The sequence below is a fragment of the Microbacterium sp. GXF6406 genome, from assembly GCF_054798215.1.
The window spans coordinates 1-226,071 of sequence record NZ_JBSJZH010000001.1; the positions used below are offsets into that span (position 1 = coordinate 1).

Here is a 226,071-nt window from a genome sequence, read left to right on the forward strand (position 1 = left end):
CAGCAATCATGCCGGGCCCGGCAGGCCCGTCACCCCTCAGGATCGCTCCATCCGGGCTACGAAGAAAGTAACGGGGGCAAGGGTCCCGGAGCCGACATTCGCCCTTCCGCCTATTTCGTGTTCGGCGCCGCGCGCCGGACCCGGTAGCGACCGCAGAGGAAGTCGCGGTTGCGCGCAACGTCGACCAGGTCGAGATCGACTTCCCTCGGAAGCACCGGCGCACCGGCGCCGAGCATCACCGGTGCGTACTGCAGCCACACCTCGTCGAGCAGTCCCGCGTCGGCGAACTGTCCTGCGATATCGCCGCCTCCGACGATCCAGAGGTCCTTGTCCCCTGCTGCCGCCGTCATCGCGGCGTGCACCTCGTGCACCGGGGCCGAGGTCAGGCGCACATCGGCCCCGTCGGGCAGCGCGAGATCGCGGTGCGTGAACACCCAGGCGGGCTGCGTGTAGCCCCAGCGCCCGGCCTCGTGGCGCATCACCCACTCGAACGTCGATGCCCCCATCGAGAGCGCGCCGATCCGATCAACGAACGCGGGATAGGCCATCGGTCCGTCGAGGTCGATGTCCTGGCGCAGGAGCCAGTCGAGCGAGTGCTCGGGCGTCGCGATGAATCCGTCGAGGCTGGTCGCCGTGTAGTAGTGAGTCTTCATCCGGCCAGGATGCCACCGGCATCCGACATCGGCGGGATCCACTCGATGGTCGGGTACCGCTTGAACCACGACACCTGGCGACGGGCGTAGCGGCGGGTGAGCGCCTGCGTCTCCGCGATCGCCTCTGCCTCGGTCTTCTCCCCCGCCAGCTGCGCAAGCGCCTGCGCGTAACCAATCGCCCTGGGCGCCGTCGTGCCGGCCTCGAGACCCGCCTCGCGCAGCGCCTCGACCTCGGCGAGCATGCCCTGCTCCCACATGCGGTCGACACGGCGATCGAGGCGCTCGACGAGTGCGGGACGGTCGACGTGGATGCCGAGGATGCGGGTGTCCGGATGCCAGAGCACCGGCGCATCCGGAAGGGCTGCGCCGTGGTTCTCGGCGCCCTGCGCGAGGACTTCGAGCGCCCGGATGACGCGCCGGCCGTTCTTCGGGTCGACGCGCGCCGCCGTGGCGGGGTCGTCCGCCTGCAGACGGGCGAACAGTGCACCGGCGCCGAGTGCGTCGAGCTCGCGCTCGAGGCGCTCGCGGACGGCGGCATCCCGCGGCGGGAAGCGGAAGTCGTAGATCACGCTCGAGACGTACAGCCCCGACCCGCCGACGAGGATCGCATCACCGCCGCGTGTGAAGATCTCCTCGATCGCGGCCCGCGCGAGCGGCTGATACCAGGCGACCGCGGCCTCCTCGGTGACCTCTCGGACGTCGAACAGGTGATGCGGGATGCCGCGCCGCTCATCGATCGCGAGCTTCGCCGTGCCGATGTCCATGCCGCGATAGAGCTGCATGGCATCCGCGTTGACGATCTCGGCCGGGTTGCCCTGAGCACGCAGTACCTCCGCGAGATCGAGCGCGAGATCGCTCTTACCGGTGCCCGTCGCACCGACGACCGCCCAGAGCCTCACGCCGGGCTCAGCCGCCGACACGGAGCGTCGGCAGCCCCAGCGACACTGCGCGCGGAGCGCCGCTCGCACCGGCCGGCGCAGGGACGCCGCACGATTCGGCCTGCGAACGATCCCAGGCGTCGCCGCCGCGGGTGCGCCGGATGCGCAGCGGCGCACCGGTCGGATCATCGGCGAGCAGATGGAACGGAGCACCGTGCGTGATCGTCACGGTGACCGCATCGCCGGGCCGCGGCAGGTCGGAGCCGGGCGTCACCTCGAAGTGCACGAGACGGTTGTCCTGAGCGCGGCCGGTCAAGCGGTGCGTCTCGGCATCCTTCTTGCCCTCGCCGACCGAGACGAGCACCTCGACCTCTCGGCCGACCTGCTTCTGGTTCTCCTCGAGTGAGATGCGCTCCTGCAGGGCGATGAGCCGGTTGTAGCGCTCCTGCACGATCTCCTTGGGGACCTGGTCCTCCATGGTCGCCGCGGGCGTGCCCTCGCGGATCGAGTACTGGAACGTGAACGCGTTGGCGAAACGCGCCTGCTCGACGACGCGCATCGTGTCGTCGAAGTCCTCGTCGGTCTCGCCGGGGAACCCGACGATGATGTCGGTCGAGATCGCCGCATACGGCATGCGCTCGCGAACGCGATCGAGGATCCCGAGGAACTTGGAGCTGCGATAAGAGCGGCGCATCGCCTTGAGGATGCTGTCGCTGCCCGACTGGAGGGGCATGTGCAGCTGCGGCATGACGTTCGGCGTCTCTGCCATCGCATCGATCACATCATCCGTGAACGCCGCCGGGTGCGGACTCGTGAAACGGATGCGCTCGAGACCGGGAATCTCCCCCGCTGCGCGCAGCAGCTTGCTGAAGGCCTGGCGGTCGCCGAACTCGACGCCATAGGAGTTCACGTTCTGGCCGAGCAGCGTGACCTCGATCGCGCCGTCCTCGACGAGCAGACGGATCTCATTCAGGATGTCGCCGGGGCGTCGATCCTTCTCCTTGCCGCGCAGGTGCGGCACGATGCAGAACGTGCACGTGTTGTTGCAGCCGACCGAGATCGACACCCAGCCGCTGTGGGCGGAATCGCGTTTCGTCGGCAGCGTCGACGGGAAGACCTCGAGGGACTCGAGGATCTCGAGCTCGGCCTCGCCATTGTGCTTGGCACGCTCGAGCATGCCCGGCAACGACCCCATGTTGTGCGTGCCGAAGACCACATCGACCCATGGGGCCTTCTGCTGCACGGCGTCCTTGTCCATCTGCGCCAGGCAGCCGCCGACGGCGATCTGCATGCCCTCCTTGCGGCGCTTGACCGCGGCCAGATGCCCGAGCGTGCCATAGAGCTTGCCGGCGGCGTTATCGCGCACCGCGCAGGTGTTGATGATCACGACATCCGCCTCGCTGCCCGCCTCGGCACGGGCATATCCGGCGCTCTCGAGCGAACCGGAGAGCCGCTCGGAGTCGTGAACGTTCATCTGGCACCCGAACGTGCGCACTTCATAGGTTCGCTGATGACCGTCGGCGTCAACGGCAGCAGAGGAGGCCGCGATGATCGTCGGTTCAGAGGAAAGGGCAGACATGATTCCTCCATTCTACGAGCCGGTCGGTCCCGGCGGACCATGCGGGAATCCCCCCTTTCGACGGATGCCCTCCGGCCCCATCGTTCTCTAGCCTGGAGACCAGCACCCATCACAGGAACGAGGATCCGAATCACATGCGCAAGAAGACCATCATCGCGATCATCGCGGTCGCGGGGCTGCTCCTCACTGCCTGCGCGGCGAAGTCAGAGGCGCCGGAGGATTCCGATTCAACCTCGATTCCGTCGACCCCGGTCGGTGATGCCGCCCAGTGGGTGCTGGACGAGATGAACGCGGATGACGACACCACCGCGACGGCATGGGAAAGCCGGCTCAGCGCGCAGTTCCAAGCCGAAGTCGGTGCCGAGGACGTTGCTTCCCTCATCAACACGCAGATCCGGCCGGCCCGTCCGCTCGAGGTGACGGCCTATCGCGGCACGGAAACCGAAGCGGTGGTCACGGTCGCCGGCGCGCTGGGCGAACCGTTCGATCTGAGCATCTCGATCGACGATGATCAGCTCATCGGCGGGCTCTTCCTGGGGCCGGTGACGCCCCAGCGCACACCCGCCGTCTCCAACGATGATGTCGCCGAACGCCTCGGCGCTCTCCCCCTCACCGCTCGCGTGCTGGTGCAGATCGATGACGAGACGATCATGTCCATCGATGAGAAAGCGCCGGCCCCGTTGGGCTCGGTCTTCAAGCTGTACGTCCTCGAGGCGCTGGCAGAGGCCGTTTCAGCGGGTGACATCAGTTGGAATGACAACATCACCGTCACGGATGCGGTGCGCAGCCTCCCCTCAGGAGACCTTCAGAACCTGCCTGACGGCACCGATGTGACCGTTCAAGATGCCGCCACGAAGATGATCGCGATCAGCGACAACACAGCCACCGACATGCTCGTCGAGCTTCTCGGACGCGAAGCCGTCGAGCACGCGGTTGAGGCTGGGAACCACCACGAGCCCGAACTGATGCACCCATTCCTCACGACCCGGGAGATGTTCGACCTGGTGTGGGGCGGACATGTCGACCTGCAGGATGCCTGGGCGGACGGGGATGAGAGCGTCCGGCGCGAAGTCCTGGAGGTCCTCCGCACGCGGGAATTCCAGATCGATGTCGACGACATCGATGAGCGTGTGGCCTGGCAATACGGTCTCGAATGGTTCGCGTCCGCCCAGGACATCGCCGAGCTCCACGCGATCCTCGCCCAACATGGCGATGCCGATCCCGTCATCCGCACCGCACTCTCCGAGAATCCCGGCGTCGTGGTCGACCCCGCAGCGTGGCCGTCGGTCTCGTACAAGGGTGGATCGAATCTCGGTGTCATCACGGGTTCGTGGCGGGCCGTCCGCGCCGATGGCAGCATCATGACCGTCGTCGTCCTGGGGTCGGACGCGGAGCCGATCGATGCCGAGACGGAGGCGGAGCTGTTCGCTATCGCCTCCGATCTCTTCGCGATCAACGCGGGATGACCGCGAGGGGTCAGTCGGATTCGACGAACCGGACGCCGGTCGCCGGGCCCCCGAAGGCCGCTTCCTTGAGCGCGGTGCGCGCGGCGTTCATCGCGGCGGGCCCGCTATAGCCCCGACGCGCCAATTGTCCGAGCAGACGCCGCAGCCCCGTCTCGTAGTCGAGCCGGGCTAGCGACCGAGCCTTCGTCCGTGCGAACTCCAGAGCGCGCTCCGCGTCGTCATCAGGCAACTCGTCGAGCGCGATGTCGATGATGTCTCGCGAGACGCCGCGCTGAGAAAGCAGACGGGCGAGAGCCACACGGCCCTGCCCCTTGCGCTCCACGCCGGACATCACGACCTGACGCGCGAGCTCGGCATCGTCGAGGTAGCGACGCTCGCTGAAATCATCGACCACGTCATCGATCTGAGCCGCGTCGAGATCGCAGCCGCGAAGGATCTGTCGCGCTTCGACGACGGACAATGAACGCGCGCGAAGCTTGCGCAGTAGCGCCTGCTCGCCCGCACGACGGACATCCTCGGAGTCCACCGCCCCCTGCCCGTCCGACGCGGTTCCGCCGGGGCGTCCCCCCTCGAAGTGCGTCTCATCGGCCTCATCAGTGTCTTCGATGACGCGGAACGTCGGACGACGCTGCGCATCGGACGGACTGCTGACGGCCATCGCCGAGCTGGAAGGATGCGACGGCTCACCGATGCCCCGAGATCCGCCGGCCGACGCTGGGCCGTCTCCCCCGCTGAGCTCCGAAGCTCGCTTCATCCGCCCGCCGAACAGCGGAATGATCGGGGCGAGATCGCCCTCGCCCCGATCAGACATAGCTCACCCGCGATCCGAACACCGGGGTGGGTGCGACGTCGATCACGCCGGACGACGCTTTGCGAGGTCGTCTGCAGCCGCGACCTCTTCAGCCACGGCGCCGCCGATACCGAGCTTCTGCTTGATCTGCGTCTCGATCGTCGCGGCGATGTCGGGGTTCTTCAGCAGGAAGTTACGGGCGTTCTCCTTGCCCTGACCGAGCTGGTCGCCGTCGTAGGTGTACCAGGAGCCCGACTTCTTCACGATGCCGTGCTCGACGCCGAAATCGATCAGACTGCCCTCCCGCGAGATGCCGACACCGTAGAGGATGTCGAACTCGGCCTGCTTGAACGGCGGAGCCATCTTGTTCTTGACGACCTTGACACGCGTACGGTTACCAACGGCGTCCGTGCCGTCCTTGAGGGTCTCGATGCGACGGATGTCCATGCGCACCGATGCGTAGAACTTCAGCGCCTTTCCACCGGCGGTCGTCTCGGGAGAGCCGAAGAAGACACCGATCTTCTCGCGCAGCTGGTTGATGAAGATCATCGTCGTATTGGTCTGGTTCAAACCACCCGTGAGCTTTCGCAGCGCCTGCGACATGAGTCGCGCCTGCAGACCCACGTGGGAGTCACCCATCTCGCCCTCGATCTCAGCACGGGGCACGAGGGCCGCGACCGAGTCGATGACGATCAGATCGATCGCGCCGGATCGCACGAGCATGTCGGCGATCTCGAGCGCCTGCTCACCCGTGTCGGGCTGGGAGACCAGCAGCGCATCGATGTCGACGCCGAGCTTCTTCGCGTACTCGGGGTCGAGCGCGTGCTCCGCGTCGATGAAGGCCGCGATGCCGCCCGCGCGCTGTGCGTTGGCGATCGCGTGCAGCGTCAGAGTCGTCTTACCGGAGGACTCCGGACCGTAGATCTCGACGATGCGGCCACGCGGAAGGCCTCCGACGCCGAGCGCGACGTCGAGGGCGATGGAGCCGGTGGGGATCACGGCCACGGGCGCGCGCTCATCACTGCCCAGGCGCATGACCGAGCCCTTGCCGAACTGACGGTCGATCTGGGCGAGTGCGGATTCCAGGGACTTCTCGCGGTCTGCTGCTGATGGCATGATGTGCTCCTCGTGTTTCGCATGGTGCCGCCTGTAGGCTGTCGCGGCCGCCCCGGATGGGGCGGACTCTCCGACAAGGCGTATGGCTTTTCGGCCTGTTCAACACGGTAGACGGAGCCTCCGACATTCGATCGGCAGGGCCAGGAACGGTGGAGAACAGCGCCTCGAAACCACTTGTGCAGAACTCTACGTGTATTTCGAACACATATTCGATGACACGCCGAAAAATGACGAACGGCGCCGGGAAAGACTCAGTTTCTCTGGGGCTCGAGGCGACCAACACCGTAACGACGTTCGAGTGGCACGTCTGTTTCGGCGCACAGCGCCGCCCAGATATCGCGCGGAGCGATGCCCGCTTCGAGCGCCTGCGCGGCGGTTCTGCCACCCACCGCGTCGAGCACAAGATCTGTCGTGAGCATGGGCGCTCGTGCGCCGAACTCCCGGTCAACCGCGCGAAGGAACTCGCTGCGTCGCATCAGAAGTGCGCGCTCAGTGCAGGGAGAGTTCGGGCTCGATGGATGCGACCAGGTCGTCGGGAACGACATCGGGGAACACCTGGATGCCTTCGAGGACCGAGATTCGGTCACCGACTTCGCGCATGATCAACGAGATGGGGACATCGAGGGCTTCGGCGACCGAGGCGAGGATCTCGCTCGACGCCTCCTTCTGGCCTCGCTCGACCTCACTGAGGTATCCGAGCGCGACGGAGGCCTTGCTCGCGACCTGGCGGAGCGTGCGCCCCTTCTGCAGGCGGAAGTCCCTCAGCACCTCGCCGATCTCCTGTCGAACAAGAATCATCGGAACCTCCCCTCCATACCCCTGATCGGGCCCTCTTCCAAACGGATCGCCAGTCTAACCCGACCTGGCGAACAAAACGTTACCGTTTCCCGCTGTGCTTTGGATGTGAACGCATCTATGACAACCACGTCACTAACAACCGCGGTTACCGTGACGATATTCCTCGAGAGAACGCAGAAGCAACGCGATCGCTGACTGAACCGTCTGCTCGCGGATCTCCGCGCGCCCACCGGAGAACACGAAGCGCTCCGAACTCGTTCCGAACGGGCCGGCGACTCCGATGTGCACTGTGCCGACCGGTTGCCCGTCCGGCGAGGCGGGCCCGGCGATCCCTGTCGTCGACACCCCGACATCAGCCACCCGGCCTTCGACCGCGACGCAGCTGCGCACCCCTTCGGCCATCTGCTCGGCCACCCGCGCGTGCACAGGCCCATGCTCGTCGAGGAGAGACTCCTCGACGCCGAGCAGCGTCGCTTTCACCGGGGTCGCGTAGGCGACGACGGCGCCGAGCAGCGTCCCCGACGATCCGGGAACGGAAACCACCTCAGAAGCGAGCGCACCCCCGGTGAGCGACTCGGCAATTCCCAGCGTCCACCCCTGTTCGAGGAGAGCGGAGACGAGGCGCTTAGCGTCATTCATCGCGCCGAGGCCTTGCCTCCGCGAATCTGCGCCAGCACATAGTCGATTCCGCTGAGGATCGTGATGGCCAGTGTCGCCCACATCAGCACCGCCCCGACCAGCGTCCACACGTCGAAGCCGACGAGGACGTGAAGCGGCAGCAGGCACCAGCCGAGCGCAACGCCCTGCAGCGCGGTCTTGACCTTGCCCATCCATGCCGCGGCGACGATGTGGCTGCTCGCGACGATGAAGCGATGGATCGTGATCCCCCACTCGCGGACGAGGATCACGATCACGACCCACCACGGCCACTCGGCGAGGATCGCGAGCCCGACGAAACCCGCGCCCGTGAGGAGCTTGTCGGCGATCGGATCCCAGAGCTTTCCGAAGTCGCTGACGATGTCGTACTTGCGAGCGAGATAGCCGTCGACCCAGTCCGTGCTGATCGCGAGGACGAACAGCGCCCCGGCGACCCAGCGCAGCGTGATGTCGTCGAAGCCGTATGTGCCGCCGAGCAGGAGAAGGACGAAGAATACGACCGCGAGAGGAATACGCGCGATGGTGATCGCATTGGGCAGTTGCCGGGGAATGGCCATCAATCGCGTCCTGTCAGGCTCCAGGCGTCTTCATCGCCTTCATCGTCTTCGACCACCGGCAGTCCAGCGAGCTGCGCTTCGATCGGGTCATATCCGGGAGCATCGGCGGGATCCGATACCGGTGCGGCGGCGGGCGCCGTCGTCGCCGCAGGGGCGGCGGGCGCATCCTCGCCGCGCAGCTTCGCCATCACTGCGGGGAGCTGCTCCGCGGTGACGAGCACATCGCGGGCCTTCGAGCCTTCAGAGGGGCCGACGATCTCACGCGACTCGAGCAGGTCCATGAGACGGCCCGCCTTCGCGAACCCGACACGGAGCTTGCGCTGCAGCATCGATGTCGATCCGAACTGCGACGACACGACGAGCTCGGCCGCAGCGAGGAGCACCTCGAGGTCGTCGCCGATATCTTCGTCGACCTCCTTCTTCTTCGGCTCCATCGCCTCCTGCACATCGGAGCGGTACTCCGGACGCGCCTGCGCGGTGACATGCTTGACGACCGCATCGATCTCGCTCTCCTCGACCCAGGCGCCCTGCAGGCGGAACGGCTTCGACGAGCCCATCGGGGAGAACAGTGCGTCGCCCTGACCGATGAGCTTGTCTGCGCCCGGAGCATCGAGGATCACGCGGCTGTCGGTCACGCTCGTGACCGCAAACGCGAGCCGGGACGGCACGTTGGCCTTGATGAGGCCGGTGACGACGTCGACGGACGGACGCTGGGTGGCGAGGACCAGATGAATGCCGGAGGCCCGGGCGAGCTGCGTGATGCGTACGATCGAATCTTCGACGTCGCGCGGGGCGACCATCATGAGGTCGGCGAGCTCATCGACGACGACGAGCAGGTACGGGTAGGGCTTGAGCACGCGCTCGCTGCCGGGAGGCAGAACGATCTCCCCCGCGCGGACGGCCTTGTTGAAGTCGTCGATGTGACGGTAACCGAACGACGCGAGGTCGTCGTAGCGCATGTCCATCTCCTTCACGACCCACTGCAGCGCCTCGGCGGCTTTCTTCGGGTTCGTGATGATGGGGGTGATCAGGTGCGGCACACCGGCGTAGCTGGTCAGCTCCACGCGCTTCGGGTCGATCAGCACCATGCGGACATCGGTCGGGCGCGCGCGCATCAGCAGACTCGTGATCATCGAGTTGACGAAGCTGGACTTACCGGAACCGGTGGAACCGGCGACCAGAAGATGCGGCATCTTGGCGAGGTTGGCGACGACGATGTTTCCGCCGACGTCCTTGCCGACGCCGATCGTCATCGGGTGCGTGCTCTTCTGCGCCGCGGGCGAGCGGAGCACATCTCCGAGGGCGACCATCTCCTTGTCGGCGTTCGGGATCTCGATGCCGATCGCGCTCTTGCCGGGGATCGGCGAGAGGATTCGCACATCGTTGGATGCGACGGCGTAGGCGAAGTTGTTCGACAGCTGTGTGATCTTCTCGACCTTGACCCCGAGACCGACCTCCACCTCGTACTGGGTGACCGTCGGACCGCGCGAGAACCCCGTGACCTTGGCATCGACCTTGAACTGCTCGAGCACACTGGTCAGCTGCTGGATCACACGGTCTGTGGCCTCCGAGCGCACCACCGGTGGCGGCCCTTCGCTCAGCACGGCCGTGGATGGCAGAGCATACGGGGTGCTCGGGGCATGAAGGCCGCGATCCCCCGGTCCGTCCGTGCCGAAGCCGGACAGTCCGGGCAGCTCGGGCTGCTCGCCCGTGTCACCGTAGTCGTCGAGCAGGGTCGTCGCACCGGGCGCGCCGAGGCCCGCCATGACGCTCTCGACGTCCGTCAGGACCTCGGTGACCGCGTCGCCCGCATCGGGCGCCGCGACGACGACCGACTGGTCGTAGGGGGTCTTCTCGTTCGCGACATCGATCGGCATCTGCTTCGTCGGCGTCTGCGCCGTCGGCGTCAGCAGCTCGGTGACGTCCTGGGAGCCGAGACCCTCATCGGGGTCCTCTTCACGCCCGGTCTTGTTGCGCCGCCACCAGGGCAGGGCATCGTCTTCGGCGATGTCGACGAGGTCGGCGTCGGATGCTGCGGCCGACGCCTCGACCTTCGTCTCCGCGCGTTCGGCCCCGAACATCCAGGCGTACAGATCGCCCAGGCGCGAACCGATGCGATTCGGCGGGGTCTTCGTGATGATGAGCAGACTCAGCACGAGAAGCAGGCTCAGCAGGATATAAGCCGGAATGTCTGTCAGGTAGGACAGCGGCTGGCCGAGCATCCATCCGAAGAGGCCGCCCGCCGCGCTGAGCGCCGGCATGCCGTCCTTCGGTTGGGGCACCCCGCCGGCGATGTGGCAGATGCCGGCGATCGAGAGCACGAAGAGTCCGAAGCCGATTCCGATTCGCCCGTTGTCGTGCACCGACGATGGATGGCGGAACAACCAGCCGGCGAGGATCAACAGCAACACGGGCATGAGGAACGCCGTGCGCCCCACGAGCAACCCCACGGAGTAGGCACTGATGTTCTGGGCGATCTCATTGCCGATGAAGAACCACTCATCGACGGCTCCCAGACACGCAAGGACGACGAGCAGCAGGGGAAAACCATCGCGCCGCTGGTCCTTCTCGAGGGTCTCCGGGCCGAAGGCACGGAAGAGACCGCCGACGGCGTGAGCGAGAACGCCCCAGGCACGCACCGGGAACGGCGGCCTGTCGACGTCGTCGATGTACTTCTTCGGAGCCGCCTGCGCCTTGGAGCGCGCAGGAGCCTTCTCGGACGCGCGTGAGGTCTTGGTAGTGCTCCTGGCCATGTTCCCAGACTACGGTCGAGCACCGACATCGCCGCGCAATGACGCGGCTTTCCGCCTCATCGGCTCCCGGACCGGGGTTCCGATGAGGCGGTCGGCATCATGCTTCGATGACGAGCGGGACGATCATCGGACGACGGCGCAGCTTCTGGTTGACCCAGCGGCCGATCGTGCGGCGCACGACCTGCGACAGCGCATGCGTATCGCGCACGCCGTTCCCGGAGGCCTCCTTGAGGGCGGCCACGATCTTCGGCGTCACGCTGTCGAAGACGGAATCGTCCTCCGCGATGCCGCGTGCGTGGATCTCCGGCCCCGAGATGATGTTGCCGGTCGCAGCATCCACCACGACGATGATCGAGACGAAGCCCTCCTCGCCGAGGATGCGGCGATCCTTCAGATCTGCGTCGGTGATCTCGCCGACCGTCGAACCATCGACGTATACGAAGCCGATGTCGTACTGTCCGGCGATCCGGGCCTGGCCGTCCTTGAGGTCGATCACCGTGCCGTTGGAGGCCAGGATCGTGTTCTCCTCGGGGATGCCCGTCTCCTGCGCGAGCTTCGCGTTCGCCATCAGGTGACGGTACTCGCCGTGAACCGGGAGGACGTTCTTCGGCTTGAGGATGTTGTAGCAGTAGATCAGCTCACCGGCGGCGGCGTGGCCCGACACGTGAACCCGCGCGTTCGCCTTGTGCACGACGTTGGCGCCGAGCTTGGTCAGGCCGTCGATGACGCGGTACACCGCGTTCTCATTGCCCGGGATGAGACTGGACGCGAGGATGACAGTATCCCCCTCTCCCGGCTCGATCGCGTGATCGAGGTTCGCCATGCGGCTGAGGACGGCCATCGGCTCGCCCTGCGAACCGGTCGACATGTAGACGATCTTGTCGTCCGGGATGTCCTTGGCCTTCTTGTAGTCGATCAGCACGTTGTCGGGCACCTTGAGGTAGCCGAGATCGGCGGCGATGCCCATGTTGCGCACCATGCTGCGGCCGAGGAGCGCGACGCGGCGGCCATTGGCGTGAGCCGCGTCGAGCACCTGCTGCACGCGGTGCACGTGGCTGGAGAAGCTCGCGACGATCACGCGACGGGTGGCCTTGGCGATCACCTGGTCGAGGACCGGGCCGATCGACTTCTCCGTGGGAGTGAACCCCGGGACGTCGGCGTTGGTCGAATCGACGAGGAACAGGTCGATGCCCTCTTCGCCGAGCCGGGCGAATGCCCGAAGGTCGGTGATGCGGCCGTCGAGCGGCAGCTGGTCCATCTTGAAGTCGCCGGTGGCGAGCACCATGCCCGCGGGCGTGCGGATCGCGACGGCCAGCGCATCGGGGATGGAGTGGTTGACCGCGACGAATTCGAGGTCGAACGGACCGACCTTCTCCTTCTGATCCTCCTTCACCGTCAGGGTGAAGGGCTTGATGCGGTGCTCCTTGAGCTTGGCCTCGACGAGCGCGAGCGTGAGCCCGGACCCGATCAGCGGGATATCGCTCTTCAGGCGCAGCAGGTACGGCACCGCGCCGATGTGGTCTTCATGGCCGTGCGTGAGCACGACGCCCACGATGTCGTCGAGGCGGTCCTTGATGGGCTCGAAGTCCGGCAGGATCAGATCGACGCCGGGCTGGTGGTCCTCGGGGAACAGCACGCCGCAATCGACGATGAGGATCTTCCCCTCGTATTCGAAGACCGTCATGTTGCGCCCGACCTCGCCGAGCCCTCCCAGGGGGAAGACGCGGAGCGTGCCCGCGGCGAGCGGCGCGGGGGCGGCGATGGGGGTGGTCATTGGTGTCTCCTCCGTCGGACACCGAAGGTGCCCGTTCATGGTGTGGACGCGTTCATCGCGTCCGGCGTCTCAGCGCGTCGTGCCGTGGACCTTCGGCAGCGCACCGCCGGCGGCCGCGTTGCGGTCGGGGCGGAAGTTCGAGAAATCGGCACCCGGGAGGTCGGAGACGAGAGCGAGGTCGTCCTCGATGATCGCGGCCTCCCACTCTTCGGGTCCGACCAGGGGCAGACGCACGCGGGGGCTCGAGATTCGGCCCAGTCCGTGCAGAATGTACTTCGCCGATACCGTGCCGGGCACATGCGTCATCACGGCGCGGACGAGCGGCTCGAGGCGCTTGTGCTCGGCGGTCGCGGTCGCGAGGTCGCCACGGTTCACTGCGTCGACGATCGTGCGGTACGGGGCGGAGGTGATGTTCGCGGTCACGCCGATCAGGCCAGTCGCGCCGATCGCCATGTGCGGCAGCGCGTTGGCGTCGTCACCCGAGAAATACATCAGATCGGTCTGGTTCAGCACCCGGCTGACTTCACTGAAGTCTCCCTTGGCGTCCTTGACCGCGAGGATGTTGGGGTGCTTCGCGAGGCGCAGGATCGTCTCGTACTTGATCGGCACGCCCGCACGGCCCGGAATGTCGTAGAGGATGACCGGAAGGTCGGTGGAGTCCGCGACGAGTCGGAAGTGCGTGAGGATTCCGGCCTGGGTCGGCTTGTTGTAGTAGGGCGTGACGATCATGATGCCGTCGGCACCGGCCTTCTCGCTGGCCTTGTACAGCTCGATCGCGTGCGCCGTCTCGTTCGAGCCACCGCCCGTGATGATCTTGGCGCGCCCCGCCGAGACGGACTTGCCGACCTCGACGAGCTTGAGCTTCTCGGCATCCGTGAGGGTCGAGGTCTCACCGGTCGTTCCCGTCACAACGATTCCGTCTGCACCACCGGTGATGACGTCGTCCATGTGCTTCTCGACGGCGGGCCAATCGACTTCACCATCGGCCGTCATCGGAGTGACGAGCGCGACGAGGACCTGTCCGAAGGGGTTTCCCGAATGCGTCATGGTTCCCAGCGTATCGGTTCGCCGACGGCACCTCCTCCCCGGATATGCTCACCGGCATGAGTTGGCTCACCCGTGGCACCCGCACCGTTTACGAGAACGCCTGGATATCGGTGCGGGAAGACACCGTGACGGGCCCTGCGGGCGACGGCATCTACGGTGTCGTCAGCGCCCGGCATCCGGCCGTCTTCATCATCGCGCTCGACGCGCTCGACCGCATCTGCCTGGTCACTCTGGAGCGCTACACGACGGGTCGATCGGTCGAGATCCCCGCCGGCGGGAGCGATGGCGAGGACCCTCTCGCCGCGGCGCAGCGAGAGCTGCTCGAGGAGACCGGGCTCCGTGCGGACGAATGGACCGAGCTCGGCCGGATGAACGCGCTGAACGGCGTCTGCGTTGCGCCAGAGCATGTCTTCCTCGCACGCGTCCTGCACCCCGGAGACGACCACGCGCAAGCCGAGGAGGGAATCGAGGATGTGTCCTGGGTGGCCTTCGCAGATGTGCTGCGGATGATCGCCGATGGGCGGATCACGGACGGCGAGACGATCGCGGCTCTCGCCTACGCGGGCATCCATCTCGGGCGTTTCGCCTGAGCGACGCCGACCCCACAGCCTCGACCCGTGTCAGACGCGTCCTCGACGCGCCGCACCCGCGGTGATCGACGACGGGAGCACCTTCGTCAGGACCACGGCGGCCTTGTAGCGCAGCGACGGCACGGAGACGGCGCGCCCCCGCGCAGCATCCCTCAGCCCGACCCGCACGACATGCTCCGCATTCAGCCAGGCGAAGGCAGGGATGCCCTCCGCGCCCGGTGCAAGCCCCATCCGCTCGTGGAAGCTCGTGTGGGTGAACCCCGGGCACAGCGCCATCACGCTGACGCCATCTCGGGAGTATTCCGCATTCGCCCATCGACTGAAGCCGATCAGCCACTGCTTGCAGGCCGAATACGTCGAGCGCGAGATGAAACCGGCGACGGATGCCACGTTGATGATGCGTCCGCCCCGGCCCCGCATGGCCCGCAGGGCCGCGTGCATGAGGCGCATGGGTGCTTCGACGTGGATGCGCAGGTGGCGCACCTCCTCGTCGATGTCGTTGTCTGCGAAGTGCAGGGGCAGGCCGAAACCGGCATTGTTCACGAGAAGATCGATCGGATGCTGCTCCTGGGCGATCCGGTCGGCAACCGCCATGATGTCCTCAGCGACCGACAGATCCGCGGGAAGCACCTCGATGAGCACGCCGTGCCGGTCGCGGAGCTCCTCCGCGAGGGCTTCGAGCGCGCTAAGCGTGCGGGCGACGAGTACGAGGTCGGCGCCGCGGGAGGCGAGCTGCCGGGCGAACTCGGCGCCGAGTCCGGCGCTGGCGCCGGTGATCATCGCGGTCGGCATCAGCGCTCGTATCCGAGGAAGCGGTAGCGGATTCCCGTGCGGGACGTCTGCCACTGGCCCTCATCGGCCAACCGCCAGCCGGCGCGGTCGGGGGCATGGGCATCGCCCTCGACCGCGAGGTCGAGCTCCGTGACCTCGAGACGGTCGGCCTCTCCGATCATCTGGCGGAAGATCTCGGCGCCGCCGATGATCCAGACGCGGTCCAGCCCTCGCACCGCCGCCGGAAGATCCGCCGCACGGCGTGCGCCCTCGGCCGTCCAATCCTGCTGACGGGTGATCACGATGTTCTCGCGCCCGGGAAGCGGCCGGAACCGCTCCGGGAGCGAGTCCCAGGTCTTGCGCCCCATGACCACGGGGCTCCCCATCGTCACGTCCTTGAAGTGCGCGAGGTCCTCGGGAACATGCCACGGCATCCCGCCCTCGGCTCCGATGACGCCCCCCGCGGCCTCTGCCCAGATCAGACCGACCCGGGTCATACCGCCACCGCCGCACGGATGGCCGGGTGGTGCTGGTAGTCGTCGATGATGAAGTCGTCGTAGGAGTAGTCGAGGATCGACTCGGGCGTTCGGGTGAAGCGCAGGGTCGGGTAGGGGTACGCCTCGCGGCTGAGCTGCTCGCGCACCTGATCGACGTGGTTGTCGTAGATGTGCACGTCTCCCCCGGTCCACACGAAGTCGCCGGGTTCGAGGCCTGTCTGCTGGGCGATCATCATCGTCAGCAGCGCATAGCTGGCGATGTTGAACGGAACGCCGAGGAACATGTCGGCGCTGCGCTGATACAGCTGGCAGGAGAGCTTGCCGTCGGCCACGTAGAACTGGAAGAGCGCGTGGCAGGGCGCCAGCGCCATGTCGGGGATGTCGGCCGGGTTCCATGCCGAGACGATGATGCGGCGGGAGTCCGGCGTCTGCCGGATCTGCTCGATCACCTGCGCGAGCTGGTCGATGCTGCCGCCGTCGGGCGTCGGCCACGAGCGCCACTGCACGCCGTAGACCGGGCCGAGGTCGCCGTCGGCATCGGCCCACTCGTCCCAGATCGAGACCCCGTGCTCCTGCAGCCAGCGCACGTTCGAGTCGCCTCGGAGAAACCAGAGCAGCTCGTACGCGATCGACTTGAAGTGCACTCGCTTGGTGGTGATGAGCGGGAAGCCCTGGGCGAGGTCGAAGCGGATCTGCCGCCCGAACACGCTCGTCGTGCCCGTTCCGGTGCGGTCGTCCTTGTGTGCACCGTGCTCCAGCACGTCGCGGAGGAGGTCTTCGTACGGGGTGGGGACGGCGGCGCTCATGCCTCTCACGATACCCGCGCCGCCGCGGCTAGGCTGGCGAGACATCCCGCCGACCTCTGGAGGAACCATGGCCATCACCAGCGAAGCAACCACCGCATGGAAGGGATCCCTCTTGGAGGGATCCGGAACCGTCGAGTTCACCTCCTCGCAGATCGGAACGTTCCCGATCGACTGGAAGGCCCGCAGCGAGGGCTCCGACAGCACGACGACTCCGGAAGAGCTGATCGCCGCCGCCCACGCCTCGTGCTTCAGCATGGCGCTCTCGCACGCGTTGAGCGATAACGGCACCCCGCCGGAGAGCGTGCGCACGTCCGCCTCCGTGACCTTCGTCCCCGGCACCGGCATCACCGGCAGCCACCTGAACGTTCAGGCCTCCGTCCCGGACCTGTCGGCCGAACAGTTCCAGCAGATCGCCGACAGCGCGAAGACCGGTTGCCCGGTCTCCCAGGCCCTCGCCGGGATCGAGATCACCCTCGAGGCCTCACTCGCCTGATTCCGCTGCTCGCCGGGCAGAGGGCCTGATCAGGCCTTCTGCTTGGCGAGACGGATCGCTTCCCGGATGCTCGCCCGTGCGTCCTTGCGCCGGCCCGCGGCATCCTGGACGACACCGAGGCGGTACCGCCCGCGCCAGTCGTCTCCGCCCGCTTCGGCCTCGTTCCGATAGCGGTCGATGAGAGCGTCGGCATCCGACTTCGCGATGCGCCCGCTCGGCGTGAGCTCGGTCTCGGCGACGGGCATGCCCCCTTCGGCATCCAGACGGGTTCCGAGCTTCTGCGCCTGCACACCGAATTGGATCTCGCGAAAGAGCGCCCACGCGCCGATCGGCGGCAGGACCATCAGAGCGAGTCCCATCGCGACGCCGACGGGCTCACCGCTGAGGATGAACAGTATGGCCTTCTGCCCCATGAGGATGAAGTAGAGGACCAGGGTCGCACCGATCAGACCGACCCCGATGCGCGTCATCATGCGCGCGCCTGGATGCCGATGTCGATCATGTTCTCGAGCCCCACGACCACTCCGCGCGCCTCGACCGCGAACGGCACGGCCAGTCGGATGCCGGGGGCATACGCCTGAGCGGGGTCCACGGTGTCGTGCGTGATGGTGAGCGACTCTCCCGGGCCGGAGAGCACAGCATCCTGACGGGCGATGACGCCGGGCCGGCGCAGCGAGTGCACCGGCACCCCCGCGACCTCCTGCCCGCGAGCCCGCTGGTCGATGTGCGGGGCGCTGACCGGGCCGACCTCGGAGCGGGAGGCGGAGATGAGCTCCGCAGTGCGAACCGCCGTTCCGCTGGGCGAGTCGATCTTCGTATCGCGGTGGGCCTCGATGATCTCGGCCGAGGGGAAGAACGGTGCCGCCGCGGCGGCCAGTGCGGAGCCGAGGACCGAACCGAGCGAGAAGTTGGGGATGAAGACCGCGCCGGTGCCGGCGGCCTCGACGAGCGGACGCACGAGCGCGATCCGTTCCGACGACCAACCGGATGTTCCGACGAGCACATTGATCCCGCGCTCGGCCGACGCACGGACGACCTCCACGCTCACCTGGGGCGTCGACGCGTCGACGACGAGGTCGACTCCGTCGATCTCCGACAGATCGCTCGACGACGTCAGCACACGCGCGATCTCGAAGCCTTCCAGATCATCGATCACCTGCCGGATGATCGAGCCGAGTTTGCCGGTACCGCCGACGAGGGCAACCTTCTTGGTCATGCGCCCAGTCTATTCCGCGCGCAGCATGGCCCCGGCCAGGCTCGCAGGTTCAAACGGGCATCGGCTCCGGCAGGCCGGTCCGCAACTCGACCGGCAGATGGCCGAGCTCATTGTGGTTGACCAGCGACCACGGGCGGCCCTGCTTCTGCGCGATCACCGTCAGACCGCAGTGCGCCTGGTTCAGAGTCATCCAACGCCAGTCGGGCGAGCCCAGCACCTCCCGGACGAACCAGGAGATGACGAAGTTGTGCGTGATGAGCACCTCGTGCACATCGCCCTGCTTGCGCACGAGGAACTCGTTCACGGCATCCGCCATCTGGGCGCTGCCCGCCTCGACCTCGGCCTCGGTGACCGACCCGAAGAACGGTTCGTACGCCGCCGGGGTGTCCCCGGTCATCCCGCTGGGCACGCAGTCGAAGAGCAGCGCCGACGGCTGCGGATCCACGGAGGGAAGGCGCTCGGCGATTGCGCGTGCCGTCTCGGTCGCCCGCAGCAACGGCGAGTGCCAAACAGCATCGAGCGGAAGTCCGGAAAGGCGATCGGCGATCAGTTCCGCCTGCCGTTGCCCTCGAGGGGAAAGAGGGCCGTCATCGATGCCGTGCTCGGCATCTTGGTGTTCACCGTGTCTGACCAGATATATATAGTGCGTCACAACCCGCTCGCTTCATCGCCGGCCCCACCGGGGCATATCCAGCCTACCCGGGGATCGACGCTGCGGTGCGGACGGATTCAATTTCCTGCACGCGTGAGCTCCCCCAGCTGTGCCCGCGAGAGCGCGATTCCGGCTCCCTGCATGAGCTCATCGACGTGCTGGGCGGCGAAGGCGTTGACGATCGGCGCCACGATCGTGCGCTGCGCGAGCAGCCAGGCGATCGAGACCGCCGCGACCGGCGCCTCCAGCTCGCCGGCGACGCTGTCGAGCGCGCGGAGGATTCGAATGCCCCGGCGGTTCAGATGCCCGCGCAGCTGCTCGCCGCGCACGCCGCGGGACATCAGCGCCTTGCTTCGGTGCCGCCCGGAGAGGAAGCCGTGCTCAAGCGCGTGCGACGGCGTCACGGCGAGGTTCTGCGCCGCGGCGACAAGCCTCAGGTCTCCTTCAAAGGACTGTCGGCGGATGAGGTTGTAGGGCTCATCCAGAACCTCGATGCGCGGATACCCCGCCGAGGCGAGGATACGCGCCTCCACCAGACGCTCCGGCGTGAACCGGAAAGCCCCGATCGCGGAGATCTTACCCGCATCACGCAGCCACTCGGCCGTGGCGAGCGTGTCTTCGAGGTTGGTCGTCTGATCGAGGGAGGCATCGAGGTGGAGCACATCGATGCGCTCGATGCCGAGGCGGGTGAGCGAACCCTCGACGGCACGCACGAGGTTCACCGAGCCGAGGCCCGGATTGTCCGCGTGCGCGCCGACCCGAACGCTGAGCGTCATTCGATCACGGCGACCGCGTGAGCGCAGCCACTCGCCGATGATGTGCTCGCTGCGACCGCCGGAGAAGCCGTCGGCGGTGTGGATCGCGTTGCCGCCGAACTCGACGTAGCGGTCGAGGATGCCGTGGCTCGTCTCGAGGTCGACGTTCCAGCCGAACTCCGCCGCGCCGAGCATCAGCGGGAATGTTGCGAAGCCCGTCTCGCCCAGCGAGACGCGGACGGCCTCGCCGATTCCGGGGCCGACCACGGGAATCGGTGCGGACGGATGCGAAACGGCCTGTGCCGGCGCGTCGATGCCCGCCTCAGCAGTGCTGCCGCCGAACAATCTCATTCATCCACCCCCGTGCGTTTTGCTGTGCACCTGTGAACCACAACCCCCCCGGTGCGTACTTCGAGAGTAGGTCACTCCGGTGAGCGGACCCGCCATTACGGAGAACAGCCGCGGAACTTTCCATAACGATTGAGCAACAACAGAAAAGAGAACGGCCCGGGTCCCGCTCCGAAGAAGCGGGGCCCGGGCCGTGATCGTTGGATTACGCCTCGGCGGTCTCCGCCTCGACCGATGCATCCGCTGCCGGAGCCTCGTCGATGACGGGCTCGAGCGACAGCTTGCCGCGATCATCGATCTTCGTGATCTTCACGAGGATCTTCTGGCCGACCGAGAGCACGTCCTCGACGTTCTCGACGCGCTTGCCACCGGCGAGCTTGCGCACCTCGGTGACGTGCAGCAGGCCGTCCTTACCGGGCAGCAGCGAGATGAAGGCGCCGAACGAGGCGATCTTCACGACGGTGCCGAGGAACTGCTCGCCGACCTCCGGGTTGGTGGGGTTGGCGATCGCGTTGACCTGCGCACGAGCGGCCTCGGCCGACGGACCGTCGACGGCTCCGATGTAGACGGTGCCGTCCTCCTCGATGGAGATCTGCGCGCCGGTCTCGTCCTGGATCGCATTGATCGTCTTGCCCTTCGGGCCGATCAGCTCACCGATCTTGTCGACCGGGATCTGCACGCTGATGACGCGCGGCGCGGTCGGCGCCATCTCGTCGGGAGCATCGATCGCGGCGTTCAGAACGTTCAGGATCGTCAGACGGGCGTCCTTCGCCTGAGTGAGGGCGCCGTTGAGGACGTCCGTGGGGATGCCGTCGAGCTTGGTGTCGAGCTGGATCGCCGTGATGAAGTCACTCGTGCCCGCGACCTTGAAGTCCATGTCGCCCAGGGCGTCTTCGGCTCCGAGGATGTCGGTCAGCGCCGCGTAGCGGGTCTCGCCGTCGACCTCGTCCGAGACCAGGCCCATGGCGATACCGGCGACGGCTGCGCGCAGCGGCACACCGGCGTTCAGCAGCGACAGGGTCGATGCGCAGACGGATCCCATCGACGTCGAGCCGTTGGAGCTCAGCGCCTCGGAGACCTGACGGATCGCGTAGGGGAACTCCTCGCGGCTGGGCAGCACCGGGACGAGGGCGCGCTCGGCGAGGAAGCCGTGCCCGATCTCGCGACGCTTCGGCGAGCCGACGCGACCGGTCTCACCGGTCGAGTAGGGCGGGAAGTTGTAGTGGTGCATGTAGCGCTTGCTCGTCGTGGGCGACAGCGAGTCGATCTGCTGCTCCATCTTGAGCATGTTCAGCGTGGTGACGCCCATGATCTGGGTCTCGCCGCGCTGGAAGACCGCGGAGCCGTGCACACGCGGGATGACCTGGACCTCGGCGTCGAGCGGACGGATGTCTGCCAGACCGCGGCCATCCATGCGGACGCCCTCGGAGAGGATGCGACCGCGCACGATGCCCTTGGTGACGGACTTGTACGCGCCGGAGACCTCGCCCAGAGCCGATGCGGGCAGCGTGCCTGCCTCGACGGCTGCGGCGACCTCGGCCTTGACGCGGTCCTTGACCTCGTCATCGGCGTTCTGGCGCTCGACCTTGTCGGCGATCAGGTAGACCTTCTCGAGGTCCGCCGTCGCGGTCGCCGCGATGAAGTCGTAGGTGGCCTGCTCGTATGCGGGGAAGACGGGGTAGACGCCCGGCTCCTTCGACGCGTGCGAAGCCATCTCGGCCTGGGCCTCGACGAGCTGCTTGAGGAACGGCTTGGCGGCTTCGAGACCCGCTGCGACGACCTCTTCGCTCGGCTTGACCGCGCCGCCCTTGATGAGGTTCCAGCTGTTCTCGGTGGCCTCGGCCTCAACCATCATGATGGCGACGTCTTCCGTGCCATCGGCCTTGGTGACGACCCGCCCGGCGACCATCAGGTCGAAGACGGCCTCGGAGACCTGAGCCTCGTTGGGGAACGCGACCCACTGGTCGGCGTGCTCGCCCTGGCCGGGGATGAGCGCGAGGCGCACACCCGCGATGGGGCCCGAGAACGGCAGACCGGAGATCTGGGTCGACGCGGAGGCCGCGTTGATCGCCAGAGCGTCGTAGTACTCGCCCGGGGCGATCGAGAGGACCGTGATGACGATCTGGACCTCGTTGCGCAGGCCGTCGACGAACGACGGGCGCAGCGGGCGGTCGATCAGGCGGCAGACGAGGATCGCCTCGGTCGAGGGGCGACCCTCGCGACGGAAGAACGAACCGGGGATCTTGCCCGCGGCGTAGGAGCGCTCTTCGACGTCGACGGTCAGCGGGAAGAAGTCAAAGCCTTCGCGCGGGTGCTTGCCGGCGCTGGTTGCGGAGAGAATCATCGTCTCTCCGTCGAGGTAAGCCGCAACCGAACCCTGGGCCTGCTGAGCGAGGCGACCGGTTTCGAAGCGGACAGTGCGAGTGCCGAAGCGGCCGTTATCGAGAACGGCCTCGGCAGCAGTGATTTCAGGACCTTCCAAGAGGTCTCTCCTTCTTTGTTTAGACTCGTCCATCCGTGTGACGGGCGAGGGTGTTCACCCCTTCAGCCTATCAGCGGGTTCCAAGATTCCGGCGAACGATCCGGTCGGATTCGGATGGATCAGAACACACCGAGCGCATCGAGAATCGCATCGACGCTTTCCTGCGGTTCCTGCGCCCCGTCGACCACGACGTCATAGGCGATGCCCGCGTGCACCCGTTCGGCCTGGTCCCGCGCCATGCCGACGATCCGATCGGGACGCTTGCGCTCGCGCTCCTCCGCGACCTCCGGATCGCAGCGCACACCCGCCCAGAACGATTCGGTCTCGCCGAAGAGCCTGCGCAGTCGCTCCTGTCCCGCTGCGCCGTCGAGGAGCACCTCGTCGAGGATCAATGGCTGACCCGATGCGGCGAGCACCGTCAGCATCCGATACCAGCCGTCTTCTCGGTCGTGGTAACGAGAATCCACGGTGACGACCCCGTCCGCACCGAAGTGCAGCCCGACGTCGTCTCGCACGGCCCAGTCGGGCAGCGCGTCGAGGAACGTGTCGACCCCGAGAAGCAGGCGCACATCCGGGAGGTCCTTCTGCAACAGACGCGCGATGGTGGTGCCTCCGGCACTGGATGCGGAGTTCACGACGATGATCGGTGGCAGTTCTTTCGGCACGGCTCGAGCCTAGTCTCCGAAGCGCCGCGAGGGTCCAGGCCCCGGGCGGGGAGGGCATGGCCTAGGCTGACGAGCATGAGCACGGAAGATGGCGCATCCTCACCCTCTGAGGATATGAAGCGCAAGTTCAAGGAAGCGCTCGCGAAGAAGAACGCGCACCACCGCAATGGAGAATCCCACCTGGACGGCGATTCCGCCGTCCACGCGGCGAACGCTCCCCAGACGCGGCGCGAGTTCCGACGCAAGAGCGGTTGACCGCACGGATGCGGGAGCCGCTTCGCGGCTCCCGCATCCTCATTTCCGCACGGTCTGGGGAATCACTCGCCGGCGAGACCGCCGAGCAGGTGACCGAACGACCGCCCCTCGCCGAGGTAGTTCGCCGGATCGAACGGATCCGCGTTCGTGGCGGCATCCCTGCTCGCAATCGCATCCGCGAGCTCTCGGGCCCCCTTCTCCACACGCTTGCCCAGCGGCGCCACGTCGTCTCCGGTTCCGCCCCAGTCGCCCGACGCGGCGAACACCCCGGTGGACACGGGCACGGCGTGCAGGTAGGCGAACACGGGACGAATCGCATAGTCGATCGCCAGCGAGTGGCGCGGCGTTCCGGCATTCGCGCCGAGGAGAACCGGCTTACCGGTGATCCCCTCGCGATCGAGCACGTCGATGAACGACTTGAACAGACCGCTGTAGCTGGTCGAGAAGATCGGGGTGACGGCGATCAGCGCGTCCGCGGAGTACACCGTGTTCAGCGCGGTCTCCAAAGCCTGCGGAGCGAAGCCGGTGAGCAGATTGTTCGTGATGTCGTGCGCGAGGTCGCGCAGTTCGATGACGTCGATCTCCGCATCGATCTCGCGCGCAGCGAGCTGCGCGACAGTGGCTGCCGCGAGCTTGTCGGCGAGCATGCGGGTCGATGAGGGGTTGGAGAGTCCGGCCGAGATGACCGCGATGCGACGAGCGCCCATGATCAGGCCCCCTTCCCGGTGAGTCCGAAGGCCGCGCCGGCGGGCACCGGGGTGTCCTGGTAGGGCGAGCCCGCGGTCAGGTTGTCACCGCGGTTCTCGCCGGGAACGGCCTGACGCGACGGCCCATCGCCGTAGACCGCCTTCACCCGTGCCGCGTGGGTCGGGGCATCCGGGGCCTGTGGCGAACGGTTCTTCATGAGCTCCCGGCGCAGCACCGGAACGACCTCGCCGCCGAGGATGTCGAGCTGCTCGAGGACGACCTTCAGCGGGAGGCCGGCGTGGTCGATGAGGAACAGCTGACGCTGGAAGTCGCCGAACGTGTCGCGCATCGCGGCGTAGCGGTCGATGACCTGCTGCGGCGAGCCGACCGTCAGCGGCGTCATCTCCGTGAAGTCCTCCATGCTCGGACCGTGCCCGTAGACGGGCGCGTTGTCGAAGTACGGACGGAACTCGTTGACGGCGTCCTGAGACTTCGCCCGCATGAACACCTGGCCGCCGATGCCGACGATGGCCTGCTCAGGGGTGCCGTGGCCGTAGTGCGCGTAGCGCTGGCGGTACAGCTCGATGAGGCGCTGGTAGTGCTCCTTCGGCCAGAAGATGTTGTTGGCGAAGAACCCGTCGCCGTAGTAGGCGGCCTGCTCGGCGATCTCGGGGGTGCGGATGGATCCGTGCCATACGAACGGCGCCACACCGTCGAGGGGGCGGGGCGTGGAGGTGAATCCCTGCAGCGGCGTGCGGAACTTGCCCTCCCAATCGACGACGTCCTCATCCCAGAGCTTGCGCAGCAGGGCGTAGTTCTCGATCGCCAGGGGCAGTCCCTGGCGGATGTCCTTGCCGAACCACGGGTAGACGGGGCCGGTGTTGCCGCGCCCGAGCATGAGGTCGGTGCGACCGTCGGAGATGTGCTGGAGCATCGCGAAGTCCTCGGCGATCTTCACCGGGTCGTTCGTCGTGATGAGGGTGGTGGAGGTCGAGAGGATGAGGCGCTCGGTCTGCGCGGCGATCGCCGCGAGCGTCGTCGTCGGAGAGGACGACCAGAACGGCGGGTTGTGGTGCTCCCCCACGGCGTAGACGTCGAGGCCGACCTCCTCGGCGTGCTTCGCGATCGTGATCGCGTCCTTGATCTTCTGCCCCTCGCTCGGGGTCTCGCCGGTCACCGGGTTGCGGGTGACGTCGCTGACGGTGAAGAGTCCGAACTGGATGCCGGAGGTCTGTGCCTGTTCGCTCATGATGTGTTTCCGTTCCTCGAGCGGGCGCCACAGCATCCGCTTTCATTCAGTTGAATATAACTTGTCCAACATCACCCGGGCAATTTTATTCCCGACAGGTAGCCTCGAGTGATGAGCAGTGCCCCGCAGGTCCCCGCAGGCCCGATCACTGGCAGCATCGAGCGCCCGCGGAGGCGGGTCCCGTTCTGGGACAACGCGCGCTACGCGTGCATCGTCCTCGTGGTTCTCGGTCATGCGATTCAACGCCTGACGTACGACTCCGACATCGCGATGGCCCTGTATCTGTCGTTCTACGCCTTCCACATGCCGGCCTTCGCGATCATCGCCGGCCACTTCTCGAAGTCAGCGCCCCCGACGAAGAAGCAGATGGCGCGCGTCATCACCGACATCCTGCTGCCGTACGTCATCTTCGAGATGCTGTGGACCCTGACGAAATGGGCCGTCGAGGGCCAGGCGAATCCCAACCTCACCCAGCCGTCCTGGACCCTGTGGTTCCTCCTCGCCCTCGGGATCTTCCGCCTCGTACTCCCCTACCTCGCGCTCCTGCGCTGGCCCCTCGCCTGGGCACTGCTCATCTCTCTGGCCGTGGGCTATCTGCCCAACGTCGACAGCACGTTCTCCCTCTCGCGCACGCTCGGCTTCCTGCCCTTCTTCGTGCTCGGTTGGTGGCTGCGCGAGCACGACATCGTCGCCCGTTTCGGCCTCATCGATTTCCGCCCCTGGTGGCTGCGCACCGTGGCCGTCGCGATCCTCGCCGTCGACGCCTTCGTCGCCTGGAACTGGGTCGGCCTCTGGGACAGCGTCGACCTGAGCCGCTGGTTCTTCTACGTCGACACCTACGCAGACCTCGGCGCCGAAGAATGGTGGGCCGGTGGCATCCGACTGCTGCTGATCATGATCGGCCTGCTCCTGAGCGCCTGCTTCTTCGCCCTGATCCCGCGCGGAACCCACGGATGGACAAGATTCGGCCAGTACACGATGTACGTGTATCTGCTGCACTCGTTCGTGCTCTACCCGTTCCGCGAGTCCGGAATTCTGCGCAACGCCGAACCGACATGGCTCTGGCTGCCCATGGTCATCGTCCTGTCGGTGGCGCTCTCGGTCCTGCTCGCGACGTCCCCCGTGCGGTGGTTGTTCCGCCCGCTCATCGAGCCGCGGGCGAAGTGGCTGTTCTCGGACGGCCGCCTCTCGGCCGATGCTTCCCGCCGGGACGACCCGACCGGATCACGCAGGCCCCGCCAGGGCTGATCTCCATCGCGGCGCTCACTCGATGCGCAGGCGCTTCGCCCCGAGCACGATGTACCAGACCAGCAGCGCGAGCAGCAGTAGCTCGATGCCGATGTATCCGTAGTGCAACCAGGACTCCCCCGGGTCGCCACCGGCGATGACGATGTCGCTGCGCGCCGCGAGCGCAGGTCGCACGACGAACGACTCGACGACCATGAGCACCCACATCGCGCCGATGAGGAGCCAGCCGCCGCGCGTCTCGCGCGGGCGGGCCTGGGCGATGAGCGTGAGGACGACAAGAATGCCCCACCCCGCCGCCGCGAGAGCGACGAACACGAGACGTCCGATGCCCAGACCGAGCTCCGTGGTGATCCCCGGAGCCTGGAACTTCATGGGCGTCTCCATGAAAGCCAGCCCCACGACGAGGCCGATCCAGACGGCGGGCAGCACGAGACGGAGGCAGATCCAGATCCGAGGCATGCTGTCAGGATATCTTCTGGCATGACTCGTAACACAGGCCCCGCCGACGCCCGTTTCGATTTAGCCTCGGGGCATGGCTGATCTGAACCTCCCCATCCTCGACCTGTCCGAACTGGACCGCGGACCCGAGGCCGCAGCGCGATTCCGCGACGATCTGCGCAACGCGACCCACGAGGTCGGATTCTTCTACCTCACCGGAACCGGCGTGCCGACGGAGCTGTTCCGCCGCCTCCAGAAGGCCTCGCGCGATTTCTTCGCACTCCCGGAGGCTGACAAGCTCGCGATCGAGAACACGCGCAGCCCGCACTTCCGCGGGTACACGCGAATCGGTGGGGAGCTCACCGCCGGCAAGGTGGACTGGCGCGAGCAGATCGACATCGGCCCCGAGGCGGATGCTGTCGAGGGCGGCCCCGACTACAACCGTCTGATCGGTCCGAACCTGTGGCCGGCTGCACAGCCCGAGCTGCGCGGGGTCGTCGAGGAATGGCACGCCCGCCTCACGGAGGTCTCGCACACGCTGCTGCGCAGCTGGGCCCTCGCCCTCGGCGCAGAGGAGAACCACTTCGAGGCGGCATTCGCCGACCCGGCCACACTCATCAAGATCGTGCGATACCCCGGCACCGATGCCCCCGATCCCCAGCAGGGCGTCGGCGAGCACCGCGACTCCGGCGTGCTGACTCTGCTGTGGGTCGAGCCGGGCAAGGGCGGTTTGCAGGTCATGCGCGATGGCGCCTGGGTCGACGCACCTCCTGTCGACGACATGTTCATCGTGAACATCGGCGAGATGCTGCAGTTCGCCAGCGGCGGCCACCTCACGGCGACCAACCACCGTGTGATCTCCCCCGTGGCGCCGGACGACCGCATTTCCGTGCCGTTCTTCTTCAACCCGAGCCTCGATTCGGTGATGCCCGTGATCGATCTCCCCGAGGAGCTCCGCGACGGCGAGGGCGACACGACATCGGCCGGCGCCTACACGATCGCCGGGCTCTACGGCGAGAACGCCCTGCGCTACCGCCTGCGCGCCCACCCGAATGTCGCGGAGGCCCACCACGCGGACCTGCTCGCCGCATCCGCCTCCGAGTGATGGGCGATTAGCTTCCTCCCCGGAGACAACGGCCACAACCTCCCGATCAGCGGGGGTTGTGGCCGTTGCACTTTGACCATATGTTAACGAGCAATCACATCGGCCCGCAGCGTTCCCACGCGGATCGCAGCATCAATGATGATGTCCGCGGTCGGTCCGACGATCTCGGAAACAGGTGTCCTCATGCCAGAAATGAACCGCCGCACCGTGCTCACGCTGGGAGCCGCTCTCGGCCTCAGCGGAGTCCTCGCCCCGACCGCCGCCTGGTCGTGGTCCCCATCCCGCTCCATCCTCGGTTCCGGTGACGGCGCCGATCCGTCCTGGGTCTGGGACGACGATCTCGACCGCATCATGGCCGACGTCCTCATCAACGGACAGACCGGCGCCATCAACACCGCAATGGCGGCGTGGGTGAACAACAACGACCCGATCCCCGCGTCCTTCCCCGCAGAGCTGTCCGCGTTCCTCCAGCAAACGACGCAGCTGCCGCCCTGGGCCGATCGCACGAAGCTTCGCCTGGCGGCCGACTTCAATCGGCGCCGCGACCTGTACCTGTTCATGATCTACGGCATCGGCGGCGGCATCATGAGCACGTTCATCCCGCGCGAAGCCAAGTCGGTCTATTGGTCGAAGGGCGGCGCCGACATGCAGGATCGGGCCGCGAAGACATTCACCTTCGGATACGACCTGACCGACATCAACGCCTACGAGCCCGGCGGACAGATGATCGTGACCGGCAACAAGACCCGCATGGTGCACTCGGCCGTGCGGCATCTGCTCCCCCGGTCCCCGCATTGGAAGGCCGTCGCCGATGAGACGATCCCGATCAGCAACATGGACATCCTCGTCACCTTCCACAGCACCGGCACCTTCGCGCACAAGAAGATGAAGGAATGGGGCATCAGGATGACCCCCGCCGAGGAGGAGGCGTTCCTGCACCATTGGCAGGTCGCCCTGCACCTGCTCGGCGTGCAGGATCAGTACATCCCGGCGACGTGGGCCGATGCACATGCCCAATCCGACCAGGCGCTCACGCCGATCCTCTCGCCGACCATGGAGGGGAAGGCTCTCACCGAGGTTCTCCTCGGGCTCACGGCTCAGATCGACCGCGGCGTGACTCGCGGATTCCTCAACGAGTTCGCGCGCTATCAGCTCGGACACGACGTGGGCGATTGGCTGGGATTGAAGCGCGACTACATCTCTGCGGCGACGATCAAGAATGGCTGGCCCGCGTACATCAAGTTCCGCGAGGGCGTGCTGCCGATCGCGCCAGTATCGACGACGCTGTTCGACAAGCTCATCAAGGGCATCGCCATGGCTTTCCTCAACAAGGGCGAGTCCGGGAAGACCACCCCGATCACGATCCCGGACGGAAACCGCCCGAGCTGATATCTCCCCCGAAACCGATCGCCGGGTGCGCTGGGGCACCCGGCGATCGCCGTTTCAGAACGAGGGCCTGCCGCCGAACTCGACGATCTCCTGCAGTGCGGCGAGGTGCGCGGTGAATGCGCGAGCGCCCTTCACCGTCGCCCGCACCCAGGTGCGCGGCCGACTGCCGACCTCCCCACGGCGCGAGACGATGTACCCGGCGGCACTCAGATGCGAGATGGACTTGCTGAGCGCGGAGTCTCCGACCTGGAGGATTCCGGCCAGGGTCGCGAAATCGAGGATGTCGCCGTCGAGGAGCGCGGCCATGAGCGAGAACCGGATGGGACTGGCGAAGTTGTCATCCAGTCGCAGACGCGGATGCTGTTCAGTCATCGATTCCGCTCCGGAAGGATGCCGCGATGAATGCGGCGAGGATGCCCACTGCCACGATGGCCACGGCCACCGCGTGCTCGGCCATCGCTTCCGGCACGACCAGCGCGGCGGTCAGCAGCACAGCACTGGCAGCGAATGTCGCCCACTGCGCTCCGGCCCACACGGCGCCGAGCGCCGGCATGCGGGATGAGATGCGACCGATGCACCACAGCGCGAGATAGCCGATCATGAACACCAGTGCTCCCGTGGAGATCAGAGAGAGATCACCCTGTGACCACAGCACGAACAGGATCATTCCGGACATGGCGGCACCGACCGCCATGGTCGCGATACGTTCGTTCCGCGTGAGCGCGCGTCGTCGCACCGGCTCGGCGATGCGCGGCGAGCGGATCAGAGCGCGCACCGCGGGTGCTCCGAACGCCACCAGCGCCAACAGCCCCGGCAGGAACCGCAGCGCCATGGGTACCGGCTCGAGCAGCACCGCGACATAGACGACGATGAGGACGATCGAGACGAGGACGACCGCGACGATGCTCCATGGCCTGCGGCGGGAGATGGCGACCCCGGGGGCCGCGATGGCTCCGATGCTCTCGCGTCGTTCGGCGCTGAGCTGAAGCCAGATGAGGAAGAGGCCCAAGCAGAAGATGAAGCGCGAATCGGTGACCGTGGTGAAGGCGCCGACCGTGAGGTAAACCGCGATCACCACGGCCTCGATCACGGCGAAACGGGCGATACGGCGACGATCGAGCAGATTCTCCCGCCGCATCTGGACGGCTTCGTACTCGGCGATGTACGCGTGCGCAGCCTCCGCGCTCGGAGCGGCGAAGGGCTCAGCACCCTCCATCGGTTTCTGGTCCATCATGGCCCGCTTCCTCTGCGCCAATAAGTTTCCTGATGGAAAGCTATCAAGATTTCCAACGAGAAAGCAAAAGGTCACGCGGGAGATCGCGTTCTCGATACGACTGCTGCACCACGCGACGCATTCCTGACGAGGAACCGTCGCGGACAGCATCCGGGAATGACGAAGGCCGCCCCACACCTGGGGCGGCCTTCTCAAGAATGTTCTGCGCGATTGAACGCTGATCGCTTAGCGGCGCAGTCCAAGCTTCTCGATGAGCGCACGGTAACGTGCAATATCGACATCCTGGAGGTAGCCGAGCAGTCGACGGCGCTGACCGACGAGCAGGAACAGGCCACGACGCGAGTGGTGGTCGTGCTTGTGCTCCTTGAGGTGCTCAGTGAGGTCCTTGATGCGCTGCGACAGCATCGCAACCTGCACCTCGGGGGAACCGGTGTCACCGGGGTGCGTCGCGTACTCTTCGATGATCGCCTTCTTGACGTCTGCTTCCAGTGCCATAAATTCGATCCCCTCTCACTCATTGCGCGGCGCCCGACGCCTGATGCGTGGACTCTCTTTATCCGCGGCCGATCAAACGGCAACCTGAAAAGTCTACCAGCACCGAGGCGGCGCAGAGGACACCGGGTCCAGCCAGATAGCCTCGATGAGTGCACAACGCCCTGATCGATCTGCGCCCGTTCCGAGCGAGCGCCCCCTTCACCCGCATGTGGATCGGCTCCACCCTCGCCGGCCTCGGCGGGCAGCTCACTCTCGTCACCATCATGCTGCACGTCTTCGATCTCACCGGCAGCACGTTCGCCGTTTCCATAGTCGCGGTCGCCGGCCTCGTCCCGATGATCATCGCGGGCCTCTACGGCGGCATGCTCGCGGACGCCTTCGACCGGCGCATCGTCGCGCTCATCGCGGCCGTCATCACCTTCGCTTCCACTCTGATGCTCGCGATCCTCACCTGGGCGCACATGGAGACGATCTGGTGGCTGTACATCCTCAGCGTCGTGAACGCCGCAGCCAACTCCGTCGGAATGGCAACGCGCAGCGCCATCACCCCGCGCCTGCTCCCCCGCGACCTGCTCGCGCCCGCAGCCGCCCTGCACGGCATCACGATCGGCATGATGGTCATGGTCGGCCCGGCCCTCGCAGGCATCCTCGTCGCGACGACCGGATATGGATGGACCTACACGATCGACGTCGTCCTGATGATGGCGATGTTCCTGGGCCTGTGGACCCTGCCCCCGCTTCGCCCGGAGGGTGTCATCGTCAAACCAGGGCTGGCGTCGCTCATCGACGGCTGGCAGTTCCTCAAGCGCGCGAAGAACATCCGGATGCAGTACCTGATCGACATCACCGCCATGACCTTCGGTCAGCCCGTGGCCCTCTACCCCGCGCTCGGCACTGTCCTGCTCGGAGGCGGAGCGATCACGACCGGCGCCCTCACCGCCGCCGTGGCCGTGGGCACCTTCCTGTCAAGCCTGTTCTCCGGTCGAATCGTCCGGTACCGATGGCACGGCCGTGGCATCCAACGGGCCGTCCAGGTCTACGGCCTGTCGATCCTCGCCTTCGGCGCTGTGCTCCTCGCCGGAACCGCACTGCCTCCCGTGAGCGAGAACACGGCGAACATCGGTCTGATCATCGCCGCATGCATCGCCCTGGCCGTCTCCGGAGCATCCGACAACGTCAGCGCGATCTATCGCAACACGATGATGCAATCCTCGGTGCCCGACAGCATCCGCGGGCGCCTGCAGGGCATCTTCATCGTCGTCGTCACCGGCGGCCCGCGCGTCGGCGCCCTCTACGTCGGCGCGCTCACGACCGTCACGGCACTGTGGTTCCCACCATTGCTGGGCGGGTTCGCCGTGATCGCCGTGGTCGCGCTCCTCGTGCGCCTGACACCGCGCTTTCGCTCCTACGACGCGGAGAACCCCGAGCCCTGATGGGCCCGGGGTCCTCGAAGGACGACCTCAGTCCTGCTGCAGCGCCGCCTGCAGATCGAGGCCGATCGTGATCTCCTTGCCGACGAGAACACCGCCGGTCTCGAGCGCTGCGTTCCAGGTCAGGCCGAAGTCTTCGCGGTTGATGACGGTCTTCGCTGACGCGCCCGCCTTGTAGTTGCCGTAGGGGTCCTGGCCGAAGCCGCCGAAGTCCAGCTCGAAGGTGACGGGCTTCGAAACGCCGCGGATGGTCAGGTCTCCATCGATGAGCAGGTCGCCGTTCTCGACGCGGGCGCCGGTGGAGACGAACTCCATCGTCGGGTGATTCTCGACGTCGAAGAAGTCGGCGGAGCGCAGGTGGCCGTCGCGTCCCTCATCCTGAGTGTCGATCGAGGCGACGTCGACGGACGCCGTGACCGATGTCTCCAGCGGGTTCTCCGGCGCGACGAGCGTTGCGCTCTTGACGCCGAAGGTGCCGCGCACCTTCGAGATCATCATGTGGCGGACGCTGAAGGTCACCTCGCTGTGCGAGGGGTCCAGGATCCAGGTGCCGGAGCGGTAGCCGGGGATGTCGATGGTGCTCATGGTTTCTCCTTCAAGCGTCGGGGCCGAATGTCGGCGTTCACCGAGGTGACAACTCTTATGCGATTGAATATATTCCGGTTTCGTGTAAAAAAATTCGGCCCTGCTCACCGGAGACGGGAGCAGAGCCGATGAGCATCGCGCTGATCAGCCGACGGCGACCAGATCGATGATGAAGATGAGGGTCTTCCCCGAAAGGAAATGGCCGGCCCCGGCCGGACCGTAGGCCAGGTGCGGCGGAATCACGAGCTCACGGCGTCCGCCGACCTTCATGCCGGGGATCCCCTCCTGCCAGCCCTGGATCAGTCCGCGCAGCGGGAACTGGATGGTCTCGCCACGACCCCAGGAGGAGTCGAACTCTTCCCCGGAGTCGTACTCGACACCGGCGTAGTGAACCGTCACGGTGTCGCCGGGCTTCGCCTCAGCGCCGTCGCCCACGATGATGTCACGGATGACGAGCTCTGCGGGAGCGGGACCGGAGGGTGCGTCGAACTCAGGCTTTGTGCGTTCAGTCATGACTCCATACAACCCGAGCACGAAGGCCCCGGTCAACGCCACAGCGACAGCCGAGAGCGAACACCCCGACCGGATCGCCCCGGAGGGGTATTGACTTCCTCGCACGGGCGAGGCACCCTGGTGTCAGATCAGCTCAGCGCCCGGGAGACTCGCAGGCATCGCCGCAGCACCGGGCGCTGAGTCTTTCCTCCGGTGCCCGCAGTAGGGATCAGTACGCGAGCAGCGCCGCGCGCGTCGCGCGGGTGCGCACCAGCAGCGCCTGCTCATCCGCAGGAGCCAGGGGATCGCGTCCCGTGATCGCCCGCTGGCGCACGGCCGCCAGTGCCGTCGCATCCTTGATGAACTGCTTCATCAGCATCCGACGATCCCCCCGAAGCGAAGCCGCCCATCGCAGGCCCGCCGCCCGACCGTTGGGCGTCGCGAGCATCGTGACCTCCTCCGGAGTGAACCAACCGGCCTGCGCATACTCGCCGAGCCGCTCGCGCGTCACACGCGCCTCCTCCTTGCGCAGCGCCACGATCGCCAGGATGAACCCGATGAACAGCGGCACCTGAAGCGTCACATACAGCCACATGAAGTCCGCGAAGATTGTCGAGCCGTTCCAGAACCCGTGCAGGAGCATCGCCCCGATCACACCGATCGTCCCCGCCCGTAGAACGGCAGTGCGCGTCCCATGCCGACGCGCGGCCAAGCCCATCGCGAAGCCGGTGAGAGCGGTGAACATCGCATGCGCGAAGGGAGACATCAGGCCACGCAGGACGAATGTCGCCGTCAGATGCGCTCCCCCGCCCTCGATGAGGCTGATCGCGAAGTACTGGATGTTCTCCGTGAAGGCGAAGCCGCCGCCGATGAGAGCGCCGTACACGATCCCGTCGATAGGACCGTCAAAAGCACGGCGGCCGATCAGGAACACGAGGAAGATGCCGAGCCCCTTGGCCAGCTCCTCGACGACGGGCGCCTGGATCACCGCACTCAGCGTCTCGGCGCGCATCCCTATCGCAAGCGTGATCGCCAGATCAACCAGCAGGGTGATCGCGATCGCTGCAATGGCACCCCAGCAGATCGCGAACGCGATGAGAGACTTCGGCTCCGGCTCCCACCGATCGATGAGCCGAACGCCGAGGAAGACGATGGCCAAGGGCACCAGCGCCAGAAGCAGCCCGATGCCGGACGCGATAATGCCCAGAGCCCAGATGAAATATCCCGTGAGGACGATCAGCACGAATCCCAGGATGCCGAATAGCCAGACAGACGCGGAGCGCCCAGCGCGCGCGGGAACCGGCATCGGCGGCAGCGCAGCGGACGGGGCCGGGGCCACCGGGGCCGGCGGCGTGTACAGGGCCGGCTGAGCCAGCGGCGAAGCATACGGCCAGCTGCTCGGAGCGACCGGCCCCGCACCGGGCTGCGAAGCGTGATGCGGATGTGACGGTCCTCCGAGAGTCATATGAAAAGCCTAGAGGTACTCACCAGCCTTCCCCGGTACCGGCACCGGTAGCGTAGAGACATGCGTTTCGCCCATCTGCGCCGCTCAGAGCATGACGAGATCCATCTCGTAGTCATCGACGACACCGACGCCATCCTCGTAGCCGATCTCATCTCCCCCGCCCCGCGGACACTGCAAGACCTCATCGAGGGCGGCGACGACGCACTCCAGCAGGTGCGCGCGGCATTGCGCGACAACGATGCCCCGCGCCATCCCGTCGACGAACAGGTCTACGCCTCCGCCGTGCTGAACCCGCCCGTCGTCATTGCGATCGGACTGAACTACGCCGCGCACTCGAGCGAGCTGGGGCTCAAGACCGACACGGCGCCGACCGTGTTCAACCTGTGGCCGAACTCCCTCACCGGGCACGAATCGACCACCGGCTGGCCGCGCAGCCTCAGCGAATCGATCGATTACGAGGCAGAGCTCGGTGTGATCATCGGAAAGCCGGCGCACGACGTCGCCGAGGGCGACGCGCTCGCCCACGTGTGGGGCTACACGGTGGTCAACGACATCACAGCGCGCGACATCCAGTTCGCCGAGGCCCAGTGGTCGCGGTGCAAGTCCTTCGACGGCTTCACCCCCACCGGCCCCGTCGTCGTCACCGCCGACGAGATCCCCGACCCGCAGGACCTGCATATCTGGACCGTCGTCGATGGCCACACCGTGCAGGATGCGAGCACCGGGCAGATGGTTCGTCCCGTCTCGAAGCTGATCGCCCACCTGTCCCAGTCGGCGACCCTTCTGCCGGGCACGCTGATCTCCACCGGAAGCCCCGGCGGCGCCGGATACTCCCGCGAACCGCAGATCTTCCTGCGCGACCGTTCCACCGTCACCGTCGGAATCGACGGGATCGGCGAGCTCACCACGCACTGCCGCATCTACGGCTGATCGTCGTTGCGCCCGGGGTTCCCCCCGGGCGCAACGCCCCTCAGATCTGGATCATGTCCTCCGGCGGGATCACGGTGATCGCCGAGGTGACCGCCTCCAGGCCCGACAACCGTGCCGGAGACAGCTGCTTCGTGACCTCTTCGCGCGACATCAGCTCGGCCTCGACCACCAGATCCGCGACATTGCGGTTCGTCAACAGCGCAGTTTTTGCCAGAGCCGCGGCCGCCGAATAGCCGATGAACGGCGTCAGCGCCGTGATCACGCCGACCGAGGCGCCGACCATCGCGCCCAGGCGACCCTCGTTGGCCGTGATCCCGTCGACGCAGTTCACGCGCAACGTCCACATCGCCTGGCGCATCCAAGTGATGGACTGGAAGATCGAATGAGCGATCACCGGCTCGAAGGCGTTCAGCTGCAACTGACCGGATTCGACCGCCATCGTGACCGTCGTGTCGGCACCGACCACGGCGAAGGCGACCTGGTTGACGACCTCGGGGATCACCGGGTTCACCTTGCCCGGCATGATGCTGGAGCCCGCTTGCTTGGCGGGAAGGTTGATCTCGCCGAAGCCCGCCTGCGGGCCGGAGGAGAGCAGGCGCAGGTCGTTGCAGATCTTCGAGAGCTTGATGGCGTTGCGCTTGAGCGACGAGGAGAACGACATGAAAGCGCCCGTGTCGCTGGTGGACTCGACGAGGTCGGTCGCCGTCTCCAGCGGCAGGCCGGAGATCTCCTGCAGATGCCGAAGCACCGCCGGGGCGTAGTCGACGTGGGTCGTGATCCCCGTGCCGATCGCCGTCGCGCCCATGTTGATCTCGAACAGCAGCTTGGCGTTCTCGGACAGTCGCGACTGATCCTCGTCGAGGGTGGTCGCGAAACCGTGGAACTCCTGTCCCAGGGTCATGGGCACGGCATCCTGAAGCTGGGTGCGTCCGACCTTGAGGACATCGTGGAATTCGACCGCCTTGCCCAGGAATGAGCGCCGGAGCAGATCCAGCTCGTCGAGGAGCGAGCGCAGATTGAGCGAGAGACCGATCTTGATCGCCGTGGGGTAGACGTCGTTGGTCGACTGGCTCCGGTTCGTGTGATCGATCGGGGATAGGAAGGCGTAGTCACCCTTCTCGCGCCCCGCCATCTCGAGGGCGATGTTGGTGATGACCTCGTTCGCGTTCATGTTCGTCGAGGTGCCCGCACCGCCCTGGATCACGCCGACTGTGAACTGGTCGTGGAACTCCCCGTCGATGACGCGCTGCGCGGCGGCATCAATCAGGTCAGCGCGCTGTGCGTCGATCACGCCGATCTGCTTGTTGGCACGGGCGCTGGCCTGCTTGACCATGGCCAGGCCCCGGATCAGATCGGGATAGACCGAGATCGGCCGCTTCGAGATCGGGAAGTTGGCATCGGCTCGAGCAGTATGGATGCCCCAGTACGCCTCAGCGGGGATCTCCATGCTCCCGAGGGAGTCGGTCTCTGTACGGGTGGGCGCGGCAGAAGCCATGTCACATCCTTGTGGGTCGTGGCGATATCAGGGATATCGCCAGTCTACGCCCGCAGGATGCTGAGGGTCAGAGACCCACGACGATGATGATGATCCCAGCCAGCACAGCGATGGCGCACACCGCGAAGCAGCCGTACGCGCCCCACAGGGAGAGCTTCTTCTGCCCCTCGGTGAGCGGACTCTTCTTCGCCTGCTTCGCCGCCTGCTTGGCCGCGCGCCGTGCTTCCTTCTCGCTGATCACCGCGATCGCATCGGTGAACTCGACGGGTGTGACCACCGGTGCGTGCCCGGCGCGAACCATCAGCCGCAACCCCAGCGCATAGAAGGTGACGATCGCCGCTGCTCCGAGGAGAGCTGCGATGAAGACGTGCAGGAACGCATCCCAGTCGATGACCACGCTCATGCGCCGGCCTCCTTGTCGGTTGCCGGAGAGGAGTCCTCGGTGGCATTCGCCGCCTGCTTCTTCGCCTTCTTGTCACGGGACTTGGCCTTCGCCTTCGCGTCGGCCTTCGCCTTCTCACGGCCCTCGGCCTTCGCCTTCGCGCGCGCCTTCGCCTCGGCCTTGGCATCGAGGATGCGCTGCTGACGACGCGTCGGCGGCGGGTTCTCGGGAAGCTCGATCGCGTGACCGGACTCGGCGACATCGCTCATCGCGTTGTCGGGCGTGACCGCGTTGACCTTCGAGCGCAGGTACAGGCCGATGATGACGACGAGCGCGAGGACCGCGTCGATCGCCACTCCCCAGTTCCCGAGCCACACGACCATGAGCGCCGCGATGGCGCCCACGGACGCGGCAGCGGGCAGCGTGAGCAGCCAGCCGATGGCGATGCGCCCGGCGGTGCCCCAGCGGACAGCCGAGCCGCGGCGACCGAGGCCGGAACCGATCACCGAGCCGGAGGCGACCTGCGTGGTCGACAGGGCGAATCCGAGCGCGCTGGAAGCGAGGATGGTGGCCGCCGTCGAGCTCTCCGCCGCGAAGCCCTGCGCCGGCTTGACGTCGGTGAGGCCCTTGCCGAGCGTGCGGATGATGCGCCAGCCACCGAGGTACGTGCCCAGCGCGATCGTCACGGCACAGGCGATGATGACCCAGAGGTACGGATCGGCGTGATCGGAGCTCTGCCAGCCGATCGTGATGAGGGCGAGGGTGATGACGCCCATGGTCTTCTGCGCGTCGTTGGTTCCGTGCGCGAGCGCCACGAGCGACGAGGTGAAGATCTGTCCCCAGCGGAAGCCGTCGCGGCCATCCGGCTTGCCGTCGTAGCGGCGCGTGACCGAGTAGGCGATCTTCGTCGCGGCGAACGCGATGATTCCCGCCGTCAGCGGCGCGATCAGCGCAGGCAGAACGATCTTGGAGAGCACCATGCCGAAGTCGATGCCGCCCAATCCCACGCCGACGAGCGTGGCGCCGATCAGACCGCCGAACAGCGCATGCGAGGAGCTGGAGGGCAGCCCCAGGAGCCAGGTGAGCATGTTCCAGGTGATCGCGCCGATGAGACCGGCGAAGATCACGGCCAGGAATAGCTCGGCGCCGGCTTGGAGGATCGAGGCCTCGTTGATGATGCCGTGCGAGACGGTCTTGGAGACCTCTGTCGACAGGAATGCGCCGATGAGGTTGAGCACCGCGGCCAGCAGGACGGCCGTCTTGGGCTTCAGAGCACCGGTCGCGATGGGCGTGGCCATCGCATTCGCGGTGTCATGGAAGCCGTTGGTGAAGTCGAAGAAGAGTGCCAGCAAGATGACCAGCACGACAATGAGGACTGCGGTTTCCACCGTTTGCTTTCGGTTCGACGAAGAAGGGAGATGCCGACGTGATCGGCGTGACGAACGAAGAGTTCACCGCGGGTTTTTCTTCCGTTAACCGGCCCCGATAAATCCTCGCACCGACATCGCCTCCGGTCAACTCGACAGCGGCTAGCGTTGACTCGTGACGAATGCTCCGATTGCCGCCCGCCGCTCCCAGCTCCGCACCCACCACGGGGATGTCTTCGACGACCCCTACGAGTGGATGCGCGAGAAGGAGTCCCCCGAGCTCATCTCCCACCTCGACGCCGAGAACGCGCACACCGATGCCATGACGGCTCATCTGGAGCCGCTGCGGGAGCAGATCTTCCAGGAGATCAAGGGGCGCGTCCAGGAGACCGACCTCTCCGTCCCGACCCGCCGCGGCGACTGGTGGTACTACAGCCGCAGCGAAGAGGGCGCTCAGTACAGCATCCACTGCCGAGCCGCTGCTGCGCCGGACGACTGGACTCCCCCGGTCCTCGAGCCCGGCGTCCCGGTGCCCGGCGAGCAGATCCTGCTCGACGGCAACGCCGAGGCCGAGGGGCACGAGTTCTTCTCCCTCGGCTCTTTCGCGACCTCCGACGACGCGACCAGGCTGCTGTGGGCACCCGACTACGAGGGCGATGAGCTCTACACGATCAAGGTGCGCGACCTCACCACCGGCGAGACGCTCGCAGATGAGATCCCCCGCACCGGCGGCGGCTTCTTCACTCCCGACGGCAACGCCATCATCTACACGACTCGCGACGAGGCCTGGCGCCCCGACACCCTCTGGCTGCACCGTTTGGGCACCGATGTCGCGGACGACGTGAAGCTGTTCCACGAGCCGGATGAGCGATTCTGGCTCGGGGCCGGGATCACCCGCAGCCGCCGCTACCTCGTCATCGGCGTCGGTTCGAGCGTCACGAGCGAGGAGTATCTCGTCGACCTCGCCGGCGACATCACCGCCGAGCCCCGGCTCGTCTGGCCACGCACCGAGGGCGTCGAATACTCGCTCGAGCACGCCGTGGTCGACGGCGAGGACCGGCTCTACATCCTGCACAACGACAACGCACTCGACTTCGAGCTCGTCTCGGTCTCCGCCGCCGACCCCCGCGGTCAGCGGCGGGTCGTCGTGCCTCATACGCCGGGGCGTCGGCTGCTGGATGCGGACTGCTTCCGCGACTTCGCGGTCCTCGCCTATCGCAGCGAGGGCCTCGAGCGGATCGGACTTCTCGACTACGCCACGGATACCGTCGAGGAACTCGCCTTCGAGGAGCCCCTGTTCTCCGCCTGGCCCGCCGGGAACCCGGAGTGGCATGCGCCGTTCCTCCGCCTCGCGTACGCCTCGTTCGTCACGCCCAGCACCGTGTACGACCTGGATCTCGCGACCCGCGACCTCGTGCTGCGCAAGCGCCAGCCTGTGCTGGGGGGCTTCGAGCCGGGCGCCTACGCGCAGGAGCGGCGATGGGCCACAGCGTCCGATGGCACACGTGTGCCGATCTCCCTCGTGTGGAAGACGTCCTTCGGCTCCCCCGGCGACGAGACCCGTCCCGTGCACCTGTACGGATACGGGTCCTATGAGCACTCCATCGATCCCGGATTCTCCGTGGCCCGCCTCAGCGAACTCGATCGCGGCGTGATCTTCGCCGTGGCGCACGTACGCGGCGGCGGAGAGATGGGCAGGCAGTGGTACGAGGACGGCAAGCTCCTGGCCAAGAAGAACACCTTCACCGACTTCGTGGCCTGCGCACAGCACCTCGTCGACAGCGGCGTCACCAGCGCCGATCGTCTGGTCGCCGAGGGCGGCAGCGCCGGTGGCCTGCTCATGGGGGCTGTCGCGAACCTCGCGCCCGAAGCGTTCGCCGGAATCCTCGCATCCGTGCCGTTCGTCGATCCGCTGACGAGCATTCTCGACCCGTCTCTTCCCCTGACAGTTATCGAATGGGACGAGTGGGGCGACCCTCTTCACGGTGCGGACGTGTACGCGTACATGAAGTCGTACAGCCCCTACGAGAACGTCCGCGAGGGCGCTGCCTACCCGCGCATCCTCGCCATGACCTCGATCAACGACACCCGCGTCCTGTACGTCGAGCCCGCGAAGTGGGTCGCCCGGCTGCGGGAGGCCGGCGCGGCGGACGTGCTCCTCAAGTGCGAGATGGCTGCCGGCCACGGCGGTGTCAGCGGCCGCTACAACTCCTGGAAGGAGCGGGCGTTCGAACTCGCCTGGATGTTCGACGTGCTCGGCCTGGCCTGACTCCGGTCCACGATGACGATGCCGCCCCGGGAACATCCCCGGGGCGGCATCGTCAGGAGAGAGGATCAGCCGAAGAGCGCTGCGGCCTCGTCATAGCGGTAGCGCGGCACGGTGTTCAGCTCTCCGAGCGCCTCCTCGAACGGCACCCGGACGATGTCGGTCCCCTTCATGGCGACCATCTGCCCCCAGGCGCCCTCGACGATCGCGTCGGCGGCGTGCAGCCCCAGACGCGTGGCGAGGACGCGGTCGAAGCCCGAAGGCGAGCCGCCTCGCTGGATGTGGCCGAGGATCGTGGCACGGGTCTCAACACCCGTGATCTGCTCGATGAGCGGCGCGAGCTGGTCGCCGATCCCGCCCAGGCGCGGACGGTTAAAGGCGTCCAGCCCCTTATCGCTGTAGGCCTCGTCCATCCCCTCGAGCTTGAAGCCCTCCGAGACGACGACCAGCGGTGCGCGTCCGCGGTCGTGGGCGCTCGTGACCTGCGCGGCGATCTCATCGATCGACATGGGCACCTCGGGGATGCAGATCACGTGCGCGCCGGCGGCCATGCCCGCGTGCAGGGCGATCCAGCCCACGTGGCGGCCCATGACCTCGGCGACCATGCAGCGCTGGTGGGAGTCACCGGTGGTGCGCAGGCGGTCCATCGCGTCGGTGGCGATGTTGACGGCGGTGTCGAAGCCGAACGAGTAGTCAGTGGCGCGCAGGTCGTTGTCGATGGTCTTCGGAACGCCGAGCACGTTCAGCCCGTCCTTCGCGAGCCGGTCGGCCGCCGCGAGGGTGCCCTCGCCGCCGATCGCGACGATGCCGTCGATCTTGTGCCCGTAGAGGGTCTTGGCAATGTTCTCCGCACCGCCGCGGTCGCCCTCGTAGGGGTTCGTGCGGCTGGTGCCGAGGATCGTGCCGCCGACCTTCGAGAGTCCCTTGACCTCGTGGCGCGTCAGCGGCATGAAGTCGCCCTCGACGACGCCGCGCCATCCGTCACGGATTCCGACGAACTCGAGATCGTAGGTGGTGGTCCCCTTGAGGACGATTCCGCGGATGACCGCGTTGAGGCCGGGGCAGTCGCCGCCGCTGGTGAGGATGCCGATCTTCATGCTGCTGCCTTCAGACGTTTCGAGGGGAGGTGGTCGGGCGACGTTGCCTGTTCTCGACCCTAGTGGGCATCCGCCCCCAGACGCCATTCGAGGACGATGAGAATCCACGATCTTGCTTCCGTGAGACATCTGATTTCACGGAACTTCGATAAAACGACGAAAAAGACGCAAAAAGGGGCGTAAGAATCCAAATTCTTACGCCCCTTGAGCGAGGGTGTCAGTCCCCGAGAGCCTCCCGCAGCAGATGCATGAGCGCCGCCAGCTGCACCGACTCGCTCGCCGTCTCATCGACGGCCTCACCGTCGAGGGCCCGGGCGGCGAGCCCCTGCTTCTGATCGATGAGCTCGGCGATCTTCGTATCGATCGTGTGCGCCGCGATGATCCGCCACGCCGTGACCGGTTCATCCTGACCGATGCGGTGGACCCGGTCGATCGCCTGGGTCTGTTCGGCAGCGGTCCAGCTCAGCTCGGCGAGAACGACGTTGGATGCCGCCTGCAGGTTGAGTCCGACGCCGGCCGCGGTGAGCGAGCACACGGCGATGCCGACGTTCTCATCGCCGTTGAAGTCGTCGATCGCCTGCTGGCGCGCGGGCGTCGACTGGTCGCCGCGGATCGAGACATAGCGGATGCCGGATGCCGCGAAGTGCGCCTCCGCCTGATCCATGACGTCGATGTGCTTCGCGAAGAAGACGACCTTGCCCACGGAGCGCTGCAACTGCGCCGCGTAGTCGGCGGAGAGCACGGCCTTCGCCTGGCCGATCTTGCGCACCATGGTGAAGACGTTGTCTCCCCCGGCGCCGGCGGCCTTCGATTCCTCGAGCTCGCCCGTCGCGACCAGACGGACGATGTCCTCGTCGATCATCCCCTGAGACAGGTTTCGGGAGCGCGCATCGCCCCGGTCCCCGCGGGCCTCCACGATCCGGCGGTACTTTGCGGCCAGACGCTCGCCGAGCTCGCGCTCCGCCTGACGGATGCTGCGGCCGAAGTCGTCATCGAGCTGCACCGGCAGGTCGGCGACGAGCTTGTCCGGCAGGTCGGCGGCGACGTCCTTCTTCTTGCGACGGACGATGCCCATCGAGATGACGGCGTCACGCGCTTCGGGATAGAAGGCCTTGTCGGCGGGGGTGTGACCGGTCGCGTCGAGCTTCTCCATGAGCTCGGGGCCGGGCTTCTCCCCCGTCGTCCAGCCCAGGAAACGCCAGATCGCGTCGAAGTCCTCGACGTCGTTGATCAGCGGTGTTCCGGTCAACGCCATCAGGAGCGGGTTGCGCATGCGCTCACGGATCCGCGAGGCGAGCGCGAGAACGTTCTGCGACCGCTGAGAGGAGAGGTTCTTGATGAAATGCGCCTCATCGACGACCATGCCCTTCAGCCCGATCTCGCCGAGCCACGACAGATGACGGTCGAGGATCTCGTAGTTCACGATGAAGACATCGGCGAAGGCATCCACGTCCTGGCCATCGCCCTGGATCACGGTCGCACGGCGCTGCGGCGTCCAGCGCTCGACCTCGCGAGCCCAGTTCATCTTCACGACGTTGGGCACCACGACCAGCAGCGGGTAGGCATCCGCCAGCGACGCCGCGAGCACGGACTGCGCGGTCTTGCCGAGGCCGGGCTCATCGGCCAGCAGGAAGGCGCGGTGCCCGGCGCGCACGGATTCGAGGAAGCGCGACTGGTGGACCATGATCTCCAGCCCGCGCGGGGAGATGTGATCGTACTCCGGGACGGGAGGCAGCTCCATGGTCGCGGATGCTCCGCCCGCACCGGTCTCGAAGGCCTTGTACAGGGGGCCCATGAGCTCCCAGTCATCCAGGCGTCGCCGGGGTGTGCTCGTCGCGCGCGGCGTCAGATCCGGCGCGAGGAAGGGATTCGCGAGCTGCCGCGCCTCCAGCGACGGAGGCGTCACCTGTCGCTCGGCCAGAGCGGCCGGGACCACCGGTTCGCGAACAGGTGCCACATCGGTGATGACGAGCTCCTCCGGAGCGAGCTCCGCGCCCGACTCGAGCAGCCAGTCGCGGCGCATGCGCTTGGCAACCGGGCTCGTGGCCTGATCCGCCTCGAGGAGCTGGATCAGGGAGGTGTCGCGCGCCGCCGTCTTCGCGAGGATCGTCGCGACGCCGTCGAGACGCTTGAGCAGTTCTGCGCGCGCCGAGTCGCCGAGCGCAGCATCCGCCTTCACCCGGGCGCGCTCCTCGCGCACCAGGAAGGCGATCACCTGGAACTTGACCCGGTTCGTCGGCCCGAGCTTTCCGCGTTGCGTCTTGGCCTCGATCTCACGCACCTTGCGGGCGAGGATGGGAATCAGCGGGGCCTCGTCATCACGACGGGATGTCTTCTTGCGCCGCGTCGCGGCGGTTGCCGTAGTCGGCATGCTCCTCCTGAGCGTGAAATACCGAAACGCCGTTCAGAGGCGAATCGTGCCGTACGTATCGTCCGCGTGTGGCGCGAGCCAGGACCGTGCGGACGTCCTCGGGTTCGTGTCGCGGTGCCGATGAGGCGGGCGTACGGGGTGAACCCGCGGACAGTTTACGGCATCCTGCCGAGAAAACGCAGGAGCGCCGGGCCCCTCGGCCAGGATCTCAGGTCTCAGAAGACCCGAGCAGCAGCGTCCGCGCCGCGACGACGTCGGCAGCCATCTGCGTCATCAGCTCTTCGATGCCGTTGAAGGCAACCATTCCGCGCAGCCGCTCGACGAATTCGACCGACACATCATGTTCGTACAGGTCGAGCGAATCCTCATCGATGACATGAGCCTCGACCTGACGCACCAGCACATCGTCGAACGTCGGATTCGTGCCCACCGACACCGCCGCCGGATGACGGATGCCGGTGTCATGGTCGACCAGCCAGCCGGCGTAGACGCCATCGGCCGGGACGAAGGCATCGACGCGCTCCGAGAGGTTCGCCGTCGGGAAGCCGAGCTCGCGCCCGCGCTTGAGCCCGTGCACCACCTCCCCGCGCACATCGACCGAACGCCCGAGGACTTGAGCCGCGGCGCGCACATCGCCGGCCGCGAGCAGCTCGCGCACCCAACTCGAGGAGACGCGTCGGTCGGAGCCCTCGATGTAGACGTCCTCGACGACATCGACCGTGAATCCGTAGCGCGGCCCCAGCTCCCGCAGCAGATCCGGGGTGCCGGCGCCGCGGTGCCCGAAACGGAAGTCCTCTCCCACGAGCACCGCAGTCACCTGCAGAGCGCCCACGAGGATCTGCTCGACGAACGCCTCCGCGCTCAGCGAAGCCAGAGCCTCATCGAATGCCAGAACGAGCGTGGCATCCAGGCCCAACTCCCCCAGCAGCTCGAGCTTGCGCTCGACCGACACGACGTTGTCGGGGCACAGATCCGGGCGCAGCAGAGCGAGCGGGTTGCGGTCGAACGTCACGGCGACTGCGCGAGCACCGGTGGTGGCGGCATCCGCCTGCAGACGGGAGATCACCTCTCGGTGTCCGGCATGCACGCCATCGAATTTGCCGATCGCGACGGCCGAGGGGCCGAAGTCCGCCGGCACCTGCGCCGGGTCTCGGAAGACGATCACGCAGTCGCCTCCGCCGGAGCATCGTGCACGGTCAATGCCGGGCGGTGCTTGCTCAGCCACCACAGTCCGAAGATCGGCAGAACGAGCGGGATGAACACATAGCCGCGGCCGAACATCGACCAGACCGAGTCGTGCTGGAAGAGGTCGGGGGCGAGGATGCTGAGGGCGCCGACGACGATCACGCCGACCAGCTCGAAGACGATCGCGACCCACGCGACCGTGTACCAGCCCCGCCTCCCCGCCAGGATCAGCGCGAGCGTCGCCAGGATGTAGACGACAGCGGCCGCGGCGGACAACGAATACGCCAGCGGCGCCTCGTCGAATTTGCGGACGACCTGCACGAAACTGCGTCCCGTCGCGGCCATGGCCATGACGGCGTAGACGATGACGAGGACACGACCGATTCCGGTCATCCGAGAGCGGGGTTCGATGGAGCTCATAGCGTGCTCCATTCTATGCGCGCGAAGTCGAGGCGCCGCGCCGCGGCGGCCTCACGCGACCTGGATCGTCCAGATCGTCTCCATGCGCCAGAGCATGATCGCGATCGACAGCGCCACGACACCGAGGATCACCGTGCTCCAACGGCTGCGATCGATCAGTGCCCACACCGTCCCTCCGATGGGCAGGATGACCGCAGAGACGAGGTAGGTCCAGTACTCGAGCAGGTCACCCGTCGGCGGGTTCCCGGCGAACGGCGCGATGATCGCGACGACGACCTGCACGATCAGGAGCACCTCGACCAGGGCCAGCGCACCGACCGTGAAATCGCTGGGACGTCGCCCCATCAGCCCCGCGATGAGGCAGAACAGACCCGCGGCGATCGCGATCACGATCTGCAGGGCGGTGAACCACAGGATCATCGACTCTCCTCCGGCATGTTCATGGCGCTCTTCAGATCGCGCCCGCGCTTCTCGACGATCCCGATGAGCGCGCCCGCGGGATCGATCGCGGCTCCGAAGGACGCTTCCAGACGCTCGGCCTGTCCGCTGAGACGCTTGCCGTGACGGAGATCGCGTGCTTCGTCGGCCGTCATGGCCAGCGGCGGCAGGATCAGGGACGCAGCGGCCGCTGCGGAGAGCGCAGCCGCGTCGGCGAGATCGTCGATCCCGACGGCATCCGCCACTTCGAAAGGGCCGATGCGCGTGCGGCGCAGGGCCGTGAGGTGCCCGCCGACGCCGAGAGAGTCGCCGAGATCACGGGCGAGCGCTCGGATGTACGTGCCCGAGGAGCAGTCCACCACGACATCGAGGTCGATCACGTCGTCCTGCCGTCGCTGCGCGACGATGTCGAACCGGGACACCGTGACCGCTCGGGCCTTGAGCTCCACCTCCTGCCCCTCACGGACCAGATCATAGGCACGGCGCCCGTCGACCTTGATCGCGGATACCGCGCTCGGCACCTGGGAGATGTCACCGGTGAGGGCGGCGATACCCGAAACGAGCTGCTCATCGGCGATGGCGACGACCCGCGCCGCATCGGCGGTCTCGACGATGTCGCCGTCGGCGTCATCCGTCGTCGTCGTCTGCCCGAGCCGGATCGTCGCTCGATAGGTCTTATCGGCGCCCACGATGTAGGTGAGCAGACGCGTAGCTCCCTCGACGCCGATCACGAGGAGCCCGGTGGCCATCGGGTCGAGCGTGCCCGCGTGTCCGACCTTGCGCGTGCCGACGGCCCGTCGCGTACGCGCGACGACGTCGTGACTGGTCAGCCCACCGGGCTTGTCGACGAGGAGAATACCGGGCGAGACCATTCCTCCAGCCTACCGACGAGCAGCATCCCCGCCGGACGCCTAAGCTGTCCGGGTGCCCGCGACCACGTCCGACCCGTCCCCGTTGGCGACCGAACTGGCCTCCTGGTACGCCGCCGAAGCGCGCGACCTGCCCTGGCGGCGCGACGATTTCGCCGAGCGCTACGGGGCCTGGGGAACACTCGTGAGCGAATTCATGCTCCAGCAGACTCCCGTCGCGCGCGTGATCCCTCGGCTGGACGCCTGGTTGACGCGCTGGCCGTCGCCGCGACGCATGGCGCAGGCGACGCCCGCGGAGGTCGTCGAGCAATGGGCCAACCTCGGCTATCCGCGCCGCGCGCTCTGGCTGCACCGCGCAGCGATCGAGATCTGCGAACGCCACGGAGGCGAGGTTCCCCGCGATGTCGACGCTCTGCTCGAACTCTCCGGGATCGGCGACTACACCGCGCGTGCCGTCGCGGTCTTCTCCTTCGGAGATCATCACCCGGTCGTCGACACCAACACGCGCCGCGTCATCGCCCGAGCCGTCGACGGCCGCTCTCAGCCCGGGCCCGCTTCGCGACGCGACCTCACCGCGATGTCCGCGCTCCTGCCGGACAACGAGGGCGACGCCGCGACGTTCAACGCCGCGATGATGGAGCTCGGCGCCGTGGTGTGCACCGCGCGCTCGCCACGCTGCGAGGCGTGTCCGATCGCGCACCGATGCGCGTGGGTCGCAGCGGGGCGACCAGACACCGGGGACACCCGTCCACGTCAGGCCCGCTACGAGGGCTCGGACCGGCAGGCCCGCGGCGCAGTGCTCGCAGCACTGCGCGGCGCTCCGGATCACAGCCTGCCGGCGTTCGCGGTCATCCCCGACTGGCCCGATACGGCCCAGCGCGATCGGGCAATCCACTCGCTCATCTCGGACGGGCTCGCCGAAGCGATCGATGACGTTCTCCGGTTGCCCCGCTGAGCGGACCGACCGCCGGTGCTCAGAGGTGGCGCCCCGCCCGATGGGCGAGAACCGTGAGCTCGACCCGGCTGCGCACCCCGAGCTTGGCGAAGATGCGCCCCGCGTGCACCTCGACGGTACGCACTGAGACACGGAACTCCTCGGCGATCTGACGATTCGTCGCTCCCTCGATGATCCGCATCGCGACGTCGAGCTCACGGTCGGTCAGCAACGGCGTCCACGCCACGCGGCTCGCCCGGATGGGATCTGCCGTGACAACGGGAGTCGAGGCCGTGGCCGGCTCCAGCGCACGAAGACGCCGGTCCATCAGATCCCGCCAGGCATCGGCGCCCGCCGATGAGAAGAGGCTACGCGCAGCCCGGAGAAAGCGCTGTCCCGCGACCTCGTCCCCCCGGGACAGGCTCGCCAGCCCGATCATCGCTTCGATGCGGCCCCGAGAGTACGGCGAACGGATCGTTTTGCTCTGCTCGGCGATATCGGCGATCTCGCCCCGCCAGGACGCCTCCGGCAGCAGCCTCAACCGGCGTCGCAGCTCCCGCGCGCGCCGGAGATCCGGAGCTTCGACGACGGACGGCGCGTCCGTCACCGGACCGACCTCATCCAGCCCCGGCACCGACAGCGGCGGCGCGACCGCACCGGTCTCCTGCCACAACGCCACATCCAGCGCCGCCTGCTCGGTATCGCCCTGCAGATACGACTGGAGCGCGGCATCCAGAAGAGTATCCACCCGAGTCACCCGCGGGAGCGTCGCCGCGACCGCTTCGACGAGCGTCCCCGGGGCGCCCTCAGCCGCGATGTCGAGACGTCGCCCCAACACCACCGCGAGACCCGCGAAAGGAATTCCGATCGGAAGATCCATCGCCGCCGTCTGGAAGACGACGCGAGCAGAGGCGATGTCTCCCGCCCAGAAGTGCAGAAGGACCTGGGCGATAGCCAGGTAAGCGTCAACCAGAGCGCTGCGCTCGAAACCGGCCGTCAGGTCGTCCTGCACGTCGATGAGCCCCGCGCGCGCACGCGCCAGGATCTGCAGGCCCAGATCCACCTCATCGTCCAGCGCCGCCTGCAGAGCAGCGACGATGTTCGCCGAGAAGGCTCCCGTCGTCGCAACCTCGCCACGGTCCTGCTCACCTGACAGCATCCAGCACATCGCCACGGCGGAATCGCGCACGCGTCCCTCGGAACCGGAACGCAGCTCCGCCGTGCGAAGCTCGAACAACCATTCCCGCATCGCCGAGGTCTCACCGCGCTCCGCACTGACAACGGCCGCCAGTCCCGCCGTGCGCGCCCACGCCCGCCAGTGGGCCGGAATATCGCAGCGCGGACGATGATCGGCCGGTTCCACGCCCGTCACGATGCCCGTGGTGCTCGCCTGCGCCATCTGAAGGGCCGCCAGCGCGCGGATGCGGTGATCCATGTCACCCGAGGGGAACAGGCTTCCCAGCCACTCCGCTGCCTCCTCCATGCACCCCGCGCCGAGCGCTGCGATGCCGGCCGCGAAGCGCGCCTCCTCGACATTGGCGCCCACCGCGTGATCGGCGGCCTCCGTCGCAACGAGATACGCCCACTCCGAATGTCCTTCGGTCGCGAGAGCGCGCGAATGCGCGGTCAATGCGGGCGCCACATCCGGAATCCTCCGCAACGCGCCGCAGGCACGATGCCAGCAGGCCCGCAGCTCTTCCCCGAGTCGCGCATAGGCCTCGGAGATGCGCCCATGAGCAGCACGGCGCGCAGAGGCCGCTGCGGTCTGCTGCACCCACACCGCCATGCGCGCATCGGTGAATCGATAATGCCCCCGGGACATCATCAGATGATCGCTCATACGATCCGCGAGTTCCTCTACCGATGACTCCCCGCACGCGGCGACGAGAACCTCGAGGCGGCCGTCCGCGATCAACGAGGCCAGCAGCAGGACGTCCCGATCGTCCGGGCACATCTCCTCCGTGTCGAACGCCGTCAGCATCGATGCGACCAGAGGCAACGGCCTCGGCAGCATCCTCTGGCCACTGCGTTGAGCCGGAGACAGCTCAGCGACGACCTCGATGACAGTCACTGCGTCGGTTCCCAACCGACGCAGCAGCTTCGCCAGCACATGCGGCGCCGTCGACATTCCCAGAGCGGAGAGCCGCTCCGCGACAGCGGAGAGCAGCTCCGCCTCACCGACGGCGGTGGGACGGCGGCGAAGATCGCGCCGGCTCACCATTGATCCCATATTTGCTCCCCAATCGAGCACCCCAGAAACCGCCGCCAGAGAACTGACGACGGCTACTCACACTAGCAAATGCGCCTTCTGATCAGGCGTCTTCGCCCTCACTGCGCATGTAGGGATCAGCATCGCCGGCGTGGGTCGCACCCGACGCGAGCTTGGCCACCTCGGCGTCGCGCTCCTGGGCCTGACGCAGCAGCGCCGTGATGTTGTCCGCATTCTCCGGCAGAGCATCGGCGATGAATTCGAGCGTCGGAACGAGACGCGTGTTCAGCTGCTTGCCGACCTCGCTGCGGAGCATCCCCGTCGCCGAGGCGAGTGCGGCGCCGCTGGCGACGCGCTCCTCATCCGAACCGTAAACCGTGTAGAACACGGAGGCGTGCTGCAGATCCCCAGAAACGCGCACATCCGTGATCGTGACGAACCCCAGACGGGGATCACGCAGCCCCTTGTCCAGGCGCTCCGCGAGGATCACTCGGATCCGGTCTGCCAATCGGGCCTGTCTTTCTCCAGCCATTCTCTTCTCCTCTGTGACGAATGAGGGGCGCCCTCGGGCGCCCCTCATCCTTGCATGCTGATGATCAGCTACGCGGCTTCTCGACCATTTCCGTGGTCTCGATCTCGTCGCCGATCTGGATGTCGTTGTACTTTCCGAGGCCGATACCGGCTTCGTAGTCGGTCTTGACCTCGGTGACGTCATCCTTGAAGCGGCGCAGCGACTCGATGGCCAGGCCATCGGCGATGACGACGCCCTCGCGGATGACACGTGCCTTCGCGTTGCGCGTGATCGTTCCCGAGCGGACGATGACACCCGCGATGTTGCCGAACTTCGAGGAGCGGAACACCTCGCGGATCTCGGCGACACCCGACTTGACCTCTTCGTACTCCGGCTTGAGCATGCCCTTGAGCGAGCTCTCGATCTCATCGATCGCCGAGTAGATGACCGAGTAGAAGCGCACGTCCACGCCTTCACGTGCCGCAGCCTCACGGGCCTTCGGGTCGGGGCGGACGTTGAAGCCCACGATGATCGCGTTATCGATCGTCGCCAGGTTCACGTCGGACTCGGTGACCGCACCCACGCCGCGGTGGATGATGCGCAGCTGAACCGAGTCGTCGACCTCGATCTTGAGCAGCGACTCCTCCAGCGCCTCGACGGCACCGGAGACGTCACCCTTGATGATGAGGTTGAGCGTCTCGACCTTGCCCTCTTCGAGAGCACGGGTGAAGTCTTCCAGCGAGATGCGCTTGCGGGCCTTGGCCAGCAGGGCGTTGCGCTCGACGGCCTCACGCTTCTCAGCGATCTGGCGAGCCATGCGGTCTTCCTCGGTGACGATGAACACGTCGCCGGCGCGGGGCACGGAGTTCAGACCCTGGACCTGGACCGGTCGCGACGGAGCCGCGAACTCGACAGACTCGCCGTTCTCGTCGAGCATCGCGCGGACACGGCCGTAGGCGGTGCCGGCGACGATCGAGTCGCCGACGCGCAGCGTTCCCGACTGGATGAGGACCGTGGCCACGGAACCGCGACCCTTGTCGAGCTTCGCCTCGATGGCGACACCGCGAGCGGCCTTGTTCGGGTTGGCGGTGAGGTCGAGACCGGCATCCGCGACGAGCAGCACAGCGTCCAGGAGCTCCTGGATGCCCGTGCCCTGACGGGCCGACACGTCGACGAACATGACGTCTCCGCCGTACTCCTCGGCGACCAGACCGTACTCGGTGAGCTGCTGGCGCACCTTGCCCGGGTTGGCCTCAGGCTTGTCGACCTTGTTGACCGCGACGACGATCGGAACGCCCGCGGCCTGCGCGTGGTTGAGCGCCTCGACCGTCTGGGGCATGATGCCGTCGTCGGCTGCGACAACGAGGATCGCGAGGTCGGTGACCTGCGCACCACGGGCACGCATGGCGGTGAAGGCCTCGTGACCCGGGGTGTCGATGAACGTCACAGCGCGCTCGATGCCATCGTGCTCGGTCCACACCTGGTACGCACCGATGTGCTGGGTGATGCCGCCGGCTTCGCCCTCGATGACGTTCGTCTTGCGGATCGCGTCGAGAAGGCGGGTCTTACCGTGGTCGACGTGACCCATGACGGTGACCACAGGAGGACGGATCTCGAGATCGTCGTCGCTCTCCTCTTCGAGCTCCTTGTCGAGATCGAGACCGAAGCCCTCGAGGAGCTCCTTGTCCTCGTCCTCGGGAGAGACCATCTGGATCTTGTAGCCGAGCTCCGCGCCGAGGACCTCGAAGGTCGCCTCGTCGAGGGACTCGGTGGCCGTGGCCATCTCACCCAGGTTGAAGAGGATGGTGACGAGCGTTCCGGGCTGAACGGTGTAGCCGTTCAGGGCCTCGAGCTTGTCGGCGAAGTCGGCGATCGATGCGCCGCGACGCAGACGGATCGTCTCTCCGTTGCCCTTCTGGACGTTGACGCCGCCGACGACAGGCGCCGACCGCATCTCGAATTCTTGCCGTTTCGCCCGCCGCGACTTGCGCTGCTTCGACTTGCCGCCGCCCTTACCGAAGGCGCCTGCGGTACCACCGCCGGGACCACGGCCACGGCCTCCGCCACCACCGGGACGACCGGCGAAGCCACCACCGGGACGAGCACCGGGACCGGTGCCGCCACCGGCACCGCCGGGACGACCCGGACCGCCGGAGCGCTGCTGGAACGGAGCGCCGGGACGACCGCCCTGACCGGCGCGAGTAGCGCCGGGACGGGGCGAGCCGGGACGCGGGGCGCCCGGGCGAGGAGCACCGGGACGCGGAGCCTGCGGACGCGGGATGTTGCCCGGCGTCGGACGCTGGCCCATGCCCTGGGCGGAGGAGAACGGGTTGTTCCCCGGACGCGGGCCGGCGGGACGCTGCCCCATGCCCTGCGCAGAGGAGAACGGGTTGTTTCCGGGACGCGGAGCGCCGGGCTTGGGAGCCTCGGCCCCTTTGTCTGCGGCAGGAGCCGCGGGAGCGGCCGGGCCGGGCTTGGGAGCAGCCGGACCGGGGGTCGGTGCGGCGGGCTTCTCAGCGGCCGCGGGCTTCGCCTCGGGCGCGGGCTTGGCCTCGGGAGCAGGCTTCGGGCCGGGCTTGGGCCCGGGGGTCGGGGCCTTGGGACCGGGCTTGGCGGCGGCCGGCTTCGGACCGGGCTTCGCCGCGGCCTTCTCCTCGGAAGCGGGCTTGGCCGAGCTGTCGGCCTCGATCGCCGCACGCAGCTTACGAGCCACGGGGGGCTCGATCGTGGAGGACGGGCTCTTGACGAACTCGCCGATCTCCTTCAGCTTTGCAAGTGCGAATTTGCTGTCGACGCCGAGTTCGGCGGCAATCTCATGTACGCGTGGTTTGGCAGCCACAATTCTCCTGTCTGGGTCGGTCTGCCCAGACAGGGCAGACCACTAGTCGCGGACGGGTCTCATTTCGAGCCGTTCACTTTGTTTCCATAGCCGTTCAGCCGTTTCTCGATGGTCTGCGTGTCCAGTTCACCGGACACACGGAGTGCTCGTGCGAAAGCGCGGCGCCGCAGTGCGGCTTCGATGCATTCCTGCGTCGGATGCATCCACGCGCCCCTCCCCGGCAGAACAGCACTCTCATCGATGACGAGGATGTTGTTCTGAGCCACCACTCTGAGAAGAGCAGTTCGGGAAGCACGCATGCGACAACCGACGCATGTTCGTACAGGCTCCATCCTACACCGCACCGCTGGATGACAACTGCTCGACCTGCCGATCAGTCGAGGATGCTGTCGGGCTGGATGTCGATCTTCGCGCCGGTGAGCTTCGCGGCCAGACGGGCGTTCTGCCCCTCCTTGCCGATCGCGAGCGACAGCTGGTAGTCGGGGACGAGAGCGCGCACGGCCTTGGTGGTCGCATCGAGCACGAAAGCGCTGCTGACCTTCGCGGGCGACAGGGCATGAGCCACGAACGAGGCGAGGTCGGCGTCGAAGTCGACGATGTCGATCTTCTCGCCGGCGAGTTCCTCGGTGACGGCGCGCACACGACGGCCGAGCTCGCCGATGCAGGCCCCCTTGGCGTTGATCGCCGGGTCGTTCGCGACGACCGCGATCTTCGTGCGGTGGCCGGCCTCGCGAGCCAGGGAGACGATCTCCACGAGGCCCGCGGCGATCTCCGGGACCTCGAGCGCGAAGAGCTTGCGAACGAGTCCGGGGTGGGTGCGCGACACGGTGATCTGCGGGCCCTTCAGCCCCTTCGCGACGCTCGTGACGTAAACGCGAAGACGGGAACCGTGCGTGTACTCCTCACCGGGAACCTGCTCCTCGGGAGGAAGGATCGCCTCGACGCTGCCGAGGTCGACGTGGATCATGCGCGGGTTCGGACCCTGCTGGATCACACCGGCGACGATATCGCCCTCCTTGCCGCGGAACTCGCCGAGCACGGCCTCGTCGGCGATGTCGCGCAGCCGCTGGCTGATGACCTGCTTGGCCGCGAAAGCCGCGATGCGCCCGAAGTCGCCGGGCGTGGCATCCTCTTCTCCGATGACAGCACCCTCGTCATCGGTGACCGGCTGAAGAACGGCGACGTGGCCGGTCTTGCGGTCGAGCTCGACGCGAACGCCCTGCGGAACAACGCCATCTTCGGAGACGTGCTTTCCGTAAGCCGTCAGAACGGCCTGCTCGATGATCGTCACGAGCTCGTCGAAGGGAATCTCCTTCTCCTTCTCGATCCCGCGCAGCAGCCCCAGTTCGATGTCCATAACGGCCTCCATATTCAGCTCTCGCCGCAGCATCCTGCACGCGCGGCACCGTACAACGATACCCGCTCGGAGCCGAAGCGTCAGCCGTCGGGCTCAGCGCGCGGAGTCGAGACCGTTCACCGCGGCGATCAACCGGTACAGCCCGCCGACCTCCCGCTGGCGCAGGCGCAGCGAAATACGGGGCCGCTCGACGGCATCGCCATCGGCGATCTCCACAGCATGCGGGGGGACCGACTCGATCGCGCCATCGACGAGGAAGTGCCCGAACTCCGTGTTCAGCGCCGCGATCTCGGTCGACGTCGGCTGATTCTTCAGGCGCAGGACGAGCACGTCTTCGATCCAGCGCAGCGAGTGGTAGTTACGCCAGAAACCGGTCATCTCGGCGACCGCCGCCTCGGCGTCATCCGTCACGAGCACACGATCGAAATCGTCCGCGGAGATGACCCCCGCCGGAACCAGCGTGTCGCGGATGAACCGCTCAAGACCCCGCCAGAAGGTTCCTCCGGGCGCGTCGAGCAGCACGATCGGCATCGGCTCCGCCTTGCCCGTCTGCTGAAGCGTCAGCAGCTCGAACATCTCATCGAGCGTGCCGAAGCCGCCGGGCAGGCAGATGAACCCGGTCGATTCCTTCACGAGCATGAGCTTGCGCGTGAAGAAATACTTCATCTCGACCGAGTGGGTGTCCTTCGCGACGACCGCGTTCGGCTTCTCCTCGAACGGGAGCTTGATCGAGACGCCCAGTGCCATCTTCTCGCCGGCGCCCTCGGCGGCCGCCTGCATGATGCCGGGCCCGGCCCCGGTGACGACCATCCATCCCTGCTCGGCGAGCACGGCCGCCACCGAACGCGCCTGCTCGTAGAGGGGGTCGTCAGCCTGCGTGCGCGCCGATCCGAAGACCGTCACCTTCGGGGCACCCGCGTAGGGGCGGAACAGCCGGAAGGCATCGCGCATCTCGGTCAGCGCCGACGCGACGATCTTCAGATCCAACCGCGAGGTGTCGTCCTGCCCGAGTCCGAGCCCTGTGGTGAGGATGCGGCGCACCAGCGAGGTGTTCTCGGTGATGCCCGCCTCCGCCATGATGGCTTCGACAGCGCCGGTGATGTCGAGGTCCTTGTCGCTCATGTCAGCTCCGGAGCCGTTCGAGAGCATCGGCCAGGGCGATCGTCTCGCGCTCCCCCGTCCGGCGGTCCCACAGCTCGACCTGGCCCTCGGCCGCGCCACGGCCGACGACGAGGACGCGCGGGATGCCGACGAGCTCGGCATCACCGAACTTCACGCCGGGCGAGACCTTGGGGCGGTCGTCGTAGAGCACGTCGAGGCCGGCGGCCTCGAGGTCTTCGGCGGCCTGGGCTGCGACGTCGAAGGCGACCTGGTCGCGTCCGGCGGCGACCACGTGCACATCGAACGGCGACACGGTCGCCGGCCAGATGAGCCCCTTCTCGTCGTTGTTGAGCTCAGCGATGATCGCGAGGATGCGGGTGACGCCGATGCCGTAGGAGCCCATCGTGACCGTGACGAGCTTGCCGTTCTGGTCGAGCACCTTGAGCCCCAGCGATTCGGCGTACTTGCGTCCGAGCTGGAAGACGTGGCCGATCTCCATGCCGCGGGCGAGCTCGACCGGACCGGAGCCGTCGGGTGCCGGGTCGCCGGCGCGCACGTTGGCGATCTGCGCGATCCCATCGGCCGTGAAGTCACGGCCGGCGATGACGGAGTGCGCGTGCTTCTCGTGCACGTTCGCGCCGGTGATCCATCGGGTGCCCTCCGAGACGCGAGGGTCGAGAAGGTATCGGATGCCGGTGGCGGATTCCTCGCCGAGCACGGCGCCCTCCGGCGACCAGGGACCGATGTATCCCTTGACCAGCAGCGGGTGCTTCGCGAAGTCCTCGTCCGTGGCCGGGGAGACCTCGGCGGGTGCGAAGGCCACCTCGGCGCGCTTCTCGTCGACCTCGCGGTCTCCGGGGATGCCGACGACGACGAGTTCACGGGTGCCGTCGAGGTTCGTCAGCGCGAGTACGACGTTCTTCAGCGTGTCGGCCGCCGTGTACTCGCCGTCGAGGACGGCGTTGGAGTGCGCGACGAGCGTCTCGATCGTCGGCGTCGCGGGCGAATCGAAGATGGTGGCCGCGGGGGCGTCGTCGAACGGCACCGGTGCCGGCGCGGCGGTGGTGAACGCCTCGACATTGGCGGCGTAGCCGCCGGCGCTGCGCACGAAGGTGTCTTCACCGACCGGCGTCGGGTGCAGGAACTCCTCCGAGCGCGAACCGCCCATCGCTCCGGCATCCGCCTTCACGATCGCGTATTCGAGGCCCAGGCGCTGGAAGATGCGCTCATAGGCGTCGCGCTGCGCCATGTAGCTGGCGTCGAGGCCCTCATCGGATGCATCGAAGGAGTAGGCGTCCTTCATCGTGAACTCACGGCCGCGGAGGAGTCCTGCGCGCGGACGCGCCTCATCGCGGTACTTGTCCTGGATCTGGTAGATCGTCAGCGGGAGGTCCTTGTAGGACGAGTACATGTCCTTCACGAGCATCGTGAAGGCCTCTTCGTGGGTGGGCGCGAGCAGATAGTCGCCGCCCTTGCGGTCCTGGAGGCGGAACAGCAGGTCGCCGTACTCGTCCCAACGGCCGGTGGCCTGGTAGGGCTCGCGCGGCATGAGCGCCGGGAAGTGCACCTCCTGCGCACCCGCAGCGACCATCTCCTCGCGGATGACGGTCTCGATCTTGGCCTTGACCTTGAGCCCCAGCGGGAGCCAGGCGAAGATGCCCGCGGCCTGCGGCCGGATGTATCCGGCACGGATCAGCAGCTTGTGGCTGGCGATCTCGGCGCCGGCCGGGTCTTCACGGAGTGTGCGGAGGAAGAAGTTCGAGAGACGAGTGACCACGCGACAAGTCTAGTGACCTGTCGCGCGGTCATCGTCGCGGTCAGTTCAATGCGCGGGTGCTCGCGGGGATCACGCCATTCGCGTACAGGGACGCGGCGACGTCCTGCACCGCGGTCAGTCCCACCCGCTGGATCATCGGCCCGTAGGAGATGCGGGCGACGCCGAGCGCCTCGTACTCGGCGGCGGTGAGGGCTCCGGGCAGACCGATCACGCTGATCTTGCGCTCGCCGATCCCGTCGACGAGCTGACGGGTCGTGTCGGCGTCGAGGACGCCGGGGACGAAGACGCAGGTCGCTCCGGCATCGAGGAACGCACGGCCACGTTCGATGGCATCCGCGATGCTCTCCGGGATCGGCCGGTCTCCGGCCCGGACGAAGGCGTCGGTGCGCGCGTTGAGGACGAAGGCGATGCCCTCGGACTCGGCGGCGCGCACGATCGACTCGACGACCGCGACGGACTCGGCCAGCGGCTTGAGCCGGTCCTCGACGTTCGCTCCGACGATGCCCGCGGCGAGCGCGAGCCGGGTCGTCTCGCCGGCGTCGTCGTAGCCGTCGTCGAGGTCGGCGGTGACGGGCAGGTCGGTGGATGCTGCTATCCGCCCGACCATGTCGATCATGAGGTCGCGGGGGATCTGGCCGTCGTCGTACCCGAAGGTCGCGGCGATGGAGTGGCCGGCGGTCGCGATCGCCGTGGTCTCGGCCAGGTCGGCGACGGCTTTCGTGGAGATCACGTCCCAGGTGTTGATGACGCGGAGGATCTCAGGGGCTTCGTAGAGGGATCGGAGGGCGAGGGCCTTGTCTGCGGTGCTCATGGCTCGACGCTACCCGGCGCGGCAGCTGCCGGAACAGGGGTTGACGTGCGCTGCACGTTTAGGGTGGTGCCATGCCTCAGCGTCGCTCCCATGTCGCCCCGTCCGCCGCGCAGAGCGCTCTCGCCGATGCTCTCGCGCAGCTTCGCGAGAGTCTCGATGCCTCGGAGGAGTTCTCCGAGGAGGTGCTGGTCGAGGCATCAGCCTCGTCTGCGCCGATCCCGGATCTCGATCTGCGCGAGGTGCCGTTCGTGACTCTGGACCCGGTGGGGTCGAAGGACCTGGATCAGGCGTTCCACCTGGAGCGCGTGGGCACGGGTTTCACGGTGCGTTATGCGATCGCGGATGTTCCGGGGTTCGTCTTTCCGGGAGGCGCGGTGGATGCTGCGGCTCGCCGGCGCGGACAGACGCTGTATGCCGCGGACGGGTCGATCCCGCTGCATCCGCGCATCCTCAGCGAGGATCGCGCCTCGCTGCTCCCGGATGTCGATCGTCCGGCTCTCGTCTGGACACTCGATCTGGATGCTGCAGGGGCCGTGACGGCGTTCCGGTTGGAGCGCGCACTGGTGCGCTCGCGTGCCCAGCTCGACTACGTCTCGGTGCAGGGTTCTCTGGATCGTGGCGAGTCCGGGCCCTGGGATCTGCTGCCGGTGATCGGCGCGCTGCGCACAGCGCTCGAGGAGGAGCGCGGCGGCGCCAGCCTGAACATGCCGGATGAGGAGGTCGTCCAGCACGAGGACGGCACCTACTCGATCGAGCGGCGCAGCCCCCTGCCCGTCGAGGAGTGGAACGCGCACCTGTCGCTCATGACCGGCATGGCCGCGGCCGAGCTCATGATCGGGGCGAAGGTCGGGGTGCTGCGCACCATGCCTCGTCCGGACGATCGCGCCTTCGCGACGTTCCGCCGGCAGACCGAAGCGCTCGGGCGCCCGTGGACGGACGGCTCCTACGGTGAATACCTCCGCGGTCTGGACCGCGACGACCCGCTGACGCTGCCCATCCTCGAGGCCGCGGCGTCGCTATTCCGGGGCGCGGGCTATGCGACCTTCGATGGCGACGTGCCCGATGAGACGATCCAGGCGGCGATCGGCGCCCCCTACGCGCATGCCACCGCTCCCCTGCGCCGGCTCGTCGACCGGTGGGTGCTGACGATCTGCCTCGCCGTCTCCACGGATGCCGAGATCCCGGCCTGGGCCCGCGAGTCGCTCGATGATCTGCCCGCCCTCATGCAGGAGTCCGGGCAGCGCGCATCGCGTCTGAACGCCGACACGGTCAACCGGGTCGAGGCGGCCCTGCTCACCCCTCTGGTCGGGCAGCGCATCAGTGCGAGTGTGATCGAGTTGCGCAATGGCGGCGAGCGCGCTCAGATCCAGATCGCCGAGCCCGCCGTGACGGCAACCGCGCCGGTTCCCGCGGGCACGCAGCCGGGCGACACGGTGTCACTCACCGTGGTACGCGCAGACATCGCCCGCGGCGAGGTCGAGTTCTCGTTGTGAGCGGCTGGCACGGCGGGCGATTGACACCGGTGCAGGCGGCGTGGGTCAAGGATCGCCTGCCAGGGGTGGAGCTCGTGCAGGACATGTCCTGGGGCGTCGTGGCGTCGTTCGTGGTGCACGTGCAACAGGGCGGGCGGGATCTCGTCGTCAAGGCCGGGGACAACACGAACCATCACATCGATCGCGAGCTGTCGGCGCATCCGCGGTGGACGGCTGATCTCGTCTCCACGGGGCATGCCGCGCGGCTGATCGATTCCCTGCCCGAGGAGCGCGTACTGATCCTCGATCTTCTCCCCGGAGTACTGGTCGAGGGGCATCCGTCGGAGTATGAGGCGGACACGTACCGTCAGGCAGGAGCCCTGCTCCGGCGGTTGCACGCGCAGGAATCCCGGAACGACGCGGACTACGAGCCGCGCGCGAATGCACGCGCGCTGCAATGGCTGGACGGCGAGCATCGCGTGGTGCCGGATGCCGCGGCATGCGCCCGTCGCATCCTCGCGTCAGATCCTGCACCGGCTGCACGCGTCATCCCGGCGCACGGCGACTGGCAGCCGCGCAACTGGCTCATCGACGGCGGCGTCGTGCGGGTGATCGATTTCGGACGTTTCGGCTTCCGGCCCGCGTCATCCGATCTCACGCGGCTGACGGCCCAGCAATGGGAGAGGCGCCCTGATCTCGAGCGTGCATTCTTCGAGGGGTACGGCGACGATCCACGCAATCCGGATCGGTGGCGCATCGACCGTCTGCGCGAGGCCGTCGGCACGGCGTGCTGGGCATTCCAGGTCGGTGATGAGGAGTTCGAGGCGCAGGGGCACCGGATGCTGGCGGAGGCGCTCGCCGCTTTCTGATCGGCCGGAGGGGTTACACCCTGCGGAGGTTGTTGCGCACCGCGGACTTTCCACCGGAAAAGATCCGCTACGCGCAATACCGTCCGCCAGGTGCAACGTGCACCCCGTCGTCACCCGGGGATGAACACCTCCGGCAGCGCGCCAACGAACTCATCGAAGTGGCTGTACCAGACGGTGTGCGCGGCTCCGGGGATACTGCGCACGTCCACCCCGCGTGCGCGCATCCGCTCGGCGTCCGCCTCGGTGACGAATGCGCTCGGATCCGCGCAAACGAGGATGTCTCCCGAGCCCGGCGGATGCGAGACATCGGCGCCGCAGGAGAGATTCGCCGCCGTCTCCGGGTCGAAGTCCCGAGCCGCCGACGCTTCGACCGTCGCATCGCGATCCCTGTAGAACGGGCGGCTCGATCGCAACCAAGCCGCGTCACTGCGGCGAGCGCGGTCCGCAGCGTACTGCGCGATGAACGCCTCCCGGTCGGCGCCGCCGCCGAACTCGCAGGTCGAGTCGACGTAGACGGCGTGCGCCAGCGAGAGGCGTCCGGATGCCGCGGACAGCACCGTCGCACCGTAGGAGTGCCCGATCGCGCTACGCACCTTTCCTGGAGCGATCTTCGACACGGTCTCCACGACCGCATCGGCGGCGGAGGCGATCGTCTGGGCGGGATCCCGCGGCGAGCGTCCGTGTCCCGGTAGATCCAGGGCGATCACTCGTCGTCCGCGCTCTGCGAGCAGGTCTGCGATGCGCTCCCAGCTCTCCCCCGATCCCATCAGTCCGTGCAGCAACAGGACGACGTCGTCGCCGGTTCCGGTCTCGACGGCGTTCAGCAGCATCCGTCGAGTCAACCACGTGCACCCCGCACATGCTGCGTACCGAGGTCAGCGAGACGCCACAGACTGCGCCAGGCGACGGCGACTCAGGCGGTGACCACCTGCGCGGTTCCCAGCGGAGCATCCGGACCCATCTCGGCGGCGATGCGGTTGGCCTCTTCGATGAGCGTCTGAACGATATCGGCCTCGGGCACGGTCTTGATGACCTCGCCCTTGACGAAGATCTGTCCCTTGCCGTTGCCGGAGGCCACACCCAGGTCGGCGTCGCGCGCCTCACCGGGACCGTTGACGACGCATCCCATGACGGCCACGCGCAGCGGCACGGTCATGCCCTTGAGGCCCTCGGTGACCGAGTCGGCCAGCGTGTAGACGTCGACCTGGGCACGACCGCACGATGGGCAGGAGACGATCTCGAGCTTGCGCTCGCGCAGGTTCAGCGACTGCAGGATCTGGTGGCCGACCTTGACCTCCTCGGCCGGCGGCGCCGACAGGGACACGCGGATCGTGTCGCCGATGCCCTCCGACAGCAGGATGCCGAAAGCCGTGGCCGACTTGATCGTTCCCTGGAAAGCGGGGCCGGCCTCGGTGACGCCGAGGTGCAGAGGCCAGTCGCCCCGCTCGGCGAGCATCCGATAGGCCTTGACCATGACGATCGGGTCGTTGTGCTTGACCGAGATCTTGAAGTCGTGGAAGTCGTGCTCCTCGAACAGCGAGGCTTCCCACACCGCGCTCTCGACGAGCGCCTCAGCGGTGGCCTTTCCATATTTCGCGAGCAGGCGCTTGTCGAGCGAACCGGCGTTGACGCCGATGCGCAGCGAGACGCCGGCGGCCTTCGCGGCCTCGGCGATCTTTCCGACGTTGCCGTCGAACTCGCGAATGTTGCCCGGGTTCACACGCACCGCGCCGCAACCGGCGTCGATCGCCGTATAGATGTAGCGCGGCTGGAAATGGATGTCGGCGATCACCGGGATCTGGCTCTTCATCGCGATGATCTTCAGCGCATCCGCATCGTCCTGATGCGGAACCGCGACGCGGACGATCTCGCAGCCGGATGCCGTGAGCTCGGCGATCTGCTGGAGTGTGGCGTTGATGTCGGTCGTCTTCGTGGTCGTCATCGACTGCACGCTGACCGGGGCGTTACCTCCGACCAGCACCTTCCCGACCGAGATCTGACGGGACTTGCGACGGGGGCTCAGGACTTCGGGGACGCTCGGCATCCCAAGATTCACTGCGGGCACGCGCTCAGCCTACGCCGATGTCACGCGGCGACGCTGGACGTCGCCGGTGTGATAGTTTCAGCCCATGCTCGCGAACCTCACCTGGTGGCCCGCCTCCTAGGCGGTGTGTTCGCGTTCCCACGAATCCAGACCGCCCCCGGGGCGGTCTTTTCGTTGAGCCGCGCCGGAGCCCCGCACAGGAGACCTCGATGACTGTAAACCTGCTCGCCGAACTGGCGCGCGACTCCGAAGCATCCTTCGTGCTGATCGCACGCGATGGCGCCGAGACCATCGAGCTGCTCACCGGCGATGTCACCGACGTCGATCTGCTCGCCGATATCCCGCTCACCGTAGATGGGGAGCCACGCGAAGTCTTCGCCATGGTCCCCTACCGTCAGGTGCGGGAGCGCGGCTTCGAGGCGCAGGATGACGGCACTCCGCTGCGCTGCCTGCTGGTCGACGAGCACCACCACCTGCCGCTGGCCGAGACGCTCGCCGCACTGCCGGCCGAGACCGTCCCCCTGCACGACGCCGGCTTCGACATCACCGACGAGGACTACGCCGAGATCGTCACCCGCGTGATCCGCGACGAGATCGGCCGCGGCGAGGGCGCGAACTTCGTCATCCGCCGTGACTACACGGCCCGGGTCACGGCCGATGAGCGCACGACCGCCCTCGGCTGGTTCCGCGCGCTCCTCGAGCACGAGCGCGGCGCCTACTGGACCTTCGCCGTCATCACCCCCGGCCACATCGCGGTGGGCGCGAGTCCGGAAGCGCACGTCGTCGCACGCGACGGCATCGTCACCATGAACCCCATCTCCGGCACCTTCCGCCACCCGGCGGGAGGCGCCACGAAGGAGACCCTCGTCGAGTTCCTCTCCTCCACGAAGGAGACCGAGGAGCTGTTCATGGTCGTCGACGAGGAGCTGAAGATGATGAGCGCCGTCTGCTCCGACGGCGGACGCATCACCGGCCCGCATCTGAAGCAGATGTCGCGCCTGACCCACACCGAGTACATGCTCCGCGGGCGCAGCCGGCTGGACCCGCGCGACATCCTGCGCGAGACGATGTTCGCCCCAACGGTGACCGGCTCCCCCATGCAGAACGCCTGCGCCGTGATCCGCCGCCACGAGAGCGAGCCGCGCGGCTACTACTCGGGAGTGGCCGCGCTCTTCACCCCGAACGCCGACGGCGGGCACGACCTCGACGCCCCGATCCTCATCCGCACCGTCTACCTCGAGAAGGGACGCCTTCGCGTCCCTGTGGGGGCGACCCTGGTGCGCCATTCCGACCCGCACGGAGAGGTCAGCGAGACCCACGGCAAGGCCGCGGGAGTGCTCGGCGCGATCGGCGCGATTCCCCGCGACACGGCGACGGTCGCGCCCTCCGACCCGGATGCCCCCGACTCCCCCGCCATAAACCTGGCGCAGGACCGCGAAGTCTCCGAGCTGCTCTCATCCCGCAACGACCGCCTCGCCGAGTTCTGGCTGAACCCGCAGGATGACGGCGCCGACGGCGCCTTCGCCGGTCGCAGCGCCCTCGTGGTCGACGCCGAGGACCGTTTCACCACGATGCTCGCGCACCAGCTGCACCACCTGGGCCTCGATGCCCGCATCGTGCCGTGGAGCGATGTCACGGATGCCGAGATCGACGCCGCGGAGCTCGTCGTCGCCGGTCCCGGTCCCGGTGACCCGCGCGATGCGGGCACGCCCCGCATCGCGCGCATGCGGGAGGTCGTCGCCCGTCGCCGCGCCACCGGCGCTCCGCTGCTGGCCGTGTGCCTGAGCCACCAGATCCTCGCCGATTCTCTCGGAATCGGACTCGTGCCTCTGGATGCTCCGCATCAGGGTCTGCAGAAGGTCGTGCCCGTCTTCGACGAGGACGCCTCGATCGGCTTCTACAACACGTTCACCGCGCGCGTTCCCGCAGGTTCCATCGCGATCGGTGAGGCACAGGTATCAGCGGATCCCGTCACGGGCGACGTGTACGCCCTGCGCGGGCCCGGCTTCGCCAGCGTCCAGGGCCACCTCGAGTCGATCCTCTCGCGCGACGGCATCCGCACGCTCGAACGCCTCATCGGCGCCGCACTGGCCTGACCCGCCTTCCCCGATCGCGCGGTTCGCTCAGCCGAACAGCGCGATCGGGTTGACGACGTCGGCGATCATCAGCAGCGCACCCATCGCGATCATCGCCACGGCGACGATGACCGTGACCGGAACCAGGCGCGTCGCATCCACCGGTTTCGGAGCCGGACGGCGCCACAGCTTCGCCCACCCGCGACGCAGACCGTCCCACAGGGCGACCACAACGTGGCCTCCGTCGAGCGGGAGCAGCGGGATGAGGTTGAACACGAACAGGGCGATGTTGAGGGATCCGAGCAGGCTCAGCAGCACGACGAAGCGGTCGAGGATGGGAGCGTCCGTCGCCGCGACCTCCCCGGCGATGCGGCCGACGCCCACGACGCTGAGCGGTCCGTCCGCATCGCGCTCGGTGTCGCTGACGAGCGATGCTCCGACGTTCCACAGCTTGACCGGCAGTTGCACGACGATGCCCGCGACACGGACGGCGTTCTCGCCGACCATCTGCACGCCCGTGCCGATGGGCTGCCGGATGAGCCCCATCTGCGAGGCCATGCCGACATAGCCGACGGTGGCGATGATCTCGTCGCCCTGATCGTCCCGGAGCGCCTGCCCCGAAGCATCCGTCAACGTGCGCTCCACCGCGATCGGCGTGATCTCCAACAGCGTCTCGCGACCGTCGCGCAGAACGATCATGTCGAGCGTCTCACCGGGCGCCGCCTGCACGATCGCTGTCGTCTCCGCGAAATCGGAGACCGGTACGCCGTCGAGTGTGACGACCACGTCACCCGGACGAACATCCGCTTCGGCAGCCGGAGTCGCCGGGTCACCGGGCGCACAGGCATCCTGTTGCGTTCCGGCCGGAAGCACGCACTCGTTGACGGAGGCGATCGTCGTGGTGCCCTGCTGGAGGCCGATCCCCGAGGCGAGGACCGTGAAGATCAGCGCGGCGAGGACCAGGTTCATGAAGGGCCCGCCGAGCATGATGATGATGCGCTTGAAGATTGGCAGACGGTAGAAGACGCGTTCCTCATCGCCGGCGAGGATCGTCTCGTCATTCGCGGAGCGGGCGTCCTGGACGAGTGTGCGGAAGACGCCCCGGGCGGGCTTGCCATCGGATGCCGGGTACATGCCCGACATCGAGATGAAGCCGCCCAGCGGCAGCGCCTTGACCCCGTACTCGGTCTCACCGATCTTCTTCGACCAGATGCGCGGCCCGAAGCCGATCATGTACTGGCCGACCCGCACACCGAACAGCTTCGCGGGCACCAGGTGTCCGATCTCGTGAAGACCGATCGAGAGGGCGAGTCCCACCAGCATGAACAGGATGCCGGCGAGATAGAGCAACGTTTCCACCCGACCACGGTACTGCGCCGGGCTGTGGAGTTGCCCGCGTAGGCTGGTGGGGTGACTACCCGGCAAGTGCGACTCGTGCGCGGTGCCGCGGCATCCACCGGAGCGACGGTCATCGCCGCCGTATCGCACACGTTCGGCGGCGGAGCGGCGCCGCATCCCCTGCTGGTCGTAGCCCTGAGCGTCTTCCTGATCCCGATGTGCGCTGTTCTCGTCGGCCGGCGGCTCCGGCTGCGCAACCTCGCGCTGACGGTGCTCCTCTCACAGGCGCTGTTCCATATGCTTTTCGTCGCATTGAACGCCACAGCGGGTTCGGGAACCGACGGTGGCCACCAGCACGCCCTCGTCCTCGGTCCGGTCGATGATCTGGCCACCGCCGAGACCGGCATGCTGGGTGCGCACCTGCTCGCCGCGGCCGTCACGACTGCTCTGCTCTGGCGCGGCGAGCGGCTGCTGCGCCTCATCGCCGGCTGGGTGCGCGCCGCGCTTCGCCACCGCGCACTCGCACCATTCGGCGACTTCCCCGCGTCGGCGCGCCCGATCCCGGCGCCCTCCTGCCCGGCGCACTCCCGCCACCACCAGGACATCAGCAGACGAGGGCCTCCAGCCGTGCTCCCGCGCGGCTGAACGTTCGCCCGCACAGCATCCTTCTTTTTCTCGCGTGCCCGCTCACGGGAGCGATCGCGCATGCAGATGCACTCTGCTGATCCTTGGGAGAGACCCTTGTCCTCGAAGAACCGCAACGCCCCTGTCCACGCGCGCCGTTCAACCATCGGCGCCATCATCGCCGCCGGGCTCGTGCTCGCCGCCCCTGCCGCAGCGCACGCTCATGTCGGGGTTTCCCCCGACGCCGTCGAGCCGGGAGGAAGCGCCGTGCTGACCTTCTCCTTCTCGCACGGATGCGACGATTCCCCCACGACCGCGCTGCGCTTCGCCCTCCCCGAAGGCCTCGCCTCCGTCGCGCCGACGGTCGATGCCCTCTGGGACATCGATGTCGAACGTGCCGAGAACGGGCTCGTCTCGGCTGTGACCTATTCCGCGACCGACCCCGTTCCGAACGGCCTGCGCGGCACCGCCACGATGTCGGTGCGTTTGGCCGATGATGCGCCGGAGATGCTCGCCTTCCCCGTCGAGCAGATCTGCGCAGACGGATCGCACATCTGGGACGAGGTCGCCGACCCCGGAACCGACCCGCACGACCTCGAGTCCCCCGCGCCCACGATCACCGTGTCATCCTCCGAACAGGATGACGCCGACGCCGATGCCGGCGTTTCCGAGGCGGGTGCTCCAGCCCCTGCCACGGCGATCGCGCTCGGTCTCGGCGGCGTCGGCCTCATCGCCGGGATCGCTGCGCTGATCGTCTCCGTGCGCACCGCACGCGGCGCCCGAGCGTAGAGCACAGCATCCGGGGCACGTCGACCGTCGCGCCGACGTGCCCCGAGTGCCCGCGCGTGAGATTATTGACCTGCCATGTCGACCACACAGCCCAGCCTCCCTCCCGTCCTCCGTCCCGATGCTCCGCCACAGCGGGCCCTGACGGATCTCGTCGCCCATCTCGCCGCCGAAACCCGCGGTGACATCGACGGCGTCACCGTCACCGGAATCACCCTCGCCACCGCGGATCTCCGCGCCGGCGAAGCGTTCGTCGCGATCCGCGGCGTGAACAAGCACGGTGCAGAGTTCGCCCGGACCGCCGCAGATAAGGGCGCCGTCGCGATCATCACCGATGCCGCCGGCGCCGACATCGCCGCCGATGCGCATCTCCCGATCGTCATCGTCGACGATCCCCGTGGCATCCTCGGCGCACTGAGCGCCTGGGTCTACGGGACCGGCGCCGATGACGAGCTGCCCCTGCTGTTCGCGACCACCGGCACCAACGGCAAGACCAGCGTCTCCCACCTCCTCGAGGGCATCCTCCGCCAGATCGGCGTCACCACGGGCCTGTCCTCCACCGCTGAACGGCACATCGCCGACGAGGTGATCATCTCCCGGCTCACGACGCCCGAGGCCTCCGAGATGCACGCCCTGCTCGCCCTCATGCGCGAACGTTCGGTCGAGGCCGTCGCCGTCGAGGTCAGCGCCCAGGCGCTCTCCCGCAATCGTGTGGACGGCATCGTGTTCGACGTCGCGGGCTTCACCAACCTCAGCCACGACCACCTCGACGACTACACCGACATGCAGGAGTACCTCGAGGCGAAGCTCGCGCTGTTCCGTCCCGACCGCTCCCGTCGCGCCGTGGTCTCCCTCGATTCCCTTCCCTCCTCTGCGGTCATCGCTGCGGCCGAGGTTCCCGTCGTCACCGTCGGCACCCCGGCGATCGCCGCCGACCCCGTGCAGGCCGCGGGCGCCGACTGGGTCGTCACGATCGACGACGAGCGGCAGCGCGGAACGCGTTTCACCATGACCGGCCCCGAGGGGCGTTCGCTGTCATCGATCGTCCCGGTGATCGGCGCGCACATGGCGGCCAACGCGGCCCTGGCGATCGTCATGCTCCTCGAGGGCGGCTACGACTGGGAGCGCATCTGCTCCGCCCTCGAGCGAGACGGTCGCATCGATGCTTACGCCCCGGGGCGCACAGAGCTCGTTTCCGGAGAGCGCGGCCCCGCCGTATTCGTGGACTTCGGGCACACCCCCGACGCGTTCGTGAAGACGCTCGAGGCCGTGCGACGGGTGACGCCGGGCCGCGTTCTCATGATCTTCGGCGCGGACGGCGACCGTGACGCGACCAAGCGCCTCGATATGGGCCGCACCGCGGTCGAGGGCAGCGACATCCTCGTCATCACCGACCACCACCCGCGCTTCGAAGACCCGGATTCGATCCGCGCCACGCTGCTCGAGGGAGCGCGCACCGCACGTCCGGACGCCGAGATCCACGAATTCTCCCCGCCGGAGAAGGCCATCATCGCGGCGATCGCCCTCGTGGGCGAAGGGGATGCCGTGCTATGGGCGGGCCCCGGGCACCAGGACTACCGCGACATCCGCGGCGTTCGCACGCCGTACTCTGCCCGCGAGCTCGCCCGACGTGCGCTCAGCGCCGCCGGCTGGCCCGTCCCCGAGCCGAACTGGCCCGTCCCCTACGCGGACTGAGTACTTCTCAGGCGCGCGCGATGAGCTGATCGGCCGTCGCGCGCGCCCAGCTCTCGGCCTCCGCGAGTGTTTCGACCGTCAGCTCATCGGGTGACTCGTGCGCGTCGACGACGCGAGCGATCGTGTCGACGATTCCGAGGAACGGCAACCGTCCCTCGTGGAAGGCGTCGACCGCCTGCTCATTGGCGGCGTTGAACACGGCGGGGAAGGTGCGCCCCGCGCGTCCCACGCTCTTGGCGAGCGCCACCGCGGGGAATGCCTCGTCGTCGAGAGGTTCGAAATCCCAGCGGGATGCCGTGGTCCAATCCAACGGTGCTCCGACGCCGCCGATCCGCTCCGGCCAGTCCAGTCCCAACGAGATCGGCAGGCGCATGTCGGGAGGGGACGCCTGGGCGATCGTCGACCCATCGATGAACTCGACCATCGAGTGCACGATCGACTGCGGATGCACGACGACCTGGATGTCGTCGTAGTCGACGTCGAACAGCAGATGGGCTTCGATCACCTCGAGGCCCTTGTTGACGAGTGTCGCGGAGTTCGTCGTCACGACGCGCCCCATGTCCCAGGTGGGGTGTGCCAGTGCCTGGGCAGGAGTGATGTCGGCCATCTCCGCCCGGGTGCGCCCCCGGAAAGGACCACCGGATGCCGTGACCACGAGCCGCCGGATCTCGGAATGCGTGCCCGCCCTCAGTGCCTGGGCGATCGCGGAGTGCTCCGAGTCGACGGGCACGATCTGTCCCTGAGCTGCCGCGGCGGTGACGAGAGCCCCGCCGACGATGAGCGATTCCTTGTTCGCCAGGGCGAGGGTGCGGCCGGCCTGCAGCGCGGCGAGCGTGGACCCCAGCCCGATCGATCCGGTGATCGCATTCAGCACGACATCGGCTTCGACATCGCGCACGAGCTGCTCGGCCTGATCGGAGCCGAGAGCGGTGTGCTCCACACCGAACTGCTCGGCCTGCGCGGACAGGAGCCCGGCGTTCGTGCCCGCGGCGAGTCCGACGAGCTCGAAGCGGCGGGGGTTCGCCCGTACGACGTCGAGAGCCTGAGTGCCGATGGAGCCGGTCGAGCCGAGGACGATGATGCGACGCATGCCGACAGCCTACGCCGCGGCACGCGCCGTTTCAGCGCGGCGAGCGGGTCAGAGCGCCGCCGGGTGCATCGTGGCGAGGATGTCGATCACGAAGACCAGGGTCTGTCCCGCGAGCTCGTGCTCGCTGCTGCCCTCTTCGCCGTAGCCGAGTGCCGGCGGGATGACGACGAGCACCTGCGAACCGACCTTCTGGCCCTCGAGCGCCTCGACGAAGCCCTCCACGTAGGTGTTGCCGTCGATGCTGATCGGGCCGCTCTTGCCCCAGGAGGAGTCGAAGACCTCTCCGCTCTCCCAGCCGGTGCCGTGGTACTGCAGGAGCGTCGTGTCGCCGGCGGCGACGGTCGCACCATCGCCCTCCTTCAGCACCTCGATCTTCAGATCGGCCGGAGCATCGGCATCCGGGATCTCGATGCTCGGGGTGCCGTCTTCGTCGAGCGTGACGACCGGCATGCCGTCGACCGCGTCCTTCTCGGCACCGGACGCGGCGGCCGGCACGATGTCGAGCACGTCGAGGATGTAGAACTGGGCCGCGGCATCTTCCGTGGTCGGGAAGACGATGGACAGACGAGAGCCCACCGTCGCGCAGCCGATCAGCTGACCGAGGGGCGTCTCCGCCGTGAGGCTGGCGGGGAGCAGCTCGGCCTCGGCGTAACCGGCATCGCCGAGACGCTCGCCCGATGCGCCATCGAACGCGCTCAGGGCGTAGCTGACGTAGTCGCCCTCGGAGATCTTGTCGCCATCACCCTCGGTGAGGATCGAGCGCTGGGCTTCTTCGACCTGCTGGTCGAGCTCGAACTCCGCGGTGGAGGCCTCGCCGAATGCGCCCTCCACGCTGACGCTCTCCGCGGCGGCGCCGGAGTCGATCGTGACGGAGCAGAGATCGGTCGCCGTCGCCTCACCGGCGTCTTCGGTCGTCGAGCCGTCGGTTCCGGCGCAGCCGGCCAGGAGCAGCGACGTTGCGGCGATGGTGGACAGGGCGATGAGCGAGCGGTTGCGCACAGTGAAACCTCGAAATCGTTGCGGGGACCCGTCCATACTGTCCTATTCCCCCTTTGCCCGCGCTGAGAGTCGCCGTCTCCGACACCCGTGTCGCGCATTCCGGCTTCGGCATAGAACCGGGAGTAGCCTGATCTGATGACTTCTGCGCCGTCGTCCTCCCCGGAATCCGACACCGAGACGACGTCGGCCGAACCAGAGGAAGCCTCGGCCGCGCCGCGGCATGCCGGCGCGACCTACCGCATCGGCCGCTCGCTCGCCCGGATGCTCTACCGCCCGCGAGTTGAAGGCCGGGAGAAGGTGCCGACCGACGGCCCGGTGATCTTCGCCAGCAACCACCTGTCGTTCATCGACTCGATCGCGATTCCGGTGGCGGCTCCGCGCCCGGTGCACTTCCTCGCGAAGTCGACCTACTTCGAGGGCACCGGGTTCCGCGGCGCGATGATGCGCCGCTTCTTCCAGTCCATCGGTGCGATCCCCGTGCGCCGCGGAGCCGGTCAGGCTGCATTGAACGCCCTCGACCAGCAGCGCATGCTGTTGGACGAGGGTCTTTCCGTCGCGCTGTACCCTGAGGGAACGCGCTCCTCCGACGGACGCCTGTACAAGGGCCGCACAGGGGTGGCCTTCCTCGCTCTCCAAAGCGGAGCGCCAGTCGTCCCGGTCGGTCTCATCGACACCGACAAGGTCATGCCACGCGGGGCGAAGATGCCATCCATGCGCCCGCGCATCACGGTGCGCTTCGGCGATCCGATCGACGTGAGCGTGCACGGACCCGCGTCCAGCGGCAAGGCGCGACGACTCGCGACCGATGAGATCATGTCGGCGATCCATGCCCTCAGCGGGCAGGAGCTCGCCGGCGTCTACAACGAGCCGCCCGCACAGGGCGCACTCGAGAAGATCAAGCAGGCGCTGCCGCACGAGCGCCGCTGAGCGCCCGCGGCCTCATTCCCCGAGCGCCGTGATCACGGCTCGGTGGTGGACGGGGAAGTTGACCGAGTTCGCGATGAAGCACATCCGGTGAGCGTCGTCGTGGGCACGGCGCGCGGCATCCAGCATCCCGGCTTCGGCGACCACGACTCTCGGATTCAGCGTGACCTCGCGGAATGCTCCCCCGCTGCGGCCGTCTTCGACCATCACGCCGTGCGCATCGTCACTGTAGGAGACGACCACGACACCGGCCACCACGCACGCATGCAGGTACGACAGGAGGTGGCACTCCGACAGGGCTGCGATCAGCAGGTCTTCCGGGTTCCAGCGCGACGGGTCTCCACGGAAGGGCTTATCAGCCGAGGCTGCGAGTGCCGGTTTGCCGGCCACCTCGATCGTGACGTCACGCGCATAGGCGCGGTATCCGCTCGTCCCGGTGCCGAGGTTGCCCGTCCAGGTCGTCGTCAACGCGTACTCGTGCTCTCCCAGTCGCATGTCGCCAGTCTGACATGCGTCCTCGTCATCCGGTGCGCCGGTCAGCGCCGCTAGGCTGGTCGGATGCTGGAGACTCTCACCGTCGCGGATGCTGTCGAACTCGCCGTCGTCGAACGAAGCGGATTCGTCGAATCCCGTCATGCCGGAGCCGCGATCGTGCTCTCGCCCGAGGGCGACGTCGCCCTCCGTGCGGGGAACACCGATGCCCTGATCCTCCCGCGCTCGAGCCTCAAGCCTCTGCAGGCCGTCGCATGCATCACCGCCGGAGCGGACCTCACCGGCGCGGAACTCGCCCTGGCCACCGCGAGCCATGTCGGCACCGAGCGCCACGCGGACGTCGTGCGCGATGTCCTGACCGCCGGCGGTCTCACCGAAGACGATCTCGCCTGCCCGCCCGCATGGCCCAGCGACATGGCGAGCCGCGATGAGCTCGTTCGCGAGCACGGTGAGAAGGCGCGGATCCGCATGAACTGCTCCGGCAAGCACGCGGCGATGCTCCGTGCCTGCGTCGCCACGGGCTGGCCGACCGAGGGTTACCTCGATGCGGCGCACCCCCTGCAGCTGCACATCCGTGAGGTCGTCGAGCGTCTGACCGGCGAGAAGATCGCCCACACCTCGATCGACGGCTGCGGCGCGCCGGTGCACGCCATGACCCTCGCCGGCCTCGCCCGAGGCATCCATCGAATCGGCTCCGCCTCGGAGCGCTCGCCCTTCGCCCTTCACCGTGTGGCCGGGACACTCGTGCGCATGGTCAAGGAGAACCCGTGGACCATCGAAGGGCCCGGCAAGCCCGACACCGTGGCGATCGAGACGCTCGACGTCTTCGCCAAGGGCGGAGCCGAGGGAATCATGGTCATGGTCGCCCCCAATGGTGCCACCGTGGCTCTGAAGATGCTCGACGGCTCGGCACGCGCTTCGACGATCGTCGCGGCGACCCTGCTGGCCCGGGTCGGCGCGCTGAGCGAAGACGACGTGAACCGCCTGGCTGCGGCGCTTCCCCTGTCGGTGCTCGGCGGTGGAGAAGAGGTCGGAACGATCCGCCCTGGCGCCGGCATCTGAGGTCCGTGGACAAGGGCCGCGGCTCCCCGGTCCCCCGCAGATAGCACTCACGATTCGTCGGCACCCGCGAGGATGACGCGCCGTGGCGCGGCGCCATCGCGGAACGACCATGCACGGCCCCGGTGCGTCTGCACGAATGGCGGCAGCTCCCGGTACCCGGCGAGCGAGCGCAACTCCGACGTGCACTCCGCCATGAGCAGCATCTCCCCCTCGCCGCGAACGCGCTGCCACAGAGTCCAGTTGCGCTGCCAGCTCTCGGCGTCGCCGACGAGGATGCCCGGTGTCCCCCGCTCCGCCGACTCCGCCGACTCCGCCGGGTCGCCGACCACACCCACGTGCGTGTGCGGATACGTTCGGCGAAGGTCCTCGACCACGCGGCGCGATGACGGCGCGACGACTCCGATGAGTGACCCCGACGGCTCCCATGCTTCCGTCGGCGGCGCACCGGCCTCGGGCGCATGCCCCGGCTCCGTCCACACGATCTGCACCTCGCGCTCGTCCATTCGTGCGCGTCCGGGGAGCCGGTCTCGCAGGTAGCCGTCGCTGTCACCGCCCGCCGCCAGGTGCTCCATCCGGGTCCCCGTTCGCAACAGCATCCGATTCGGAAGCGCATCGACGACCCGTGATACCGCCCCGGCGAGCCGCGATGCGGTGATCACGATGCACCCTCGGTGCGCCCCCGCCGAGCGCACCAGGGTCTCGAAGCGCTCGAGGAAGAGTGCGGCGTAGTCGTGCGGGAACCCGGCGGCGATGCGATCGAGATCATCGCACAGCAGCAGCCGGGGCATGACGGTGCGACGCTCGACGAGGGCCTCGACCGTGTCCCATGCCGCTTCCGGGTCGGCCGGGACGAACAGCGCATCGGAGCACTGCGCGGCGAGGACACGGATGAGCGCGGTCCGGCCCGAACCACTGCCGCCGATGACCGCCAGCCCGCGATCCTCGCCCAGACGCAGCGTCAGCGGCGTCTGACGTTGCTCGTCCGGTTCATCGGAGAGCCCGAGGACGAGCGTGTCCGCATCTCGTGGGGCGACGCGAGGGTCCGCGAGGGCAAGCGAAGCCGGCAACGGCGCCAGCCAGGGGCTGACGGCACGTCCCGCGTCCGCCCACAGACCGGCGATGGCACGGATATCGCCCGCTCCTGTCAAGGCGATGCGCACGGCCGCCGGTGCAGCATCCTGCGGACGGCGCAGGAACGCCAGGCCGCGCGATGCCGCACCGCCGGGCAGCTCCGCTGCGTCATCCGTCCCGATCACCAGCCGACTGTCCGAAGCATCGGTGACCCGCAGACTCAATCGCAGCGGGCAGTTCGCTGCGAGAGCATCGCGGATCACTCCGGACGCCCGCTGCGTTCCCAGCACGAGATGCATGCCGAGGGCTCGCCCCCGAGCGGCGATGTCGGTGAACACCGCGGCGAGATCCGGATGTTCCTGGATGAGCGCGGCGAACTCGTCGACGACGATAACCAGCCGCGGCATACGCCCCTCGGCCTCGCCGATGTTGCGCGCGCCCATGCCCGCCAGGATCCGTTCCCGGCGACGCAGCTCGGCCGTCAGGCTCCGCACGCCCCGACGCGCTCCCTGCTCGTCGAGGTCGGTGATCACCGCGGCGACGTGAGGAAGGTCGCGGAGCGGATCGAACGCCGTTCCGCCCTTGAAATCGGCAAGGACGAACGTCACCTCGTCGGGACCGTGCTCGCGCGCCATCGATGCGATCCACGACACCAGCAGTTCGCTCTTGCCGGATCCGGTCATCCCCGTGACGATCGCATGCGGTCCGTCCTCGACCAGGTCGATCTCCGCATCCCCGGCCTCCGTGCGCCCGATCGGAGCCCGCAGCCCGAACGTCGAGTCGCCGGCCGACGCCGCGAGTTCCCCGAGCATCACCATGTCGGGGAGCATCGCCGCTTCACCCTCGCGCTCGATCGACGTATCGGCGACGACGCGGGCCTGCTCCTCCGAGAGGCACTCCACGGCGATGTGCACCACATCGTTGCCGCGCCGCAAGCGGGCCTTGCCCGGTTCCCCGATGTCGAGGACGGTCGTGATCCCCTCCGGGACGTCCGCATCGGCCGCGCGCACGTGCAGATGGGATGACGCCTCGACATCCTGCTCCGGCGAGAGGGAGACGCCCAGGCGCCAGGCGCCCCGTCTGACCCGACCCGCATGCGGAAAACCGGCCACGCCCAGCTCCTGCGCCTCCGCCCCGACGATCGCCAGTTGCGCGGGCGCGTGCGCCAAGCACAGTTGCACGAGCAGCGCCCGAGCAGCGGCACGCGCCACCGGTTGCGGGCCCCGAATGCACAGCCCCCGACCGAGTGCGGCCGTTATCGGAGCCCCGGAAAGCTGCGATGCCCTCTTCTGAAAAGAACGGGCGAGTTCGCCGTTGTCGCCCGTGACCCGCAACCGACTCGGCACGATCCCCGCGCCCAAGACGATCAGCGTCGACTCGTCGACCGGTTGCAGATCCCGCAGAGGGGGATCCTGGATCTGCCCTGCCGCGTCTGGATGCGCCCGTTGCAGCGCGCGCTTCTCACGATCATGGCGACGCCTCAGCTCCTGATCGGCACGCGCCCAGCCGTGTTTCTGCTCCTCATCGGCGATCCGACGGTCACGACGACGCAGCCGCATGCCGTCAAGCAGCGAGGCGCCGATCATGAGCGGGCCGAGCGCCGCGAAGCAGAGGGAGAAGATCGAGCCCGTGATCAGCCAGAGCACGACTCCCGCGGCGATCGGCACCACGGCCGCGAGCACCGGTATCGGCTGCCGTCGAGGTTCAGCGGGCGCGGTCGGAAGCGTCAGCGTTTCTGAGTCCATGGCACCATTGCATGCCACAACGAACCCCTTCAGCCCGCTATCCACAGGCCGGGCGGCTTACTCGGTCGTGTGCTCCGATGTGGAGGAGAACTCGTCCTCTTCCCCGACACGCGCGGGGCGCTCGACCTGCAACACGATGATGGTCACATTGTCGCGACCACCGTTCTCCAGAGCAGCGGCGAGCATCGCATCGACAGCCTGCGCCGGGTCGGCATACTCGCGCAGGAAATGCTGAATGCCGTAGTCCGTGAGCTCCTTCGTGAGGCCATCGGAGCAGATCACGAACCTGTCTCCGTCGAGGACCTCGATGCCCAGGTAGTCGGGCGGGGTGAGCTCGCTGGCGCCGACCGCACGGGTGATGACGTTGCTGTAGGGGTGCCCTTCGGCTTCCTCCGGGCTGAGGCGGCCGGCGCTGATCAGCTCCTGCACCACGGAATGGTCGGTCGTGACCTGCACGAGTCGGCCGTCACGGAGAAGATAGACGCGCGAATCGCCGATGTTCAACGAGATCCAGCGCGCATCATCACCGGAGGCATCGAGGAAGACGCCTGTGAGAGTCGTACCGGTGCCTTCATCGGTGGTCTCCGGGTGCGCCGCGATATCGGCCACCGTCTGCTCCAAAGCATTCTCGATGGCGGTCGTCGTGGTCGGACCGGTCTCGACCATCCGCTGCAGATGCGCGACGGTGCTCTGGCTGGCGATCTCGCCGCCGGCGTGGCCGCCCATCCCATCGGCGACGATGAAGAGTGGAAACATCGCGAGGAACGCATCCTGGTTGTTCTCGCGACGACGACCCGTATCCGTCGCTCCTGCCCAGGTGAGCACGATGTCATCGCCGGGGGCGACGCCGACGCTGTGCGTGTGCGTGGTCGTCTCAGACAAAGGGGCCTCCGGAATGGCTGCGGATGATCGGGATGACCGCAGGGTACTCAGACATCGTAATGGAACCGTACGGCGCACGCGCGAGCGCACCGACTCCCCAACGCTATCGGAGTATCGACGGATGCAACGACGAAGGGCCCTCGATCGAAGCCGAGGGCCCTTCTGTCATGCGATTACGCAGGCGGCTGGGTCGGGTCCGCAGGCGGAGCCGGAGGAGCCGGAGGCGTCGTCGGCGTCGTCGGCGCGGCCGGCGCCGGTGCCGGCGGGACGGGCGGCGTCGCCGGGCTCTGCGGCATCACCGGTGCGGCCGGAGGCTGGTAGCCCGGAGCCGGCTGCTGCGGGTATCCCGGCTGCTGGCCGTAGGGCTGCTGCGGGTAGCCAGGAGCCGGCTGCTGCGGGTGACCGGGCTGCTGCCCGTACGGCTGCTGCGGGTAGCCCTGCGGCTGACCGTAGGGCTGCTGGGGAGCGGCGCCATAAGCACCCGGGGCAGCGGCCGCGGAAGGCTGACGGGGGACGCCTTCCCAGTCGGTGCTGTCACCGAAGAAGGAGTTTCCGGCCCAGGGAGCAGGCTGGATCTGCGGATTCCAGCGCGACTTGTCGAATGCAGCGATACCGAGCCACACGATCGACAGGAAGATGTAGAGCGCCACCCAGGCGCCATCCTTCTGGAGCTTCTGGCCCACGCGGTAAGCAGCCAGGACCATCACGACGGTCGCGGCGAGCGAGAACAGGCCCGCGAAGATGTTCAGCACCGGGATCCAGCTCAGGACGATCGCACCACCCGCGGCGTAGAGGATCAGCCACGGGCTCAGGTCGCCGAGCTTGAGGAACACCATCGAGTTGTACACGGGCACCCAGGCCCGCCACTTGCCCGTGACACCGGCCTTCTCGAAGATCTTCATCAGGAACAGCGAAGACAGGACGTAGCCGGCGATGGCCAGGATAAAGCCGACGACCACCAGCCCGAAGAGCGCGGCGACCGCGGCACCGCTGTCGTAGTAGTAAGGATCCATTAGCCCCTCCATGGAGTCAGCGACACCATTCGCATCGCGTGAAACACCCTAGCGTGCGCGGGAAATCGATGCATCCCTCGTAGGCCGGGCGCGTTGGGATTCACTCCCCGACGACGAGCTCCGCAGTTCGAGCATCCACCTCGCGAAGAACGATCGAGCGCATCGCCGACCATTTCACGAGTTCCGCGAAGGATGACAGATCGGGCGCATCCTGTGCGAGCGCACGGACGAGCTGCCCCTTGGACTTCTTGTTGAAGTGGTTGAGCGCCTTGCCCTGATCGGTCACGACACGCACGTACATCGCACTCACGCCATCGGGGATCGGCCCGAGCGCCACATAGGCCTCACTGCGCAGGTCGAGCACGAACGACGGCTTCTCCTGAGCGATCGCTTCCGAGGTCGGAACCGCCCAGTGGCGCCGCAACGGCGGCATCCCCGGCACCGAGGTTCCGGCAGCAAGACGGTACGCCGGAATGGCGTCCAGGGCCGATATCGGCCCGAACGGCGCTGCGTGAATCCAGACGTTCTCACCGAGCCAGGCGCGGGAGGACTCCCCCAGCGAGACGGCATCCAGCGCGTCGTAGAGCACACCCGTGTATCGGTCGACCGCCGGCATCGTCGGCGACGTGAGCAGAGTCGCGTTATCGACGATCCCGCTCAGCTGACGGGCGCTGAGCTTCAGCACGCGCTGCGCGGCATCGGCGTCTGCCGACAAGCCAATCAGCGCTTGAACGGCCAGCGACCGTTGCTCCCCCAATGCGGGAAGCGCCAGATCGGCTATCGCCAGAGGCGCACCCGCACCCCCGGGCTTCTTGGTCTCCGAAGGAGGCAGCAGAACTCTCATATCTCCACACAGACAAGAACGCGCCCGCCTCGGGCACACCCACCGGAACCGGTGCGATGTACGAGGCGGACGCGTCCGAAATGAATCGTGATCAGGCGACGAGCGCGGCGTGGCCAGCCACGATCATCAGCTGGTCCCCCTCCATGGAGAGGAACCCGTCCTGAGCATTGGCGAGGATCTTCGCGCCGTCGGCCTGGGTGATGCGCACCTGGCCCTCGGCGAGGATGGCCAGCACCGGCTCGTGGCCGGCCATGATGCCGATCTCACCCTCGACGGTCTTGGCGACGACGAGCGATGCCTCTCCCGTCCAGACCTCCGCGTCCGCGGAGACGAGGCTGACGTTGAGCGCCATGATCAGGCGTTCTCCTTCTGGATCTTCGCCCATGCCTCTTCGACGTCGGAGATGCCACCGACGTTGAAGAACGCCTGCTCGGCCACGTGGTCGAACTCGCCCTTGGCGATTGCATCGAACGACTCGATGGTCTCCTTGAGGGGAACCGTCGATCCCTCGACACCCGTGAACTTCTTCGCCATGTAGGTGTTCTGCGAGAGGAACTGCTGGATGCGGCGTGCACGCGACACGACGATCTTGTCCTCTTCGGAGAGCTCGTCGACACCGAGGATCGCGATGATCTCCTGCAGCTCCTTGTTCTTCTGAAGGATCTGCTTGACCGTGGTCGCAACGCGGTAGTGGTCCTCGCCCAAGTAGCGGGGGTCCATGATGCGCGACGTCGAGGTCAGCGGGTCGATGGCCGGGTACAGACCCTTCGACGCGATCTCGCGAGAGAGCTCGGTCGTCGCATCGAGGTGCGCGAAGGTCGTGGCCGGGGCCGGGTCGGTGTAGTCGTCAGCGGGGACGTAGATCGCCTGCAGCGAGGTGATCGAGTGGCCGCGGGTCGAGGTGATGCGCTCCTGGAGGAGACCCATCTCGTCGGCGAGGTTCGGCTGGTAGCCCACGGCCGAGGGCATGCGGCCCAGCAGCGTGGAGACCTCGGAACCGGCCTGCGTGAAGCGGAAGATGTTGTCGATGAAGAGCAGCACGTCCTGCTTCTGCACGTCGCGGAAGTACTCCGCCATCGTCAGAGCCGAAAGCGCGACGCGAAGACGGGTCCCCGGCGGCTCGTCCATCTGGCCGAAGACGAGGGCGGTCTTGTCGAAGACGCCCGCCTCTTCCATCTCAGCGATGAGGTCGTTGCCCTCACGGGTGCGCTCACCGACGCCGGCGAACACGGACACACCACCGTGATCCTGCGCGACACGCTGGATCATCTCCTGGATGAGGACGGTCTTACCGACACCGGCGCCACCGAACAGACCGATCTTTCCACCCTGGACGTAGGGGGTCAGAAGGTCGATCGACTTGATGCCGGTCTCGAACATGGTGGTCTTGGACTCGAGCTGGTCGAAGCTCGGCGCCTGACGGTGGATCGGCCACCGCTCGGTGATCTCGATCTGCTCGCCGGGCTCGGCGTTGAGGACCTCGCCGATCACGTTGAAGACCTTGCCCTTGGTGATGTCACCGACGGGAACCGAGATCGGCAGGCCCGTGTCACGGACCTCCTGGCCTCGGACGATACCGTCCGTGGGCTTCAGTGCGATCGCGCGGATCAAGTCGTCGCCGAGGTGCTGCGCGACCTCGAGCGTGATCTCCGTCGACTCTTCACCGATGGTGATCGTGGTCTTCAGAGCGTTGTAGATGTCCGGGATCGAGTCGTGAGGGAACTCGATGTCGACGACCGGGCCCGTGACGCGTGCGACGCGCCCGACGACCGCGGTCCCAGCCTCAGCTGTGGCGGTGGGGGTCATATCTTCGTCTCTTTCTTAATGGTCTATTTGCTCGACGAGAGCGCGTCGGCACCGCCGACGATCTCAGCGATCTGCTGCGTGATCTCCGCCTGACGCGCGTTGTTGCGCAGACGGGTGTAGTCGGTGATGAGCTTGTCGGCGTTGTCGCTCGCGGACTTCATCGCCTTCTGCGTCGCGGCCTGCTTGGCGGCCGACGACTGCAGCAGGGCGTTGAAGACCCGGCTCTGGACATACACCGGCAGGATCGCGTCGAGCACCGTCTCGGCATCCGGTTCGAACTCGTAGAGCGGGTACACCGGCGCCGAAGAGGAATCGGCGCCGTCGTGGTCCACGATCTCCAGCGGAAGCAGGCGCACGGTCTCCGGCGTCTGCGTCATCATGCTGACGAAACGGTTGTAGACGAGGTGGAGCTCGTCGACTCCCCCGTTCTCGCCCCCGCGCTGGAAGGCTTCCAGCAGCGCGGCCGAGATCTCCTCGGCCGTCGAGAACTGCGGGGTGTCGGTGTCACCGGTCCACTCCGCAGCAGCCGCGATGTTGCGGAACTGGAAGTAGCCCACGGCCTTACGGCCGACGAGGTAGTAGACCGGCTCGGAGCCCTGCGAGCGGATGAGCTCGCCGAGCTCCATCGCCTCTCGGAGAACCTGCGAGTTGAACGCACCAGCCAGACCGCGGTCGGAGGAGAAGACCACCACCGCGGAGCGGCGGATCGTCTCGGGCTCGCGGGTGAGCGGGTGATCGACGTTCGAGTGCGTCGCGACGGCGGAGACGGCCTGCGTCACGGCCCGCGCGAAGGGCGACGACGCGCGAACGCGCGCCATCGCCTTCTGGATGCGCGAAGCCGCGATGAGTTCCATCGCCTTCGTGATCTTCTTGGTCGTCTGAGCAGAAGAGATCTTCTGCTTGTAGACCCTGAGTTGAGCGCCCATGTTTTCAGTACCTCACGCGATTACGCGCGACGACCCTTGACGATCTTCTCCTGGTTCACGTCGTCCGCGTCGGCAGCTGCGTGCTCCTCGGATCCGAGCGCGCCGAGGGCAGCGCCCGAGCCGCTCTGGAATTCGAGGATGAACGCATCGACCTGCTTCTCGAGCTCGGCGACCGTGTCGTCGGTGAGAAGGTTCGTCTCGCGCAGCGTGTCGAGGATCTGCGTGTTGCGACGCAGGTGATCGAGCAGCTCGCGCTCGAAGCGCAGGACGTCAGAGACCTCGATCGAGTCGAGCTTTCCGTTCGTGCCGGCCCAGATCGAGACGACCTGGTCCTCGACGGGGTACGGCGAGTACTGCGGCTGCTTCAGCAGCTCGGTCAGACGTGCACCGCGGTCGAGCTGACGACGCGAAGCCGCATCGAGGTCGCTCGCGAACATCGCGAAGGCTTCGAGCGAGCGGTACTGAGCGAGCTCGAGCTTCAACGTTCCCGAGACCTTCTTGATGGACTTCACCTGAGCGTCGCCACCGACTCGCGAGACCGAGATTCCCACGTCGACCGCGGGACGCTGGTTGGCGTTGAACAGGTCGGACTGGAGGAAGATCTGGCCGTCGGTGATCGAGATCACGTTGGTCGGGATGTACGCCGAGACGTCGTTCGCCTTGGTCTCGATGATCGGGAGACCCGTCATCGAACCTGCGCCGAGCTCGTCGGACAGCTTCGCGCAGCGCTCCAGCAGGCGGGAGTGCAGGTAGAAGACGTCGCCCGGGTATGCCTCGCGCCCCGGCGGACGGCGCAGCAGAAGCGAAACAGCACGGTATGCCTCGGCCTGCTTCGACAGGTCGTCGAAGATGATCAGGACGTGCTTGCCGCCGTACATCCAGTGCTGGCCGATCGCCGAACCGGTGTAGGGGGCGATGTACTTGAAGCCGGCCGGGTCGGAGGCGGGGGCCGCGACGATCGTCGTGTACTCCATGGCTCCGGCCTCTTCGAGCGCACCCTTGACGGAGGCGATCGTCGAGCCCTTCTGGCCGATGGCTACGTAGATGCAGCGAACCTGCTTGTTGGTGTCGCCGGACTCCCAGTTGGCCTTCTGGTTGATGATCGTGTCGATCGCGATGGCGGTCTTACCCGTCTGGCGGTCGCCGATGATCAGCTGTCGCTGACCTCGTCCGACCGGGATCATCGCGTCGATGGCCTTGATGCCGGTCTGCATCGGCTCGTGGACGCTCTTGCGCTGCATGACGCCGGGAGCCTGGAGCTCCAGCTCACGACGGCCTTCCGTGGCGATCTCGCCGAGACCGTCGATCGGGTTGCCGAGCGGGTCGACGACGCGACCGAGGTAGCCGTCACCGACAGCGACGGAGAGGACCTCGCCCGTGCGGCGGACTTCCTGACCAGCCTCGATACCGGCGAAGTCGCCGAGGACGACCGTACCGATCTCCTGCTCGTCGAGGTTGAGTGCCAAGCCCTGCGTGCCGTTGGCGAACGTGAGGAGCTCGTTCGCCATGACGCCGGGCAGGCCCTCGATGTGGGCGATGCCGTCTGCGGCGTCCACGACGGTGCCGACCTCGGTAGCTGCCGCGCCGGTGGGCTCGTATGCAGCGGCGAAGTCCTTCAGCGCGTCACGGATGACGTCGGGGCTGATCGAAAGTTCTGCCATTGTCTTCCCTTTGTATCTGGGTGCGCGGTTCCCCGCGCGAAGTCGTATTAGCCCGCGAGCTTCTGTCGAAGATCGGCGAGCCGCGCGGAGATGCTGCCGTCGATCACGTCATCGGCGATCTGCACGCGCAGTCCGCCCACGACGGTGGGGTCGATCACTTCATTGATGGAGACCTGCACGTCGTAACGCTCGGCCAGCACGGCGCCGAGGCGCGTTCGCTGTTCTGCCGAGAGAGGCGACGCCGTGTGCACGGTGGCGACCGTACGTCCTGCCTGGGCCGAGACGATCTTCATCGCGCGGTTCAGCAGCTGACGAACGCGGCGCCCACGCGGCTGGCGAACCATCGAGGACACGATCAGTGTCGTGGCCTTTCCGGTGACACCCGTGATGAGCTTCTCGACGAGCACGCTCTTTCCTGCGTCATCGCCGAGCCGACTGCCGAGCGCGAGCTCGAGTTCCGGGTTCGCAGCGATCACACGCAGGAAGGAGAACAGCTCGCCCGAGATGTCGTCCTTCGGCTTCGCGATGGCCGTCGCGCGGATGGCCAGCTCCTCGATGCCGTCGACGAGGCCGTCGGCGTCGGACCAGCGCTGTCCAACGGCAGCCGAGAGCACCTGACGGGTGGTCTCGGACATGCCGGCGAATACCGTCGCGACGACCTTCTCGCGAAGGCCCGCAGGAGCAGCCGGGTCGGCCAGCGCGCCGCTCAGCTGACCGGACTCCCCCACGAAACGGGCCGCGGTGAACAGCTCACTCGCGGTGTCGAGGGTGACGCCCTTCGCCTGAGCGAGGGCAGCCGTCGAAGCCGACAGTGCCTGAGTCGTCGCGCTGCCCATTACTTGGCCGCCTTTTCTGCAGTCTCGAGGTCAGCGAGGAAGCGGTCGACCACGGCGGTCGCACGCGCGTCGTCCGAGAGGGTCTCGCCGACCACGCCACCGGCGAGGTCGAGGGCGAGGCTCCCGACCTCGGAGCGCAGTGCGATGAGCGTCGACTGGCGCTCCGCCTCGATCTGCGTGTGAGCGGCGGCGGTCACGCGACCGGCCTCCACCGTTGCCGTCTCCTTGGCCTCGGCGATGATCTTCTTGCCGTCCTCACGGGCGGTTTCGCGGATCTGGCCGGCCTCAGTGCGCGCTTCTGCGAGCTGGCGGGTGTACTCCTCCAGCGCTGCTTCTGCTTCCTTCTGGGCCTCGTCGGCCTTGGCGATGTTGCCCTCGATGGCCTGCGAACGCGCGTCGAGCACCTTCGTCAGACGGGGAAGCGCCACAAGCCAGACGACGAGCAGGATGATGATGAAACACACGCCCGACCAGATGATGTCGTAACCCGCTGGGAGCAGCGGGTTACCGACTTCACCGTCGGCCGCGAGAGTGACAAGAGCGTTACGCATCCTGCCTCCTTATTCTCGAGTCGCGATCGGTTTGCGGATCAGACCGCGGCGAAGATGAACGGCGTGGCGATACCGATCAGGGCGAGGATCTCGATGAATGCAACACCGATGAACATCGTCGTCTGAAGGCGGCCGGCCAGCTCGGGCTGGCGTGCGGTGGATTCGATCGTCTTGCCGATCATGATGCCCAGACCGATGGCCGGTCCGATGGCGGCGAGACCGTAGCCGACGGTCGCGATGTTACCCGTGATCTGCGCGAGAACTGTCGTAGCGTCCACTGGTTTTTTCCTTTCGTAGGGCGATCATCCGATTGGATGATCGTCAGTGCTCTTCAGCGACTGCGAGCTGGATGTAGACCGCAGTCAGGATTGTGAAGACGTATGCCTGGAGAACGTAAACAAAGATCTCGAACAGCGTGAACGCGAAGCTCATCGCGAATGTTCCGACCGCGAACGGGGTGAACCAGTTCATGCTCAGCAGGAAGAAGTGCGTGGCGGAGAAGAACAGGACGAGCATCATGTGCCCGACGATCATGTTCAGCAGCAGACGCAGGAACAGCGAGACCGGGCGCGCCACGAAGGTCGAGATCAGCTCGACGAGCGCGATGATCGGCACCAGATAGATCGGAACGCCGTTCGGGATCAGAGAGTTCTTCAGGAAGCGCAGGCCACCGTGCTTGCGGATGCCGGCGTAGATGAAGAGGACGTATGCCACGAGCGCCAGCAGGAGCGGAACTCCGGCGACAGCCGTTCCCGCCATGTTGATGCCGGGGATGACACCCGTCAGGTTCATGAACAGGATTCCGAAGAACATCGTCGTCAGGATCGGGAGGAAGCGCTTGCCGTCCTTCTCACCGAGGACCTGGTCGGCGATCTGCACGCGCACGAAGCCGAAGGCCATCTCGATGAGGTTCTGACCGCGGCCAGGAACGACCGAGAGGCGGCGTGTGCCGACCAGCAGGACGATGACGAGCACCACTGTCGCGATCACCTGTGCGAGGTTGATGCGCGTGAACTCGAACATCGTTCCCTCGAAGAAGATCGCTGGAGGGAAGAAGTCACCGATGGACGGCGGGTGGAACTGGTTGTCGTCGGCGGCCATGATGACCGCGCCCACGTGACTCAACGTATTGGCTCCTGCTTCTCGCGTTGGCAGGTTCCAGCGCGTCGAGAGGTGAAAATGTTGCTCCTGCAGGGCCCGACATGAGAGTCGGACTACTTCCGCGGTGGAACTCACTCACTCTATCAAAAAGTCAGCGCCCTTCTGGACACGACGGGAGATCCCGGCTCTCAGGCTTCGGGATCCTGCTGCGGCAGCTCCACATCGGATGCCGCGGGGATGCGGATCTTGCTCATGACCATGAGGTCGACGACCAGCGAGACGACGGCCGTCGCCACCAGTGCGAAGTAGAAGACCAGCGGAACGACCCAGTCGAGGCGTGCCAGCGTGAGCAGCAGGACGACGACGAGGATGAACTTGATCAGCCAGCCGCCCATCACGATTCCGAAGAAGATCTGGAGGAAGGCGGGGTTCCCGAACCAGCGGTTGGCGATCAGGATGCTGACCGCGGTCATCGCCGGGAAGATCACGCCGATGAGGGCCCCGAGCACACCGCTCCAGAGACCGGGCCACTGGGCGACGAGCCATCCGACGATGCCGGCGACGACGACGGCCGTTCCACCGATGGCACTGCCCCACACCAGGGCAGCGCGAAGCACCGGGGTGCTCGAGACGGTTTCGCGGTTCATGGGGTCTTCTCCAGTGGTTGAGGGGCTTTGCGGGGCCGGGTGGGCAGCAGGGTGACGATCAGGCACGCGGCGATCCCGATGACCCCGAAGATGATGCCGGGAACGTACTGGCCCGGCCAATCCTCGCGGGTTCCCAGGTACATGAGAAGCACGGCGAGCGAGATGATCGTCGTCCATGCGTAGAAGATGAGGACGGCATCGCGGTCCCGATGGCCGAGATCGAGCATGCGGTGGTGCAGGTGCTTGCGGTCCGGTGAGAAAGGAGAGCGCCCGGCCCTCATGCGTCGGAACACGGCGAGGCCGAAGTCGAGCAGGGGCAGGAGCACGACCACCAGCGGAAGCAGGATCGGGATGAACGCGCCGAGCAGCTGCGAGCGCCCGAACTCCTCCGGGTCCATCGCGGCCGAGGACATCTGCCCGGTCAGCGCGATCGCCGAGGTCGCCATGAGCAGCCCCAGCACGAGAGCCCCGGAGTCGCCCATGAAGAGCTTGGCCGGGCTCCAGTTCAGGGGGAGGAACCCGATACAGGCGCCGATCATGACGGCGGCGAGGAACGAGGCGAGGTTGAAGTAGCTGCTCGCCCCGGTGTCGCGCGTCAGGATGTAGGAGTATGCGAAGAAGACCCCGTTGGCGATGAGGCAGACGCCAGCGACGAGACCGTCCAGTCCGTCGATGAAGTTGACCGCGTTCATGACCACGACGATCGCGAACATCGTCACCGCGATGCTCAGCCAGCTCGAGAAGATGATCATGTCGCCGAGCGGGAGGGCGAGGATCTGCAGTCCGCCGCCGACGGTGATGATGCCCGCGGCGAGGAACTGCGCGCCGAGCTTGATCATCCAGTCCAGATCGAGCAGATCATCGATCACGCCGATCACGGCGATGAGGAGCGCCGCCCCGAGGACCGCCCACATGGTGTTCGGCGGAACCCACATGATCGAGAAGAACGGGTTCGCGGCGGAGACGGCGATGGCGGTGGCGATTCCGAGGAACATCGCCACGCCTCCGAGGCGCGGGGTCGGCGTGGTGTGGACGTCGCGCTCGCGGATGCCGGGATAGAGCTTGAATCGCAGGCTGAGCTGCCACACCGCCCACGACATGATCACCGTGATCGTGGCCGTGAGGATGATCGTGAAGAGATACTGCTTCACGCCGTGCCGTCCGCCGTGTCCTCCGCGACCGCAGCGGGTTCGAGCAGATCGCCGATCACTCCTTCGAGCTGCGCCCGGGTGATGGCGCCTTCCCGCAGGATGCGCACGACCGGATCCGTGGTCTCGTCGCCCCCTCGGCGCACGAGGGATGTCGCGTCGATGATCGTCGAGGCGATGCCGGTGCGGCTGACTCCCCCGTCGAGGTAAACGGCGACGTCGTCCTGGAGCATCCGCTGCGCATCGGATGCGGTGACCGCCGCGGCCTTGCCGGTGAGGTTGGCGCTGGAGACGGCCAGCGGGCCGGTCTCTTCGAGGAGTTCGAGGGCGATCCGCTGATCGGGCATGCGCACGGCGACGGTGCCCAGCGTGTCTCCGAGATCCCAGGAGAGAGAGGGCTGGGCCGGCAGGACGATCGTCAGTCCTCCGGGCCAGAACTCGTCGACGAGCCGTTGCACGGGCTCGGGGACCTCTTCCACGAGCGCCGCAAGCGCCGACTGCCCCGCGACGAGGACGGGCGGCGGCTGGTTGCGGCCGCGACCCTTAGCGTCGAGCAGCCGTTGGACTGCAGCGGGCGTGAACGCATCAGCGGCGACCCCGTAGACAGTATCGGTGGGCATGACGATGAGCTCACCACGGGCGATGGCCTGGCGGGCGCGGCGCATTCCGGCGAGAAGCTCGGCCTCATCGCGGCAGTCGAAGAGAGAGGACATGACTGCACCAGTCTACGTGCACCGGCGCGTCGTTCCGAGGCCCGGGGCCGGTCAGGGGCGTATTGCGGTGGTCGCCCTGTCGCGATGGGTGAGGTCGGGGTGGGTATCGGCTGCGCGCCATCCGTCCGCGGTCAGCAGGTCGCGGATCTGCCGGCCCTGAAGTTCGCCGTGCTCGATGACCAGCAGACCGCCCGCCCGCAGGAGTCTCAGCGCACGCGCGCTGAGAACGCGCACGATGTCGAGGCCGTCCGGGCCGCCGTACAACGCCATTGCGGGGTCGTGCAGCCGCACCTCCGGGTCGCGCGGGAGCGCGTCGTCGGGTACGTACGGCGGGTTGGAGATGACGACCGAGACCGACCCGTCGAGCTCGGGGAGCGCATCCGCGAGATCGCCGTGCACCAGCGTGAGGTTCCCCGCCGAGGCCGTGTTGCGCGCGGCCCAGGCGTGCGCATCGTCCGACAGCTCGACGGCGAAGACGCGTGAGTGCGGGACCTCGGTCGCCAGAGCCAGCGCGATTGCGCCGCTTCCGGTGCACAGGTCGACGCCGATGGGCGCTTCGGATGCGTCGGCGACGAGCGCGTCGATGGCGAACTGCGCGACCATCTCCGTCTCGGGTCGAGGCACGAAGACGCCGGGACCGACGGCCAGCTCGAGGTGCCGGAACGGCGCGCGGCCCGTGATGTGCTGCAGGGGTTCGCGCGCGGCCCGGCGCTCGACGAGTCCGAGGAAGCGCTGCCCCGCCTCCTCGTCCCACGAATCACCGCGGAGAATCGTCGCCTGCACCTCGCCGCGTCCGAGGCCGCGCACATGGCCGACGAGAAGTTCCGCATCGACGAGCGGGTCGGGGACGCCGACCTCGGCGAGCCGCGCGGCGGCCGCACGGACGGCTGCGGCGATGGTCTGTTCAGGCATCCCTCCAGCGTACGTGCTGGGCGTTCACCCGCGCGTCACAATGGCCCATGGCCGCCCCCTCTCGAATAGGCTTGAGCACATCCGTACCGATCGAGAGGTCCCCACCATGACCGGAATCCACTCCGACATCACGTCCGCCTTCGGCAACACGCCGCTGGTGCGGCTGAACCGTGTGACCGAGGGCCTCGGGGCCACCGTGCTGGCCAAGCTCGAGTACTACAACCCGGCCTCCAGCGTGAAGGACCGCATCGGCATCGCGATGGTCAACGCTGCCGAGGAGTCGGGTGAGCTCAAGCCGGGCGGCACGATCGTCGAGTCCACCAGCGGCAACACCGGAATCGCGCTTGCGATGGTGGGCGCTGCTCGCGGCTACAAGGTCATCCTCACGATGCCCGCATCGATGTCGAAGGAGCGCCGGGTGCTCCTGAAGGCCTTCGGCGCGCAGATCGTCCTCACGGACCCGACCAAGGGCATGAGCGGCGCGATCGAGGAGACCCAGCGGATCGTCGCCGAGACGCCCGGCGCCGTGTGGATCAAGCAGTTCGAGAACGCGGCGAACCCCAAGATCCACCGCGAGACCACCGCTCAGGAGATCCTGCGCGACACCGATGGTGACGTCGACATCTTCATCGCGGGCGTCGGCACCGGCGGGACAGTGACCGGAACGGGCCAGGCGCTCAAGGCCGTCAAGCCCGATGTCCGGGTCATCGCGGTCGAGCCGAAGGACTCCCCCGTTCTCACCGAAGGCCACCCCGGCCCGCACAAGATCCAGGGCATCGGCCCGAACTTCGTCCCCGGCGTTCTCGACCGCGAGATCCTCGATGAGGTCATCGCCGTCGAATTCGACGAGTCGCTGCGCCTCGCGCGCGCCCTCGCGGCCGAGGAGGGACTGCTCGTGGGCATGTCCTCCGGCGCTGCCCTGTCGGCGGCCCTGCAGGTCGCCGCGCGCCCGGAGAACAGCGGCAAGACGATCGTCGTCGTCTTCCCCGACACCGGTGAGCGCTACATCTCCACGGCGCTCTTCGAGGACCTGCGCGAAGTCTGATCCGCACGATGGGAGTTTTCGCCCGCGTACGCGAGGACATCGCGGCCGCACGCCTGAGAGACCCGGCCGCCCGCACGGCGATCGAAGTGGGTCTGTTGTACCCCGGGATGCACGCCATCTGGGTGCACCGGATCTCTCACCGCCTCTGGCAGTCGGGCATGCGCTTCCTCCCCCGCGCGCTCTCACAGCTCTCGCGCGGTCTCACCGGCATCGAGATCCACCCCGGTGCGCGCATCGGCCGACGGTTCTTCATCGACCACGGCATGGGGATCGTGATCGGCGAGACGGCCGAGATCGGCGATGATGTGATGCTCTATCACGGTGTGACGCTCGGAGGGCGCACGCCCGATGCCAGCGGGAAACGGCATCCGACGCTCGCGGACGGCGTCGTCGTCGGCTCCGGTGCGAAGGTTCTCGGGCCGATCCTCGTCGGGCGCAACACCGTCGTGGGCGCCAACGCCGTGGTGACGAAGGATGCTCCGGCTGACAGCATCCTCGTCGGCGTGCCCGCGCGGACTCGCAAGCGCGTCGGCCACGACGACTTCGCCGACCTGCGCCTGGCTCCCGACTACTCGATCTGAGCCCGTCGGCGTTGAGATCGTCTCAGCCGTCGTTGCCGACGGCGGCGAGACGCGCCTCCTCGTCGGCGGTGATCGCCGATTCGATGATCGGTTCGAGAGCGCCGTCCATCACCTGGTCGAGGTTGTAGGCCTTGAACCCGGTGCGGTGATCGGCGATGCGATTCTCGGGGAAGTTGTAGGTGCGGATCCGCTCGGAGCGATCCATACCGCGGATCTGCGACTTACGGGCATCCGAAGCCGCGGCATCGCGCTCCTCCTGCTGCTTGGCGAGGATACGAGCGCGCAGCACGCGCATCGCCGCCTCACGGTTCTGCAGCTGGGATTTCTCGTTCTGCATCGAGACGACGATGCCGGTGGGAAGGTGCGTGATGCGCACGGCCGAGTCGGTCGTGTTGACCGACTGCCCGCCCGGCCCCGAGGAACGGTAGACATCGATCTTGAGATCGTTCTGGTTGATCTGGACTTCGTCGGGCTCGTCGACCTCGGGGAAGACGAGCACACCGGTCGTCGAGGTATGGATGCGCCCCTGCGACTCGGTCGCGGGCACGCGCTGCACGCGGTGCACGCCGCCCTCGTACTTCAAGTGCGCCCAGACCCCCTGTGCGGGGTCGGACGAGCTCCCCTTGATCGCGATCTGGACATCCTTGTAGCCGCCCAGGTCGGACTCGTTGCGCTCGAGCAGTTCGGTCTTCCACCCCTTGTGCGCGGCGTACTGGATGTACATGCGCAGCAGATCAGCGGCGAACAGTGCCGACTCGGCTCCGCCCTCACCGGCTTTGATCTCCATGATCACATCGCGTGCATCGTCCGGATCGCGCGGGATGAGCAGTCGTCGAAGCCTCTCCTGCGACTGAGCGAGATTCTCCTCGAGCGCGGGCACCTCGTCGGCGAAGACGGCGTCCTCTTTGGCGAGCTCACGGGCCGCGTCCAGATCATCGGATGCCGCGACCCACGCCGCGTGGGCGGAGACGATGCGGCTCAGCTCGGCGTAACGGCGATTGACGCGCTTGGCGCGCGCAGCGTCGGCGTGCACCGCCGGGTCGGAGAGTTCCTCCTGCACCCGGCGGTGTTCGTCGATGAGCGCCTGAACGGACTCGAACACGCCTCTGCTCCGATCAGATCCGGATCAGCGGATGTTGTTCTCGTGGCTGTGGCTCGAGCCGCCCGCGGTCGGAGCCGGCATCGACTTCTGCATCTGCACGAGGAATTCGACGTTGGACTGCGTCTCCTTCAGCTTGCCGAGCACGACCTCGAGAGCCTGCTGGGGGTCGAGGCCCGCGAGGGCGCGACGCAGCTTCCAGGTGATCTTGACCTCGTCGGGGCTCAGCAGCATCTCTTCACGGCGCGTGGACGATGCGTTGACGTCGACGGCCGGGAAGATGCGCTTGTCGGCGAGCTGGCGCGACAGGCGCAGTTCGCTGTTGCCGGTTCCCTTGAACTCCTCGAAGATGACCTCGTCCATCTTGGAACCGGTCTCGACGAGGGCAGTGGCGAGGATCGTGAGCGATCCGCCGTTCTCGATGTTGCGCGCAGCGCCGAAGAAGCGCTTGGGCGGGTACAGCGCCGCGGCGTCGACGCCGCCGGTGAGCACGCGGCCCGAGGTCGGCGTGGCGATGTTGTAGGCGCGTCCGAGCCGGGTGATCGAGTCGAGCAGCACGACGACGTCGCGGCCGAGCTCGACCAGGCGCTTGGCGCGCTCGATCGCGAGCTCGGCGACCGTGGTGTGGTCCTCGGCGGGGCGGTCGAAGGTCGAAGCGATGACTTCGCCCTTGACGGTGCGCTCCATGTCGGTGACCTCTTCGGGGCGCTCGTCGACCAGGACGACCATGAGGTGCGCCTCGGGGTTGTTCTGCGCGATCGCGTTGGCGATCTGCTGCAGGACGATGGTCTTGCCCGCCTTGGGCGGCGCGACGATGAGCCCGCGCTGCCCCTTGCCGATCGGCGCGACGAGATCGATGATGCGCTGCGTCAGCTTCTCGGGCGCGGTCTCCAGGCGCAGGCGCTCCTGCGGGTACAGCGGGGTGAGCTTGCCGAACTCGACGCGGTTCGCGGCATCCTCGACGGACAGCCCGTTGATGGAGTCGACCTTGACGAGCGCGTTGTACTTCTGACGCCCCTGCTGCTCGCCTTCGCGCGGCTGCTTGATGGCGCCGACGATCGCATCGCCCTTGCGCAGGTTGTACTTCTTCACCTGGCCGAGCGAGACATAGACGTCGCTGGTGCCGGCGAGGTAGCCGGTCGTACGGACGAAGGCGTAGTTGTCGAGGATGTCGAGGATGCCGGCGATCGGGATGAGAACGTCGTCCTCGCCGATCTCGGTCTCGAACTCGTCGGATGCTCCGCCACCACGGCGCTTGTTGCGCTGGCGACCGCGGCCGTTCGAGTCGTCGTCGGATCCGTTGGAGCTGGAGCCGCTCTGCGCGGAGTCGTTGCTGCTGCCACGACCGCGATTGCGGCTGCGGCTGCGGCTGCGGCTACGGCCCGAGGTCTCCTCGCCGTCGCCGGACTCGGACGACTCATCGCCCTTGTTCTCGGAGGACGAGCTCTGCTCGTCGTCGGAGGCGTCGGACTGCTCCTGCTTCTCGGCCTTCGCGTTCTTGGCGTTGCGCTTGCCGCGAGCGGGCTTCTCCACCGTCTCCTTCGCGGGCTGCTCCTCGGCGCCGCTCGATGCGTCGGCGGGCGCGGATGCCTCGACGCTCTTCGCATCGTCGGAGACGGGCGCCTCGGCGGGGGCTGCTTCTTCTGCAGCGGGCTCCGCCTTCTTCCGGCCGCGGCCACGGGCGGTCGTCTTCGTCGCCTTCTCGGTAGCGGGCGCCTCCTCAGCGCTCGCGGTGTCCGCCGCGGGCTTCTCGGCCGGGGTGGACTCGGCTGCGGCATCAGCTGCGGCCGGGGCCTCGGCGTCGGCCTTCTTCGCACGGCTGCGGCGCGGCGCCGTCGCCTTGGGCGCTGCCTCCTCGGCAGGTGCCGCGGAGTCGGCGGGTGCGGCGGCGGCCTCCGCCGGAGCAGCCTCTGCCTCAGCAGTCTTGGCCGCTGCGGTGGCGGTGGTCGCACGGCGCGGAGCGCGCTTGCGCGGAGCCTTAGCCTCGGCGGTGGTCTCGGCGGCCGGGGATTCGGCGGCCGGGGCGGCGGGCGTCTCGACGGCGGACGCTGCCTGATCGTTCTGGGTCTCGGAGAAATTCTCCACGAGTACTCCCTTATATGTCGTGGGAAATGAGCGTGTCTCGCGCACAACGGGTGCTGAGCACGATCGCACGGGCAGCCGCTCGGCGACTGCCGGCCAGAACCGAGAAAGCAGTTCTGGGGGTTGCGTGCGGAATTCGCAGATCTGCGATGGGGGCCGGATTCACGAGATTACGTGGAGCCCTCCGCTCGATCCCTTACTGTACCACCACGCACGTCGACGGCGAGCATGAGCGCCTGCCACGGGGTGTCGGCGACCGCGGCCGCGATATCGACCGCTTCCTGCCGGCTTCCGGGCCCGTCCGCGAGCACGAGGACGCTGGGACCTGCGCCGGAGACGACTGCCGCGAAGCCCGCGGCGCGCAGCGCCTTCACCAGCGTGTGGGTCTCGGGCATCGCCTCGGCGCGGTAGTCCTGATGCAGCCGGTCCGCCGTCGCATCCAGCAGCAGCTCCGGGCTCTGCATGAGTGCGGCGATCAGCAGCGCCGTACGCGAGACGTTGAAGACGGCGTCCTCGCGCGAGAAGTGCGGGGGCTGGAGTGAACGGGCCAGCGACGTCGACATCGTGCGCTCGGGCACGAGCACCAGAGGGGCGACGCCGCGGTGCACGAGGAGCTTCTTGTGCTGCGGGCCGTTCTCCCCCGTCCAGGCGATCGTCAGCCCACCGAACAATGCGGGGGCGACATTGTCGGGGTGCCCTTCGAGCTCGGTCGCCAGACGCAGCAGATCGGCATCGGTGAAGTCCACCTCGCCGGCGAGCAGCCCCTTGGCGGCGAGCACGCCGGCGGTCACAGCCGCACCGGATGAGCCGAGACCGCGACCGTGCGGAACAGCGTTATCGGCGACGATGCGCAGGCCGGGCATCTCACGCCCGGCGTCGCGGTAAACGTGCTCGATCGAGCGGACGACGAGGTTGGAGGCATCGCGCGGAATCTCCTCGGCCCCGGAACCCGTGACCTCGATCTCGAGGCTCCCCGGCTCGAGCGCTGTGACGGTCAGCTCGTCGTAGACGCTCAGTGCAAGGCCCAGCGTGTCGAACCCCGGTCCGAGGTTCGCACTGGTGGCCGGGACCTGGACCTGGACGGAACGTCCGGCCCGCGCCGGAGATGCTGTCGCCATCACTCGCCTTCCACGCGCAGGACGGAGACGACGCGGTCGACGACATCGCTCGCCGCGAGAGCCGCGACGGTGTCGCTGAGAGCCTGATCGGCGGCACGGTGCGTGCCGATGATGAGGCGAGCCGTGGGCTCGTCCTCGGACGAGGTCTGCACGACCGTCGCGACCGAAACGCCGCCATCGCTGAGGATTCCTGCGACCGTGGCGAGGACGCCGGCCTGGTCGGCGACCTCGAGCGTGATCTGGTAGCGCGTGATGACGTGGCCGATCGGCACCGTGGGAAGGTTGGCGCGCGTGGACTCTCCCACGCCGACACCGCCGGCGATGTGGCGACGAGCTGCCGAGACGACATCGCCGAGCACGGCGGACGCGGTCTGCACACCACCGGCGCCCGCACCGTAGAACATCAGGGATCCGGCGGCCTCGGCTTCGACGAAGACCGCGTTGTTGGCTCCGTGGACGGATGCGAGGGGGTGGGTGCGTGCGACGAGCGCCGGGTAGACGCGCACCGAGATCGACTCGGAACCGTCCACATCGATTCGCTCGCAGACCGCGAGCAGCTTGATGACGAATCCGGCGGCGCGGGCCTCATCGATCATCGCCGGGGTGATCTCGGTGATCCCCTCGCGGTGCACCGCCTCGAGCGGGACTGTCGTGTGGAAGGCGAGGGATGCGAGGATCGCGGCCTTCTGTGCGGCGTCGTAGCCCTCGACATCCGCGGTGGGGTCGGCCTCGGCGTATCCGAGGCGCTGCGCGTCGGCGAGCACCTCGGAGAAGTCGGCGCCCTCGGAGTCCATGCGGTCGAGGATGTAGTTCGTCGTTCCGTTGACGATGCCCATCAGGCGCACGACACGGTCTCCCGCGAGCGAGTCGCGCAGCGGACGGATGATCGGAATCGCACCGGCGGCCGCAGCCTCGTAGTAGACGGAGGCGCCCACCTGGTCGGCGGCCTCGAACAGTTCGGTGCCGTGCGTGGCCAGCAGCGCCTTGTTGGCCGTGACGACATCCGCACCGCTCTGCAGCGCGGTGAGCAGATTGCCGCGGGCCGGCTCGATGCCGCCCATCAGCTCGATGACGATGTCGCTGCCGACGATGAGCGTCTCGGCATCCGTGGTGAACAGCTCACGGGGCAGATCGACGTCGCGCTTGGCATCGACGTCACGGACCGCGATCCCGGAGAGCTCGAGGTGCGCGCCCGCGCGGTCGGAGAGCTCATCGGCGTGCTCGATGAGGATGCGCGCCACCTGCGAGCCCACGGCGCCGGCGCCCAGAAGCGCCACACGGAGGGTGCGGTTGTCGGACGTGTTCCCTGCGAGGTCGGTCATCGTGCTCCTTCTTTCGTGCTGATTCCGGCATCCCGCGAAAGCAGGTCGTCGATGGTCTCGCCGCGCACGATGATCCGTGACGCACCGGCCGAGACCGCGACGACCGCGGGACGGGGGACGTGGTTGTAGTTGCTGGACAGCGATGCGCAATATGCGCCCGTGGCGGGGACCGCCAGCAGATCGCCGGGCGTGATGTCGCCGGGGAGGTATTCGTGATCGACGACGATGTCGCCGGACTCGCAGTGCTTGCCGACGACTCGCACGAGTGCCGGCTCGACGTCGCTCGTGCGCGAGGCGATGCGGGCGGAGTACTGAGCGCCGTAGAGGGCCGGGCGTGCGTTGTCGCTCATTCCGCCATCGACGCTCACGTAGAGGCGGCTCTCGTCGGAGCCGAGGCGCACCGGCTTGGTCGTGCCGACCTCGTACAGCGTGACGCCGGCGGTTCCGACGATCGCGCGCCCGGGCTCGAAAGCCAGGGCCGGCATCGGGATGCCGCGCTGAGCGCACCCCTCAGCCACCGCGTCGACGATCTCCGCGGCCAGCTGCTCGATCGGCGTCGGGTCGTCCACACTCGTGTATGCGATCCCGAAGCCGCCGCCGAGGTTCAGCAGCGGAACCTCTCCCCCGGCTCGCAGCTGCTCGTGCAGCTCGAGCACGCGCGATGCGGATTCACGGAAGCCGGCCACGCCGAAGATCTGAGAGCCGATGTGGCAGTGCAGGCCGAGGAACTCCAGCGACGCAAGCTCACGGATGCGGGCGACCGCTGTGACAGCATCCGCGAAGGGCATTCCGAATTTCTGATCCTCGTGCGCCGTCGCCAGGAAATCATGCGTCTCGGCATGCACGCCGCTGTTGACGCGCACCAGCACACGCTGGACGGCACCGAGGCGCTCGGAGATCTCGGCGACGCGTTCGATCTCGATCGCACTGTCGACGACGATCGTGCCGATGCCGACCGATACCGCGCGCTCGATCTCATCACGGGATTTGTTATTGCCGTGGAAGCCGATGCGTGCCGGGTCGACGTCCGCGGCGAGCGCGATCTCGAGCTCGCCGCGCGTGCACACGTCGACATTGAGCCCCTCGTCCGTCACCCAGCGGGCTATCGCGGTGGACAGGAATGCCTTGCCGGCGTAGTAGACGCGGGCCGTCGTTCCGTGGCGCCCCGTTGCAGCGGCGAAGGCGTCGCGGAAGGAACGGGCGCGCGTGCGCACCTCGTCCTCATCGAGAACCATCACGGGTGTGCCGTACTGGCCGGCGATCTCAGAGGCGGTCATCCCTCCGAGCAGGATCTGCCCATCGGGCGAGCGCACGGACGAACGAGGCCAGACGCCGGGCGCGAGCGCATTCGCGTCGTCGGGCACGACGAGCCATTCCGGGGCGAGCGAGTCTGCAGATGAATGCACAGAGCACCAATCGTGGGAAGGGAGCCCCGGGGCGGAGTGAGCCATCCGAGGTAGCCCCGATTCTATGGCACTGCCGGATTCCTCTCCGCATCCGCAAGCCCCTCACGTGAGAACATCTCCGTTCATTACGGTGAGGGCATGAGCAGCGCACATCAGACCGGTTCAGAAACGAGCGGAATCGCCGGGCTCGTGAAACGCGTCATCGCCTGGTTCCTCGGGAGAAGGATCGTCCGCTCCTACCTCCTGTACTCCGAACGGCGCGGCCCGATGCTCGCCGACAGCATCACCTACCGCGCGCTCTTCAGCGTCTTCGCGGGGCTTCTGCTGGGGTTCTCGATCGCGGCGATCTGGCTCGCCGGGAACCCGCAGGCCTGGCAGGCGATCATCTCCTCCATCGATGCGGCCGTGCCGGGGCTCGTCGGTGAGAACGGCATCGTGAAGGACCCGACGGAGATCTCGGCCCTCAGCGGCCTGTCGATCGCCGGAATCATCTCGCTGGTCGGCCTGATCGGCGCGGCGCTCGGCGCGATCGGTTCTCTGCGCATCGCCGTGCGCACGATCGCCGGCTCCGTGCTCGACGATCTGTCCTTCATCTGGGTGATCCTGCGCAACCTCGCCCTCGCGCTCGGCATCGCGGTCTCCTTCGTCGCCGCCGCGGCGGTGACCTTCCTCGCCCGCATCGGGATCGGAGCGGTCACCGGGTTCTTGGGGCTCGCCGCAGACTCCGCCGGGGCCGTCTGGGGCGTCCGCATCGCATCGCTGCTGGTCGTCTTCGCCCTCGACGCCGCGTTGATCTTCGCGATCTTCCGTCTTCTCTCCGGGAGCTCCGCATCGGCCCGAGCCGTGTGGCGGGGCGCACTGCTGGGCGGGGTCGGCCTGCTCGCCCTGCAGGAGCTGTCGAGCCTGTTCATCGGCGGCGCGACGTCGAACCCGCTACTCGCTTCGTTCGCCTCGTTGCTGGCGCTGTTGATCTGGCTGAACTTCAGCGCGCAGGTGATCCTCATCTCCTGCGCATACATCACCACGACCGCCGAGGAGGAGCACGACCGTGTCGCCGCACGCGCTCCGCGCACATTCGCGCAGCGGCGGGTGCATCGTGCGCAGCAGGAGGTGATCGCGGCGACGAAGGAGTTGCGGGCCGCGGAGGAGGCGGAGGCGTCGGAGCGGAAGGGCTAGGAGCACTCCCCGTTCTGTCGGAGGTTCGCGTCGGTGATGATCGCGCCGTCGACGACGAGGTCGATGACGGCCGCATCGCCCTCGATCGTGAGATCCGTCACGGTGACCCCGGCGGGCAGCTGATCGGCGATGCAGATGCGCTGCGGTTCGGTGAGGGATCCGGCCACCGCGCCGAACCGCTCGGCGAGCTGCGCGGCGTTCAGCTCGAGACCCGCGATCTCCAGCTTCACGGGCGTCAGCAGCAGATCACCGGCATCCGCGCCCGGCGTCACCGTGAGCTCGACCAGAACCGGCACGCCGAAGACCGCGAAACTGCCGGATGCCGTCGCCTCGGGAGCGGCGAAGGTCACGGCGTCGATCGGAATGTCCGCGGCGGAGACGAGCGTCGTGAGCTCCTCTTCCGTGATGCGGACGGTTCCGTCCGCGGCGCCGAGCCCGCTGCCGTCGATCGCGACGTCGGTCGCCGTGACATCGGCCGCCCCGGTGATCCCGCCGATCGTCACGGCGGGCGTCGACAGGTGCAGCTCGTCGAGGGTTCCGCCGAGAAGCTGGGGCAGGAGCAGCCCCGATGTCGCGACGTCGACCTGCTGATCCGCGGGCAGATCGAGCTGGTCGATGACGACGCCGCGGACGATACCGGGCAGGATGCTGCGTGCGAGCAGTTCCGCGGCGACGGCCAGTGCCGCGATGACGATCACGACGATGAGCAGCACCCACGGCCAGCGGCGACGCCGACGCGGCGCGCTTGCTACGGCATCCCCATCGGGGATCACGAGCGTGGGGTGCTCGACCGAGGTGTCCGGATACGGCAGGGTCGGGTTCTCATCGCTCATGTGACCATGATGCCCGTCCCCGCCGTTTCGCGTCACATGCGTTCGGGTGCGGAGACTCCGAGCAGGCCGAGGCCGTTGCGCAGCACCTGTCCGGTGGCGTCGTTGAGCCACAGGCGGGTGCGGTGCACGCTCTCGATCGGGGCGTCGCCGAGCGGGGTGACGCGGCAGTTGTCGTACCAGCGGTGGTAGAGGCCGGCGAGCTCCTCGAGGTAGCGCGCGATGCGGTGCGGCTCGCGCACCTCGGCGGCGAAGGCGACGATGCGCGGGAACTCCTGCAGCGCGCCGAGAAGAGCGGACTCGGTCTCGTGCGAGAGGGTCTCGGGGGCGAACTCGCTGCGGTCGACGCCGCTGTCGGCGGCGTTGCGGCCGACGTTGTGGGTGCGCGCGTGGGCGTACTGAACGTAGAACACCGGGTTGTCGTTGGTGCGCTTCTGCAGCAGCTCGGGGTCGAGGTCCAGCGGCGAGTCGGCGGGCGAGCGCTCGAGCGAGTAGCGCAGCGCGTCGCTGCCGAGCCAGGAGAGCAGGTCGTCCATCTCGATGATGTTGCCGGCGCGCTTGCTGAGTCGGGCGCCGTTGATCGAGACCATCTGGCCGATGAGGACCTCGATGTTCTTCTCCGGGTCCTCGCCGGCGGCGCCGGCGACGGCCTTGAGCCGGTGGACGTAGCCGTGGTGGTCGGCGCCGAGCAGGTAGATCTTGTTCGTGAAGCCGCGGTCGCCCTTGTTCAGGTAGTAGGCGGCGTCGGCGGCGAAGTAGGTGTATTCGCCGTTGGAGCGGCGGATGACGCGGTCCTTGTCGTCGCCGAAGGTCGTGGTACGCACCCAGACGGCGCCATCGAGGTCGAACACGTGGCCCTGCTCGCGCAGGCGCTCGACGGCCTGGTCGATGAGGCTCGTGCCGTCCTCGCCCTTGGCGTGGAGGGTGCGCTCGGAGTACCAGGTGTCGAAGGGCACGTTGAAGTTCGCCAGCGAATTCTTGATCTCGGCGAGCTGGTATTCGTAGGCGAGGTCCTCGGCGACCTGGAGCTGCTCGGCCTCCGGCAGCTCGAGCAGGTCGGGGCGCGCCTCGACGACGCGCGTCGCGAGCGCATCGATGTAGGCGCCGGGGTAGCCTCCCTCGGGGGTCGGCTCACCCTGGGCGGAGGCGACGACGGATGCCGCGAACCGCTGCATCTGCGCGCCGGCGTCGTTGATGTAGTACTCGCGGACGGCGTTCGCACCGCTGGCGAGCAGCAGGCGCACGATCGAGTCGCCGAGCGCCGCCCAGCGGGTGTGGGCGATGTGCAGCGGGCCGGTCGGGTTGGCCGAGACGAACTCGACGTTGACCGAGACGCCCTTCTGCGAGTCGTTGGTGCCGTAGGCGTCGCCGGCGTCGACGATCGTCTTGGCGAGCACGCCGGCGGCGGCGGCATCGAGACGGAAGTTGATGAATCCGGGGCCGGCGACCTCTGCGCTGGCGACGCCGTCGACATCCGCCATCGCGTCGGCGATCTGCTGGGCGAACTCACGGGGGTTCGTGCCGAGCTTCTTCGCGAAGCGCATGGCGACGTTCGACGCCCAATCGCCGTGGTCGCGGTTGCGCGGCCGCTCGAGGACGACGTCGGAGATGTCGATGTCGAGGGTCTCGTCCGGTCGCAGGGATGCCGCGAGGGGCGTGACGACGGCGAGAATGGCTTCGGCGAGGATGTCGGGATTCATAGCCTTCCCAGTCTACGGCGCGTCGGGGTCGGTTTTTTCCGCTCTGAGTTGGTGATCCCCTGACCATCATTTACTCTCGCACCATGATCACCCCCGCACGACGGCGACGCGCACGCATCGCCGCCTTCACCGGTGCGCTCGCGCTGGCTGTCACCGGTATCGTCCTGGGCGCTTGGCGTCCCTGGGTTCCGGCCGTCTCGGATGCCCCGGTGCTCGCCGCCGAGGACGTGGTGATCGCTCCCGCGCCTCTGGCTCTGCCGGAGCATCCGCGGGTCCTCGTCTTCGGCGACTCGTGGACCTATGGGTCCGCGGCCAGCGCCCCGACGCTGGGTTACGCGTACGTTCTCGCCGAGCTGATCGACGGTGAGACGATCGTCGATGGCGTGCGCGGCAGCGGCTATCTCAAACCCGGCATCGACGGGCCCGCCTACGGCGAGCGCATCGCATCCCTCGAGGCGGACATCGAGCCTGATCTCGTCATCGTCCAGGGCTCCATCAACGACCGTGCACAGGGAGCGGTCGGATATCGCGAGGCGGTGACGGCGGCGTGGGACGCTTTGGCCGCCACCTACCCGGGTGCCACGATCGTCGTGCTCGGCCCCGCCCCGCATGTGCTTCCGGTGGAGGCGGGCACCGATCGCATCGACCGTGACCTAACGGCTCTCGCCGAAGCCCGCGGCTGGGCGTACATCTCCCCCGTCGCCGACGACTGGATCACCGAGGCAAACTACCTCGATGTGATCGCCGTCGACCCCGGCAACAGGCATCCCTCGACCGAGGGACACCGGTATCTCGCCGAGAAGCTGGCCGCGGCGCTCGCCGATCTCTCGGTGGCACCGGTCACTGAGGCCGGGCCCCCGGCACCGCAGTAGGCCGCGATCGTCCGCGCGTCGGCGTGATCTGCGCAGACTCTTCGCTGCCGTCGTTCGAGCCCGGATTTCCTCCGCGGCACACGTGCTGTCCCGACGCGCATGCGATAGCTTGTGCGTGTGGATCACGGTGTCGTGCAAGCGGGATGGTATTCCGACCCCTCAGGCCAGTTCGAGCAGCGCTACTGGGATGGTCAGCAATGGACAGAGCACGTATTCTCCGGCGGCGTCCAGTCGATCTCGCCGATGTTCCAGAGCAGTGCTGCCAGCGATGTCAACGCAACTGCCGACTCGGTTCCGCTGAACTCCGTCTCCAACGCGGGAGCGGCCGAGGCTCCACCGGCCGTCCCGGGCGGACAGAATGCACTGGCCTTCGAAAGCATCCCCCTCGTCGGGGCCAGAAAGCATGCCGAGAAGCTGCGATCTGAAGTCGCCCGGTTGCAGGCTCTGATCGACCGGCACGGGCTGCAGGATATCGCTGCACTCGATGATCTGAAGCGCGTTTTCACCCGGGAGGCAGAAGAAGCGCAATCCAAGGTAGCCGCTGCCACCGCTGACCTGGCGACCCGAAGAACCGAGATCTCGGCAGCCGAGGCGGCGTTGCTCGACCTGCGCGGCGCTATCGAGGTTCAAGACCTCGGTCTCTACGACTACGAGCATCCCGCGGAGGACTCGGTTGCCCTGGCCACACAACTGGAGGCGCTCCGAGCCGAGATCAAGACAGCCATCCGCTCCGGCCAGGCGACTCATGCGACGAGTAACTTCACCTTCAACAACAGCTCGGCGAAGGGCGCGAAGTTCGTCAAGGACATGTCGAAGCTCATGCTCCGTTCGTATAACGCCGAGGCGGAGAACTGCGTGAAAGCGGTGCGAGCAGGAAATCTCGCAACGGCGCAGAAGCGCCTCACAACCGCGATGGAGCAGATCGCCCGGCTCGGCACAATGATCGATCTGCGCATCACCCCGTACTTCCATCGCCTTCGACTGCATGAGCTCGAGCTCGCGAACCGACACCTCCGCGCAGTTCAGGCAGAGAAGGAAGCAGACCGCGCCCACCGCGAGGAGCTTCGTGAGCAACGCAAGGCCGAGAAAGAGCTCGCGGCGGAGAAGGCCCGATTGGAGAAGGAGCGCGGTCACTACGCGAACACCATCGCAGCGCTCGAGGCCAACGGCGATCGTGAGGGCGCCGAGCGCATGCGAGTGCGCCTGGCAGATGTCGATCATGCCATCGAGAACGTGGACTACCGTGCCGCGAATATCCGTGCCGGCTACGTGTATGTGATCAGCAACGTCGGATCTTTCGGTCCGGATGTGGTGAAGATCGGACTGACGCGCCGCCTCGAGCCGATGGACCGCGTCAATGAGCTCGGGGACGCCTCCGTGCCTTTCCGGTTCGACGTCCACGCGCTGTTCTTCGCCGAAGATGCCGTCGGAATCGAGGCGATGCTCCATAACCATTTCGCCGATCGGCGTGTGAACCAGGTCAACCTGCGTCGGGAGTATTTTCGCGCGACGCCCACCGAGGTGCGCGATGCGTTGACAGCGCACTCGGTCGAGCTGCTCGATTTCGCTCTGGAACCGACCGCTGAAGAGTATCTGGCCACACGAGCCCTGCAAGACCGCCTCTGAGCGCCCTCGGACGCGGGGGTCTTGCCGATCGCGACGCTGAAGAAAGGAAAAGGCCGCCTGGATCAGGCGGCCTTTCTCATGTTCTGAAGTTTTCGTTGTGCCCCCGACAGGAGTCGAACCTGCGACCTACGGTACCGGAAACCGGCGCTCTATCCACTGAGCTACGGAGGCGTACCGAATGACGATATCACTCGGCGGGGCGTGTCTCGATCCGACCCGCCCACCGCGCGTTTCGCACAGTGGGCGCGGTCCCACTCAGGAGTCGCGTTTCGTGCGCTCCAGCAGTGCCTTCTCGTCCTTGTTCAGCCAGGTCGCCGCAGCGGGAAGCTCCTGCTCGACGCGGGCCTCGTGACGCGCCTGGCGCATCGCGCTGACGATCGCGAAGCGCACGACGATGTATCCGATGACGACCAGGACGACGTTCCCGGCGAGAACGGCCAGCAGTGCATCCATGCGCTCAGCCGATCCGCTCGAGGATGTCGGCCTGCGGCGAACCCGTGATCGCGATGTACTCACCGTTCACGAGCAGCGTGGGGGTTCCTGCTCCCTCGGTCGCGGGGTCTGTGGGCAGCTCGGCCGCCTGGTCTATGACGAACGGACGATACATGCCGTCGGCGATGCAATCGGATGCCGCGTCTGCGCCGGTCTGAGACGCGAGGGCTGCGAGGTCGCCGTCGGTGAGACCGGCGCCGCTCGGATTCAGCGCGAACAGCTGCTGGAAGAAGTCGAGGGTCGCCTCCGGTGCCGCCTCGGCGACGCAGTGCAGGGCGCCGCCGGAGCGCTCGGAGAACTGGGTGCCGGATGCCGCGTTCAACCCCGACAGCGCGACCGGGTGCAGGTTCAGCGTGATGTCGCCCGAATCGATGAGCTCCTCGATCGTGGGTCCGTATTGGTCCTCGAACACCTGGCAGTGCGGGCAGTAGAAGTCGAACCAGACATCGACCGTGTCGGCGCCCTCGCCGATCGAGATGCTCTCGGGCACGACCGCCTCGGCCGCCGGACGGTTGTTGATGGTCACGACGAGCACCGCGACGGCGGCGAGGACCGCGACCACCGCCAGCGATACCCAGACCGCGAACATGTTCGTCCGACTCTTCGCACTGCCCACAGGCACCCGTCCTTCGCGTCGTGGAGCCACCCGTCCGGCGGCATCGTCGCACACGACTCTACTCGCCGCCCCGCACGCTCGGGCAGAAGTCCGCGAATTGCAACACGGGCCGTGCGGCCCGGCGCCACGCCCTACGATGGAAGCGTCTCACCGACCGATTCCCAGCATGAACGAGGTTCGCGACTTGCAGTACATCTCCACGCGCGGTGGCGCACTCGGACAGTTCAGCGATGTTCTCCTCGAAGGGCTCGCACCCAACGGCGGTCTTGCCGTGCCCGAGACGCTGCCCCGTTTGAGCGGTGACGACCTCGAGCGGCTGCGCCCCCTGAGCTACCCGGAGCTGGCTACCGAGATCCTCGGCCTCTTCGCCACTGACATCCCGCGCGAGGACCTCGCTGGTCTCACCGCCGGCGCATACAGCGGCGGCAAGTTCGCCGCCGATGAGATCGTGCCCCTCACCCCGATCGGTCAGGGTCTCACGCTCGTCGGCCTGTCCGAGGGACCGACGCTGGCCTTCAAGGACATGGCGATGCAGTTCCTCGGTGAATCGCTCGAGTACGTGCTGGAGAGGACCGGCCGTGTGCTGAACGTGCTCGGCGCGACCTCCGGCGACACCGGTTCGGCGGCGGAGCACGCCCTGCGCGGCCGCGACCGCGTCTCGGTCTTCATGCTCTCCCCGCAGGGCCGCATGAGCGCCTTCCAGCGCGCGCAGATGTACTCCCTGCAGGACGCGAACGTGCACAACATCGCGATCGCCGGAGTCTTCGACGACTGCCAGAACCTGGTCAAGCACCTCTCCAGCGACATCGACTTCAAGCGCGCACATAGCCTGGGCGCCGTCAACTCGATCAACTTCGGCCGGATCTCGGCGCAGATCGTCTACTACGTGTGGGCCTGGTTGCGCGCATCGGATGCTGCGGCTGAGGCCGAGCGCTCGTCGTTCGCCGTCTCGTTCGCCGTGCCCTCGGGGAACTTCGGCAACATCCTCTCCGGCCACTACGCGCGCTCCATGGGTGTGCCGATCCGCAAGCTCGTGCTCGCCTCGAACGAGAACAACGTTCTGGATGAGTTCTTCCGCACCGGCTACTACCGCCCGCGCGATGCCGAGAACACGCTCGCGACGTCGAGCCCGTCGATGGACGTCTCGCGTGCTTCGAACCTCGAGCGCTTCGTCTTCGATCTGCTGGGCCGCGACCCTGAGCGCACCGCGGCCGCCTGGCGCGAGCTCGACGAGACCGGCCAGATCGACCTGTCCGCCGAGCGCGATCGCTTCGAGACCGAGTTCGGCCTGGTCAGCGGCACGAGCACGCATGCCGACCGACTGTCGACCATCCGGTCGTTCCACGAGCACAACGATGTCGTCCTCGATCCGCACACCGCCGATGGCGCGCTGATCGCCCTCGCGCACCTCGACGACGGCATCCCGATGCTCGTTCTCGAGACCGCGAAGCCGGCGAAGTTCGCCGAGCTGATCGAGGAGGCCCTCGGCTCCCCCGTCGTGCCGGATGCCGAGACCCAGGCGCTGCTGGACGCCCCGCAGCGCGTCGTCGACATGGACGACGACGAGCACGCCCTGCGCACCTACATCTCCGAGCGCGCGCTGACCTGACGAGGACGGATGCCGTGATTCAGAAGATCACGACGTAGCGGAACACCGCGTCCCACAGCACGTCCGCCAGTCCGCTCTTCCTGAGCATGCTCTCGCGGGCGCGCAGCCCGGCATCGGCGCGATCCGTGATGATGCCGTGGATGTCGTCTCGCAGGAGATCCCGGACGCGCTGCTCGTTGTTGACCGTCCACGCCATGACTCCGAGGCCGGCGTCCTGGGCCGATGCGATCATCGTCGGCGTCAGCGACCACTCTTCGATCACGACGAAATCGACGATCGTATCCGGCACCTCCACGCCGGCGAGGGCCATGGTCAGGCCGGTGCCGAGGTTCGGGCGCAGCCGTTTGAGCTCCTCGATGCTCGCCCTATCGAGGGAATGGTAGATGTTCTCCTCGAGCAGCCCGAGCTCCTCGATCTCGGCGATGAGCCGCGGGACCAGGGCGGGGCGCTCCCGCCCGTGAAGCTTGATCTCGATGAGAAGGGGCTGTCCGATGTCGTGCGCAACGGTCAGATATTCAGCGAGCGAGGGGATCATGTCGCTGTTTCCGGCGTTATCGTGAACGCTCAGCGCGGTGAGCTCGTCGAAGGTGAGATCCGCGACGTCGACGTTCTGATCGGCGAGGCGTGCGAGATTCGCATCGTGCATGACGACGAAGCGTCCGTCGGAGGACTCCATCACGTCCATCTCGACGAAGTCGGCCTCTGCCTCCCGCGCGGCACGCAGCGACGACAGCGTGTTCTCGACGGCATTCGCGGTGTGTCCGCGGTGGGCGAGGATCAGCGTCCCGGGCGTTTCGGAGAGAGCCCTCATGGCGGGCAGGTTCAGGAAGCTGAGCACCACGAGCAGCGCGGTCATGACGACCACGGGGATGAAGCGGCGAGCCCTCCGCTGCGGTGAATCCGCGATCGCCGCCGGTCCGGCAGTCTCAGCATCCGGCTCGCCGGTCCGCGTGAGGGCGACGACCACCGCCGCGATCGCCGCACCGCCCATGCCGACGACGATCATGCCGCCGACCTGAGCGATCGCCAGCATGACCGCCGCCACGCCGGGCGAGGCCGCGGGGACGACGGCATCGGTGAGGATGACCGGGCCGAGGACCAGGAGGATGAGCAGCAGACCCGCAACGGCGCCGGCGGTGAGCACGAGCAGCAGAACGACCAGGAGCCTCCACCGATTGCCGCGCATCAGCCGCCGGCTGCGCCGTTGCGCCTGGCCGGCGGTCGCCTCGGTCATCGCGAACAGGGGCACCGTCAGGGCGAATATGAGGTTCAGCCAGAGGATCACGAAGAGGAAGGCCGTGTACCCGATCGCGCCCGCGGTCGTCTTGAGAAGCTCACCGGAGATGAACGATGGCACCGTGATCGCCTGAGACAACACCGAGAGGAACCCGAAGCCGCCCAACGGGAGCAGCACGAAGAGGTAGGGAATCAGCAACACGGAACTGGGGCGCACGAGCTTGCGTGCGACGCGCGCCACCTCAAGACCGGTCTCACGGCTGAGGATCCGTGCTCCCCGGCGCGCCCGGTCGACGGCGATCACCATCACGATGAACTGCAACGAGAGCGCGAAGAACCCCAGAAGAATCAGCACGACGATCAGGACCCCCGACAGCGGGGTGTCGATCAGGCGGGGAATGCCGGAGAGCTCGAGTCCGCTCAGCCCCGCGGCCCGCAGGGACTCGGCGAACAGCCAGTGCACGACGGGGGCGACGATCACAGCCGTGATGAGCTGTCCGACGAGGTAGATCGCTGCGAGGCGCCAGCCGCCGAGCCGCAAGGTGCGGACGATCTCGCCCAGCAGCATCCGGATGCGGGGGCGCTCGACCGACCGATGAGACGACTCCGGAACCATGCCCGCACCCCTTCACAGCCAGAACACATCCCTGAACCGGCCATGATGCCACACCGGGCCTCGTTCGCCGGATGCTCAGACCAGGAAGATCGGCAGCATCCCCGGATTGTGCGCGTGCACGAGCACGGCGAAGACGACCGCGTCGAAGAGCAGGTGCACGGTGACGACGTAGGCGAGCGAGTGCGTGCGCACGAAGATGAATCCCTGCAGGAGGGCGAAGGGGATCGTCAACAGCGGCCCCCACTCGCGGTAGCCGAGCTCCCAGAGGAACGAGACGAACACGATCGTCTGCAGCACATTCGCGACCGCGAACGGGAAGTGGCGGCGCAGCAGGGCGAGCACGGTGCAGATGAAGAACAGCTCGTCCCAGATGCCGACGGCGCCGACCCCGACGAACAGCCGCGCGATGAGGTCGGGGTTGTCGACGACGGGCCAGTTGGCATAGACGCCGCTCGTGATGAAGTAGAACGGCAGGATCAGCCAGCCCAGCACCAGCACGAGCACCAGCCAGCCCCACTGCCACCGGTTCCACCGCTCACCGGTGCGCCAGGGAAAGCTGATCGCCCGGTCGCGGTAGACGAACCGCGAGACGAGATACGGCACCGCGACCGCGCCGCCGAGCGCTAGGGTGAAGCGCACCATCGAGGCGTTGTCGAGCTGGGCTTGCAGCGAGATGAGGCTGACCACGAGCATCCCGATCGCGATGAGCGAGAGGTCGCGAGTGAGCGACGGACCGGATGCTGCGACACGATCGCGCTCGACGAACGAGGCCACGGCGACCCCGGCGACGAGCAGCGCCCACCCGAGCCATGGGATCTCGGCGACGAACAGCGCGGGGGCGGCGAGGCAGACGAGTGCGGCGGGGATCAGCCCCGACGCCCAAGACGCCCCGCGCCAGTTCATCCGCGTGTTTTCCGGCGATAGGTGAGATCGCGGATCTCGCGCCCCTTGTCGATGCCCTTGCGCTCGAATGCGGTCATGATGCGGCCGTCGAAGCGCTCGGCCCACTCCCCCTCGAACGCGCGCTCGAACTCCGGCTCGGCGTCCATGACCTCGCGCATCTGCAGCGCGTAGTCCTCCCAATCGGTCGCGAGCCGCAGCACGCCCCCGTCGGCGAGCGCGCGGGCCGCGACAGCACCAAAGCCTTCACGGATGAGGCGGCGCTTGGTGTGGCGCTTCTTGTGCCACGGGTCGGAGAAGAAGACCCAGACCTCGGATGCGCTGCCCTCGGGCAGGTAGGTGGCGAGCACCTCGGGTGCGTTCGCCTCGACCAGTCGCAGGTTGCGGGCATCCGCCTTATCGGCGTCGAGCATGGTGCGGGCGAGCCCCGCGCGGAACACCTCGACGGCCAGGAAGTCGTGGTCGGGCCGTGTGGATGCCGCGTGCACGATCGCGTGTCCCTGGCCGGAGCCGATCTCGACGATCAGCGGCGCAGCGCGCCCGTATTCGGCCGTGGGGTCGAGGCGAGCATCCGGATGCACGCTCGTCGAAGCATCCGCACGCGGGACGTCGAGGAGATATCCCGGGGCGAGCTCTTCGAACGCGCGGTCCTGCGCTTCCGACATCCGACCGCTCCGACGCACGAAGGAGACAGGTTCTTCACGGAAGGTGCGGGGTTCAGGCATGGCATCCAGCCTACGCGGCGCGTAGCGACCGCTCATGCGACGGGCTCCGTGACGAAGTCGATCAGCTCTTCGACCCGACCCAGCAGCGCCGGCTCCAGATCGCGATAGGTCGTGACCTTGCCGAGGATGTGCTGCCACGCACGGCCGGTATCGCCCTGCTCGGCGTGCGGCCAGCCGAGGGCGCGGCAGACTCCCGTCTTCCAGTCGATGCCGCGCGGCACCTCCGGCCAGGCCCGGATGCCCACGGACGCGGGCTTCACACACTGCCAGACGTCGATGAACGGATGACCGACGATCTTCAGATGCTTGCCGTGCGGACCGCGCAGGATCGCCTCGGCCAAGCGCGTCTCCTTCGACCCCTTCACCAGGTGGTCGACGAGCACGCCGTAGCGGCGCTGCCGGTTCGGCGGTTCCGCGGCGAGCAGGTCGTCGAGCTTGTCGACGCCCTCCAGGAACTCCACGGCGACGCCCTCGACCCGCAGGTCGGCGCCCCAGACCTTCTCGACGAGTTCTGCGTCGTGCTTGCCCTCGACGAGGATGCGGCTGGGCAGCGCGACGCGAGCGCGCTGGTCGGCGACGACGAAGGACCCGGATGCTGTGCGGCGGGGGCCCTGCGCCTGTGCGCGCGGCGGCAGCAGACGAACCGGCTCGCCGTCGATCATGAATCCGCCGCCGAGCGGGAAGACGCGCTTGCGCCCCCTGCCGTCCTCCAGCTCGACGTTTCCGCCCTGCACCCGCGTGATCGCACCGCAGTAGCCGTCGTGGGCGACTTCGACGACGAGATCGCGTTCGGCGGCGATGTCGCGCACCTGCTTCGCGCCCCGTCGACGCCAGTCGCCGGCGAGCACATCCGAGCCGTACATGTCGTCCATGCCTTCCAGCGTATGCGTCGGGTGCGGACTTCCTCGAACGACACAGATCGTTTGACGCGAATCGCTATCGCGTGTCGGTGGGAGTGAATAGACTCAGGGGTCACGGGGCCGTCAGCGGCTTCGCGGAGGGAGCACGATGCGGGCACGGTTCACGGTCGTTCTGGGGATGATCCTGGCGCTGTTCGCGTCGGGCCTGTTCGTCTCCTCCGCAGCGGCGACTCCTCCGGCGACTCTGGCCAACGGCTTCGTCACCGATGAGGCGTCGGCCCTCACCGCCGCCGAGATCCGCGCAGCGAACGAGAGGCTCTCACAGCTCGCCTCGGGCGATCGGGGCGATCTCTACGTCGTCTTCGTCGACGAGTTCACGGATCCGAGCACGAGTCGGGAGTGGGCGGATCGAACGGCCATCGAGAACGGCCTCGGCCAGCACCAGTACCTCCTGGCCGTCGCCGTCGAGGCACGTCAGTACGCGCTCTCCTACGACGATCAGGGCCCGCTCACCGACGCCGAGCTCGATCGCATCGAAAGCGCGGTGCAGGATGAACTCGGCGCGAGCGACTGGAGCGGTGCGATCTTCGCTGCTGCGGGCGCCTTCCCCGGCCAGTCGTCGGGCTCCGGTTCCGCCTCGCCGTTCTCACCGCTGGTGCTGCTCGTCCTCGCCGCCGGCGTCGTCCTGATCATCGTCTTCGTGATCCGGGCGCGAAAGAAGAAGCGCGCGCCGCAGCAGGTCGCCTCCGACCCGTCCGACCCGTACGCCGCCATCAGCGACGCCGATCTCGAACGCCAGGCGGGCAGCGCCCTCGTCGCCGCCGACGATGCGATCACCTCCAGCCGCCAGGAGGTCGGATTCGCCGTCGCGCAGTACGGTGACGATGCGACCGCGCCCTTCACCGCGATCGTCGCGACGGCCCAGGAGAAGGTGGGCCAGGCGTTCTCCCTCAAGCAGAAGCTCGACGACGAGATTCCGGATGCTCCGGAGCAGCGTCGCGCGTGGCACATCGAGATCATCCAGCTCTGCGCGGCCGCCGACGACCTGCTCGACGAGAACGTCGATGCCTTCGACCAGCTCCGCAAGCTCCAGGCCGAGGCCCCCGAGGCGCTCTCCCGCCTGCGTGAACGGCGCGCCGCCGCCGAAGCCCTCATCCCTGGCCTGCCCACCGCGCTCGCCCGGCTCGCCGAGAAGTACGATGCGGCCGCTCTCGCCACCGTGACGGACAATCCCGCCCAGGCCCAGCAGCGTCTCGCGCTGGCCGATGCGGAGATCGCCGAGGCCGCGCAGGAGATCGCCGACGGAAGTCGTGGGGAGGCGGCGTTCTCCATCCGCACTGCCGAGCAAGCCGTCGAGCAGATCGAACAGCTCAGCGCCGCTCTGGCCACTCTCGGCGCTGACCTGTCCACTCTCGAGGACGGCGTCCGCGCCCTGATCGCAGACATCACCGCCGACATCGCGGCCGCCCGCGCCCTGGCGGATGCGAACGGCCAACTCGCTGCTGTCGCCGCCCGCGCGGAATCGCATGTCGCGTCGGTGCGCGCGGCGCTCGAGCACCCGGGACGCAACCCGCAGCAGATGCTCGATACTCTCAACGCGGTCAACACCGAGATCGATGCGGTGCTCGGCCAGGCACGGCAGAGCGCCGAACAGGCCGAGCGCGAGCGGCGTCTCGTCGCTCAGCGCCTCACACAGGCTCAGGCCCAGATCCACGCAGCCAGCGATTTCATCACGACCCGACGCGGCGCGATCGGCGCGACAGCGCGCACGCGTCTCGCCGAGGCGAACGCCGCATACGCGGAAGCCGTTGCGGCGCAGAGCACGGACCTCACCCGCGCCGCCGAGCGGGCGACGCGGGCCAACAACCTGGCGCATGAGGCGATCACCTCCGCCCAGAGGGAGGTCTCGGCCTTCTCCGGAGGCAGTTGGAGCACCGGTTACAGCAGCGGCTACAGCAGCAACCGGGGCGGCAGCGACCTGGGCGGCGCGATCCTCGGCGGCATCATCGGCGGCCTCCTCAGCGGCGGCGGCTCGAGCCGCTCGAGCGGCTGGAGCTCCGGATCGAGCAGGCGCTCCAGCAGCGGCCGATCGGGCGGTCGCCCCTCCGGCTTCGGCGGCGGCTCGCGCGGCTCGGGCCGTTCCCGGAGCGGCCGCTTCTGACCCCGACAATCCGTGCACGCACGATTCTGTTCCAATCGAAAGGAAACACCATGGCAAAGCAGTCCATCTTCGGACGCATCTCGACGCTCGTCCGGGCGAACATCAACTCGCTCCTCGACTCCGCCGAGGACCCGCAGAAGATGATCGACCAGCTCGTCCGCGACTATACGAACAGCATCGCCGACGCCGAGGCCGCCATCGCCGAGACCATCGGAAACCTGCGTCTGCTCGAGCGCGACCACGAAGAAGACGTGCAGTCGGCGAAGGACTGGGGCAACAAGGCCCTCGCCGCCAGCCGCAAGGCCGATGAGCTGCGCGCGGTCGGCAGCACAGCCGACGCCGATAAGTTCGACAACCTCGCCAAGATCGCGCTGCAGCGCCAGATCGGCGAGGAGCGCGATGCCAAGACGGCCGAGCCCACGATCGCGGCGCAGACCGAGATCGTCGACAAGCTCAAGAGCGGTCTGAACGGCATGAAGGAGAAGCTCGAGCAGCTCAAGGCGAAGCGCAGCGAACTCCTCGCACGGGCGAAGGTCGCCGAGGCGCAGTCGAAGGTTCAGGACGCCGTCTCCTCGATCAACGTTCTCGACCCGACCAGTGAGCTCGGCCGCTTCGAAGACAAGGTCCGCCGCCAGGAGGCGCTCGCCCAGGGCAAGGTGGAGCTGGCCGCATCCAGTCTCGATGCTCAGTTCGAGAGCCTCGATGACCTCGGGGAGCTCACCGAGGTCGAGGCCCGTCTCGCCGAGCTCAAGGCCGGTGGCAGCGCCCAGTCGCAGCTCGAGTCCTGAGCTCTCCGGTGCCCCGGGGAGCCGATCCCCGGGGCACTTTCTGTTTCTCCCTCCCCCTGGAGTTCCTCGTGGCACGTTTCTTGATCGCCCCGCAATGGCAGGGCTCCCCCTCCGCCCGTGCGATGCTGCTCGTCGACGGCGCGTCGGCCATCGCCGGCGATCTTCCGCGTGCGGCGACCACCGTGCTCGAGGTGCCGGTCGAAGCCGGGGACTCCTTGGGCACCGCTGTTCACCGCCTCAGTTCGTTGACGCGCGTGCGCGCGCTCATCGCCGAGCACATGCAGCCGGAGACCGTGCTGATCGGCGGCGATTGCAGTGTGACCGTCGCGGCCCTCGCGGCCATCGACACATCCGATCTCGCGGTCGTGTGGTGCGATGCGCACCCGGATCTCCATACTCCGGTCTCCTCTCCCTCGGGCGCGTTCTCCGGCATGGCGCTGCGCGCGGTCCTCGGAGAGGCCGAACCTCAGCTGTCGCTCGACCCGGCGATCTCCCCCGAGAGGGTTGTGGTGGTCGGGGCCCGTTCCATCGACGATGCCGAGATCGAACCGCTCTCGGGCCTTCGACAGGTGGATGCCGCGGATCTGGCGACTCCGGAGGCGCTCGCCGATGCCGTCGCAGCGACCGGCGCGACGCGCGTCTGGATCCACATCGACGTCGATGTGCTCGATCCGGCGGAGTTCTCCGGTGTGTCCTCTGCCGAGCCGTTCGGCGTCTCGCCCACGGTTCTCAGCGCGGCCATCCGCGCGGTGCGCGCTCGCGTTCCACTCGCCGGCGCGACGATCGCCGGCTTCGCACCGCGCACGCCGGCCGATGCCGTCGACGACCTCGGCGCGATCCTCCGTCTCGTCGGTTCTGTGGCGTGAGTACCGACTGGCAGTCGGCGGCCGACGCCGCGCTCGCACGCGGACGCCGCTTCGATCGTCGCATCCCCTCCTTCCTGCTGCGCTCCCCGATCAGCCGTCTCGGCTACGCCTGGGGAACGGCCGTCGGGTGGACATGGGGGTCGTTGTGGAGCACGGGGCCCGTGGAGCGTCGCAACGGACTGTGGGTATTCCGCGGTATGCCGGCGTGGACCTACGGCCGGGGCGGCGTCTGCGTCGGCGGATGCTTCCTCACCGGTGATCGTGATCCGGATGACCGCGTGCTGCGTCATGAGGCCGTGCACAAGGCCCAGTGGCTGAGGTACGGGTTCCTCATGCCGTTGCTGTACCTTGCCGCCGGCAGGGACCCGTTGCGCAATCGCTTCGAGATCGAGGCGGGTCTGGAGGACGGCAACTACGTGCGCAGGAGGCCCGCGCACGGCTGACGGCGAGGGTCAGTTCACGATGGGGAGGAGCCCGAAGCGGGCGGGAACGCTGATCTTGTCGACCGGCATAGCGAGCTGCTCGGTGAGGTGGTCGACGATATCGGCCGTGCCGAGGTAACCGCCCAGCAGGGTCACGGTGATCTGTTTCTCGTCATCGCACAGCATCTCGTCGGCCCAGGCGCACGTGGCCCGAGCCACCGCGGCTCCGGGCGCGCACGATCGGCCGCTGCCGGGAGCGCCGGATCGGGATGAGCGCGCCAGCCAGGTCACGGTCATCCGCGCCGGAGCACTGATGATGCCGATGTCGCCAGGCTCGGCGACCTCGATGAAGACCCGACCCGATGCGCAGAGCGGGAGCGTGGCGAGGAAGGCCTCGAGCTCAAGGAGCGAGTTCTCGTCTGCGACGACCAGGTGCTGGGCGCTCAGTCGCTCGGCACGGCGCTGCGCGCGTGCGCTGCGAGCTGGGGTGATGGTCGTCATGATGACCCCAGCATAACACCGAAGAAGGGTTGCCTTACCTTTGTGCACTCAATTCTTTCGGGGCGGAACCGGGTAGCGGCCCGCGATCACGATGCGATTGAAGGCGTTGATCGATACGCACGCCCAGCTCAGGGCCGCATACTCCTTCTCTGTGAAGACGCTGCCCACACGGTTGTACACCTCGTCGGGAACACCGCCCTCGTGAATGAAGGTGAAAGCCTCGGCGAGCTCGAGCGCCGCGCACTCGCGCTCCGAGAAGACTCCGCTCTCACGCCAGACCGGAATCTGCATGAGAGTGTCGATGTCGATGCCCGCCTTCGTCGCGCGATCGAGGTGAACCCGCGTGCAGTAGGCGCAGCCATTGAGCTGAGAGCAGTGGATCATCACGAGTTCCCGCAGTCGGTCATCGATGCCGTTAGCACGGCAGACCTCCCCCACGGTTCGCGAGAAAGCATCCAGCGCCTCGTAGGCGGCAGGCTCGGTCTTCGACAGGTGCACGCGCGTCTCGGTCATGCCTCCATGATAGGCCGGTCACGACAGCCTGACCTCAGAGCCTGAAAATCAAAACTTCACGTTAGCTCGAATACACCTGCGCATAATGCTAAATAAGTCACATTTCTAACTGTGCTTAATGCTCTCGCGTTTCGCATGAAGAGCCTTCCGGCCTCACAATACTGAGGTGGCGATCGAGACCGATGAGTTCAGCTATCTTCCGCACCAGGCGCAGGCGCTCGATGTGCCCCTACCCACCGTACGTCGACGCACCCTCGCGCTCCCGGACGGCCGCTCGCTCAGCGCCCTGCAGTACGGCGCCGGCGATCCCGTCGTGACGCTACTCCACGGAGCAGGTCTGAACGCACACACGTGGGACACGACGGCGCTGATGCTCGGCGTCCCCGCGCTCGCCATCGACCTCGCCGGCCACGGAGACTCCTCCTGGCGCGAAGACCTCGATTACACGGCGCGCCCGCTGTCACGCGATGTCATCGCAGCACTCGAGACCTGGACGACCACTCCGCAGATCCTCGTCGGTCAGTCCCTGGGAGGACTCACCGCAGCGGCCGTTGCCGCCCAGCGTCCCGAGCTCGTCCGCAGTCTCGTGATCGTCGACATCACCCCCGGGATCGACACCTCGGCCGGCCCCGCGACGCTGCGCGACTTCTACGCCGGGCCCACTGATTTCGCCGACCGCCACGAGCTCGTCGAGCGCGCCCTGTCGTTCGGCTTCGGCGGCGAGCGCGCCGCGACCGAACGCGGCGTCTTTCTCAACACCCGTGTGCGGGAGGACGGGCGCATCGAGTGGAAGCACCACTTCGCACACCTCGCCGCTCAGACGCTCGGGATCGACGGCGCCCAGAGGGCCGCGCGCCCGTCGCCCGAAGCGGGGTGGGAAGACCTCGCCGAGGTCACCGCACCGATCGCCCTGATCAGAGCATCCGCCGGCTTCGTCAGCGAGGCGGACGGCGCAGAGTTCGTGCAGCGCCTGCCCGACGCCGAGCTGACCGTCATGACCGCTTCACACAATGTGCAGGAGACCGCCCCTGCTGACCTCGCCGATCTCATCCGCACCCGCATCTCTGCGGCGTGATGAGCTTCGATACTGCTGTGCCCGCTTGAGAGGAACTCCGCCCATGTCACGCCGCACCAACCGATTCGCCTTCGTCTCCGCAATAGCTGCGACTGCCCTCGTGCTGACCGCGTGCGCAGGCTCGCCTACGCCCTCGCCGTCATCCGACGGAACGCCCGACCCCGATGCCACACTCACCGTCGGACTCGTGCTCGAGCCGACGAACCTCGATATCCGCCGCACGAGCGGCGCTGCCCTCGAGCAGATCCTCATCGACAACATCTACGAGGGGCTCGTCACCCGCACGCAGGACAACCAGATCGTCGAACGGCTTGCCTCCTCCTACGACGTTTCCTCCGACGGCCTCACCTACACATTCACACTGAACGACGGCGTCACCTTCCACAACGGCGATGCGCTGACCTCCGCCGATGTCGTGGCATCGTTCGAAACCGTGCGCACGGACGAAGCACTCCAGGGCAACACGGAGTTCGCGAACGTCGCATCCATCGACGCACCCGACGACAGCACGGTCGTCATCACCTTGACGAACCCCGACCAGAACTTCCTGTTCACGCTCACCGGCCCGGCCGGACTCGTGTTCCGCGACGGCGACACCACCGATCTCCAGACGGCGGAGAACGGTACCGGACCCTTCACCCTGCAGCGCTGGAGCAAGGGCAGCCGGATCACGTTCGACCGCTTCGACGATTATTGGGGTGAGACGGCCGGTGTCGCCGAGGTGGTGTTCGAGTACATCCCGGACTTCACCGCGGGCGTCAATGCCGCCCTGGACGGCAGCCTCGACGTGCTCACCGCCGTCGATCCGAATCTCGCGGGCGAGCTCGAGAGCTCCGGCGAGTTCGCTCTGACCCGCGGCCGCACAACAGACAAGGCGACGCTCGGGTTCAACAACGCCAAGGCCCCGCTCGACGACGTCCGCGTGCGCGAGGCGCTGCGCGCCGCCGTCGACCACGAGGGTCTGATCGAAGCGGTCGGGGCGGGAACCACTCTCTACGGGCCGATCCCCGAGCTGGACCCCGGCTATGAGGATCTCGCCGACGTCGTGACCTACGACCCCGATCACGCGATCGAGCTGCTCGCCGAGGCGGGATACGATGACGGCCTCGAGCTGACCCTCACGATCCCGGCCTTCTACGGCACGACCGTGCCCCAGGTGCTCGTCTCGGACTACGCGAAGATCGGGGTCACTCTGCAGGTCGAGTCGGTGGAGTTCCCCACCTGGCTCGAGGACGTGTATACGAACAAGGACTACGACCTCAGCTACGTGCTCCACGTCGAACCGCGCGACTTCGGCAACTTCGCGAACCCGGACTACTACTTCGGCTACGACAACGCCGAGGTGCAGAGCCTGTATGCCCAGGCCCTCACGGAGATCGACCCGGATGCCTCCGCAGAGCTTCTCGCGCAGGCCGCGCGCCTCGTCTCCGAGGACCACGCGGTGGACTGGCTGTACACGGGCGAGACCATCACGGCCGTGCGTCCGATCGTCTCGGGCTTCCCCGAAGACTCGATCAACTCGCGCATCGACCTGGCCGCGGTCACCGTCGCCGCTGAGTGACATCCGGTGATCCGCTACACGCTCACACGGGGAGTCCTGCTGATCGCGGGGCTCTTCGTGTCGAGCGTGCTCATCTTCCTCACCCTGCGCGTCTTCCCCGGTGATGTCGCACAGCTGATCGCCGGAACGCAGGCATCGCCGGCGACGGTCGAGGCGCTGAGGGAGTCGCTGGGGCTGAATCGTCCGCTCCTGGTGCAATACGGCGATTGGATCGGCGGCGTGCTGACCGGAGATCTCGGCACATCGCAGCTCAGCGGAGCATCCGTCGGTGAAGAGCTCGCCGAGAAGGCGCAGGTGACGGTTCCGCTGGGACTCATGGCGCTCGTCATCGCCCTGCTGATCGCCGTCCCCTTCGGCGTGCTCTCGGCTCTGCTGCGCGGTCGTTCCGGGGGCACTGCCATCAGCGTCACGGCGCAGGCCTTCGCCGCCGTCCCCGTCATCTGGGCGGGCATGATGCTCATCGTCGTCTTCGCCGTCTGGTTGGGCTGGCTTCCCGCGCAGGGCTTCCCCCGCGCCGGGTGGGACCAGCCCGCGCAGGCGTTCCGCGCCCTGCTCCTGCCCGCGCTGACCATCGGCATCGTCGAGGGCGCCATGCTGCTGCGCTTCGTGCGCAGCGCCACCCTGCAGGCGCGCGGGCAGGACTTCGTCCGCACCGCGGCGGCGAAGGGCCTGAGCCGCAACCGCGCGCTCATCCAGCACGGTATCCCGGCGGTCGGCCTCTCGATCGTCACGGTTCTCGGCCTGCAGGTGGCGGGCATCATCGTCGGCTCGGTCATCATCGAGCAGCTCTTCACTCTTCCGGGAATCGGGCGGATGCTCGTGGCGGATGTCGGAACGCGCGACCTCGTCAAGGTGCAGAGCGAACTGCTGGTCCTCACCGGTTTCGTGCTCGTGATCGGCTTCCTCGTCGACCTCGCGCACCACTTCATCGATCCGCGACAGAGGGAGAGCGCATGATGCCCCGCTGGCTGCGCGCGCTGTGCCGCAGCGCCACCGGACGATTCGGCGTGATCGTCGTGATCGTGATCGCGCTCACCGCGCTCGTCTCCGTGTTCTGGACCCCTTTCAACCCGCTGTCGACGGATGTCCGAAACCGCTGGGCGTCCCCCAGCTGGCCGCATCTGCTCGGCACCGACGGCACCGGGCGCGACATCCTCAGCCTCATCATGGCGGGGGCGCGCACGACCGTCTTCGTCAGCGTCGGCGCGGGCATCGTCGCAACGGTTCTCGGCATCGCCCTCGCCGCCCTCGGCGCGCTGACCTTCCGATGGATGCGCGAGACCGTCGCGGTTCTCGTCGACATCCTCATCGCCTTCCCCGTGCTGATCATCGCGATGATGATCTCCTCGGTCTGGGGCGGTTCGCTCTGGGTCGTGATCTGGGCGGTCGGCATCGGCTTCGGCGTCAACATCGCACGCGTCACGCGCCCCGAACTGCGCCGCGTCCAGCAGAGCGACTTCGTCGTCGCCGGGCGTGCAGCAGGACTCACGGCCGGACAGAATCTCGTCCGCCACCTGCTCCCCAACGTCGCCCCCGTGTTCATCGTGCAGCTGTCCTGGTCGATGGCGGTCGCCGTGCTGGCCGAGGCGGGCCTGTCGTACCTCGGTTTCGGGGCGAGTGTCGTCGAGCCGAGCTGGGGCATCCTGCTCGCCGATCTCCAGCGGTACATCGGCATCCACCCGCTCTCCGTTCTCTGGCCGGGGCTCGCTATCACGATCACCGTCCTCGCCCTGAATCTCCTCGGCGATGCGCTGCGCGAGGCGACGGATCCGACGCTGCAGCACCGATCGGCCGAAGTTCACACTCCGGCGGTGGTCGCATGAGTCTCATCGTTGAGGATCTCTCGATCGAGATCGGCGGCAGACGCGTCGTCGACGGCGTCTCCTTCGAAGTGCCCGACGGCGCCCGTCTCGGCATCATCGGCGAGTCCGGTTCCGGCAAGTCGCTGACCGCCCTCGCCATCCTCGGCCTCCTCCCCGACGGAGCGACGGCCTCCGGCAGCATCCGATGGAACGGCACTGAGCTTCTGGGCATGCCCGACCGACGGCTCGCCCGCTTCCGCGGCGATGACATCGGCATCGTCTTCCAAGAGCCGCGCACCGCGCTGAACCCCATCCGCACGGTCGGGCGCCAGATATCCGAGTCCATCCGCATCCACACCGCGGCGACGCGGCGCGAAGCCCGCGCCCGCGCCATCGAGGAGGCCCGGCGCGTGCACCTGCCGGAGCCCGAATCGACCGTGGCGAAGTATCCGCACCAGCTGTCGGGCGGTCAGCGCCAGCGCGTCGCTCTCGCAATGGCCCTCGCCTGCCGACCGCAGCTGCTCATCGCGGATGAGCCGACAACCGCTCTCGACGTCACGATCCAGGCGGAGGTGCTGCGCCTGCTCCTCTCGCTCGTCGAGGAGGAGGGAATGTCGCTGATGTTCATCACCCACGACCTCGCCGTCCTCGCCCAGGTCGCCACGCACGGCGTCGTTCTCGAGAACGGCCGCATCATGGAGAACGGGCCCGTCTCGACGCTTCTCAGCACCCCGTCCTCCCCCGTGACGCAGGCCCTGCTGCGGGATGCGACCGCAACGCTCTGGCGCCCGGGAAGGACAGACGCATGAGTCTCATCGAGGCGCGCGGCCTGAGCCGCGACTTCCCCCTCCCGCGCACGTCGCTGTTCGAACGCGGTCGCACGCAGACCGCCCTGCACCCGACGGATCTGGTGATCGAGGCCGGCGAGTCGATCGGCATCATCGGCGAATCCGGATCGGGCAAGTCGACTCTCGTGCGCCTGCTCCTGGGGCTCGACCGGGCGACCGCCGGCACCGTCACGATCGCGGGAAGACGCGTGGATGCTGCAGCATCCGCCCGCTCGTTGCACTGGTTGCGACGCCAGACCGGGCTCGTCTTCCAGGACCCGTACGCGTCGCTGGACCCTCGGATGACGGCCGGTCAGATCATCGCCGAACCGCTGTGGGCCCTGAACATCGCGGGCGACCGCCGCGCACGGGTGCGTGAGGTCCTCACCCAGGTGCATCTCGACGCCGATATGGCCGGCCGCTATCCGCACGAGCTCTCCGGCGGTCAGCGGCAGCGCCTCGCGATCGCCCGCGCCATCGTTCACCGGCCGCGGATCCTCGTCGGCGATGAACCCCTCTCGGCCCTCGACGTCACGGTGCGTGCGCAGATCCTCAAGCTGCTGCGCGAACTCCTCACCGCCGAGGACCTGACCCTGCTGCTCGTCTCCCACGACATCGGCGTGGTGCAGAACCTCAGCGACACGGTCGCAGTGATGAAGGATGGTCGCATCGTCGAGCGCGGCGCGACCGCGGATGTGCTCCTGGCCCCGCGGGAGGACTACACGCGTCAGCTCTTGGCCGCGATCCCGGTCATCGACGCGTCGAACGGCGACGCGGCACCGGCGTGAGCGACTTCTGCAGGTAGACGGTTCCCAGCGAACGCCCGAACTTGAATCCGACGCCGCCCATCCGTCCCACCTCGCGGAAGCCGGCCTTGCGGTGCAGGTGCAGGGATGCTTCGGCCCCGCTGTCGCTGATGACGGCGACGATCTCCCGGAGCCGAACCTGTTCGCAGGCGGTGATCAGTGCATCCAGCAGCGCCGTCCCGAGGCCCTTGCCCCCGGCGCCCGGCCCGAGATAGATCGAGTTCTCGGCCGTGTACCGGAACGCGCTCTTACTCGCCCAGGGTTGCACGAGCGCATAGCCGATCACCTGATTCGACGGTGTGACGGCTACGAGGAACGGGAGCCCGAGACGTGACAGCATCGCGAACTTCTCCCGCCAGGAGCGGTGCGTACTGTTCTTCTCATCGAAGGTCACGACCGAGTTGGTGACGTAATGGTTGTAGATCGCGCGGATGTCCGGCAGGTCCCGCGGCTGGGCCGTGCGGATCGTGTAGACGAACGAATCGGGCTCGGGCGCCCGTTCGCGCAGATGGCGCGGCAACCGGCGACGCTGGTCGCCCGGTTCGAACTGCATTCCGTCAGAATAATGCCGCGGGGACGAAGCCCGGACCATCATCGCCACCGACATGCCAGTCGATCGGGTCGGAGCCCTGGGCGATGAGCATCTCGTCCGTGCGTGAGAACGGGCGCGAACCGAAGAAGCCGCGGCGCGCCGAGAGCGGCGAAGGATGCGCGGAGATGATCGTCGGAGCATCGCCGAGGAGGGGGTGCACAGCAGCGGCGTCCTTGCCCCACAGAATCGCGACGAGCGGCCGGTCCCGCGCGGCGAGCGCACGAATGGCCGCCTCGGTGACCTGCTCCCAGCCTCTGCCGCGATGGGACCCGGCCGCGTTCGGACCGACCGTGAGGACCCGGTTCAGCAGCAGGACGCCCTGCTCGCTCCAGGCCGACAGGTCTCCGTGGGCTGCGGGGCGGATGCCGATGTCGCTCTGGCGTTCGGCGTAGATGTTCTGCAGGCTGCGCGGCAGCGGATGCACATCGCCCTCCGTCGCGAAGGACAGCCCGATCGCATGCCCCGGCGTCGGATACGGGTCCTGCCCGATGATGAGCACGCGGGCCGTCGGCAGCGGTTGCTGAAAGACCCGCAGCACGCGATCATGCCGGGGCAGATAGTCCTCCCCCTCCAGCTGTTCGCCGAGGTCGGCGAGGTCGCCGGCGACCGGGGCCAGAGCTTCGGCCCAGCTCGGATCGATCTGCGCGGTGTCGACGAGCCGCTCGAGCGACCAGTCGGGCATCAGTTCTCGTCGATGTCGCTGCGCACCTGCAGCTCGCCGCGGGCGAGCAGATGCTGCGCGGACTGCGCGACCGGGCGCATCGTGATGAGATCGAGGTTGACGTGTCCGGGCGCGCCCAGGGCATAGCCGATGACGTCGGCGACATCCTCGGCGACGAGGGGCGCTGCGACGCCCGCGTACACCGAGTCGGCCGCGACGGCGTCGCCGCCGAGACGGTTGAGCGTGAACTCCTCGGTGTGGACCATCCCGGGGGCCACCTCGACGACCCGGATCGGTTCGCCGTTGAGCTCCTGACGCAGCGCCTTGATGACCATCGATTGCGCGGCCTTGGCGGCGTTGTACCCGCCGCCGCCGGGGTAGGCCACCTGCGAGGCCGTGGAGGTGACGACCGTGATGTCGGCGTGGCCATCGGATGCCGCGGCACGGCGCAGCTGCGGAAGCAGAGCGGCGATCAGACGCTGCGTCGACAGGACGTTCACGTCGTACATCCACTGCCAGTCGTCGATGCGGCCGTCTTCGACGCGGTCGGTACCGCGCGCGCCGCCGGCGATCTGGACGAGGGCGTGCACCGGCCCCGTGCGCTCCAGCTCGCCGACGAGGGCCGTGATCGCCTCCGGGTCGGTGAGATCGGCGGCGATCACCGATGCCCCGGTCTCCTCGGCGAGGCGTTGCAACCGGTCGGCGCGACGCGCGACGCCGACGACTTCCCACCCGCGGGCCCGGAGATCGCGAACAGTCGCCTCTCCGATCCCCGAACTCGCACCTGTCACCACTGCACGACGTGTCACCATGCCTCCACCGTAGAGCCTTTTCGTCGAACCCTCCGCCGCGGGTGTTACGTCGCGTGTCCGCGGCGTTGTCGGGCGCAGAACGGTTCCGTACGCTCTCATCAACGGCATCCGCCACCAGACCGCTAACGTTCCAGGGGGAACACATGTCCGCACCCGAGACCTGGCGCTTCGAGACCAAGCAGATCCACTCCGGCGCCGCACCCGACCCGGTGACGAAGGCCCGCGCCACACCGATCTACCAGACCACGTCCTACGTGTTCGACAACGCCGACCACGCCGCGAACCTGTTCGCGCTGGCCGAGTTCGGCAACATCTACACCCGCATCCAGAACCCCACCCAGGATGTGCTCGAGCAGCGACTCGCAGCCCTCGAAGGGGGCACCGGCGCCCTCGTCCTCTCCAGCGGCCAGGCGGCATCCACCTTCGCCGTGCTGAACATCGCGCAGGCCGGCGACCACATCGTCTCCTCCAGCTCGATCTACGGCGGCACGTACAACCTCTTCAAGTACACCCTCGCCAAGCTCGGCGTCGAGGTGACATTCGTCGAGAACCAGGACGACCTCGAGGAATGGCGCGCCGCAGTCCGCCCGAACACGAAGCTGTTCTTCGCCGAGACGATCGGCAACCCGCAGATCAACGTTCTCGACATCCGGGGCATCGCCGACATCGCGCACGCCGGCGGCGTCCCCCTCATCGTCGACAACACGATCGCGACGCCCTACCTCATCCGTCCGTTCGAGCACGGCGCCGACATCGTCGTGCACTCCGTGACGAAGTTCCTCGGCGGTCACGGCACGACCATCGGCGGTGCGATCGTCGACGGCGGGACGTTCCCGTGGTCGCAGCACGCCGAGAAGTTCCCCGAGCTCACCCAGCCCGACCCGTCGTACCACGGCGCCGTGTACACGGCCGCGGTCGGCGACGCCCTCGCCTACATCATCAAGGCGCGCGTGCAGCTGCTGCGCGACCTCGGCTCGGCGATCTCGCCGCAGAGCGCCTGGAACCTCATCCAGGGCATCGAGACCCTGTCGCTGCGCATCGAGCGTCACGTGCAGAACGCGCAGCAGATCGCCCAGTGGCTCGAGACGCACCCCGACATCGCCTCCGTGAACTACTCGGGTCTGCCCTCCTCGCCCTGGTACGCGAAGGCCAAGCAGTACGCCCCGCAGGGCGTCGGAGCAGTCCTCTCCTTCGAACTCAAGGGCGGTGTCGAAGCCGGACGCGAGTTCGTCAACAGCCTGTCCCTGTTCAGCCACCTCGCGAACATCGGGGATGTGCGCTCGCTCGTCATCCACCCGGCATCCACGACCCACTCGCAGCTCACGCCCGAGCAGCAGCTGACCGCCGGTGTCACACCGGGGCTCGTGCGACTGTCGGTGGGCCTGGAGAACATCGACGACCTGACGGCAGACCTCGACCAGGCTCTCGCCGCGGCCCGCCGCGTCTCGGAGGCCGCACGCGCCTGAGCGTCGTCCTCGTCACCGCACAAGCCCCTCCCGGTTCGGAACCGGGAGGGGCTTCGCGTAACCTGGCGCCCGACTTCGCCGCAGCAGACCACAATAGAGACATGGACTGGCAGAGCACTTCCGAAGACACCGTGCCGTCGGCGCCGGTGACAGAGGCCGATGCCCGCCTGCTGCGAGCGCGCCCCCCGGCGACCGGGGCCTGGCGCGACGGAGACCCGGCCGGTGACCGCGAGTTCGCAGCGCTCGGCGCCTTCCGCACCGAGAACGGCCAGCACCTGCCCGGCATCCGCCTCGCCTATGAGAGCTGGGGCGAGCTCAACGCCGCCCGCGACAACGCCATTCTGATCCTCCACGCCCTCACCGGAGACAGCCATGTGCGCGGCGACGCCGGCCCCGGGCATCCGACCGCCGGATGGTGGAACGACATCGTCGGCCCCGGCGCGCCCCTCGACACCGACCGCTGGTTCATCATCGCCCCCAACATGCTCGGCGGATGCCAGGGATCGACGGGCCCCGCCAGCATCGCCCCCGACGGCTACGAATGGGCATCCCGCTTCCCGTACGTCACGATCCGAGACCAGGTCGCCGCCCAGGCGCTGCTCGCCGACGAGCTCGGCATCGAGAGCTGGTCGGCCGTGATCGGCGGATCCATGGGCGGAATGCACGCACTCGAGTGGGCCATCACCCATCCCGAGCGCGTGGAGCGTCTCGCCGTGCTCTCCTCTCCCCCGGTCAACACCGCCGACCAGATCGCGCTCAACTCGGTTCAGCTCGAGGCGATCCGCATCGATCCCCGATTCCAGGGCGGCGAGTACTACGACCAGGAGGACGGCGATGGACCGCATCGAGGCCTGGCCCTCGCCCGCCGCATGGCGCTGCTGAACTACCGCAGCCCGATCGAGCTCAATCAGCGATTCCAGCGCTCCTGGCAGTCGGATGTGTCGCCCTTGGGCCAGGGCGGGCGCTTCGCGGTGGAGAGCTACCTCGACTTCCACGGAAACAAGTTCACGAGACGCTTCGACGCGAACAGCTACATCACCGTCGTCGAGGCCATGAACTCCCACGACGTGGGCCGCGGCCGCGGCGGGGTCGAAGAGGCTCTGCAGACGGTGACGGCGAAGACGCTCGTGCTCGGCATCGACTCCGACCGTCTCTTCCCCGTCGATGGGCAGCACCGCATCGCCCGCAGCATCCCGAACACCCTCGACGGCAACGACGCCGTCGTTCTCACGAGCGACTTCGGGCACGACGGGTTCCTCATCGAGACGGACGAGGTCGGCCGGCACCTGCGCCGCCTGCTCGAGAGCTGATTCAGTCGCGCACGTAGCTCCACGGCAAGGACGCGGTGTCGAGGCGATGCCGCCCCTCGCCGCCCTCCGGGTGACCGGCGTCGCCGCCCCAGACGAAGACCCCGTCTCCGACCAGGTGTGTGGCGTAGAGCTCGGGAACGTCCACGCCCCCGAGCACCGTCTCGGCATCGGGCGCCCCGCTGAGCGCGTTCAACGTCACCCAGGTGGGCGGGAACAGCACGATCTCCCCCACCGCATGCGCGGCCAGCGCCGCCTCCGGCGAGAGCCAGCGCGCATCCGCTACCTCGTCCGCCGCGAGAACCTGCTCGCCGTCCGGGGCCGGGGCGAGGAAGAACCAGGTGCGCACGCGCTTGGGCGCCTCGATCGGGGGCACCCAGCAGGAGATCGTCTGCAGCCCATGCGGCCGCACCCCGACCTCCTCCTCGCACTCCCGGGCTGCTGCATTCGCAGCGATGCGGGCCTCATCGTCGCCAGGTCGGGCATCGACCGGCTCGACCACACCACCGGGGAAGACCCAGCCGTTCGCGAACGAACCGCGATCCGGGCGACGGATCAGCAGCACCTCGATGCCGTCCGGCGCATCGCGCACCAGGACGACGGTTCCTCCGACGGGCATCATCGCGCTCATGAGCCCACCCTAGAGCGCGATGTCAGGCGAGTTCGGCGACGCGCCTGATGCTCTCGACCCGGTAGGCGATGAGGGCGATCACGAGTCCGCCGAGAGCAAGAGCCGCTCCGACCCAGGCGGGAGCGGTGAACCCCCAGCCGAGGGCGATCACGGCTCCGCCGAGGAGCGCACCCAGGCTGTTGCCGACGTTGAGCGCGGAGTGGTTCATGGCCGCGGCGATCGACTGGTTGTCACCGGCGACGTCCATCAGACGGGTCTGGATGGCGGGGCTGAGCACCGAGGAGACGAGCCCGACCAGAATCGCGAAGACTCCCAGCAGGATGATGTTCTCCGACACCAGAGCCAGGGCGGCCAGGGCCACCGCGAGGCCTCCGAGTCCGAGCAGCAGCGTCCGGCGCAGGTTGCGGTCGGAGGCGTAGCCGCCGAGCAGGTTCCCGGCCGTCATCCCGAGTCCGACGAGCACGAGCACGATCGGCACGGCCCAGGCCGGAGAGCCGGCGACCTCGGTCACGAGGGGTGCGATGTAGCTGTACACGGCGAAGAACCCGCCGAAGCCGATGGCCCCCATCCCCAGTGTCAGCCACACCTGGCCGACGCGGAAGACGCCGAGCTCGCTGCGCAGCGTGCGCCCGGGCTCCCCCGGGTGAGGCGGCACGAATCGCGCGATGCTGATCGCCGCGATCGCGAAAACGATGGTGACGATGAGGAAGGCGGTGCGCCAGCCCCACTCCTGGCCGAGATAGGTGCCCACGGGCACGCCGACGACGTTCGCGATCGTGAGGCCGGTGAGGATGAACGCGACGCCCTGGGCGCGGCGCCCCGGTCCGAGGACATCCGCCGCGACGAGCGCGCCGATGCCGAAGTAGGCGCCGTGCGGGAGACCCGCCAGGAGCCGCGAGACGCCGACCAGGCCGAATGTCGGCAGTACGACCGTGAGCGCGTTGAAGACCGTCAGCGCGATAGCAAGCCCGAGCATCACGTGATGCCGCGGGAAACGGGCGACGAGGCCCGCGATGGTCGGTGCGCCGATCACGACTCCGAGGGCGTAGAGCGAGACGAGGATGCCGGTGCGCGCGATCGCGTCCTCCGGCGCGCTCACGGACATCTCCGGGAGGAGGTCCTGCGCGATGTCGGGCAGGAGGCCCATGATGACGAATTCGGTCATGCCGATTCCGAAGGAGCCGATGGCGAGAGAGAGGAGCGCCATCATCGCCGCACCCCTCGAAAGAGTCGAGGAGTGGTTCACCCCTCCATGCTACTGGTCATCGGATGTTTCGATCGCCCGTTCGAGGCGCTCGAGCTTGCCGTCGATCTCCCCGGTGCGCCCCGGCCGGATATCGGCCTTCAACACGAGGGAGACGCGCGACCCGAAAGGCATGACCGCCTCGGTGGCCCGCTTGACGACATCCATCACGGTGTCCCAATCGGGCCCCTCGACCTCGGTGAACATGCTCGTCGTGCGGTGCGCGAGACCGGAGTCCCGGACGACCTTCACCGCAGCCGCGACGGCGTCGTGCACGGATCCATCGGTGTCGCCGGTGCCACTGGGTGCGACGGAGAATGCGATGAGCATGGGAGGCCTTTCGTCAGGGGGCGGTACGGATGTTGCCGGTCGGCACGCGCAGCAGGGCGCGCAGCGCGACGACGAGCAGGAGGATGAGCGTGAGGTTGCGGGCCGTCAGCACCAGCACCGGCAGGAGCTCCGCCCGCAACAGCGCATCGTAGGTGAGCGGGTAGACGAGGCAGGTCAGCGCGCACAGGAGCAGCACCAGAAGCGCGGGCGTCACGGCGCGCGCCCGATCGAACAGGATCCAGAGGATCACCGGGGCGATGAGCCAGGTCTGGAACTGGGGCGAGCCGACCTTGTTGGCCACGATCAGCGTCACCACGAGCGCGAGCGCGAGCGGCGGCATGAGCCGCGGGAACCGAGCTCCCCGCATCGCTTTCAGCGCACCGAGCGCCGTCAGCGCCAGCACCACGACGACCATGATCGGCGTGAGAGCTGCCGACACGCCATCCGCCCCCGGTGCGACGATCTGGAACGTCAGGATCTCGAAGCTGTACTCGATGGATGCTGCGCCGAAGAGCGCCGCCCACAGGAACCCGGTTGCGGCGACGGCTTCGACCTGCAGGCCGCGTCCGGTCTGCTCTGTGAGGAAGCCCAGCAGACGCCCCTCCGCACCGAGAAGCAGCAGCATGACGACGACTCCCGCGGTGACGGCCACCGCGGACAGCAGCATCCGCATGCGCGTGCGGGCGGTGATGATCGCCGCGAGGACGAGCGCCCCCGGCCAGATCTTGATCCAGGCGCCGACCGTGAGCAGCGCCGTGGCCACGGCGGGCCGGCGCACCAGCCAGCATCCGCCGATGACCGCCAGCGGCACCGTGACGGCATCGATGCGGTACATCGCGATCGGCCCCAGCAGCAGGATCGCGACGGTCCAGAACCATCCCGCGGCACGGCGGGAGGCGGCACCGCCGCGGGCGAGGAGAACGGCGAAACCCAGCGCGTCGAGCAACGTGACGAGAATGGCCCAGCCGATGAGATACGCCGCAGCGGGTCCGACCAGGCCGGTCAGCGGCCATGCGAACAGCTGGGTGAGCATCATCGGCGCGAGCGCCAGCTGCGGGTACACCCACGACTCGGTGACGCCGACGACCCCCTCACCGCTCAGCGCGGCGCGCGACCACGGTTCGTAGACGAGGTGGACATCGCCCATGGGCTGACTCGGATACACCCAGCCGAGCCATGCCACGAGCACATGCACGGTGAGGAAGGCCGCCCACAGGGCCAGGAGACGAAGTTTCACGGCAGCAGCTCCGCGATGGCATGAGGCAGAGCCGCAGCGACATCGAGGGCGACGATCGGATGCCCCGTCGCACCGTCCTGGGAGCCGGAGGCGATGCGCGCCGCGGCGCCGTGCAGCCACGCGCCCGTCGCCGCGACCTCGGCGGTGGCGGCATCCGGATTCGCGGCGAGAACTGCGCCGATCACCCCGGCGAGAACATCCCCCGTGCCGGCGGTCGCCAGCCATCCGGTGCCGGGGTCCAGGCCGATCACCCGCCCCTCGGGATCCGCCACGAGCGTGCGCGCCCCCTTCAGCAGCACGGTGCCGCCGAGGGCGCGGGCGGTCTCCGCCGCATCCGCCGCGCGGTCAGCGCCCGGCGCAGACAGCCCGAGCGCATGTCGCAGGCGCGCATGCTCGCCCGCATGGGGTGTCACGATTAGCGGCGCGGATGCACCGATCGCGAGGTCGATCGCTCCGGCGTCCACGACGATCGGAGTCCGACCGCCGAGGAGCCCGCGCAGCGCGTCCGATTCCGCGGAGCTGCGGGTGGCGGCATCCGTACCCGACCCGATCACCCAGCAATCGACGCGCGGCGATGACGAAGGATCCGTCGCCACGGTCTCCGGGCGGCGCGCAATCACCGCATCCGCGACGCGTCGGCCGCCGACGAAGCGCACATAGCCCGCTCCAGCGCGCCACGCCGCTTCCACCCCCAGCACGGCCGCCCCGGGGTAGGCGTCCGACCCGGTGCGGACTCCGACGACGCCGCGCGAGAACTTGTCGTCGTCGCCGGTCGGAACGCGCAGCAGCCGACGGCTGTCCGAAGCGGCCCACTCCTGCACGAATGTCATCGTCCCACGGTAGCGGTCCCCAACGCCCCGCACGACGACGGCCCGGCACCCCTTCCGGGTGTCGGGCCGTCGGTCATGCTCGCAGGAGGCGCGTCACTTGATCGTGACGATGACCGCTCCTTCTTCCTTGGTGTCGTGCAGCAGCTCACCGGCGTCATCGACCTGGATGAGGCCGACCTCCGCCTCGGACTCGTCACCGGGCACGTAGGCGAAGTTGGTCGCCTGGGCGAACGACTGGCCGGGCGCGACGAGGAACGGCGCGTCGAAGCCGACCTGCTTGCCGTCATCCGACAGGCCGAGGGCCTCGTAGCCGGCCGACGAGGTGAAGCTGGGCTGTCCGCCGAGGTACGCCCACGAGGTCGAGGCGATCTGCGGGCTTCCCAGGCTGATCGAAAGCGGGATCTCCTCGTCCGTCGTGTTCGTGAACACGAAGTTCACATACACGACCTCGCTGCCGGCGGGCAGGAGGTTCTCCTCGGTCTCGGCGTCGACCATCAGGCTGTTCTTGTCGGTCACGCCGGTTCCGACCTGATAGACGTCTACGTGCCAGCTGTCGGTGTCGATCGCACCGATCTTCTCGCCGACATCGAGCGAGCCCTCGCCCCACTCGGGCATGGCGCCGGCCTCGACGTCGGCCGTGTCCTCGGCGGTCTCTTCGGCCTCGGCGGTCTCCTCCACGACGGGCTGGGGAGCGGTCTCTTCGGCTTCTGAAGCCGAGCACGCGGTGAGTCCGAGCGCGAGCACAGCGGAGGCGGCGATCAACGCAGGGGTGCGGAAGGTGAATGTCACGGTGCAATCTCCGGTCTGAGCAGATCGTGTGTTCGATCCGCTCGAGAAAAAAAGCATAGGTGCTCTCAGCGGTTACGCACGCACGCCCGCTCCTGCGCAGTCGGGATACGGTCGAGAGGTGAGTCTTCTCTTCTCTCCTCTGACCATCCGCTCGGTGACCATCCCGAACCGTCTGTGGGTCTCCCCCATGTGCATGTACAGCGCCGGCAGCGACGGCGTCGTCCAGTCCTGGCACAGCACCCACCTGTCGCAGTTCGCCGATGGCGGCGCGGGACTCATCGTCGCCGAGGCGACCGCGGTCGTCCCCGAAGGGCGCATCACCCCGCGCGATGCCGGCCTGTGGACGGACGAGCAGGCCGATGCCTGGACACCGGTCATCCGTTCGGTGCACGAGCGCGGCGGACTGATCGGTGTGCAGCTCGCCCATGCAGGGCGCAAGGCCTCGACGTGGTGGCCGTGGTCCGATGCGCAGGGTTCCGTTCCCGACGGCGACGGCGGCTGGCGCACCGTCGCCCCCTCGGCGATCGCCTTCGAGGGGCTGGCCGAGCCGAGGGCCATGGATGCCGCGGACATCCGCACGCTCGTCGAGGCGTTCCGCACGGCGACAGTGCGCGCGCTGCGCGCCGGCTTCGACATGATCGAGATCCACGGTGCGCACGGGTATCTGCTGCACGAGTTCCTCTCGCCGCTGTCGAATCAGCGCACGGACGACTACGGCGGGTCTCTCGAGAACCGGGCACGGCTGCTGCTGCAGATCGTGCGCGCGGTGCGCGAGACGGTCGGCGACGGCATTCCGGTCTTCGTGCGCATCTCCGCCACCGACCATGCCGAAGGCGGATTCACAACGGACGAAGCGACGATCGTCAGCACGTGGGCCCGCGAGCACGGAGCCGACCTCATCGATGTCTCCAGCGGCGGGCTCGTCGCGCACCAGCGCATCGATGTGCACCCCGGCTACCAGGTGCCCCTCGCGACCGCCGTCCGTCAGGGCGGGGCCGTTCCGGTGTCCGCCGTGGGCCTGATCACGGACGCGTCGCAGGCCGAACAGATCCTCGCCGATGGTTCCGCCGACGCGATCTTCCTCGGACGCGAATGGTTGCGCGACCCGCACTTCGGGCTGCGAGCAGCGCACAGGCTCGGCGCGGATGTGCGCTGGCCCGCGCAGTATCTGCGCGCCGTCTGGCGCTGATGGTGATGCCCGGCCCTGCCGGGCCGGGCACCACCGGATGATTCAGCGGCCGCGCACGCGTCGCGTGGCGTCCTGCACCTCTCCGATCAGCTCCTCGAGGATGTCCTCCAGGAACAGCACCGCGGTCGTGTTTCCCTGCGCATCGCGCACCTTCGCCAGGTGCCGGCCGGCACGGCGCATGACCGCCAGCGCATCCTCGAGATCCGTGTCCTCCTGGACCGGAGCCATATGGTGGATGCGCTTGGCCGGGATCGGCGCCGCGGCCTTCGCCTCGGCGTCCTCACCCGCCGATGCCCGCAGAACATCCTTCAGGTGCACGTATCCCTGGGGCGCTCCTTCATCATCGACGATGACATACCGGGAGAACCCGTAGCGCGCCACCGCCCGCTCGATGTCATCCGGCGTCGACGACTGCGGAAGCGTGACGAGGTCGCCCAGCGCCACGGCCACATCCCGCGCCTTCTTGTCGGTGAACTCGACGGCCTTCGCGACCGCTCCCGAAGTGTCGGTGAGCACGCCCTCACGACGCGACTGGTCGACGATCGTCGCGACCTCATCGATCGTGAAGGTCGACGCGGCCTCGTTCTTCGGCTCCACGCGGAACAGGCGCAGCACGCCGTTCGCGATCGCATTGAGCACCCAGATCACCGGCATGAACACCTTCGACACCCACACCAGCGGCGGCGCGAGGATCAGCACGGCCCGGTCGGGAACCGAGAAGGCGAGGTTCTTCGGAACCATCTCGCCGAACACGACGTGCAGGTACGACACCAGCAGGAGGGCGATGATGAATGCAACCAGATCGACGACGCCCGGCGTCCAGCCGAAGGCCTCCATCGGCACCGCGAGGAGATGGTGCAGCGCAGGCTCGGAGACGTTCAGGATCAGCAGCGAGCAGATCGTGATGCCCAGCTGCGAGGTCGCCAGCATGAGAGTGGCGTGCTCCATCGCGTAAAGCGCGGTCTTCGCCGCACGGGATCCCTCTTCGGCACGCGGCTCGATCTGCGAGCGTCGCGCCGAGATGACGGCGAACTCCGCGCCCACGAAGAAGGCGTTCGCGACGAGGAGGATCACCAGCCAGACGATTCCAGCCCAGTCGTTCATCGCTGCACCTCCTCGTTCGCGGCGTCGACCGGCACCGGGGTGTACCGGATCCGGTCCACTCGGCGCCCGTCCATGCGGATCACCTGCAGCACGCCGGAATCCAGCGACACCTCATCGCCCGCCGACGGCACGCGTTCGAGGACGCTCATCATGTAGCCGCCCACCGTGTCGTACACCTCTCCGGCCGGAACCCGTACACCGGTGCGATTCTGCAGCTCATCCGGACGCAGCTCGCCCGGGAACGTGATCGAATCCTGTCCGCGCACGACTCCGGCACGGCTGCGGTCGTGCTCGTCCGAGACCTCGCCGACGATCTCCTCCACGAGATCCTCCAGCGTGACGATTCCCGCCGTTCCGCCGTACTCATCGACGACGATCGCGAGCTGGTAGCCCTTCGCGCGCAGCTCGGAGATCAGCACATCGAGGTGCAGGGTCTCCGGCACGCGCAGCGGCTCGGTTGCCAGCGCACCGACCGGCACATCCGCACGCCGCTCGCGGGGGACGGAGACCGCCGCCTTCAGATGGACGACGCCCGTGATGTCGTCGAGATCCTCGTCGTAGACGGGGAAACGGCTCAGACCGGTTCGGCGGGCCAACTGGATGACGTCCTCCGCGGAGTCCCCCGCGGCGATCGCCTGCATGCTCGGCCGCGGCGTCATGACATCATCGGCCGACAACCGGGCGAATGTCAGACTGCGATCGAGCAGGCTCGCGGTATCCGCCTCGAGCACCCCGGCGCTGGCCGAACGGCGCACGAGGGAGGACAGCTCCTCGGCGGTGCGCGCCCCGGACAGCTCTTCCTTCGGCTCGATGCCCACCGAGCGCAGCACGCCGTTGGCGCTGCCGTTGAGCAGGATGATCGCCGGCTTGAACAGCGCTGTGAAACCCACCTGGAACGGCACGACGAGCTTCGCCGTCTGACGCGGCAGCGCGAGGGCGAAGTTCTTGGGCACCAGCTCGCCGAGGATCATCGACAGAACCGTCGCGATCACCATCGCGACGACGGTCGAGATCGGGGCGACGGCCGCCTCGGCGATCCCCCACGAGGTCAAGACGGGGCGCAGCAGGTTCGACAGCGCCGGCTCCATCGTGTAACCGGTCAGCAGGGTCGTCAGCGTGATTCCCAGCTGGGCGGATGACAGGTGCGTCGACGTGTGCCGCAGCGCGCCGATCGTGAGCGCCAGCCGTGATTCGCCGCGGGCCTGACGGGCTTCGAGTTCGGCACGATCCAGATTCACCAGTGCGAATTCGCTGGCGACGAACAGGCCGGTGCCGACTGTGAGGAGCAGCCCCACGCCCAACATGACGTAATCCATCATCGGCGGCCCTCCTCGGAGTGGCAGCGCGGGCAGTGGGGCGAGGTACTACTACTGGGAGGGTCGTCCATGGTGCTCCGATTCTACAGAAACACAACCGTGCACTGTTTGGTTTCTGCTGGGAGTCCGGGACTTCGGGACACGTTAGGCTATATGCAGGACGTGCGACCCGGGACCTTCCGCGGACGCACGCGGACAAAATTCAGCGATGAAAGAGGCGATATCGCGTGGCTAACCAGGTGGCCGGCGTCGGGGGTTCGGACGACGGAGATTTCGGAGCCAATTCGTGGCTCGTCGACGAGCTCTACGAGCAGTTCAAGGTCGACCGCAACGCGGTCGACAAGGAGTGGTGGCCGATCCTGGAGAGCTACAAGCCGGATGCCGCATCGACCGGCGCCGCAGCCGCTCCCACGACGAACACCGCCGGCACGGATCACCCGGTGACCGCACCGATCCCGGTGATCGGCTCGCAGCCCGTCGCGCGCACGACCGCGAAGCCCGCAGCCTCCGCCCCGATTCCGGCACAGGCGCCCAAGCCCGCCGCGAAGGCGAAGGAGGCCGAGCAGAAGGACGCCGTCGAAGACGTCGTGACGACGCTGCGCGGCCTGACCAAGACCCTGGCCGCGAACATGGATCAGTCCCTGACGATCCCCACGGCCACGAGCGTGCGCACGATCCCGGCGAAGCTGATGATCGACAACCGCATCGTCATCAACAACCACATGGCACGTTCCCGCGGCGGCAAGATCAGCTTCACCCACCTCATCGGCTGGGCCTTGATCCAGACGCTGAAGGAGTTCCCGAGCCAGAACGTCTCCTATGCGGAGATCGACGGCAAGCCCTCGGTCATCGCCCCGGCGCACGTCAACCTCGGCATCGCGATCGACCTCCCCAAGCCCGATGGCACGCGCGCGCTCATGGTGCCCAGCATCAAGCGCGCCGAGACGCTGTCGTTCAGCGAGTACCTCGCCGCGTACGAAGACCTCGTCACGCGCGCCCGCAACAATAAGCTGACCGCGGCCGACCACGCCGGCGCGACCGTCTCCCTAACGAACCCCGGCGGAATCGGCACGGTCCACTCGGTCCCTCGCCTGATGAAGGGGCAGGGCTGCATCATCGGCGCCGGTGCCCTCGAGTACCCCGCGGAGTTCCAGGGCGCGAGCGCGAAGACGCTCGCCGAACTGGCCATCGGCAAGACCATCACCCTCACGAGCACCTACGACCACCGCGTCATCCAGGGCGCGGGATCGGGCGAGTTCCTCAAGAAGGTCCACGAGCTGCTCATCGGCCAGCGCGGCTTCTACGACGACATCTTCGCGGCTCTGCGCATCCCCTACGCGCCCATCCGCTGGAACCCCGACATCGCGGTCGACCTCGCCGAGCGCGTCGACAAGCAGTCCCGCGTGCAGGAGCTCATCAACTCCTACCGTGTGCGCGGTCACCTCATGGCCGACATCGACCCGCTCGAGTACGTGCAGCGCTCGCACCCCGACCTGGAGATCGAGAGCCACGGCCTGACGTTCTGGGACCTCGACCGCGAATTCGTCACGGGCGGCTTCGGCGGCAAGCGCGTCATGAAGCTGCGCGACATCCTCGGCGTGCTGCGCGACTCGTACTGCCGCACGCTCGGCATCGAGTACATGCACATCCAGGACCCCGAGCAGCGCCGGTGGTTCCAGGACAAGATCGAGGTCAAGTACCAGAAGCCCGGCCACGCCGAGCAGCTGCGCGTGCTGCGCAAGCTCAACGAGGCCGAGGCGTTCGAAACCTTCCTGCAGACGAAGTTCGTCGGCCAGAAGCGCTTCTCCCTCGAGGGCGGCGAGTCGCTGATCCCGCTGCTGGACGAGATCCTCTCCGGCGCGGCCACGGCGGGCCTCGACGGCGCGGCGATCGGCATGGCCCACCGCGGCCGTCTGAACGTGCTCACCAACATCGCCGGCAAGACCTACGGACAGGTCTTCCGCGAGTTCGAGGGCATCCAGACCCCCGGCAACCAGCGCGGCTCCGGCGACGTCAAGTACCACCTCGGCACCGAGGGCACCTTCGTCGGAGACGACAGCTCCGAGCTGCCCGTCTACCTTGCGGCGAACCCCTCGCACCTCGAGACCGTCGACGGCGTTCTCGAGGGCATCGTGCGCGCCAAGCAGGACCGCAAGCCCATCGGCACCTTCTCGTGGCTGCCCGTGCTCGTGCACGGCGACGCAGCATTCGCGGGCCAGGGCGTGGTCGTCGAGACCTTGCAGATGGCGCAGCTGCGCGGTTACCGCACCGGTGGCACGATCCACGTGGTCGTCAACAACCAGGTCGGATTCACCACGACCCCGACCGATGCCCGCACCTCGGTCTACGCGACGGATGTCGCCAAGACCACGCAGGCGCCGATCTTCCACGTGAACGGCGACGACCCCGAGTCCGTCATCCACGTCGCCCAGCTCGCCTTCGAGTACCGCGAGCGCTTCCACCGCGATGTCGTGATCGACCTCGTCTGCTACCGCCGCCGCGGACACAACGAGGGCGATGACCCGTCGATGACGCAGCCGCTGATGACCGACCTCATCCAGGCGAAGCGCTCGGTGCGCAAGCTCTACACCGAGGCCCTGGTGGGCCGCGGCGACATCACCGAAGAGGAGTACGAGGAGGCCAAGAACGACTTCCAGCAGCGCCTGGAGATCGCCTTCGCCGAGACGCACGCGGCCGAGACCGGTGCAACGCCGATCGCTCCCGAGCTCTCGCCGGTCGATGATGTCGTCGGCGAGCCCGAGGTCACCGGCATCTCCACCGAGGTCGTCAAGCTCATCGGCGAGGCCTTCGCCAACAAGCCCGAGGGCTTCACGGTGCACCCGAAGATCCAGCAGCTGCTCGACAAGCGCGTCGAGATGACGCGCTCGGGCAACATCGACTGGGGCTTCGGCGAGCTGCTCGCATTCGGCTCGCTGCTGACCGAGGGCACCCCGGTGCGTCTGGCGGGTCAGGACTCGCGTCGCGGTACCTTCGTGCAGCGCCACGCCGTCATGCACGACCGTGAGAACGGGCAGGAATGGCTGCCGCTGTCGAACCTCTCCGAGACGCAGGGCCGCTTCTTCGTCTACGACTCGCTGCTCAGCGAGTACGCCGCGATGGCGTACGAGTACGGCTACTCGGTCGAGGCGCCCGAGGCCCTCGTGCTGTGGGAAGCTCAGTTCGGCGACTTCGCCAACACCGCACAGGCCGTCATCGACGAGTACATCTCGTCGGCCGAGCAGAAGTGGGGTCAGCAGTCGGGCGTCGTCCTGCTGCTGCCGCACGGCTACGAGGGCCAGGGCCCCGACCACTCCTCCGCCCGCATCGAGCGATTCCTGCAGCTGTGCGCACAGGAGAACATGATCGTCGCGCGCCCGTCGACGCCGGCTTCGCACTTCCACCTGCTGCGTCGTCAGGCCTATGCCCGCCCGCGCAAGCCCCTGGTCGTGTTCACGCCGAAGGCGATGCTGCGTCTGCGCGGTGCGACCAGCCAGGTCGAGGACTTCACGAGCGGCCGCTTCGAGCCGGTTCTCGATGACGACCGCGCGATCGACCGCAATGCGGTCAAGCGCGTGCTGGTGCACTCGGGCAAGATCCACTGGGATCTGCGCAGCGAGCTCGACAAGAAGCCGAACGACGCGATCGCCCTGGTCCGCCTCGAGCAGCTGTACCCGACGCCGTTGGAGGCGCTGAAGGCGATCACCGACACGTACCCCAACGCCGAGCTGGTCTGGGTTCAGGACGAGCCCGAGAACCAGGGCGCCTGGCCGTTCCTGGCTCTGGAGTTCGCGAAGGTCCGCGAACGCGGCTTCCGCGTCATCTCCCGCGCCGCCTCGGCGTCGCCGGCGACCGGATCCTCCAAGGTGCACGCCGTCGAGCAGGCAGAGCTGCTCAAGCGCGCGCTGACGCTGGATTGACCATCGCCGCCCCACGCGTCACGGTCGTCGTGAACCCGACGGCGCGGGGTGGCACCGCCGGCCGCGCAGCCGTTCGAGCAATCGAACGTCTGCGCGGCCGCGGTGCGTCCGTGGCCATCGACGGCGGCAGATCGCTCGATGACACCCGTCGGGCACTTGCCGCGGCTCGTTCCGATCGCCCGGAGGCCGTCGTCGCCATCGGTGGCGACGGGACCCTCCGCCTCGCCGTCGAAGCGCTCCACGGCTCCGGTATCGCGCTGACCCTCATCCCCGTCGGCACCGGCAACGATTTCGCCGCATCGCTCGGGCTCCCCCGCGACCCGGAGGCCGCTGCCGATCTCGTCTTCGACGGCGACCTGCGCATGATCGATGTCGGCCGCGTCCGCCGCGATGACGGCTCAGTGTCGCTCTTCGGAACGATATTCGCGAGCGGGTTCGATTCGAAGGTCAACGAGCGGGCGAATCGGATGCGGCGGCTTCAGGGGCGAGCCCGGTACAACGCGGCGATCCTCATCGAATTCATCCGCCTCGCACCGGTCCCCTTCGCCCTGTCCTGGGTCGATGCCGACGGCGTCGCCGGTTCCTCCGAAGGCCGCCTGCTGCTAACGGCGATCGCGAATACGACGACCTACGGCGGCGGTGTTCCGATCGCCCCCGACGCCGATCCCGGCGATGGCCTGCTCGATCTGGTGTTCGTGCGGCCCGCTTCGCGGCTGCGTCTCGTGCGCATTCTCGCGCGGGCGTTCTCCGGCCGGCATCTGGCCTTTCCCGAGGTCCTCGTCCAGCGGGTGCGCGAGGTTCGCCTCAGCTCGCCCGGTCTCACCGGTTACGCCGACGGCGACCCCATGGGTCCGCTGCCGATGACGGTCGATCTCCTCCCCGGAGCCCTCGGCATCCGTGTTCCTCAGGCCGGGTGAGTCGGCCCGGGTGAGTCGGCCCGGACCGATCAGTACCAGATGCTGAGGACGGGAGCCTCGATGGCCCGGAACGCATCGTCGAGAGAAGCCGCGATCTCGAGCGGGGCGTCCAGACGGCCCGCGGCCCTCAGCTGCGTCGCCGTCACTCCTCCGGCGTAGATCGCGGACAGCGAGCCGATGTCGATGAGGCCGTCCGGCTCGGCATCAGGAGCGGGCTCCGCCGTCGCGACACCGTCCGACACCACGATCCGCCATGTTCCGGCCCCGAAGCCCAGGGGGTCGTTCACACGCAGGACGACGTCGAGGGGCGCGCGGTACGAACGCGCGGCCAGGGCCGCCGGAACATCGAGGATGCGGAGCCAGCCGTGGTCGTGCGCCGTGATCACGATGCCGCGTCGGTCGCGGACGAGCCACGGCAGCGGGTCGTCGAGCGGCCGCAGATCTGCGGTGATCTCGGTGACGAGATCGTGCTGGAGCGCAAAGCCCCAGAGTCCTCGGCGCGCCTCCGGCGTCGTCGCGATCAGATGGGTGATCGCCATGCGGTAGCGGAAAGCGCCCGGGATCTCCTCCAGCTTGTACGACATGACGCCGCGCATGACACCGGCCTCGTCGCGGAAGGCGATGCCGCGCACGGCCGACGCGGTGGGATCGCCGGGGTTGAGTCCGGCCTGTTGCTCCCAGCGGCGCTCCCACCCGGCGACCTGGCCGCTCCTGTGCCGCCGCACCGCCTGGTGGAGCACCGCCAGCTGCTGCTTCAACTCGTGCTTGTCGAGGTATTCGAGGCGTCCGAGGGGATCACCGCCGGCCCAGCCCGCACGGCGCGTATCGATGCGGAAGTGCGCGACCGGGATCGCCGAGGCGAAGCCGTATCGTCCGTAGATGGTGGCCTCGCTGACGGTGAGTCCGGCCATCGCGAAACCGGCCGATGCCGCAGCGCGCAGTTCTCCTTCGAGGAGGTTGCGCGCGATCCCCCGTCGCCGATGCGTTCCCGCGACCGTCACTGAGCTGATCGCCCACATCTCGATCTCACCACCGGGAACCGTCAGCGGCGTCTCCCAGGCGTTGACCGTGGCGACGGGGAAGTCGCCCTGCTGGGCGCCCTTCTCGAACACTCCGACGTTGCGCCGGTCGCGCAGATGCGGTCGATCGGCGATGATCTGCTCATCCGTCGGCTCCCGATCGAGGAAACCGCGCGCATCGGCGCGCAGGAACGCCTCGGTATCGGCATCCGAGGCCGTGTCGATGAGACGGTATGTCAGCTCCTGCTCGGCGAGGCGCTCGAAGCTGGTCGGGTCGACGGGAACATCACGTGCGTCGGTCATCGCCCCAGCCTAGAGGCGAAAAGGGGGCTGTGTCAGTGCGCCGTCGCCGAACGCAGACGCGCGAGCACCTGATCGCGCAGTTCTTCGGGTGCGCTCTCCTTACAGGCGCGGGCGACGACCTCGGTGAGGGTCGTGGCCACGAGAGCCTCCTCCTGGCACTCCGGGCAGCTGTCGATGTGCTCTTTGAGCACGGAGTGCTGGGTCTTGCAGACCTCGTTGCGCAGATACTCTTCGAGGTCCTGTCGGGCCTTCTCGCAGCCGCAATCGCTCATTTCTTGCTCCTTGTAGCGGCCGTGGCGATTCCTCGCTCAGCGGCATAGTCAGCCAGCAGCTCCCGCAGCATCCGTCTGCCACGGTGCAGGCGGCTCATCACGGTGCCGATGGGGGTCTTCATGATGTCGGCGATCTCCTGGTACGCGAATCCCTCCACGTCGGCCAGGTAGACGGCCAGTCGGAAGTCCTCGGGGACCTCCTGCAGCGCATCCTTGACGACGGATGCCGGCATCCGATCGATCGCCTCCGCCTCGGCGGAACGGCCGTGCGACGCCGTCGTGGACTCGGCACCGCCCATCTGCCAGTCCTCGAGCTCGTCGATCGTGCCCTGGAAGGGCTCCCGCTGCTTCTTGCGATAGATGTTGATGTACGTATTGGTGAGGATGCGGTAGAGCCACGCCTTCAGGTTGGTGCCCTGCGTGAAGGACGCCCAGGACGCGAAGGCCTTGACGAAGGTCTCCTGAACGAGATCCGCCGCATCGGCGGGGTTCCTCGTCATGCGCATGGCCGCCGCATAGAGCTGATCCATGAAGGGGATCGCCTGGTCCTCGAACTCACGTCGAGCATCACCGCGCGCGGTGTCTGCGTGTGTCGTCTCATCCATCACGGGCCAGTCTAGGCCGAGGAGCTCCTCGAACCCGGTCTCCAGCGTCGCGACCACAGGCTCTCCCTTCTTTCGGCGCTTTCGAGGGCATTCACTAAGGTGGAACCGATGAGCGACATTCGGTATTCCCCCTCCCCTGCCCGGGGCGCCTATGCCGCGCCCGAAGCGAGCGGCGCCCTGAGCGCGACGGTGACCATCCCCGGGTCGAAGTCGCTCACGAACCGCGAACTCATGATCGCCGCGATCGCCGACGGCCCCGGTCGCCTCGTCGCGCCGCTGCACTCCGACGACTCCGCCCGCATGGTCGATGCCCTGCGCGCGCTCGGCGTCGGCATCGAGGAGGTCGAGGGAACGGGTGAGTTCGGCCCCGATCTGCTCGTCACCCCTGCCCGTTTGCAGGGAGGCGCGACCATCGACTGCGGCCAGGCGGGCACCGTCATGCGCTTCATCGCTCCCCTCGCCGGACTCGCCGCCGAGGACGTGCACATCACCGCGCACGAGAACGCCCTGCACCGCCCGATGGGCGCCATGATCACCGCGCTGCGCGACCTCGGAGTCGACATCGACGACGAGGGCACCTGGTCCCTGCCCTTCACGGTCCGCGGTCGCGGCCGTATCCGCGGCGGCCGCGTCGAGATCGATGCCTCGACCTCGAGCCAGTTCGTCTCGGGTCTGCTGCTGGCCGCTCCGAAGTTCGATGTGGGCCTGCACCTCGTGCACACCGGGGAGCGCCTCCCGAGCCTCCCCCACATCGACATGACGATCGAATCGCTCAGCCGCCGCGGCATCCGCATCGAGCGTCCCGCGACCGGCGAATGGCTCGTCGAGGCAGGGGTTCCGCGCGCGAAGGAGATCGCGATCGAACCCGATCTCTCCAACGCCGCCCCGTTCCTGGCCGCGGCGCTGGTGACCGGTGGCGAGGTCTCGGTGACCGGATGGCCATTGCACTCGACCCAGCCCGGCGCGCTGCTGCCGGAGATCCTTCAGGCCATGGGTGCGCACGTCAGCCGCCACAGCGGCATCATGACGGTGCGGGCGGGCGAGAGCATCCGAGGACTGGACATCGACCTCTCTGCGGCGAGCGAGCTCTCCCCGACGATCGTCGGGCTCGCCGCCTTCGCCGACGCCCCCACGACCATCCGCGGCATCGGTCACATCCGCCTGCATGAGACCGACCGCATCGCCGCGCTCATCGCGAACCTCACCGCCCTCGGCGGCGAGGTCGAAGAGCTGCCCGACGGCGTGCGCATCATCCCCCGTCCTCTGCACGGGGGCGCCTGGCACGCCTACCATGATCACCGCATGGCCACCACCGGCGCGCTGATCGGCCTGCGCACGGCCGGCGTCGTGATCGACGACATCGGCACGACGGCCAAGACGCTGCCCGAATTCGTGCTCCTCTGGGAGCGGATGCTGGGAGGCACCACCGCGTGAGCTGGCTCGATCCGAACGGCGACCTCGAGGACGACTTCGAGGATTTCGACGAGAGCAGCATCCGTTCGCGCCCCAATCCCAAGGCGAATCGTCCGCGCACGAAGCGCCGTCCCGCGCATGGTGACGCCCTCATCGGCCGCGTGCTCGGGGTCGACCGCGGCCGCTATTCGGTCATGCTGGATGAGGGCACGGCAGATGAGCGCACGATCACGACCACGCGCGCACGAGAGCTCCGCCGCACCCCGATCGTGACCGGCGATCGGGCCCGCGTCGTCGGCGACACCTCGGGCACCGAGGGCACGCTCGCGCGCATCGTCGGCATCGTCGAGCGCACCTCGCTGCTGCGCCGCAGCGCCGATGACACCGACCTCGTGGAGCGGGTGATCGTCGCCAACGCCGATCAGATGCTCATCGTCGTGGCATCCGCCGATCCCGAGCCGCGCCCGCGGCTGGTCGACCGCTATCTCGTCGCCGCCCTGGATGCCGGGATCCGCCCTCTCCTCGTGGTCACCAAGACCGACCTCGCCGATCCCGCACCCTTCCTCGCCCATTTCGAGGGTCTCGATCTGCGGGTCTTCACCAGTGCGCAGGAGGAGATGCCCGTCGACGAGATCGGAGCGGCGCTGATCGGCCACTCGACCGTCTTCGTCGGGCACTCCGGTGTCGGCAAGTCCACCCTGGTCAACGCGCTCGTGCCGACAGCCGGACGCGCGACCGGTCACGTGAACCAGGTGACGGGGCGCGGACGCCACACCTCCTCATCGACCGTGTCGTTGCGCTACGAAGACTCTGACGGCGCGACCGGCTGGGTCATCGACACCCCCGGCGTCCGCTCGTTCGGGCTCGGGCATGTGGACCCCTCGAACATCCTCGCCTCGTTCACCGAGCTCGCCGAGATCGCCGAGCGCTGCCCCCGCGGATGCACGCACCTCGTCGATGCGAGCGACTGCGCGCTCGTCGAAGCCGCCGCGGACGGCGAGCTCAACCCGGCCGAGCTCGCGCGGCTCGACTCCCTGCAGCGGCTGCTGCAGACCTTCGCCGACAAGGCCGAGCAGAGCCAGGGGTCGTCTTCGGGTCGTTGACGCCCGTGGGTCGATAGGCTGAAGGGGTGACGAATCTGCGCCTCGAACCCGGTACCGCCGCCCCCGACTTCACCCTGCTCAACGAGAACGGCTCGGCCGTGTCGCTCGCCGACCTGCGGGGCACGAAGACCATCCTCTACTTCTACCCCGCCGCCATGACGCCGGGGTGCACGACCCAGGCCTGCGACTTCCGCGACAGCATCGCCTCACTCGAGGGTGCGGGCTACCGCGTCATCGGCGTCTCCCGCGATGAGCCTGCGAAACTCGCGAAGTTCCGTGAGCGCGATGGCCTCACGTTCACCCTGCTCAGCGATCCCGATCACGCCGTTCACACCGCCTACGGCGTGTGGGGCGAGAAGATGAACTACGGCAAGGTCGTCAAGGGCGTCATCCGCTCGACGTTCGTCCTCGACGAGCAGGGCGTCATCACGCACGCCCAGTACAACGTCAAGGCGACGGGGCACGTGGCCCGTCTGCGCAAGACGCTCGGCCTCGACGCGTGATCTACTCGCCGGCCGAATCCTGAGCGGAGTCGGCCGGCGACTCCTTCTCGGGGCGCCCTTCTCTGCTCGTCGTCGCCATGAGCAGGACGAAACCGACGATGCCCGGGATGCCCGCGCCGAGAACGGCAATCCACGGCACCGGCTCCACGCCGAGTGACGCCAGAGCGAATGCGATCACGAGGACCTGCAGCATGACGCCGCCGGAACGTGCCCATGTGCGGCCGGAGCGCGTCCCCCATGCGAAGGCGAACAGTGCCCCGGCGCCGATGAGCGTGAGCACGATCAGAGCGATCGCCGTCGTCGGGACCGCTGCCCGGCCCGCCCCGAGCCCGAAGAGCTCAATGATCGCCAGAGTCGCCAGAACCGCGCCTTCCAGCGCGAGAACGGCAGCGGCAGATGCGGCGAGAGCGGGTGAACGCACGGAGTCTCCTGGGAAATCAGATTTGTCAGCAAAAAATCCTTGATTTCGTACCGACCCTGTTACACAATGTTAACAGTCATGTGCTCCCACAGCGGCGTGGGGCGAGCAATCGCTCGCACTACATTTCAGCGACGGCGTCCCGAAAGCGTCGTCCTCTACGAGCCTTCACAAAAACGATCGCTCACCGATAATCCACACCGAGGAGCCCCACCATGGACTGGCGCGACAAAGCTGCCTGTTTGACCGTCGACCCCGAGCTGTTCTTCCCCGTCGGGAACACCGGCCCCGCCGTCGATCAGATCGAGAAGGCCAAGACGGTCTGCGCCACGTGCACGGTCACCGAGATCTGCCTGCAGTACGCCCTCGAGACCAGCCAGGACTCCGGCGTCTGGGGCGGCCTCTCCGAGGACGAGCGCCGCGCGCTCAAGCGCCGCGCCGCACGCGCCCGCCGCGCGAGCTGACCACAAGCGTCGTCAATACGAAAGGGCCCCTCATCGAGGGGCCCTTTCGTATTGGACGCTATTTTCGCAGCCAGCGCGTGGGGATGTCGATGGCGACCTCGGTCCCCTCCCCGTCGCTGCCGCGCCAGTCGATCGTCCCGCCGAGCTCGCCCTGGATCAGCGTTCTAATGATCTGCGTGCCGAGGCCCTGTCCGACGCGCCCCTCGGGCAGCCCGTGGCCGGTGTCCCGGACCGAGACGTGCAGATTCTCGTCGGTGCGCACGGCGTCGATCGTGACAGTCCCCTCGGTGCCGGCCAGGCCGTGCTCGACGGCGTTGGTCACGACCTCGGTCAGCGCCAGCGCCAGCGGCGTCGCATATTCGCTCGGCAGCACGCCGAAGTGGCCGGTCGACTGGGTGCGCGCCCGTGTGTTCGGCGCAGATGCGACCTCGGCGACGAGCTTGAGCACGCGCTGGAAGACCTCGTCGAAGTCGACCTTCTGCGTCAGCCCCTGCGCGAGGGTGTCGTGCACGACGGCGATCGCGTCGACGCGCCGCATGGCCTGGGTGAGGGCGTCGCGGGCCTCGTCGGAGTGCGTTCGCCGAGCCTGGATCCGCAGGAGCGAAGCGACCGTCTGCAGGTTGTTCTTGACACGATGGTGGATCTCACGAATCGTCGCATCCTTCGTGATCAGCTCCTGCTCCTGGTGGCGCAGCTCGCTGACGTCGCGGCACAGGATGATCGCGCCGATGCGCGTTCCATGATCCTTCAGGGGGATCGCGCGCAGGGAGACCGTGACGCCGCGCGCCTCGATGTCGGTGCGCCACGGGGCGCGGCCGGTGACCACGACCGGGAGGGATTCGTCGACCTCGCGCCCGGGTGGCACGATGCGCGTCGTCACCTCGGCGAGGGACTCCCCCTCGAGCTCGTCGTCGAAGCCCATGCGGTTGAACGCCGACAGCGCGTTCGGGCTCGCGAAGGTGCTGATGCCATCGACGTCGATGCGGATGAGCCCGTCCGAGGCGCGCGGAGCTCCGCGGCGGGGAGACGTGGGCGCCGTGAGGTCGGGGAACTCCCCTGTCGCGATCATGCGGAACAGGTCGTTCGCGCACTCCTCGAAGGTGATCTGCTGTCGAGACGGCGTCCGCGCCTCGCCGAGATTCGTGTGCCGGGTGATGACGCCGATGACCGGGGGCTTCTCCCCCGCCCGCGCGCGCTCGCGCACGATCGGCACCGCGCGCACGCGCGTCGGCGTCTCCTCGAACCAGTCCGGAGAGGAGGAATCGACGATCTCGGCGGACGTGAAGGCGCCCTGGACCTGCGTGCGCCACTGCGGACGCACGCGCTCCCCGACGATGTCGCGGTAGAACAGGGTGGCGGCGCCGCTGGGGCGGGTATGGGCGACGGCCACGAAGGTCCCGTCTTCTGCGGCGACCCAGATGACGATGTCGGCCGAAGCGAGGTCGGCGAGCAGCTGTCCGTCGCCGGAGAGACGGTGGAGCCATTCGACATCGTTGTCGTTCAGGAGACCCTGGGCATGGACGAGATCACTGAGCGTTGACACGCCTCCAGCCTAGAACCCCCAGGCCATCGGTTGCGCATCGCCGCGTGAACTCATCCGCGGAGAGGCCGCTCGTCTCAGAGCACCGCGAACGACGTGGCGCGCCACCGTCGGTCGAGTCCCTCGAGGCGGATGGCCACGGCACGCGTGCGCCCGGGGCCCGCGACCACCACCACCGCTTCGACGACGCCGTCGACCGGCGAGGTCTCCCGGATCGAAAGGATCTCGAAGACGGGGCGGGCGGGGGTGGTTCCGCGTGCGCTGCGGGCGCGCGCGGACAGATTCGCCCGGGCTCCCAGCTTGCGGTAGGCGTCTTCGCTGAACCAGCGTGCGAGCTGATCGAGCTCACGCACTCCGGCGAAGACTTCGAGAACACCCTGGGTGAGGCTCCGCAGCAGCTGTGTCGGCTGCGGGAGCTCCTGCGCAGATGTCGGCTGCGGCGCGAAATACTCGTGAAGCATCATCGATATCACTCTCAAATGGGGGGGAGATGCCTGTCAGTAGAGCACGCAGCATCCGCACCCCGAGCAGTGCGAGAGGAAGATGTGGATAACTCGTAGTGGGTCCACATCGTCCCCTACGCTCGGTCGGGTGCATTGGGATCGCATGTTCGAAGACCTCGAGGGTCAGCTCGCCGCCGAGTGGGAGGCTGAGCGCGCTGTTCTGGATGCCGAATCCGAGCGCCTGCGGATCTCGAAGCTCTCGCTGCGCGCCAGATTGCGCGCTCTCGCGCAGGCCGAGGCATCCGTGGGCATCCGCCTGCGCGGCGGACTCCGGCGCACCGTACGCATCACGATGATGGGTGCGGACTGGTTCGCGGTGCGCGAGACGACCGATCGTCAGGTGATGATCGTCCCGCTGAGCGCCCTCACGACCGTGGCGACGGACCACGGAGCGCTGCTCGGCTCTCTCGCGGAAGACACTGCGTCCGTCGAAGACGTGCGGGGTCGCATGAGCTTCGGATTCCTCCTGCGCGACCTGGCCCGACGCCGGGTTCCGGTGCACCTGACTCTCATCGACGGCGACCTGGTCCACGGCACGATCGACCGCGCGGGAGAGGACCATCTCGACATCGCCGTGCACGACGCCGGCCAGGCTCGACGCGCGAGCGCGGTGTCGGCGTTCCACATGGTGCCGTTCGAGGCGGTGGTGCTTCTGCGCGCCGATGCGCGGATCACCTGAGCGATCGCTCGTTCGCTGAGGATCCTCAGCCGCGCTGCGTTCCCCAGACCTCGGGGAAGCTCGCCTCATCCGCCTGACGCCACAGCGCCATGCGCCGGGCCTGCTCCGTCTGCTCCGCGAGGTAGTCGGAGATGCTCTGCTCCTCGATGCGCCAGCGCGGCGGCGAGCCGACCTGGGCACCGCGCAGGTTTCCGGACATGATCAGGTCTATGACCTCGTCCACACCGATGCTCAGCAGCTCGGCCACCTGCGCAGGAGCGAGGAAGCGCGGGGTTGCGGACGGATCGAGCATGAATCCATTGTGACGCGCACTGCTCTCAGCACCCAACCCGCCACATCACTTGTGGATAACTTCGGAGCCAAGAGCGGCGATTCTGTGACCATGTCTGCATGAGCACCCACCCGCGCGCGCACCGCGCTTTCTGGGGCGATATCCGATTCCTGATCGGCCTCGCCCTGGTGATCCTCTCCATCCTCGGCGTCTGGCTGATCGTCTCCTCCGCCCGCCAGACCGCACCCGTCCTGCAGGCCAATCGGACGATCGCCGCGGGCGAGCCCCTCCTCTCCGAGGACTTCTCCGTGGTGGAGGTGGCGCTGGGGACCCTCATCGAGGACTACCTCGCGCCACACGACCTCAGCGCCGGTACGATCGCGGCGCGCACCGTCATCGCCAAAGAACTCGTCCCGCTCTCAGCCGTCGCCGATGCGACGAGCCTGCGCACGACGAACATCGTCGTCGAGAGCAGCGTTCGCCTGCCGGTGGGCGTCGACGTCGGCACGCACCTGGAGCTCTGGCACTCCCCCGCCGCCGAGAGGGGCGAGAGCCTGGAAGCGCCGCGCATCCTCGCCGCCGATGTCATCGTCGCCTCGATCCCCGAAGAGGACGGCATGCTCGCCCAGCGCAGCACCGCCGTCGAGCTCGTGATCGAGCGTGCGGATGTGGCCGCGGTGCTCGCCGCGATCGACAGCGGCGCGTCCCTCTCCGTCGTGCCGCTGGGCGCGGGCTCGTGACCTCCGTTCTGATCGCCCTGCCCGAGCCGCGGGGCTCTCGCCTGCGCGATGAGCTCGAGCGAGACGGGATCGATGTCCTCGGAGTGATCCCGTCCGACGGCCGAGTGCCTTCCCGCCTCGATGACGTCGAGGCGCTGATCGTCCCGGCGACCCGGACAGCGCTCACCCCGGAACTGGTGGCCGCCTGCGACCGCGCCGGAGTGCGCATCGTCACACTGGGAGCCGGCGAGTCGCGGCTGCTGAGCCGATACGGGCTCCCCGAGGCGCTCGCCGACGACGCCGACTCGTGGCAGATCGCCGCGGCCATCGCCGATGACGCCCCTCCGACCGCCGCGGCCGCGCCGCCCGCTCGCCGCCGCGTGATCGCCGTATGGGGTCCGCACGGCGCCCCGGGTCGCTCAACCGTCGCGATCCAGCTCGCCGTCGAGCTCGCGCGCAGCGGACGAAGCTGCGCGCTGATCGACGCCGATACCGTCGCACCCTCCCTCGCGCTCCTGCTGGGTCTCGGCGATGAAGCGCCGGGGATAGCCGCCGCCTGCCGCCGCGCCGAGCTCGGCGGACTCGACCCCGCGGAGCTCTCCCGAATCGCGACGCGCGTCGAGACGAGCGGCGGCGCGATCGATGTCCTCGGCGGGCTGAACCGCCCCTCCCGGTGGCCAGAGCTATCGGCGCACAGACTCGCCCCCGCACTGGCGGTGTGCCGGGACTGGGTCGAGGAGACGATCGTCGACGTCGCCGCATCCTTCGACGCGGACGAGGAGATCTTCGAAGACCTCGCCGGTCCGCGCCGGAATGCGGCGACCGCGACGGCGCTGCGCGCCGCGGACGTCATCGTTGCGGTGACCGCGGCCGACCCGCTCTCGATCTCGCGCTTCCTGCGCGACCATGCCGAGCTGCGGGCCCTCATCGGGCCGACCGCTCGGATCGAGGTGGTCGCCAATCACGTGCGCCCGGGCCCGCTGGGCATCGATGCGCGAGGGCAGATCCGACGGGCCCTCGAGCGCTTCGCGGGCATCACCGATGTGACCTTCCTCCCGTTCGATCAGCGCGCGGCCGATGCGTCGCTGCTGCATGCGCGACCGATGGCCGATGTCACACCGCGATCGCCGCTCGTCTCCGCCGTGCGCCGGCTCGCCGAACGGCTCGAGCCGGCACCGACGGCGCGCCGCATCGCTACTGCCGGTAGCTCGAGAGGAAGTTCCCGAGGCGCTCGATGGCCTCGGAGAGCACGCGCGGCTCGGGGAGGGTCACGACGCGGAAGTGATCCGGTGTCGGCCAGTTGAACCCGGTGCCCTGCACCAGGAGGATCCGCTCCGAGACGAGCAGATCGTAGACGAAGCGCTCGTCGTCGTGGATCTCGTGCACCTCGGGGTCGAGACGGGGGAAGGCGTAGAGCGCACCCTGGGGCTTGACGCATGAGACCCCCGGGATCGAGTCCAGTCCATTCCAGGCGATGTCGCGCTGCTCGTGCAGGCGGCCCGTCGGCGCGATGAGCCCGTTGATCGACTGCACGCCGCCGAGAGCCGCCTGAACCGCGTGCTGGGCGGGGACATTCGGGCACAGGCGGGTCGAGGCCAAGAGCGTGAGCCCCTCGAGGAAGCCCTTGGCATGGCGCTGCGGCCCGGTGACGACCACCCAGCCCGAGCGGAACCCGGCGACCCGGTAGGTCTTCGACAGCCCGTTGAACGTAAGGCACAGCAGATCGGGTGCGAGCGTCGCGGTCGGGATGTGCACGGCGTCGTCGAACAGGATGCGGTCGTAGATCTCATCGGAGAGGATCAGCAGCTGATTCTCCCGGGCGATCTGCACGAGCCCCGTCAGCACCTCGCGCGAGTAGACCGCGCCGGTGGGGTTGTTGGGGTTGATGATCACGATCGCCTTGGTCTGCGGAGTGATCTTGGAGCGGATGTCTTCCAGATCCGGCGCCCACTCGTTCTCCTCATCGCACAGGTAGTGCACGGGCGTACCGCCGGCAAGGCTCGTCATCGCGGTCCACAACGGATAATCCGGCGCCGGGATCAGCACCTCGTCGCCCTCGTCGAGAAGGGCTTGCATGGTCATCGTGATGAGTTCGGAGACGCCGTTGCCGAGATAGACGTCATCGGGCCCGAAGTGCGGGAAGCCGTCGATCTGCTCGTAGCGGCTGACGACGGCGCGACGGGCAGAGATGATGCCCTTGCTGTCGCTGTAGCCGTGGGCCGTCGGCAGAGCCGCCAGCATGTCGTGCACGATCTGGTGCGGAGCCTCGAAACCGAAGATCGCCGGGTTGCCGGTGTTCAGCTTGAGGACGGTGTGCCCGTCGGACTCGAGCCGGGCGGCCTCGACCAGCGCCTTGCCGCGAATCTCGTAAAGGACGTTCTTGAGCTTCGACGACTGGTCGAACTGGCGCATTCGGGTCATTGAGAAAGCCTACCGGCAAACGCCGGCAGGCTTTCTCAATGCACGTGCTCGCGCTCGCTTACTTCTTCTTCTTGCCCGCCGCGCGGCGCTGCTCACGGTTCTGCGGCCCTCCGGCGGCATCCGCAGCCGGACCGAAGGATCCCGCTGCCTGCTGGTCGGCCGACTGCCGGACCTGGCCGCGGTCGTTGCGGACCTCGACCTCACCGGCGTCGTTGGGCGCGGAGTACTCCAGGCGCTGTTCGCCGCCATCCGTCACGAGACCCTTGGCCTCGACCTCGGTGGTATCGGAGTCCCCGGTCTTGCGCACCTCGACCTCGAGGTTGTAGAGGTATCCGACGGACTCCTCCTTGATCTGGCCCATCATCGACTGGAACATCGCGTATCCCTCCCGCTGATACTCGATCAGCGGGTCGCGCTGCGCCATGGCTCGCAGGCCGATGCCGTCCTTGAGGTAGTCCATCTCGTAGAGGTGGTCGCGCCAGCGGCGGTCGAGAACCTGCAGGACGACGCGGCGCTCGAGCTCGCGAGTGGCGGCCTCGCCGAGCGTCTGCTCACGCTTCTCGTAGGCGATCCTGGCATCGGAGAGCAGTTCCCGCGTCAGGCCGTCCGCGGAGATCCCGCCCTTGCGCCCACCGGCTTCCGCAACGACCTCGTCGATCGTCACGCCGACCGGGTAGAGCGTCTTCAGCTCGGTCCACAGCGCGTCGAAGTCCCAGCTCTCGTTGTGCCCCTGGGCGGTGCGATCGGCGACCACGGCGGTGATCGCATCCTCGATGAAGTGCTGCACACGGTCGGCGATGTCGTCTCCGTGGAGGATCTGACGACGATCGGTGTAGATCGCCTCGCGCTGACGGTTGAGGACGTCGTCGTACTTCAGGACGTTCTTGCGCATCTCCGCGTTGCGGGACTCGACCTGCGACTGCGCGCTGCGGATGGCGCGCGAGACGAGACCCGATTCGATCGGCACATCGTCGGGGAAGTTCGTGCGCGCGAGGATCGCCTCGGCCGCCCCCGACTGGAACAGACGCATGAGGTCGTCCGTCAGGCTCAGGTAGAAGCGGCTCTCGCCGGGGTCGCCCTGACGCCCCGAGCGTCCGCGCAGCTGATTGTCGATGCGACGCGACTCGTGTCGTTCGGTACCCAGCACATACAGACCGCCCGCCTCGGCGACCTTCGCGCTCTCCTCCGCCACGAGGGCCTTCATGGCCTCGTAGGTCTCATCCCACGCGGCTTCGTACTCCTCCGGCGTCTCGGCCGGGTCGAGACCCTTCGACTTCAGCTCCTGCACGGCGAGGAACTCGGCGTTTCCGCCGAGCATGATGTCGGTGCCGCGGCCGGCCATGTTGGTCGCGACGGTAACGGCGCCCAGGCGTCCGGCGCGCGCGACGATCTCCGCCTCACGAGCGTGGTTCTTCGCGTTGAGGACCTCGTGCTTGATGCCCTTCTTGGCGAGCAGGCGCGAGAGGTACTCGCTCTTCTCGACGCTGACGGTTCCGACGAGCACCGGCTGCCCCTCGGCGTGACGCTCGGCGATGTCCTCGACGACCTGCGCGAACTTCGCCGTCTCGTTCTTGTAGACGAGATCGGCCTGGTCTTTGCGGATCATGGGGCGGTTGGTCGGAATGGGCACGACGCCGAGCTTGTAGGTCGACATGAACTCGGCGGCCTCGGTCTCGGCCGTTCCGGTCATGCCGGCGAGCTTGTCGTACAGGCGGAAGTAGTTCTGCAGCGTGACGGTCGCCAGCGTCTGGTTCTCGGCCTTGACCGGAACGCCCTCCTTGGCCTCGATCGCCTGGTGGATGCCCTCGTTGTAGCGGCGTCCGACGAGGATGCGGCCGGTGTGCTCATCGACGATCATGACCTCGTCGTTCATCACGACGTAGTCGGTGTTCTTCTTGAAGAGCGCGAGCGCCTTGATCGAGTTGTTCAAGAACGAGATCAACGGCGTGTTCGCCGACTCGTACAGGTTGTCGATGCCGAGGTAGTCCTCGACCTTCTCGATGCCGGGCTCGAGCACGCCGATCGTGCGCTTCTTCTCGTCGACCTCGTAGTCGACGCCCGCCTCGAGCGTGCGGGCGATCTTCGCGAACTCGGCGAACCAGCGGTTCGCCTCGCCCGAGGACGGGCCCGAGATGATGAGCGGGGTGCGGGCCTCGTCGATGAGGATGGAGTCGACCTCGTCGACCACCGCGAAGAAGTGATCGCGCTGGACGAGATCCTCCTTGCGCCAGGCCATGTTGTCGCGCAGGTAGTCGAAGCCGAACTCGTTGTTCGTGCCGTAGGTGATGTCGGCGGCGTACTGCTCGCGGCGGACCGCGGGCGTCTGACCCGACACGATGATTCCCGTGGTCATGCCGAGCGTGCGGTAGACGCGCCCCATGAGCTCGGCCTGGTAGGACGAGAGGAAGTCGTTGACCGTGATGACGTGCACGCCGCGTCCCGCGATCGCATTGAGGTATGCGGGGAAGGTGGCGACGAGGGTCTTGCCCTCACCGGTCTTCATCTCGGCGATGTTGCCGAAGTGCAGCGCGGCGCCGCCCATGAGCTGGACGTCGTAGGCGCGCATGCCGAGGGTGCGCTTGGCGGCCTCGCGGACGGCTGCGAAGGCCTCGGGCATGAGCTTGTCGAGGGTCTCCCCCTCGTCGTAGCGCTCGCGCAGCTGCGCGGTCTCGTTCGCGAGCTCGTCATCGGTGAGCTTCTCGAAGTCCTCCTCGAGAGCGTTCACGGCCTTGACGACCTGGTTCAGGCGCCGAAGGATGCGGCCTTCGCCTGCGCGAAGCAGCTTCTCAAGAGGATTCGCCACTTAAGTCATCTCCCTGTTGTGGGTCAGATCCCAGCCACCCAGATCGGGCTTCGGTGCCGGGCATACTCGCCCATGTTACCGGCCCGTGACATCCTGATCGACTGCGCAGGGGCACCAAAAGACATTTCGTCGTATCTATATACTCAGCAAAGTCTTGACGATTCGATGAACGGAGGCCGCATGTCGGTGCGTCAGAGTCTGCTCGCGATCCTCGATCAGGGACCGTGCTACGGCTACCAGTTGCGCAGCGAGTTCGACCGGAGAACCGGCTCCACGTGGCCGGTGAACGTCGGACAGATCTACAACACGTTGGAAAGACTCGAGCGCGATGGCCTCGTCGAGCGCGGTTCCACCGATTCCCAGGGGCACGTGTACTGGCAGATCACGGATGCCGGGACCGCCGAGGTCGTGCGCTGGTTCTCGACCGCGGTACCGCGCGGATCGGGGACGAGGGATGAGCTCGCGATGAAGGTCGCCGTCGCCGCGACACTCCCCGGAGTCGATGCCCTCGACCTTCTCCGCGCACAGCGGGAGGAGTCGACCCGGCGCCTGCTCGCTCTGCAGAGCGCCGGTCGTCGGGGCGATGAGGACCCCGAGGCCCTCGCCCGCTCCCTCGTCAACGACTCCATGCGGTTCGCCGTACAGGCCGAGTTGCAGTGGCTCGATCATGTCGAGCACGCCCTCAGCAGCGAGCCCCGCCAGACGATGGATCTTCACCTGGCGACCGAACGGCCCAAGCGCGGCCGCCCCGCCCTCGCAACGGGAAAGTAGGATCGAGGAATGGCTGGTTTCTGGGGTAAGCGCAAACGCGAACAAGAAGCTGCTCGGGCAGCGCAGGACGCGGATCTCGCCAGAAGGGCCGAGCAGGCCCTCGTCTCCGCTGATGAACGGATCCGCACCGCCGGAGACGAGCTCGCCTTCGCCGAGGCCGAACTCGGAGCATCCTTCACCGCCGATCTGCGAGCCGCGCTCGATTCGGTCACGACGCACCTGCGCGAGGCCTTCCAACTGCATCAGCTGAACCATGACGAGATCCCCGACACCGCGGAGGAGCTGCGCACCCGCAACGCCCGCATCGCGCAGCTCTGCGATTGGGCCGAGGATCTGCTCGATGAGAAGACCGGCGCGCTCGCCGAGGCCGTGGCACGCGTGCGCCGAGCCCCCGAAGCGCGCGCTCAGGTGAGGGCATCCGCCGAAATGCTCTCCGCGCGCGTCCCGCAAGCCTCCGCCATCATCGAGCGCCTCTCCTCCCGGTACGCGGAGTCGGCCGTGCACCAGATCAGCAGCAGCGCGAGCGAGGCGGAGCAGCTGATCGCCTTCGCCCTGCACGGCGCGGATGTCGCCGAGCGTCGCCGGTCCGCCCGCCAGCACGAGGAGGCCGACCTCGCGCTGCAGACCGCGACCGAAGCCGTCCGGCGCGCCGAGGCGATCCTCGTCGCCGTCGAGGACTTCGAGATCGAGGCGCTGCGCGCCGAGTCGACACTCGCCCAGGTCGTCGCCGATTCCCGCGCCGATCTCGTCGCAGCGCGCAACGCTCCGCGAACGCCCGCGGTCACGACCGCGGCCGGCGCACTCCAGCAAACGCTGAGTTCGCTCGCCCCGGCGGGCACCGCCAACGACCCCTTCGCCGAGCTCAGCCGCCTGCGTGCGGCGAACACCGATCTCGATGAGGCGATCGCCCACGCGCACTACCGCGCCCAGAATCCGCTTCCCTCGGTTGCGCAGGTGCAGCACGCGCTGGATGACGCCGATCGTCAGCTGGGCGTCGCCCGAGGCCTGATCGCCGGCCATCGCGGCTGGATCGGAGCCGATGCGCGCACCCGCCTCGCCGAGGCCGAGCGTCTGCGCATCGACATCCCCGCCATGATCGAGCCGGAGCAGAGCCGTGAGGAGGCGCTGGCCGCTTCCCGCCGCGTCGCTCAGCTCGCCGCCGAGGCTCTGCAACTCGCCCAGCGCGACATCGACTCGGCCCGCCCGCAGGATCAGGGCTGGGGCGGCGGCGGCTGGGGCGGCGGGCGACGCGGCGGCGGCGGAGACATCGCCAGCGGTATCCTCGGCGGCCTCGTCATCGGCAGCATCCTCGACGGCATCTTCGACTGACCCGGGGTTCCCATCACGGCAGAACGCCCGCTCCGTCCGGAGCGGGCGTTCTATCATATCGGATCAGGATGCGAGCACTGCTGCGGCGGCGGTCTCCGCCGTGAGCGCGATCACGCCGTAGTCCCAGCCCTTACGGCGGTAGACGACGCTCGGCCGGTCGCTTCGGGCATCGATGAACAGGAAGAAGTCGTGTCCGACGAGCTCCATGCGATCGACGGCCTCTTCGACCGTCATCCACTCGGCGTCGAATTCCTTCGTCCGGATGACGACGGGCGAGTAGACCTCTTCCTCTTCCTCCGCCTGGACAGGGACGGCACCGGTGGCCACGGCCTCGAGCACGTCGACCGAGGCGGGCTGCACGTCGATGCCGGCCAGCGAGCCGCTGCCCTTGTCGAGGTGGGCACCGCGGGGGTGCTGGCGACCGTCGATCCGCTTCTCCTTCGCTCGGCGAAGTTGCCCCGCCAGCTTGTCGATCGCGAGATCCAGCGCCACGAACTTGTCGCCGTCCACGGCCTCGGCTCGGATGACCGGGCCTTTGCCGACCAGCGTGATCTCAACCGTCTCGTCGGGAACCCGGCCGCCGCGGTAGGCACGGTGCGTGACCTTCACGTCGATGCGCTGCGCCTTGGGCGCCAGCTGCTGGACGCGGGCGATCTTCTCTTCGACAACGGTTCGGAAGCGATCGGTGATCCCCACTCCGACGCCAACGATGCTCGTTTCCATTGCTGCCTCCTTGTCCCGGTCCTCCCGGCCAAGGGCGGACCGTGGTCGCCTTGTGCACCCCACCGTAGTCCTCGTTCGCCACGATGTCACCCGTCATTCACCAGGTATTTTCCGCGTCATCCCGATGGCGCGGCGTCGCGGCCAGAACGAGTGCACCGCGCACGCGAAAACCCGCGTATTCCAGGGCTCTGGCGGCCTCATCGAGCGTCGCGCCGGTCGTGATCACGTCGTCGACGACGACCACATCGCACTCCACCCGGGCGTGTCGCGCCACCATGCTGCGGGAGACGTTCCGCGCGCGTTCGGCGACGCCGAGCTCCCGCTGATCCGCGATGCGCCGCACGGAGCGCAATCGGCGATCGACCGGCAACGCCGCACGGCGCATGAGCAGCTCCGGCACACGATATCCCCGTTTCCGGAAGGCCGACCGCGATGTCGGCACCGGCACGAAGCCCTGTCCCGGCGGCAGTTCCCGCGCCGCCGCGGCGAGCGCGGAGCCGAGGGGACGGGCGAGAACCGTCTCGCCGTCCTCCTTGATGCGCCGGATACACCGGGCCGCGACGCCCTCGTAGGTCAGCGCGGCGACGACCGGCAAGCCAGTCGGAGTCGTGCGCTTCTGAGGCGCCTGAGTGAGTGCCCGACGGCACGGCGGGCACAGCAGTGTGCCGGGGATATCGCAGCCGGCGCAGCATCCGGACACGGCGAAAGCCGCGACCTCGTCGATCAGCCGGGCCCATCGCGGAGAATCGTCCATGGCTCGAGTGTCGCGGGGAGACGACGCCGGCCCGGTTCTATTCGCGCGATCTGTGGAAGATCACTCGCGGTGCAGAATCACTGCCCGGCGTGGGTTCCGAGGACTCTCACACCCACCAGGCCCATCTGCCAGGTGGTCCCCCGCTGCGCGAACAGCACGCCGTCGGCGGCGAGGATCCGCACCGCGGAGGTCTTCGCGCCGCCCGAGAGCATCACGGCATCGCTCGGTGCCCCGGCATAGGCGCCCGGACCGCCGATGTCCTGCGTCAGAACGCTGCGTCGGCCGTCCATCGAGGTCAGCACGCTCAGTCGGTCCTCCCCTACCCACGACACGGCGAGCACGTCGGTGACGTCATCGAGCTGGGCGATCAGCTGCACGGGGCCGAGGCCGATGGGCGTGTTGTCGGCCTCTCGCAGGATCGCCGAGGCCGCGGCCCAGCGCTGGCCCCCCACAGTCACAACCGCGACGAGACGCACCCCGTCGGAGGAGACCCGCAGGTGGGAGATCGACGAGGTCCCGGGGAACGCATTCGCGATCGGTGCTTCCGTGACGTCCGGGCGCCATGCGATGAGCGCGGCCGGTGACGAGGCCGGAACCGTCCATGTGTAGCCGTAGGGATCCATGGAGGGGGCGATGAGACCGGGACGGGCGTCGAGCTGGTCGACGCGGCCATCGGCGACCGTGTACACGCCCCGGGTATCGAGCTGGACAGCGGCTCGCGCTCCGTCATCCGAAACATCGACCGCGACGACCGAGGAGGCGAGCTCGACCACCGCGGCGGTGATGCCCTCATAGGGGGTGATCTCATCCCCCACGTAGCCGCCGAACGAGTCGTCCGTGAGCACGACGGGCCCCGTGTCTACCGCGGTGGGTGCCAGCGCAGTGCGGCCGGCTTCGAGATCGCGGCCGTTCACGAGCAGGCGCACCTCGAGCACACCCGCGCTGCGCAGCGTCGCCTCCAGTTGTGTGCGCATGCGGGCGAGCTCGGTGGATCCGAGCGTCTGCGCCGGCGCCGTCAGCTCGACCGTTGCGACCTTCTCCGCATTGATCGGGACCGCGTCGCGGGCCAGGGTGACATCGCTCGGATAGGCGCTGCGCACCGCCGGCTCCAGCCAGGCGCTGGGCGATCCCTCCAGCAGCTCCTGCGTCAGCGTCGTGGCGATCTGCGCGCGTCGGGGGAACCAGCGCACGTCGGGGATCAGGTGCGACCAGCTCTGGTCGAAGTACTGCAGAGCGTGGCGGCGATAGACCTGGGTGAAGGCGTCGGCGTCGAGGACGATGCCGTTCGCGGCGCTCGTGATGCGCCACTCGCCGTCCTCGTTGCGTGCCAGCTCGAAGACCGCGACGGCCGCGTCACCGGCGACCTCCGTGTAGACGCCGGAGGAATCGAGCGTGGCGATCTGATCGATCGTGACGCGCACCTGCCCTTCGACGGACTCGTCGTCGTCCTCCGGAAGGTCGTCCGCGAACTCCCGGGTGGCAGCGCTCGCATCGATCGTCACGTTGACGCTGGGCTTCCAGATGGCGGCGAACTCGGGGCTGAGGAACTTCCGCGCGATCTCCCAGCTGTTCGTGGGGGTCAGCGCCGCATCGAGGAATCCCTCGACCATCTCCTCCGCGCTGGCGCCGACCATCGGATCGGAGGCGATCTGGCTGATGTCGGGCAGCACATCGGCCTCGTCCAGCGCGAGTCCGGGGCGGACCTCACCGCGCACGGGCAGTCCCGAGCACGCGACGAGGATCACCGCGAATGTCGCGATCACAGTGGTGAGCATCCCTCGACGGGCGCGTGTCATGAGGTCCCCTCCTCGATCGTCGGGATCGTCTCGGTGAAGTAGACCTCGCGCAGCTCGGTCGCGGGGTCCGCGTCTGCGGGCCCCATGACGTCCGCCAGAGCGTCCTCGGGGTGCACTGGGACGGGGCCGTCCGCGGCGTGGGTGCCCGGAACCCGCGGCAGCGTCAGCACGAAGTTCGTACCGGCGCCGCGCTCCGACCAGACCTCGAGGGTGCCGCCGTGCAGTCGGGCATCGCCCAACGCGATCGAGAGGCCGAGCCCAGTGCCGCCGATCGTCCGCTGGCGCGACGGATCCGCCCGCCAGAACCGGTCGAATACCCGCTGGGCGTTGTCCGGATCCATTCCCAGACCGTAGTCGCGCACGCCGACGGCGACCGTGTACGGGTTGCTGTCGACCGTGACGACGATCGGAAGCCCCTCGCCGTGCTCGATCGCGTTGCCGACGAGGTTGCGCAGGACCCGGCGCACACGGCGCGGATCCATGTCGACGTGCGAATACCCGCCGGGGGCGACCAGGCGCAGCTCGGAGCCGCGGCTCTCCGCCAACGGCAGCATTTGTCCGATGATGTCCTCGGCGACTTCGGCCAGGCTCGTGGCCTCGAGCTCGAGCTGCACGGAGCCCGCATCGTACCGGCTGATCTCGAGCAGGTCGCTCAGCAGCGTCTCGAAGCGCTGGACCTGAGTGTGCAGCAGCTCGGCCGTGCGGTTGGTCGTCGCGTCGAAGGCGTGCCGCTGGTCGTTGAGCATGTCGGCGGCCAACCGGATCGTGGTCAGCGGCGTGCGCAGTTCGTGCGAGACGTCGGAGACGAAGCGCTGCTGCACCAGCGACAGTTCGCCGAGTTCCTTGATCTGCGCCTCGATGCTGTCGGCCATGGCGTTGAAGGAGGTCGCGAGCGTCGCGAGCTCGTCCTCTCCGTAGACGGGGAGGCGCACCTCGAGGTCACCCGCGGCGAGCCGGGCGCTGGTGCGCGCCGCTTCGATGATCGGGCGCGAGACCGAGCGCATCACGACCCAGGAGATCCCGGCGATGAGCGCGATGAGGATGAGGCCGGCCGCCCACAGGGTGCTCTGCACGAACTGGAGGGTTCGCTCGGAGTCGGCGAGGTCGTAGGCGATGTACACCTCGAACGCGCCGACCTCGGGCATGAACATCTGCTGGCCCACGACGATGCCCGGCGCGGTGGTCCCGTCGGACAGCGTCAGCGCGATCGATTGCCAGGACTGGCGCTCCGGGAACGAGACGACGCTCTCGCGCAGCCCGGCGCTGAGCAGGTCGACGTCGAGGTCCGTCGTGAAGGCGCGCACGCCGCTGCCCACGGGAAGCTCATCGATCGGGAAGACGGCGATGTGCGTGGAGGACGCCGCGCGTGGAATCGTGTCCTGCACATCGGCCCACAGCCCGCGTGCGGCCGAGGGGTCATCGGAGACCGCGGCCGAATCGAGGTTGCGCTGGGCCGCGGCGACGGCACTCAGGGAGTCGCTGAGGACCTCGTCCCGGTGTGACTCGAAGAGATTGTTCTGGATCACGAGCGACATGGTCAGGCTCGTGACGAAGATCGCGAACGAAGTGAGCACCACGGTGATCGAGATGATGCGGAAGCGCAACGAGCGGCGCCACAGGGTGGTGATGCTCGAGGACCACCCCCGCCAATCGCGCCACAGCGCGACAGTGGTCGTCGTCGCCGTCGTCGCGGTCAACGTCGGCCCCTCAGATGACGCTTCCGGCCCGGTACCCCACGCCGCGCACGGTCATGACGATCTTCGGAGCGTCCGGATCGAGCTCGACCTTCGCGCGCAGGCGCTGGACGTGCACGTTCACGAGGCGAGTATCGGCCTTGTAGTGGTAGCCCCATACCTGCTCGAGGAGCATCTCGCGGGAGAACACCTGCTGGGGTTTGGATGCGAGCGCCACGAGCAGCTGGAATTCCAGTGGCGTCAGGGCGATCGGCGTGGTCCCGCGGCGCACCTCATGCGCGTCGACGTCGACCACGAGGTCTCCGATGCGCAGCACCTCGCTGGTCGTCTCGGCGACGGGTCGCAGGCGGGTGCGTATGCGGGCGACGAGCTCCTTCGGGTTGAAGGGCTTGACCATGTAGTCGTCAGCGCCCACTTCGAGGCCGCGGACCACGTCGGCGGTGTCTCCGCGTGCGGTGAGCATGATGATCGGGATGCCGGACTCGGCGCGGATGCGCGTGCAGATCTCGATGCCGTCCATGCCCGGGAGCATGAGGTCGAGCAGGACGAGATCAGGGCGCTGTGCACGCCATTCGTCGACCGCCTGGGCGCCGTCGGCGCAGAACACCGGCTCGAACCCCTCGGTTCTCAGCACGATGCCGATCATCTCGGCGAGCGCGGTGTCGTCGTCGACCACGAGGATCCGTGAGGTCATCTGGTCCCAGCCTCATCTTTCTTGCCATGCGCCCCGACCCTCATCCGGGACGGCGCGATTCCCTTCAGCGTACTTCATGACAACGTTTCGATCACGGAAGCGGCTCGGCGTGATTTCCCGGCGGGCATCGGAGGATGTGACACGATGGATTCTGCAGCATCGGAGGGAGCGTCTTGAGCGCACAGAATATGAACACGCAGGGATGGACACCGGCTCCGAAGCCCGGTCTGATCCCCCTTCACCCTCTGACCTTCGGGGCCCTGATCGGAAAGCCCTTCGCCGCTCTCCGGCACAACCCCAAGGTGCTGTTCGGCTTCGCGATCGTGCTGCAGCTCGTCATCGCGGTGATCACGCTCGTCGTCGTGGGCGGTGTCGCGATCGCCACCTTCCTGCGGTTGGAGTCCCTGTCGCCGTCCGACCCGGACTTCCTGCCGGTCATGTGGGGAACGATCGCGATCAACGGGATCGTCGTTCTGGCGATGAGCTTCGTCGGCCTCGGGTTCACGGCCGTCATGCAGGGCGTGATCGCCGCGAACATCGGTTATGCGGCACTCGGCGACAAGCCCCGACTCGGTCAACTGTGGCGCACGATGCGCCCGTCGCTGTGGCGCCTGATCGGCTGGAGCGTGCTGCAGACCCTCGCAGCCCTCATCATCTTGGCCGTGATCGGCGGCATCATCGCGCTGGGCGTCGTGGCGGGCGTGGGCGGAGACGGCGCGGGCGTCGGGCTGGCCGTGCTGATCGGCATCATCGTCGTGCTGGGCGCGATCCCCCTGTGGATCTGGTTGAGCACGAAGCTCGTTCTCGTTCCCTCGGTGCTCGTCCTCGAGCGCGAGGCCCTGCGACCGGCCCTCGTGCGCTCATGGCGACTGACGCGCGGCCGGTTCTGGAACACATTCGGCGTCATCTTCCTCGTGAACACGATCATGAGCGCCGCGGTGAGCGTGGTCAGCATCCCGCTGTCCCTGGTCGGCTCCCTCGTCGGCTCGGTGATCTCCCCGACCGGTCCCACGGACGCTTCGGGCATCGCCATCTACCTCCTCGGCACCATCGCACCGCAGCTGCTCGTCTACGTGCTCCAGGCGATCGCCATCGTCGTGGTGTGCGCCGCCGGCGTCTTCCTCTATCTCGATTCGCGCATGCGCTACGAGGGCCTCGATCACAGCCTGATCCGATATGTGGAGCGGCGCGACATGGGCGTTCCCGCCGATCAGCTGGGCGACCCGTTCTCGGTCGACCCCGCGCGTGCGGTGAGCAGCGCGCCGCCGCCGAAGCAGATGCCCGGATACGCCGCTGCACCGGCCGGGTGGCCTCAGCCGTATCCGCCCCAGGCCTATCCGCCCCAGTCCTACGCGGATCAGCCGTATTCCGCGCCGCAGTACCCCGTGCCCCCGATGCCGCAGTACCCGCCGTATGCCGGGCAGGCGCAGAATCCGGCGCACACGGCCCGGACTGCGCAGCCGGCGCCGCCGCCTCCGGCACCTCCGGCGCCGACGAACCCCGCTCCCGCGCCTGCTGACCCCGCGAGCGGGTGGGCCGCACCTGGCTCGGGCTCTGCATGACCCCGTTCGATCTCGATCCCGCTGCTCCGGATGCCGAGGAGGCCCGCCGCCTCGCCGAGCAGGAGCTGCAGAACCCGCGCTACGCCGCCGCGAAGCCGACGTGGTTCGACCGCCTCGCCGAGGATGTCGCGGACTTCATCGCGAGCCTGTTCTCCGCAGAGACCGGGCAGAGCGCGGGAGGGTTCGCTCTGGTCATCATGATCATCGTGCTCGTCGCCGCGCTCGTCACCGTGCTGATCCTGTGGGGACGGCCCCGTCGTTCGCAGCGGATGCGCCGGGGCGTGACGGACTTGCTCGGAGAGCGCGATGACCGCTCTGCAGCCCAGCTGCGGGCAGACGCTGAGCGCGCCGCCCAGCGCGAGGACTGGGATGCGGCCACGGTGCTCCGGTTCCGCGGGCTCGCGCGCGGGCTTATCGAACGCGATGTGATCGATCCGTCGCCGGGTGCGACCGCGCAGTCCCTCGCCCGTGAGTCGGCGCGGGCTTTCGAGGGCCATCGGGACGCGCTCACGGCCGCGGCGGGTGCCTTCGACGATGTGCGCTATCTGCGTCGGCCGGCCTCGGCCGAGAGCTATCAGGAGCTGGCGCGCACGGATGAGCTGCTCATGAGCGCCCCGCTGCCGGTATCGCCCGGGGAGGCGGTCTCCGCATGACTGTTCTCGACGCGCACGAGTCCGCACCACCGGTCGGCACGGCGGCGAAGCCGGCGCGCCGGTGGGGCGCTCTGGCCGGTTGGGTCGGGCTGATCGCCGTCGCCGCACTGTTCGCGCTCGTCGTCGGCGCCCTCGCGATCAGCGCACCGGAGAGCCGGAACGCGCTCGACCCGGAGAGCGCGAAGGGCAGCGGGAGTCTGGCTCTCGCCGAGCTTCTGCGAGACCAGGGCACCGATATCTCGGTGGTGCGCACCCGGTCGGCAGCGATGGCGGCCCTGGACGATGGTGCGATGCTCGTCATGAGCGACCCCTTCGCGTTGAGCGATGATGCCGTCCTGGAACTCCTCGACGGTGCGGACGATGCCGTCGTCCTCTCGGCGTCGAGCCGGATGCTGCGGCTGCTCGAGATCGGCGAGAACACGGTGGGTGCGACGCACGAACCGCTCAGCGCGGTGTGCGCGCTGCCGGAGTTGGCGAATGTCGGCGGCATCCGCCCCGAACGGTTCTTCTCCCCTGCGGCGGGCGTGACCGGATGCTTCGTCGATGCGGATGGCGGTGCCGGGCTGCTCGTGGATGAGCGGGGTTCGGGCCGGACGCTGCTACTCGAAGCCGGCGCACTGTTCAGCAACGATGCTCTCATCGAAGACGGTAATGCGGCACTCGGGATCGCCCTGCTCGCCCAGGCCGAGAAGATCGTCTGGTACGTGCCCTCGTACGCCGATTCCGACATCGAGGCGCAGGAGGCACCGTCGCTGGCGGAGCTGACGCCCGAGTGGGTGACCCCGGCGATCCTGCTGCTCATCGTCGCCGGCGCGGTCGCCGCGGTCGCCCGCGGACAGCGCTTCGGTCCGCTCGTCGCCGAGACTCTGCCGGTCACCGTCCGCGCCTCGGAGACGATGCAGGGGCGCGCTCGCCTGACGGCACGGGCCGGCGACGCCGCCCATGCCGCCCAGGCGCTGCGCGAGGGGTCGCTGCGACGTCTCGCCGCCCGCCTCGGGCTCGCGGCATCCGCCACCCCCGCGGAGGTCGCCGATGCGGCATCCGATCGTCTGCGCATCCCGCGCGGCTCCCTCTACGATCTCCTCGCAGGCTCCCTGCCGACGAGCGATCCCGACCTGGTCGACGCCGCCCGTCGGCTCTCCGAACTCGAGGCGGCGGTCGACACCGCCGCCCATGTGGAAAGGAACACCCCGTGACCGAAACCGCACCCCCGACGCATCTGGACGATGCACAGTTGCGGGCGGCGATGCACCGCGTCCGCGCCGAGGTCGACAAGGCCGTGATCGGCCAAGCCGGCACGGTCACCGGGCTCCTCGTGTGCCTGCTCTCGCGCGGTCACGTTCTGCTCGAGGGTGTGCCGGGCGTCGCCAAGACGCTCGTCGTGCGCTCGTTCGCGCGTGCCCTGGGCCTGGACACGAAGCGCGTCCAGTTCACCCCCGACCTCATGCCCGGCGATGTGACGGGTTCGCTCGTCTACGACGCGCGAACCGGTGAGTTCGAGTTCCGCGCGGGCCCGGTCTTCACCAACGTGCTCTTGGCTGATGAGATCAACCGCACGCCCCCGAAGACGCAGGCCGCGCTTCTGGAGGCCATGGAGGAGCGTCAGATTTCCGCCGACGGCACCAGCCGCGATCTGCCCGATCCGTTCATCGTCGCCGCCACGCAGAACCCGATCGAGCACGAGGGAACATACTCGTTGCCCGAGGCCCAGTTGGACCGTTTCCTCATGAAGCTCGTCGTCGGCATGCCCGAGCGCGATGCGGAGGTCACGGTGCTGCGCCTGCACTCGGGCGGGTTCTCGCCGCGGGCGCTGACGGGTGTCGAGCCGGCCGTCACCGCCGACGAGATCCGTGCGGCACAGGATGCCGCGGCCCGCGTCGCCGTGACGGATGAGGTGCTCGGCTATGTCGTCGACCTCGCCCGCGCCACGCGCGAATCGCCGTCCGTGCTGCTGGGCGCCAGCCCTCGTGCTTCGACGGGCCTGCTCGCGGCCGCGAAGGCCTGGGCCTGGTTGAACGGATCGACCGCGGTGACGCCGGACCACATCCAGACGATGCTCCTGCCCGTGTGGCGCCACCGTCTTCAGCTGCGACCGGATGCCGAGATGGAGGGCGTATCGGCCGATGCTGTGCTCGCCTCGGTGATCCAGCAGACCCGGGTGCCGTTCTAAGGTGTTCCTCTCTTCCCGTCTCGCCCTGATCGTCGGGGTCGGTGTCGTCCCGCTCGTCGCCCTCGCGACGGCGGGCGTTCCCGTATGGGCGGCGCTCGCCGGTTGGCTCCTGCTGTGCGCCGTGCTGCTGGTGCTGGATGTGATCCTCGCGGCGAGCGCGAAGTCGCTGACCGTCAGCCGCCGGGTACCGGCGCGCGCGCGGTTGTCGGAGCCGGTCGAGACGAGCGTCGCGGTGCACAATCACGGCGTCCGCACGCTGAACGCGCGTGTTCGCGATGCGTGGCAGCCGACGGCCGGGGCATCGTCGCAGCGTCTCGCCCTTCGGGTCCCGCCGGGTGAGCGCGGGCGTGTGAGCGTGCCCCTGCTCCCCCGCCGACGCGGTGAGCTGGTGAGCGAGTTCGTCGTGATCCGTTCGCGGGGGCCGCTCGGCCTGGGCGGGCGACAGGCGCGCCATGATGTGCGCGGTGCGGTTCGTGTGCTCCCCGCCTTCGCCAGCCGCAAGCATCTGCCCTCCCGGCTCGCGCGCCTGCGCGAGCTCGACGGCAACACGAGCATCCAGGTGCGCGGTCAGGGAACGGAGTTCGACTCGCTGCGCGAGTACGTGCGCGGCGATGATGTGCGTTCGATCGATTGGCGGGCGACGGCGCGTGCGGGAACGACGATGCTGCGCACGTGGCGCCCCGAGCGCGACCGCCATGTCGTGATCCTCATCGACACCGGGCGCACTGCGGCGGCGCGTGTGGGCGATGGAACCCGATTGGATGCTTCGCTCGAGGCTTCCCTGCTGCTGGCGGCTCTCGCCTCTCGAGCAGGCGATCATGTGCACCTGCTGATGTACGACCGGACCGTCCGCGGGCGGGTCACGGGAGTCGACGGAGTCGGTCTGCTGCCGGCGCTGACGGATGCCATGGCCCCCGTGCACGCGCGTCTCGTCGATACCGACTGGGGCGGCGCCTTCGGCGCGATCCGTTCGCTGACGACGCGCCCTTCCCTCATCGTCGTTCTCACCGCACAGGATGCCGCGGAGTCGGCGCGCGGCTTCCTCGGGGCCTTCCCGAACGCTTCCCGTGCGACGACTGTGCTCGTGGGCTCGGTGACGGATGATGCGATCGGTGCCGTCGCGCAACGACGCGATTCGCGCGAGGACGTATATCTGGCCGCCGCGGCCGAGCGCACCATGCGTGACGCCGAGAACGTGGCCGATGCGGTCCGTCGCGCGGGCGGGGAGGCCATCGCCGCCGACCCCGAGAATCTGCCGCCGCGCATCGCCGACCGCTACCTCGAGTTGAAGGCGGCAGGCCGCCTCTGACGCTTCCCGGCTCCGTCGTGGAACGAGGAACGGCCCGCACCTCTCGGTGCGGGCCGTTCCTCGTCAGGGGATCAGACGAGGTCGAAGCGGTCGAGCTCGGTGACCTTGCCCCACGCCTTGACGAAGTCCTTCACGAACTTCTCGGCGGCGTCGTCCGAGGCGTAAACCTCGGCGAGGGCGCGCAGCTCGGAGTTCGAGCCGAACAGCAGGTCGACGCGGGTGCCGCGGCCGACGAGGTCGCCGCCGGCGACCTTGTGTCCTTCGTAGGCCTGCTTGCCCGGGTCGAGCGCCTTCCACTCGGTGCCGAGGTCGAGCAGGTTCACGAACACGTCGTTCGTGAGCACGCCCGGGCGCTCCGTGAACACGCCGTACTCGGAGCCATCCCAGTTCGCGTTGATCGCACGGAGGCCGCCGACGAGGACGGTCATCTCCGGAGCGGTCAGCGTGAGCAGGTTCGCCTTGTCGACGAGCTGGAACTCCTGCGGCATGTGCGCTGCACGGCTGTAGTAGTTCGTGAAGCCGTCGGCGACGGGCTCGAGCCAGGCGAAGGACTCGACGTCGGTCTGCTCCTGCGTGGCGTCGGTGCGGCCGGGGTGGAACACGACGGTCTCGTCGTATCCGGCATCCGCCGCGGCCTTCTCGACGCCGGCGTTGCCCGCCAGGACGATGAGGTCGGCCAGGGAGACCTTCTTGCCGCCGGTCTGCTCGGCGTTGAAGGCCTCCTGAACGCCCTCGAGTGCCGAGAGGACCTTCTGCAGGCGCTCGGGGTTGTTGGCGGTCCAGTCCTTCTGCGGAGCGAGACGGATGCGGGCGCCGTTGATGCCGCCGCGCTTGTCGCTGCCGCGGAACGAGCTCGCCGCAGCCCAGGTGGCCCACACGAGGTCGCTGACCGAGAGGCCGGTCGCGAGGACGCGCTTCTTCAGCTCCGCGGCGTCCGCGTCGTCGATCAGCTCGTGGTCGACGGCGGGCACCGGGTCCTGCCAGATGAGGTCCTCAGCGGGGACCTCTGCGCCGACGTAGCGGGTCTTCGGGCCGAGGTCGCGGTGCGTCAGCTTGAACCAGGCACGGGCGAACGCGTCGGCGAAGGCCTGCGGGTCCTCCTTGAAGCGGCGCGAGATCTTGTCGTACTCGGGGTCGGTGCGCAGCGCGATGTCGCTGGTGAGCATGCGCGGCTCCTGACGGGCGTCCGAGTGGGCCTTGGGGACCATGTCCGCACCGGCGCCGTGCTTCGGGTGCCACTGGTGCGCGCCACCGGTGCCGGTGAACAGCTCCCAGTCGTAGGCGTACAGGATGTGGAAGAACTCGTTGTCCCAGCGGGTCGGGTGGTAGGTCCAGGTGACCTCGATGCCCGAGGCGATCTGGTCGTCTCCCTTGCCGGTGCCGAAGTTGTTCTTCCATCCCAGGCCCTGCATCTCGAGGTCGGCGCCCGCGGGCTCGGCCTCGACGTGGTCGTCGGCGGTCGAGGCGCCGTGGGTCTTGCCGAAGGTGTGGCCACCGGCGATCAGCGCGACGGTCTCCTCGTCGTTCATGGCCATGCGGCCGAACGTCTCACGGATGTCCTTGGCCGAGGCCAGCGGGTCCGGGTGGCCCGCGGGGCCCTCGGGGTTGACGTAGATGAGGCCCATCTGGGTGGCGCCCAGACGTGCGTCGAGCTCGCGCTCGCCCTCGCCGTAGCGGCCGTCATCGGCGAGCCAGGTCTTCTCGTCACCCCAGTAGACGGCCTCTTCCGGCTCCCAGACGTCCGGGCGTCCGCCCGAGAAGCCGAAGGTCTCGAAGCCCATGTTCTCCAGCGCCACGTTGCCGGCGAGGATCATGAGGTCGCCCCAGGAGATGGACTGGCCATACTTCTTCTTGATGGGCCAGAGCAGACGACGGGCCTTATCGAGACCGGCGTTGTCGGGCCAGCTGTCCAGCGGCGAGAAGCGCTGCTGCCCGGTGCCGCCACCGCCACGGCCGTCCGTGACGCGGTAGGTGCCGGCGGAGTGCCAGGCCATGCGGATGATGAGCGGGCCGTAGTGACCGAAGTCGGCGGGCCACCACTCCTGCGAGGTGGTGAGCACCTCGGCGATGTCGGCCTTGACCGCGTCGAGGTCGAGCGCCTCGAAGGCGGCGTTGTAGTCGAACTCGCCGATCGGGCTGCGCTCGGCCGGGTTGTTCGCGAGGACCTTGAGGTTCAGGCTGTTCGGCCACCAGTGGCGGCTGGTCGTTCCACCGGCGACCGCTGCGGTTGCAGCATCCGTCGTGTTGTGGATGACGGGGCATTCGCCGGCGTCAACAGGTGCGTTCTCAGTCATGAGAGTCCTTCCATAGGGTTGGGCGAGGTGAGGGGAAGAGGAGAAGTTCAGGATGCGGCATCGGCGCAGCCCGCGCAGATGCCCCAGTAGGTGACCTCGGCGGCTGCGATGCGGAAACCGTGGTCGTGCGACGGGGTCAGGCACGGGGCATGGCCCACCGCGCACTCCACATCGCGCACCGCGCCGCACACCGTGCAGACGAGGTGGTGATGGTTGTCGTCGACGCGCAGCTCGAAGAGCATCGGATGCCCCGCGGGCTCGATTCGGCGGACGAGACCCGCCGCGGCGAAGTCGTTCAACGCGTTGTAGACGGACTGCACACTGGTCGAGGCGACCTCGGGTCGGACCGCGGCGAGAATATCGTCGGCGCTCGCGTGCGGGTTGTCGCGCAGCGCATCCAAGACGGCTCGGCGCGACTGCGTGACGCGCAGACCCGCTGTGCGGATCATCTCCTCGGCGGAGGGGATCGGATGCGTTGTGGACATGACTCCATCGTACCTTATTTTGATTCACTAAAGAAAAGCATTCCTGGCGAGTCCTTGCCGTGCTCCCCCGCCACCGGGTGGATGATGTGGCCAGAATCCGGTTCTCGCCGGGTGCAGAAGAGAGGAAATTCCATGAGCGAGTCACTCGCCGAAGCCGCTCCTCCGGTGCCGTCCACCGGAGCGAAACTCATCGCCGAAGCGCTCGGCACCTTCCTACTGGTCTTCGGCGGCGTCGGTACGGCGATCTTCGCCTCGAACCACTTCACCGACCCGGGCTCCGGTTCCGCGGTCTACGTCGCGGTCTCCCTCGCGTTCGGCCTCACCGTGGTCGTCGGCGTCTACGCCTTCGGCCCGATCTCCGGCGGACACTTCAACCCGGCAGTCAGCCTGGGGCTCGCCGCAGCAGGACGTCTCCCCTGGCGCGAGGTCCCCGGCTACATCATCTGCCAGATCGTCGGCGGGCTGGCGGCGAGTACCTTCCTCGTGCTGATCGGCCTCTTCGGCCCGGAAGGATGGCTGACGAACGCTCAGGACTCCGGGTTCGCGAGCAACGGCTGGGGCGAGCACTCGCCCGCAGGGTTCGGCATGTGGTCGGCGATCATCATCGAGGTGATCCTCACCGCGGTGTTCCTCTTCGTCATCCTCGGAACCACGCACAAGCTGCGCCCGACGCCCTTCGCCGGCCTCGCGATCGGCCTGACGCTCGCCCTCATCCACCTCATCAGCATCCCCGTCGACAACACCTCGGTGAACCCGGCGCGCTCGATCGCCGCAGCGGTGTACGGCGGCGTGGGACCGCTGTCGCAGCTGTGGGTGTTCCTCGTGTTCCCCATCGTCGGAGCGCTCATCGCCGGCTTCGCATACAAGACGCTGCTGGACGGTACGAAGATCCTCTGATTCAGCGCACCAGGCGAAGCGGGCATGTCATCCGGCGACGAGCCGGGGCGTGCCCGCTTCGTGTTCCAGCAGGTCGCCCCGCTCCCCTCGCCGATAGGCGCGCCCGCCGACGACGAGCATGTAGACGAGGAACACGGCCAACGCCGCGGCGCCGATGCCCAGTTTGATCGGCCATGGCAGCGACCATCCGGTGATGAAACCCTCCACGAGACCGGAGAGGAACAGGGCGAACACGAGGCCGATCGCCACGGTTGCCAGTGCCCGGCCCTCTTCGGCGAGCGCTGCCGCACGCGTGCGGTGCCCGGGCGCGACCCATGCCCAGAACAGGTGCAGCCCGCCGGCGGCGGCGACGAAGATGCTCGTCATCTCGAGCATGCCGTGCGGGAGGATGTAAAGCACGAAGACGTCGACGCGGTCGTGAGCGGCCATGACCGCCGCAGAGACGCCGACGCCGAAGGCGTTCTGCACGATGACGTAGATCGGCCAGATGCCGGTCACTCCGAACAGCACGCACTGCACGGCGATCCACGCGTTGTTGGTCCACACCATTCCCGCGAAGACCGCGGCGGGGTTCTCGGTGTAATAGCCGGTGAAGCTCTCATCGGCGTACTGCTGCAGTAGATCGGCGGGCCCGAGGGCCGCGACGAGCGCGGGGTCCGAAGAGATCCAGACGGCGACGCCTGCGACGACCGCGATGAACACGAGCGCGATCACGAGGGTCGTCCAGCGCAGCCGGTAGAAGGCCGCGGGCAGCTGATCGGCGAAGAATCGGGTGATCTGGGTAAGGATGCTGTCGGAGGCGCCCGTCAGTCGCAATCGGGCCCGCGCGAGGATCAGCGACACGTAGGCGCCCTGCGGCGAGTCCCCGACCGAGGTCTTGAGCTCGGCGAGATCCGCGGATGCCGCCCGGTAGCGGACGATCAGTTCATCGACGCCGGCGCCGTCGAGCTTCTGGCGGCTGAGCTCGTCGAGCCGTTCCCACTCACTACGGCGCGCATCGGTCAAGGCATCGGCATCCACCTGATTTACTGTACCTATGTCTACGCCGATCGACACCGCGGACGAGGTGCTGTCCGGCGAAGCCGTCGCCATCGATGTTCAGCCCCTCGGGTTCTTCATGCGCGCTCTGGGCGCCGCGATCGACATGGCCGTCGGCTGGATCCTGTTCATCCTGTTCCTGTGGCTGCGTTTCTGGGTGTTCGACCGGGGCATCGGCGATTCGTCGATCGACGGCATTCTCGCCATCGTCGCGATGGTCGTGTGCTTCGTGATCGTGCCGATCGTGCTGGAGGTCGCCCTGCACGGGCGCAGCCTCGGAAAACTCGCCGTCGGCGGCCGCATCGTACGGCTGGACGGCGGGGCGGCGGGCTTCCGCCACGCGTTCATCCGCGCGTTGATCGGTGTTCTCGAGATCTACATGACGGTCGGGGCGATCGCGCTGCTCACCGGAGCCTTCACGGCGCGTTCGCAGCGCCTGGGCGACCTCGTCGCCGGCACATACAGCCAGCGCGTGCGCACGCCGCGATTGACCGCGCTCTCCCCCGTCATACCGCAGGCCCTCGCCGGGTGGGCGCAGATCGCCGATGTGGCGCGCATGCCCGACCGTCTGGCACGGCGCATCTCGCAGTTCCTCCAGCACGCGGAGCGCATGTCGCCGCCCGCGCGGGCCCGCATCGCGCAGGAGCTCGTCGACGAGGCATCCGCCTTCATCTCGCCGCAGCCCGCCGCACACCCCGAGCAGGTCCTCATCGCGATCACCGCGCTCCGCCGCGAACGCGAGCGCCGTGCCCTGGCGATCGCCGATGCCCGCGTCGAGAAGCTCACCGGTCGGCGCGTCGGCGTCTGACCATCGACCGGCACGCATCCTCAGAAGCGGATCGCGTCGATCACCTTCACGCGCAGCGCGACCAGAGCAGGGATGAATCCGGCGATCGCGCCGACGATGACCGAGGCCACGAGGCCCGTGATCGCCGCACGCATCGGGAACGGCGGGGTGTCCTGCATCTCCCCGAAGATCGCCGGCACCACCCAGTCCGACCGCAGCACAGCCACGACCAGGGCGATGCCGATCACGCCGGCAACGGTCGTCGCCACGAGGCTCTCCAGCAGCACGGAGACGAAGATCCGCCCGGAGGTCGCGCCGAAAGCGCGCCGGACGCCGATCTCGCGCACGCGCTGGCGCATCGCGACGAGCTGGATGTTGATGAGGCTCAGCGCGCCGAGCGCCAGGATGAGTCCCGCGATCCCGCCGGTGATCAGCTCGAAAGTCGCCGAGACGTCATCGAAGCCGGGCTGAGAGGCCCAGTCTGTGCGCTCGATCCGCACCGTCTGCCCGTCGGGGAGCCCGGCACGCAGATCCATGGCGAGGACCGGGGCGATCTCGGCCACCTGCTCGTCCGAGAGCCAGACCTCATGCCGTGGCCACGTCCCCTCGGGCAGCTGGTCGACACGCGACATGTAGGCGTCGTAGAGCACGTCGACGCGCAGCTGCTCGTCCCAGATCCCCTGCTTGGCCGTGACGCCGACGATCTGATAGACCCCGCCCTCGTCCCCGCTGAGCCGGATCGTCGGATGCTGGGAGATCGGGATGCGCCCCAGCTCATCCCACAGCGGCTCGGTGATCACGACGGGCGGTGCGAGGGCCGATTCATCGCCGGGACGGAACCAGCGGCCCTCCAGCAGCTTCTCCCGGTGCATCACCGAGTACTGCGGATCGATGAGACGGCCCTCGACGTCGACGGCTCCGCGGGGAAGCTCCGCTCGCAGCGTGATCGGATCGACGATGCGCGCGGCATGGCTGAATCCGAATCGTTCGGCGACGCGGTCGAAGCGCTCATCGAATGCCACGAAGTCGACGGGCGCGCCCGTGTCATCGGAAACGGACACCGCGATCGTCGCGGATCGTCCGCCGTAGCGGTCGGACTGCTCGATCTGGGACTGCTGCTGATACTCGGAGATCGCGATCACCGTGGTCAACGCGCCCACCGAGGCGGCGATGCCGATGAGGCTCAGCAGCACGCGCAGACGATGGACGCGGATCTCCGACCAGGCGTCCGCGAGCGCGCCGATCAACCCGGTCATGCCGTCATCTCCTCATCGATGACGGCGTCGGCTTGCGCGGGTGGTTCCAACGCCGGTTCCGTAACCGGGCCCGGCCCGGCGAGAGTCGATGCTTCAAAGGCCCGGCCGAGGTCGACCGGTTCGAGCCGGCCCGCGTCGAGGCGGTAGTGCCTGCGCGCCCGTGCCGCGACATGCAGATCGTGCGTGATCGTCACCAGCGCGGCATCCGTCTCGGTGGCCACCTCGTCCAGCAGCGACATGACGGATGCTCCGGTGTCGATGTCGAGCGCACCGGTGGGCTCATCCGCCAGTATCAGCATGGGCTTGCGCACCAGCGCTCGGGCGATCGCGACGCGCTGCTGCTCACCGCCCGAGAGGCGGTCGGCGACCTGTCCGATCCGGTGCCCGAGGCCGACGCGCTCGAGCATCTCGGTCGCGATCTCCCGGCGATTCCAGAACAGGCGTCCCTTCGCATGTCCGAGCGGCATCATGACGTTGTCGAGGGCGGTGCGCCCGGCCAGCAGGTTGAACTGCTGGAAGACGAAGCCGACGTTCGCGCCGCGCAGCCGGTCGAGGCGCCCTGCACCCATCCGATGCACCGGCACGTCGTTGAAGGCGACGGTGCCGGAGGTCGGAGCATCCAGCATGCCGAGGATGTTCAGGAGCGTCGATTTCCCCGATCCGGATCGGCCGACGATCGACACGTGGTCTCCCGCGCCGACCGACAGGCTGATGCCGCGCAGGATCTCCAGGCGCGAGTCATCGGGGAGGAGGACGCTCTTGGTGACGTCCTCCAGAGTGACGAGACTCACCAGGTCATCCCGCTCTCGCAGTACTCTTCGCCGGGGGCGACTTCGTAGCAGTACTCCTCGGTCGGCGCGACGAACCCGGGCACGAACTCGCGGATCATGTCGCCCTCTTCGAGCCCTTCGACGACCTCGACGAACACACCGTCGTTGACCCCGAGCACGACGTCGCGCTCCTCGGGCTCGCCCTCACCGCCGTCGATCCAGACGAGTCCGGACTCGGCCCCGCCCTGCACCGCGGTCACCGGGACGACGAGCGCGTCGTCGACCTGGCCGAGGGCGAGATCGATCCGTGCCGGAAGCCCCGCGAAGACCGTCTGATCCCCCGGGATCGCGCACCGCACGCTCGCCGTGCCCTCTCCGCTGACCTGCACGGAGACGCCGGTGCAGGTGAACGGAGCGGGTCCGCCCGTGATCGTCACCGTGGCCTCGCTCGGCGCATTGACGAGGCGGTACAGCTGCACGGGCTGAACCGTGGCGAGCAGGTGATAGCTGTTCGGCGTCAACGTCGCGACGTCCCCGCCGACCGAGACGTCCTGCCCCTTGATCACACTGATCTCGGAGAGGTCGCCGGCAGCCGGTGCGACGATGTCGACGAATCGCTCGGGATAGTCCTGCTTGACGGTGAAGAGCACCTGGCCCGCGGTGACGGCGGCGCCATTGGACACCTTCACGTCCGTCACCGTGCCGTTCGTCTCGCTGCGCACCGGATAGGAGTCGTTGCGGGCGACGTTGCCGTCGAGGCCGAGCTCGTTGATGACTGAACCGCGCTCCACCGAGACGACGGGATCGGAGATCCCCGCCTCAGGACTGAGCATCGCATCAGCGGCGGCCGGGAAGAAGGCGAGCTTGATGAGCCCTGCAGCGCACGCCCCGAAGACGAGGATGAGCAGGATCGGGAAGATCCATCGACGCCAGATGATCACATGTGCCTCTCCGGAGGCCCCTCTGTGACGCGTCCGGAGTCAGGATAGCGAGATTCCCGCCGGCTCCGAAGAGCGCATCGTTCTGAATACGCCCTCGCCGTCAGAAGCGCATCGTCTCGTGCCGGATCACGACCCATCCCGCCGGCACCGACAGTCGATCGGTGTGCTGGGCGCACAGGTCGTGCGCGTGCGGGTGGTCGTTCTCCCCGAGCGGGCCGAGCGCCGCCATCCGGTCGCCGTAGTCGAACGTGAGCGTCGCCACTGCTTCGCGCGCGCAGGTCGCCTTCGAGCACAGTCGTTCTTTCATCACGGTCAGCGTAGGGCGCGCGCGAGGGGCCCGTCGGATGCCGCGCGGGACGGCCTAGACTTTGGTTCATGGCCCGCCCCTCCGATAACCGCGCCGCTGCGCGCCGCGGTGCCCGTCACGGTCGTCACGGACGACTGGGGCGCAGCGAGGTCGTGCGCCCTCCCCTGCCGCCGTTGAACGGGCGCATCGACCGCTTCGATCGCACGATCGGGAACGCGGTGGAGTTCCTGCGCGGCACGTGGCCCGAGCTGCAGGAGGTCCGCTTCGAGATCGGCGATCTGCCCCAGGCTCACGATGCCGACGGCATCCCGCGCTGGCTTCTCGATCGTGAGGGGCGCCGCATCGTTCTCTTCCGCATCCCGATCGAGCGCCTGCTGCCTTCCGGCCATGATGACGGCGCGCACCGGCGCATCGCGATCGAGAGCGCGGTGTTCCGCGCCGCGGCGGAGTACATCGGCAAGGACCCGTGGGAGTTCGGCCCCGACTTCGGGTGATCCGGTCGGATCAGGGGTAGACGGTGATCGGGTCCTGAGCGGATGCTGCGGGCCACACGGGCCATCCGGCGATCGCATCCGTCCCCGACATGATGACGGCGGCGTGGAGCGTCCCGTCGCCGGCGAGCGCGTAGACGCGCTCATCGGCGACATCGACGACCACGGATCCACCGCCGGGAACGATGATCTCCTCCGCCGCGGCACCGTTGGTCGGTGCCAGCGATGCGCTGATGTCCTCCGCAGTCGGGTTCACCAGGTGGATGCGCGGGTCGGGGCCCTCGGGCACGGCGATCAGGGTCTCCCCGGCGATCACCGGTGCCGGTGTCATCCAGGCGAAATCGCTGCCGACGCCGACGCGAGTCGTCTGGCGGATCGCTCCGGTGATCGACCCGTAGGCCTCCACCGTGACGACGTGGACGCCCGGCTCCAGATCTTCCAGTTCCAGTTCGACCGGTGTTCCTGCCCCGAGCGAGATCGTGCGCCGTCGGGCTTCCTCTCCATCACCGCTGACGGTGACACTCGCCACCGTATCGGTGTCGGTCGCCATCAGCCGCATCACGGTGAGAGCCGTCTCATCGCTCTCCTCGAGCACCTGGACTCCGGCGAACACGAGGCTCATCGAGGGGGTCCCCGCCGTGTCCTGCAGGTCGACGCCCGTCGGATCCAGGGTGCGGATGAGCGATGACTGCATCACCGCGCGCACCGGCGCGCCCTTCGCCGTGATGCGGACCACCGGCCCGTCCATGCCCGCGGCGATCGATGCCAAGGGCACCGCCACCTGGGTCTCGGCGGGAACCAGCATCGTGCTCGCCGATTCCTCGTGGCCGAAGACCGTCAACGTCGCGGTGGCCGTGACGCTTCCGGGGTTCGAGAGGATGATGATGTCGTTGGTCCCCGTCTCCACGGACCCGCCCACGAGCCACGATTCGGTGCTCGGCTCTCGGCAGGCGCTCGCGGCGAGACCCGTGAGGTCCTCGGCGGTGAGTTCGATGGAGTCGGCGGCGCCGACCAGGGTCGCCGAGTTCTGCTCGGCGCTGGCAATGATGCGCTGCGGGCCGGTGAAGCCATCGGGCATATCGGATGCTGTCAGCGTGGATTCCTCACGGGGGCCGCTGCTGTCGAGCGTGAGCCGCGAGGACCCGGCGGAGGACATCTCGGCGGCGTCCTGCGTGTTGCGCCCCAGCGCCCGGAAGTCTCCCGTGCACACGAGAGTCGAATCCGCCGTGGAGGGGGTGACCTCGACCTGTGCCGGCTCATTCGCCAGCGTGGGCCAGGGCGCGGCCACGGCCGCCGTCACACCGATGACGCATCCCACCGCGACAGCGGCTCCGACGAGCAATCGGGCGCCGGTCGCGACGACGCGGATCGCACGTTTCTGAGTCGCCATCACTTCTCCTCCGGCTCGGTCGTGGCCTCGGTCTCGGCCTCTGGCTCTCCGGCTGACTCGCCGCGGGCTTCGAGGCCCTCCGGCTGCGGAGCGTCCTCGACGACAGGGGCAGGTTCTTCCGCAGGCTCCGGCTCCGGCTCCGGCTCCGGCTCCGGCGGAGCCTCGGTGGCCTCTTCCGCCGACGCATCCGATGCGCCAAAGGCGTCCTCGGCAGTGGCCTCGGCGTCCTCGGCCGGCTCGGCCACGGTTTCCTCCGCAGGTGCGCCCGCGGGCTCCGGCGCCTCGCCATCGGGCATCGGCTCCTCGTTGTCCCAGACATCATCGCTGCGGCGCGGCAGCACGAGCGGCTCCTCGGGCGAGCGCCCCACGATGCGCGACTGGGCACGCGCGGCACGGCGCGACGCGCGCGTCGGAATCGACAGCAGCAGGGCTGCGAGCATCACGACGAGCTGCAGGGTGACCACGGCGCGGGCGGTCGCCTGCTGCGTCGCGCTCATCTCCGCGCGGTCTGCGGCCACAGCATCCAGACGCCAGAGCACACCCTTGTCGGTCTCGCCGACCTTCACGAAACCGGCGCGCTGATCGAGCGCGTTGATGGCCGATGCCCGGAACGTTCGCGCCAGGTCGCTCTCCTCCCCGGAAACCTGATCGAGGAGCACGAAATGGATGCCGAGCTCCGCGAGCTCACCGGGGGCGTCGAAGGTGCGCGTGGAGAGCAGATCGACTGCCAGAGCGCTGATGTCCTCGCCGACCGGAGAGATCGCGGTGCTGCGGATCGTCGTCTGCGCGCCGAGCGTCTCACTCGCGCCCCATACCGCTTCGATCGCCATGGCGCCGTCGTTCTGCGGGGTGATCACGAGTGTGGCGATCTCCTGGTCGCCGCGGGCCTCGGCCGCGACGAATGCCGGCAGGGTGCTCGCCGGACCGTTCGTGAGCACCGCACGGTCGGCGTGCAACGCGGTGAGCGCGGGCACCGCGCAGACGGCGAGGGCCACCCCCGCGATCGTCATCGCAACCGCTTGCAGGCGCGGCAGCGTAATCGCCGTGTCGATCGTGACGAGGGCGGCGCCGACGAGCCCTGCCCAGGCGAGGCTCAGCCCTGTTCCGGGCCAGATCTGAATGGGCGCCCCCTGGGCGAAGCCGACGACGACGCCGATCGAGAGGAACGCGGTCGCCAGACCGGAGACGGCGACGATGAGCAGGGTCACTCCGGCGCCCCAGCGCGGCGCGATGGCCGCGGCGAGCGCCAGCAGCACGAGGGGTGCGATGAGCAGTGGCGCCCAGATGGCGATCGGCGGGTCGAGGACGTCGCCCCATCCGGCGAGGTCGGCCGTCGGGAATCCGGTGGCCAGCTGCAGGCGCCCGGCGGCATCCGCCGTCGTCTGCGCGCCTGCCCAGGGCAGGCCCGGGTCGGCGAAGACCGCCCAGATGTTCCCGTGGCGCAGCTGCCAGATGACGAGCGGTGCGAACAGGACGGCGGTGGGCGCCAGCATCCAGATCAGTCGGACCGCCCCGTGGAACCAACCGCGGGCGGTGACGATCACGAGGGCGATCAGCCAGAGGAGAACCAGGGCGGGTGCGAGCGCGGGAGCGCACGCGAGGACGGCTGCCAGGACGATGGATGCCGCACCCGCGGCACCCCAGGAGCGATGCGCGACGACCGCCGCGTGGAACAGCCAGGGAAGGAGCAGATGCAGCAGCACCGCGGCCGGGCGCCCCTCGATGAGGGCGGTGAGGAAGGTGGGCGCCAGCGCCCACGCGACGCCTCCGAAGATCCGCAGTCCACCGCGATCGGTGATGCGGGTGGCCGCGAACCAGCCGCCGAGCACGGCCAGGGGCAGGGCGAGCAGCCAGAGGAGCACGATCGCGAACGAGGGTGCGCCACCCCACAGCGTTCCGATCACCGCGATGACGGCGGCGAAGGGGTCGGCCGGGCCGACCAGGTCGATGCCGAGGCCGCGCATGCCCCATACCGCATCCGCCCAGAGCCCGGCGATGGTGTCTCGCAGCGGTAGCAGCGCTCCGCCGCCGAGCGCGGGCCAGGCCAGCAGGCTCGTGAAGGCGGCGATGCTGACCACGAGGGCGCCGAGAACGGCCCAGGCGCCTCCTCCGGTGAAGAAGTTCAGCTCGCTGATCGCACCGCCCTCACTGCCGTGGCCGTCATCGAGTCGCTGGCGCAACTCGGAGCGGGTGATGCGCAAAGGAGCGAGTTGGGCCCAGGACGCCGTCTTCGACGTGCGGATGGTCTTGCGCGAGCGCGCCACGGCGGCGAAGCGGAACATCGCGGTCAGCGCCGCACCCCACTCGGGGAAGACGGATGCCGGTCGTTTGGCGATCAGGTCGACGATGCTGCGGTACAGCGCCAGGGGAAGCAGGGAGAGCCAGTGCAGCGGCACGGCCGGCGCGGGCGCATAGGTCAGGCGGCGGTGAAGCTGGGCGAGGCGGGTCGCGTATGCGCGCTGCGCCGCGTTCTGAGGGAGCGCCGCCGGGCCATCGGGGTGCACCGAGATGCGGGCGCTCGGGGCGATGGCGACGCGTCCCCCCGCGAGCCGTGCGCGGACTCCGAGGTCGAGACCCTCGTCGGCTCCGCCAAGGGCCGGGTCCGGGCGCAGGATCGGACGCGCTTCGGGACGGATCAGGATGCCGCGGATATCGGAGCCGAGCACGTCGTCGTGTCCGTCGTGCTGGCCCTGATCGAGTTCGCCGGCCGCGAGTTCGACGGAGCGTCCGAGCCGGGTCATGGTGACGCCGAGCGAGGCGATCTCGCGATCGTTGTCGACGTCGACGAGCTTCGGGGCGATGATCGCCGCGGAGGGTGAGCGCTCGAGGGCTCCGGCGAGCTGCGCAAGTGCCTGCGGGTGCGGTGCCGTGTCGTGGGCGAGCAGCCACAGCACGGATCCTTCTTGCACGCGGGGTCGTGCGAGTTCGATCGCCTCGGCGTAGGAGGTGCTGCTGCGGGCCTCGATGATGCCCTCGGCGAGGCGCGCCACTTCCGGGCTCTTGCGGGCCGCGGTGGCGTCACCGCACACGACGAGGGTGACGACGTCGACCGGTCGGGTCTGCAGAGTCAGGGCATCGAGTGTTCGCAGCATCTGCGCCCGCGATGATGCGCCGGGGCGCGCGACGATGATGGCGTGTACTCGAGTTGGCATGGCCTGTTCAGCCTAGGCGCTGGGAGTGCTGAGGATGCTGAGCCGCATCGGCGCGCCCGGGTGCTCAGACCGCGCGGCGCTTGAGCTTGCGGCGCTCGCGTTCGCTGAGGCCGCCCCAGATGCCGAAGCGCTCGTCGTTCTTCAGCGCGTACTCGAGGCATTCGCCGCGGACGTCGCAGGAGGAGCAGATGCGCTTGGCATCGCGCGTCGAGCCGCCCTTTTCCGGGAAGAAGGCTTCCGGGTCGGTCTGGGAGCAGAGAGCGTCGGTCTGCCAGGAGAGCGCCGTGTCGTCATCGGATTCCGGGCGTCGGACTCCTGGTACCCCGAGATTGACCGGATCGACAAACCAGTTCTCGGGAACGTCGGAACGGTAAACCGTCATATCGTTCTCCTGCCCTCTCAATGCCCCCCGCTGGGCCCAACACCCCTAATTACACCCGTGTCATTCCGTCGGGTCAAGTCGCAGATAGTAAACCCTCAAGATCCTATTGAAGGTTCATGGCGTGTCGTCGGCGTGTCTTGTCCGCCAACACGGAATTCCGCGGTGCTCGCGCCGCACAATGGGCGTTCGGAGGGCAAACCGATCCCGAAACGAGACTCTTGCGGTCAGTGCACGCCGCCCGGAGAGTTCTCAGCGCCCGGGCTGGGCGATGAACACCTCTCCGGCGCCACGAAGGGTCAGTCCGGTCTCGTCGGTCGAGGCGAAGACCGCGGTGCCGATCCCGATGGGCTGCTCCTCATGCGTCGCCTCGCCCGCGACCGCGACGGCACCCGCGGTCGCGAGGACCATCGCGGGTCCGTGGATCGGGACCCTGACCGACTCACCGACGAGTTCGATGCGTCGCAGCGAGAAATCGGGCACGTCCACGGAATACGACGTCACCAGGCCGGCGGCTGCCGGGAACAGGACCGGCACGGTGTCGGGCTCGGCATCGAGGACCGCCAGCAGCTCGGGCACATCCACATGCTTCGAAGTGAGCCCTCCGCGCAGCACGTTGTCGCTCGCGGCCATGATCTCCACGCCCAGTCCCGACACGTAGGCGTGCAGCATTCCCGCGCGCAGGAAGATGCCCTGACCGCGCCCGAGAACGATGAGGTTCATCAGCAGCGCGACGACGATGCCCCGGTCTCGGGGGTTCTGCTCCGCGATGCCGCGCACGACCGAGATCTCCGCGGCGAACTCCTCCGAGGAAGCATCCGTCACGGCCGCGATGATGTCGTCGATCTCGCTCTGCGCAGCGGTCGACAGGGCCCACTCCACGGCATCGCGCAACACTCCCGCGTCATCGGGGACCGCTGTCAGAACGGCACGGAGCCGTGCGACGCCGGCGGAAGACCCGAGGGCATCCAGCAGGCGCAGCGTGTCGGTGATGGGCCGCAGCCCCGCCAGGGCCTCGAAGCGATCGGTGACGGCGACGATCAGCTCGGGCTTGTGGTTGTCATCGCGATAGTTGCGCTGAGGATCATCGGCGGCGAGATGCTCCTCGCGGTGGCGCCCTTCCCGCGCCTGGGCGAGAGTGGGGTGCACCTGGATCGACAGCGGCGCGCCGGCGGCCAGAAGCTTCAGCAAGTACGGCAGCCCTCCCCCGGTGACCGCGTCCAGCGTCGAGCCGTCGAGGAGGTCGGCAGGGTCGCCCGGATGATCGCCGAACCAGACCTCGGCCTCGGGTGCCCCCGTGGGCTCGCGCCCCTCGAGCTCGGCCAGGAGCGTGGCCGAGCCCCAGGCGTAATCGCGCGGCGTGTTCGACAGTCTCAGAAGCATGAGGCCAGCGTACCCAGGGCCTCCGACGATGTCGGCCGACGCCCGCCCGCCCGGCGCGGTAGCCTGAAGCCGATGGCGCAGTACACGAAGCATCCCGTGCAAGCCCCGCCCACCGCGCCGGAGCGCGAGTCGACGGGTCGTCTGCTGTTGCGCGCCTACGTCATCATCGCCTTCATCGCCGTGCTCGCGCACGATGCTCTCCTATCGCTGTTCGGGGGCCTCGCCTCTGGCGCGGCACTCCTCGTGACGACTCTTGCCGGAGCTGCGATCGCCGCACCGATGATCGCCCGTCAGACACCGCATGCGTTCCCCTGGCGCAGACTCCCCTGGGCAGCTCTGGCCTACCCGGTCTTCGCCGCGGCATCCGACCTCTGGTCCGGTTCCGCCACAGACTCACTGGTCATGACCGTCGTACTTCTCGCCACCGCGGGAATGTCGTTGCTGATCGGCTTCGCCCTCACCTGGGACGAGATCATCCGATCCCTCGCCTCCGCGCTGAAGTGGATACTCGGGCTGGCACTCGCCGCAGAGGCGTGGGCTCGCCTCTTCCACGACGATCGCTTCCTCCAGTTCGGCGGGAATCCGGCCCTGCTCGCAGGCCTCAGCGCCCTCGCGATCGTCGTCTTCGGCATCCAGTTCGCCCGACGAAGCCGTTGGCGCACGACTACCGCGCTGTGGGGCGTCCTCGCCGCAGTGCTCCTCTTCTCCGCGTCATCCGCGACCGCTTATCTCGGCGCCGCGGCCGGGACCGTCGTCCTCGTCTTCGCGCTGACCATCCGGCGCACGAGTGCCCTCGCGGCCCGCCGACGCGTGTACGCCGTGGGCGGCATCCTGATCGCCCTCCTCAGCGCCGCCACGGCGATCCTGCACCGCGCTCTCCTGGCGGCTCTCGGCGAAGCGGGCGACGCACCGGATCCCGCGAACATCATGGATGCGAGCGCCCAGGTCGGCGTCGTCGGCGCCCTCGTGCTGTGCCTCGCCGTCGTCAGCCTCCTGTGGCGCGCCTGGTTCTTCGCAGCCGATCGCCCGCGCTGGGATCTTCGCGCCGACCGCCCCTATTCCTCCCTGACTCTGCTCCCCCTTCTGTGCATCGTGATCGCCACGGTTCAGGCCCTCGCCGGATCATCATCGGCTGTGCTGTGGGGCTGGATGCTGCTGGTGCTGTGCTCGTTCAAGATCAAAGCGGTGCCCCTTGTGGGCGTCGGCCTCCGGGAGCAGGCGCGGGTGACGGAGCGCGGACGACGGGCACGGCGCATCCCGTGACCCCCGTCGAGACGCCGCTTCGCCGCCTGCTCGGTTCGGTAGACATGGCCCGCGCGTACACGCTCGCGGCCCTCACCACCGCGTTCGGGTCGTTCCTCATCGTTCATTTGACCTCGAGGACGACGTTCGCGACCATCGTGCTGCTGCTGAGCATCCTGGGAATGGCGATCCTCGTCGTTCGCCGCGCCGAGCTGTCGGCGCTGCGCTTCGCCCCCTCGTCGCTGCTGATATTCCTCGCCCTCGCCCTGATCAGCGTGTTCTGGTCGACGGATCGCTCGGGCACCCTCGCGGGCTGGGCCTGGATGCTGGGCTTCGCGCTCATGGCCATCACGATCGGACATGTACGCGACACACTGCAGACCGTCCGGGCGATCGGCGACACCCTGCGCACGCTGCTGGCACTGTCACTGGGGGTCGAGATCCTCTCCGGCATCCTCATCGACATGCCGATCCTCTTCCTCTCCGTCGAGGGGAACATCGCCCTCGGCGGGCCGGTGCAGGGCGTCTTCGGCACCCGCAACATGATGGGCTTCGTCGCCGTGATCGCCCTCATCACCTTCGTGATCGAGTGGCGCACCCGTTCGGTGGCCGCCCCGCTCGCGATCCCCTCGATCGCCGTCGCCGCTTTCCTCGCGCTGCTCTCCGCCTCCCCGACCGTGCTCGTGCTGGCCGCGGCCGTCGGCACCGCCACCGGAGCGCTGACGATCGTGCGCCACACTCCCGCGCGTCGACGCGGCCTCGTGCAGTGGCTGCTCGGCGGCCTGGTCACCGCAGCTCTCGCCGTCGCCTTCTTCTTCCGTCACCAGATCATCGCCTGGATGGATGCCGGATCGGATTTCTCGACCCGTGCGGATCTGTGGAACACGATCCTCGACTTCGTCGCCATCAACCCCTTCCAGGGCTGGGGCTGGTTCGGCGTCTGGGCGCGCGGAGAGTATCCCTTCACCTACATCAACTATCTGCTCGCCGACCGGCACGAGACCGCACTGAACGCCTACTTCGACGTGCTGCTGCAGCTCGGCATCGCCGGATTGCTGCTGTTCCTCGTGCTCGGCGGCGTCGCCCTGGTTCGCTCGTGGCTGGTGGCGAGCGTGCGGCGTTCGGTCGTCTACGCCTGGACCCCGCTGGTGCTCGTCACGCTCGCCGTCGACTCGATGTTCGAGAGCTTCACGATCGCCGGCGCCGGCTGGCTGCTGCTGGTGCTGTGCGCGCTGCGCGCCGGACAGTCGCGATCCTGGCGCGAGGACATCGACGCCGCGCAGACCGGAACGATCTCGACGCTGCCGCCACAGGAGTGATCCCCCGCGGCGCGGAGCATGCCCTTCAGCTCAGAGAACGGAGCTTGTCGGCCCAGGCGAGGGCGTCACGAACGCCATCGTCGACGGATCGCTCGGCCGTCCAGCCGAGCATGTCCTTCGCGCGATCGACGATCGCGAAGGCTCCGGCCTGGTCGCCGGGGCGCCGTTCGGTCTCGATGACGGGCAGCGGCTGCTTGGTGACGCGCTCGAATGCGCCGACGAGTTCGCGCACGGTGACCCCGTCACCGGTACCGATGTTGATGACGCGATAGGGCTCAGCGGCGGTGGCGACCGCATCGAAGCGCTGAACGGCGGCGACGTGCGCGAGTGCGAGGTCCCACACGTGAATGTAGTCGCGCAGACCGGATCCGTCGCGCGTCGGCCAATCGGTGCCGGTGATCGTGAATGCTTCCCCGGCTTCCCGCGCCTGCATGATCTTGCCCAGCGCGTGCGACGGGGTCGGGTTCTGCAGGCCCGTGCGCAGCCGGGGGTCGGCGCCGATCGGGTTGAAGTAGCGCAGGGCGATCGCGCGGTGAGAGCCGGATGCTGCGGCGTCGGAGAGGATGCTCTCGACCATCGCCTTGGTCATGGCGTACGGGCTCGACGGCGCGAGCGGCGCGTTCTCGTCGACGCCCTCGCCCCCCTCGCCGAAATAGACGGCGGCCGACGAGCTGAAGACGATGCGGGTGATCTTGTGCTGCCGCAGGTTCTGCAGCAGGGTGATGGTCTTGCCGACGTTCGCGTCGTAATAGCCGAGCGGGTCGGCGACGGACTCCGGCACGACGATCCGCGCCGCGCAGTGCACGACGACGTCGATATCCGGGTGGTCGGCGACGATCCGATCGAGCAGATCCGCATCGGCGATGTCGCCGATGTAGAGGTTGCGGTCGACTCCGAAGTCCTCGCGCCCCGTGGACAGGTTGTCGAGGATCACCGTCTCGATGCCCGCTTCGAGGCAGGCCGTCGCTACAGTCGAACCGATGTATCCGGCGCCGCCGGTGATTAGAGCCTTCATCGCGCCCATCGTAGCGCGCGGCAGGTTCACCGGTGCGATCTTCACCGGGGCTTCACATCGCTGAGCGGTAGGCTGGGTTCTGCTCACAGCAACCCGCTCAGTGCCGATCCGGCCATGCGTGCAATCAAATCTCGGAGATCCTTTCGTGGCTCACGTCCTTCAGAACGTCGTCTTCCCGCTCGACCGCGACCCCGACCTCCTGCCGCTCTATGCCGACCCTGAAACATGGTCGACGATCGACGAGCAGCCGGTGCGCGTGTCGAACCGTGCCCACCTCGGCAACATCCTCGGTCGCCACCGCGCCCGGATCGTCTCCGGTCGCCGTGTCTCGCTCGGCACCTACTTCAACGCTTTCCCGGCGTCGTACTGGCAGCACTGGACGAGCGTGCGCCAGGTGCGACTCACCGTGCGCACGAGCGGTCCCGCGACGATCCTCGTCTACCGGTCCAACGGGGCCGGTGTGCGCCAGCGCGTCGACTCGCGCGAGGTGACGGGCGAGGCGACCAGCCACTTCGATCTCGAGCTGACCCAGTACAGCGATGGCGGCTGGCTCTGGTTCGACATCGTCGCCGACGAGAAGCACGCGATCCTCGAGGGCGCGGAGTGGACCACCGAGCAGGCCCCGGCGCGCACGGGCAAGGCCTCGCTGGGCATCACCACGTACAACAAGCCCGATTACTGCGTCGAGACCCTGCAGGCGCTGGCAGCCTCACCGGATGCCCTCGAATTCGTCGACCGCATCTTCCTCGTCGATCAGGGCACCCAGCTCGTGACCGAGCAGGACGGCTACGACGCGGTCGCCGCTGACCTCGGCGAGACGCTGCAGGTGATCCGTCAGCCGAACCTCGGCGGTTCGGGCGGTTTCGCCCGCGGCATGCACGAGGCGCTCCAGCGCCCCGAGAGCGATTTCGTGCAGCTTCTCGACGACGATGTGCTCATCGAGCCCGAATCCCTCCGACGCTCGATCGTCTTCGGCCAGTATTCGACGAATCCGACCCTCGTCGGCGGGCACATGTTCGACCTCCTCGACCGCCCGAAGCTGCACGGCTGGGCCGAGGTCGTCGACGAGCACCCCTTCATGTGGCGCAACCTCTACCAGGAGAAGATGGCTCACGACTTCGGCACCTCGAATCTGCGCCAGTCGACGCTTCTCCACATGCGCATGGACGCCGACTACAACGGGTGGTGGATGTGCCTCATCCCCCTCGACGCGATTCGCGAAGTCGGCCTGTCATTGCCGGCTTTCATCAAGTGGGATGACGCGGAGTTCTGCCTGCGCGCCGGCGAGGCGGGCTTCCCCACTGTGTCGATGCCGGGCGTCGCGCTCTGGCACGTCTCGTGGGTCAACAAGGACGACTCGATCGACTGGCAGGCCTACTTCCACGCCCGCAACCGCATCGTGGCCGGCCTCCTGCACTCCACGGCGCCCCGCGGCGGCCGTCTGCTCGCCCACAGTCGCCGCGTCGACCTCAAGCACCTCATGATGATGCAGTACTATCCGGTTGCGTTGCGTAACCAGGCGCTGCGCGATGTACTGCGCGGCCCCCGGCACATGCAGGAAAACCTTGCGACGGCAATGCCCGCCGCGCGGGCTCTCGCAACGTCCTACCCGGAGACCGTGATCCACCGTGACCCGTCGACGGTGCTGCACGCACGCAAGGGACGTCAGGTCTACAAGCAGTTGCTGAGGAATGAGTTCGACAGCCCAACCGGCCTGAAGCTTCGGATCTTCACGCTCAAGACGCTCGTCGCGCACTGGCTGCACAAGCCCGCACAGGCCAACGTCGCGCAACCCGAGGTCGAGTTCGGCAAGGGAGACGCCCACTGGTGGCGCGTCCCCCAGTTCGACAGCGCGCTCGTCAGCGCAGCCGATGGCTCGGGCAAGAACATCTACACGCGCGATCGCAAGAAGTACCGTGCGATGCTGCGCGAGTCGTTGCGCCTGCACGCCGAGCTCAAGCGCCGCTGGCCCGAGTTGCAGAAGCAGTACCGCCAAGCGCTGCCCGAGCTCGTCTCGCAGCAGTCCTGGCAGAAGATCTTCGAGGAGAAGGCATGACCGCGACCCCCGTCGCATTCGATCCCGCAACCGCAGCGATCGTCGTCGTCACATTCAACCGTTCGCACTTGCTCGCCGGTCTGCTGGAGAGCATCGTCACGATGGATCCGAAACCGGGTCGCGTCATCATCACCGATAACGCATCGTCGGATGACACGACCGAGGTCGTCGAGTCCTTCCGGGACCGTCTCGGCACCGAGCTCGTCTACAACCGGCTCGAGACGAACACCGGAGGCTCCGGCGGGTTCAGCGCGGGCATGGAGAAGGCCTACGACCTCGGCAGCGAGTGGATCTGGATGATGGACGACGATGTCGAGGTCGTCCCCGACGGTCTCGCCCGGATGGGCAAGTGGGCGCCCCGCTTCAAGAGCATCCAGGGACGCCGTTACGACTACGACGGCAGCGAGTTCTACTGGCAGTACCGCATCGCCGACCGCATGGGCATCCCGATTCCGTTCGCACCCTCCGGGTTCGATGACTCCGGCTACAAGGAGATGAACAGCGGATGCTTCGAGGGCATGTTCATCCATCGATCGATCGTGGCGCAGATCGGTCTGCCCGACCCGCGCTTCTTCATCTACTGGGATGACCAGATGTACGGATGGATGGCGTCGCGCCTGACGACAGCCGTCATCGTGGATGAGTTCGTGCTGCGCCGCACCCGCGAGATCAGGCAGTGGGACATGGGCATCCGCCATCTGAACGCTTCGAGCAACGCCTACCGCTACTACATCATGCGCAACCGCGGCTTCATCAAGCAGTACTACCGCGTGCACGGCGTCTACAACCCGGTGCTGTTCGGCCTGGGAACGACGGCGACGTTCTTCAAGGAGCTGATCCGGCTGGTGTTCGTCGAGCGCACCGTGCGCGGTACGAGCAACCTGTTCCGTGGCCTGCGCGACGGCGGCGCAGTCGGCCGCGACCGCACCTGGCAGCCGATGCCCGCTCTGGAGGCATGATGTCCGACGAACCTCAGCCGCACGCCGTCTGGGTCTTCCCCGAGAAGAAGAAGCGCACCGCCGGCAAGGTCTGGCTCATCGTCGTGCTCTCGGTCGTCGCACTGGCGATCGTCGGGACTGTGCTCTTCTTCTTCCTGCCGCGGGCGGGCGCTCCGTCACCCAGTCCGTCCCCCACGGCTTCGTCCGCGTCGCCGTCACCGTCGCCGTCGCCGACCGCCTCTCCCACCCCGACGCCTTCTCCGGAGCCCTCACAGGTTCCGCAGACGACGCCGCCGGAAATCCCGGACCCCGACATCGACACGTTCGCCGCTCAGGTTAAGCCACGTCTCGATGACGCCACGACGGGCCTGACCATGGTGCGCGAGATGAGCGGGCAGGATGCCTCGCAGGTGGTCGATCAGCTCCAGCAGGACGCGGAGCGGCTCACCAGCGTCCCTGCGCCGAGCTCGATCTCGACGCAGTGGAACGACGCTGTCGGCGCCTATGCGGCTCAGCTGAAGGCGCTGCGCACGGCCTACGACAGCGGTTCGAACGCGACATCGGCCCTCGATGCGTCGACCTCTGCGCTGCAGAAGGTCCGTGCTCTCGTCGGACTCTGAGCGGGAAGGGGCCGATCAGGCCTTCTTCTTGGCTGTTCCCGAATCTTCGTTGTAACGATCGAGGACCTCGCTGATGCTTGCGTCCAGCACGAGGCCGCCCTTGTTCAGGTAGAGACCGCGCGTGCAGAAGCGGCGCAGATCGCGTTCGTTGTGGCTGACGAAGAACAGCGTGCGTCCTTCTGCGAGAAGTTCATCGATGCGGCGATAGCACTTGTCTCGGAAGGCTTTGTCTCCGACCGCGAGCACCTCGTCGACCAGCAGAATCGGCTCGTCGAGCTGAGAGACGACGGCGAACGCCAGGCGCACCTTCATGCCATTGGACAGATGCTTGTACGGCGTCTCCTGGAAGTCGTGCAGCTCCGCGAACTCGATCATCTCCGCGTAACGGGTCGCGACCGCGTCCCGCGTCATCCCGTGCAGGCCGGCCGTGAGCCGGACATTCTCGCGGACGGTGAGGTCTCCGACGAAACCGCCGGTGAGCTCGATGAGAGGCGCGACGCCTCCGTTGACCGTGACCTTTCCCTCATCGGGAAGCAGCACGCCCGCGACGAGCTTCAGCAGCGTCGACTTGCCCTGCCCGTTGCGGCCGACCACGCCGATGGCTTCGCCGGGTTCAACGGTGAAGGAGACATCGCGCAGCGCCCAGAACTCCCCCGGCCGATTGCGGCGCTTGGCGCCGGCGAAGAGGTCCTTGAAACTGCGGCGTCCCCTTCGGTTGCGTCTGAAGCGCACTCCGAGCCCGGTGACCTCGATCGCTGCGTTCATGAGAGTTCTCCTTCTGCCATCCACAGCGCCAGCGCGGCCAGCGAGTGGGCGTCGGCGATGAGGCCGTTGCCGATCATGCGGGTGATCTCATCGGTGCGAATCCACCGGGCGTCGTCGACCTCGCCGTCGGTCTCGCCGGGGACCGCTCCGGCGTCGATGCGGCAGAAGACGACGGCGACCTTCTGCGGATAGACCGTGGAATCCGTGACATAGCGACCGATGACCCGGGCGCCGGCCCCCTGAAAGCCGGTTTCCTCCGCCAGTTCGCGAAGGGCCGTGGCTGTGGCCGCCGAGTCGGAGACATCGCCGGCTCCGCGCGGCAGTTCCCAGAGCTCTTCTCCGACGGCGATGCGATTGCTCTGCACCAGCAGTACGGCGTCGTCTCGGACGGCGACCATCACAGCTCCGGTCCGGCCCTCCGCGATGACGAGCCGGTGATGCGTGTAGACGCCGGCGGGCCCCTCCACCCGGGCCGCTTCCAGGCGGACCGGAAGCGCGCCGTCGCTGTCGTAGACGACGCGGAAGTCGGCATCGGTCATGACGTTCCCCTTCCGTGCAGGACGAGACGGGCTCGCGGATCCTGTTTGAGGAGCGCGAGCAGCGCGAAGAGCGATTCGAAGGGCACGGTCGTGACGATCACGCCGAGGAAGGCGACCCAGGTCCAGGGGCTGTCGATCGCGTCGATGTTCAGTCCCGGTAGCGCGAGGACGACGACCAGCACGGCGACCGCCAGTTTCGCGAGCGAGCCGCGGATGACGCTGCCGCGCGACTCGACCACGGCGACCTGAGTCACGGCGAAAGCGAGTGCCTTCATCCGCGTCCACGTCGGTCTCGTATGCAGCGCTGCCCGTTCCTTCACGGACGCGTCGCCCGCGATCGCGACCGTGGCGGGCGACGAGGTGCGCGCCCATTCGAGCAGACCGGCGGACAGGGGGAAATCCACATCGCCATCGCGCGGATGCAGGCCCCGTGAGGAGTCGCCCTCGAAACTGACCCAGTCCGCATCCGCGTTCTCCGCCAGCATCCGCAGATACGCACCGTTCCATCAGGCGCGGATCCTTTGGCGCGTCTCATCGTCGACGTCGAGGAGATCGATCTTTCGCCATGCCTCGCTGCGGTAGCGTTCCTCTCCGAGGCGCGCGTGCTCGATCAGCAGGCGCTCCTGTTCGGAGGCGACGGGCGGTTCACCGGTGCGCAGGCTGGCATCGACGCTCAGCTGCTGCTCGTACCGGACAGTTCCCGACTCGACGAGATCGATCCACGCATCCCACCGTCGAAGGATCTCGCGGCTCACCTGTCCGTCCCTCGCTGCGGCCATCGACCACCGGAAGTCGGGGTTGCGACGACGACGGTCCAACCCGGCACGAAGGTCGGCATCAGGCCCCGTGATGGTCAGCGGAAATGCCGCCCGAGTCGCGCCGAGCTCGTTCAGCACGCCCTCAGGGCCGAGGGTCATGAAGTATTCGCCATCGAGCAGCATGGCGTCTGTGACGAGGATGCTGCCAGAGACGAGCACGCCCACACGGAGCATCCCCGTGAGTTCGGTGATCGCCGCTCGTGCCCCCTTCTCGGAGAATCGCTGCGCCTGCGCCGGAGAATCCAGTTCCGCGATCAGAATGCGCCGAGCCGATTCCGGCATCACAGCTCCTTGAGGACCGAACGCTCGAGCGACCGGAACACCCACAGGCCCAGCCCGAAGATCACGATGGTCATCACCGCGCTGATCACGACCGGCGCCGTCTGCCACTGCTCCGGGAAGAAACCGACCCGGTAGAGGGTGAAGATCCCCGACAGCGGGTTGAAAGCACCGATGGTGTTGAACGGGTCCGGCAGGTCGGAAACGCTGTAGATGACCGGCGAAGCGTAGAACAGCGCCCGCAGGATCAACGCAGTCGTCCGTTCGAGATCCGCGTAGAGCACGCACAGCGGAGCGACCAGCATGCCGATGCCGATGAGCAGCAGCGTCTGCATCAGGATCGCGACCGGGAACCACAGCAGTGACCAGCTGACAGTCATCTTGTCGAGGTTGAACAGGATGAACAGCGCGAGCACCGGAAGCGAGCAGAGGAACTCGATGCCCTTGCTCAGCACGATCCGATTGACCCAGATGGATCGCGGGATCGACGTGGAGCGCATCAGACGCGCATCCCTGCGGAATGCCCGGGTGAAGTCCGATACGGAGCTGTTGAACCACACCCAGGGCAGCAGCGCGAGCACGAGGAAGACGATGTACGGCTGCTCTCCGACGCCGCGTTGGAACACCTGCGTGAAGACGAACCAGTAGATCGCCCCCATCACCAGAGGGTCGAGAACCGACCACAGGTACCCGAGCCAGCTCGTCGCGTAGCGGACCTTGAGGTCGCGCGCGGAGAGAAGCCAGAGGGAATGCAGGTACCGCCGGGGTGTTCCCGGCGCCCCGACGGCAGCGTGACTCACGGTTATGAGTCTAGGAGAGGGTGTTATTCCACATGGACAGCGCCGAGCCGATGGCCATGTGCATGTCGAGGTACTGGTAGGTGCCCAGGCGACCGCCGAAGTGGACGTCCTTCTCCCCCTTCTGCAGATCGCGGTATGCCAGCAGCCCTTCGCGGTCGGCCGGGGTGTTCACCGGGTAGTACGGCTCGTCGGCCTTCTCAGCGAAGCGCGAGAACTCACGCATGATGACGGTCTTGTCCGCCGGGTACAGGTCCTTGCGCTCCGGGTGGAAGTGCTTGAACTCATGGATGCGGGTGAAGGGGACGTCCATGTCGGGGTAGTTCATGACCGGGGTGCCCTGGAAGTCGCCGATGTTCAGCACCTCCTGCTCGAAGTCGAGCGTGCGCCAGCTCAACTCGCCGGCGGCGAAGTCGAAGTAACGGTCGACGGGCCCGGTGTAGACGATCGGCACCTGGCCGACGAGCGCCTTGCGATTCAGCGGCTGCGACTCGTCGAAGAAGTCGACGTCGAGCTTGACCTCGATGTTGGGGTGGTCGGCCATCCGCTCGATCCACGCGGTGTAACCGTCGGTGGGCAGGCCCTCCCACGTGTCGCTGAAGTAGCGGTTGTCATAGTTGTAGCGCACGGGGAGACGGCTGACGATGTCGCCCGAGAGCTTCGCGGGGTCGGTCTGCCACTGCTTCGCCGTGTAGTCGCGGAAGAATGCTTCGAACAGCGGACGCCCGACGAGTGCGATGCCCTTCTCCTCGAAGTTCGACGCCGTCTTCACGTCGTACTCCCCCGCCTGCTCGCGGATCAGCGCGCGCGCCTCATCGGGCGAGTAGGCGGCCTGGAAGAACTGGTTGATCGTGCCGAGGTTCACCGGCATCGGGTACACGACGCTCTTGTGGTTCGTGTAGACGCGGTGAACGTAGTTCGTGAACGTCGTGAAGCGGTTGACGTACTCCCACACCGTTGCGTTCGAGGTGTGGAACAGGTGCGCGCCGTAGCGGTGCACCTCGATGCCCGTCTCGGGCTCCGCCTCGCTGTAGGCGTTGCCGCCGATGTGCGAGCGACGCTCGATGACCGTGACCTTGCGGCCGGCTTCAGCGGCGCGCTCTGCAATGGTGAGGCCGAAGAAGCCCGAACCGACGACGAGGAGATCCATGTCAGGCCGCCGTTCCGACGACGATGCGCGGGGTGCCCGCCCAGAGCGCCGCGTCGCTGGCCGCACGGCCATCGACGAGGAGCTTCACACCGGGCAGATCTGCCGGCGTGAGGGTCTTGTAATCGGCGTGATCGGTCTGCAGGATCACGAGGTCAACCTCTCCGCCCATCGCGTACGCGGTGAGGCCGAGAGCAGCGAGCTCCTCGTCCGTGTAGAGCGGGTCGTGCACGACGACCTCGGCTCCGCGGGCCTGGAGGGCCTGCACGGTCGGGAAGACGCCGGAGAACGCGGTCTCCTTCACGCCGCCGCGGTACGCCGCGCCGAGCACGACAGCGCGCTGGCCGGAGAGATCGCCGAGGATCCCTTCGGCCTGGGCGACGAGGCGCTCGGGCATCGAGGCGTTGAGCTGACGCGCGACGCGGACGATGTCGGCATCGGGGTCGGTCGACAGGTACAGGCGCGGATACACCGGGATGCAGTGGCCGCCCACCGCGATACCAGGCTTGTGGATGTGGCTGTAGGGCTGCGAGTTGCAGGCCTCAATGACCTTGTAGACGTCGATGCCGTTCGCCGCCGCGAAGAGGCCGAACTGGTTGGCCAGCCCGATGTTCACGTCTCGGTAGGTCGTCTCGGCGAGCTTGGCCATCTCGGAGGCCTCGGTGCTGCCGAGATCCCAGACGCCGTTCGGGCGGGGCAGGTCGGTGCGCTCGTCGAACTGCAACACGGCCTCGTAGAACTCACGGGCACGGCGGTTGCCCTCATCCGACAGTGCGCCGATGAGCTTCGGGTACTTGCGCAGGTCGGCGAAGACGCGGCCGGTGAGCACGCGCTCCGGTGAGTAAGCCAGGAAGAAGTCCCCGCCCTCGGTCAGGCCCGAGCCCTCTTCGAGCATCGGCTTCCAACGGTTGCGGGTCGTGCCGACCGGAAGAGTCGTCTCGTAAGAGACCAGGGTTCCGGGCGTGAGGTGCTCGGAGAGCGACTTCGTCGCAGCATCCATGTACTTGAAGTCGGGCTCCCACGTCTCGTCGTCGACGAAGACGGGCGCCACAAGGACCACGGCGTCAGCGCCCGGGATCGCCTCGGCGTAGTCGGTGGTCGCGCGGAGCTTGCCCGCGGGAATCAGCTCGGCCAGTCGTTCCTGGAGCTCGGACTCACCGGGGAACGGCTCGATGCCGGCGTTGATGGTGTCGACGGCCTTCTGGTTCACATCGACGCCGATGACGTCATGACCGGAGGAGGCGAACTGGACGGCGAGGGGAAGCCCGATCTTTCCAAGGGCGACGACGGCGATACGCATGGGACCTATTCTAGGGGGCACGACGGAGCCGCTCCTCGAGAAGCTCCGTAAGCATCGTCCACGATGCGGCATCGAAGCATGCCGCGAAGATGGCGAGCTGTCCCCAGTTCGATCCTCGCCCCCCCTACATATCGTCCTAGAGGAGACTGAGCTGCCCCCGCACAACCTCTTTCGTGCGGCATCAACACAGGTGCCACGCAGAGTCCAGCGATAGGATCCTTCTTTAGGCCGGATTGGCTCTTCCTAAACTATTGTTCGCCAGTGACCCATGAGAGGGACTGCTTGCTGTGAGCGCGAGGCCGACTATTCTTTGCATCTCGCTGTCCCCCATCAGGTCCGATGCCCGCGTGCTCCGCCAAATAGGGATGCTGCGCGAAATGGGCGACGTCGTCACCGTCGGCTTCGGCGACGCGCCGGACGGAGTCATCGAGCACCTCGCGGTGCCGAGCGAGCTCAAGACCTTGCCCCAGACAGCCCGAGGCGTCATGCGCCTCGCGCTCAGACGGTTCCGCAGCGTCGAGCTCACAGCGCCGGCGATCGCATGGGCTGACGCGAAAATCGGGCAAAGAAAGTTCGACCTCGTCGTCGCGAATGAGGCGCGCGTGCTCGCGTGGGCGAACAAAATTGCAGGGGAAGCGCCGCTCTGGGCCGACATGCACGAGTGGGCACCGGAAGAGCGAACTCACCTCTTATCTTGGCGTCTTCTCGTCGCCCCGTTCATGACGTATCTGTGCCGCCGTTACCTTCCCAGCGCAGATTTCGTGACCACCGTTGGCCAAGAGATATCGAACCTGTATCGCGAAAGCTTCGGAGTCTCCGCCGAGCTTATGCGGAACGTTGGCCCCTACGTTGCACTGGAGCCTGCAAGCGTGCTCCCCGATCGCGTGCGCTTAGTACACAGCGGTGCAGCGATTCACGGTCGTCAACTCGAGCTGATGATCGAATCGATGAAGCTACTCGATGATCGTTTCACCCTCGACCTGTACCTGATGCCTGGTGGCGACGGAGGAGCCTATTTGACGCAGCTCAAAGAGTTGGCCGCTTCTGACCAACGCGTGACGTTCCACCCACCAGTTGCCCCTGCGAATCTTCCGGCGACGCTGAACCAGTACGACGTCGGTGTCTTCTGGATTCCGCCGACGCATACGAACGCGCGGCTGACGCTGCCAAACAAATTCTTCGACTATGTACAGGCCCGGCTCATGATCGCCGTGGGGCCATCCTTGGAGATGGAGCCGTTGATTGCTGAACACCATCTCGGCGTGGTGAGCACTGGATTCACCAGCGCACAATGCGCGGCGTCCCTGGCAGGGCTGTCCTTGAGCGCGATCGAGTCCGCGAAGAGTGCTGCGGACAAAGCCGCCAAGGCATTGAGCTTTGAGCAGGAAAGCGCGCGAATCAGCCCGCTTGTTCAGTCTCTCCTCGATACAACCCGAACAGCTCAGAAGGAGGACGGCCGATGATCGCCGTCTATCGTTTGTACCGTGAGCTACTTGCGGTGCTGCCTACCGAAGCGCGCCGCTTTCTCAACATATACTCGTGGTCGCTAGCTTCGCTGGCAATATTCGATGCCGCAGCGCTCGCGCTCATGGCCGCTGTCATCGCGCCCCTCGCGGTTGGCTCGAAGGTCGAGCTGCCGTTCTTCGGCCAGTTGGGCAATCTCGGTGTCATACTGGCGATCATCGCGGTATGTGCGCTGATGATCTTCAAAGGCGTTGCGTCGGCAATCGTCTTGCGTTGGGGGTCTCAGCGCATTGCCAAGTACGAAGTCGCGTTGGGCGACAGACTATTCAGGTCCTACCTCGGCGCGCCATGGCAAGAGCGTCTGACCAAGAACTCGTCCGACATGTTGCGTTTCACGGACAGCGGTGTGGATGCCGCGATCAACTCCTTCCTCCGCCCTGGGGCAACCCTGCTCGCCGAGATCGTTAGCCTTTTCGCGGTCGTTGCCACGCTCGCGATCATCCAACCCGTGATAGCCGTCGTAACCGTGATCTATTTGCTCCTCTTGGGTGCCCTGCTCTACTTCTGGATCTCACGCCATGCTCGGCGGGCGGGAGAGATCAACCTCGAATCAACGATCAGAACCTCCCGCCTGATCCTGGAGATTGTCTCCGCGCTGAAGGAAGTCACCCTCCGTGGGAAGGAAGAGACCGTCGCTGCTGTTGTCGGCACAAGCCGCACGCGAAGCGCACGTGCCCGTGCCAACACCTACTTCCTTGGCCAACTGCCTCGATACGTCATGGAATCAGGCGTGATCGGCGGTTTCATCGTCGTGGGCGGCGCAGGCTACTTGCTTGGCGGCCCCGAACAGGCTATTAGTGCTGTCGCGGTATTCGGGTTAGCTGGGTTCCGCATGGCTCCCTCCGTAAGCCGATTCCAAACACTCATGTCCCAGATGCTCGCCGCATCCAGTTATCCTCGACGCGTCGTTCAGGAGCTGCGACAAGCCGAACAGATGTCGATCGAATCTGCCGCTCGCCACGAGGCTCCACTAGCATCAGAACCGCGAGCGCTCGAGTTCCGGAACGTGAGCTTCAGCTACAGCAGCGGTGCCACACCCGCCATCAAGAACGTAAGTCTCACGATCCCACTCGGTTCCTCTGTGGCCTTCGTAGGTGCATCCGGTTCCGGGAAGTCAACGATGATCGATCTCATTCTGGGACTTTTGGAGCCCCAGTCCGGTGAAATCTGGGTCGATGAGGTCCGCCTATCTGACGCACGACGAGCATGGCGGCAGCAGACATCGTATGTTCCTCAAGAGGTGGCCGTGTTCGATTCGACCGTGGCACAAAATGTAGCGCTGACTTGGTCTGATGACTTCGATCGGCCTCGAGTGATCCACGCTCTCGACCAGGCACAAGTGCTGGACATCATCGAGTCGAGGGACGGCGGTGTCGATGCTAGTGTCGGCGAACGAGGACTCGCGCTCTCCGGAGGACAGCGTCAGCGACTCGGCATCGCCCGTGCACTGTACACGAACCCGATGGTTCTTGTTATGGACGAGGCCACAAGCGCCCTCGATACCCAGACGGAAGCCGACGTCACCGCGGCAATCGCTGCAGCCACGGGCGATCGGACTCTCATCACCGTTGCACATAGGCTTTCCACAGTACGAAACGCAGACCTCGTTTTCTTTATGCGCGATGGCGAAGTGGTCCACTCCGGCACGTTCGACGAAGTGGTCGCGGCTGTCCCCGACTTCGCTAAACAAGCCGCCCTCGCGGGGCTCACGTCAGCTGATCTCACCGTTTCACCAGCGCGCGAAGTGTAGTCTTGAAAGGTTCTCCTCCGCGGGGAACCGTCAACGATATACATAGATCATCACGCGGATAGCAGTTCAAGGAGTCATCAAGTGGAGAACCCGTCACATAATTCCAGTGAAGGCACCGCAGCGTACCAGCGCTGCACGCGAACGATCATGGACACGACCGATCCCGAGATCTGGTTCGACGAAGACGGCATCTCCTCCCATGCACTACGATTCGACGAGCTGTTCAAGGCAGATGTTGATGCCGCACAAGCCGGTGAGCGGACTCGCGAGCTCCAGGAGCTGGTCGACAAGATCAAGAGGGACGGAGCAGGCAAGCCATACGACTGCATCGTCGGTGTATCCGGAGGTGTTGACAGCTCATATCTCATTCTCCAGGCCGTTAAGCTCGGTCTCCGCCCGCTCGCCGTACACTTCGACAGCGGATGGAACTCGGAACTCGCCGTCGATAACATCCATAACATCATCAAGACACTGAATCTCGATCTCTACACTCACGTCGTCGACTGGCGCGAGATGCGAGATCTCCAGCTTTCGTTCTTCAAAGCCTCAGTAGCGAACTGCGACGTACCGACTGACCACGCGTTCGGTTGGGTGGCCTACAAGCAGGCAGTGAAGTACAACGTCAAGTACATCTTGTCCGGCGCCAATCTCGCGAGCGAGTCGATTCTGCCTCAGTCATGGGGCTACAACGCCTCCGACGCGAAACACGTCCGCGGAATTCATCGGCGTTTTGGGAAGGTAAAACTGAAGACATACCCCCTAATGGGTCTTTTTAAGCGCCACCTGTGGTACCCGCATGTACGCGGTATCGAAACAGTGAAGCCATTGAACCTCATGCCTTACAAATACGATGAGGCCAAACGCGTCATCGCCGACGAACTTAACTGGCGTGACTACGGCGGGAAGCACTACGAATCCGTATTCACCCGCTATTTTCAGGGATACTACCTGCCCCGTAAATTCGGATTCGATAAGCGCCTCGCCCATTACTCATCGCTGATCCTGTCCGATCAGCTGACCCGCGAAGAGGCACTCGCGCTGTGCGAGTCTGAAAATTATCCAGAGGATCTGCGCCGCCAAGATCACGAGTTTATCGCCAAAAAGCTCGGGATTACTGTGGCACAGATGGACGCTTTCTACGACCTACCCAACAAGGATTACACCGATTACCCTAACGCGAAGCGTCAGTGGGATCTCGCCATGAAGACCGTGAGAGAATCAGTGAAGTTCGTCCGAAAGCTCGGCATTCGCCTGTGAGCGTTACCGTCATTGACTTCGGACTCGGGAATATCGGGTCAGTGGTCAACATGTTTAAAAGAATCGGCGTGCAACCCAAGGTAGCCCAGTCGTCAGACGAGGTACTTTCTGCCGAGCGCATTTTGCTACCGGGCGTCGGCGCTTTTGATCGGGGCATGGAACGATTGGATTCCGCCGGCCTGACCTCGTCTGTCAAGACATTCGCAGAGTCTGGCCGTCCGGTTCTCGGCATCTGCCTCGGCATGCAATTGCTCCTAGATTCCAGCGAAGAAGGGACAAGCGCAGGACTGGGGCTCATTCCAGGACGAAGCATACGTTTCGCGGAGGCCAGCGGTCTCCGCGTCCCTCATATGGGATGGAATCGAATCAGCGCAACGCGGGAGGATCCGATCCTCGCTGACCCCGCTGATGACCAGCGCTTCTACTTCGTGCACTCTTACCATGCAGTCCCAGCGAACCCTGCCCACCAACTTGCTTCCACAACATACGGAAAACCATTCACATCGATGATCCGTGATAACAACGTCATTGGCGCACAGTTCCATCCCGAGAAAAGCCATAAGTTCGGCATGACCCTGCTCCAAAGGTTTTCTGAACTATGAGCCTGCGACCACGCATTATTCCCGTCCTCCTCGTCTCGGACGGCTATCTCGTCAAACCCGTAAAATTCAAAGGCGATACATATATCGGAGATCCGATCAACGCAGTTCGCATCTTCAACGATAAGCAGGTCGACGAACTCGTTATCTGCGATATTGACGCCACCCCTCAAAAATCTGGCGTCAATTTCAAACTGATTGAAGAAATCGCGAGCGAAGCCTTCATGCCGGTCGCATATGGTGGCGGAGTACGCCGTCTTGAAGATGCTGAACGAATTACCAACATTGGCATAGAGAAAGTCGTTCTGAACTCTGAGGCAGTACGTCGCCCAGAAAGCATAAGTGAGATCGCAGCCGTGCTCGGTTCGTCGAGCACGGTCGTCAGCATTGATACCAAAAAGCGCCTTCGCGGTGGTTGGGATACCTACACAGAACGCGGCAAACGCAAATCCGCTCTGTCTCCGGTCGAAGCCGCACTCCAAGCTCAGGAGCATGGGGCGGGGGAGCTGATCCTCTCATCTATCGACAGGGAAGGCACCTTCTCGGGATATGACACGAGACTGATCACCACCGTCACTGAACGCGTCAATATCCCAGTGATATCGCTAGGCGGAGCACGAGGTCTCTCGGATTTCCATGCCGCATTCGGCGCCGGCGCTTCTGCCGCGGCCGCGGGGAGTACCTTCGTGATGACAGGAACTCATCGTGCTGTTCTCATCAATTATCCGTCCCCGACTGAAATTACTTCTCTCGATGACTAATGGAGAAACCTTGAGCCAGACAAGCCGCCCCCGCATTCTCGTGCTGACCCATACGCCCATCGATCGCGAACCGCGTGCCTTGAAGCAAGTCACGTACTTCAAGAGTTTCGCGGAAGTGACAACAGCAGGTTTTGGGCCCGCACCATTCGACGACGTTGCGCACATCGAGCTCGAATCGTCACCGAGAACGGAGGGCCTACTTCGCATCCCCGGAGTCTACACAGGGCTTTTGGCGATCCGCGCGTATCGAATTTTCGATGCGCTCAAACCGCGGAACCGATCAGCCTACGACCGTTTGAAGAACGACACGTGGGACGTCATCATCACGCATGACGTCCACACGTTGGCGCTCGCCAGGAAGCTGAACGTTAATAAAGGCATTCTGGTAGATCTTCACGAATATGCACCGCGTCAGAATGAGAGTTCCCGACTCTGGCGACTCCTCATTGCACCGTACTTCCGGTGGATCTGCCGCACCCAAGTTCCGCAGGTGGCTGCAGCCACAACCGTTGGGCAGGGAATCGTTGATGAGTACCGGCGCGAGTTCGGCTTTGATGCCACGCTCGTCGTCAACGCCACCGCCTATCAAGAACTGACGCCGGGCCCAATATCCGAGCCGATTCGCCTCGTGCACTCCGGCATCCCAGCACGACCGCGCAAACTTGAGGTAATGATCGATGCCGTCAAGCAGACATCAGCCAACGTGACGTTGGACCTCTACCTCATCAAGGATGGCTCCGCCTACTATGACGAGCTCGTTTCACGCGCTTCCGGCGATTCGCGGATCAGATTCATGGATCCAGTACCGTACGTAGATCTCGTACGCACGCTCAATGGCTACGACGTAGGACTTAGTGTTCTCGCCCCAAGCACGTTCAACTTGGCATGGTGTCTTCCTAACAAGTTCTTTGACTTCATCCAAGCCAGACTCGGCGTGATCGTGGGCCCTTCTCCTGAGATGGTGCGCTTCGTCGAGGAATTCGGTGTCGGTACCGTTGCCGATGATTTCGGGGCCGCGGCTCTTGCGCGTGTCTTGGACTCACTAACCATCGAAGAGGTCACCGCTTGGAAGCAGGCATCGCACGCGAATGCTCGAGTTCTATCAAGTGAAGAACAAGTGAAAGTCTGGGGCAGCGTCGTCGATAAGATCCTCACATCTTAGAAGAACGCAAAAAGATTGGCTCAGTTCCTTCAGCGGTACTGAGCCAATTTTTTTGTCAGCTTGCACTACCTATTCGGGGACGGTTTCTCATATCTGCCCCCTCGTATGGAAGGGTAATCAAGAAGGCGAGCCTCCGGCGGCCTTAAGCAGAACAACGTGTTCGGCCCAGGAGCACCGGAGGCTCGCCTGACGTATCGGAGGATCGCGGTAAGAATCAGTCGGTCGTGGCCAACCGCACACTCTCATCTCTGCTCGCCGATTCCAAGGCCGCTTGAACAACGGTAAGCGTGCGCAGCCCCTGCTCCATCGTCACGACGTCGGTTCGCGCACCGAGGACGGAATCGCGGAATGCCTCGTGCTCGACACGGAGCGGCTCACGCTTGGCGAACGCGAAGCGCGTGACGTCACCTTCGGAGACGCCACGGAACGAGGAGACGGACTCCCATTCCAGCGGAATCGTTCCGTTCGCGTAGAACGTCAGATCACCGGTAGAAGTGTCAGCGACGAACGCACCCTTCTCCCCCGTGACGACCGTGACGCGTTCCTTCATCGGGCTCAGCCAGTTGACGATGTTATTCACGATGACGCCGGACTTTGTGCGCCCGGTGATCGTGATCATGTCTTCGTGCTCGCGTCCGCTCTTGAAGGCGGTCTGCGCGAAAACACGCTCGTAATCGCTCTGCACGACCCACGCCGTCAGATCAACATCGTGGGAAGCGAGGTCCTTCGCCACACCGACGTCGGCGATCCGCGACGGGAAGGGTCCCTGACGACGCGTGACGACCTGATACACGGCGCCGAGCTCGCCCGCTTCGATCCTGCGACGAAGCTCCTGCAACGCCGGGTTGAAGCGCTCGATGTGTCCCACCGCGCCGACGAGGCCCGCCTCAGCGAAGGCATCCACCATCCGCTGCCCTGCTTCGAGGGTGTGCGCGATCGGCTTCTCGACGAGCGTGTGCACGCCCGCTGCAGCGAGCTTGAGGGCGGCCTCTTCGTGGAAACGCGTCGGAACCGCGACGACCGCGATATCGATCCCTGCGGCGATCAGCGCATCGATATCCGGCAGGATCTCAAGGTCTCCGGCGACACCGTGCGGATCTCCGCCCGGGTCGGCGATGGCGACGAGATCGACCCCGTCGAGCTCACGCAGCACGCGGGCATGGTGACGCCCCATCATGCCGACGCCCAGGAGCCCTGCGCGCAGAGCCATCAGGCGCCTGCCTTCGCGACGGCGTTGACCGCGGTGACGATGCGCTCGAGGTCGTTCTGGCTGAGCGACGGGTGCACCGGCAACGAGGCGACCTCGCGTGCTGCGCGCTCCGTCTCGGGAAGATCGAGACCGGGTGCGTACGGGGCCAGCGAAGGCAGACGGTGGTTCGGGATCGGGTAATAGACGCCCGCTCCGACGTTGTGCTCACTCTTCAGAGCCGCGACAAAGCCGTCGCGGTCCTCCGGAACACGCACCGTGTACTGGTGGTAGACGTGCACGGCGCCACCGGCGACCGTCGGGACGACCACGCCCTGAAGATTCGCGTCGAGGAACGCGGCGTTCTGCTGACGCGTCTTCGTCCAAGCATCGACCTTCGTCAGCTGCACGCGGCCGATGGCCGCGTGGATATCGGTCATACGGGCGTTGAAGCCGATGATCTCGTTCTCGTACTGACGCTCCATGCCCTGGTTGCGCAGCAGGCGGGCACGACGGGCGACCTCGTCGTTCGCGGCGGTGATCATGCCGCCCTCGCCGCTGGTCATGTTCTTCGTCGGGTAGAGGCTGAACATCGCGAACTCGCCGAACGAGCCGACCGGACGTCCGTCCAGCGCAGCGCCGTGCGCCTGAGCGGCATCCTCGAAGAGCATGACACCGCGTGCCGCGGCCAGGGCTTCGAGCTCGCGCATGCGCGCGGGGTGTCCGTACAGGTGCACGGGCATGATGCCCTTGGTCTTCGGCGTGATGGCCGCGGCCACCGCCTCGGGATCGAGCGTGAATGTCTCGGGCTCGATGTCGACGAAGACCGGAGTAGCACCGGTCAGCGCGACGGAGTTGCCGGTTGCGGCGAAGGTGAACGACGGCACGATGACCTCGTCGCCGGCGCCGACGCCTGCCGCGAGCAGGCCGAGGTGCAGACCGGCCGTACCGGAGTTGACAGCCACCGAGGGGCGCCCCGGGACGAAGTGCTCCGAGAATTCCTTCTCGAACGTCGCGACCTCTGGCCCCTGTGCGACCATCCCGCTTCGAAGCACACGATCGACTGCCTCGCGCTCGTCGTCTCCGATGATCGGCTTTGCCGGGGGAATGAACTCGCTCACACGGTCTCCTTGGTCAGTTTTCCGTCAGTCTCGATGTAACGCGCACCGCTGGTCGGGCACACCCACATTCCATCTGCGTCACCGGCGATCAAAGGCACACCGGATTCGCTCACCCAGCCGATGCGACGCGCGGGGACTCCGGCGACGAGCGCATAAGCAGGGACATCTTTCACAACAACAGCACCGGCTGCGACGGTCGCCCAGGCACCAATCGTGACAGGGGCCACGCAGGTCGCACGCGCGCCGATCGCCGCGCCGCGCTCGATCGTCACACCGACCGGCTCCCAGTCGTGGGCACTCTTCTGCGTTCCATCGGCGTTGATGGCGCGCGGGTAGGTGTCGTTGGTCAAAACCACCGCGGGGCCGATGAAGACTCCATCACCGAGCTGCGCCGGCTCATAGACGAGGGCGTAGTTCTGAACCTTGCAGTTGTCGCCCATCGTGACGCCCGTGCCGATGTAGGCACCGCGGCCAACGATGCAGTTCTTTCCGAGCTGCGCATCTTCACGGACCTGCGCAAGATGCCAGATCGAGGAGCCATCTCCGATGGCCGCGTTCGGGGAAACGTCTGCAGAATCCACGATCCGCACGTTATTCGACTCAGTCACGTTGACCGGCTCCTCTGCACAAGGCTGATGTCTTCATCTGCACAAGGTCATTCTATGTCCAACTGCTTATCGTTCCTGAGCGCGGGCATGGTTTCCGAGCACAGCCGACACTGATCGGTTCGCCACCGATTCAGCGGAGACGTGCGCCCGCGCCCATTCATGTAGTCGCACTGCTTCTGCCCGAGGAGCCTTCCGGAGCTCACCCCGCAAAGCCTCAGCGAAAGCTTCTGTGTCATAAGCAACCCCTGCACCGAGATCTTCGTCTTCAATCAGGCTGCGCACGGGATCAGGCCCGGCATACACGACCGGCGTCCCCACAGCGATCGAGGCGTAGATCTTGGTGGGGACCGCGAAATCATATCCCTGCCCTGGAGCCAGTGTGGCGATACTCACTCGCGCAGATCGGAGCCACTCCGCTGCCTTCTCCGCGCTGACCGGCGGAGAGAACTGGATGCGCTCGGCCAACTGGTTGCGCTCCGCGATCTCTTGCAGAGCCAGCCAGGAAGAGCCCTGCCCGACGAATGCCGCGGTCAGCATAGGATCCGTCTTCAGCGCGCGGACCACTCCTTCCATCGCCACCTCCGCACCATGCCACTCGCTGGCGGTCCCGACGTAGACGATATCCGCGGGCTTCTCGCTAGCGGATCCCTCCGGGCAGAAGGTCTCGAGGTCCACGCCGTGTCCGACGACCACAGTCGCCACTCCCGGGGCCAGTGCCTGTACACGGTCGCTGACGCCTTCGCTGACGGCGAGAACTTGCGCCGCTCCTCTCAACGCCCATGTCTCGAGCATGCGCACTGCAGCAAGGATGAAGGAGGGCGCGCCCGTCGCGGACGAGGCGTCCGACCAGATGTCTGCTGCGTAATAGACGTAGGGCGTGCGCCGCAGGAATGCGGCGACGCGCACCACGACGCCTGAGGTGGGCGGGGGCTCACAGATGTAAACGTCCGCACCAGGGCCGAAGAGGACTCGGAAGAACATCGGAACATCGAAGCTGAGATATTGCAGGTACCCGCGAATGTATCCCGACTTATCCCGCAGCGCTGGCAGCCGTTTGATAGTCGTCCCGTCCTCGTCCGGGGTCGACACAGCACGAGGTCCCGGCGTGGTCGTCACAACGCGAACCTGCGATTCTGCGCGAACGAAAGCTCGCACCAAGGCGAGCAGGCGAAGAGAGGCAGCCGAGGGTTCAGGAGCGAAGATCCGAGAGATAACGGTAACTCGAACACGTCGCCCCCCGCTGATAGAGGCCCGTGGTTTCGTTCGCATGACGCTCCTTCTCTGACACGAACCTTAAGTATGTTCGCTGGTCCTGTGGCACGCTCACATAGTGCACGCCTCACACCTGACACAATGGAAGCATGTCTCCGAGCGTTCCTGCGCCTGCTACTCCTGATCCGAACACCTGGATCGTCATCCCGCTGTATAATGAGGAATCTGTCGTCGGTGGGGTCGTCGAAGAATTGCTTCAGCAATTCGCCAACGTCGTCTGCGTCGATGACGGCTCTCGCGATGCATCGGCTGATGTCGCCAGAGCCGCAGGGGCGCTCGTCGTTCAGCACCCGGTCAATCTCGGTCAGGGCGCCGCACTGCAGACCGGAATCACATTCGCACTCGCGCACGAGAGCTGCGAGTTCATCATCACATTCGACGCCGACGGCCAGCACCGCATCGAGGATGCACTCGATATGCTCGCGCGCGCACGAAAAGAGGATCTCGCCATCGTCTTCGGTTCACGCTTCCTGGACGATCGGACGAATCCAGGCTGGATCAAACGCGTGATCCTCAAAACAGCAGTCTGGGTCTCCAACATGACGACCGGGATGAAGCTCACTGATGCTCATAACGGTCTGCGCTTAATCCGCCGTGATGCTGCGTCCCAGATCTACCTCAAGCAAGATCGCATGGCGCATGCGACGGAGATCGTTCTCGAACTCGGTCGAACCGGGTTGCCGTGGTCGGAGCATCCTGTCGAGCTCCTTTACACCGATTACTCAAAGGCAAAGGGGCAGAGTGTCCTCAATGCCGTCAACATCCTCGTCGACCTGGTGGTGAAGTAAGCATGTGGATTCAACTGCTTCTGATCGTTGCGTTCATTGCTCTCGCGATCATCATGATGAAGCGCACAGGTGCAGATAGCCACCTAGCCATCAAACGGATATTCCTCGGTCTGTTCGTCATCGCAGCTGTCCTGTCTGTGCTCTTCCCGCAGTGGCTCTCCTGGGTGGCGAACCTCGTCGGTGTCGGCCGCGGAACAGACCTCGTTCTCTATGGTCTCGTCCTCGTCTTCCTCCTCTTCGTGTACACCCAGTACCGCCGCAACCTGGCCCAGCAGAGACAGCTGACGATGCTGGCAAGGAAGATCGCACTACTGGAAGCCATGGCCGAGGAACAAGCCGAGCACACCCGTGAATAATGGGGTTACGGCAGTCAATCGCAGCCTGTGACCTCGTAGAGAGTCGCTTCTCCGACACGCTCAATCTCCATGAGGACGGTCGATGTGTCGAGCCCATGAAGCCCGCTATACGTCGAATAATGGTTCTCAAACAGCACCCGATCGCCCAGATCGACAGCGTGAGTGACCCCGAGACGCCCGATTGCATCGCACATCGCGTATCCCCCGACTGACAATTCTCGTGCCAAGAGCGCCGCGTCCTCTCCATAGCGACCATTCACATGGGGGAAGACAACATCATGTCCGGTATAGGCGTAAAGCAGACCTGCTCCGGTCAAGGGATCACCGATGACAAGTGCGTCTTCGTTGAGGATCTCTTCCATGCGCCCGAAAAGCTCTGCTTCTTCAGGCGATAGGCCCTGAGAATCGACGCTGAAACGGAAACTAACATTGCGCATGAAACGTAGGTCATTCAGCATCGCGACGAGATGCGTACTACCGAGGGCTGCAACGACGACGCACATGACCATGCTGATAACTCGAGACGAGCGTTTCCTACTCCACAGACTTTGAATCCATCCCGCAACCATCGCCGCGCCAAGCGCTGCGAGCGGCAGACCAAGGATCGCAAGCAACGCACCGACCCGGGTCGTATCGTCGTACCAGACGCCGACGAAGAAGCTGCGGATGCCCAGTGCCGGCAGCCAAGCCGATACGAGGAAGAAGCCGACGCTGACGGCGTACATCGCCAGAATCCACCAGCGTCGTGCTCGAACGACGTAAACCATCCCGATCATGGCGAGTGGGCCCAGCAGGAAACCTGTTGCGCGTCCGACCGGGCTGAGGAACAGAGCTTCACCCGCCGCCTGCCCGAAGGTCATCGATGGAAGCCACTCATTAGTCGTGACGTTCATCTTGTACCAGATGACCGCGAACGCCAGAAGACCGACTGCTGTCAGCCCCCAAGTCAGAGTCTGCTTCGCTGGGCTCAGCTGCGCGGCTAGCCTTTTGATTCGCCACAGCGCATACGGCACGAGTAGAGCCAGGCCTGCCAGCAGCGCTGATGGATGGGCCGCCGCAGTCGCAGCTACCGCGGCGAACGCCGCGAGCACCCTCAAGATCCGCTCTCTTGAGGGGATCCTCGGTTCTGCAGCGAGAATGACCAAGGCCAGGAACAGAGGAAGGAGAAGCGTGCCCAGCAGGTTCGGGTAGAGAACCCCCCAATTCAGGAACCCTAGGGGAAACACGCTGAACCCGAAGGCGACGAGCGGTGCCCAGGCGGCCGCTTTCGGCTGTTTCGGAAACAAGACCGTGGTGAACGAAACCAGTGAGACCGGCCACAGAAGCCCGATGGCCGCGATCGTGACGACATTCGTCGCAGCCACGATGCTTCCCCCGGCGGCCGGAACCACCAGAGAGACGATGGCATGCCACAGCGTCGGGTAGAGCGACGATGCAGCTCCGGGCACAACCATGGTCATGTGAAGCGGGGATGCATCGCCCGTCTGCTCGATGAACTCGACGGCGTTCAAGTGGAACAGAGCGTCGAACAGCTGGGAAGGATGCGCCGGATCCACGATTCCCAAGACAAGCACGATCGCCCAGAGAACTCCCGCGACGATGGTCGTCGTCCACACGGGCCAGCTACGGGATCCCTGTGCGGGTATGCCCTCGTCGCGTCCCCCGAGGAAACGCACGGAGAACGCAATACCTGTGACGATAATGGCGGTGATCGCAATCGGCACCCATGACCAGGCGAGGCCGATGAGGGGAGCCAATACGGTCGCTACAGCGACGATTGCCGTGGACAGCGCCACGGCAAGACCGAGCCGAAGGACACCTCGCAGACGGAACGCGAATGCCGCGGGAAGTCCAGGCAGGATGAGGACGGCGAGGGCGACGATGAGCGCAGGTGCTTGCTCCGCCCACGCCGCGATCATTTGTCCACCAATGAGATCGCGCCCTCGATCTCACCGTCGTAGATGAGGTTGCCCTTGTTGATCACTACGCCGCGCACGCAGAGTTCGCGGACCATCTCCATGTCGTGAGTCACGACCACCAGCGTCTTGCCCTGACCGATGAGCTCTTCGAACTTCAACCGGCACTTCTCCCGGAACGGAGCATCGCCGACTGAGAGGATCTCGTCGACCAGCAGCACGTCAAGCTCGACGTGGATCGCGACCGAGAACGCCAGTCGCATGAACATACCAGACGAGTAGTGCTTGACCTCCTGGTCGATGAACTCCTCGATCTCGCTGAATGCAACGATCTCGTCGTAGCGGGCCTCGATCTCGTGCTTCTTCATGCCGAGGATCGCGGCGTTGAGGAAAACGTTCTCGCGGCCGGTCAGCTCGGGGTGGAATCCTGCGCCGACCTCGATGAGCCCAGCGACGCGGCCGCGCGTGAGCACCTGGCCCTCATCGGGCTCCATGACGCCGGACACCAGCTTGAGCAGCGTCGATTTGCCGGAACCGTTGAGCCCGAGGATCGCGACGGACTCCCCCTCGCCGATCACCATGTCGACACCCTTCAGGGCTTCGAACTCACTGGTCAACTTGCGGCGCTTGATCCACGAGACGACGGTGTCCTTCAAGGAGAACGCGTGGTTCAGCGTGAACCGCTTCTTCACACCATCGATGATGATGCTCGGACGAGCAGTTGTGATCTGATCACTCATAGGTCTTGCGCGAACCTTCCTTCGAGGCGACGGAACACGAGCTGTCCGATCACGAGCGTGGTCACGGCGATCAGGAAAGTCCAGAGAGTGTTCCACCCGAGGCCCGGGGGAATCGCCATCATCGCGAAGCCCTCATACCCGGCGCCGGAGACCAGGCTCTCGGTCGCCGGCCGCCAGAACGCGAAGTGGAACAGTTCGACGCCCTGGGTGATCGGGTTGAGCATGTAGATCTCCACCAGCCAGGATGTCCAGTGGAGCTTGTCGACCACGGCTTCCTGCACCATGGTCCACGAATAGAGCACTGGCGACGCCCAGGTGGCGAGAAGCAGAAGCAGCTCGACGATGTTCTCGGCATCGCGGTAGCGCACGTTCACAGCACCGAAGAAGAGTCCGAGTCCGAGAGCGAAGACCAGGACGATCACCACCGCTGCGAAGATCGCGAGGATCGACAGCACAGAGATGTGCATAGCCCAACCCATCAGCAGCCCTACGAGCAGGAGTAGACCGACCTGCGGAAGGAAGTGGACGAACGCCACAATCACGGCCGAGACGCCGAAGAGCTGGCGCGGCAGGAAGACCTTGCGAACCAGCGCCGCGTTGCCGACGATCGACGTCGTCGCGTTCTTGAAAGCCTCGGAGAACAGGTTGATGACCACGATGCCGGAGAACAGGTACACCGCGTAGTTCGGGATGTTCCGGTCGAGGTTCATGAAGATGCCGAGAACGACCCAGAACACGACGAACTGTGCTGCGGGTCGCACGTACGACCAGGTCCAGCCCAGGACCGAGTTACGGTACCGGGTGGTCACTCCGGTTCGAACCAGCAGGCTCAGCAGATAGCGCCAGCGCACGACATCGACCAGCCCCCGGCTCTTGCCGGGGTTGTCGAAGTCGGAACGCGGGACGATGGCGAAAAGATCTCGGGTATCAGTCACGGGCCCACTCACTCAACAGGCGGCAGTATTCGATGCCACCGGGAACCTCAGTAGCTTATTGCACGAACATGGACGAGGCTTACTATCACCTGTACCCCGCGGGGTCACTCCTCGATCCACGAACTATCGCAACTGGGACACACTATTCCAACCGCTCCCAACTTCCAGTGCCCCCAGCCAGGCGCCCGTTCCGTCTCCTCGATACAGCTTGAGCGCTCCCGTTGACGTGCGCGCAAGCACGTCAACGTGACCATCGCCGTTGAAGTCACCCGGGCTCGTGACCGCGGTGAAATCCTGCCAGCCCCAGCCGACATCACGAGATCCGGCCCAGCTACCATTCCCGCTCATCGAGTAGAGCCGCAATGTTCCATTCTTCATGCGCGCCAGGATGTCCGGAGTTCCGTTGCGATCGAAGTCTCCCGTGTAAAAAGCATCCGTCACGATATCCCAGCCCCATCCGATCACGGGTCTGCTCGCGAGCCAACCGCCCGCGTTGTCACCCGCGTACAGAATCAGTTCGCCGACACCGTTGCGCGCGATGACGTCGTTAAATCCATCACCATTGAAGTCGAATCCAGTCAAGAAGATATCAACGACGTCCCACCCATGTCCGATCTGCTTCTGCTCGCCGAAACCACCTGCGCCATTTCCAAGGAGTAGATAGAAATCGCCAGAATCAGTGATTCGTCCGATGTCACGGACACCGTCTCCGTTAAAATCTCCTAGTGAAAGAAGCTGATCCGTCGGCGACCAGCTCGAGCTGATCTTTACCGTTCCAGCAAATCGTCCGGTTCCAGTCCCACGGTAGTTACGTAGCTCATTGCCGAACACAGCGAGAACGTCACGTGCGCCATCATTATCGATATCACCGACACCGGCCGTTGGAACCCGTGCAGCACCAGCGACCGCGCCCGCCCCACTGGCAGAGCTCATCTGATGCCAGCCGGAGCCAACGGTGCTCCCCGTAGAAACACGGCCATCGCCCTGACCTATGTAGCTCGTGAGCGTCCCAGCCGCGTTGCTGGCGAGAATGTCGGGGATGCCGTCGCCAGAGAAGTCGCCTGGCACGAAAATCTTATCCATGACCTGCCAGCCGTGGCCGGCTTTGACCGTCCCAGAAAGCCAACCGCCCTTTCCATCACCTCGATAGACGACGAGAGAGCCATCTGCCCAACGGGCAACGAGGTCGATCTTGCCGTCACGTGTCATGTCGTATCCGCCAATGAGCCGGTCAGTTACATTCCAACCCGAGCCGATGACTTTCCCAGGCGCGAAGGTTCCAGATTCGAGTCCGCGCCACAGCAACAGCTCTCCTGCTGCGTTCGTCGTGAAAACATCAGGCAACCCGTCACCATCAAAGTCACCCGCCGGTGTTATCTCAACGGCATTTTGCCATGCACTCGTCAGCAATCGTGGCGCGCCGAAAGTGATTCCGCCAGTTCCCGGGATGAGCCATGCACGACCATCTGCAGCGATACCGATAAGGTCTCGGTGGCCTTTGCCCAAGAGATTCCCCACAGAGAACACCTGACGATATCCAGTCAGGCCAGACGCGATCTTGACCTGTTCCCCCCACACTCCCTTTGCAAACGGATAAGCCCAGACGACGCCTGCGGTGTCCAGTCCGATCACGAAGGAGGCTGAATCCACCGAACCAAGCGCCGGCCCGGGAGCCTTCGTCGCCTGCGTCGACCCGAACCAGTCGGTGAAGTAGTTGTAGAAGTTGCGGTTGCCGTAGCTCGCGCAACTGTTACCCTCGCCGTAGCCGGCAGCCAGGGCCGAGGCATTGGGCTGGTAGGGCGTGTAGTAGTACATGGCCTCGGTGGCCTTGTTCGCGATGTAGACGGCACCGGTGCCGCAGCGTACGCGGTCGGGGTGGTACTGGATCTGCCAGGTCTGACCGGCCTTGTACCACTGGAACCACTTGCCCTCGAGGTAGATCTGCATTTGACGCGCGGCGCCGTAGACCTGGGCGAAGAATCCGGCGTATGCAACGTCGCACGGTGCGGTATCGGGGCAGGCCTGGCCCATGGCGGCGTTGTAGCGCCAGTCGCTCGGCCAGGTGTGCGTGACGAGGCCCTGCTCCTTCTGGAGCATGGTGATGAGAACCTGCGGGTTCATGTTGCACGACTGCGCGACCTTGTAGATGATGCGTGCCGCTGTCTCGCCCGAGGACGCCGCATATCCGCTGCAGTAGGCGTCGGCGGACTTCTTCTGCGTCGGCGCCTTGAGGTCCTTCAGGCAGACGTATCCCGACTGGCAGCGCGAGACCTTCGAGTTCAGGAAGGTCTGGATCTGCGCCTCGGTCATCGTGCTCTTGTTCGTGAACACGGCGTCGCTGATGATGTTGCCGGGCGTGAACCCGACCAACGAGGTCTTCACGACGCCGGTCTTGGTCAGATCGGCGAGAGCGCGGGGAGAAGAGGCCGACGTGCTGGAGGAGGCCGAAGCCGTAGCCACCGAGACCGGTGCCACTGTGCCGACGACGAGGGCCGTCGCGGCGACAAGGACAGTGAGGAGTCGGGCGATCCTGGGCACGTTTCGAGAGCGTGGGGCACGTCGAGACATGTGACTAGTGTGACGGAAGTCGCGTCATGATGCCACTGAGCCCGCAGAAACGACAGAGATCTCCGGCGTGTCGCCCTGATTCCCTGTGTCAGAGGTCCGCGTGCAGAGACCAGACCCGTTCCGCGGAACTCGCCCAGGAGAACGCCCGTGCGCGGTCGCCGGCCAGCACCGACAGTCGCTTCGATCCGGCGCCGACGGCTTCGGCCACGGCATCCGCCAGCACCTCGGATGCCACGAGAGAACCGCCCTCGGCGATCACGTCCCGGTGTACACCGCTGTCTACCGCGACGATCGGAACGCCCAGTGCCATGGCCTCCATCGCCCGCCACGGCCAGACGCCGGCAGGGTTCGTCGCGACGAACGCCGACGCACCGGCGAGCACGGCGGCGCGATCGGCGCTGTGCAGCGCACCCCGGATGTGCGCCCGTCGCTCGGCGAGACCGGCTGCTGCCGCCATTTCGGCCAGGCGCGGCTCGGCGCCCTCCGCGGCATCGAGGACGACGACATCCGTATCGGCGGCCGCGGCGGCGCGGAATCCCTGCTCGAGATCGCCGAAGGAGCCGGCGAGCACGAGGTACTCCGCCGGCAGCGTGTGCTCTTCACGGCGCGCAGCCGCGTCGTCCGGCGCTGAGAAGCCCTCGGGAGGCGCCCCGGCGATCACCCGCACGCGATCGCCGAGGCGTGCGATCTCCGATAGCCGCGCCGCCATGGCGTGCGTGGGGACGACCACCGCATCCGCATGCCGGACAGCACGACGCAGCATGCCCCGGTGCCACGCGGCGGTCGATTTAGGCAGGGTGGACGGTGCATCCCACGGGCTCAGATCCCACAGCGTCACCGCGACCTGATCGTCGTTGTGCAACCGGTCGTGCTTGACCAACGGGGCCATCATGGACGGAGCGTGGATCAGCCCGCCGCCGACGCCCGGCGCGAGCCCGAGCTGCCACGATGCGGCGAGTTCGCGCCGCGCGAGTCCGAGCGTGCGGGTGCCGGTGAGGCCGGCGATGCCCGCGCTGCCGCCGGCGGGGAGGATCGCCTCGACCGAGCACCCCGATGGCGCCGTCTGCACGAGTCCCGCGGCCAGATCCAGCGCCGCGCCGGCCTGATCGGCGTCGACGATCTGCGCGACCTGATCGAGGACGACGCGCAAGATGACACTCATATCGAAAGAATAACCGCGATGTGCGTCAAACCCCGGGATGCTGTCCACATGCTTGAATGCTCAGGTGAGTGACGGACGACTTCCCGTACAACGGCGCTGGGTGAAACGGGTCATCGCGGCGGTGATCGCGTTCCTCGTGCTGGCGATCGGCTGGGTCGTGATCCGCGGCGTGGGCGCGGTCAGCGAGCTTCAGAACGCCAAGAGCGCGGCTTCGCAGATGCGCGATGCGCTCGGCGAGGGCAACATCGAACGCGCCGAACGAATCGCCCCGCGCATCGCCGCGCATGCGGCGACCGCGCACGATCTCACGGATGACCTCATCTGGCGCGGATTCGAGTTCGTGCCCTGGCTCGGGGCGAACTTCACCGCTGTGCGAGAGGTGGCAGCCATCACCGACAGCGTCGCATCGGATGCCGTCGCCCCCGTGCTCGAGATCGCCGCCGACCTCGATCTCGGCGATCTCGGATTCGCCGGAGGGGTCGTCGATCTCGCCCCCTTCGCCGAGGTGGAGGCCCCGCTCGCCTCGGCCAGCGCCGCTCTCTCCGCCGCCGAGGTGCGCGCGCAGCAGATCGATGCGGACGCCACACTGCCGCCCCTGGCCGGGGCCGTCGGCGAGATGCGCGACGTCGTCACCGAGGCCTCGACCATGATCGGCGCGCTCCACGGCGCATCCGTACTCCTGCCCTCCATGCTCGGCGGCGAGGGGCCGCGCAACTATGTGATCGCGATGCAGAACAACGCCGAGCTGCGCTCCAACGGCGGAATCATCGGATCACTCGCACTCATCCGGGCCGAGAACGGGCACCTCCGCATCATCCGTCAGGCGTCGACGCGCGACTTCCCCACTCTGAGCGAGCCACTGCCGCTCAGCGAATCGACGGTCGCGCTGTTCGAGGACCGTCCGGGCCGCTACATGCAGAACATCACGAGCATCCCCGATTTCGCCGAGGCCGGTGAGACCCTGGCCCTGCGCTGGCAGGAGCGCTTCGGCGAGACCGTCGACGGCGTCATCGCCGTCGACGCTGTCGTCACCACCCATCTGCTGGATGCGACCGGCCCGATGGGCTTCGGGCCGTTCAGCGTCGATGCCGAGAACGTGCTCGAGGTGCTGCTCTCCGAGATCTATGCGGCCGTCCCCGACCCGGCCCAGCAGGACGCCCTGTTCGCCCAGGCCGCGAACGGCCTGTTCGCCGCCGCATTGGGAACCGCCGAGCCGCAGAAACTGCTGGTCTCGCTCGCCGCGGCGGCCGAGGAGAACCGCATCCGGATCTGGAGCGCGCACGAGGACGAGGAGGAGCTGCTCGCCGCGTCGAGCCTGGGCGGCTCGCTCCCCCGCGATGGTGAGCAGGCGACATACGTCGGCGTGCTCCTCAACGATGCCACCGGCGGGAAGATGGATTTCTACACGACCGCCGACATCGAGACGTCCGTCGGCATCTGCGAGGGCGAGCCGACGACGCAGGTGCGGGTCACATGGACCAACAATGCTCCATCGGATGCCGCGGAGACGCTCCCGGCGTACGTGACGGCGGATGGCGCCTACGACGTGCCTGCCGGAAGTGTGCGAACGCTCATCGCCGTCTACGGCCCCGAGGGGGCGACGGTGCGCTCCACCGCGCGAGACGGCGTCGACGCGGGCGTCCAGACGGCGCTGCTCGGCTCCCGCAGCGCCGTCCAGCACGACGTGACGCTCGCGCCGGGGGAATCGACCATGGTCACCGTCTCCTTCGTCGGAACGGGCGCCGGCGAGCGGCTCACGCAGGTGCAGCACACCCCTATGATCACGACTCCGGACACGACACGCGCGGGGATCACCTGCGAGTAGTGACAAACATCCTATGGATGAGCTAGTCTCATCATCACTGGGGAATACCGGGTCCTTTTCATACTGCCGTGGGGGCAGGGAGGACCCACATGATCGAACGCAGGGGTGTGTTCGAGCATGATTCCGCGTGCATCTCTCTGGGGAGAAACATGCTGAAGAAACTGGCTGTCATCAGCCTGACCGCTGGCGCGCTCGTGCTCTCTGCACCGGCCGTCGCAACTGCTGCGCCGTCCGGCATCACGCCGGCAGCCGATGCCTATACCGAGCCTCCGCGCGTGACCGTCGACGATCCGGTGATCCGGCTCTGCGAGGTCTCGACGATCGTGTTCGGCAGCGGCTACTTCCTGCCCGGTGAGAACGTGGCTGTCGGTGTATCCGGCAAGAACGCCGCAGCCTCGTCGTTCTCGGGCAACGTCGCGAACGCCGATGGTGGGCTCGTGCTCTCCTTCCGCGCGCCTGCAGACGGAGAGGGCGCCTACTCGGTCGCCTTCACGGGTTCTCGCTCGTACACGGCCTTGATCACCGTGTCGAGCGGACGTGACGCGGTCTCGAGCTGCAATCACGATCCCGGAACCGCGCCCGCCGGCACGGAGCGTCCGCTGACCGATGGACCGATGGAACTCGCCCTCACGGGCGGCGGCGTCTCGCCGTGGGCTCTCGGGGGCGGCGCACTCGCCCTCGCGGCCGGCGGAGTTCTCGTCGCGGCAGGAGCCTCGCGCCGCAAGCGCGCCGAGGTCTGATCACCGCAGAAGCGGTGATCGAACGCCGGGCGGCGACGGTCCCTCCCCCTCCGACCTGTCGTCGTCCGGTGCATCCGGTACGTACCCGGAAGGCCCACTGTGCCCCATCGTGAGAACACGATGACGCGCAGTGGGCCCTTTGGTCGTTCCCCCATGCCGTACCCTGTGATCCCGTCCGGAGGAGCTCCTCGCTCCGGCCGGGATCACAGGGATCAGGGCTGCGGTTCCGGTGTCTCCGTCGGCGGGTGCAGGGTCTGCTGCACGAGGTCGCGGATGAACGCATAGTCGGGGTTGAACTCGTCGACGCCGAACTTGGGAACCAGCTCGATCGTCGTAACGGGCTGCTCGCGGGCCAGCAGCATGAGGTCGAAGAACTCCGAGAGCTTCGCCTTGGGGAGGTCGGTGTCGACCAGAACCGTTCCCGCCGCCGCGATCTCATTGAAGCGGGCGAGCACGTTCTGCGGAGTGAACTGCTCGAGGATCGCGAGCTGCAGCTCGCGCTGGCGCTCCATTCGATCCCAGTCATCCGTCGTGTAGCGCGAACGGGCATACCACTGAGCGGTGTCGCCGTCCATGTGCTGGGCGCCCGTCTCGATCCAGCCGATCGCCCACTCATTGGCGTCCGTGCCGGTCCAGCCCTCGGGCGGACCGCCCTTGGGCAGGCGCTCATCGACGGTGATGTCGACACCGCCGAGGGCATCGATCATCGTCGCGAAGCCGTCCATGTCGATGAAGATGTAGTAAGGGATCTCGATCCCGAGGATCCCCTCCGCGGCATCCTTCGTCGCCTCGATCCCGGGCGCGGAACCATGGTTCGCGGCATCCGGATACAGACCGACGCCGGCGTCATCGCGGCAGACCTCCGCCGCATAGCGCACGTGGTTCATCCACCCGTTCCAGCCGCAGGTGTCAGACGACTGGCCCTGGAATCCGCCGGGATAGGCCTCCTGCATCGGGCTGCCATCGCTGAACGGCGCGTGCGGGAGCTCGCGCGGGATGCCGACGATCGTGACGGCGCCGCTCTCGGCGTTCACCGAGACGACCGAGATGCTGTCGAAGCGCATCGAGTCGCGCCCGTCGCCGCTGTCGGCGCCGAGCAGAAGAATGTTGTAATAACCGTTGCTCGGTTCGACGCTCGGACCGCTGTTGCCGAAGATGTCTCCGATGACGCCGCGGCTCGTTCCCGCGATCGTCGCGCCGTAGGCGGCCGAGCCACCGACGAGTCCGAGCAGGAGGAGTGCGACGACGGGGATCGCCAGCCGCGATGCCGGCGGCGCCTTCACCAGACGCACGAGACGCAGCGTGTCGAAGGTGAGCACGACCCACAGCAGGGCGTAGAAGACCAGCAGCACCTGAACGCCCGTGAGCGCGAACCAGTTCGTCGCGAGCGAGACGAGCGAGGTTCCCCAGATGACCGCGGCGACGGCCAACGCGATGACGATCAGCCAGCTCAGCAACGTCGCGCCCAGGCCGAACCGGCCGAGCTTGCGGTTGCCGCCGCCGAGCACCTGGGCGGAGCCCGGCACGAGCACGTTCATCAGCACGAGCCACCAGCCACGGCGCCCCATGAACGCGGGGTCCTCGACGTCGGGGTTGCGCAGCGGATGCGTCTCTATCAGCCGCTCACCGGGCCGTGACGTCGCGCGCGGCGCCGCATAGGTCACAGGGAGTCCTTCAACCGTTCGTTCTTCTCGGCGACCTGCGCCTCGAGCGAGCGGGCGTAGTCCTCGATGCGGTCGCCGAGAGCGGCATCGGATGCTCCGAGGATGCGGGCCGCGAGGATCCCGGCGTTGCGGGCGCCGCCGATCGAGACGGTCGCGACCGGGATGCCCGCCGGCATCTGCACGATGGAGAGCAGGGAGTCCATGCCGTCGAGGTATGCGAGCGGCACGGGAACGCCCACGACCGGCAGAGCGGTCATCGAGGCGACCATGCCCGGCAGGTGCGCTGCTCCCCCGGCGCCGGCGATGATGACCCGGATCCCGCGAGCACGCGCCTCACGGGCGTACTGCATGAGCTTGTCGGGTGTGCGGTGCGCCGAGACGACCTCGACCTCGTGCGGGATGCCGAAGTCGGTGAGCGCCTGCGAGGCATCGCTCATCACGCGCCAGTCCGAGTCGGATCCCATGATGACGCCGACGACGGGTTCTGCGGAGGAGTGCATTGGCTCAGTCACTCCCCCAGGGTACGGTCTGCCCGCCGTGCTTGCGCTGTATGGCGCGCTCACGGCTCAGTCGAACTGCGCCGCGGCGGCGCGTGCCGTGTAGACGACGTCGTCGAGATCAGCGCCGGCGACGTTCACGTGTCCGACCTTCCGTCCGGGACGGGCAGCCTTGCCGTAGGTGTGGATCTTGGCCTCGGGATGAGCGGTCATCGCGGCTTCGAAGCGGTCTTCGAACGTGCCTTCGGCGGGCCCGCCGAGGATGTTGACCATCACGGCCCAGGGGGCGCGCGGTGCCGCATCGCCCAGGGGCAGATCCGCCACAGCACGCAGGTGCTGCTCGAACTGGCCCGTCACCGCGCCGTCCTGGCTCCAGTGTCCGCTGTTGTGCGGACGCATCGCCAGCTCGTTCACGAGAATGCGCTCATCATCGGTCTCGAAGAGCTCGACCGCGAGCATGCCGGTGACGCCGAGACCTTCGGCGATCTGGCGACCGATTCCCTCGGCGACCTGGGCGAGTCGTTCGCTCGCACCCGGGGCCGGTGCCAGAACCTCGGCGCAGACGCCATCGCGCTGCACGGTCTCGACCACCGGATAGGCGACCATCTGTCCGCCCGGGCGGCGTGCGATCTGCTGCGCGAGCTCACGGGTGAACGAGACGAGCTCCTCCACGAGGAGCGCGCCGATCTCGGCGAACCAGTCCGCGGCCTCCTCACCCGAGGACACCACGCGCACGCCCTTGCCGTCATAGCCGCCGCGAGGGGTCTTCACGACCGCACGACCGCCGTGGTCATCGAGGAAGGCCTGCAGCTCCTCCGCGTTCGCGACCGCCGCCCAATCGGGCTGCGGAACACCGAGCTCGGCAAGACGGGCTCGCATGACGAGCTTGTCCTGCGCGAATTGCAGCGCATCAGGGCCGGGGCGCACAGCGATGCCCTCATCGGCGAGCGCGCGCAGCACCCCCTGCGGCACGTGCTCGTGGTCGAACGTGATGACATCGACGTCCTGCGCGAACGCGCGGACGGTGTCGAGGTCGCGGTAGTCCCCGACCGCAGTGGCCGCCAGCTGCGCCGACATCCCCTCGGCCTCCGCGAGGACGCGGATCTCCAGTCCCAGCTCGACCGCCGGGGCGATCATCATCCGGGCCAGCTGTCCTCCGCCGATCACACCAACACGCAACGCCATCGAGTTCTCCGTTCGTCCCGACCATTCTTCCGCATGCCGAGTGCCTCGAGAACCGCGTTGCACGGAGTACCGCGGCACGGAGTTGCCGCCCGGGCTCAGAGTGCTGCGGTCGGCGCTTCGGGAAGAGTCTGCGCATCGCGGTGCGCAAGGATCTGGTTGACCTCGATCTGATCGGCCAGGGCCTCGTGCACGAGCCGCACGTGGGGGACGTTCGACAACCGCACCGGTTCATCGACGCCGTTGGACAGGGTGATGGTCCCGGCACCCCATAGCCGCTGGAGCAGCCCGCGTCGCACCGCGATCGAATAGCCGCGAACGTGCGAGATCTCCCGCCGATGACGGGCCCCGAGCCCGTGGCGGACGATCACACGACGCGTCGTCACCGTGTAGGAGCGCGAGACCCAGACCAGATACGGCAGGACGCAGCCCACCAGGATCACCAGGCCCGCTGCGGCCAGCAGCATCCAGTTCTCGTAGCCCGCCGGCAGGTTGTTGTAGAAGTAGGCGGTGGCGCCGAAGACGGCGATCACCAGCACTGACGACCAGAACAGGCCACGGGCATGACTGCGGAACTGCGCGATCAGCCGCTCTTCGGCCGGCGCGCCCGGAGGCGGCATCGTCGGCCTGCCTCCGAGAGTGACGGGCTGGGTCATTCCTCCATTGTGCCTGGAGCCGCGGACATCGCCGTCCGCCGTGCGGCGTGTCCGATCCGCCCGGGGTGTCGTCAGCCGAGACGGGCGTGCACGATATCGCCCGCGGCGATCAGCCGCTCTTCGCCGTCCACGACGATCGCCAGGCGCCCATCAAGATGGAGCCGCGTGGCGGTCCCGCGCATCTGCGTGCCGTCGGGCAGCGAGACGTCGACCGTTCGCCCGATCGTGATGC

Annotated in this window: 214 protein-coding genes and 1 tRNA gene (1 of these 215 only partly in view); 72 read left to right on the top strand and 143 right to left on the bottom strand. The window is 67.2% G+C overall.

Annotated features, from left to right (window positions below; all coding sequences use genetic code 11):
• Window positions 1–110 precede the first annotated feature (110 nt).
• The 3 genes from ACWAUG_RS00005 to miaB are packed head-to-tail and all read right to left on the bottom strand — an operon-like array spanning window position 111 to window position 3,110.
• Window positions 111–653: a dihydrofolate reductase family protein gene (locus ACWAUG_RS00005; RefSeq protein ID WP_460800392.1), complete on the bottom strand. Its 543-nt coding sequence runs from the start codon at window positions 651–653 to the stop codon at window positions 111–113.
• Entirely contained in the window at window positions 650–1,552 is a 903-nt protein-coding gene (gene miaA, locus ACWAUG_RS00010; protein ID WP_298038096.1) for a tRNA (adenosine(37)-N6)-dimethylallyltransferase MiaA, read from the bottom strand. Before miaA ends, ACWAUG_RS00005 begins: the two co-directional genes overlap by 4 nt.
• 7 nt (window positions 1,553–1,559) lie before the next feature.
• Window positions 1,560–3,110, bottom strand: coding sequence for a tRNA (N6-isopentenyl adenosine(37)-C2)-methylthiotransferase MiaB (gene miaB / locus ACWAUG_RS00015; RefSeq protein WP_298038098.1), 1,551 nt, complete (start codon window positions 3,108–3,110; stop codon window positions 1,560–1,562).
• Between the two features lie 134 nt (window positions 3,111–3,244).
• Between miaB and ACWAUG_RS00020 the strand changes: the two genes are divergently transcribed.
• On the top strand, window positions 3,245–4,576 hold the full coding sequence (locus tag ACWAUG_RS00020) for a Cpe/LpqF family protein (protein WP_298038099.1): 1,332 nt from the start codon (window positions 3,245–3,247) through the stop codon (window positions 4,574–4,576).
• A 10-nt stretch (window positions 4,577–4,586) separates the two neighbouring features.
• Here the strand turns inward: ACWAUG_RS00020 and ACWAUG_RS00025 are convergent, their stop codons facing one another.
• The 9 genes from ACWAUG_RS00025 to dapA all read right to left on the bottom strand — a co-directional run bounded on the left by ACWAUG_RS00025 (window position 4,587) and on the right by dapA (window position 14,068).
• Window positions 4,587–5,387, bottom strand: coding sequence for a regulatory protein RecX (locus ACWAUG_RS00025; protein WP_298038101.1), 801 nt, complete (start codon window positions 5,385–5,387; stop codon window positions 4,587–4,589).
• Between the two features lie 42 nt (window positions 5,388–5,429).
• On the bottom strand, window positions 5,430–6,482 hold the full coding sequence (gene recA / locus ACWAUG_RS00030; RefSeq protein WP_298038103.1) for a recombinase RecA: 1,053 nt from the start codon (window positions 6,480–6,482) through the stop codon (window positions 5,430–5,432).
• A 251-nt stretch (window positions 6,483–6,733) separates the two neighbouring features.
• Window positions 6,734–6,958, bottom strand: a complete 225-nt coding sequence (locus ACWAUG_RS00035) for a DUF3046 domain-containing protein (protein ID WP_298038106.1) — start codon at window positions 6,956–6,958, stop codon at window positions 6,734–6,736.
• A 13-nt stretch (window positions 6,959–6,971) separates the two neighbouring features.
• Window positions 6,972–7,280, bottom strand: a complete 309-nt coding sequence (locus ACWAUG_RS00040) for a helix-turn-helix domain-containing protein (protein WP_298038109.1) — start codon at window positions 7,278–7,280, stop codon at window positions 6,972–6,974.
• Between the two features lie 132 nt (window positions 7,281–7,412).
• Window positions 7,413–7,919 (bottom strand): CinA family protein, encoded by a 507-nt coding sequence (locus ACWAUG_RS00045; protein WP_298038111.1) that lies wholly within the window; start codon window positions 7,917–7,919, stop codon window positions 7,413–7,415.
• Entirely contained in the window at window positions 7,916–8,494 is a 579-nt protein-coding gene (gene pgsA / locus ACWAUG_RS00050) for a CDP-diacylglycerol--glycerol-3-phosphate 3-phosphatidyltransferase (protein WP_460800395.1), read from the bottom strand. The genes ACWAUG_RS00045 and pgsA overlap by 4 nt, the downstream gene beginning before the upstream one ends.
• The gene (locus tag ACWAUG_RS00055; RefSeq protein ID WP_460800397.1) at window positions 8,494–11,247 is read right to left on the bottom strand and encodes an FtsK/SpoIIIE family DNA translocase; all 2,754 of its coding nucleotides are present in this window, start codon (window positions 11,245–11,247) and stop codon (window positions 8,494–8,496) included. Before ACWAUG_RS00055 ends, pgsA begins: the two co-directional genes overlap by 1 nt.
• A 97-nt stretch (window positions 11,248–11,344) precedes the next feature.
• On the bottom strand, window positions 11,345–13,021 hold the full coding sequence (locus ACWAUG_RS00060; protein ID WP_460800399.1) for a ribonuclease J: 1,677 nt from the start codon (window positions 13,019–13,021) through the stop codon (window positions 11,345–11,347).
• Between the two features lie 69 nt (window positions 13,022–13,090).
• Window positions 13,091–14,068: a 4-hydroxy-tetrahydrodipicolinate synthase gene (gene dapA, locus ACWAUG_RS00065; protein WP_298038119.1), complete on the bottom strand. Its 978-nt coding sequence runs from the start codon at window positions 14,066–14,068 to the stop codon at window positions 13,091–13,093.
• Window positions 14,069–14,124: 56 nt separating this feature from the next.
• Between dapA and ACWAUG_RS00070 the strand changes: the two genes are divergently transcribed.
• Entirely contained in the window at window positions 14,125–14,658 is a 534-nt protein-coding gene (locus ACWAUG_RS00070) for an NUDIX domain-containing protein (RefSeq protein ID WP_298038121.1), read from the top strand.
• A 30-nt stretch (window positions 14,659–14,688) separates the two neighbouring features.
• On the opposite strand, the gene ACWAUG_RS00075 is transcribed toward ACWAUG_RS00070, so the two are convergent.
• From ACWAUG_RS00075 to ACWAUG_RS00085, 3 genes are read right to left on the bottom strand one after another with little or no spacing between them, the layout of a single operon-like run.
• The gene (locus ACWAUG_RS00075) at window positions 14,689–15,450 is read right to left on the bottom strand and encodes an SDR family NAD(P)-dependent oxidoreductase (protein ID WP_298038123.1); all 762 of its coding nucleotides are present in this window, start codon (window positions 15,448–15,450) and stop codon (window positions 14,689–14,691) included.
• A complete protein-coding gene (locus tag ACWAUG_RS00080; protein ID WP_460800402.1) occupies window positions 15,450–15,926 on the bottom strand; it encodes a dihydrofolate reductase in 477 nt (158 codons plus the stop codon). The genes ACWAUG_RS00075 and ACWAUG_RS00080 overlap by 1 nt, the downstream gene beginning before the upstream one ends.
• Window positions 15,923–16,732 carry a thymidylate synthase gene (locus tag ACWAUG_RS00085; RefSeq protein ID WP_298038129.1) on the bottom strand — a complete coding sequence of 270 codons (810 nt, stop codon included), beginning with the start codon at window positions 16,730–16,732 and terminating at the stop codon, window positions 15,923–15,925. The genes ACWAUG_RS00080 and ACWAUG_RS00085 overlap by 4 nt, the downstream gene beginning before the upstream one ends.
• Before the next feature lie 67 nt (window positions 16,733–16,799).
• Here ACWAUG_RS00085 and ACWAUG_RS00090 point away from each other — a divergent pair, with 67 nt between their 5' ends.
• Window positions 16,800–17,225 (top strand): OsmC family peroxiredoxin, encoded by a 426-nt coding sequence (locus ACWAUG_RS00090; RefSeq protein WP_298038132.1) that lies wholly within the window; start codon window positions 16,800–16,802, stop codon window positions 17,223–17,225.
• 29 nt (window positions 17,226–17,254) lie between these two features.
• Here the strand turns inward: ACWAUG_RS00090 and ACWAUG_RS00095 are convergent, their stop codons facing one another.
• From ACWAUG_RS00095 to ACWAUG_RS00120, 6 genes are all read right to left on the bottom strand, one after another.
• Window positions 17,255–17,698, bottom strand: coding sequence for a hypothetical protein (locus ACWAUG_RS00095; protein ID WP_298038134.1), 444 nt, complete (start codon window positions 17,696–17,698; stop codon window positions 17,255–17,257).
• The gene (dapB, locus tag ACWAUG_RS00100; protein ID WP_460800404.1) at window positions 17,695–18,441 is read right to left on the bottom strand and encodes a 4-hydroxy-tetrahydrodipicolinate reductase; all 747 of its coding nucleotides are present in this window, start codon (window positions 18,439–18,441) and stop codon (window positions 17,695–17,697) included. Before dapB ends, ACWAUG_RS00095 begins: the two co-directional genes overlap by 4 nt.
• Window positions 18,442–18,490: 49 nt before the next feature.
• Entirely contained in the window at window positions 18,491–19,093 is a 603-nt protein-coding gene (locus ACWAUG_RS00105) for a histidine phosphatase family protein (RefSeq protein ID WP_460800406.1), read from the bottom strand.
• Between the two features lie 77 nt (window positions 19,094–19,170).
• Complete coding sequence (locus tag ACWAUG_RS00110) at window positions 19,171–20,199, bottom strand: aldo/keto reductase (protein ID WP_460800408.1); 1,029 nt, start codon at window positions 20,197–20,199, stop codon at window positions 19,171–19,173.
• A 202-nt stretch (window positions 20,200–20,401) separates the two neighbouring features.
• Window positions 20,402–22,678: a polyribonucleotide nucleotidyltransferase gene (locus ACWAUG_RS00115; protein WP_460800409.1), complete on the bottom strand. Its 2,277-nt coding sequence runs from the start codon at window positions 22,676–22,678 to the stop codon at window positions 20,402–20,404.
• 119 nt (window positions 22,679–22,797) lie between these two features.
• Window positions 22,798–23,343 (bottom strand): phosphotransferase-like protein, encoded by a 546-nt coding sequence (locus tag ACWAUG_RS00120; RefSeq protein ID WP_298038147.1) that lies wholly within the window; start codon window positions 23,341–23,343, stop codon window positions 22,798–22,800.
• 75 nt (window positions 23,344–23,418) lie between these two features.
• Between ACWAUG_RS00120 and ACWAUG_RS00125 the strand changes: the two genes are divergently transcribed.
• Window positions 23,419–23,598, top strand: a complete 180-nt coding sequence (locus ACWAUG_RS00125) for a DUF5302 domain-containing protein (protein WP_298038150.1) — start codon at window positions 23,419–23,421, stop codon at window positions 23,596–23,598.
• A gap of 62 nt (window positions 23,599–23,660) precedes the next feature.
• Here the strand turns inward: ACWAUG_RS00125 and ACWAUG_RS00130 are convergent, their stop codons facing one another.
• Window positions 23,661–24,305: an FMN reductase gene (locus tag ACWAUG_RS00130; protein WP_460800411.1), complete on the bottom strand. Its 645-nt coding sequence runs from the start codon at window positions 24,303–24,305 to the stop codon at window positions 23,661–23,663.
• A gap of 2 nt (window positions 24,306–24,307) precedes the next feature.
• Window positions 24,308–25,534: an LLM class flavin-dependent oxidoreductase gene (locus tag ACWAUG_RS00135; RefSeq protein WP_460800413.1), complete on the bottom strand. Its 1,227-nt coding sequence runs from the start codon at window positions 25,532–25,534 to the stop codon at window positions 24,308–24,310.
• A 111-nt stretch (window positions 25,535–25,645) separates the two neighbouring features.
• Here ACWAUG_RS00135 and ACWAUG_RS00140 point away from each other — a divergent pair, with 111 nt between their 5' ends.
• Complete coding sequence (locus ACWAUG_RS00140; RefSeq protein WP_298038159.1) at window positions 25,646–26,782, top strand: acyltransferase family protein; 1,137 nt, start codon at window positions 25,646–25,648, stop codon at window positions 26,780–26,782.
• Between the two features lie 15 nt (window positions 26,783–26,797).
• Here the strand turns inward: ACWAUG_RS00140 and ACWAUG_RS00145 are convergent, their stop codons facing one another.
• On the bottom strand, window positions 26,798–27,241 hold the full coding sequence (locus ACWAUG_RS00145; protein WP_298038162.1) for a hypothetical protein: 444 nt from the start codon (window positions 27,239–27,241) through the stop codon (window positions 26,798–26,800).
• Window positions 27,242–27,314: 73 nt separating this feature from the next.
• On the opposite strand from ACWAUG_RS00145, the gene ACWAUG_RS00150 reads away from it, so the two are divergent.
• Together ACWAUG_RS00150 and ACWAUG_RS00155 are read left to right on the top strand one after the other, a co-directional pair.
• Entirely contained in the window at window positions 27,315–28,325 is a 1,011-nt protein-coding gene (locus tag ACWAUG_RS00150) for an isopenicillin N synthase family dioxygenase (RefSeq protein WP_460800415.1), read from the top strand.
• Between the two features lie 183 nt (window positions 28,326–28,508).
• Entirely contained in the window at window positions 28,509–29,714 is a 1,206-nt protein-coding gene (locus tag ACWAUG_RS00155) for an oxygenase MpaB family protein (RefSeq protein ID WP_460800417.1), read from the top strand.
• 54 nt (window positions 29,715–29,768) lie between these two features.
• Here ACWAUG_RS00155 and ACWAUG_RS00160 read toward each other — a convergent pair whose 3' ends face one another.
• The 3 genes from ACWAUG_RS00160 to rpsO form a co-directional block, all read right to left on the bottom strand.
• Window positions 29,769–30,086 carry a transcriptional regulator gene (locus ACWAUG_RS00160; protein ID WP_298038170.1) on the bottom strand — a complete coding sequence of 106 codons (318 nt, stop codon included), beginning with the start codon at window positions 30,084–30,086 and terminating at the stop codon, window positions 29,769–29,771.
• Window positions 30,079–30,948 (bottom strand): hypothetical protein, encoded by an 870-nt coding sequence (locus ACWAUG_RS00165; protein WP_460800418.1) that lies wholly within the window; start codon window positions 30,946–30,948, stop codon window positions 30,079–30,081. Before ACWAUG_RS00165 ends, ACWAUG_RS00160 begins: the two co-directional genes overlap by 8 nt.
• A 225-nt stretch (window positions 30,949–31,173) precedes the next feature.
• Window positions 31,174–31,443 carry a 30S ribosomal protein S15 gene (rpsO, locus tag ACWAUG_RS00170; RefSeq protein WP_460800420.1) on the bottom strand — a complete coding sequence of 90 codons (270 nt, stop codon included), beginning with the start codon at window positions 31,441–31,443 and terminating at the stop codon, window positions 31,174–31,176.
• 149 nt (window positions 31,444–31,592) lie between these two features.
• Between rpsO and ACWAUG_RS00175 the strand changes: the two genes are divergently transcribed.
• Window positions 31,593–32,876 (top strand): MFS transporter, encoded by a 1,284-nt coding sequence (locus ACWAUG_RS00175; RefSeq protein ID WP_460800422.1) that lies wholly within the window; start codon window positions 31,593–31,595, stop codon window positions 32,874–32,876.
• 27 nt (window positions 32,877–32,903) lie between these two features.
• On the opposite strand, the gene ACWAUG_RS00180 is transcribed toward ACWAUG_RS00175, so the two are convergent.
• From ACWAUG_RS00180 to ACWAUG_RS00190, 3 genes are all read right to left on the bottom strand, one after another.
• Window positions 32,904–33,458 carry a YceI family protein gene (locus tag ACWAUG_RS00180; protein WP_298038781.1) on the bottom strand — a complete coding sequence of 185 codons (555 nt, stop codon included), beginning with the start codon at window positions 33,456–33,458 and terminating at the stop codon, window positions 32,904–32,906.
• Window positions 33,459–33,602: 144 nt separating this feature from the next.
• Entirely contained in the window at window positions 33,603–33,971 is a 369-nt protein-coding gene (locus tag ACWAUG_RS00185; RefSeq protein WP_460800424.1) for an FKBP-type peptidyl-prolyl cis-trans isomerase, read from the bottom strand.
• 208 nt (window positions 33,972–34,179) lie between these two features.
• Complete coding sequence (locus ACWAUG_RS00190) at window positions 34,180–35,193, bottom strand: PrsW family intramembrane metalloprotease (protein WP_298038775.1); 1,014 nt, start codon at window positions 35,191–35,193, stop codon at window positions 34,180–34,182.
• 282 nt (window positions 35,194–35,475) lie between these two features.
• On the opposite strand from ACWAUG_RS00190, the gene ACWAUG_RS00195 reads away from it, so the two are divergent.
• Entirely contained in the window at window positions 35,476–36,345 is an 870-nt protein-coding gene (locus tag ACWAUG_RS00195; RefSeq protein ID WP_460800426.1) for a fumarylacetoacetate hydrolase family protein, read from the top strand.
• Between the two features lie 40 nt (window positions 36,346–36,385).
• On the opposite strand, the gene ACWAUG_RS00200 is transcribed toward ACWAUG_RS00195, so the two are convergent.
• The 3 genes from ACWAUG_RS00200 to ACWAUG_RS00210 all read right to left on the bottom strand — a co-directional run bounded on the left by ACWAUG_RS00200 (window position 36,386) and on the right by ACWAUG_RS00210 (window position 39,610).
• Window positions 36,386–37,840, bottom strand: a complete 1,455-nt coding sequence (locus tag ACWAUG_RS00200; protein WP_298038773.1) for an aspartate ammonia-lyase — start codon at window positions 37,838–37,840, stop codon at window positions 36,386–36,388.
• A 67-nt stretch (window positions 37,841–37,907) separates the two neighbouring features.
• The gene (locus ACWAUG_RS00205; protein WP_298038771.1) at window positions 37,908–38,243 is read right to left on the bottom strand and encodes a peptidase; all 336 of its coding nucleotides are present in this window, start codon (window positions 38,241–38,243) and stop codon (window positions 37,908–37,910) included.
• The gene (locus tag ACWAUG_RS00210; protein WP_460800429.1) at window positions 38,240–39,610 is read right to left on the bottom strand and encodes an inorganic phosphate transporter; all 1,371 of its coding nucleotides are present in this window, start codon (window positions 39,608–39,610) and stop codon (window positions 38,240–38,242) included. The genes ACWAUG_RS00205 and ACWAUG_RS00210 overlap by 4 nt, the downstream gene beginning before the upstream one ends.
• Window positions 39,611–39,764: 154 nt before the next feature.
• Here ACWAUG_RS00210 and ACWAUG_RS00215 point away from each other — a divergent pair, with 154 nt between their 5' ends.
• On the top strand, window positions 39,765–41,858 hold the full coding sequence (locus tag ACWAUG_RS00215) for a S9 family peptidase (RefSeq protein WP_460800430.1): 2,094 nt from the start codon (window positions 39,765–39,767) through the stop codon (window positions 41,856–41,858).
• Between the two features lie 65 nt (window positions 41,859–41,923).
• Here ACWAUG_RS00215 and ACWAUG_RS00220 read toward each other — a convergent pair whose 3' ends face one another.
• The 6 genes from ACWAUG_RS00220 to truB form a co-directional block, all read right to left on the bottom strand.
• Window positions 41,924–42,952 carry a 6-phosphofructokinase gene (locus ACWAUG_RS00220; RefSeq protein ID WP_298038763.1) on the bottom strand — a complete coding sequence of 343 codons (1,029 nt, stop codon included), beginning with the start codon at window positions 42,950–42,952 and terminating at the stop codon, window positions 41,924–41,926.
• Window positions 42,953–43,169: 217 nt separating this feature from the next.
• Window positions 43,170–45,323, bottom strand: a complete 2,154-nt coding sequence (locus ACWAUG_RS00225) for a DEAD/DEAH box helicase (protein ID WP_460800432.1) — start codon at window positions 45,321–45,323, stop codon at window positions 43,170–43,172.
• 208 nt (window positions 45,324–45,531) lie between these two features.
• Window positions 45,532–46,488 carry a bifunctional riboflavin kinase/FAD synthetase gene (locus tag ACWAUG_RS00230; RefSeq protein ID WP_460800434.1) on the bottom strand — a complete coding sequence of 319 codons (957 nt, stop codon included), beginning with the start codon at window positions 46,486–46,488 and terminating at the stop codon, window positions 45,532–45,534.
• Window positions 46,485–46,928: a hypothetical protein gene (locus ACWAUG_RS00235; protein WP_460800435.1), complete on the bottom strand. Its 444-nt coding sequence runs from the start codon at window positions 46,926–46,928 to the stop codon at window positions 46,485–46,487. Before ACWAUG_RS00235 ends, ACWAUG_RS00230 begins: the two co-directional genes overlap by 4 nt.
• A gap of 51 nt (window positions 46,929–46,979) precedes the next feature.
• Window positions 46,980–47,348 carry a hypothetical protein gene (locus tag ACWAUG_RS00240; protein ID WP_460800437.1) on the bottom strand — a complete coding sequence of 123 codons (369 nt, stop codon included), beginning with the start codon at window positions 47,346–47,348 and terminating at the stop codon, window positions 46,980–46,982.
• On the bottom strand, window positions 47,345–48,238 hold the full coding sequence (truB, locus tag ACWAUG_RS00245) for a tRNA pseudouridine(55) synthase TruB (protein WP_460800439.1): 894 nt from the start codon (window positions 48,236–48,238) through the stop codon (window positions 47,345–47,347). Before truB ends, ACWAUG_RS00240 begins: the two co-directional genes overlap by 4 nt.
• 52 nt (window positions 48,239–48,290) lie before the next feature.
• On the opposite strand from truB, the gene ACWAUG_RS00250 reads away from it, so the two are divergent.
• Window positions 48,291–49,190, top strand: a complete 900-nt coding sequence (locus ACWAUG_RS00250) for an HhH-GPD family protein (RefSeq protein ID WP_460800440.1) — start codon at window positions 48,291–48,293, stop codon at window positions 49,188–49,190.
• Window positions 49,191–49,209: 19 nt separating this feature from the next.
• On the opposite strand, the gene ACWAUG_RS00255 is transcribed toward ACWAUG_RS00250, so the two are convergent.
• The 8 genes from ACWAUG_RS00255 to ACWAUG_RS00290 all read right to left on the bottom strand — a co-directional run bounded on the left by ACWAUG_RS00255 (window position 49,210) and on the right by ACWAUG_RS00290 (window position 59,774).
• Entirely contained in the window at window positions 49,210–51,387 is a 2,178-nt protein-coding gene (locus ACWAUG_RS00255; RefSeq protein ID WP_460800442.1) for a helix-turn-helix transcriptional regulator, read from the bottom strand.
• Between the two features lie 94 nt (window positions 51,388–51,481).
• Window positions 51,482–51,910: a 30S ribosome-binding factor RbfA gene (rbfA, locus tag ACWAUG_RS00260; protein WP_298038747.1), complete on the bottom strand. Its 429-nt coding sequence runs from the start codon at window positions 51,908–51,910 to the stop codon at window positions 51,482–51,484.
• A gap of 64 nt (window positions 51,911–51,974) precedes the next feature.
• Window positions 51,975–54,728 carry a translation initiation factor IF-2 gene (gene infB, locus ACWAUG_RS00265; protein WP_460800444.1) on the bottom strand — a complete coding sequence of 918 codons (2,754 nt, stop codon included), beginning with the start codon at window positions 54,726–54,728 and terminating at the stop codon, window positions 51,975–51,977.
• Window positions 54,729–54,787: 59 nt separating this feature from the next.
• Window positions 54,788–55,060, bottom strand: coding sequence for a YlxR family protein (locus ACWAUG_RS00270; protein ID WP_298038742.1), 273 nt, complete (start codon window positions 55,058–55,060; stop codon window positions 54,788–54,790).
• 41 nt (window positions 55,061–55,101) lie between these two features.
• Window positions 55,102–56,085 carry a transcription termination factor NusA gene (gene nusA, locus ACWAUG_RS00275; RefSeq protein ID WP_460800446.1) on the bottom strand — a complete coding sequence of 328 codons (984 nt, stop codon included), beginning with the start codon at window positions 56,083–56,085 and terminating at the stop codon, window positions 55,102–55,104.
• Between the two features lie 93 nt (window positions 56,086–56,178).
• The gene (locus ACWAUG_RS00280) at window positions 56,179–57,207 is read right to left on the bottom strand and encodes an LOG family protein (protein WP_460800448.1); all 1,029 of its coding nucleotides are present in this window, start codon (window positions 57,205–57,207) and stop codon (window positions 56,179–56,181) included.
• 1 nt (window position 57,208) lies between these two features.
• Entirely contained in the window at window positions 57,209–58,963 is a 1,755-nt protein-coding gene (locus ACWAUG_RS00285) for a proline--tRNA ligase (RefSeq protein ID WP_460800449.1), read from the bottom strand.
• 40 nt (window positions 58,964–59,003) lie between these two features.
• Window positions 59,004–59,774, bottom strand: coding sequence for an isocitrate lyase/PEP mutase family protein (locus tag ACWAUG_RS00290; RefSeq protein ID WP_460800451.1), 771 nt, complete (start codon window positions 59,772–59,774; stop codon window positions 59,004–59,006).
• A 71-nt stretch (window positions 59,775–59,845) separates the two neighbouring features.
• Between ACWAUG_RS00290 and ACWAUG_RS00295 the strand changes: the two genes are divergently transcribed.
• Complete coding sequence (locus ACWAUG_RS00295) at window positions 59,846–61,267, top strand: RNB domain-containing ribonuclease (protein WP_460800453.1); 1,422 nt, start codon at window positions 59,846–59,848, stop codon at window positions 61,265–61,267.
• Window positions 61,264–62,115: a phosphotransferase family protein gene (locus ACWAUG_RS00300; RefSeq protein ID WP_460800455.1), complete on the top strand. Its 852-nt coding sequence runs from the start codon at window positions 61,264–61,266 to the stop codon at window positions 62,113–62,115. The genes ACWAUG_RS00295 and ACWAUG_RS00300 overlap by 4 nt, the downstream gene beginning before the upstream one ends.
• A gap of 110 nt (window positions 62,116–62,225) precedes the next feature.
• On the opposite strand, the gene ACWAUG_RS00305 is transcribed toward ACWAUG_RS00300, so the two are convergent.
• Window positions 62,226–62,945, bottom strand: a complete 720-nt coding sequence (locus ACWAUG_RS00305; RefSeq protein ID WP_460800457.1) for an alpha/beta fold hydrolase — start codon at window positions 62,943–62,945, stop codon at window positions 62,226–62,228.
• 83 nt (window positions 62,946–63,028) lie between these two features.
• Window positions 63,029–64,180 carry a flavodoxin-dependent (E)-4-hydroxy-3-methylbut-2-enyl-diphosphate synthase gene (ispG, locus tag ACWAUG_RS00310; protein WP_460800459.1) on the bottom strand — a complete coding sequence of 384 codons (1,152 nt, stop codon included), beginning with the start codon at window positions 64,178–64,180 and terminating at the stop codon, window positions 63,029–63,031.
• Between the two features lie 188 nt (window positions 64,181–64,368).
• On the opposite strand from ispG, the gene ACWAUG_RS00315 reads away from it, so the two are divergent.
• Window positions 64,369–66,255: an anthranilate synthase family protein gene (locus ACWAUG_RS00315; RefSeq protein ID WP_460800461.1), complete on the top strand. Its 1,887-nt coding sequence runs from the start codon at window positions 64,369–64,371 to the stop codon at window positions 66,253–66,255.
• Between the two features lie 27 nt (window positions 66,256–66,282).
• On the opposite strand, the gene ACWAUG_RS00320 is transcribed toward ACWAUG_RS00315, so the two are convergent.
• The gene (locus ACWAUG_RS00320; RefSeq protein ID WP_460800463.1) at window positions 66,283–67,593 is read right to left on the bottom strand and encodes a M50 family metallopeptidase; all 1,311 of its coding nucleotides are present in this window, start codon (window positions 67,591–67,593) and stop codon (window positions 66,283–66,285) included.
• 51 nt (window positions 67,594–67,644) lie between these two features.
• On the opposite strand from ACWAUG_RS00320, the gene ACWAUG_RS00325 reads away from it, so the two are divergent.
• The 3 genes from ACWAUG_RS00325 (at window position 67,645) to ACWAUG_RS00335 (ending at window position 70,677) form a co-directional block, all read left to right on the top strand.
• On the top strand, window positions 67,645–68,217 hold the full coding sequence (locus ACWAUG_RS00325; protein ID WP_460800464.1) for a hypothetical protein: 573 nt from the start codon (window positions 67,645–67,647) through the stop codon (window positions 68,215–68,217).
• Between the two features lie 96 nt (window positions 68,218–68,313).
• On the top strand, window positions 68,314–68,985 hold the full coding sequence (locus tag ACWAUG_RS00330; protein WP_460800466.1) for a YcnI family protein: 672 nt from the start codon (window positions 68,314–68,316) through the stop codon (window positions 68,983–68,985).
• 75 nt (window positions 68,986–69,060) lie between these two features.
• Window positions 69,061–70,677, top strand: a complete 1,617-nt coding sequence (locus ACWAUG_RS00335; RefSeq protein ID WP_460800468.1) for a Mur ligase family protein — start codon at window positions 69,061–69,063, stop codon at window positions 70,675–70,677.
• 7 nt (window positions 70,678–70,684) lie between these two features.
• Here ACWAUG_RS00335 and dxr read toward each other — a convergent pair whose 3' ends face one another.
• On the bottom strand, window positions 70,685–71,767 hold the full coding sequence (dxr, locus tag ACWAUG_RS00340; protein ID WP_460800469.1) for a 1-deoxy-D-xylulose-5-phosphate reductoisomerase: 1,083 nt from the start codon (window positions 71,765–71,767) through the stop codon (window positions 70,685–70,687).
• 48 nt (window positions 71,768–71,815) lie between these two features.
• Window positions 71,816–72,766 (bottom strand): FKBP-type peptidyl-prolyl cis-trans isomerase, encoded by a 951-nt coding sequence (locus ACWAUG_RS00345; protein WP_298038707.1) that lies wholly within the window; start codon window positions 72,764–72,766, stop codon window positions 71,816–71,818.
• Window positions 72,767–72,901: 135 nt separating this feature from the next.
• Between ACWAUG_RS00345 and ACWAUG_RS00350 the strand changes: the two genes are divergently transcribed.
• Window positions 72,902–73,693 carry a lysophospholipid acyltransferase family protein gene (locus ACWAUG_RS00350; protein ID WP_298038701.1) on the top strand — a complete coding sequence of 264 codons (792 nt, stop codon included), beginning with the start codon at window positions 72,902–72,904 and terminating at the stop codon, window positions 73,691–73,693.
• 12 nt (window positions 73,694–73,705) lie between these two features.
• Here the strand turns inward: ACWAUG_RS00350 and ACWAUG_RS00355 are convergent, their stop codons facing one another.
• Complete coding sequence (locus tag ACWAUG_RS00355; RefSeq protein ID WP_298038697.1) at window positions 73,706–74,185, bottom strand: OsmC family protein; 480 nt, start codon at window positions 74,183–74,185, stop codon at window positions 73,706–73,708.
• A 63-nt stretch (window positions 74,186–74,248) separates the two neighbouring features.
• Here ACWAUG_RS00355 and ACWAUG_RS00360 point away from each other — a divergent pair, with 63 nt between their 5' ends.
• Window positions 74,249–75,244 (top strand): asparaginase, encoded by a 996-nt coding sequence (locus tag ACWAUG_RS00360; RefSeq protein WP_460800471.1) that lies wholly within the window; start codon window positions 74,249–74,251, stop codon window positions 75,242–75,244.
• A 47-nt stretch (window positions 75,245–75,291) separates the two neighbouring features.
• On the opposite strand, the gene ACWAUG_RS00365 is transcribed toward ACWAUG_RS00360, so the two are convergent.
• The 16 genes from ACWAUG_RS00365 to prmC all read right to left on the bottom strand — a co-directional run bounded on the left by ACWAUG_RS00365 (window position 75,292) and on the right by prmC (window position 91,100).
• Window positions 75,292–78,060, bottom strand: a complete 2,769-nt coding sequence (locus ACWAUG_RS00365; protein ID WP_298038689.1) for an FtsK/SpoIIIE domain-containing protein — start codon at window positions 78,058–78,060, stop codon at window positions 75,292–75,294.
• Between the two features lie 57 nt (window positions 78,061–78,117).
• Window positions 78,118–78,942, bottom strand: coding sequence for a PP2C family protein-serine/threonine phosphatase (locus tag ACWAUG_RS00370; RefSeq protein WP_298038686.1), 825 nt, complete (start codon window positions 78,940–78,942; stop codon window positions 78,118–78,120).
• A gap of 173 nt (window positions 78,943–79,115) precedes the next feature.
• Window positions 79,116–79,955: a DUF5684 domain-containing protein gene (locus tag ACWAUG_RS00375; RefSeq protein WP_298038683.1), complete on the bottom strand. Its 840-nt coding sequence runs from the start codon at window positions 79,953–79,955 to the stop codon at window positions 79,116–79,118.
• 100 nt (window positions 79,956–80,055) lie between these two features.
• Window positions 80,056–80,799 carry a YaaA family protein gene (locus ACWAUG_RS00380; protein ID WP_460800474.1) on the bottom strand — a complete coding sequence of 248 codons (744 nt, stop codon included), beginning with the start codon at window positions 80,797–80,799 and terminating at the stop codon, window positions 80,056–80,058.
• A gap of 91 nt (window positions 80,800–80,890) precedes the next feature.
• Window positions 80,891–81,151: a F0F1 ATP synthase subunit epsilon gene (locus ACWAUG_RS00385; RefSeq protein WP_298038676.1), complete on the bottom strand. Its 261-nt coding sequence runs from the start codon at window positions 81,149–81,151 to the stop codon at window positions 80,891–80,893.
• Between the two features lie 2 nt (window positions 81,152–81,153).
• On the bottom strand, window positions 81,154–82,605 hold the full coding sequence (gene atpD, locus ACWAUG_RS00390) for a F0F1 ATP synthase subunit beta (RefSeq protein ID WP_298038673.1): 1,452 nt from the start codon (window positions 82,603–82,605) through the stop codon (window positions 81,154–81,156).
• Window positions 82,606–82,628: 23 nt separating this feature from the next.
• The gene (locus ACWAUG_RS00395; RefSeq protein ID WP_298038670.1) at window positions 82,629–83,531 is read right to left on the bottom strand and encodes a F0F1 ATP synthase subunit gamma; all 903 of its coding nucleotides are present in this window, start codon (window positions 83,529–83,531) and stop codon (window positions 82,629–82,631) included.
• A 20-nt stretch (window positions 83,532–83,551) separates the two neighbouring features.
• Window positions 83,552–85,192 (bottom strand): F0F1 ATP synthase subunit alpha, encoded by a 1,641-nt coding sequence (atpA, locus tag ACWAUG_RS00400; RefSeq protein WP_460800476.1) that lies wholly within the window; start codon window positions 85,190–85,192, stop codon window positions 83,552–83,554.
• A 47-nt stretch (window positions 85,193–85,239) separates the two neighbouring features.
• Window positions 85,240–86,028, bottom strand: a complete 789-nt coding sequence (locus ACWAUG_RS00405) for a F0F1 ATP synthase subunit delta (RefSeq protein ID WP_298041090.1) — start codon at window positions 86,026–86,028, stop codon at window positions 85,240–85,242.
• Entirely contained in the window at window positions 86,028–86,579 is a 552-nt protein-coding gene (locus tag ACWAUG_RS00410; RefSeq protein ID WP_298041091.1) for a F0F1 ATP synthase subunit B, read from the bottom strand. The genes ACWAUG_RS00405 and ACWAUG_RS00410 overlap by 1 nt, the downstream gene beginning before the upstream one ends.
• A gap of 38 nt (window positions 86,580–86,617) precedes the next feature.
• On the bottom strand, window positions 86,618–86,857 hold the full coding sequence (atpE, locus tag ACWAUG_RS00415; protein ID WP_116647429.1) for a F0F1 ATP synthase subunit C: 240 nt from the start codon (window positions 86,855–86,857) through the stop codon (window positions 86,618–86,620).
• A gap of 43 nt (window positions 86,858–86,900) precedes the next feature.
• Window positions 86,901–87,695, bottom strand: a complete 795-nt coding sequence (atpB, locus tag ACWAUG_RS00420) for a F0F1 ATP synthase subunit A (RefSeq protein ID WP_298041097.1) — start codon at window positions 87,693–87,695, stop codon at window positions 86,901–86,903.
• A 173-nt stretch (window positions 87,696–87,868) separates the two neighbouring features.
• Window positions 87,869–88,327: a hypothetical protein gene (locus tag ACWAUG_RS00425; RefSeq protein ID WP_298041099.1), complete on the bottom strand. Its 459-nt coding sequence runs from the start codon at window positions 88,325–88,327 to the stop codon at window positions 87,869–87,871.
• Window positions 88,324–89,478, bottom strand: coding sequence for an MraY family glycosyltransferase (locus ACWAUG_RS00430; protein WP_298041101.1), 1,155 nt, complete (start codon window positions 89,476–89,478; stop codon window positions 88,324–88,326). The genes ACWAUG_RS00425 and ACWAUG_RS00430 overlap by 4 nt, the downstream gene beginning before the upstream one ends.
• Entirely contained in the window at window positions 89,475–90,188 is a 714-nt protein-coding gene (locus ACWAUG_RS00435; RefSeq protein ID WP_298041103.1) for an L-threonylcarbamoyladenylate synthase, read from the bottom strand. The genes ACWAUG_RS00430 and ACWAUG_RS00435 overlap by 4 nt, the downstream gene beginning before the upstream one ends.
• Before the next feature lie 51 nt (window positions 90,189–90,239).
• Window positions 90,240–91,100, bottom strand: a complete 861-nt coding sequence (gene prmC / locus ACWAUG_RS00440) for a peptide chain release factor N(5)-glutamine methyltransferase (protein WP_298041105.1) — start codon at window positions 91,098–91,100, stop codon at window positions 90,240–90,242.
• Between the two features lie 106 nt (window positions 91,101–91,206).
• Here prmC and cysK point away from each other — a divergent pair, with 106 nt between their 5' ends.
• Both cysK and epsC read left to right on the top strand, forming a co-directional pair.
• Window positions 91,207–92,145, top strand: a complete 939-nt coding sequence (gene cysK / locus ACWAUG_RS00445; RefSeq protein ID WP_298041107.1) for a cysteine synthase A — start codon at window positions 91,207–91,209, stop codon at window positions 92,143–92,145.
• 8 nt (window positions 92,146–92,153) lie between these two features.
• A complete protein-coding gene (gene epsC, locus ACWAUG_RS00450; protein WP_298041109.1) occupies window positions 92,154–92,726 on the top strand; it encodes a serine O-acetyltransferase EpsC in 573 nt (190 codons plus the stop codon).
• A gap of 22 nt (window positions 92,727–92,748) precedes the next feature.
• On the opposite strand, the gene prfA is transcribed toward epsC, so the two are convergent.
• The 5 genes from prfA to lysA form a co-directional block, all read right to left on the bottom strand.
• Window positions 92,749–93,828: a peptide chain release factor 1 gene (prfA, locus tag ACWAUG_RS00455; RefSeq protein WP_298041111.1), complete on the bottom strand. Its 1,080-nt coding sequence runs from the start codon at window positions 93,826–93,828 to the stop codon at window positions 92,749–92,751.
• Between the two features lie 24 nt (window positions 93,829–93,852).
• On the bottom strand, window positions 93,853–95,910 hold the full coding sequence (rho, locus tag ACWAUG_RS00460; RefSeq protein WP_460800480.1) for a transcription termination factor Rho: 2,058 nt from the start codon (window positions 95,908–95,910) through the stop codon (window positions 93,853–93,855).
• Between the two features lie 167 nt (window positions 95,911–96,077).
• A complete protein-coding gene (gene thrB, locus ACWAUG_RS00465; protein ID WP_460800482.1) occupies window positions 96,078–97,025 on the bottom strand; it encodes a homoserine kinase in 948 nt (315 codons plus the stop codon).
• Window positions 97,025–98,347 (bottom strand): homoserine dehydrogenase, encoded by a 1,323-nt coding sequence (locus ACWAUG_RS00470; protein WP_298041038.1) that lies wholly within the window; start codon window positions 98,345–98,347, stop codon window positions 97,025–97,027. Before ACWAUG_RS00470 ends, thrB begins: the two co-directional genes overlap by 1 nt.
• Window positions 98,344–99,753 (bottom strand): diaminopimelate decarboxylase, encoded by a 1,410-nt coding sequence (gene lysA / locus ACWAUG_RS00475; RefSeq protein ID WP_298041040.1) that lies wholly within the window; start codon window positions 99,751–99,753, stop codon window positions 98,344–98,346. Before lysA ends, ACWAUG_RS00470 begins: the two co-directional genes overlap by 4 nt.
• Window positions 99,754–99,891: 138 nt before the next feature.
• On the opposite strand from lysA, the gene ACWAUG_RS00480 reads away from it, so the two are divergent.
• Complete coding sequence (locus ACWAUG_RS00480; RefSeq protein ID WP_298041042.1) at window positions 99,892–100,929, top strand: YihY/virulence factor BrkB family protein; 1,038 nt, start codon at window positions 99,892–99,894, stop codon at window positions 100,927–100,929.
• Here the strand turns inward: ACWAUG_RS00480 and ACWAUG_RS00485 are convergent.
• Both ACWAUG_RS00485 and argS read right to left on the bottom strand, forming a co-directional pair.
• Window positions 100,926–101,762 (bottom strand): LmeA family phospholipid-binding protein, encoded by an 837-nt coding sequence (locus ACWAUG_RS00485; protein WP_298041044.1) that lies wholly within the window; start codon window positions 101,760–101,762, stop codon window positions 100,926–100,928. The genes ACWAUG_RS00480 and ACWAUG_RS00485 overlap by 4 nt on opposite strands.
• A 32-nt stretch (window positions 101,763–101,794) precedes the next feature.
• Window positions 101,795–103,459, bottom strand: a complete 1,665-nt coding sequence (argS, locus tag ACWAUG_RS00490; protein ID WP_298041046.1) for an arginine--tRNA ligase — start codon at window positions 103,457–103,459, stop codon at window positions 101,795–101,797.
• Between the two features lie 83 nt (window positions 103,460–103,542).
• On the opposite strand from argS, the gene ACWAUG_RS00495 reads away from it, so the two are divergent.
• Both ACWAUG_RS00495 and ACWAUG_RS00500 read left to right on the top strand, forming a co-directional pair.
• A complete protein-coding gene (locus ACWAUG_RS00495; protein ID WP_298041049.1) occupies window positions 103,543–104,331 on the top strand; it encodes an SGNH/GDSL hydrolase family protein in 789 nt (262 codons plus the stop codon).
• A 117-nt stretch (window positions 104,332–104,448) separates the two neighbouring features.
• Window positions 104,449–105,957, top strand: a complete 1,509-nt coding sequence (locus tag ACWAUG_RS00500) for a DUF4041 domain-containing protein (protein ID WP_460800486.1) — start codon at window positions 104,449–104,451, stop codon at window positions 105,955–105,957.
• Between the two features lie 98 nt (window positions 105,958–106,055).
• Here the strand turns inward: ACWAUG_RS00500 and ACWAUG_RS00505 are convergent.
• The 3 genes from ACWAUG_RS00505 to ACWAUG_RS00515 all read right to left on the bottom strand — a co-directional run bounded on the left by ACWAUG_RS00505 (window position 106,056) and on the right by ACWAUG_RS00515 (window position 107,038).
• Window positions 106,056–106,128 (bottom strand) — tRNA-Arg (locus ACWAUG_RS00505).
• Window positions 106,129–106,212: 84 nt separating this feature from the next.
• Window positions 106,213–106,410: a hypothetical protein gene (locus tag ACWAUG_RS00510; protein WP_298041486.1), complete on the bottom strand. Its 198-nt coding sequence runs from the start codon at window positions 106,408–106,410 to the stop codon at window positions 106,213–106,215.
• A gap of 4 nt (window positions 106,411–106,414) precedes the next feature.
• Entirely contained in the window at window positions 106,415–107,038 is a 624-nt protein-coding gene (locus ACWAUG_RS00515; protein ID WP_298041488.1) for a DsbA family protein, read from the bottom strand.
• 211 nt (window positions 107,039–107,249) lie between these two features.
• Here ACWAUG_RS00515 and thrC point away from each other — a divergent pair, with 211 nt between their 5' ends.
• Window positions 107,250–108,674 carry a threonine synthase gene (thrC, locus tag ACWAUG_RS00520; RefSeq protein WP_460800703.1) on the top strand — a complete coding sequence of 475 codons (1,425 nt, stop codon included), beginning with the start codon at window positions 107,250–107,252 and terminating at the stop codon, window positions 108,672–108,674.
• A gap of 19 nt (window positions 108,675–108,693) precedes the next feature.
• Here the strand turns inward: thrC and ACWAUG_RS00525 are convergent, their stop codons facing one another.
• From ACWAUG_RS00525 to ACWAUG_RS00540, 4 genes are all read right to left on the bottom strand, one after another.
• Window positions 108,694–110,526, bottom strand: a complete 1,833-nt coding sequence (locus ACWAUG_RS00525; RefSeq protein WP_460800489.1) for a glycerophosphoryl diester phosphodiesterase membrane domain-containing protein — start codon at window positions 110,524–110,526, stop codon at window positions 108,694–108,696.
• A gap of 75 nt (window positions 110,527–110,601) precedes the next feature.
• A complete protein-coding gene (locus ACWAUG_RS00530; protein WP_460800491.1) occupies window positions 110,602–111,429 on the bottom strand; it encodes a CPBP family intramembrane glutamic endopeptidase in 828 nt (275 codons plus the stop codon).
• Entirely contained in the window at window positions 111,426–112,151 is a 726-nt protein-coding gene (trmB, locus tag ACWAUG_RS00535; protein ID WP_460800492.1) for a tRNA (guanosine(46)-N7)-methyltransferase TrmB, read from the bottom strand. The genes ACWAUG_RS00530 and trmB overlap by 4 nt, the downstream gene beginning before the upstream one ends.
• 32 nt (window positions 112,152–112,183) lie before the next feature.
• On the bottom strand, window positions 112,184–113,023 hold the full coding sequence (locus tag ACWAUG_RS00540) for a DUF3097 domain-containing protein (RefSeq protein ID WP_460800494.1): 840 nt from the start codon (window positions 113,021–113,023) through the stop codon (window positions 112,184–112,186).
• A gap of 136 nt (window positions 113,024–113,159) precedes the next feature.
• Between ACWAUG_RS00540 and ACWAUG_RS00545 the strand changes: the two genes are divergently transcribed.
• From ACWAUG_RS00545 to ACWAUG_RS00560, 4 genes are all read left to right on the top strand, one after another.
• Window positions 113,160–115,172 (top strand): TPM domain-containing protein, encoded by a 2,013-nt coding sequence (locus ACWAUG_RS00545; protein ID WP_460800496.1) that lies wholly within the window; start codon window positions 113,160–113,162, stop codon window positions 115,170–115,172.
• Window positions 115,173–115,222: 50 nt separating this feature from the next.
• The gene (locus ACWAUG_RS00550) at window positions 115,223–115,960 is read left to right on the top strand and encodes a PspA/IM30 family protein (protein WP_460800498.1); all 738 of its coding nucleotides are present in this window, start codon (window positions 115,223–115,225) and stop codon (window positions 115,958–115,960) included.
• A gap of 68 nt (window positions 115,961–116,028) precedes the next feature.
• A complete protein-coding gene (locus ACWAUG_RS00555; RefSeq protein WP_460800500.1) occupies window positions 116,029–116,826 on the top strand; it encodes an arginase family protein in 798 nt (265 codons plus the stop codon).
• Window positions 116,823–117,269, top strand: a complete 447-nt coding sequence (locus ACWAUG_RS00560) for a Fe-S oxidoreductase (RefSeq protein WP_460800502.1) — start codon at window positions 116,823–116,825, stop codon at window positions 117,267–117,269. The genes ACWAUG_RS00555 and ACWAUG_RS00560 overlap by 4 nt, the downstream gene beginning before the upstream one ends.
• Before the next feature lie 9 nt (window positions 117,270–117,278).
• Here ACWAUG_RS00560 and ACWAUG_RS00565 read toward each other — a convergent pair whose 3' ends face one another.
• A complete protein-coding gene (locus ACWAUG_RS00565; protein ID WP_460800504.1) occupies window positions 117,279–117,749 on the bottom strand; it encodes an SIP domain-containing protein in 471 nt (156 codons plus the stop codon).
• Between the two features lie 48 nt (window positions 117,750–117,797).
• Window positions 117,798–118,262: a carboxymuconolactone decarboxylase family protein gene (locus tag ACWAUG_RS00570; protein WP_460800506.1), complete on the bottom strand. Its 465-nt coding sequence runs from the start codon at window positions 118,260–118,262 to the stop codon at window positions 117,798–117,800.
• A gap of 166 nt (window positions 118,263–118,428) precedes the next feature.
• Here ACWAUG_RS00570 and ACWAUG_RS00575 point away from each other — a divergent pair, with 166 nt between their 5' ends.
• Genes ACWAUG_RS00575 through ACWAUG_RS00600 form a run of 6 tightly spaced genes read left to right on the top strand, consistent with a single transcriptional unit; the run spans window position 118,429 to window position 124,315 of the window.
• Window positions 118,429–119,337, top strand: coding sequence for an alpha/beta fold hydrolase (locus ACWAUG_RS00575; protein WP_460800508.1), 909 nt, complete (start codon window positions 118,429–118,431; stop codon window positions 119,335–119,337).
• 43 nt (window positions 119,338–119,380) lie between these two features.
• Entirely contained in the window at window positions 119,381–120,898 is a 1,518-nt protein-coding gene (locus ACWAUG_RS00580; protein ID WP_460800510.1) for an ABC transporter substrate-binding protein, read from the top strand.
• Window positions 120,899–120,904: 6 nt separating this feature from the next.
• Window positions 120,905–121,855: an ABC transporter permease gene (locus tag ACWAUG_RS00585; RefSeq protein WP_298037831.1), complete on the top strand. Its 951-nt coding sequence runs from the start codon at window positions 120,905–120,907 to the stop codon at window positions 121,853–121,855.
• Window positions 121,852–122,721 carry an ABC transporter permease gene (locus ACWAUG_RS00590; RefSeq protein ID WP_460800512.1) on the top strand — a complete coding sequence of 290 codons (870 nt, stop codon included), beginning with the start codon at window positions 121,852–121,854 and terminating at the stop codon, window positions 122,719–122,721. The genes ACWAUG_RS00585 and ACWAUG_RS00590 overlap by 4 nt, the downstream gene beginning before the upstream one ends.
• Window positions 122,718–123,509, top strand: coding sequence for an ATP-binding cassette domain-containing protein (locus ACWAUG_RS00595; protein WP_298037828.1), 792 nt, complete (start codon window positions 122,718–122,720; stop codon window positions 123,507–123,509). The genes ACWAUG_RS00590 and ACWAUG_RS00595 overlap by 4 nt, the downstream gene beginning before the upstream one ends.
• Window positions 123,506–124,315: an ABC transporter ATP-binding protein gene (locus tag ACWAUG_RS00600; protein ID WP_460800514.1), complete on the top strand. Its 810-nt coding sequence runs from the start codon at window positions 123,506–123,508 to the stop codon at window positions 124,313–124,315. The genes ACWAUG_RS00595 and ACWAUG_RS00600 overlap by 4 nt, the downstream gene beginning before the upstream one ends.
• On the opposite strand, the gene ACWAUG_RS00605 is transcribed toward ACWAUG_RS00600, so the two are convergent.
• The 3 genes from ACWAUG_RS00605 to ACWAUG_RS00615 are packed head-to-tail and all read right to left on the bottom strand — an operon-like array spanning window position 124,278 to window position 126,398.
• A complete protein-coding gene (locus ACWAUG_RS00605) occupies window positions 124,278–124,886 on the bottom strand; it encodes a GNAT family N-acetyltransferase (protein WP_460800516.1) in 609 nt (202 codons plus the stop codon). The two genes, ACWAUG_RS00600 and ACWAUG_RS00605, sit on opposite strands and share 38 nt — an antisense overlap.
• Window positions 124,887–124,890: 4 nt before the next feature.
• On the bottom strand, window positions 124,891–125,607 hold the full coding sequence (locus tag ACWAUG_RS00610) for a uracil-DNA glycosylase (protein ID WP_460800518.1): 717 nt from the start codon (window positions 125,605–125,607) through the stop codon (window positions 124,891–124,893).
• Window positions 125,607–126,398 carry an SDR family oxidoreductase gene (locus ACWAUG_RS00615; RefSeq protein WP_460800520.1) on the bottom strand — a complete coding sequence of 264 codons (792 nt, stop codon included), beginning with the start codon at window positions 126,396–126,398 and terminating at the stop codon, window positions 125,607–125,609. The genes ACWAUG_RS00610 and ACWAUG_RS00615 overlap by 1 nt, the downstream gene beginning before the upstream one ends.
• A gap of 143 nt (window positions 126,399–126,541) precedes the next feature.
• On the opposite strand from ACWAUG_RS00615, the gene ACWAUG_RS00620 reads away from it, so the two are divergent.
• Window positions 126,542–127,864 (top strand): bifunctional o-acetylhomoserine/o-acetylserine sulfhydrylase, encoded by a 1,323-nt coding sequence (locus tag ACWAUG_RS00620; protein WP_460800521.1) that lies wholly within the window; start codon window positions 126,542–126,544, stop codon window positions 127,862–127,864.
• A gap of 101 nt (window positions 127,865–127,965) precedes the next feature.
• Complete coding sequence (gene metX, locus ACWAUG_RS00625; RefSeq protein ID WP_460800523.1) at window positions 127,966–129,174, top strand: homoserine O-acetyltransferase MetX; 1,209 nt, start codon at window positions 127,966–127,968, stop codon at window positions 129,172–129,174.
• A 1-nt stretch (window position 129,175) separates the two neighbouring features.
• On the opposite strand, the gene ACWAUG_RS00630 is transcribed toward metX, so the two are convergent.
• The 6 genes from ACWAUG_RS00630 to ACWAUG_RS00655 all read right to left on the bottom strand — a co-directional run bounded on the left by ACWAUG_RS00630 (window position 129,176) and on the right by ACWAUG_RS00655 (window position 134,231).
• Window positions 129,176–129,802 carry an NUDIX hydrolase gene (locus ACWAUG_RS00630; protein ID WP_460800525.1) on the bottom strand — a complete coding sequence of 209 codons (627 nt, stop codon included), beginning with the start codon at window positions 129,800–129,802 and terminating at the stop codon, window positions 129,176–129,178.
• A 22-nt stretch (window positions 129,803–129,824) separates the two neighbouring features.
• Window positions 129,825–131,012, bottom strand: a complete 1,188-nt coding sequence (locus ACWAUG_RS00635; RefSeq protein ID WP_460800705.1) for an MFS transporter — start codon at window positions 131,010–131,012, stop codon at window positions 129,825–129,827.
• Between the two features lie 45 nt (window positions 131,013–131,057).
• Window positions 131,058–131,375, bottom strand: coding sequence for a thiamine-binding protein (locus ACWAUG_RS00640; RefSeq protein ID WP_298037807.1), 318 nt, complete (start codon window positions 131,373–131,375; stop codon window positions 131,058–131,060).
• Window positions 131,376–131,388: 13 nt separating this feature from the next.
• The gene (locus ACWAUG_RS00645) at window positions 131,389–132,612 is read right to left on the bottom strand and encodes a hypothetical protein (RefSeq protein WP_460800527.1); all 1,224 of its coding nucleotides are present in this window, start codon (window positions 132,610–132,612) and stop codon (window positions 131,389–131,391) included.
• On the bottom strand, window positions 132,609–133,442 hold the full coding sequence (locus ACWAUG_RS00650; RefSeq protein WP_298037803.1) for an ADP-dependent NAD(P)H-hydrate dehydratase: 834 nt from the start codon (window positions 133,440–133,442) through the stop codon (window positions 132,609–132,611). Before ACWAUG_RS00650 ends, ACWAUG_RS00645 begins: the two co-directional genes overlap by 4 nt.
• A 93-nt stretch (window positions 133,443–133,535) precedes the next feature.
• Window positions 133,536–134,231: a hypothetical protein gene (locus ACWAUG_RS00655; RefSeq protein ID WP_298037800.1), complete on the bottom strand. Its 696-nt coding sequence runs from the start codon at window positions 134,229–134,231 to the stop codon at window positions 133,536–133,538.
• Window positions 134,232–134,349: 118 nt separating this feature from the next.
• Between ACWAUG_RS00655 and ACWAUG_RS00660 the strand changes: the two genes are divergently transcribed.
• Window positions 134,350–135,420 carry an NADH:flavin oxidoreductase/NADH oxidase gene (locus ACWAUG_RS00660; RefSeq protein WP_298037798.1) on the top strand — a complete coding sequence of 357 codons (1,071 nt, stop codon included), beginning with the start codon at window positions 134,350–134,352 and terminating at the stop codon, window positions 135,418–135,420.
• Between the two features lie 42 nt (window positions 135,421–135,462).
• On the opposite strand, the gene ACWAUG_RS00665 is transcribed toward ACWAUG_RS00660, so the two are convergent.
• A complete protein-coding gene (locus ACWAUG_RS00665; protein WP_298037797.1) occupies window positions 135,463–136,524 on the bottom strand; it encodes a hemolysin family protein in 1,062 nt (353 codons plus the stop codon).
• On the bottom strand, window positions 136,521–137,840 hold the full coding sequence (locus ACWAUG_RS00670) for a hemolysin family protein (RefSeq protein ID WP_460800707.1): 1,320 nt from the start codon (window positions 137,838–137,840) through the stop codon (window positions 136,521–136,523). The genes ACWAUG_RS00665 and ACWAUG_RS00670 overlap by 4 nt, the downstream gene beginning before the upstream one ends.
• Window positions 137,841–138,067: 227 nt before the next feature.
• On the opposite strand from ACWAUG_RS00670, the gene ACWAUG_RS00675 reads away from it, so the two are divergent.
• Both ACWAUG_RS00675 and ACWAUG_RS00680 read left to right on the top strand, forming a co-directional pair.
• Entirely contained in the window at window positions 138,068–141,757 is a 3,690-nt protein-coding gene (locus ACWAUG_RS00675) for a multifunctional oxoglutarate decarboxylase/oxoglutarate dehydrogenase thiamine pyrophosphate-binding subunit/dihydrolipoyllysine-residue succinyltransferase subunit (RefSeq protein ID WP_298037794.1), read from the top strand.
• Window positions 141,754–142,674: a diacylglycerol kinase family protein gene (locus ACWAUG_RS00680; RefSeq protein WP_298037792.1), complete on the top strand. Its 921-nt coding sequence runs from the start codon at window positions 141,754–141,756 to the stop codon at window positions 142,672–142,674. The genes ACWAUG_RS00675 and ACWAUG_RS00680 overlap by 4 nt, the downstream gene beginning before the upstream one ends.
• A gap of 29 nt (window positions 142,675–142,703) precedes the next feature.
• Here ACWAUG_RS00680 and ACWAUG_RS00685 read toward each other — a convergent pair whose 3' ends face one another.
• Genes ACWAUG_RS00685 through ACWAUG_RS00695 form a run of 3 tightly spaced genes read right to left on the bottom strand, consistent with a single transcriptional unit; the run spans window position 142,704 to window position 144,873 of the window.
• Window positions 142,704–143,996 (bottom strand): GNAT family N-acetyltransferase, encoded by a 1,293-nt coding sequence (locus ACWAUG_RS00685; RefSeq protein ID WP_298037791.1) that lies wholly within the window; start codon window positions 143,994–143,996, stop codon window positions 142,704–142,706.
• Window positions 143,997–144,028: 32 nt separating this feature from the next.
• Window positions 144,029–144,268, bottom strand: coding sequence for a zf-HC2 domain-containing protein (locus tag ACWAUG_RS00690; RefSeq protein WP_298037788.1), 240 nt, complete (start codon window positions 144,266–144,268; stop codon window positions 144,029–144,031).
• Window positions 144,265–144,873 carry a sigma-70 family RNA polymerase sigma factor gene (locus ACWAUG_RS00695; RefSeq protein WP_460800531.1) on the bottom strand — a complete coding sequence of 203 codons (609 nt, stop codon included), beginning with the start codon at window positions 144,871–144,873 and terminating at the stop codon, window positions 144,265–144,267. The genes ACWAUG_RS00690 and ACWAUG_RS00695 overlap by 4 nt, the downstream gene beginning before the upstream one ends.
• A gap of 108 nt (window positions 144,874–144,981) precedes the next feature.
• On the opposite strand from ACWAUG_RS00695, the gene aroA reads away from it, so the two are divergent.
• Genes aroA through bcp form a run of 3 tightly spaced genes read left to right on the top strand, consistent with a single transcriptional unit; the run spans window position 144,982 to window position 147,892 of the window.
• Window positions 144,982–146,307: a 3-phosphoshikimate 1-carboxyvinyltransferase gene (gene aroA, locus ACWAUG_RS00700; RefSeq protein WP_460800533.1), complete on the top strand. Its 1,326-nt coding sequence runs from the start codon at window positions 144,982–144,984 to the stop codon at window positions 146,305–146,307.
• Window positions 146,304–147,389, top strand: a complete 1,086-nt coding sequence (gene rsgA, locus ACWAUG_RS00705; RefSeq protein WP_298037782.1) for a ribosome small subunit-dependent GTPase A — start codon at window positions 146,304–146,306, stop codon at window positions 147,387–147,389. Before aroA ends, rsgA begins: the two co-directional genes overlap by 4 nt.
• Window positions 147,390–147,415: 26 nt before the next feature.
• A complete protein-coding gene (gene bcp / locus ACWAUG_RS00710; protein ID WP_298037780.1) occupies window positions 147,416–147,892 on the top strand; it encodes a thioredoxin-dependent thiol peroxidase in 477 nt (158 codons plus the stop codon).
• A 1-nt stretch (window position 147,893) separates the two neighbouring features.
• Here the strand turns inward: bcp and ACWAUG_RS00715 are convergent, their stop codons facing one another.
• On the bottom strand, window positions 147,894–148,313 hold the full coding sequence (locus ACWAUG_RS00715; protein ID WP_298037779.1) for a hypothetical protein: 420 nt from the start codon (window positions 148,311–148,313) through the stop codon (window positions 147,894–147,896).
• 212 nt (window positions 148,314–148,525) lie between these two features.
• Here ACWAUG_RS00715 and ACWAUG_RS00720 point away from each other — a divergent pair, with 212 nt between their 5' ends.
• Entirely contained in the window at window positions 148,526–148,774 is a 249-nt protein-coding gene (locus tag ACWAUG_RS00720; protein ID WP_017203224.1) for a WhiB family transcriptional regulator, read from the top strand.
• A 58-nt stretch (window positions 148,775–148,832) separates the two neighbouring features.
• On the opposite strand, the gene ACWAUG_RS00725 is transcribed toward ACWAUG_RS00720, so the two are convergent.
• Together ACWAUG_RS00725 and ACWAUG_RS00730 are read right to left on the bottom strand one after the other, a co-directional pair.
• Window positions 148,833–150,317, bottom strand: coding sequence for a sensor histidine kinase (locus ACWAUG_RS00725; protein ID WP_298037776.1), 1,485 nt, complete (start codon window positions 150,315–150,317; stop codon window positions 148,833–148,835).
• A 74-nt stretch (window positions 150,318–150,391) separates the two neighbouring features.
• On the bottom strand, window positions 150,392–150,778 hold the full coding sequence (locus ACWAUG_RS00730; RefSeq protein WP_298037775.1) for an Rv3235 family protein: 387 nt from the start codon (window positions 150,776–150,778) through the stop codon (window positions 150,392–150,394).
• Between the two features lie 127 nt (window positions 150,779–150,905).
• Between ACWAUG_RS00730 and ACWAUG_RS00735 the strand changes: the two genes are divergently transcribed.
• A complete protein-coding gene (locus ACWAUG_RS00735) occupies window positions 150,906–151,496 on the top strand; it encodes a hypothetical protein (protein WP_298037773.1) in 591 nt (196 codons plus the stop codon).
• Window positions 151,497–151,521: 25 nt separating this feature from the next.
• Here ACWAUG_RS00735 and ACWAUG_RS00740 read toward each other — a convergent pair whose 3' ends face one another.
• Window positions 151,522–151,788: a helix-turn-helix domain-containing protein gene (locus tag ACWAUG_RS00740; protein ID WP_298037772.1), complete on the bottom strand. Its 267-nt coding sequence runs from the start codon at window positions 151,786–151,788 to the stop codon at window positions 151,522–151,524.
• A 98-nt stretch (window positions 151,789–151,886) separates the two neighbouring features.
• Here ACWAUG_RS00740 and ACWAUG_RS00745 point away from each other — a divergent pair, with 98 nt between their 5' ends.
• Together ACWAUG_RS00745 and ACWAUG_RS00750 are read left to right on the top strand one after the other, a co-directional pair.
• Window positions 151,887–152,507: a CpaB family protein gene (locus tag ACWAUG_RS00745; protein WP_460800537.1), complete on the top strand. Its 621-nt coding sequence runs from the start codon at window positions 151,887–151,889 to the stop codon at window positions 152,505–152,507.
• Window positions 152,504–153,790 carry an AAA family ATPase gene (locus ACWAUG_RS00750; RefSeq protein WP_460800539.1) on the top strand — a complete coding sequence of 429 codons (1,287 nt, stop codon included), beginning with the start codon at window positions 152,504–152,506 and terminating at the stop codon, window positions 153,788–153,790. Before ACWAUG_RS00745 ends, ACWAUG_RS00750 begins: the two co-directional genes overlap by 4 nt.
• Here the strand turns inward: ACWAUG_RS00750 and ACWAUG_RS00755 are convergent.
• Window positions 153,681–154,907 (bottom strand): pyridoxal phosphate-dependent aminotransferase, encoded by a 1,227-nt coding sequence (locus ACWAUG_RS00755; RefSeq protein ID WP_460800541.1) that lies wholly within the window; start codon window positions 154,905–154,907, stop codon window positions 153,681–153,683. The two genes, ACWAUG_RS00750 and ACWAUG_RS00755, sit on opposite strands and share 110 nt — an antisense overlap.
• A gap of 58 nt (window positions 154,908–154,965) precedes the next feature.
• Window positions 154,966–157,710, bottom strand: coding sequence for a preprotein translocase subunit SecA (gene secA, locus ACWAUG_RS00760; RefSeq protein ID WP_298037763.1), 2,745 nt, complete (start codon window positions 157,708–157,710; stop codon window positions 154,966–154,968).
• Window positions 157,711–157,890: 180 nt separating this feature from the next.
• Between secA and ACWAUG_RS00765 the strand changes: the two genes are divergently transcribed.
• Together ACWAUG_RS00765 and ACWAUG_RS00770 are read left to right on the top strand one after the other, a co-directional pair.
• On the top strand, window positions 157,891–158,481 hold the full coding sequence (locus tag ACWAUG_RS00765) for a PadR family transcriptional regulator (protein WP_298037761.1): 591 nt from the start codon (window positions 157,891–157,893) through the stop codon (window positions 158,479–158,481).
• A 9-nt stretch (window positions 158,482–158,490) separates the two neighbouring features.
• Complete coding sequence (locus ACWAUG_RS00770) at window positions 158,491–159,810, top strand: coiled-coil domain-containing protein (RefSeq protein ID WP_298037760.1); 1,320 nt, start codon at window positions 158,491–158,493, stop codon at window positions 159,808–159,810.
• A gap of 63 nt (window positions 159,811–159,873) precedes the next feature.
• Here the strand turns inward: ACWAUG_RS00770 and hpf are convergent, their stop codons facing one another.
• From hpf to mtrA, 5 genes are all read right to left on the bottom strand, one after another.
• The gene (gene hpf, locus ACWAUG_RS00775; RefSeq protein WP_298037758.1) at window positions 159,874–160,533 is read right to left on the bottom strand and encodes a ribosome hibernation-promoting factor, HPF/YfiA family; all 660 of its coding nucleotides are present in this window, start codon (window positions 160,531–160,533) and stop codon (window positions 159,874–159,876) included.
• Between the two features lie 97 nt (window positions 160,534–160,630).
• Window positions 160,631–161,287, bottom strand: coding sequence for a ComF family protein (locus ACWAUG_RS00780; RefSeq protein WP_298037756.1), 657 nt, complete (start codon window positions 161,285–161,287; stop codon window positions 160,631–160,633).
• Window positions 161,288–161,364: 77 nt separating this feature from the next.
• Window positions 161,365–163,083: a GerMN domain-containing protein gene (locus ACWAUG_RS00785; RefSeq protein ID WP_298037754.1), complete on the bottom strand. Its 1,719-nt coding sequence runs from the start codon at window positions 163,081–163,083 to the stop codon at window positions 161,365–161,367.
• Window positions 163,080–164,780 carry an MtrAB system histidine kinase MtrB gene (gene mtrB, locus ACWAUG_RS00790; protein ID WP_460800544.1) on the bottom strand — a complete coding sequence of 567 codons (1,701 nt, stop codon included), beginning with the start codon at window positions 164,778–164,780 and terminating at the stop codon, window positions 163,080–163,082. The genes ACWAUG_RS00785 and mtrB overlap by 4 nt, the downstream gene beginning before the upstream one ends.
• Window positions 164,781–164,790: 10 nt before the next feature.
• Window positions 164,791–165,471 carry an MtrAB system response regulator MtrA gene (mtrA, locus tag ACWAUG_RS00795; RefSeq protein WP_298037749.1) on the bottom strand — a complete coding sequence of 227 codons (681 nt, stop codon included), beginning with the start codon at window positions 165,469–165,471 and terminating at the stop codon, window positions 164,791–164,793.
• 173 nt (window positions 165,472–165,644) lie between these two features.
• Here mtrA and ACWAUG_RS00800 point away from each other — a divergent pair, with 173 nt between their 5' ends.
• The 5 genes from ACWAUG_RS00800 to ACWAUG_RS00820 are packed head-to-tail and all read left to right on the top strand — an operon-like array spanning window position 165,645 to window position 171,165.
• Window positions 165,645–167,033 (top strand): hypothetical protein, encoded by a 1,389-nt coding sequence (locus ACWAUG_RS00800; RefSeq protein WP_298037746.1) that lies wholly within the window; start codon window positions 165,645–165,647, stop codon window positions 167,031–167,033.
• Window positions 167,030–167,686, top strand: a complete 657-nt coding sequence (locus ACWAUG_RS00805) for a DUF4129 domain-containing protein (protein WP_460800546.1) — start codon at window positions 167,030–167,032, stop codon at window positions 167,684–167,686. The genes ACWAUG_RS00800 and ACWAUG_RS00805 overlap by 4 nt, the downstream gene beginning before the upstream one ends.
• Window positions 167,683–168,882: a DUF4350 domain-containing protein gene (locus ACWAUG_RS00810; protein ID WP_298037740.1), complete on the top strand. Its 1,200-nt coding sequence runs from the start codon at window positions 167,683–167,685 to the stop codon at window positions 168,880–168,882. The genes ACWAUG_RS00805 and ACWAUG_RS00810 overlap by 4 nt, the downstream gene beginning before the upstream one ends.
• 50 nt (window positions 168,883–168,932) lie before the next feature.
• Window positions 168,933–169,856: an AAA family ATPase gene (locus ACWAUG_RS00815; RefSeq protein ID WP_298037836.1), complete on the top strand. Its 924-nt coding sequence runs from the start codon at window positions 168,933–168,935 to the stop codon at window positions 169,854–169,856.
• A gap of 1 nt (window position 169,857) precedes the next feature.
• Window positions 169,858–171,165 (top strand): DUF58 domain-containing protein, encoded by a 1,308-nt coding sequence (locus ACWAUG_RS00820; protein ID WP_460800548.1) that lies wholly within the window; start codon window positions 169,858–169,860, stop codon window positions 171,163–171,165.
• A 71-nt stretch (window positions 171,166–171,236) separates the two neighbouring features.
• Here ACWAUG_RS00820 and katG read toward each other — a convergent pair whose 3' ends face one another.
• On the bottom strand, window positions 171,237–173,459 hold the full coding sequence (gene katG, locus ACWAUG_RS00825; RefSeq protein WP_298037735.1) for a catalase/peroxidase HPI: 2,223 nt from the start codon (window positions 173,457–173,459) through the stop codon (window positions 171,237–171,239).
• Window positions 173,460–173,506: 47 nt separating this feature from the next.
• Complete coding sequence (locus tag ACWAUG_RS00830) at window positions 173,507–173,944, bottom strand: Fur family transcriptional regulator (RefSeq protein ID WP_298037732.1); 438 nt, start codon at window positions 173,942–173,944, stop codon at window positions 173,507–173,509.
• 132 nt (window positions 173,945–174,076) lie between these two features.
• On the opposite strand from ACWAUG_RS00830, the gene aqpZ reads away from it, so the two are divergent.
• Complete coding sequence (gene aqpZ, locus ACWAUG_RS00835; RefSeq protein WP_298037729.1) at window positions 174,077–174,841, top strand: aquaporin Z; 765 nt, start codon at window positions 174,077–174,079, stop codon at window positions 174,839–174,841.
• A gap of 27 nt (window positions 174,842–174,868) precedes the next feature.
• On the opposite strand, the gene ACWAUG_RS00840 is transcribed toward aqpZ, so the two are convergent.
• Window positions 174,869–175,861: a stage II sporulation protein M gene (locus tag ACWAUG_RS00840; protein WP_298037727.1), complete on the bottom strand. Its 993-nt coding sequence runs from the start codon at window positions 175,859–175,861 to the stop codon at window positions 174,869–174,871.
• Window positions 175,862–175,877: 16 nt separating this feature from the next.
• Here ACWAUG_RS00840 and ACWAUG_RS00845 point away from each other — a divergent pair, with 16 nt between their 5' ends.
• Complete coding sequence (locus tag ACWAUG_RS00845; protein ID WP_460800550.1) at window positions 175,878–176,687, top strand: RDD family protein; 810 nt, start codon at window positions 175,878–175,880, stop codon at window positions 176,685–176,687.
• Between the two features lie 20 nt (window positions 176,688–176,707).
• Here the strand turns inward: ACWAUG_RS00845 and ACWAUG_RS00850 are convergent, their stop codons facing one another.
• The 4 genes from ACWAUG_RS00850 to ACWAUG_RS00865 form a co-directional block, all read right to left on the bottom strand.
• Complete coding sequence (locus tag ACWAUG_RS00850; protein WP_460800552.1) at window positions 176,708–177,922, bottom strand: ABC transporter permease; 1,215 nt, start codon at window positions 177,920–177,922, stop codon at window positions 176,708–176,710.
• On the bottom strand, window positions 177,919–178,713 hold the full coding sequence (locus ACWAUG_RS00855; RefSeq protein WP_460800554.1) for an ABC transporter ATP-binding protein: 795 nt from the start codon (window positions 178,711–178,713) through the stop codon (window positions 177,919–177,921). Before ACWAUG_RS00855 ends, ACWAUG_RS00850 begins: the two co-directional genes overlap by 4 nt.
• Window positions 178,710–179,633, bottom strand: a complete 924-nt coding sequence (locus ACWAUG_RS00860) for an efflux RND transporter periplasmic adaptor subunit (protein WP_460800555.1) — start codon at window positions 179,631–179,633, stop codon at window positions 178,710–178,712. Before ACWAUG_RS00860 ends, ACWAUG_RS00855 begins: the two co-directional genes overlap by 4 nt.
• A 100-nt stretch (window positions 179,634–179,733) precedes the next feature.
• Window positions 179,734–179,940, bottom strand: a complete 207-nt coding sequence (locus ACWAUG_RS00865) for a DUF3499 family protein (protein WP_298037715.1) — start codon at window positions 179,938–179,940, stop codon at window positions 179,734–179,736.
• 152 nt (window positions 179,941–180,092) lie between these two features.
• On the opposite strand from ACWAUG_RS00865, the gene ACWAUG_RS00870 reads away from it, so the two are divergent.
• Entirely contained in the window at window positions 180,093–180,434 is a 342-nt protein-coding gene (locus ACWAUG_RS00870; protein WP_460800709.1) for a metallopeptidase family protein, read from the top strand.
• Window positions 180,435–180,444: 10 nt separating this feature from the next.
• Here the strand turns inward: ACWAUG_RS00870 and ACWAUG_RS00875 are convergent, their stop codons facing one another.
• The 4 genes from ACWAUG_RS00875 to manA all read right to left on the bottom strand — a co-directional run bounded on the left by ACWAUG_RS00875 (window position 180,445) and on the right by manA (window position 186,735).
• Window positions 180,445–181,821 (bottom strand): DUF5719 family protein, encoded by a 1,377-nt coding sequence (locus tag ACWAUG_RS00875; RefSeq protein WP_460800557.1) that lies wholly within the window; start codon window positions 181,819–181,821, stop codon window positions 180,445–180,447.
• Window positions 181,821–184,973 (bottom strand): glycosyltransferase, encoded by a 3,153-nt coding sequence (locus ACWAUG_RS00880; RefSeq protein WP_460800559.1) that lies wholly within the window; start codon window positions 184,971–184,973, stop codon window positions 181,821–181,823. Before ACWAUG_RS00880 ends, ACWAUG_RS00875 begins: the two co-directional genes overlap by 1 nt.
• Window positions 184,974–185,037: 64 nt before the next feature.
• Window positions 185,038–185,355, bottom strand: a complete 318-nt coding sequence (locus ACWAUG_RS00885; RefSeq protein ID WP_298037708.1) for a WhiB family transcriptional regulator — start codon at window positions 185,353–185,355, stop codon at window positions 185,038–185,040.
• Between the two features lie 249 nt (window positions 185,356–185,604).
• Window positions 185,605–186,735 carry a mannose-6-phosphate isomerase, class I gene (gene manA, locus ACWAUG_RS00890; protein ID WP_460800561.1) on the bottom strand — a complete coding sequence of 377 codons (1,131 nt, stop codon included), beginning with the start codon at window positions 186,733–186,735 and terminating at the stop codon, window positions 185,605–185,607.
• Window positions 186,736–186,807: 72 nt separating this feature from the next.
• Between manA and ACWAUG_RS00895 the strand changes: the two genes are divergently transcribed.
• Entirely contained in the window at window positions 186,808–187,998 is a 1,191-nt protein-coding gene (locus ACWAUG_RS00895; protein WP_460800562.1) for an O-antigen ligase family protein, read from the top strand.
• Window positions 187,995–189,296 (top strand): O-antigen ligase family protein, encoded by a 1,302-nt coding sequence (locus ACWAUG_RS00900; RefSeq protein WP_460800564.1) that lies wholly within the window; start codon window positions 187,995–187,997, stop codon window positions 189,294–189,296. Before ACWAUG_RS00895 ends, ACWAUG_RS00900 begins: the two co-directional genes overlap by 4 nt.
• Window positions 189,297–189,321: 25 nt before the next feature.
• On the opposite strand, the gene galE is transcribed toward ACWAUG_RS00900, so the two are convergent.
• A complete protein-coding gene (galE, locus tag ACWAUG_RS00905) occupies window positions 189,322–190,311 on the bottom strand; it encodes a UDP-glucose 4-epimerase GalE (protein WP_298037700.1) in 990 nt (329 codons plus the stop codon).
• Window positions 190,312–190,456: 145 nt separating this feature from the next.
• On the opposite strand from galE, the gene ACWAUG_RS00910 reads away from it, so the two are divergent.
• Genes ACWAUG_RS00910 through ACWAUG_RS00920 form a run of 3 tightly spaced genes read left to right on the top strand, consistent with a single transcriptional unit; the run spans window position 190,457 to window position 193,925 of the window.
• Complete coding sequence (locus ACWAUG_RS00910) at window positions 190,457–192,367, top strand: glycosyltransferase (RefSeq protein WP_460800566.1); 1,911 nt, start codon at window positions 190,457–190,459, stop codon at window positions 192,365–192,367.
• Window positions 192,364–193,326, top strand: coding sequence for a glycosyltransferase (locus ACWAUG_RS00915; protein ID WP_460800568.1), 963 nt, complete (start codon window positions 192,364–192,366; stop codon window positions 193,324–193,326). Before ACWAUG_RS00910 ends, ACWAUG_RS00915 begins: the two co-directional genes overlap by 4 nt.
• A complete protein-coding gene (locus ACWAUG_RS00920; protein ID WP_460800570.1) occupies window positions 193,326–193,925 on the top strand; it encodes a hypothetical protein in 600 nt (199 codons plus the stop codon). The genes ACWAUG_RS00915 and ACWAUG_RS00920 overlap by 1 nt, the downstream gene beginning before the upstream one ends.
• Before the next feature lie 15 nt (window positions 193,926–193,940).
• Here ACWAUG_RS00920 and ACWAUG_RS00925 read toward each other — a convergent pair whose 3' ends face one another.
• The 7 genes from ACWAUG_RS00925 to ACWAUG_RS00955 are packed head-to-tail and all read right to left on the bottom strand — an operon-like array spanning window position 193,941 to window position 199,570.
• The gene (locus tag ACWAUG_RS00925; RefSeq protein ID WP_460800572.1) at window positions 193,941–194,690 is read right to left on the bottom strand and encodes an ABC transporter ATP-binding protein; all 750 of its coding nucleotides are present in this window, start codon (window positions 194,688–194,690) and stop codon (window positions 193,941–193,943) included.
• The gene (locus ACWAUG_RS00930; RefSeq protein WP_460800573.1) at window positions 194,687–195,229 is read right to left on the bottom strand and encodes an NUDIX hydrolase; all 543 of its coding nucleotides are present in this window, start codon (window positions 195,227–195,229) and stop codon (window positions 194,687–194,689) included. The genes ACWAUG_RS00925 and ACWAUG_RS00930 overlap by 4 nt, the downstream gene beginning before the upstream one ends.
• Complete coding sequence (locus ACWAUG_RS00935; protein ID WP_460800574.1) at window positions 195,226–195,714, bottom strand: hypothetical protein; 489 nt, start codon at window positions 195,712–195,714, stop codon at window positions 195,226–195,228. Before ACWAUG_RS00935 ends, ACWAUG_RS00930 begins: the two co-directional genes overlap by 4 nt.
• Before the next feature lie 21 nt (window positions 195,715–195,735).
• Complete coding sequence (locus tag ACWAUG_RS00940) at window positions 195,736–196,329, bottom strand: hypothetical protein (RefSeq protein ID WP_460800576.1); 594 nt, start codon at window positions 196,327–196,329, stop codon at window positions 195,736–195,738.
• Entirely contained in the window at window positions 196,329–197,126 is a 798-nt protein-coding gene (locus tag ACWAUG_RS00945) for an ABC transporter permease (protein WP_460800578.1), read from the bottom strand. The genes ACWAUG_RS00940 and ACWAUG_RS00945 overlap by 1 nt, the downstream gene beginning before the upstream one ends.
• A gap of 10 nt (window positions 197,127–197,136) precedes the next feature.
• Complete coding sequence (gene glf, locus ACWAUG_RS00950; protein WP_460800579.1) at window positions 197,137–198,273, bottom strand: UDP-galactopyranose mutase; 1,137 nt, start codon at window positions 198,271–198,273, stop codon at window positions 197,137–197,139.
• Window position 198,274: 1 nt separating this feature from the next.
• Window positions 198,275–199,570: a nucleotide sugar dehydrogenase gene (locus ACWAUG_RS00955; RefSeq protein WP_460800581.1), complete on the bottom strand. Its 1,296-nt coding sequence runs from the start codon at window positions 199,568–199,570 to the stop codon at window positions 198,275–198,277.
• Window positions 199,571–199,947: 377 nt separating this feature from the next.
• Between ACWAUG_RS00955 and ACWAUG_RS00960 the strand changes: the two genes are divergently transcribed.
• From ACWAUG_RS00960 to ACWAUG_RS00985, 6 genes are all read left to right on the top strand, one after another.
• Window positions 199,948–201,033 (top strand): glycosyltransferase family protein, encoded by a 1,086-nt coding sequence (locus tag ACWAUG_RS00960; protein ID WP_460800582.1) that lies wholly within the window; start codon window positions 199,948–199,950, stop codon window positions 201,031–201,033.
• Window positions 201,030–202,844, top strand: coding sequence for an ABC transporter ATP-binding protein (locus ACWAUG_RS00965; protein ID WP_460800583.1), 1,815 nt, complete (start codon window positions 201,030–201,032; stop codon window positions 202,842–202,844). The genes ACWAUG_RS00960 and ACWAUG_RS00965 overlap by 4 nt, the downstream gene beginning before the upstream one ends.
• A gap of 81 nt (window positions 202,845–202,925) precedes the next feature.
• The gene (locus ACWAUG_RS00970) at window positions 202,926–204,101 is read left to right on the top strand and encodes an N-acetyl sugar amidotransferase (RefSeq protein ID WP_460800585.1); all 1,176 of its coding nucleotides are present in this window, start codon (window positions 202,926–202,928) and stop codon (window positions 204,099–204,101) included.
• Window positions 204,098–204,703, top strand: a complete 606-nt coding sequence (gene hisH / locus ACWAUG_RS00975) for an imidazole glycerol phosphate synthase subunit HisH (protein WP_460800586.1) — start codon at window positions 204,098–204,100, stop codon at window positions 204,701–204,703. Before ACWAUG_RS00970 ends, hisH begins: the two co-directional genes overlap by 4 nt.
• Window positions 204,700–205,461 carry an AglZ/HisF2 family acetamidino modification protein gene (locus ACWAUG_RS00980; protein ID WP_460800588.1) on the top strand — a complete coding sequence of 254 codons (762 nt, stop codon included), beginning with the start codon at window positions 204,700–204,702 and terminating at the stop codon, window positions 205,459–205,461. Before hisH ends, ACWAUG_RS00980 begins: the two co-directional genes overlap by 4 nt.
• Window positions 205,406–206,623, top strand: coding sequence for a glycosyltransferase family protein (locus ACWAUG_RS00985; protein ID WP_460800589.1), 1,218 nt, complete (start codon window positions 205,406–205,408; stop codon window positions 206,621–206,623). Before ACWAUG_RS00980 ends, ACWAUG_RS00985 begins: the two co-directional genes overlap by 56 nt.
• Window positions 206,624–206,837: 214 nt before the next feature.
• On the opposite strand, the gene ACWAUG_RS00990 is transcribed toward ACWAUG_RS00985, so the two are convergent.
• The 4 genes from ACWAUG_RS00990 to ACWAUG_RS01005 all read right to left on the bottom strand — a co-directional run bounded on the left by ACWAUG_RS00990 (window position 206,838) and on the right by ACWAUG_RS01005 (window position 210,807).
• Entirely contained in the window at window positions 206,838–207,836 is a 999-nt protein-coding gene (locus tag ACWAUG_RS00990) for a Gfo/Idh/MocA family oxidoreductase (protein WP_460800711.1), read from the bottom strand.
• A complete protein-coding gene (locus ACWAUG_RS00995) occupies window positions 207,833–208,930 on the bottom strand; it encodes a DegT/DnrJ/EryC1/StrS family aminotransferase (protein WP_460800590.1) in 1,098 nt (365 codons plus the stop codon). The genes ACWAUG_RS00990 and ACWAUG_RS00995 overlap by 4 nt, the downstream gene beginning before the upstream one ends.
• Window positions 208,927–209,520: an acyltransferase gene (locus ACWAUG_RS01000; RefSeq protein ID WP_460800712.1), complete on the bottom strand. Its 594-nt coding sequence runs from the start codon at window positions 209,518–209,520 to the stop codon at window positions 208,927–208,929. The genes ACWAUG_RS00995 and ACWAUG_RS01000 overlap by 4 nt, the downstream gene beginning before the upstream one ends.
• 84 nt (window positions 209,521–209,604) lie before the next feature.
• Complete coding sequence (locus tag ACWAUG_RS01005; protein ID WP_460800592.1) at window positions 209,605–210,807, bottom strand: glycosyltransferase family 4 protein; 1,203 nt, start codon at window positions 210,805–210,807, stop codon at window positions 209,605–209,607.
• 92 nt (window positions 210,808–210,899) lie between these two features.
• On the opposite strand from ACWAUG_RS01005, the gene ACWAUG_RS01010 reads away from it, so the two are divergent.
• Both ACWAUG_RS01010 and ACWAUG_RS01015 read left to right on the top strand, forming a co-directional pair.
• Complete coding sequence (locus tag ACWAUG_RS01010) at window positions 210,900–211,598, top strand: glycosyltransferase family 2 protein (RefSeq protein WP_460800593.1); 699 nt, start codon at window positions 210,900–210,902, stop codon at window positions 211,596–211,598.
• Between the two features lie 2 nt (window positions 211,599–211,600).
• Window positions 211,601–211,954: a DUF2304 family protein gene (locus tag ACWAUG_RS01015; protein WP_460800595.1), complete on the top strand. Its 354-nt coding sequence runs from the start codon at window positions 211,601–211,603 to the stop codon at window positions 211,952–211,954.
• Window positions 211,955–211,968: 14 nt separating this feature from the next.
• Here ACWAUG_RS01015 and ACWAUG_RS01020 read toward each other — a convergent pair whose 3' ends face one another.
• The 5 genes from ACWAUG_RS01020 to ACWAUG_RS01040 all read right to left on the bottom strand — a co-directional run bounded on the left by ACWAUG_RS01020 (window position 211,969) and on the right by ACWAUG_RS01040 (window position 219,275).
• A complete protein-coding gene (locus tag ACWAUG_RS01020) occupies window positions 211,969–213,873 on the bottom strand; it encodes a DUF6541 family protein (protein WP_460800597.1) in 1,905 nt (634 codons plus the stop codon).
• Window positions 213,870–214,610 carry an ABC transporter ATP-binding protein gene (locus ACWAUG_RS01025; RefSeq protein ID WP_460800599.1) on the bottom strand — a complete coding sequence of 247 codons (741 nt, stop codon included), beginning with the start codon at window positions 214,608–214,610 and terminating at the stop codon, window positions 213,870–213,872. Before ACWAUG_RS01025 ends, ACWAUG_RS01020 begins: the two co-directional genes overlap by 4 nt.
• Window positions 214,607–215,545 (bottom strand): ABC transporter permease, encoded by a 939-nt coding sequence (locus ACWAUG_RS01030; RefSeq protein ID WP_460800601.1) that lies wholly within the window; start codon window positions 215,543–215,545, stop codon window positions 214,607–214,609. Before ACWAUG_RS01030 ends, ACWAUG_RS01025 begins: the two co-directional genes overlap by 4 nt.
• Window positions 215,546–215,668: 123 nt before the next feature.
• Window positions 215,669–218,083, bottom strand: a complete 2,415-nt coding sequence (locus ACWAUG_RS01035) for an FG-GAP repeat domain-containing protein (RefSeq protein ID WP_460800603.1) — start codon at window positions 218,081–218,083, stop codon at window positions 215,669–215,671.
• Between the two features lie 118 nt (window positions 218,084–218,201).
• Window positions 218,202–219,275, bottom strand: a complete 1,074-nt coding sequence (locus tag ACWAUG_RS01040; protein ID WP_460800604.1) for a glycosyltransferase — start codon at window positions 219,273–219,275, stop codon at window positions 218,202–218,204.
• A gap of 64 nt (window positions 219,276–219,339) precedes the next feature.
• Here ACWAUG_RS01040 and ACWAUG_RS01045 point away from each other — a divergent pair, with 64 nt between their 5' ends.
• Window positions 219,340–221,100: a DUF4012 domain-containing protein gene (locus ACWAUG_RS01045; protein WP_460800606.1), complete on the top strand. Its 1,761-nt coding sequence runs from the start codon at window positions 219,340–219,342 to the stop codon at window positions 221,098–221,100.
• A gap of 149 nt (window positions 221,101–221,249) precedes the next feature.
• Window positions 221,250–221,840: a hypothetical protein gene (locus ACWAUG_RS01050; RefSeq protein ID WP_298036737.1), complete on the top strand. Its 591-nt coding sequence runs from the start codon at window positions 221,250–221,252 to the stop codon at window positions 221,838–221,840.
• Between the two features lie 212 nt (window positions 221,841–222,052).
• On the opposite strand, the gene ACWAUG_RS01055 is transcribed toward ACWAUG_RS01050, so the two are convergent.
• The 5 genes from ACWAUG_RS01055 to ACWAUG_RS01075 all read right to left on the bottom strand — a co-directional run.
• Entirely contained in the window at window positions 222,053–223,504 is a 1,452-nt protein-coding gene (locus ACWAUG_RS01055; RefSeq protein WP_298036739.1) for an LCP family protein, read from the bottom strand.
• Window positions 223,501–223,968: a 5-(carboxyamino)imidazole ribonucleotide mutase gene (gene purE, locus ACWAUG_RS01060; protein WP_298037014.1), complete on the bottom strand. Its 468-nt coding sequence runs from the start codon at window positions 223,966–223,968 to the stop codon at window positions 223,501–223,503. The genes ACWAUG_RS01055 and purE overlap by 4 nt, the downstream gene beginning before the upstream one ends.
• Window positions 223,969–224,070: 102 nt before the next feature.
• Entirely contained in the window at window positions 224,071–225,249 is a 1,179-nt protein-coding gene (locus ACWAUG_RS01065; RefSeq protein ID WP_298037016.1) for a 5-(carboxyamino)imidazole ribonucleotide synthase, read from the bottom strand.
• Window positions 225,250–225,281: 32 nt separating this feature from the next.
• A complete protein-coding gene (locus ACWAUG_RS01070; protein WP_460800608.1) occupies window positions 225,282–225,839 on the bottom strand; it encodes a PH domain-containing protein in 558 nt (185 codons plus the stop codon).
• Between the two features lie 71 nt (window positions 225,840–225,910).
• Window positions 225,911–226,071, bottom strand: partial view of a biotin--[acetyl-CoA-carboxylase] ligase gene (locus tag ACWAUG_RS01075; RefSeq protein WP_298036745.1) — the 3' portion only. It continues 628 nt past the right edge of the window; the window shows 161 of its 789 coding nt (coding positions 629–789); the start codon falls outside the window, past its right edge; its stop codon occupies window positions 225,911–225,913.

Bases quoted from the DNA above. Each gene is read 5' to 3' on its own strand.
- ACWAUG_RS00930 (WP_460800573.1), bottom strand. From the start codon at position 195,229: ATGACCGATGCCGACTTCCGCGTCGTCTACGACAGCGACGGCGCGCTT.
- ACWAUG_RS00545 (WP_460800496.1), top strand. From the start codon at position 113,160: ATGCGGGCACGGTTCACGGTCGTTCTGGGGATGATCCTGGCGCTGTTC.
- trmB (WP_460800492.1), bottom strand. From the start codon at position 112,151: ATGCCTGAACCCCGCACCTTCCGTGAAGAACCTGTCTCCTTCGTGCGT.
- ACWAUG_RS00235 (WP_460800435.1), bottom strand. From the start codon at position 46,928: ATGAGCTCCATCGAACCCCGCTCTCGGATGACCGGAATCGGTCGTGTC.
- recA (WP_298038103.1), bottom strand. From the start codon at position 6,482: ATGCCATCAGCAGCAGACCGCGAGAAGTCCCTGGAATCCGCACTCGCC.
- ACWAUG_RS00485 (WP_298041044.1), bottom strand. From the start codon at position 101,762: ATGAGCGATGAGAACCCGACCCTGCCGTATCCGGACACCTCGGTCGAG.
- ACWAUG_RS00940 (WP_460800576.1), bottom strand. From the start codon at position 196,329: ATGCCGGAATCGGCTCGGCGCATTCTGATCGCGGAACTGGATTCTCCG.
- ACWAUG_RS00155 (WP_460800417.1), top strand. From the start codon at position 28,509: ATGCCAGAAATGAACCGCCGCACCGTGCTCACGCTGGGAGCCGCTCTC.
- ACWAUG_RS00070 (WP_298038121.1), top strand. From the start codon at position 14,125: ATGAGTTGGCTCACCCGTGGCACCCGCACCGTTTACGAGAACGCCTGG.
- glf (WP_460800579.1), bottom strand. From the start codon at position 198,273: ATGGATCTCCTCGTCGTCGGTTCGGGCTTCTTCGGCCTCACCATTGCA.
- ACWAUG_RS00550 (WP_460800498.1), top strand. From the start codon at position 115,223: ATGGCAAAGCAGTCCATCTTCGGACGCATCTCGACGCTCGTCCGGGCG.
- ACWAUG_RS00815 (WP_298037836.1), top strand. From the start codon at position 168,933: ATGCACCGCGTCCGCGCCGAGGTCGACAAGGCCGTGATCGGCCAAGCC.
- epsC (WP_298041109.1), top strand. From the start codon at position 92,154: ATGGGAGTTTTCGCCCGCGTACGCGAGGACATCGCGGCCGCACGCCTG.
- ACWAUG_RS00280 (WP_460800448.1), bottom strand. From the start codon at position 57,207: ATGAGCGACAAGGACCTCGACATCACCGGCGCTGTCGAAGCCATCATG.
- argS (WP_298041046.1), bottom strand. From the start codon at position 103,459: ATGAATCCCGACATCCTCGCCGAAGCCATTCTCGCCGTCGTCACGCCC.
- ACWAUG_RS00470 (WP_298041038.1), bottom strand. From the start codon at position 98,347: ATGACCGACCTCGCAGGGAACACGTCCGACAACCGCACCCTCCGTGTG.
- ACWAUG_RS00395 (WP_298038670.1), bottom strand. From the start codon at position 83,531: ATGGGCGCTCAACTCAGGGTCTACAAGCAGAAGATCTCTTCTGCTCAG.
- ACWAUG_RS00135 (WP_460800413.1), bottom strand. From the start codon at position 25,534: ATGAGCGAACAGGCACAGACCTCCGGCATCCAGTTCGGACTCTTCACC.
- ACWAUG_RS00220 (WP_298038763.1), bottom strand. From the start codon at position 42,952: ATGAAGATCGGCATCCTCACCAGCGGCGGCGACTGCCCCGGCCTCAAC.
- ACWAUG_RS00240 (WP_460800437.1), bottom strand. From the start codon at position 47,348: ATGATCCTGTGGTTCACCGCCCTGCAGATCGTGATCGCGATCGCCGCG.
- ACWAUG_RS00830 (WP_298037732.1), bottom strand. From the start codon at position 173,944: ATGTCCACAACGCATCCGATCCCCTCCGCCGAGGAGATGATCCGCACA.
- rbfA (WP_298038747.1), bottom strand. From the start codon at position 51,910: ATGGCTGGAGAAAGACAGGCCCGATTGGCAGACCGGATCCGAGTGATC.
- ACWAUG_RS00350 (WP_298038701.1), top strand. From the start codon at position 72,902: ATGACTTCTGCGCCGTCGTCCTCCCCGGAATCCGACACCGAGACGACG.
- ACWAUG_RS00130 (WP_460800411.1), bottom strand. From the start codon at position 24,305: ATGGGCGCTCGTCGCATCGCGGTCATCTCGGCCGGACTCTCCAACCCC.
- ACWAUG_RS00610 (WP_460800518.1), bottom strand. From the start codon at position 125,607: ATGCCCGACTGGTCGCTCGAGCGGCTCGTCGACACCGCGCAGATCGAT.
- ACWAUG_RS00720 (WP_017203224.1), top strand. From the start codon at position 148,526: ATGGACTGGCGCGACAAAGCTGCCTGTTTGACCGTCGACCCCGAGCTG.
- ACWAUG_RS00980 (WP_460800588.1), top strand. From the start codon at position 204,700: ATGAGCCTGCGACCACGCATTATTCCCGTCCTCCTCGTCTCGGACGGC.
- ACWAUG_RS00180 (WP_298038781.1), bottom strand. From the start codon at position 33,458: ATGAGCACCATCGACATCCCCGGCTACCGCTCCGGCACCTGGATCCTG.
- aroA (WP_460800533.1), top strand. From the start codon at position 144,982: ATGAGCGACATTCGGTATTCCCCCTCCCCTGCCCGGGGCGCCTATGCC.
- ACWAUG_RS00690 (WP_298037788.1), bottom strand. From the start codon at position 144,268: ATGAGCGATTGCGGCTGCGAGAAGGCCCGACAGGACCTCGAAGAGTAT.
- ACWAUG_RS00895 (WP_460800562.1), top strand. From the start codon at position 186,808: ATGGCGCAGTACACGAAGCATCCCGTGCAAGCCCCGCCCACCGCGCCG.
- ACWAUG_RS00955 (WP_460800581.1), bottom strand. From the start codon at position 199,570: ATGCGTATCGCCGTCGTCGCCCTTGGAAAGATCGGGCTTCCCCTCGCC.
- ACWAUG_RS00730 (WP_298037775.1), bottom strand. From the start codon at position 150,778: ATGATGCTTCACGAGTATTTCGCGCCGCAGCCGACATCTGCGCAGGAG.
- ACWAUG_RS00385 (WP_298038676.1), bottom strand. From the start codon at position 81,151: ATGGCGCTCAACGTCAGCCTCGTCTCCGCGGACGCGGAGGTCTGGACG.
- ACWAUG_RS00055 (WP_460800397.1), bottom strand. From the start codon at position 11,247: ATGGCCAGGAGCACTACCAAGACCTCACGCGCGTCCGAGAAGGCTCCT.
- ACWAUG_RS00405 (WP_298041090.1), bottom strand. From the start codon at position 86,028: ATGGGCAGCGCGACGACTCAGGCACTGTCGGCTTCGACGGCTGCCCTC.
- ACWAUG_RS00145 (WP_298038162.1), bottom strand. From the start codon at position 27,241: ATGCCTCGGATCTGGATCTGCCTCCGTCTCGTGCTGCCCGCCGTCTGG.
- atpA (WP_460800476.1), bottom strand. From the start codon at position 85,192: ATGGCAGAACTTTCGATCAGCCCCGACGTCATCCGTGACGCGCTGAAG.
- hpf (WP_298037758.1), bottom strand. From the start codon at position 160,533: ATGGAAACGAGCATCGTTGGCGTCGGAGTGGGGATCACCGATCGCTTC.
- ACWAUG_RS01070 (WP_460800608.1), bottom strand. From the start codon at position 225,839: ATGACCCAGCCCGTCACTCTCGGAGGCAGGCCGACGATGCCGCCTCCG.
- ACWAUG_RS00695 (WP_460800531.1), bottom strand. From the start codon at position 144,873: ATGGATGAGACGACACACGCAGACACCGCGCGCGGTGATGCTCGACGT.
- ACWAUG_RS00920 (WP_460800570.1), top strand. From the start codon at position 193,326: ATGTCCGACGAACCTCAGCCGCACGCCGTCTGGGTCTTCCCCGAGAAG.
- ACWAUG_RS00845 (WP_460800550.1), top strand. From the start codon at position 175,878: ATGTCTACGCCGATCGACACCGCGGACGAGGTGCTGTCCGGCGAAGCC.
- ACWAUG_RS00495 (WP_298041049.1), top strand. From the start codon at position 103,543: ATGATCACCCCCGCACGACGGCGACGCGCACGCATCGCCGCCTTCACC.
- miaB (WP_298038098.1), bottom strand. From the start codon at position 3,110: ATGTCTGCCCTTTCCTCTGAACCGACGATCATCGCGGCCTCCTCTGCT.
- mtrA (WP_298037749.1), bottom strand. From the start codon at position 165,471: ATGACCTCACGGATCCTCGTGGTCGACGACGACACCGCGCTCGCCGAG.
- ACWAUG_RS01025 (WP_460800599.1), bottom strand. From the start codon at position 214,610: ATGAGTGATCAGATCACAACTGCTCGTCCGAGCATCATCATCGATGGT.
- ACWAUG_RS00630 (WP_460800525.1), bottom strand. From the start codon at position 129,802: ATGAGCGCGATGATGCCCGTCGGAGGAACCGTCGTCCTGGTGCGCGAT.
- ACWAUG_RS00765 (WP_298037761.1), top strand. From the start codon at position 157,891: ATGTCGGTGCGTCAGAGTCTGCTCGCGATCCTCGATCAGGGACCGTGC.
- ACWAUG_RS01040 (WP_460800604.1), bottom strand. From the start codon at position 219,275: ATGAGTGTCATCTTGCGCGTCGTCCTCGATCAGGTCGCGCAGATCGTC.
- ACWAUG_RS00510 (WP_298041486.1), bottom strand. From the start codon at position 106,410: ATGGATGCACTGCTGGCCGTTCTCGCCGGGAACGTCGTCCTGGTCGTC.
- atpD (WP_298038673.1), bottom strand. From the start codon at position 82,605: ATGACCCCCACCGCCACAGCTGAGGCTGGGACCGCGGTCGTCGGGCGC.
- ACWAUG_RS00195 (WP_460800426.1), top strand. From the start codon at position 35,476: ATGCGTTTCGCCCATCTGCGCCGCTCAGAGCATGACGAGATCCATCTC.
- dapA (WP_298038119.1), bottom strand. From the start codon at position 14,068: ATGACGCATTCGGGAAACCCCTTCGGACAGGTCCTCGTCGCGCTCGTC.
- ACWAUG_RS00770 (WP_298037760.1), top strand. From the start codon at position 158,491: ATGGCTGGTTTCTGGGGTAAGCGCAAACGCGAACAAGAAGCTGCTCGG.
- ACWAUG_RS00045 (WP_298038111.1), bottom strand. From the start codon at position 7,919: ATGAATGACGCTAAGCGCCTCGTCTCCGCTCTCCTCGAACAGGGGTGG.
- ACWAUG_RS00600 (WP_460800514.1), top strand. From the start codon at position 123,506: ATGAGTCTCATCGAGGCGCGCGGCCTGAGCCGCGACTTCCCCCTCCCG.
- ACWAUG_RS00915 (WP_460800568.1), top strand. From the start codon at position 192,364: ATGACCGCGACCCCCGTCGCATTCGATCCCGCAACCGCAGCGATCGTC.
- ACWAUG_RS00200 (WP_298038773.1), bottom strand. From the start codon at position 37,840: ATGGCTTCTGCCGCGCCCACCCGTACAGAGACCGACTCCCTCGGGAGC.
- ACWAUG_RS00095 (WP_298038134.1), bottom strand. From the start codon at position 17,698: ATGATGACGCGCATCGGGGTCGGTCTGATCGGTGCGACCCTGGTCCTC.
- ACWAUG_RS00375 (WP_298038683.1), bottom strand. From the start codon at position 79,955: ATGGATCCTTACTACTACGACAGCGGTGCCGCGGTCGCCGCGCTCTTC.
- ACWAUG_RS01010 (WP_460800593.1), top strand. From the start codon at position 210,900: ATGTCTCCGAGCGTTCCTGCGCCTGCTACTCCTGATCCGAACACCTGG.
- ACWAUG_RS00160 (WP_298038170.1), bottom strand. From the start codon at position 30,086: ATGACTGAACAGCATCCGCGTCTGCGACTGGATGACAACTTCGCCAGT.
- ACWAUG_RS00565 (WP_460800504.1), bottom strand. From the start codon at position 117,749: ATGACGACCATCACCCCAGCTCGCAGCGCACGCGCGCAGCGCCGTGCC.
- ACWAUG_RS01005 (WP_460800592.1), bottom strand. From the start codon at position 210,807: ATGCGAACGAAACCACGGGCCTCTATCAGCGGGGGGCGACGTGTTCGA.
- ACWAUG_RS00035 (WP_298038106.1), bottom strand. From the start codon at position 6,958: ATGCGACGCAGCGAGTTCCTTCGCGCGGTTGACCGGGAGTTCGGCGCA.
- ACWAUG_RS00355 (WP_298038697.1), bottom strand. From the start codon at position 74,185: ATGCGACTGGGAGAGCACGAGTACGCGTTGACGACGACCTGGACGGGC.
- ACWAUG_RS00965 (WP_460800583.1), top strand. From the start codon at position 201,030: ATGATCGCCGTCTATCGTTTGTACCGTGAGCTACTTGCGGTGCTGCCT.
- ACWAUG_RS00085 (WP_298038129.1), bottom strand. From the start codon at position 16,732: ATGAGCGCCGCCGTCCCCACCCCGTACGAAGACCTCCTCCGCGACGTG.
- ACWAUG_RS00060 (WP_460800399.1), bottom strand. From the start codon at position 13,021: ATGACCACCCCCATCGCCGCCCCCGCGCCGCTCGCCGCGGGCACGCTC.
- ACWAUG_RS00665 (WP_298037797.1), bottom strand. From the start codon at position 136,524: ATGAACGACTGGGCTGGAATCGTCTGGCTGGTGATCCTCCTCGTCGCG.
- ACWAUG_RS00425 (WP_298041099.1), bottom strand. From the start codon at position 88,327: ATGAACCGCGAAACCGTCTCGAGCACCCCGGTGCTTCGCGCTGCCCTG.
- ACWAUG_RS00540 (WP_460800494.1), bottom strand. From the start codon at position 113,023: ATGGACGACATGTACGGCTCGGATGTGCTCGCCGGCGACTGGCGTCGA.
- ACWAUG_RS01015 (WP_460800595.1), top strand. From the start codon at position 211,601: ATGTGGATTCAACTGCTTCTGATCGTTGCGTTCATTGCTCTCGCGATC.
- ACWAUG_RS00670 (WP_460800707.1), bottom strand. From the start codon at position 137,840: ATGGATTACGTCATGTTGGGCGTGGGGCTGCTCCTCACAGTCGGCACC.
- ACWAUG_RS00605 (WP_460800516.1), bottom strand. From the start codon at position 124,886: ATGCAGTTCGAACCGGGCGACCAGCGTCGCCGGTTGCCGCGCCATCTG.
- ACWAUG_RS00165 (WP_460800418.1), bottom strand. From the start codon at position 30,948: ATGATGGACCAGAAACCGATGGAGGGTGCTGAGCCCTTCGCCGCTCCG.
- ACWAUG_RS00865 (WP_298037715.1), bottom strand. From the start codon at position 179,940: ATGAAAGAACGACTGTGCTCGAAGGCGACCTGCGCGCGCGAAGCAGTG.
- ACWAUG_RS00615 (WP_460800520.1), bottom strand. From the start codon at position 126,398: ATGGTGACACGTCGTGCAGTGGTGACAGGTGCGAGTTCGGGGATCGGA.
- dapB (WP_460800404.1), bottom strand. From the start codon at position 18,441: ATGACCAAGAAGGTTGCCCTCGTCGGCGGTACCGGCAAACTCGGCTCG.
- ACWAUG_RS00435 (WP_298041103.1), bottom strand. From the start codon at position 90,188: ATGTCCTCTCTCTTCGACTGCCGCGATGAGGCCGAGCTTCTCGCCGGA.
- ACWAUG_RS00315 (WP_460800461.1), top strand. From the start codon at position 64,369: ATGACTGTAAACCTGCTCGCCGAACTGGCGCGCGACTCCGAAGCATCC.
- ACWAUG_RS00150 (WP_460800415.1), top strand. From the start codon at position 27,315: ATGGCTGATCTGAACCTCCCCATCCTCGACCTGTCCGAACTGGACCGC.
- ACWAUG_RS00925 (WP_460800572.1), bottom strand. From the start codon at position 194,690: ATGAACGCAGCGATCGAGGTCACCGGGCTCGGAGTGCGCTTCAGACGC.
- ACWAUG_RS00570 (WP_460800506.1), bottom strand. From the start codon at position 118,262: ATGACCGAGACGCGCGTGCACCTGTCGAAGACCGAGCCTGCCGCCTAC.
- ACWAUG_RS00040 (WP_298038109.1), bottom strand. From the start codon at position 7,280: ATGATTCTTGTTCGACAGGAGATCGGCGAGGTGCTGAGGGACTTCCGC.
- ACWAUG_RS00880 (WP_460800559.1), bottom strand. From the start codon at position 184,973: ATGCCAACTCGAGTACACGCCATCATCGTCGCGCGCCCCGGCGCATCA.
- ACWAUG_RS00960 (WP_460800582.1), top strand. From the start codon at position 199,948: ATGGGCGACGTCGTCACCGTCGGCTTCGGCGACGCGCCGGACGGAGTC.
- metX (WP_460800523.1), top strand. From the start codon at position 127,966: ATGGACTGGCAGAGCACTTCCGAAGACACCGTGCCGTCGGCGCCGGTG.
- ACWAUG_RS00185 (WP_460800424.1), bottom strand. From the start codon at position 33,971: ATGACTGAACGCACAAAGCCTGAGTTCGACGCACCCTCCGGTCCCGCT.
- ACWAUG_RS00290 (WP_460800451.1), bottom strand. From the start codon at position 59,774: ATGAGCACCGCAGACAAGGCCCTCGCCCTCCGATCCCTCTACGAAGCC.
- ACWAUG_RS00650 (WP_298037803.1), bottom strand. From the start codon at position 133,442: ATGACATTCGTGCAGGAGTGGGCCGCTTCGGACAGCCGTCGGCTGCTG.
- ACWAUG_RS00640 (WP_298037807.1), bottom strand. From the start codon at position 131,375: ATGCTCATCGCATTCTCCGTCGCACCCAGTGGCACCGGCGACACCGAT.
- ACWAUG_RS00140 (WP_298038159.1), top strand. From the start codon at position 25,646: ATGAGCAGTGCCCCGCAGGTCCCCGCAGGCCCGATCACTGGCAGCATC.
- rpsO (WP_460800420.1), bottom strand. From the start codon at position 31,443: ATGGCACTGGAAGCAGACGTCAAGAAGGCGATCATCGAAGAGTACGCG.
- ACWAUG_RS00850 (WP_460800552.1), bottom strand. From the start codon at position 177,922: ATGACCGGGTTGATCGGCGCGCTCGCGGACGCCTGGTCGGAGATCCGC.
- ACWAUG_RS00005 (WP_460800392.1), bottom strand. From the start codon at position 653: ATGAAGACTCACTACTACACGGCGACCAGCCTCGACGGATTCATCGCG.
- ACWAUG_RS00020 (WP_298038099.1), top strand. From the start codon at position 3,245: ATGCGCAAGAAGACCATCATCGCGATCATCGCGGTCGCGGGGCTGCTC.
- ACWAUG_RS00590 (WP_460800512.1), top strand. From the start codon at position 121,852: ATGATGCCCCGCTGGCTGCGCGCGCTGTGCCGCAGCGCCACCGGACGA.
- ACWAUG_RS00410 (WP_298041091.1), bottom strand. From the start codon at position 86,579: ATGCGTAACGCTCTTGTCACTCTCGCGGCCGACGGTGAAGTCGGTAAC.
- ACWAUG_RS00595 (WP_298037828.1), top strand. From the start codon at position 122,718: ATGAGTCTCATCGTTGAGGATCTCTCGATCGAGATCGGCGGCAGACGC.
- nusA (WP_460800446.1), bottom strand. From the start codon at position 56,085: ATGGACATCGAACTGGGGCTGCTGCGCGGGATCGAGAAGGAGAAGGAG.
- truB (WP_460800439.1), bottom strand. From the start codon at position 48,238: ATGGTCTCGCCCGGTATTCTCCTCGTCGACAAGCCCGGTGGGCTGACC.
- ACWAUG_RS00635 (WP_460800705.1), bottom strand. From the start codon at position 131,012: ATGATGGCGCTCCTCTCTCTCGCCATCGGCTCCTTCGGAATCGGCATG.
- katG (WP_298037735.1), bottom strand. From the start codon at position 173,459: ATGACTGAGAACGCACCTGTTGACGCCGGCGAATGCCCCGTCATCCAC.
- aqpZ (WP_298037729.1), top strand. From the start codon at position 174,077: ATGAGCGAGTCACTCGCCGAAGCCGCTCCTCCGGTGCCGTCCACCGGA.
- ACWAUG_RS00530 (WP_460800491.1), bottom strand. From the start codon at position 111,429: ATGAACTGGCGCGGGGCGTCTTGGGCGTCGGGGCTGATCCCCGCCGCA.
- ACWAUG_RS00810 (WP_298037740.1), top strand. From the start codon at position 167,683: ATGACTGTTCTCGACGCGCACGAGTCCGCACCACCGGTCGGCACGGCG.
- ACWAUG_RS00125 (WP_298038150.1), top strand. From the start codon at position 23,419: ATGAGCACGGAAGATGGCGCATCCTCACCCTCTGAGGATATGAAGCGC.
- ACWAUG_RS00785 (WP_298037754.1), bottom strand. From the start codon at position 163,083: ATGACACGCGCCCGTCGAGGGATGCTCACCACTGTGATCGCGACATTC.
- galE (WP_298037700.1), bottom strand. From the start codon at position 190,311: ATGAAGGCTCTAATCACCGGCGGCGCCGGATACATCGGTTCGACTGTA.
- dxr (WP_460800469.1), bottom strand. From the start codon at position 71,767: ATGCGTCGCATCATCGTCCTCGGCTCGACCGGCTCCATCGGCACTCAG.
- ACWAUG_RS00380 (WP_460800474.1), bottom strand. From the start codon at position 80,799: ATGAGAGTTCTGCTGCCTCCTTCGGAGACCAAGAAGCCCGGGGGTGCG.
- ACWAUG_RS00515 (WP_298041488.1), bottom strand. From the start codon at position 107,038: ATGTTCGCGGTCTGGGTATCGCTGGCGGTGGTCGCGGTCCTCGCCGCC.
- ACWAUG_RS00075 (WP_298038123.1), bottom strand. From the start codon at position 15,450: ATGCCGACCGCGATGATCACCGGCGCCAGCGCCGGACTCGGCGCCGAG.
- ACWAUG_RS00305 (WP_460800457.1), bottom strand. From the start codon at position 62,945: ATGCTGCTGAACGCCGTCGAGACCGGAACCGGCGACGACGTCGTCCTG.
- pgsA (WP_460800395.1), bottom strand. From the start codon at position 8,494: ATGGCCATTCCCCGGCAACTGCCCAATGCGATCACCATCGCGCGTATT.
- ACWAUG_RS00525 (WP_460800489.1), bottom strand. From the start codon at position 110,526: ATGGTTCCGGAGTCGTCTCATCGGTCGGTCGAGCGCCCCCGCATCCGG.
- ACWAUG_RS00110 (WP_460800408.1), bottom strand. From the start codon at position 20,199: ATGAGATTGTTCGGCGGCAGCACTGCTGAGGCGGGCATCGACGCGCCG.
- ACWAUG_RS00360 (WP_460800471.1), top strand. From the start codon at position 74,249: ATGCTGGAGACTCTCACCGTCGCGGATGCTGTCGAACTCGCCGTCGTC.
- ACWAUG_RS00025 (WP_298038101.1), bottom strand. From the start codon at position 5,387: ATGTCTGATCGGGGCGAGGGCGATCTCGCCCCGATCATTCCGCTGTTC.
- ACWAUG_RS00580 (WP_460800510.1), top strand. From the start codon at position 119,381: ATGTCACGCCGCACCAACCGATTCGCCTTCGTCTCCGCAATAGCTGCG.
- ACWAUG_RS00365 (WP_298038689.1), bottom strand. From the start codon at position 78,060: ATGGACTCAGAAACGCTGACGCTTCCGACCGCGCCCGCTGAACCTCGA.
- ACWAUG_RS00335 (WP_460800468.1), top strand. From the start codon at position 69,061: ATGTCGACCACACAGCCCAGCCTCCCTCCCGTCCTCCGTCCCGATGCT.
- ACWAUG_RS00875 (WP_460800557.1), bottom strand. From the start codon at position 181,821: ATGGCGACTCAGAAACGTGCGATCCGCGTCGTCGCGACCGGCGCCCGA.
- ACWAUG_RS00205 (WP_298038771.1), bottom strand. From the start codon at position 38,243: ATGAGCGTGGTCATCGACTGGGATGCGTTCCTGCACGTCTTCATCGCA.
- ACWAUG_RS00080 (WP_460800402.1), bottom strand. From the start codon at position 15,926: ATGACCCGGGTCGGTCTGATCTGGGCAGAGGCCGCGGGGGGCGTCATC.
- ACWAUG_RS00935 (WP_460800574.1), bottom strand. From the start codon at position 195,714: ATGCTGGCGGAGAACGCGGATGCGGACTGGGTCAGTTTCGAGGGCGAC.
- ACWAUG_RS00480 (WP_298041042.1), top strand. From the start codon at position 99,892: ATGAGCAGCGCACATCAGACCGGTTCAGAAACGAGCGGAATCGCCGGG.
- ACWAUG_RS00295 (WP_460800453.1), top strand. From the start codon at position 59,846: ATGCCTCAGCGTCGCTCCCATGTCGCCCCGTCCGCCGCGCAGAGCGCT.
- ACWAUG_RS00780 (WP_298037756.1), bottom strand. From the start codon at position 161,287: ATGGACGATTCTCCGCGATGGGCCCGGCTGATCGACGAGGTCGCGGCT.
- ACWAUG_RS00270 (WP_298038742.1), bottom strand. From the start codon at position 55,060: ATGGAGCCTGTACGAACATGCGTCGGTTGTCGCATGCGTGCTTCCCGA.
- ACWAUG_RS00745 (WP_460800537.1), top strand. From the start codon at position 151,887: ATGAGCACCCACCCGCGCGCGCACCGCGCTTTCTGGGGCGATATCCGA.
- ACWAUG_RS00685 (WP_298037791.1), bottom strand. From the start codon at position 143,996: ATGACCGACGCACGTGATGTTCCCGTCGACCCGACCAGCTTCGAGCGC.
- prmC (WP_298041105.1), bottom strand. From the start codon at position 91,100: ATGCCTGAACAGACCATCGCCGCAGCCGTCCGTGCGGCCGCCGCGCGG.
- ACWAUG_RS00620 (WP_460800521.1), top strand. From the start codon at position 126,542: ATGTCCGCACCCGAGACCTGGCGCTTCGAGACCAAGCAGATCCACTCC.
- purE (WP_298037014.1), bottom strand. From the start codon at position 223,968: ATGGGATCCGACTCGGACTGGCGCGTGATGAGCGATGCCTCGCAGGCG.
- ACWAUG_RS00755 (WP_460800541.1), bottom strand. From the start codon at position 154,907: ATGACCCGAATGCGCCAGTTCGACCAGTCGTCGAAGCTCAAGAACGTC.
- cysK (WP_298041107.1), top strand. From the start codon at position 91,207: ATGACCGGAATCCACTCCGACATCACGTCCGCCTTCGGCAACACGCCG.
- ACWAUG_RS01050 (WP_298036737.1), top strand. From the start codon at position 221,250: ATGCTGAAGAAACTGGCTGTCATCAGCCTGACCGCTGGCGCGCTCGTG.
- ACWAUG_RS01020 (WP_460800597.1), bottom strand. From the start codon at position 213,873: ATGATCGCGGCGTGGGCGGAGCAAGCACCTGCGCTCATCGTCGCCCTC.
- ACWAUG_RS00090 (WP_298038132.1), top strand. From the start codon at position 16,800: ATGGCCATCACCAGCGAAGCAACCACCGCATGGAAGGGATCCCTCTTG.
- manA (WP_460800561.1), bottom strand. From the start codon at position 186,735: ATGCTTCTGAGACTGTCGAACACGCCGCGCGATTACGCCTGGGGCTCG.
- ACWAUG_RS00805 (WP_460800546.1), top strand. From the start codon at position 167,030: ATGACCCCGTTCGATCTCGATCCCGCTGCTCCGGATGCCGAGGAGGCC.
- thrB (WP_460800482.1), bottom strand. From the start codon at position 97,025: ATGGCGACAGCATCTCCGGCGCGGGCCGGACGTTCCGTCCAGGTCCAG.
- ACWAUG_RS00885 (WP_298037708.1), bottom strand. From the start codon at position 185,355: ATGACGGTTTACCGTTCCGACGTTCCCGAGAACTGGTTTGTCGATCCG.
- ACWAUG_RS00225 (WP_460800432.1), bottom strand. From the start codon at position 45,323: ATGCCGACTACGGCAACCGCCGCGACGCGGCGCAAGAAGACATCCCGT.
- ACWAUG_RS00740 (WP_298037772.1), bottom strand. From the start codon at position 151,788: ATGCTCGATCCGTCCGCAACCCCGCGCTTCCTCGCTCCTGCGCAGGTG.